The organism is Mycetocola manganoxydans, assembly GCF_003667545.1.
Taxonomy (GTDB): Bacteria; Actinomycetota; Actinomycetes; order Actinomycetales; family Microbacteriaceae; genus Mycetocola_A; species Mycetocola_A manganoxydans.
In genome coordinates this window covers 1-227600 of the sequence record NZ_RCUV01000008.1, presented here as the reverse complement: position 1 = coordinate 227600, position 227600 = coordinate 1, and the positions used below count along the sequence as shown (strand labels likewise).

Here is a 227600-nt window from a genome sequence, read left to right as displayed (position 1 = left end):
GCGAGACGCTTTCGGTGAGACACTACTGGCGCCTTTTCAGGGCCCGCAACATGTCTCGTAACCCCGTGTCGTAGGTGGGCGCTACTTTTCGGGTAGTAACCGACGGTTACGAGACAGGAGAACCCATGGCAAAGCTGATCGGATACGGTCGCGTCTCAACGCGAACTCAAAACACAGATCGTCAAGAGATCGACTTGCTTGCGTGCGGTGTTCGTCGTGACGACCTCTATATTGACCGCGGAGTCAGCGGGGCAAAGGCGAGCCGACCCCAGTTTGACTGCGCCATGGCGGCACTTGAGAGCGGCGATACTCTCGTCGTGCCCACTCTCGATCGGCTGGCAAGGTCCACAGTGAACTTGCTCGCACTGGCGTCGCAATTGGACGACCGCGGAGCCGCCCTTCGTGTGCTCAACCTAGGCGGCTCGAACGTCGACACGGCCACTCCAATGGGCAGTATGGTCTTTACCGTCATGGCTGCTCTGGCCCAGATGGAGCTTGAAATCAAGCGGGAGCGTGTTCGGGACAGCGTCAGCAAACGGCGCGCCGCCGGGAAAGATATCGGCGGACGACGTCAACAGTTCACGGAGAGCCAGATCGCGAATGCGAAGCGACTCCTCGCGGCTGGGCAACCGGCAACCGACGTGGCGAGGGATCTTGGTATGTCAAGAGCGACCCTGTATCGACGCACCCAGGAAGCGAAGATCTAGCCGCATAGAGTTGGCCATGTCTACTGGATGCGCAAAACGTGATTCAGTCTTGTTCGACCGGTCGCCTCGCCCTTGGAGTCTCATGTATGTCAGCCGGTCGGAACAGCGGTTTGTAATACCGCGGTCGTTCGTCCAGTGGTCCGTAGTTCTTTGTTGTTTCGCGGTCGCTACGACCATGGCATTGTGCGCGGGGTCGGCACTCGTCGGCGCAGCCCTGCACGAGTGGATCGGCGCACATGGTTTTTCTGCTGGGATTCGGGTTGCGCTCTTGTCGGCGTTTGGATCGATCCTTGGGGGATTTCTCGTAGGCGTTGTACTGAACGGCTACCTTCCGACGCTGTTGTATCCGCGTCCGCGGCCGGGGGTGCCTCCATACTGTTCGCTTCTTCGTCGGAGCGTCACTGCTCGAGTGGTACTCGGCTTTTGGCTAACTGCTGCGGTTGGGCTTCTGTCAATCGGATTCGCCAGTTCCCCGATCGGATGGGGAGTGAACCTGGCACTCACACTTAGCTGCGCGGTGCTGTTAGTTGTCATCTGTGTGCGTTTGTCCAGGCTGTCTCGGCGAGCTGGGCTTACGCCACTCTATGACGGGCTTTCCGACGCTGAACTCCGCATGCTCTTTCGGCCGACGAAGTTGGATGATCGCCCAGAATGGGAAACCGTCGATGAGGTTCAGACGACCGATCGTGCCGAAGCGTACCGGCAGCTCGCTCGCGGACGGCACCTAAGCTGGCGGCTGCTAGCTGCACTGATCACTGCGGCGGCTGGTGCAAGCATCGCCGCTGCGGTGGGTTGGGTCTTGATCGCACCGTCAGCGCTGAGCATGGTTGTGGCAATGCTCCCGTTCGCAGTCCTGCTCGCAGCGCAGTTCATGCAGCTCGTTTCGGAGCAATATAGCGCGCTATCGGACCGTTATGCGGAGCGTGGGAAAGAGCTTGCGTCGGAGGCCTCGTGGGCTTCCGTTGAACCGAAATGGTCTCAACGACTGCTCGAGTTTGCTCAGAATCAAAAGCGAGGCTCCCGTCGACCCCGACGTGAATGATCTGCCGAGGGTCAAATGCGGACGAGTCCGCACTCGGCGCACCTCCACACCACCGCACCCCATCGCTCGACAAGCTCGAAACGTAACAAGCATCGGGGGCACGTCGGAGTGTCAGCAAATGAGCCGTCGTCCGGGTCTTGTTTCATCCCACCATTGTGCGCCGGTTTCGTCGGCCGAGGAAGCGTCTTTAGCTCAGGCCAGATGGCGATTTGCGGAAGTGCGAACTGACCGTCTGCTTCAGAGTCGCGTCGATCTGCGCGATGCGTTCCCCTGTGATCGCGGCCTTTAGGCGCCGACCACAGGAGCCTTGACGACGCGCCTGAGGGAGCAACCGTCAGATTCATAGCGACACTCTTAGTTTCCGAGCTCGCGACACGCCGAACTAGCGTCGTCCCAGCGAAAATTTATGTCAGAGGTGCGTCGTAGCGTCGGAACTGTGGAATTCAACCCCCAGTTCAGCCGCCCGGCTGCGCAGATGCTGAGGTTTCGACTTAGTGCCTGCTGTGGATAAAAGGGTGTACAAACAGTAGGAAACGGAACAAAACGGTGGAAACCCTTGGGGATAACTACACCGGTGTAACTACTACTGGTTGGGGTTCTCCCCAAGGCGACCAACTACGAGTAAAATCCTTGGTAGGACGTAATTTCGTCTCATACAAATGAAAACGGCTGTGACCAACCGACGCCAATCAGCTTAGGTCCCAGCCTGTTTTCACCGAGCAAATGAAAGGCCCTCATGGCTACTTCGCACCACACCCGATGGTTTAAGTATTACATTTTCCCGCAGTTTCTAACAATTTTCTCGTTTTTTCACGCATGTGGGCGTGTCGCTCGCGACGCTTTTGGCTGGGCATGGGATCGACGACCATCTCTGCAAACGATTCGCTCGATCATCTCGATTTCGTTTGACCTGAGCAGGCTGATTGATCGTGGTGTCTTCGTCCTAGCCGCGGCCTAAGCAAACGGCTAAAGGCCCCGGCTTTCACTTCGGTGAGGGTCGGGGCTTGTCGTTATGTGGGCCGCGAGATCGTCCCCAGCTGGGTGCCCGGAGTCCTAAAGGTCCAGCCCGTGTGCCTTCGCCAGAATGTCAGCTTCTGCCCGATAGCCACGGGCCCGGAGTTCCGGAATGAAGACATGTATCGGCGGGATGCACGCCTTGTATGGCTCTTCGCAAGGAAGGTCAAATAGCCCTCCGCCGGGCGACGGATCCAGACCGCCTTTGTTGTAGCGGTCGAGCCCTCCACCGTTGTACTGGTCCAAGCCACCGCCGTTGTATCGGTCCAGCCCACCGCCGTTGTACTGGTCCAGCCCACCGCCGTTGTATTCGTCGAGGCCACCGCCGTTGTACTGGTCGAGGCCACCGCCGTTGTATTGATCCGCGCCTCCACCGTTGTACTGGTCGAGGCCTCCGCCGGGGCCGGCGTAAAGCCCGCCTCCAGGGCCGGTGTACCTGTCTCTTGGCCATTTATTGCCCATATCGGCTCTCCGAGTTTCTAATCTGGCGAAAGTTCGCGAGCATTCAAGCCGTTCGAGATGCACTCGACCATCGTGCTCAGTTGAACTATCTCAGAGCGGCAATGCGCTAGGCAACGATTGCGGGTTGGAGATGCCCTGACGTACTCAGATTGGGGGTACTCGCAATCTTGTGCTTCCAGCCGGACCAGCAAGTTGAAGGTCTTCCGACAGGCAACTGTCAACTCGCGTCGCCCGTTGACCGTGTTCGGCGCTGTAGTTCCGGTCCGGTGGAGCGTCGCGTCAGCCGTCAACGACCTCGGGCCGCCTGTCACAGCGGCATCCACCCTGCATGCGGGTCATGGTGATTCGCCACGCCGACGATGAGCACCCCTCCATCGAAGACGCGGCCTCAACCCGCGCGGCAACCCTCGTCGAACCGGACCGCCACTGCCCGACGACGTCTCGGTGCGCCGATCAACCTTGATGTCGTCGCCGAACAGCGCCCGTCTTACGGCCGGGTCTATGTCTCCACACGCCAATCGACGGATGTTCTCGGGAGTCTCGAGGCCGAGCCGTTTGTCGGTCGCGACGCGGAGTTCGGCCGCGGCCTGGTACACGTCCAAGCTCCACCTTAGGTTAGGTGAGCTCTGGGAACTCGGCCGAGTTTCTGAGCGTTTTCCGCCATCTCTCCCGTCCTGTGGGGCGTTGCGCGAGTGCGCACCGGCTTGGTTCTGTCGCGTTGCGCGGGAACTTCCCATCAGCCCTTACTTTTCGTCTTGGTGTGCGTCTTCACTGGTTCCAGCGTGAGGCGTCGCGCTGAGCTTCTTTGAGGACGAGCTGCAATCGCCCGGCCCGGAGGTGGTCCCAGTTGGAGATGCCGTCGCCTGGGCTACCAGCCAGCCAGAGGACACAGGTCTCCCTATCCGGGTCACCCTCCATCAGGAGATCGAGTACATCCTTTAAGCCAGGTACTACCCCACCATTGAGGAACTGGCGAGAGGGAAAGAAAGTGTTTCCACTCCGGAACACGCAACCCAGGATCTCTCTGTTCGCAAGCCGCCGTGCCAGCTCCGGCGTATCGATGTGTAGGAGGTCCTGGACCCTCTGTGCGCCGATCCACGGACCGGCGTACTCGACGTTATTCACCGTCATCAACCGGTTCGTCCGGAAGTCGTGTGATCGCCTGAATGAGACTCGTTACCTGCCAGTAGTGGTCCAGCAGGTAGTTGTCTGGCTTCATCGTCCAGTACCCGCGTCTCCCGACGACGCACGTTCCGATGTCCAGTAGTTCCCTGGTGACATCGTTGATGCTCGGCTGAGAATGGGTTCCCGGGTAGCGAGTGACTGTCCTGGGATGGTTAAAATCGAAAATGTGGACGCTGCCCAGCGTCTGCACTTTCCAACGGCCGCCCTCAGTTCCATGGAGCTCGGGTACTTCGATCGGTTCAGGTACCTCTGGGTGGCGGCGGTCAGTCATTGGGTTTTCCTTTCGGGGTAGGTTCTGCTTCGGTGGTGTTGCGGCGGAGGAATGTGAGTCCGAGTGTGTGGGTGTCCAAAATGGCCTGGCTGATGCCGGAGCCATTTTTGTTGAGTACTACAACGCGGCATGTGAATGATCCGGCGCCGTCTGTGTAGCTGACGGTGTCGTCGACGAAGTGGTGATAGTGGCCGCCGAGAGTCAGTTTCGGACGAGTTTGCATAACGGCTTGATGGAACATGTACCTGCTTCGCCGCGCGTACCATTCGGCCTCGAAGGGCCACCGTGGTAGCGCCGCGAGGTGTCGGTCTAGGCTCGGCACGCCAAATGGGACTTCGTGGCCGAGCAGGACATCCGCGTCCTGAGGTCCAAGGGCTTTCAAGTCTGCTTCCGTAATCTGCTCGTGCGCCGACCACCAATCGACTCCCTCGGTTCGGTGCTGGAGATCGATGCTGTTCGCACCGCCAAGCGCGGCGAGGGTGCGGTTTCCGCCGATGGTCGTCCGCCACCCGCGAGGGATGTGAGCGATGTTTGGCGTTATCCAACGCAGACCGTCGGGTCCAATGGGGAAGCGGGCGAGAATCGTATGCGCATCGTGGTTCCCATCGAGAAAATACATCTGCTGCCCGCCTTGGCTCAGCCGGCGCGAAAGTTTGTCCACGGCGGCGTGCCAGTTCTCCCGTGGCCAGATGGCCGCCCAATCGCCAAGCTGAACGAGCGTCGTGACGCCGCGGTTCGCGAACACCGCGGACACGCGGAAGGCATGAGCCAAGTCACCATGCAGGTCACCCATCACACCGATTTCGTTCGCGGTCGATAACCCGGAGACCAATGTGCCGGTTTCAACCATTGGTAGGCCCCGACTTGTCACTGAGCGGCATGATCATCAGAACGTCTGTGGACACTCTCGAGGTGAATGCCACCCCGGAGAGCCCGAGGTCGATGATCACGTTGAGGCTCTTCCCGACAGTGCACTCTCTTACCGCTATGAGCCGGACGGTTTCGCTGTCTCGTCGCAGCAGTGCCTGTGGTCTTGCTCGCGAGCTATGCCGGGTGATTGTTGATCGGTCCAAATCAATGACGTAGACGGCGCCGGACGAGGTTATGACTTCAAAGACGCCACTACCGACGTCCATGAGTGTCGAAGTGGCCGGAGGTTCTGGGGTCTCTTTCTTCATGTGTCGATATTCATCGACACCACTGACATTGCGAGCGAATCCGTGAGGTCAAACGAGATCGGCACCACGGCGGATCCGCCCCCCACAATTCCGCGGAGATCCGGGACTCCATAGAAAATGTGGAAAATCTGAATGCTTAGGCTGGAACGGTCGTTGGCAAAGTCGATAAATGCCCAGTAACCGCAAGGGCTCCCGTAAATCGCGAACAACCCACAGTGATGGAAAGCCTCCGAGAGATCGGAGGCTTTTTTCATACCCGGTAACCCGGTTGTGCGGCGCCACGCTTATCGGAAAGCTGGTGAGCGGCGGATAGTCACTTCATCGAGACCGGGAGAATTGGACATGACAAAGCAGTCGAAAAAGCGGATGAAGCAGAAGAAGCAGACCTGGAACGACATGAGCCCGGGCGGCAAAACTCTTGCCTCGGTAGTGGGCGTGGCGCAGATCGTGCTGGCCACGTCGGCATGGAGAGATCTGGCGAAGCGGTCAGCCGCCCAGGTCAACGGTCCAAAAGGCCTCTGGGCAGCGATCATTGCCATCAACTGGGTCGGACCGATCGCGTACTTCGTGAAGGGGCGCCGGTCGAACACGTAGGTTTTCGCTCCGTGCGCTGCGAGGATCAGCGTGCATACGGCATCCTGAGAACGAGGAGCACGCAGCGGCTCTCTGAAAGGACGACCGTGACACATGCGACCGAATCGGCGGCGGAAGTTTTCCCGGACGAGCCCACGGTGCCTGATACGTGGCGTCGGTCTGTTCTGACCTATCTGGTGCTTGCCGTCATCCTCGGGCTGGGTGCTGTCTTCGCCGTGATCGTGATGCTGCCGCTTGCGTTCGTTCTCGTGGCGATCGCGATTCCGTATACGCTCATCGCCACAATTCTGATCCTGCGGAAGCGTCGTGCAGCGCGAGCGATGCTCGACGAGACGCAGGACTCCCGGGTGGACTGGAAATTGGCGAACTTCGGCGGCCGATCCCAGCGGTGGTCACTGATGAACGGAATTCTTCTGGGGCTTCTCGGACTCCTGCTGCTGGCCAGTGTCTTTCTGGGGCCGTGGGTCGATCTCGACGTCTTCGGCGGGTCGATTTTCGTTCTCGGCCTGATTGCGATGTTCAGTGCCGTTGAAATCTGGGTCAACGCCGCATGGATCTACGGTCGCGACAACGTGCTGTCTGAGGAGTACGCCATTCGCACCCGCACGGGACCGTGGAAGCTGATTCGTGCGAACCGCGCGGTCGGCTGGCTCATCTGGTACACCGGCGCGATCATCGCCGGATGGTTGCTGCTCTTCTACAGCGCGGATGCGCTGGCCGCCGCGCTGTGACCCGCCTCGGCCTACCCGATTGAGCGAATCGATTCCAGGATTCTCGTAGAGAACGACTCGGACAGTGGTGCCGAACCCGTGGACTCCGCTGCAGCAGCCTGACCCTCCGGGCTCGCTACATACTCGAGGAACTCCTTGACCAAGAGCGATTCGTTGGCGTCAACATAGTCCTGACATGCAATGACGTAGCTGACGAGAACCAGCGGGTACACGCCATCGGCTGTACTGGCGCGGTCGACAGCCACGACGATGTCGTTCGGGTTTTCGCGTTCGACGAGAGGAGACGCGTCGACGATGGCGGCGGCGGCCTCCGGTGAGTAGTCCACGAACGTGTCGCCGACCTTGAGGGAGGCGACCGACTGGCCGGCCGCCCTGGAAGCGTCGACATATCCGATCGTATTCGATCCGGTGGAGACGGCGTTGACGACGCCAGAGTTTCCCTGTGCTCCTTCTCCCGAGTAGGGGAACGTGTTGCTGGGCTCGTCCGGCCAGCTATCGGGGGCGGCCTGATGGAGATAGTCCGTGAAGTTCTCTGTCGTTCCCGAATCGTCAGAGCGGTGAACGGATATCACGCGCTCGGCCGGGAGCGGAACGCCGGGATTCAGTGCGACCAATGCGGGATCATTCCACTGATCGATGGTGCCGTTGAAGATTCCGGCCACGGAGGTGGCATCCAGCCGCAGTTCTTCGACCCCATCGATGTTGAAGATGAGGACGAGGGGAGACACATAGACAGGGAGATCGATCGCACCTGATCCGTCAACACACCGCGGTGAACCCTGCTGCGCCTCTTCGGCATACAGAGCCGCGTCGGATGTCGCGTAGCTGAATGCTCCAGCGAGGAACTGAACCTTGCCTGCGCCGGAGCCTGCGGGATCATATTCGATGGTGACGCGCGAATTGTTGCGCTGGATGTGAGAGATCCAGGTGTCCTGCGCGACAGCCTGAGCGGTGGAGCCCCCACCGCTCAGAGTGCCAACGAGGTCACTCCACTTGTCGCCCTGCTCGTTCGCCGCACATCCCGTCACCAGTGAAACGGTGGTGAGAGCGACGAGAGAGCGGGCAATCCAGGTCCGACCCCTGCGGGCATTCTGAGTCAAGTGGGGTTCCTTACAAGTGAACGGCGAACAGTCGTCGTGTGCAGGAACAGCCTAAGCAATAGAACGGTGTGTGAACATTTGGGGTCAGCGCTCGAGCGAGGCCGCCGCCTGAATGACCTCGGCGAGGTCGCCCGGACGACTCCACATGGGCCAGTGACCCGTCGGGAGGTCAACGACGTCCAGGCGCTCGAGGTTCGCGACTTCGGCGAACATGGCATGACCTTCGCTGGCCAGCTCCAGCACCTGCGTGCTCGCGATCGAGCAGCACACCAGGGTCGTGGTCGAGCCCGTGTTGTTCGCTTCCACGAACGGCCAGTGGTACCTGGTCGGGTGGTGCGGACTGCGTGACGCAATGCGATGGTTCACCGTGTCGCGCGTGGAGCGAGGCTAGAGATTGCTCAGCAGGCCCGACACCGAATCGAGGGCGTTCGGTGTGAGGCTGTAATACGCCCAGGTCCCCCGCTTATCGCGGTTGAGGTACCCCGCGTCGACGAGAACCTTCAGGTGGTGCGAAACGGTGGGCTGACTCAGGCCGAGCGGCTCGGTGAGATCACACACGCAGGCTTCGGCGTCTTCGTGCGACGCGACGATGGAGAGCAGGCGAAGCCGGGCCGGGTCGGCCAGCGCCTTCAGCGAGCGAGCGAGTCTCTCTGCGCTGGTGGCATCCATTGGTGCGCGGGCGATCGGTGTGCAGCACGCGCTGAGTTCCGAGATCGTCAGCGATTCGGTTGACGTCATGCGAACACACCCCCGTTGGATTGACAGTCATCGATATTCTGCCAGAATGAGAACATCGATCGTCATCAATCTAGCACTCCGCCGGTCGCCGGCGAGTGTCAATCACATCCGAGGAAAGAGTTCACGGTGAGCGAAAAACCGTCCGTCCTGTTCGTCTGCGTACACAACGCTGGCCGCTCCCAGATGGCCGCCGGCTACATGATCGCGCTCTCCGACGGTCGAGTGGACGTTCTTTCCGCCGGCTCGGAGCCCAAGGATCAGATCAACCCGATCGCGGTGCAGGCAATGGCCGAAGAAGGCATCGACATCGCCAATAACACGCCGAAGGTGCTCACCACAGATGCGGTCAGGGACTCGGACGTGGTCATCACCATGGGTTGCGGCGATACGTGCCCGATCTTCCCCGGCAAGCGCTACGAGGACTGGGAGCTTGACGACCCGGCAGGGCAGGGGATCGAGGCGGTGCGCCCCATTCGAGACGACATCAAGGCTCGCATCGAGCACTTGCTCGCCGAGATCCTTCCCGAGAAGGCCTGACGGCACATGACCATCGCGGAGCTCCCAGCGCTCACCGTTCCATCGACCCGACTTCTCGACACCCTTCCCGTCGCGATCATCGGCGCGGGGCCCGTCGGGCTTGCGGCCGCCGCGCAGCTCATCGAGCGCGGCATCGACGTCGTCGTGTTCGAAGCGGGAGCTTCTGCCGGAGCATCCGTGGCTGCCTGGGGCCACACCCGGCTGTTCTCGCCGTGGGAATACCTCGTCGATGAGGCGGCTGGCCGATTGCTTGATCAGACCGAGTGGCACGCACCCGCTGCCAAAAAGCTGCCGTACGGGCGCGAACTCGTCGACGAGTATCTTCTGCCGCTGGCGGCAACGCCGGAGCTGGCGCCTCGGATCCGTTACTCGAGCGCCGTCACCGATGTGAGCCGCCAGGGAATGGACCGCACTCGGTCTTCAGGCCGCGCCGCGACACCGTTCCTTCTCAGGGTCCGCTCCAACGACGGAATCTCCGAACACCTCGCGCGCGCCGTGATCGACGCATCTGGCACGTACAACTCACCGAACGGGCTGACGGCCAGCGGCCTCGCGCCGCGACATCTGGACGGCATCCGTGATCATGTCGCTCCCGGACTTCCTGACGTTCTCGGGGTCGATCGTGCCCGCTTCGCCGGGAAGCACACGCTCGTCGTTGGAGCCGGACATTCCGCGGCAAACACGTTGCTCAAGCTCGCCATCCTCGCTAGCGAGGACGATCGAACGACGATCACCTGGGCCATTCGCGGGCCAAGTCCGATTCGTGCCTATGGTTCGTCGAACGATGAGCTCGAAGCGCGCGGACGGCTGGGCGACTCAGTGCACGAACTTGTCCGCCAGCAAACGATTGCGCTCCTCGATGGGTTCGAGATCGATAATCTTGGACCGACGCCGAACGATCGTGTTGTTGTTCGCGGACGCCGTCGCGGGACGAACACCATGATCGAGGTAGACCAGGTCGTGAACGCGACAGGATTCCGTCCTGACCTCGGGATGTTGCGCGAGATCCGGCTTTCCCTCGACGACGTCGTCGAGGCGCCGCGTGCGCTCGCTCCGCTGATCGACCCGAACCACCACAGCTGCGGCACGGTGTACCCGCACGGAGTCGCTGAACTCGCGCATCCCGAGCCGAACTTCTTCATCGCAGGCATGAAGAGCTACGGCCGCGCGCCGACCTTCCTTCTGCTCACCGGCTACGAGCAGGTCCGGTCGATCGCTGATGAACTCGCCGGCAACCACGCCGCCGCCCGTCGCGTCCAGCTGGTTCTGCCCGAGACTGGCGTCTGTTCCACAACGACCGCCGACGAGATTCCCGGGCCCGCCTCCGCCTGTTGCAGCTAAGCGCCTCTTGCCCGGGCGAACCCGCCGGGGGAAGGATGGACGCACCGCCCGGCTACAAAACGAGACCGTGCGCGAGCGATCGGCATCGCCGAACCCGCTAGTCACGGGCGTCCCGCTGCGCTACTGTCTAGCCATCGACGGCTCGGGAGACCGTCGGGTCGGCTCAGAGAAGAAGCGTCATGTCAGACAACATCTCACCACAACCACCGATCGTTCTCATTCACGGACTGTGGATGACCCCCTCCAGTTGGGACACGTGGGCGAATCGGTACCGAGCGCTGGGTCACGACGTTCTGGTTCCGGGCTGGCCGGGTATCGACAATCGAACTCCGCAGGAGGTGCGGGCGGATCCGACCCCGCTCGAAGGCCTGAGCATCACGACGATCGTCGATCACTACGACTCGATCATCCGGCGGCTCACCGAGGAACCGATTCTCATGGGGCACTCCTTCGGCGGCATCTTTCTGCAGATGCTTCTCGATCGCGGCCTGGGAATAGCCGGGGTCGGTGTGGAACCCGGGCAGCCTGCCGGCGTCCTGCGCCTTCCGCTGTCGACCCTGCGGACGGGCTCTCCGATCCTCTCCAATCCGTTCAGAATCAATAAGACGAAACCCATCAGCAAGAGCCACTTCCACTACACCTTCGGCAACGATCTCAGTCGCGCTGAGTCCGACCGGGAGTGGGAGGCTAGCGCAGTCGACTCACCCAATCGGGTCTTCTTCGAGGGCGTCCTGTCGCTGCCGCGAAAGAGATCGGGCATCACCCGCGTGGACTTCACCAAGGAGGACCGAGCACCGCTACTGCTGATCTCGGGAGGGATCGATCACGTCGCGCCTCCTGCCATCCAGAAAGCGATGCTCAAGAAGTACTCGGCCGGTCCATCGCTCGTCGAACGAGTTGAATTCCCCGGACGTTCCCACAGGATCGTCAGTCAAAAGGGGTGGGAAAAGGTCGCCGACTACGCCCTCGGCTGGGCCCTGCGGCACGCGGGCGCTCCCGACCCGCAATCTCTCTAGACGCGCGTCACTCGCCGACGTATGCTGCCAGGTGCTCGCCCGTGAGAGTCGAGCGACCGGCAACGAGATCGGCCGGGGTGCCCTCGAAGACAACGCTCCCACCGTCATGACCGGCACCGGGCCCGAGGTCGATGATCCAGTCCGCGTGCGCCATGACCGCCTGGTGGTGCTCGACGACGATGACGGATTTGCCGGAGTCGACGAGCCGGTCGAGGAGCCCGAGCAGGTTTTCGACATCGGCGAGGTGCAGCCCGGTCGTCGGTTCATCGAGCACGTAGATCCCACCCTTCTCCGCCATCTGTGTTGCGAGTTTGAGCCGCTGCCGTTCTCCGCCGGAGAGGGTCGTGAGCGGTTGGCCGAGGCTGAGGTAGCCGAGTCCGACATCCGCGAGTCGCTTGAGGATCGCATGAGCCGCCGGAGTCCGGGCATCCCCGCTGCCGAAGAATTGCTCGGCATCCGTGACCGACATCGCGAGCACTTCGCTGATGTCCCGTCCCCCGAAGGTGTACTCGAGAACGGATGCCTGGAACCGCTTGCCCTCACACACCTCACACGGTGACTCAACGGTAGCCATCATGCCGAGGTCGGTATAGATCACGCCCGCCCCATTACAGTTCGGGCATGCGCCTTCTGAGTTGGAGCTGAAGAGGGCGGGCTTCACCCCGTTTGCCTTCGCGAACGCTTTACGGATCGGTTCGAGCAAACCCGTGTACGTCGCCGGATTACTGCGGCGTGATCCCCGAATCGCGGCCTGATCGATCGAGACGACACCCGCTCCGCCTGGGAGGGAGCCGTGCACCAGAGAGCTCTTGCCGGAGCCGGCGACCCCCGTGACGACCACGAGCAATCCCAGCGGAATGTCGACATCCACACTCCGCAGGTTGTTCGCTGTGGCCCCCCTGATCTCGAGACTCCCGGTGCGCTCCCGGACCGTCTCCTTGAGGGCAACACGGTCCAGGAGATGGCGGCCGGTCAGGGTGTCGCTGGACTTGAGTTCCTCAAGCGTGCCCTCGAAGCAGATCGAGCCGCCAGCGGTACCGGCGCCGGGGCCGAGGTCGATGATGTGGTCGGCGATCGCGATCATCTCCGGCTTGTGTTCGACGACGAGCACGGTGTTGCCCTTGTCACGAAGCCGGAGGAGCAATTCGTTCATCCGCTGGATGTCGTGGGGATGGAGGCCGATGCTCGGTTCGTCGAAGACGTACGTGACGTCGGTCAGCGATGACCCCAGATGGCGGATCATTTTGGTCCGCTGCGCCTCACCGCCGGACAGCGTGCCGGCGGGGCGGTCGAGGGAGAGATAACCCAGACCGATCTCGACGAATGAGTCGAAGATGTGCTGAAGCCCGGCGAGGAGGGGCGCGACCGAAGGTTCGTCGAGACTCCGCACCCAGTCGGCGAGGTCGCTGATCTGCATCGCGCAGGCGTCGGCGATGTTCACGCCGTTGATTCTGGACGACCGTGCGCCTTCGTTGAGCCGGGTCCCGCCGCAGTCCGGGCACGAGGTGAACGTGACGGCCCGGTCGACGAAGGCGCGGATGTGGGGCTGCATCGCCTCGCGGTCCTTGGAGAGGAACGACTTCTGAATCTTGGGGATCAGGCCCTCGTAGGTCATGTTCATCGACTGGAACGAGACCTTCGTCTGGTCCTTGTAGAGGAAGTCCTGCCGCTCCTGGTCGGTGTAGTCGCGGATCGGCTTGTTCGGGTCGAGGAACCCCGACTCGGCGAAGATCCGCACCATCCAGCCGTCTGGGTTGTAGCCCGGTATGGTGAGCGCCCCGTCGGCGAGCGACTTCGAATCATCGAATAGCTGAGTGAGGTCGATGTCGTTCACCGTCCCCATCCCCTCGCAGCGAGGACACATGCCGCCGGTGATGGCGAAGTCGCGCCGCTCCTTGATCGTCTTGCCGCCGCGCTCGAGCGTCACGGCGCCCGCGCCGCTGATCGACGCGACGTTGAAGGAGAAAGCCTGCGGTGGACCGACGTGCGGCTGGCCGAGCCGGCTGAACAGGATCCGCAACATCGCGTTGGCGTCGGTGGCCGTGCCGACGGTCGAGCGCACGTTGGCACCCATCCGCTCCTGGTCGACGATGATGGCGGTGGTGAGGCCCTCGAGCACATCGACGTCCGGCCGGTTGAGGCTCGGCATGAATCCCTGAAGGAACGCGCTGTAGGTTTCGTTGATCATTCGTTGCGAGTCAGCGGCGATCGTGCTGAACACGAGCGAGCTCTTGCCGGAGCCGGAGACACCGGTGAAAACCGTGAGCCTGCGTTTGCGAATCTCGACACTCACATCCTTGAGATTATTCTCGCGTGCCCCCTGCACCCGGATCATGGTGTGGCTGTCGGCAACATGCTGAGCGGTGTGTTCAGGTGCCATGGTCTCGGTGCTCATCGCGTCTCCGTTCCTCGTCTGGCCGCTCCGCGGCATCCGCAGCGCTGTGCCGTCGTCTGAGCCTATTGCCGACCCGTCATGTGAGCTCCTGCAGGCGGATCATGTTGCCCGCCGGGTCGCGGAACGCGCAGTCACGGATGCCGTATGGCTGGTCGGTCGGTTCCTGCACCACTTCTGCGCCGGCCGCTTCGAGCTTCGCGAAGGTGTCATCCAGTTCACGGGTGGCCAGATTCACACCGAAGTAGCTGCCCTTGGCGATCAGCTCGAGAAGGGTTTTCGACTCCTCTTCGGTGAGACCAGGAGCGGCGGTTGGTGGCATGAGCACGATCGATGTGTCCGGCTGGTTGGGCGGGCCGACGGTGATCCAGCGCATGTCCTTGTAGCCGACATCGTTGCGGATCTCGAATCCGAGCACGTCACGGTAGAAGGCGAGGGATGCCTCGGCATCCGTGTGGGGAAGGAATGATTGGTGGATTGTGATGTTCATGAGGATCACGCTAATTCGGGTTCAAGGAGTCGCGCTTCTCGATTCCTGACCGGTCTGGTGACCTGTTTGGCGACGCACGGCGCCATTGTCAGCGGCACGCCGGCGTTGCGTTTGCGATAGACGCTCGGCGGCATCCCGACGAGTTCGGTGAAGCGGGTGCTGAACGTGCCGAGCGACGAACAGCCGACCGCGAAACACACGTCGGTGACACTGAGGTCGCTGCACCGGAGGAGCGCCATGGCCCGCTCGATCCGCCTCGTCATCAGGTAGGCGTACGGGGACTCGCCGAACGCGGAGCGGAACTGGCGACTGAGGTGACCCGCCGACATGTTCGCGCCACGCGCCAATGCCTCGACATCGAGTGGCTGCGCGTACTCACGGTCGATCCGATCGCGGACGCGGCGTAACACCGCGAGGTCGAGCAAATGCTGTGCTTCAGCCGCTCTGCTTGTCACCTGCCCGATGGTGCCACGAGATCGACCGTTCTGTCCAGAGGTCCGGGTCAGCGGGCTCGCAGCTCTCCGAGTACGGTGCCGTCCTCAGACTCGAGCGTCATCACGCCGTCAACCACTCGGCCCTCGACGGCGGACCCGAGCCACGGGTCCATACCTTCGCACCACCGTTCTGTGGCCACGGTGGCCGGAAAACGGATGCTGCCGTCATCGGCCACCTCCCATGTTCCGGTGAGGGTGTTGCATCCGTCGCTCCCGGTGAAGGTGCCTTTCGACCCGATCGCGAGGAACGCGGCGTTCTCGCCGTCGGTTTCGACCCAGCGGCCCAAGGGAAGCGCGTCCGACCCGATGAAAGGGTCCTGCTGGGAGCACGAAGAAACTCCGATCGCCATGACGAGTGCCACGGCGATCGGCCCAGCATTTCTCCACCGACTCATGGCCCTCCCGCGTTCTCTTCCCACTATCTGACGTGGCGGGGAAGGACACAAGAGCGGTCAGCTCGTGCTGCTGAACTCAGTAAACGAACCGGAGTGCGAGGGCGCAACCGATGGACTGGTTCTCGATCTCGGTGTAGTCGAGCAGCTCACCGGTCGTGACTTCTTCGCGAGCGTCGAAGAGTTCGACCGCGCGACGCGCGATGACGGTGGTGTCGACGTTGCCGGTGATGTCAACGGCGGTGATCGTGAGGTTCACGCCGTACTCGTTGGTCGCCTGCCGGCTGATCTTGCCGATCACGGACTGGATCTCTTTGTCCATCCGCGACTTCTGGGTCTCGTCGGTGCCGCGGGCCAGGACCAGTACCTGTGCCGGCTGAGCGAGGAGCGGCAGAAGCTTGTGCAGCGTGCCGGTCAGCGACCGTGCGAGTTCCTTGCGAGCGGAGCGCTCGGCAAGGCTTGCGGCGTCGATCGTCAGCACGACCCCGGTGGCCTTGTTCGCGTGCAGTGACGCGGCGCAGGCCGAAATCTCATGGGCGCGCACGGCGTCCACACCGTGGTTGGCGAGTTCACCGAAAACGGCGTCGAACGTCGTGTCGGCGTCGCCGAGAACGAGGATTCGATTGGGGGCGGTGCCGTAATCCGTGCGGGCTACGCGTGAAGAAACATCCGAGCGCTCGCCATCGACGCTCTCTGTGTCGGGCCATTCCGGCTCGACCGACGCCAAGAGCGTGGAAGCCTCGCTCACTGACCTGACTTTTCCGAACACGAGGGTCGAGCTTACACACCTGCTATGTGAATGCAAGAACGGCTGGCTTCCGTCGCCAAGGGAATTCTGGAACACTGCTGTCATCGCAGATTTACTGCAGCGGTGGGGCCGATCGGTTCCGTCCCCGGAACCAGCCGGTTCAGAGAGGGGACGGGGATGCCTGATCCAGACGTCATCGTCGTCGGCGTCGTTCCACGCCAGCCGGCGCACGTGCTTGAACGGGCCGCGGAATTCGCGGCACGGTTCGGAGCCATGCTGGTCTGTGCCCGCGTCGACCCCAGCCGCTACCTCGTCGAACGCTTCGCCGACGGACGGTTCACCTCGAAACCGGTCGATCCGGAGGCCGCCGGACTCCGGATCGAAACCTTCGATGAAGCCCTCCGTCAGCGAATCGCCGGCATACTCGAGCCGACCGGTGTTCGCTGGAGCGTGCAGCCCCTCGTCGGTGACCCCAGCTCGGAACTTGCAGCGTGTGCAGACCGCGTCGATGCGCTGATGATCGTCGTCGGGACCAGGGAGCCGGGCTTCCGGGGCACCCTGCAGGAATTCTTCACCGGATCTGTTGCGGCTCACCTGGCGCACCGCCAGCACCGCCCCCTCGTCGTCATCCCCCACCCGGGCACTCGCACCAATGCGCCGCCGCCCTGGGAGACCGGGGCGTGAGCGCGAGGAATCCGCCCAAGAACCATCGACCAGCGCACCTCCGGCCGGGCCTCATAGGTCTGGTGATTCTCGGAGGTACCGTCGGCACTGCCGCCCGCGAGCTGCTCACCCTCTCGATCCCCGACCTGGGCGGCTTTCCGCTCGCAATATTCCTCATCAATGTCGTCGGTTCCTTCGCGCTCGGGCTCCTGCTGGAGCGTCTCGGTTCGGCGACACTCACCGGGTCGAAACTGAGGGGCCGGCTCCTTCTCGGGACCGGGTTCCTCGGCGGGTTCACCACCTACAGCGCTCTCGCGACCCACACCGCCCAGCTGTTCGGTGGCCAGGAGGTCGCCACAGGCATCCTCTACGCGATCGGCACGCTCGTGACCGGTCTCGTCGCCGCCATCGTCGGCATCCGTATTTCGGCGGGTCTGCGAGCCCGAGACGAGGTTCACCCGTGACGCCCCTCGTGTTCGTCGCCCTCGCGCTCGCCGGTGGGCTCGGCGCCGGAGCGCGGTTCGTGCTCGACGGGATGCTGTGGCGCAGGTCGGTGCGCTACCCGGTCGGTACGCTCCTGATCAACGTCACCGGATCATTCCTGCTCGGCGTCGTGACGGGACTGGCGCTCGCCGCGGTCCTGCCGGTCGAAGCCCAGCTCATCGTCGGGAGCGGGTTCCTCGGCGGATACACGACGTTCAGCACGGCGAGTGTCGAATCCGTGCGCCTGGCCCAGGAGCGTCGCTATGGCAGTGCGCTCCTCAGCAGCGTCGGGATGCTCGTGCTCACGATCGTCGCGAGCGCTGGCGGTCTCCTGCTCGGTTCGGCCGCGTAACCCGCTGCGTCGTACATTCGGGCGGAAAAACGTGGGGTCCGTCCACGTATGGGCGATGGACCCCTCGATTCTCCGCCCGAACGCTCAGGGTCGAGTCAGAGGGAAGCCGGAACCGGCCGTCGTGCCGGAATGTACCTGGACTGACCGGACAGGTATCGCCCGCCAAGGCCGGCGACCATCGAACCGAGCCCGCCGGCGACGAGGTCGCCGATGGTGTCGTCGTACGCCACGAAGATACTGGTGTCGATGTAGGTGTGTCCGACCCACTCGGCGACCTCCCACACCACACCGGCCGTGAAACCGAAAGCCACGGTCAGTACGACGATCGCACCGAGCGGAACCCGCGTCTGCGCGGGATCCGGCACGACGTCGAAACGCACGGCAACGACATAGGCGACAGCAGCGACCAGTCCGTTTGCGACGAAGTGCACGACGAGATCCCAGTAGAGGAGTGCTTCATAGAGGTCGAGCACCGCACTCCACGCCGCGATGAGCAGCACCAGGCCGAACGTCGCATCCAGTGCGGGGCGGATGCCGAGAAAACGCGGGATGACGAGACCCAGGAGCACGAGCGCGAACACCGCGACGTCGACGGCGTTCCAGCCGACGAACGCCACCGCGATGCTCAGCACGCCGAGCACGCGCACGCCGTCCGCCGCCAGTTCGGCGACGCCGCGAGGGGGGCGCAGGAATGTCTGGATCATGAGGCCAGAATATCGGCTGAGGTCTGGTCAAACACCCGGTGACAGGCGAAGGCGCGCCTGCACGGGCTCGTGGTCGGAGGGCGCAGCCCCCCCGAAACGTGCCGCGTTGATGGCGACGGCCTCGACGTTCACCGACTCGGTGACGAGCATCCAGTCGATGCGTTTGCCGCCTTCCTTCGGCCTCCGGTAGCCCGAGTAGGTGCTCCACGCCGGGGTCAGTCGTGTGTTCGCCACCGTCCAGGCATCCTGCAGTGGCCCGCCGGTCAGGATTCGGTACGGCTCGGAGCGCACTCCCGCGTTCATATCCCCGAGGACGATCGCTGGAGCATCCGTCGCCTCGACGAGGTCGTTGAGCATGCGCGCCGACCTCACCCGCGACGAACGCGACAGGTGGTCGAAGTGGGCGTTGAAGACCGAGAAGCGGATGCCGGTGGCCACGTCGGTGAAATCGGCGGACACGACAACTCGCGGCAGCATGTTTCCCCACGACCGGGACCCGGGCACTCGCGGACTGTCGGACAGGGCCCGCTGGGTCCAGTCGTGAAGGGTGAGCCGGCGGGTATCGAAAAAGAGCGCGCACTGCTCGCCGTCACCGTCGGCATTGCGGCCGCGGCCGACCCGGCTGTAGTCGGAACCGAGCACGTCACTCACGAACTCGACCTGGTCGGGGAGGGCTTCCTGCGTGCCGAGGATTGTCGGCGACTCGCGCTGGAGCAACTGCGTGAGAAGCGGCTGCCTGCGCGTCCAGAGGTCGGGGCTGCGCGGCGGCACGTGGGCCATCCGCCGACGGATGTTGTAGGTCATCACGTGCAGATCCGGCGGATCGACCGGGCCGATCAGCGCGGCATCCGTCATCTGTCCAGCGTAGGGGCTGCGAGTGCCATGCGGTGTGGGGCTCGCGGTCAGCGTCGCCGGAACAGACCGCGGAGAACGGCGAAGCCGAGGGCTCCGGCGACGATCCACGGCCCGCCGACGAGGATCGGGTCGATCCACTGATGCTTCAGGTCGGCGCGGTTCTTGCCGACCCGGGATGAAAAGCCGTGGCGCGTCAACTCGCTGTGCACCCCGCTCTGAGTGATCGGATTGTCAGGGCGCAGCGTCGCAAAGGAGCGCAGGTGGCTCTCGACGGCGTCGACACGGTCGGAGGCGAGGAGGATCAGCCAGTGCGCAGCCTGGGCCTCGCTGTACTTCTTATAGGCGTATCTGCGCATCACCCCCGACAGCCCCTTCAACGGCGCCGTCGTGCCGAAGACCGGCGGCAGGAACTTGTGCTCGACCGAGCGCTCCCTGGGGTACTTCTCCTGCTGGCGTTCCGGGAAATCCCAGTGCGCGCCCGTCGCCCCGGGGTCGAAGCGTTCCCGTGGCACTGCCGGGCGATCCTTCGGGTCGAGGTCGGCACCCCAGCCCGGAATGCGGGCGCGCAGTTCCTCGTTGGACTCGCGGCGTTGTGGTCCTTCGGCGGTGTAGGGCATGTCCGTTCCCTTCTAAGCGGTCGCGCTCGGCACGATGACCGGCTTGATGCAGTCATCGAGCTTCGCGGAGAAGATGTGGTATCCCTCGGAGATGTGCTCGAGGGGGATTCGGTGGGTGACGATGTCGCTGGGCTTGAGGTACCCGTTCTGGATGTGCTCGAACAGCCGCGGCCACTGCCGTTTGGCCGGGCACTGGTTCATCCGCAGCGTCAGCCCCTTGTTCAGGGCGTCACCGAACTTGATGGCGCTGAACATGGTTCCGTACGCACCCATGACCGAGATCGTTCCGCCCTTGCGGGCCGAGTCGATCGCCCAGTTGAGCGCGACGGGGGAGCCGCCCTGGAGTTTGAACTTCGCGGACGTCACGTGCTGAATCACGTTGCCGTCTGCTTCGGCGCCGACGGCGTCGATCACGACATCCGCACCGAGATAGTCCGTCGTCTTTTTCATCGTGACGACGATGTCGTCGTGTTCAGCGAAGTTGATCGTCTCGGCGTGGGCGAAGGTGCGTGCTTTCTCGAGCCGGTACTCGAGGTGGTCGATGACGATCACCCGGCCGGCGCCCATGAGCCAGGCCGACTTCGCGGCGAAGAGTCCGACCGGCCCCGCACCGAAGACGGCCACCGTGTCGCCCTCGGTGATGTCGCCGAGCTGGGCTCCGAAGTAGCCGGTCGCGAGAGCATCCGTGCAGAGCAGAGCGTCTTCGTCGTCCATCCATTCGGGAATCAGGGAGGGCCCGACATCCGCGAACGGAACCCGCACGTATTCGCTCTGCCCGCCGTCGTAACCGCCGCACGTGTGGGAGTAGCCGTAGATGCCACCGACCGCTGTCGCATTCGGGTTGACGTTGTGACAGTTGGAGTAGAGGCCCCTGGCGCAGAAGTAACAAGAGCCGCAGTAGATGTTGAACGGCACCATCACGCGGTCGCCGCGTTTGAGGTTCTGGACGGATGAGCCGACCTCTTCGACGACGCCGATGAACTCGTGGCCGAAGGTCGTACCAACCCGGGTGTCTGGCATCAGGCCGTGGTACAGGTGCAAATCGGAGCCGCAAATCGCAGCGAGCGTCACCCGGATGATCGCATCGTTGGGGTGCTCAATCGCCGGGATGTCCTTCTCTTCAACACGGACTTTGTACGGTCCGCGATACACCATCGATCGCATCGGCATCCTTCCCTTGAGTTTGGGTTGAGAGGGTAAGCGTCACACCGGTCGTTTCGACGCGGCAAGGGCTTGTCTGCCCGGGGCACCCCGGCTATAGGTTGGGCCAATGGCACGCATCTCGATCGGAACCTCCGGCTGGAGCTACGACCACTGGGAGAATGTGCTGTACCCGGAGGGGCTCGCCCGCTGGCACCGCCTGGCGCACTACGTGGACCGGTTCGACACCGTCGAGCTGAACGCGAGCTTCTATCGCTGGCCGCGGGATGCGTCGTTCGCGAGCTGGCGAAACCGGCTTCCGCAGGGGTTCCAGCTCTCGGCGAAAGCGCCGCGCGGACTCACCCACGCGAAGAAGCTCTACGCGCCCGAAACCTGGATCGACCGGATCGCCCGGGCCTGGCACGAGCTCGGCGACAAGCGTGCGGTGCTGCTCGTGCAGTTGCCGCCGGGGATGCCGCGTGACGACGCCCGCCTCGACTATTTCCTCGGCCGGCTCCCGGACTGGATCCGGGTCGCCGTCGAGTTCCGCCACGACAGCTGGCACACCGACGACGTGTTCCGGTTGCTCGAGGCTCACGGCGCCGCGTATTGCGTGATGAGCGGGGCCCGGCTGCCGTGCATTCTGCGGGTGACGGCGCCGTTCGCGTATGTGCGACTGCACGGTCCTGACTCCGACTGGCTCTACGGCGGCTCGTATACCGACGACGACCTGCGATGGTGGGCCGATCGCATCCGTGAATGGAGCGACGGCGGGACGGATGTCTTCGCCTACTTCAACAACGACGGCGGCGGGAATGCCGTGAGAAATGCTGACACCCTGCGGCACTTCGTGGGGTGCTGAACAAGGAGGAAACCATGACGAATGAATTCAAGGTCGGCGACCGCGTGCGCTGGAACTCGGAGGGCGGGCAGATCGAGGGCAAGGTGACCAAGGTGCACACGAAGGACGTGGAGTTCATGGGCCGCACCCGCCGTTGCACCCCGGACGACCCGCAGTACGAAGTCACGAGTGACAAGACCGGCAACGACGCGATGCACAAGGGGAGTGCACTCACGAAGCTGTGACCACCGCGTCGATAAGCTGATCGCATGAGCCGATTCGGACCCCTCGAAGCCCGCGGCGATTCCCTCGTTCTCGGTGACGCCGGTGGTCACCATGCCGAGCTGACGGCATCCGCTCTCGTCTTGCGCGAGTACCGGGAGCAGCCCGTGTCGCTCGACTGGTCCCGGATCGAGGATGTCACGCTCACGGTGCCTGAGACACGGTTCCGGCTGCCCGGGCTCGCGACGACGGTCGGGCTCGGGATTCTCGGCACGATCTTCCACGACTGGGGCATCGCCGACGACATCGAGGACGGCACGCTGCGGGTCTCCGTGACCGGTGCCGATCCGGTCGTCATGCCGGTGACGCGGCACCACGTCGGCGGGTATTGGACCAGGAGCGTTCGGGCGGCGTCTGCGCTGCTCAGCCGGCTCGTGGCTGACCCGGCGGCACGGCCGATGCTCGCGAACCCCGAGCGCGTCGTGAAACTTCTCGCGTCAGGGCGATGACCGATGCCCGCCGCCGCTGACGAGGAACGGATCGCGCTCGAGATCCGCGCGCTTCTCGATCGGGCGGTCGAGCGGTTGTTCTCGGCAGAAGCCCGCACCGAGGCGCTCGCCGAATACGTCCCCGAGCACCGCGTGCTCCTCGTGCCGCGACCGGCGGTGCTGCGTTCGCTCGGCCGGGTGTGGAGACTCGGCGTCTTTCTGCTCGGAGCCGACGGCGCGCTGTATGAGACGGGGCAGACCACGCGAGCTCTCGAGCCGGGGCGCCCGGGTTACCAGTCCCAATCGGCTGAGCAGCGGCGCGCGTACCGGGCCGCGGCATCCCGGGGCAGGTTTCCGCTCGGTGAGACGGTGAACTTCGACGCTGAGCCCGTGGATCTGTCGGTTGCAGCGCTCGAGGCGTCGAGCGGGCGGTTGTTTCTCGATGGCGATCGGCCGCGAGTGCGGTGGAATCGGGCGGCGACCGACGCGGATGCCGTCGACCTCGCGTCGTATCTGGATGACCGGGTGGAGCTGCTGGCGAATCCGCCTGCTGGGGCGTGAGGGCGGCCGGCGGCGGACGGCGGCGTCGAGGGTCGCACGATTTACAGGAGATCGCAGGATTTACAGGATGCTTTCCGCGGCTTTCTCCTGCGAAACGTGCGATCTCCTGTTTTGCGTGCGCCGCGGCATCCGTCAGCCGACCGCCTTCTTCACCAGGTCGGCGAGAACCTTCTCATCCTTCTTGGTGAGGGTGGTCAGCGCGTAGGCCGTCGGCCACATCGAGCCGTCGTCGAGCGCAGCAACGTCATTGAAACCGAACGTCGAGTAGCGGGTGTCGAATTTCTGCGCCGACTGGAAGAAGCACAGCACTTTGCCGTTCTTGGCATAGGCCGGCATCCCGTACCAGAGCTTGGGCAGGAGCTCGGGGGCATTCTCGGTCACGATCTCGTGCAGCCGCTCGGCGATGGAACGCTCGGCGTCAGGCATCTCGGCGATTTTGTCGCGAACCTCCGCGTCCCCCTTTTCGCGCGCTTTGGCATCCTTCGCGTCGCGGCGCGCCTCCGCCCTCAACTCCGCCGCACGTTCCTTCATCGCGGCGCGCTCTTCGGCGGAGAACCCGTCATTGTTCTTCTGCTCGTCCGTGGCGGACTTCGCTGCGTTCATTTCCGGCTCCTCGCTCGGGGTCCTGATCGGATGCTGTGCTTCCCACGGTAGAGCGACGTGCCCGGCGGCGCTTCTCGAAATCTGATCGATGATGCGCGCGGCCGTCGAATAGGCTGGGCGAATCGCGCGCCGCACAACGGAGTCGTGCCCGCATCCTCTGCCCTCTCCCTTGACCTCGATCGGCGACGCCTGTGTCCTCTCCCACGACCGCACCGACTCCAACCGAAGCGCCGTTCCCCTGGATCGGCCTGCTCACGCTGGCCGGAGCCATCTTCGTCTCGGTCACGAGTGAGTTCCTGCCGACGGGACTCTTGCCGGACATGGCGAGCGAACTCGGCGTGAGCATCTCGACCGCCGGCCTTCTCGTCACCGTCTTCGCCGGAACCGTGGTCATTGCGACGACCCCGCTCGCTGCTCTCACCCGCAAGTATTCGCGCAAAAGCCTCGTCTTCGTTGTGCTCCTCGTGCTCGCGTTCGCGAACGTGCTCGCCGCCATTGCGCCGACCTACGAGATTCTCGTCGGCGCCCGCATCCTCGGCGGGCTTGCGCACGGCCTCTTCTGGGCCGTCGTCGCCGCCTACTCGGCCCACCTGGTGCCGAAGCACCAACTCGGCAAGGCGGTCGCCATCACCTCTGGCGGAGCATCCGCTGCCTTCGTGCTGGGCGTCCCCGTCGGAACCGCACTCGGCCACGCCCTCGGCTGGCGGGTGGCGTTCGGGATCATCGCCGCGATCGTCGTTCTCCTCGCGCTCGCGGTTCTCAAGTTTCTGCCGCCGGTCAACCACCACGTCGTCGTGAAGACGGGTGAGATCGCCATCCCGATGTACAAGGACCGCAGCATCCGTGGGGTCGCACTGCTCTGTGTGGTCATCGTCATTCTCATCACAGGCCAGAACACGTATTACACGTACATCGCGCCGTGGCTCGTCGAGGCGGCCGGTTTCCCCGAAACGTCCGTCGCGTTCCTCCTCTTCCTGTTCGGTGGCGCCGGGGCCGTCGGCCTCGTCCTCGCCGGTTTCGCCTCGGACCGCTTCCCCAAGCGCGGCTTCGCCTTCGCTCTTCTCGGCGTCATGACATCCGTTCTCGTCCTCGCGATCTGGTCAGAGAACCCGATCGTCGTCGTTGTCGCATTCGTGGTGTGGGGCGTCTCCTTCGGCGGACTTCCGGCCATGCTGCAGACCCGGATGCTCCACACCGCCTCGTTCAGGACGCGTGACCTCGCTGCGGCACTCCAGACCACGGCGTTCAACATCGGCATCGGCGGTGGCGCGCTGCTCGGAGGATTGCTGCTGGACCGGACCGGCATCGAGAACCTCCCCATGGCGCTCGTGCTGTTCATCGCTGCCGGATTCATCCTGCTGGTGGGAACAGACGCTCTCCGTTCCGCCCGCGCCCGCCGCGCCCTGCTGGCCTGAAAAACAGGAGTTCCCGTGGGGCACAGTCACTCGCACGACGACACAGTGCCTACCGTCGAGGCAGCAGCGACGAGACGCCGCGCCAATCGATTGCTCGCAGCGATCCTCATTCCGCTGACCCTGCTGACGATCCTCGGCATGGCGCTGCTTTGGCCGAGCGGCGCCGCTGACGACATCGAGGTCGGAAACCCGTACTCCGCTGCCGCAGGCGTGAACTTCCAGGTCGGAACCGTCGAGTCCCTCTCGACCTCCACCTGCCTCTACCCATCCGCCGGCGCTCCCGCCGATCAGCAGTGCACCGTCGCCCATCTCTCCCCGGATGCCGGCGGCGAGACCGTCGCGGTCGAGGTGCCTCCCGAGATCAAGCGTGAGGTCGATGTGGTCGCGGGCGACCGCATCCGTTTCCTTGACCTGGGAGAGCGGAGCGAGAGCGCGGCGGCACAGTATTCGTTCGTCGACTTCGTGCGAACGGTGCCGATGGCCCTGCTCGCCGCCATCTACGCCGCCGTCGTGATCCTCGTCGCGCGCTGGCGCGGACTCCGGGCACTCCTCGGGCTTCTCGGCGCGTACGTCGTCGTCGCTCAGTTCATCCTCCCCGGACTCGTCGAGGGCAAACCACCGCTGCTGCTCGGGCTCGTCGGGTCGAGCGTGATCATGATCGCGGTGCTCTACTTCGCCCACGGGTTCTCGGCGCGAACATCGACGGCGCTGCTGGGCACGATCTTCGGCCTCGTCACCACGTCGCTCGTCGCTGCGTGGGCGACGGGGGCCGCGAACCTGACCGGCCTCAATGACGAAGCCGACTACACGTTGTCATACGCGTCCGAGTCGATCTCACTCTCGGCCATCCTGCTCTGCGGGCTCATCATCTCCGGCCTCGGTGTGCTCAACGACGTCACCATCACCCAGTCGTCCGCGGTCTGGGAGATGCACGAACTCGCGCCCGAATCGAGCGCGCGCCGCCTCTTCGCCGGGGCGATGCGGGTGGGCCGTGACCACATCGCATCCACGGTGTACACGATCGTCTTCGCCTACGCCGGTGCCGCCCTTCCGCTGCTCATCCTGCTGTCACTGCAGGACCGGCCGTTCCTCGAAACCATCTCGAGCGGAGAACTCGCCGAAGAGATCGTGCGCACCCTCGTCGGCTCGATCGGCCTCGTCCTCGCGATCCCCGTGACCACCGGGATCGCCGTCCTCGTGGTCAAGGCGGTTGGCTCGGGTTCGTCGTCGCCGGTCGAGACGGATGCCGTCGACGCCGGACCGCGCGCCCCGTCCGTCTCGTGGGCTTCCGCGCTCCGTCCGAAGGTGACTGTCTCAGCTCCCGTCGACGGCTCAGCGTCGGACGGCGGTTCAGCACCGGACAGCGCGCCGGTCGCGGCGCCACTGACTCGTCGCGCCCGCAGGCAGCGGGACGCGGCAGCCGAGAGCTAGCCGGCGCGTCGGCCCGGCTCGGTCAGCCCGCGACAGGGCGGATGTTGTGGTTTCGCCGGAACAGATTCGCTGGGTCGTACTTCCGCTTGACCTCCACGAGGCGGGCAAGAGTGTCCGGAGGGTAGAGAAGCGCCGGGTCCTCGCCGTCCGGAGCGCTTGAGAATCCGGCATACGTGCCGGTGAGGTGCGGCTCGACCTCGCCCCAGAGGCCGCGTACCCGATCGGTGGCTTCTGCCGGTGTGTCCGGAGGGAAGAAGGCGACGGAAATCAGCAGAACCTCGCTGTCCCGGAAGCCGAACGCGGTCGCGTCATTCGGGACGCGCTGGAATGCCCCGGTGAGGCTCCGGATCATGAGCACCGATCCGCCCAGTTCCGTGTACATCCTCGCGACCGCCGCGATCGTGTCGTCATCGAAAACACGGGCGAACGCGTTGTGGCCGACGATGAGCATGCCCTCCGGAGGATGTGCTTCTTCGAGGAGGTCTGCGTATGCCCGAGAAGAGATGTCATCACCCTGGAACCCGGGCAGTGCCCGGAGCGGAGCGATTGCGGCGTCCGCTTCCGCAGCATCCGTAGCGGCGTACGCGACCAGAATCTGCACTCCGCCGGGCATGCCGGGGAAATCGGGCATGGCAAGGAATGTGGTGTTGAGCTCCTCGGGTGCGACGCGCATGACATCGCGCCACCCGGTCAGAGCAGTCGAGAGATCGTCGTCGCCGTAACGCAGGGTGCCCGCAACGACACCAGCCAGCGGGTGTGCTTCGAAGGTGAAGCTCGTGATCACGCCGAAGTTGCCTCCACCACCGCGGATCGCCCAGAACAGGTCGGCGTTTTCGTCGGAGCTTGCGCGGAGGTGCTCGCCGGAAGCGGTCACGACGGATGCTTCGACGAGGCTGTCGAGGGCGAGTCCGTACTGTCGCACCAACCAGCCGATCCCGCCGCCCAGGGTGAGTCCGCCGACGCCGACGCTCACCGTGTCTCCGGACGAGAGGGCAAGCCCTTTTGCCCCGAGCGTTGTCGCCACATCGCCCCACACGGCGCCAGCACCGATGCGGACGAGGCCGCTGTTCCGGTCGAGAACCTCGACCTCGTTCAGCCGCCGCAGGTCGATCACGAGACCGCCTACGTTGGTGCTGAATCCGCTGCCGCTGTGCCCGCCGCTGCGGACCGAGAGGACGAGGCCGTTGTCGCGCGCGAACGCGACGGCGAGCCGCACGTCCTCGGCATCCGCGACCTGGACAACGAGTGCGGGAGCGCTGGACTGCCCGTAGGTCGTTCCATAAACGGTATGCGCCGCCTCGTATCCGGGGTCACCGGGCAGAACGACCGCTCCGGAGGTGGATTCCCTCAGCACGGCGAGGGCGCGGTGGTCGAGGCCGGCAGTATCGAAACTTGTCACGGGTCTGCGCTCCGAGAGAAATCGAGGGGATTCTCCGTCGAGTTTTCTCCGCTCAGCTCCCGTGCGTCAAGTGGGTCTTAAGCCCCGCTCGGCGACGTCTTCGAGTCCTGCAGGGGGAAGACGACCTTCTGCGTGATGATGATGGCGGATGCCGCGACGGGAATCGCGACGAGCGCTCCCAGCACCCCGCCGATGGCTCCACCTGCGACCGCCGCGATGACGACGATCGCGCCGGGAACGGCGACGGCACGGTTCATGATCCGCGGGCTGAGGACGTACGCCTCGATCTGCATGTAGACGAGGTAGTAGATGCCGGCGATGAGCGCTGTGGCCGGCGAGACGAAGAGGCAGATCAGGGTATTGATGACGGATGCCGTCAGGGTCCCGACGAGCGGGACGAGCGATCCGAGGAACGCGATCATCGCCAGCAGGAAGGGGAGCGGAGCCCCGATGATCGACAGGAAGATGAGGCTCAGGATGCCGTTGGTCGCGGCGAGCGTGAGCTGGCCGACGACATAACGCCCGACGGCGCCGGTGATCTCTTCGGTGATCGTGGCGAACCCGACCCTGCGGTACTGCGGAACGAACCGGTACGCAACACCCTTCATAGACCGGAGGGACGCGAGGAAGTACAGGGTGAGAATCAGCACGATGATCGCGCCGGTGACACCGCTGGCAACTCCAGCGCCCACGGCAGCAAGCCCGCCACCGATGGCGACGAGGTTCTTCGGGTCGCTGACGAATTCGATGGCGTTGGAGAGGGCTTCACTGATGCTCAGCGCGCCACCGAACGCGGTCTCGAGGCCCTCGATGAAGTCGCTCGACTGGATTTCTTTCTGGAGGCGGGGGAAATCGTCGATGAGGTTCGTCGCCTGCTCGACGAGCACGGGAATGACGGCGAAAAGCAAGGCGGCGAAGAGCCCGAGCACGCCGAGAACGACGAGCGCGATGGCGACGCCGCGGTGGATCCGCTTCTCGAGCCAGGTCACGAGCGGGTCGAGGCCGAGCGCGAGAAACAGCGCGAGGCCGATGTAGATGAGCACGGTGCCGAGCTGACCGAGGATGCTCGCGATCAGCAGGGCGGTCAGCACGCCGATGCCGCCGACGAGTCCGATCCGGAACGCAGCGATGCTGAAGCCGGCGGCGCCGGCTCCGCGCTGGACGGCGACGTCCGGCTTCAGGTCGGCCTGGTCGATCTCAGCAGTCTGTTTTTTCTTGCGCATGGTCCCCACACCTCGGTCGAGCTGGGCAGCTCTCGGCGATCGCCTGTCTCTCATCGTGCCGCACGACGCCTGCTGTCGTCGTCGCCTCGCCGGAGGTGGTAGGCGAATCGGAGCTCAGCCGCCGTTCGAACGGCGAACCAGGCGAATCGCGGTCAGGTCTGTTCCCCTGTGCGCTTCTTCGTCGCGAACGCCGTCTGGGGAGAAACCGTTCCGCAGGTAGAACGCCACTGCTCGTTCGTTTTGCTCCGCGACCCAGAGTTGCGCCCCCTCATCCGGCCGCAGAATCGCGTCCAGCAACTGCTGGCCGATTCCGCTGCCGTGGCGGGAACGCAAGAGATACAGCATCTGAACCTCACGAGCCTCTGCTGGTTCGTGCCCGGGGTGTTCCCGCGTCAGGACGGGGCCCGCGGCGGCAAGCCCGACGATGCTGCCATCCTCCTCGGCGAGGACGAGGCGAAGGTCGCCGGCGTTGCGGCGCAGCATCCGTTCCCACATCCCGATCCGCCGGGCTTCGGTGGAGTGGTCCCAGAACTCCGGAGGAACGAGCGCTTCGTACGTCTCGACCCAGCACAATTGGTGCACGCGACCGAGCTCAGCAGCGTCTTCGAGAGTCGGTTCACGCAGGACTACGGTCATGGAAATCGACGGTACAGGGTGCTCACCCGAACTGGGAGTGTCCTTTCAGGGAGGATCGAGTACTCTCGGATGTACCCGAAAACCGGGCCCGGCAGCAACCAGGCCGCCGCCCACCCGAACATCAGCGTTCTTGACTACTGAGAAAAGTGCCGCAATACGGATGCTTGCCGCCGGTTCGAGAATGCCCCCGGAGATATTTGTGATGAGTGACGAGACCAGCCGAAAGCCAGACACGGCCAGCGGCAGCGACTCCACTCCCGATACTCCCGAAGCGCTTCCGACCCGTCGGAGCCTGCGCAACGCACGGTCCGCTGCAGCGACCGGCGTCTCCGAGACCGTAGAGGTCATTCCGGCGGCAGGAACGCCCGATGAGCCCGCGATTGTCGTCGAGATCGAGGCTGCGGCGAACCCGGTCGCCCCTGAACTCCCCGCTCCCGAGATCCCCGTCGCCGCACCCGCGCCGACCCGGGCGCGACTGGCAGCACGTGTCGCCGCGACGCCCCCGACGACATCCGCCCGGTCCGTATCGCGGCCCTCGCGCTGGAAGTCGATCCGGTCCATGCTCATCGTCGCGATCGCTGTTCCGGGAATCTTCGGAACCGTCGCTCTCCCTGCCTATGCATTCACGAGCGAGGATTCCGCCGCGATCGCGCCGATTCACGACACCGGCGCCCAGTCGCTGACCGTGGCCAACTGGAGCCGCCCCGCTCTCGCTCGTGACGGCTACTCAGCCACCTCCGCCGAGGAGCTTCGCGCAGCCGAAGCAGCGAAGGCTGCAGCCGAGGCAGCAAAGCAGGCCGCCAAGCTCGCCGCCGGTCGCGGAGGTTCGTCCGGAGCCTACGTCTACAACGCCAACGACACCGACCTGTCTGCGTTCCTCGCCACTCGCAGCAGCACCTGGATCAAGCCGCTCAACGCCGGTATCTCGTCGCACTACGGCCCACGCGGACTCATCTGCAACGGTGCCGGATGCTCCAACTCCTTCCACGACGGCGTCGACTTCGGTGCCGGTTGCGGCACCCCGATCAAGGCGGTCTCTGCCGGCCGGGTCACCTTCACCGGTTCAGGCGGAGCGTACGGTCAGCGCGTCATCGTCGACCATGGCGGTGGAGTCGAGTCGATTTACGGCCACGTGCAGAGCGGATCGTTCAAGGTATCGGTCGGCCAGCTCGTCGAAGCAGGGACCGTCGTCGCGAGTGTCGGTGCCACCGGCGTCGTGAGTGGTTGCCACCTCGACCTCAAGATCCGCCTCGGCGGCAACTTCACGAACCCGGTGCCGTACATGGCCGCGCGAGGCGTCAACCTCTAGGTTTCGGCATCGCACGACTGTGGCGTGCGGATCAGCGCTTGTATGGAGCGGTCCTGGGGCCTGCGTCATAGCGGGCGAGAGCATCAGCATCCTGAGCGAGTCGCGACACCCTGCGAGCGATGTCGAGCGCGTCGACCGGGTCGTCGGCCGCCTGGGCGAGGGCCAGCTGGCGTTCCGCCTCCGCGAGCCGGGTGCGAGCATCCGGGCCCACGCGTGAGCGGTGCTCGGCGATGAACGTCGCGGCGACATCGAGGTGGCTGCGGGCGGAGAAAAGCGCACCTCTCAGTGCTTCACGTGCCGATTCGATACGCTGCTGGCGGCTCCGAGCGCTCGAGAGAGCGGCGTCGAGCCGGTCTTCGGCCTCGCGGAGGGTGTCGAGCCGGTCGAGCGGATCGGGCAGCTCCGTGCGGTCGCTCGCGCGGGTCAGTGCCGCCGTGGCGAGATCGATTCCGGCTGTGAGCTCGTCGACGGCTTCGGGCACTTCGCTCGCGTCCCGACGGCGTCTCGCGTCGTCGACCGTCGCCTGAACGCGGGCGACGGCAGCGGCGAGCTCGGCTGCTGCGGCGTCGAGTCCTGATGCCGTCCGTGACACACTGTCGAGCGCGTGCCGCGCGGTGAGGAGGTGCTGCGAGGCGGTGTCGAGAGCCTGGGCGGCGCTCTCGCGTGCGGATACCCGGAGCTCCGCCTGGGCGAGGGCAGCGCGCGCGGCCGCGAGGGAGTCGTGCGCGCGGCCCGTGGCATCCGACACCGCGATGAATGTCCCGGGAGCGTAGCTCGAGGCCAGCCGTTCGAGGATCGGCCCGGCTTCCTCGACGCGCTTCTCGGTTGCGTCGATCGACCGCCGCAACTCAGCGACGAGATCGGGAGCGTTCCGCTCCACGGCGCGCCGTTCGTCGAGCTGCCGGGTGTGTTCGCTCAGGGTGCGGTCGACCGACGTGCACAGCTCGAGAATGCGTGAATTCCAGCGCCGGCGCTGCGATTCGCTGTCGGGAACGGCGTCGGCGAGCTGCTGGTGAAGCTGGAAGGCCTCTCGCAACTGGTCGCGAGCGGATGCCACGGCGCGCGCGAAATCGGCGGCAGCGGCCTCCCCGAACTGCGCCGAGGCGAAATCGACCTCGTCCTCGGCGGACCGGACGAGGTCGTCAGTGCGCACGAGCGCGACTCCCGCCTGCTGCTCGAGGGCGGCCAGGGTGTCGTGGGTCCCGGTTGCGAGTCGTCGGCGTCGTGCTGCCGTCACGCGCACCATGACGAACACGGCGAGACCGGCCGTGCCGAACACGATGAGGGACGGGAGCCACCAGAGTCCGTCAGTCATGGCATCCAGCCTATGGGCCAGCGGTGGGATCTCGCCGAGAGCCGGTCTCAGCCCAGAAGCAGTTTGGAGAGCTGGTCGGTCGAGTGCACGACGGCCATGGCGTGGGTCGCTTCAGCGGGGGAACCGTAGCCCCACTCGACCATGATGGTCGGGATGCCGTGGACGGCTGCGCCTTCCACGTCGTGGTGGCGGTCACCGACGAGCACGCTGTGGGTGGTGTCGATGCCCTGGGCGTTGAGGCGCGTGATCGCCTCAGCGATGACATCCGCTTTCGCGCTGCGGGTTTCGTCTTCTGACGCGCCGCAGATGATGGTGAAGTACTCGCTCAGCCCGAAGTGGTCGAGCACGGCGTGGATCTGGGACTCCGGCTTGCTGCTCGCGATCGCCGTCGGGATGCCGCTTGCGGCGACCTGCTTGATCAGGCCTGCCATCCCCGGGTAGACGGCCGAACCCGACCAGGGGCCGTCCTCGTCCGAGATGGAGCGGTAGACGAGCAGGGCGTCGAACGCCTCGGTCGGCGTCATGCCGGCGCGGAGTTCGAGTGACTCGAGCATGGGGGGCCCGACCCAGTGGAGCAGTTCCTCTTCTGAGGGCACCGGCAGGCCGAGCGCTGCGAACATCTTCGCGAGGCGTGCGGTGATGCCGGGTGCTGAATCCGTGATCGTGCCGTCGAGGTCGAAGAGGATCGTCGACCAGGTGCGGTTGACGACGATCGATCCCGTGCTCGTCAGTTCAGGAGATGAAATAGACATAGGAACTCCATAGTAGGCAGTTTGGCGATCCACTCGACAATTCCCGGCGGAACCGGGCACTCATCAGAACAGTCGACCGTCTGCGTTGTCAAGGCCTCGCATCGCGTCGTAATCGAGCACGAGGCAGCGGATGCCGCGGTCTTCGGCGAGGGTTCGCGCCTGTGGCTTGATCTCCTGGGCAGCGAAGACTCCCCGAACTGGGGCGAGGTGAGGGTCGCGGTTCATGAGCTCGAGGTACCGGGTGAGCTGCTCGACGCCGTCGATGTCTCCGCGACGTTTCAACTCGACGGCGACGGATGCCCCGGCTTCGTCGCGCGCAAGAATATCGACCGGTCCGATGGCGGTCATGAACTCACGACGCACGAGCGTGTGTCCATCACCGAGAAGCTCGATCTGCTCGGCGAGGAGCTTCTGCAGGTGAGCCTCGACGCCGTCTTTCTGCAGTCCGGGGTCGACGCCGAACTCGTGCTCGGAGTCCGAGAAGACCTCGTACACCGACACGATGAGCTGGTCGCCCGTTTTCGCGTGGGTGACTTTCCAGAGTTGCGTGATGCCGGCATCCGTCTGGTCTTCGTCGGGTTCGACGACGCTCAGCGTGCATGGCGGGCTCATCCAGTTGAGTGGCTTGTAGCTGCCGCCGTCGGAGTGCACCAGAAGGCTTCCGTCGCTCTTGAGCATGAGCAGGCGCGTGGCGAGGGGTAGGTGAGCGGAGAGCCGACCGGCATAGTCAACGGAACACTTCGCAATCACCAAACGCACTCGACGAGTGTAGCCCGGGATGTCTGTGAGCCAGCGCCCCGGGGAGGTCGCCGGGACGTTCACTTGTCGCTAACGCACCGTTTTCGGGCGGTTTGGCGCTCGTTAGTGACACCTGAACGGTGCGCGGATGCCGCGGGGCGCGTTCGTCGGTCCGGTATGTCGGGTTTCGGCCCGCGTTTCGGGCATAAGGGACCGATGAACCGGCGCCATGCGGGGCGGGCGCGTTCATCGGTCCGCTATGTCGGGTTTCAGCCCGCGTTTCGCGCATAAGGGACCGATGAGCCGGCACAGGATGCAAGCGTGCCGCGCCGCTCAATCCGCTCGAGAGCGAAGCTTCGCTTCGCGCTTTCTGATTTCGACTGTCGCGGCAAGCGTGCCGCGCCGCTCAATCCGCTCGAGAGCGAAGCTTCGCTTCGCGCTCTCGCGCAGCGGGGGAGGCCAGCCCGGACAGCACCACGAGCACGAGCACGACGAACAGGGCGTTGAGCAGACCGACGGCGTCGCCGAGGAGTCCGATCAGCGGCGGACCGACGAGGAACGCCAGGTATCCGATCATCGCGACAGCACTCACGCGCGCCGCAGCATTCTTGCCTTCAGCGGCAGCCGACATCCCGAGCGGGAACCCGAGCGCACTTCCGAGGCCCCAGAGTGCCGTGCCGAGAATGATGAGCCAGAGGTCCGTGCCCAGAATGAAGATCAGCAGACCGGCCATGGCCGATACAGCCGATACCTGAAGCACTCTGACGCGACCGAAGCGGTCGATGAGCGGGCCGCCGGCCACACGCCCGACGGTCATCGCCGACACGAACACTCCGAACACGATCGCACCGGTGGGCTCTGACAGCCCGTGTCCCTCGACGGCGGCGAGGGCGAGCCAGTCGTTCGCGCTTCCCTCGGCGAAGGCCATTCCGAGCATGATCACGCCGATGAGGATGAGCCGCAGGTCTGCCCACACCGAGAGGTTGTCCTTGAGTCGTGCCTTCCAGTCCGGCTTGCTTGCGTGCGGTGCCGTCTCGTCGCCCAGCTCCTCGCGCACCGGGACGAACCGCACGGCAATGACGGCGGCGACGGCGATGATCACCGCCATGGCGATGGCGTGCCAGGCCACCCCGATCTGCAGAGCGGATGCCGCGGCACCGATCCCGGCTCCGATCACGGTTCCGAGACTGAAGCACGCGTGCATCAGCGGAAGCACCGTCTTGCCCAGCTCGGTTTCAGCAGCAGCGCCTTCGACGTTCATCATGACGTCGACACTTCCGTTGCCGAAGCCGAACAGCGCGAGGCCGACGAAGACGAGCACAGGCGAGAACACGATGCCGGCACCGATTCCGATGAGGACGAGTCCTACGGCGACGAAGCTCAGGGAGAGGACCATTCCGGAGCGCGCGCCCATCCGGGCCATCAGCCAGGCCGAGGCCATGAGCCCGAGGATCGAACCGGCGCTCATTCCCAGAATGAGGATGCCGATCGACCCGGTCGTGACGTCGAGGTTCGCCTTGATCTCCGGCAGCCGCGCCGCCCAGGTCGCGATGCTCAGGCCGGAAAGCGTGAAGATCACGAAGATAGCGTTTCGCCAGGCGGCGAGCTCATTGCGAGGACGAAGAGCGGATGCTGCGGGCACGAGAGGGGAGGTCATGTCACTTCGAATGTCGGTTCGCGGAAAAGGAAAAGAAGCCGAATCGATTCGAGCCGACGTCGCTAAGCTAGCCGAGACCACCCATTACGGTCAAGGCGCACCAGCGCCGCGGCCCACCACACCGGGGAGCTCATGAATCGCGACCGAGCGGCATCCGGCGACCGGACAGAGGCCCGCCCGACTCTCGCCGCTGTTGCGAGTCGGGCCGGAGTATCTCCGTCGACGGCGTCGCTCGCGTTCAGCGGGCACGGGCCGGTCTCGGACGATACCCGCGCCAAGGTTCTCGCCGCGGCCGCTGAACTCGGTTATGGCGGCCCGGACCCGCTCGCGCAGTCCCTGCGTCGGGGTCGAAGCGGCATCATCGGCGCGCTCATTCCCGCGCGAATCGGGGTCTCGTTCCGCGATCCCGTCCTGATCCAGACCCTCGACGGACTTGCGGAGGAGATCAGTGCGATCGGTGCGGGCCTGCTCCTCATCCCCGACGTGAGCGACGGGCAGCTGAGTGTGAAGGATGCCCCCGTCGATGCCGTCGTCCTCGTTGGCTGCAACGTCGACACGATCTCGACGCTCGACCTGCTGCGGCGCCGCAACATTCCGATGGTGCAGATCGAAGGGGAAGAGGATGCCGCGGTCCACACGATCGGCGTCGACAACCGGGGCGGTGTCCGCCTGCTCGCTGAACATCTGAGAGAGCTCGGCCACACTCGCGCAGCGATCATCACCCTCCCGATTGACCGGGACAGCACACCGGGTCCCCTGACCGCCGAACGCGAAGCCGCAGCAACGGTCAGGGCAACCCTCGAGCGCATCGCGGGTGCCAGAAGCGTGTTCCCAGGCATCGGCGGGCGAATCGCCTCCGGCAGCAGGAGTGATGCCGGCCGTGAAGCAGCCCTCGTGCTCCTCGACGTGCCCCCCGCCGATCGCCCGACCGCGATCCTGGCGCAGAGCGATCTTCTTGCCGCCGGCGTCCTCGCCGCGGCGGAGGAGCTGGGGCTCCGGGTACCGGAGGATCTCAGCGTCGTCGGATTCGACGGCATCCGTGTCGAAGGTCTCGAGCGGTCACTGACGACGGTGTGGCAGCCGTCACAGGGCAAGGGTGCTGCGGCCGGCCGCGCGATCGTCGAGATGCTCGCCGGTGGGTCGCCCGAGCCGGTGACGTTTGACGTGCGCTTCCAGCCGGGTGACACGACGGGGCCCGCACCGTCCTGAGACGGGCTACGTCTGGGTGACGTCAGCCGACTCTTCGATGATCGCGAGGATCCGGCGCAGGTCCATTGCGACGGATGCCGATGGGCTGAGCGACGACGGGTCCAGGTCGCGCTGCGCGTCAAGCGCTTCGAGGAGAACCCGCAGCGATTCGTCTGCGGCGGCGACGGCTTCGTCGATGGAGTCACCGGCGTTGCGCAACCGAAGAACCTCGGCGACAGCGTGGACGGTGTCGCTCATCGGCTTCCGGAGAGATTCGGGCAGTTCGGCCGGGATCGGCCCGTCCCAGATCGCGGCCGCGAGAACCTTGCCGAGGCTCCGCACGTGAAAGGTGATCGACTCGAGGTCTGCGAGGTCCTGGTAGTCCTTCTCGAGGTCCCGGCGGTGGAGCCTGGCCCGCGGGTTGAACTTGCGGCTCTCGTCGGCGTGGCCGACGGCACCACGCACCCGGTCGGCCGTCTCGGCAAGCGTGCCTGCCCGGTTCGCCCACTCCTCGTGCTCGGGTGGCCAGCTCTCGATGAGAGCGTTGCTGATGTCGTCCAGGTGGTTGGCGAGCTCGGAACGGAACTGGGTGAGCTGGAGCACGGCGGCACTGAAATTGAGCGGAGGGAGAACGAGGGTGTTGACGAGGAGCCCGACGGCGATCCCCACGCTCATCTGCACCAGGTAGCCGATGGAGTACTCGTCGGCGTTCTGCCCACCGATGATCAGCACGAAGAGCGCGGCGACGGGGACGTACTCGCCGCCTGTTGTGAGGTAACGGCTGCCGGCGACGAGCATGCCTGCACCGACGACGAGCGAGATCGTGATCACGTTGGGTGAGGAGAAGATGATCACCGCACCCGCGAGAACGATTCCGATGGCGAGCCCCGCGAGCGTCTCGGCGCCCCGTCGGACCGAACTCATCAGTGTCGGCGACATGCTGATCAGGGCACCGAGAGGGGCGTAATACGGGTACTCATCGGCAACACCCGGAACGAGAGGTGCCACGATCCAGGCGATCCCGACCGCGACAGCGGTCTTCACCGACAGCAACAACCGGGGGTGAGTGAGCAACGCCTTGATTCGCGTTCCGGTGCGGACGACCGCCGTTGGGGGAGCTGGTGACATGACCTCATCATCACAAACGAGCGCCGGGAAGCCTATTCGCCCAGTTCGTACTCCCGGTCGAGCATCGCGTAGACGCCGGTGTCCTCCCACGCGCCCTTCACGAGCATGTCTTCCACGAAGTGCGCCTCTTCGCGCATCCCCAGTCGCAGACACAGTCGAACGGATGCCGCGTTCTCCGGGGTCAGCGTCGCGATGATCCGGTGTGCACCCATTGTCTCGAAGCCGAGAACGAGCAGTGCCTGGGCCGCTTCGGTCGCGTATCCCCTGCCGGCGACGTCGGGGTGGAAGACCCAGCCGATCTCGAGCGTGGAGAACGCGGCGTTGTCGACGGTGATGTACATCTCGCCGATCAGTGGTCCGCCCTGCAACGGCTGCACACCGAGCTGGAGATAGTCACCGCTGGACTCGAGTCGCGTGTGGCCGGCGTTCTCCGCGATCTTGGTGGCGACGGTGTCACGATCGCGCGGAGCGTAGAGAAGGTACCGGCAGACATCCTCACGCGATTGCCACGAGTGCACCGCGTCGACGTCCGCGTCGGTCTCGAGGCGCAGCATCAGCCGCTCGGTCAGGATCGGCTCGTGGAACTCAAGGACGTGCATGCCTCATGGTACGGCCGGACCTGGACTCAGAGCAGGCCGAGTTCGAGGGCGAGCGTCACCGCGCGGGTGCGGTCGGAGACGCCGAGCTTCTCGAACACGTGAAGCAGGTGCGTCTTCACCGTCGCCTCGCTGATGAAGAGGCGGCCGGCAACTGACGCGTTGCTGTTACCCGCCGCAACGAGGCGCAGCACATCGAGTTCCCGCTCACTGAGGCGGGGCCGGGGAACCGCTGCATCCTGCCGCATGCGCGAGACGAGTTTCGCGGCGATGCCGGGCGCGAGCACCGTCTGTCCGCCGACGACACTGCGGACGCCCGCGAGGATCTCTTCCTGCGGCGCTGCCTTGAGCAGGTACCCGCTCGCACCTGCCTCGATCGCGCCGAGGATGTGGTCGTCGGTCTCGTACGTCGTGAGAATGAGAACGCGGGTGCCTGGCACCGTTTCGATGATGCGCGCGGTCGCGGCGGCGCCGTCGAATTCCGGGCCGTCGGCCACCGGCATCCGCAGGTCCATCAGCACGAGATCCGGCGTGAGCTCCTGGGCCAGCGCGACCGCCTCTCGACCGTTGGACGCTTCGGCAACCACGTCGATGTCGTCGGCGAGTGACAACAGCCCAGCGATCCCTGATCGGACGATCGGGTGGTCGTCGGCGACGATCACACGGATGCCCGTCATCGCGACGTCTCCCTCACGAGCGGGATCGTGACCTCGAGCCGCGTCCCTGTTGACGTGGCGGATGCGGCGTCTGAGATCCTCAGTTGCCCACCGACGAGTCCGACCCGATCGCGCATGCCGGAGAGCCCGAAGCCGTGCTCGATCGTGTCGCGGAGTTCACCGAGCCCGCTGCCGTCGTCCTCGATCGTGAGGGTGACGGCATCCGCGTGCTGTTCGATGGTGACGGATGCTGCGCCCGCGTTGGCGTGCTTGCGCACATTCGCGAGGCCCTCCTGGGCGCAGCGGAGCAGGACGACTTCGAGATCGCGGGGCAGGGTGATCGCGTCGATGTGGGCGGTGACGATCACTCCCGTCTCACGCCGGAACCGCTCGGCGAGTCGGTGCAGGGTCTCACCGAGCGACGCGTCGTCGCCGGGAAGCCCGGCGTTGACAGCGACGAGGGCTCGGGCCTCGCCGAGGGCCTCCCGCGCCGTGGACTCGATCATCTCGAGCGTGGACTCCGCCGTCGGTTGTTCGAGCCGAGCGCGCTGGGCCAGCATCACGACGCTCGTGAGGCTCTGCGCGATCGTGTCGTGGATCTCGCGGGCGATGCGTTCCCGCTCGGCGGTCGCCCCGGCATCCCTGCTGAGCAGTTCGAGTTCACCCTGGGCGGCCTGCAGGTCCACGAGCAGGCGCTGCCGCTCGTCACCGTAGGCGGCGATCTGGCTGATCCAGAGCCCGAGGGCGAGACTGAACCCGAGCGAGAGCCCGCCGACGAAGATGCCCTGGACGATACCGTCCTGGCCCTCCCTCAGGCCGATGACGAAGCCGACGGCGATGACGGCCGCGGCTCCGATATTGGCGAGGACGGCCTGCTTCGTCGAGAGCGACACCACCCACAGCAGGGGGAAGATGAAGATCTGGGCGGTGATGACGTTCGGTTCGAACGCCGATCCTGCCGCGACCGTGAGCGCGAGCAGGGTCTGGAGCGAGAGGGATGCGGCGAGCGTCGGCCGCGGGTTCAGTTCCTCGGCGCCGATGAGCCGGCGGCCGAAGGCGACGTAGACGACAATAAGCGTCGCCAAGGCTGCCCAGGCGCCCCAGCGCCCGATTCCGTCATTCACCGATGCGACCGTTATGCCCACGATGAGGACGGTCGCAACGAGGGCGAGGTCCCACCACTTCGGACTGGTCACGAAACTACTCTCTCGTACTTCTCATCGATGGGTTGTGCCGGGTGCCGTCGGCTCAGGAGTCCTTGCGGATCCAGCGGAAGGTGAGGCGGCAGAGCACCAGCCCGACGACGCACCAGATGAGCAGGTTGAGCGCGACCGCGTCGAGGTCCCAGCCTCCGTGCTGTTCGAGACTTGCGAAGCTCTCGGGCAGGAACACGGATCGCATCCCCTGGGCCAGCCATTTGAGCGGGAACAGGCTGGCGATGTTCTGCAGCCACTCGGGGAGCATCGTGAACATCAGGTAGACACCGGAGATGAACTGCAGCACCAGCACGATCGGGATGATGACGGCTCCTGCGCTCTTGCCGGTGCGCGGGACGGCCGAGAGTGCGATGCCGAGCACGGCACACGTGAGGATGCCGAGAAGGTAGATCCACGCGAACGTCGCCCACTTCTCGGGCTCGGTCGGCAGCTCGATGGCGAACAGCATCCGGGCGACCAGGAACAGCAGCACCAGTTGTGCGAGGGAGGTCACGAAGACCTGGCCCATCTTGCCGATGAAGTAGCTGACCACGGGGAGGGGTGAGCCTCCCAGTCGCTTGAGTGTGCCGTCACTCTTCTCCATCGCGATGTCGGTGGCGAGGTTCTGCACGCCGGAGAGCAGGATGCCCGCCGCGACCATTCCCGGGAGGAAGTACGCGCCCTGGGTGATGCCACCGCTGCCGTCCGGATTCGTCCCGATGTTGCCGCTCGTGGAGAACGCTGTCGCGAAGATCGAGAGCATCACCACCGGGAAGAGGAAGGTGAAGAACACCTGGTCCCCGACACGGAAGTAGACACGGACCTCGTAGGCGATGCGCTTGAGCCCGAGCCGCAGCGTGCGACCACGGGACAGCGGAGTGACGCCCGTCGGAAGGGGCGGCCGGGTGAGAGTGGTCTCAGACATGGGTCGGTTCTCCTTCGGAAGCCGCGGCATGCGGCATCCGGTCGTTTGCGCCGACGAGTCCGAGGTACACGTCCTCGAGGCTCGGGCGCAGGATTTCGAGGTCACGCGGTTCGCGTCCGGTGGCCGCGAAGAGGCGGGAGGCGAAGGCCGCGGGTTCGAGCGTGCGTTCTTCGTGCAGCCCCGCGTCGTCGCGCCACCGGACGACGGGGATCCGGGCTTCTGCCCCACCGATCGTGTCGACCGGTCCGATTTCGACCAGCGTGCCGCCGGCGATGACGGCGACCCGATCGGCGAGTTGTGCCGCTTCGTCGAGGTAATGGGTGGTGAGGAGGATCGTGGTGCCGTCCGCCTTGAGCGACCGGATGAGCTCCCAGAACTGGCGGCGCGCTTCGGGGTCGAACCCGGTGGTGGGCTCGTCGAGGAACAGCAGCTGGGGTCGGCCGATCACGCCGAGGGCGACGTCGACGCGACGGCGTTGCCGCCGGACAGTTTGGCGATGCGGGTCTTCGCCTTCTCGGTGAGGCCGACGGCGGTGAGGACCTCGTCGACGTCTCGTGGAGAGTCGTAGTACGCGGCGAATTGCTCGAGCTGTTCACGGACGGTGACGTGAGCGGCTTCGGCGCTGGACTGAAGGACGATGCCCAGCTGGGCCTTCCAGGCGAGGCCGCCCTTCTGCGGGTCAACACCGAGGACGCGCACCGATCCGCTCGAGCGGTCGCGGTAGCCTTCGAGGATCTCGATCGTGGTCGACTTGCCCGCACCGTTGGGACCGAGGAGCGCGAACGTCTCCCCGCGACGGATCTCGAAACTCACGTCGTCGACGGCGGTGAGGCTGCCGTAGCGCTTACCGAGGTTCTCGACCTCGACGATGTTGTCGCCGTGCGGCGCTCTGCTGGAGTTCATGCTTCAAGAGTGCCCGTGTCGAGCCTCCGGCGGTAGCGGACGTTCGACTGAATCCGGCATCAACCGATCGGTGGATGCCGTCGGCCGCGCGGGTGGCTCGAAGTCGCGAAATCACGCACAACGGACGAAGACACCCGGCGTACCGGGTGCCTTCGTCCGTATCGAGTGAAAGGGCGCGCGCCCTACGGCGTGGGCATCCCGCCGTTCACGTTGAGCGTCTCGCCCGAGACGTAGCTCGACTCGCCCGACGCGAGGAACACGTAGGCGGGAGCCAGTTCCGCCGGCTGACCGGCGCGGCCGAGCGGGGTCTGCTCGCCGAACTCCGGCAGCGCCTCGGAGGGCTGGCCGCCCGCCGTCTGCAGCGGCGTCCAGATCGGGCCCGGTGCAACGACGTTGACCCGGATGCCCTTCGGGGCAAGCTGCTGCGCCAACGCCTTCGAGAACGCGTTGATCGAAGCCTTCGTCGTCGCGTAGTCGACGAGATGCTCAGACGGCGAGTAGGCCTGGATCGACGACGTGTTGATGATCGTCGAGCCTGGCTTCAGGTGTGCGAGCGCCGCCTTCGTCGTCCAGAACATGGCGTAGACGTTGGTCTTGAACGTCTCGTCGAACTGTGCGTCGCTGAGATCGGCCAGATCGTTGACGTACTGCTGCTTTCCGGCGTTGTTCACGAGGATGTCGATTCCGCCGAACTCCTCGACGGTGCGCTCGACGATTCCCTTGGCGTAGCTGGAATCCGTCAGGTCGCCGGGCAGCGCGAGAGCCTTGCGTCCGGCCTCCTGGATGAGCGACACGATCTCCTGGGCGTCCTCTTCCTCCTCGGGCAGGTACGAGATCGCGACGTCGGCGCCTTCACGGGCGAACGCGATGGCGACGGCAGCGCCGATCCCGGAGTCGGCGCCGGTGATGAGCGCCTTGCGCCCCTCGAGTCGACCGGTACCCCGGTAGGACTTCTCGCCCCGGTCGGCCTTCTCGACGAGGTCGGCATCGAGTCCTGACCCCTCCTGGTACTGCTCGGGGGTGTCGATGTCGGCGTATTTCTTGGTTGGGTCTTCGAATGCGTACTGGTCTGCAGCCATGCGCTGGTCCTCCTGGTCGTCGACATCGGAATGTGGGTGCGTCTTCGATGCTGTCAGGGGCACGCGGGATGCGGCATCCTCTTGCGTCCTGATGACGATTCGGTTATGCCACGCGGGTCAGCCGCCGGCGACCATGTCGTGGAGTACCGGCAGCAGTTCGGGGATGGACCGGCAGCCCTGGCGTTCGACGAAGTGCCCGCCGCCAGGGAGGATCGTGAGCGGGGCACCGAGCTCGTTCGCGAGGGCAGCGGTGATCGGCGGCGCGACAGTGGTGTCGTTGTCGGAGCCGAACACGTGGATCGAACGCGTGCTCTGGGCGATGGCAGCGAAGTTCACCGGTTCCGCGGTGAACGCGTCGAGCTGGGGCAGGTTGGGCAGCGGCTGGGCGAACCCGGAGACGATCACGAGGCCGCGGAGGGTCCACGGTCGCGGCAGTGCCTCGAGCAGCCGGAGCGTGGTGATCGAACCGAGGCTGTGCGCGACGAGGATCGTGTCGTCGTCGACCGGGCGGACGGCATCCCGGAGCGTGTTCACCCACGGTCCAGGCCGCGGATGCTTCGGAGATGGCAGGGCGGGAACCCTTACGACGCCGGGGTCGAACTGCTCGACCAGCCACGGGAACCAGTGCTTTTCGGGCGACGCGAGGTAGCCGTGGGCGACGACGATGCGAACAGGCATGAGCCGAGTCTGCCAGCCCGGGCGCGTGTGCACGTTCAGCAGGTGCCGCCGGCGAAAAGGGCCTGTCTGCGCCTGTTGAACGCACCAGCGGCCCGAATGCGCCTGTCGGGCGTTCGGTGACCTACGCGCCGGTCCGCATCCAGGCCGTGGTGCGAGCCCGGAGGCCGAGGGTGACGCCGCGGGCAGCGAGGTAACCGAGAGCGAACGCCGCCGTGAGCCACGCCAGTCCGCTCGCGCCCGCCGGTGCCGCCAGGAGGACCCCCAGCGCGAGCGGCACGAACGCAGCGACGTTGAGGATGCCGGTGAGTGCGAGGTAGCGCGCGTCACCCGCCCCGATCAGCACGCCGTCGAGGACGAAGACGAAGCCGGCCAGCGGAGTGCTGATCCCGAGGATCACGAGGCTCGGCATGAGAAGCCGGGCGAGTTCGGGGTCACCGGTGAACAGCACGCCGGCGACTCCCGAGGTGGCGACGACGACGAGTCCGAGCACCACACCAGCCCCGACTCCCCACTGCAGGCATCTGGTGAGGACCATGCGGACGAGCGCGGTGTCCGCGGCACCGAGGTTCTTGCCGATAAGGGCCTGGGCGGCGATCGCGAGCGCGTCGAGCGCGAACGCGGTGAACGTGAACAGCGTCATCACGATCTGGAAGCCGGCGAGCTCGGCCGTACCGATGTCCGTTGCGACGAACGTCGCGAGCAGGATCGCGGCACGGAGGCTCACCGTGCGCACGAACAGCCAGCCGCCGGAGAGCGCGGAGCCTGAAATGCCTTCGCGGTGCGGCCGGATGGTCGCTTTCGTCCGGCGGGCGTGACGCAGCACTACGACAACATAGACGGCGGCCATTCCCCATTGCGCGAGCACCGTTCCGAGAGCGGCCCCGGCGATGCCGAAGTTCAGAACGTAGATGAGAGCGTAGTTGAGCGCGATGTTCGCCCCGAAGCCCACCGTCGCCACGATGAGCGGGGTGCGTGTGTCCTGCAGTCCGCGCAACAGTCCCGTCCCGGCGAAGACGAGGAGCATGGCCGGGAGCCCGGCCATCGATATCGAGAGATACACGGATGCCTCGCCCATGACATCCGGTGACGCACCGAACGGTGAGATGAGGGCGGGTGTTGCGATCCAGCCGCAGATCGCGAGCACTGCACCGAGGCCGAGCGCGAGCCACATGCCGTCGATCCCGACAGACACCGCGCCGCGTTCGTCACCCGCGCCGAGTTTGCGGGCGACGGCAGGTGTCGTTGCGTAGGCGAGGAAGACCATGAGGCCGATGATCGTCTGCAGCACGACGCTCGCGATGCCGAGGCCGGCGAGCTGCGGGATCCCGAGGTGCCCGACCATGGCGGAGTCAGCGAGGAGGAACAGCGGTTCGGCGATCAGCGCGCCGAGGGTGGGGACCGCGAGACGCAGGATGTCGCGGTTCACGGTACTCACTCGACCGAGCCTAGCCTTGGACGGGTTCGGCGCTGACGCGGTCGACTCCGCACGAAACGCTCCTCGGCGCACCGATGAACGACAGGATGTGGAGAATCGATCGCCGCTCCAGCAGATTGTGGCAATTCGAGGGTGTGCCGGGGTTCCCGAGCCCTTACGGGCGCGAGTAGTCTTCCGGCCATGATCGGAGAACTGCACAGCATCGTTCTGGACTGCCCTGACCCCGACCGCCTGGCGTCGTTCTACGAGGAGTTGCTCGGCATGGAACGGGTCGACAACGAGGCCGACTGGGTGACGATCGCGCCGGTCACCGGGGCGCCGAGCGTCGCCTTCCAGCTCGTCGACCCGTACACGCCGCCGCAGTGGCCCGGACAGCTCGTTCCGCAGCAGCTGCACCTCGACGTCAAGGTCGACGACATCGACCTCGCCGAGAAACAGGTGCTCGCACTCGGGGCGACCGACGCCGGCTACCGCGAGAGCGACTTCCGCGTGTATCTCGACCCGGCGGGGCATCCGTTCTGCCTGGTGATCCTCGACGAGGATGCCTGAGCTCCCCCCTTAACAACCGACAAGCACGGGGGTAATGTCCGGTGCCATGAGCACGGTCATTTCCACGCACGACCTGCGGAAAAATTATGGATCCGTCCGCGCGCTTGACGGACTCGACCTTGAGGTCTCCGGCGGTGAGATCCACGGCTTCCTCGGCCCCAACGGGGCGGGCAAATCCACCACCATCAAGATCCTGCTCGGGCTCGCCAGGGCGACGTCCGGATCGGTCACGGTCTATGACCGGGATCCCTGGACGGATGCCGTTCCGCTCCACACCCGCATGGCCTACGTCCCGGCGGGGGTTCCGCTCTGGCCCACTCTCACCGGCGGTGAGGCGATCGACCTGCTCTGCCGACTCCGCGGCATCCGGAACCCGCAGGCCTATGCCGCCCGTCGCGCCCACCTCATCGATGCGTTCTCGTTCGACCCGTCACGCAAGGGGCACACCTACTCCACCGGCAACCGGCAGAAGGTCGCGCTCATCGCCGCCCTCGCGGTTCCGGCCGGGCTGTACCTGCTCGACGAACCGACGTCCGGGCTTGACCCGGTGATGGAGGTGGTGTTCCGGCGGGAGCTCACGGAGGCGGTCGCGGCCGGATCCACGGTGCTTCTCTCGAGCCACATCCTCAGCGAGGTGGAGAAGCTGTGCGACCGGGTGAGCATCATCCGCGCCGGCCGCATCGTCGAGACCGGAACGCTCGCCGACCTGCGACACCTCACCCGCACCGATGTGGCGTTCGCGCTCGAGGGTCTCGACGAGAGCGACCTGCGCTCTCTTCCGCGGAGCTCCGACCTCGTTCTCGACGGAACGCGAGCCCACTTCACCGCGGACAGCGACGAACTCGTCGACGTTCTCCCCGCCCTTGCCGCCCTCCGCGTCCGCGGGCTCACCATCACCCCGCCGTCGCTCGAGGAGCTCTTTCTCAGCCACTACGGCGACGAGAAGCCGACCGCAACGCCGCGGACGAGACGCGAGGCGCGACTGGGCAAGGCGAGTCAATGACCGCTCTCCGCCTCCTCGTCTGGCATCGTCTGCGCCGCGACCGGGTACAGATTCCGGCGTGGATCGGGTCCTTCGCCGCACTCATCGTGCTGGCCGTCGTCGGGCTGCAGGACTCCTTCGGCTCGGTCGCGGAACGCACGGCACTCATCAGCCTCGCCGCCGCGAACCCCGCGATCCTGTTCCTGCGCGGAGCGCCGCAGGGCACCGACGTCGACGCCGTCCTGGTCTTCACCCTGTTCTCTTTTCTCGGCATCCTCGTCGGGCTGATGAACACCTTCCTCGCCGTCCGGCACTCCCGCGCTGAGGAGGACAGCGGTCGTGCCGCGCTGATCGCCGCCACGCCGGCGGCACGGTGGACGCCCGCGCTCTCGACCCTCGTCTACGGACTGGGCGTGAACCTCGTTCTCTTCGTCGCGGTCAGCGGATGCTTCGCCGTCGCCGGTCTCGACGCGGCCGGTTCCGTGGTGGCCGGGCTGGCGCTCGCCGCGACCGGCGTCACGTTCCTCGCCGTCGGCCTCGTGGCATCCGAACTGATGCCGAGCGCCAGGGCCGCCAACAGCGTCGGGGTCGGGGTCGTGCTGATCTCGTATCTGCTGCGCGGACTCGGCGACGCGTTCGGCACGGTCTCGGACGATGGTGTGCGGGTCGACAGCGCGTGGCCGGCGTGGCTGTCGCCGATCGGCTGGGCGAATCGCACGCGGCCGTTCACCGAGAACGCGCTCGCCCCGCTACTCGTGAGCCTCGCGGTTGCCGCTGTGCTTCTGGGGGTCGCCGCCCTCCTTCTCGCTCGGAGGGATGCCGGTGCGAGCGTCGTCGCTGTCGGCATCGGCCGGCCGGCCGCGCGGAGGTCGCTCGCTGGTCCGGTCGGCCTGGCGTGGCGTCTGCAGTGGCCGTCAATCGTCGCGTGGGCCGCAGGGGGTGCCGTGTTCGGGATCTTCGGCGGGGCGCTCGCCCCGGCTCTCGACGACGGGACGCTCGGTGGGAGCGTGATCTCCGACGAATTGACCCGACTCACCGGCGGCGCCGATCTGGCGGAAGCGTTCACGACGGTGATCTTCTCGCTCGTCGGAATCCTCGCGGCAGCGGGCGGAATCCAGGCGATCATCCGGTTGCGTCAGGAAGAGGCGGGGGAAACCGGTGCGCTGATGCTGGCGACGCCACTGTCGCGGCTCGGCTGGCTCGGCAGCTATCTCATCGTCGGAGCCGTCGCGGTGCTGGCCGTCGTCACCGCCGGCGCCCTGGCATCCGTCGTCGCCGCTTTCGTCGTTGGAGTGCGGGAGAACAGTGCCCATGCTGTGCTGGCCGCTGCGGTGCAGGTGCCTGCTGCCCTGCTCTTCTTGGGAGCGGCCGCCCTGGCCTGGGCGCTCGTGCCGCGGTTCACCGCCGGCATCGCGTGGGGCGGGCTCGGCCTCGCGATGTTTCTCGGGATCTTCGGACCCCTGGTCGGCCTGCCGGACTGGGCGGTCGATCTTTCGCCGTTCCGGCACAGCCCGGAGCCGCAGGGAACGGATACTGACTGGAGCGCCGGAATCGTCATGGTCATGTTGGCGCTTGTCACCGGTGCCGCGGCATCCGTGTTCTTCCGTCGCCGCGATCTGGCCGGTGGCTAGATCACGGTCAGAATGGGGTCTAGGCTGACGGCCATCAGGCTCAGGCCAGACTGGTCAGGCCTTCGGAGGTTGGCCATGGTCCGGCAGCGCGTCCCATCGAGAATTTTCAGAACACTCGCTGTCGCCGGTGCTGCGGCGTTGATGCTCACCTCCTGCGCGACGGCCGGCGGCTCGGGCTCGTCGCCGCGGGATGCGTCTCCGGATGAGGACCCGGCTGTTCCGGCACTCACCGAAGAGAGCCTGCTCGGAACGTGGGGGTCGACCGACGAGCGCGAGCCGCACCTCACGTTCGACGAGGGTGGGACTCTCGCGGGCAGCGACGGCTGTAATCGGCTCGTCGGCGGTTGGTCACTCGCGGACGAAACCGTCAGCCTCGAGAACCTCGCAGGAACGCTCATGGCATGCGAAGGCGTCGACACCTGGCTGCGGGATGCTGTCTCCGCGGTCCTCCTCGACGACGACGAACTCAGCGTTCGTAACAGCGACGGCGACGAGATCGGCACCCTCGAGCGCGACGACTGACCGGGTGGCGCGCGGAAGAGACGGAACAGAACCGCCAGCTGTCTCCTAGGGTGGAAACATGACTGACGTTGCTCTTCCCTCCGGCATTCTGCGTGACGAACTCGATCCGGCGGTGCGCCCGCAGGATGATCTGTACCGCCACGTCAACGGACAGTGGCTTGATCGCACCGACATTCCCGCCGACAAGGCGCGGTGGGGATCATTCCATATGCTCGCCGAGGAAGCCGAGAAGAACGTGCAGGCGATCATTCTCGAGGCACAGGATGCTCCGGACAACGACACCACCGACCCTGAGCAGCAAAAGGTCGGGCACTTGTACGCGAGCTTCATGGACGAAGACCTGATCGAGGCGCTCGGGGCGACGCCGATCGCCGCGCAGCTCGCCGCAATCGAGAGCATCACGTCGATCGAGCAGCTGGTCCGCACCACGGCGCAGCTCGACCGGGCCGGCGTCAGTGGATTCTTCCAGCTCTACGTCGACAATGACCCTGGCAACCCCGAGCGCTACCTCGTTCTCGTCGAGCAGGGCGGCATTTCGTTGCCCGATGAGAGCTACTACCGCGAGGACCGATTCGCGTCGATCCGCACCGCTTATGTCGCTCACATTCAGGAGTTGTTCGAGTTCGTCGCCGACGGCGTTCACGGCGGCGCCCAGTTCCGGGATGCGGCCGTTCGGGCACGGTCGGTCTTCGACCTTGAGACGGCGATCGCTGCCGTGCACTGGGACAACGTGCGCACCCGTGACAGCGAAGCCACGTACAACCTCTACACCTGGGACGAAGCGGCAACGTTGTTCGCCAGCACGGGTGGTAGCCGCAACCTGCTCGATGCGTGGCGTGAAGACCTCGGCGCCCCGGAAGGTGCCTTCGACGAAATCGTGGTCCGCGAGCCCAGCTTCTTCTCCGACCTCGCGCCGCTGCTCGTGCCCGACCAGCTCGATGCCTGGAAGGACTGGCTGGCCTGGAAGGTGATTCACGGAGCCGCTCCGTACCTGTCCGGCGAATTCGTGGCATCCAACTTCGAGTTCTACGGAAAGACCCTCTCCGGAACCCCGGAGATTCGCGACCGCTGGAAGCGCGGTGTCTCGCTCGTCGAGGGCGTGCTCGGTGAAGCCGTCGGCAAGATCTACGTCGAGCGGCACTTCCCGCCGGAGGCGAAAGCATCGATGGATGTTCTCGTCGCCAACCTCGTCGAGGCGTACCGTCAGTCGATTGCGACGCTCGACTGGATGGGAGACGACACCCGCACCCGTGCGCTCGAGAAGCTCGAAAAGTTCACGCCGAAGATCGGTTTCCCGTCGAAGTGGCGCGATTACTCCACGCTCGACGTCGAACGCTCCGACCTCATCGGCAACGTGCGCCGGGCAAGCCAGTTCGAGTTCTCCCGAGAACTGGGCAAAATCGGCAAGCCCCTCGATCGCGAGGAATGGTTCATGACCCCCCAGACGATCAACGCGTATTACAACCCCGGATTCAACGAGATCGTGTTTCCCGCGGCGATCCTGCAGTTCCCGTTCTTCGATGAAGGCAGGGATGCCGCGGCGAACTACGGTGCGATCGGTGCGGTCATCGGGCACGAGATCGGGCACGGCTTCGACGACCAGGGCTCGAAGTACGACGGAGACGGCAAGCTCACCGACTGGTGGACCGCCGAAGACCGGGAAGCGTTCGAGAAGCGGACGGCGAATCTCATCGCCCAGTTCGACGCCCTCGCTCCGGCGCAGGTGCCCGACCACCACGTCAACGGTGCCCTCACGATCGGCGAGAACATCGGCGACCTCGGTGGCCTCTCGATCGCGTGGAAGGCGTACCTGCTCTCCCTCCGAGGGGAGAAACCCCCGGTGATCGATGGGCTCACGGGTGCCGAGCGCTTCTTCTTCTCCTGGGCGCAGGCCTGGCAGCAGAAGGGTCGTGATGAAGAGGTGATCCGACTGCTCGCGATCGACCCGCACTCACCGAATGAGTTCCGCTGCAACCAGATCGTGCGCAACATCGACGAGTTCTATGAGACGTTCGGCGTCACACCCGGCGACGCACTCTGGCTCGACCCGTCCGAGCGCGTGACCATCTGGTAGGAGCCTCGTTTTCGGCGCGATTCGTCTGCGATACTGGAGAGACGGCCACCGCGAACCGCCCGTACGTTTCTCGTTGAAGACGAGCGTCGCGAGAATCGGCCGGACCAGAGCAATCTGTGATCGGTATGGTGCGTCCCATCGACCAGCCGGTCACTCAACGGAGATCAGGCCAGTGGTACCGTCGACGCAACAACCCGCTGCATCGCAGCCCTCGTACAGCCGCACGCGGCAACGGGAACGTCGACGCGCCAGACACCGGTCGGCCGAGCCGGCCGAGACGTTCGCCCGGAGCCTCAAGGCACTCGGCTTTCTTGCCCGCAACGGTGTTCAGGTTTCGGCGCGAGCGACGGACCTTGCCACGGGTGCCGAACTCCTGAGCGTCGACGACTACGTCGTCATGCCGACGGCGTCGATCGGCAAAGTGCTGCTTCTCATCGAGGTCGCCGCCCGGCTGAACGACACCGAGTTCGCTGCCCTCACGATCCTCGATCGCGAATCACAGGATTCGGTCGGCGACTCCGGCATCTGGCAGCACCTGCAGGCGCCCTCGCTTCCCGTCGCGGACCTCGCAGCACTCATCGGTGCGACCAGCGACAACCTCGCCACCAATGTGCTTCTGCGCCTCATCGGCCTCGATGCCGTCCGCAATCGTGCCGAGTCGATCGGGCTCAAGCGCACCGCGCTGCTCGACCGGGTGCGCGACCAGCGTGGCCCGGACGACGCACCGCACCTCTCCGTGGGTTCGATGAAGGAGATCGCCTGGCTGTTCTCGGCGCTCGCCCGCGGCGAGATCGTCGACGCGGCAACGAGCCAGCGGGTCGCGGGGTGGCTGTCGCTCAACACCGACCTCTCGATGGTGGCGTCTGCGTTCGGCATGGATCCGCTCGCGCACCGTGCCGGGGATCACGGCATCCAGATGTTCAACAAGACGGGGGCGGATGCCGGCGTGCGCGCCGACGCAGGAGTCGTACGCGGGCCGCGGGCAGGCGTGGCCTATTCGGTGGCCGTGTCGTTCGCCGACACCGATCTCTCCACCCGGCTCGCCGTCTATGACGCAATGCACACGCTGGGCCTCGACATGGCTGAGTACATCCACTGACGCGAGCTGATTGCTCGGTCGCTTTCGGTGGTTCGCACACGTTGCTCGGTCACACATGGCGAGAGTTCGCCGTGCGATTCGACCATTCCCGACCGAGCAAGCCGCGGCATCCGCTCACGGGGCGCTCGCGGCCGCATCGTACGGTAGTCGAGTAAGGCCGCTCGCGGCCGCATCGAGTGCAAAGGAATCACCATGAGCAAGGTTCTGCAAATGCGACTGGTCGTCGAGGTCGAAGACCACGACGCCGCGATCGCGTTCTACCGCGACGCCCTCGGGCTCGACGAAGAGGCGGCCTTCGAGGGCGACGGCGACGCGCGCGTCATGATCCTCGATGCCGGCCGCGCAACGCTCGAGATCATCAACCCGGCACAGAAGCGCATGATCGACGAGGTCGAGGTGGGGCGGCCGGTCGCGCCGAAGTTCCGGCTGGCATTCGAAGTGGCGGATGCCGCAGCCACCACCCAGAACCTCACCGAGGCGGGTGCGACGCTCGTCGCCGCGCCGATCCAGACGCCGTGGCGGTCACTGAACGCGCGACTCGAGGCCCCTGACCTGCAGATCACTGTGTTCCAGGAGCTCGACCCGGCCGCTGGCGGCCTTGTTCAGGAACCGCGCGACTGAACCGAATCGTTGCGCTCGTCAAGCGACCTCAGTCGACCAGGTCCAGCTCTGCCAGCCGGCGCAGCACCTCGGAACCTGCGGGCGGGCAGCGGTGGAGGTCCGCGGTCGTGACCCAATGCACCTCGCTCACTTCGGCGCTCGGCTGTGGTTCGTCGAGCGAGTCGGCGGCGAAGACGACCATGCGCACCTGACGACCGTCCGGCTCGCCGTGGGCTTGCGTCACCACGGTGAACAGCTCGCGCACCGAGCCGGGGACGAGCTCGATCGAGACCTCCTCGCGCGCTTCGCGGGCGGCGGCATCCGCGGGCGATTCGCCGGCGTCCAGCTTGCCGCCGGGGAGATAGACGACGTCGCGTCCGCGGGCGGTGACCATGAGCATCCGTCGGTCACGGATCAGGGCGACCGCTGCGACGAGGATGTCGGGGAGCTGGCTCACGCGGTGCGTTCACTGCCGTCGGCGACGACGTCGGCGACACCGGCGATGTCAGATGCCTCTGCGGCAGTGGGGCCGACCATGGCGGCGGCCTCCGATGAACGCACCAGCAGGTCGACCGCATCGGCGACCGCATCGAGGGTCCGCGGTTTCCGGAGGATGCGGAAGTGCCCGTCGACCGGCAGCTTGACATTGGTGGCACCGGCGAGCACCGAGCCGTCGGGAACGTGTGGGTCGAAGCCGCCGAAGATCGAGACGATGGATGCGTTGACGCTCGAGTTGCTGCCGAGGCTCACGATGGTCTCGTTCGTCGGGCTGAACGCCCGCAGGGTCTGGCCGAGCACGTAGCGGGCGTACCGTGAGCCGGCGAACGGCGTGCAGATTGCGACGAGCCCGCGCAGGTGAAGCCGGTCCGCCTCGGTGACGAGGAGGTGCTTTCCGACAAGGCCGCCCTTGCTGTGGGCAACGATCAGCCGGCCCGCCGGATTCGCGGCCACCCTCGACAGGGCGCGCGCGAGGCGTTCAGAGGTGTCGACGACGGGGCGCCGGTTGTAGCCGAGGCCGTGCACGACACTCACCGGGTAGCCGGCGGCGTTGAGCCGCTCGGCGATCTCGCGGAGGAACGCCCAGCGCTCATAGACCCCGGGGATGAGCACGATGGTCGGTCTGCCGGGTTCACCGATCGCGAACTCCTCTGGTACCCGCCAGCGGATCACCGACCGCACGTGCACGACACCCGCGTCGACATAGTCCAGGGCCCAGACGCCAAGCTTGCGCAGGATTTCGTTCATCCTCGTCCTTCCGCGTGGCCGGCAATTAGGGCGCCCACCTCGTGCCCGTTGGTCATCATGACCTCGTGTCCCGTTCCCGGAACCTCCACGAGTCGCGCCAGGGGAACCGTCCCGACGATCCGGTCGACCCAGCCCCTCGGGCACAGCAGGTCGTCGCTTCCGCGGATAACGAGCGTGTCGGCCTGCACGCGCGGCAGCGTGTCCTCGACCCGGTGGTTCATCATCTTTCGCAGCGTTTTGAAGTACCAGCGCGGCCCGGCCTTGACGTAATAGACGAATCCGTATCCCAGAACCCGCAGGCGAGCGCCCCACAGGTCCTGCACGAGGCGCAGCGCCTGGATTCGCGCTCCACGCTCCTCCGGGTTCACCGTCGGGCTGATGAGCACCACGCGCGTGAAGACCTCCGGATGCCGCGCCGCCGCCTCGACGGCGACTTGCGATCCCATCGAATGGCCAACGAGCACCGGATCCTCGATGCCAAGGCTGTCAACGAGCTCAGCGATGAGGTCACCGGCCTGGTGCATCTCGAGCGGGTCCTCGGGTTCCGGGGCGTCGCCGAAGCCGGGGAGGTCGAGCGCATACACTCGGCCGTGCTCGCCGAGCGTCTCGGTCAGCGCGCCCCAGTAGTGCCGGCCCATGCCGATTCCGTGCAGGAGGATGAAACCCGGCCCGGTGCGGATGCCGCTTTCCGCGACGACGGTCACACGCTCATGAGATCGGAACTCAGAGGTGCTCGTTTCGGCCATCGGGCCAGTCTACGGGCGCTCGCTGACGGCATCCGGAGGGTTGATTTCGATGCCCGGGATGCCGGTTGCCGGCGCTGCCCGCGTGCTTCTGGAGCAGACGGGCAGTGGGCAGGCTGCAGGCGCGTCGCGGCTAAGCTGGGGGAGTCCGTGCAGCCGGCACGGGCCGTTTTTCGTATTTGGAGCCACAGTGGCAGCATCCAGCCGTCTCGACTCAGTCATCGCCCTTGCCCGCCACCGCGGCTTCGTCTTCCAGGCCGGTGAGATCTACGGAGGGTCGCGATCCGCCTGGGACTACGGGCCCCTTGGTGTCGAACTCAAAGAGAACATCAAGCGCCAGTGGTGGAAGTACATGGTCACCCGCCGTGACGACGTCGTCGGCCTCGACTCGAGCGTCATCCTGCCGAAGAAGGTCTGGGAAGCATCAGGCCACGTCGGCGTCTTCACCGACCCGCTCGTCGAGTGCCTGAGCTGCCACAAGCGGTTCCGTGAGGACCACCTGCTCGAGGCATTCGAAGAGAAGAAGGGCCGTGCGCCCGAAACCGGGATGCTCGAGATCGCCTGCCCCAACTGTGGAACCCGCGGCGAGTGGACTCCTCCGCGCGACTTCAACATGATGCTCAAGACCTACCTCGGTCCGGTTGAGGACGAGTCCGGCATGCATTACCTGCGCCCGGAGACCGCGCAGGGAATCTTCGTCAACTTCGCGAACGTGCTTCAGGCATCCCGTATCAAGCCGCCATTCGGCGTCGGCCAGATCGGCAAGAGCTTCCGCAACGAGATCACTCCCGGAAACTTCATCTTCCGCACCCGTGAGTTCGAGCAGATGGAACTCGAGTTCTTCGTCGAACCCGGCTCGGATGAAGAGTGGCACCAGTACTGGATCGACTACCGGTTCAACTGGTACACCGATCTCGGCATTGACCCGGAGAATCTGCGTCTGTTCGAGCACCCGCAGGAGAAGCTCTCGCACTACTCAAAGCGCACTGTCGACATCGAGTACAAGTTCGGTTTCACCGGCGGAGACTGGGGCGAGCTCGAGGGTGTCGCCAACCGCACCGACTTCGACCTCACCACTCACGGGGAGCACTCCGGCAAGGACCTGTCGTTCTTCGACCAGGGCAAGAACGAACGCTGGGTTCCCTACGTCATCGAACCCGCGGCCGGGCTCACCCGCTCGCTCATGGCGTTCCTCGTCGACGCGTATCACGAGGAGGAAGTGCCGAACGCGAAGGGCGGCACCGACAAGCGCACCGTGCTCAAGCTCGACCCGCGCCTCGCGCCGGTGAAGGCGGCGGTCCTTCCGCTCAGCCGCAACGAAGCCCTTTCTCCGGTGGCGAAGAAGATTGCTGCCGAACTGCGCGAGACGTGGAACATCGACTTCGACGACGCCGGTGCTATCGGCCGCCGGTACCGCCGCCAGGACGAGGTCGGCACGCCGTACTGCGTCACCGTTGACTTCGACTCGCTCGAGGATCACGCGGTCACCGTTCGCGATCGCGACACCATGGCGCAGGAGCGCGTGTCGATCGACAAGCTCTACCTGTACCTCGCTGAGCGGCTCAAGGGCGCTTAGCCCCGGTCGCTTCCGTCGTGCGAAGGCCGTCCCCGTTCACGCGGGGGCGGCCTTCGCGCTTTCGATTGCGGCACCCAGCCCGTAGGGTGGCGACAACGAAGGAGCTCGCATGGACCCTGTCATCGCCGCCATTCTCATCGCCGCAGGCATCGGCCTCGTTGCCCTCCTGGTGGTGCTCGGCATCCGTGACGCACGCGAGCGCCGGTACGATTCCGAGCCCGGCTCGACCACGATGCCGAGGGAACGAGTCGAAGGCGAAGCCCACGCCGTTGCGGCTCGATTCGCCCGTGACGACGGCCAGAATTTCTAGAATTCGACACACTCGGCAACCCAAGGAGCACCATGGACGTTGTTCTGCTCGTCATCGCCGGACTCACCGGCGTCGCTGTCGTCGTCGCGCTGGCCGTGCTCATCCGCCGCGAAGTGAGGTTCCGGCGATTGTCATCGTGGTCCGATCCCGCCAGACACGACCCTCGAGCGGTTGACGCGGCGAAGACGGACGCCGAATCGAGCGGGTACTCCGCTCAGATCATGCGAGGGACCGGCGGCATCCCCTGACGTGCATATTCGCGGGGCCGATCGACATCGCGCGGCCGCTCCGACCGCGCGATCCATCACATCCGCGAAAAAGCGGGTAGTTCTGCCCATGCCACACCCCCCGGATGTAATTGACACCCGTACGGGTCGCTGCCAGTCTGGAACCCGGCTTACGAAGGAGCACTATGACTGACAACAACACACCATCAGTACCCCCGGCCGGCTCGAACCAGCCCTACGGCCAGGGCCAGCAGGCTCCGCAGTACGGGGCACCCCAGTACAACGCTCCGCAGCAGGCACCGCAGTACGGTGCACCGGCTTACGGCCAGCCCGGTCAGCAGAGCCAGAAGTGGAACGTCCTGTCGATCGTCTCGATCGCTGGCGCCGTTCTCGGCTTCAACATCATCGCCGCGATCCTCGGCTTCATCGCACTCAACCAGATCAAGAAGACCGGTGAGCAGGGCAGGGTCCTCGCGATCATCGCGATCGTCCTCGGCATCCTGTCGCTGGTAATCATCATCATCGGGATCGTGCTGTTCTTTGCAGCGCTCGGCACCGCAGGCTCGATCAACTACGACAACCTCTAAGCGCCGCACGCTCGAACGCCCGCCCACACCTCGTGGGCGGGCGTTTTGCGTTGGCGGTGGCCGCAAGAAGCATTGCGTTGCCGGGTTTGGCTGCAAGCCGGCGCGTTTGTCAGCCCAAAGTGGCAACGCAACGTGCTGATCAGCCAAAAGTGGCAACGGCGCGGCACGAGACGGCCGCGCGAGGGTCAGCTCAGGATGCCGCTTCGCCGGCCTCGAGGTCGGCGACCTCGTCCGACTCCACCGCAAGGCCCAGCAACGCATCGAGCGCATCGAGGTAGCGCTGGGCATCGCCGGCGCGAGCGAGGTCGCGGGCGCGAACGGTAGGTGCGTGAAGCAGGCGGCCCATCATGTGCCGAAGCGCCTGCTCGGCGACACCGTTCGGGTCCCGGGGAGCGACCCGGGCGATCTCGGACTCGAGGAGCTCGTGTGCGTGCTTGCGGAGGGCGACGACAGCGGGCGCGAGGCTCTGCTCGTGGGTAACCGAGACGAACTTGCGCGCGGCACGATCGACGATCGCGTGGGCGTGGTCGGTGGCCTGCAGCTCTTCGAGCGGCGCGTGGATGCGGATGGTCTCGAGGTCGAGCAGGTCGACGCCGTGCACGCCAGCGACGTCCGGGTCCACGTTGCGGGGAAGCCCGAGGTCGATCACGAGCTGGCCGGCTTCGGCGTGAACCGGGCAGCCGGGGGTGTCATCCTGCTCGAACGCCGGCAGCGCGGCGAGGCGGCCGGCGGTCAGCGCTGCGGCATCGAGGACGAAACCGGATGCCGTCGTGCACGTCACGATGATGGTCGCCGTTGCGGCTTCGCGAGCGAAAGCATCCTGTTCGACCGCGCGAATGGCGTGGCTCGCGGCGAATTTGGCGGCGCGACCGGACGGTGAGTAGACGGCGACATCGGTGACCCCGCGGTCGCGCAGGGCGGCGAGGCTCGCACCTGCGTATGCTCCGGTGCCGATGAGGAGGACCCGAACGGCGGACCAGTCGACGATGCGGCTCTCAGCGAGATCGAGGGCGAGCCGCACGATCGACCGGCCGGCGCGGCCGAGCGGCGTGTTGTTCTTCACGCCGCGAGAAGTCTGCGATGCGCGCTGGAACAGGCGCTCCAGGTCGCTCGTGGTGGTTCCTGCTTCGCGAGCGGTCTCGAGCGAACGGCGCACCTGTCCGGCGATTTCACCCTCGCCGACGATGACGGATTCCAGTCCTGCAGACACCGCGAAGAGGTGGCGGGCGGCGTCTTCGTCGGTGTGGACGTTCCAGGTGGCACGCAATTCGTCTGCGGGGATACCGGACGCGGCGCTGATGGCATCCGTCGCCGCTTCGACGCCGACCTGCTGGCCGGCGGTGATCGGGTCGTCGAGATCGATGTACGCCTCGAACCGGTTGCAGGTCGAGATGACGACGGCACCTGTGACGCATTCGGAGTGGTCCGTGATGCGTTGCGCAACGGCCCCGGCGCCCCCGGAGAGACGCTCGAGGAGGTCGAAGGAGGCGTTTTTGTGACTCGCCGTCAGACACATGAGCACAAACCAAGGATACCCGGCCTGTCTGAGTGCTTCCGCCCACAGGAGGTGCACGTCCGCTCAGGGCGGACTCCGCGTCGGAGGAGGAGCGGATGCTGCGGTGTCAGCCCCGCAGGAACGCCCAGGCGATCATGAGCATCGTCACGAGGAACCCGACGAGGAAGTTGAGCCAGAGGAAGTGTTTCCAGCCGCGGTTCGCCCGTTCAGAGTCGGCATCTGACACGGATCGGTAGGGGAACACGGCAATCAGGTACGGCAGGACGAACAGGGCACCGATCGGGCCAGGCCACTCGGTGAACAGCATGAGCACACCGGCTGTCGTCCACGCTCCGAGGGCGAGCCGCACCGTGGTCGCGGCCGACAGCACCGTGGCGATAGACCCGATGCCGCCTTCGCGGTCGGGAAGGACATCCTGAACCGCACCGAAAGCGTGGCTCGCCATTCCCCAGAGGAAGAACGCGGCGAGCACGGCGATCAGCTGCGGAGTGAAGGTCGCTCCTGCGAGCACGAGACCGTAGACCGCCGGGCTGACGAAGTGGGTGCTCGATGTGATCGAGTCGAGGAAGGGCCGTTCCTTGAAACGTAGCCCCGGCGCCGAATAGGCGACGACCGCGAAGAGGCTGACGGCGAGCACGAGCCAGGACGCCGGTCCGCCGAGCAACACGAGAACGACGATGAACGGGATGCAGGTGACCGCAGCGGCAACGAGGGTCACGCGGTGCATTCCCCGGTCGAGCAGGGCACCCTCGACCCCGCCCTTGCGCGGGTTCTTGAGGTCGGACTCGTAGTCGAAGACGTCATTGATGCCGTACATCGCGAGGTTGTACGGCACGAGGAAGAACAGGGAGCCGACGACGAGCGCGACGTCGATCCGGCCGGTCGTGAGGAAGTAGGCGGCGGCGAACGGGAACGCCGTGTTGATCCAGCTGAGCGGCCTCGAGGACACGAACAGGGCGCCGGCGACGCGGGCGGGGCTATTCACGCGACGCCTTTCGCCGCCGTCCGAGGAGCAGCCAGACCGCAGGCAGAAGCACCAGTCCGGCGAACGGGTAGGCGAAGTCCTCGAGTGGTGCCTGGCCGATCAGGATTCCGGCGAGGTGGCCGGGTTCGTAGACCATGAGCCCCGTGGCGATCATGAGGTTGTCGAAGACGGCGGTGAGCACGGTGAGCGCGACCCCGGCGGCGGCGACGGGCAGCCACCAGCGCGCGATGAGCTCGCGACGGCGAGCGGATGTTCCGAGCGCGATCGCGAGGACGGCGAACGCAACGGCGACGAACACGATGCTGAGTGTCACGTACGTCATCGGGTCGACCTCCTTGCCCTGAGCAGAACGTCAGCGCCCGTGATGAGGACCATCGTCAGGTAGCTGAGGAATGCGAGGAAGAAGAGTTCCTCGAGGGGGAGTTCCGGAGCCACGACGATTCCGGTCATGAACTCGGTTTCACCCCGGTAGAAGATCCCCAGCCCGATACCGAACAGGTCCCAGAGCACGAAAAACACGAGTCCGGCGAGCACGACGAGAGCGGCACGGCGCGCGTCTCGCCAGAAGAACAGTCTGAACCGATGGTCGAGCAGCATCATGCAGCCGATCGAGGCGAGCAGAACCAGAAGATAGATGATGCTCATCGCGGCTCGGCGAGGGGCCCGGTGCTGATGTCGCCCCGAAGACGCTTGATCACGAGTTCTGCACTGATGAGGCACATCGGCAGCCCGATGCCGGGAACCGTTGTGCCGCCGGCGTAGTAGAGCCCGTCGACCTTGGATGACACGTTCTTGCCGCGGAAGAACGCGCTCTGCTTGAGCGTGTGCGCCGGGCCGAGCGATGTTCCACGCCAGGAGTTCAAGTCGTCGCGGAAGTCCTGTGGGCCGACGGTCTTGCGGACAACGATCCGTTCCGCGAGGTCCGGGATGTTCGCCCAGGCTGCGATCTGGGCGATGACCTCATCGGCGAGTTCCTCGACGACCGGCGAACCGGTGCGGTCCTCGCCACCGCCGCCGATTCCGGGGTCCGACGGCACGGGAACGAGCACGAACAGGTTCTCCATCCCTTCCGGTGCAACGGAGTCGTCCGTCGCGCTCGGGCGGCAGACGTAGATCGATGCCGGATGGGGAATCGACGTTTCCTTGCCGAAGATACGGTCGAAGTTGTCGTGCCAGTCCTCGGTGAAGAACAGGCTGTGGTGGGCGAGCTCCGGCAGCTCTCCGGTGACACCGAGCATGAGGAGCACAGCACCGGGTCCAGGAACCCGCTTTTCCCACCAGCTCTCCGGGTACGACTGCAGCGCCCGCGGCAGAAGGGTCGTCTCGGTGTGGTGAAGATCTGCTGCAGACACGACGACGTCGGCGTCGAGGCGGTGACCGGCACCATCGGCGTCGGTGTAGCGGACACCCGTCACCCGGGCACGCTTGCCGCCGGCCGTCGTGATCGCGGTCACTGTGGCATCCGTCGTCACTGTCACACCGGCATCCGTCGCGAGAGAAGCGATGCGCGTGATGATGTCGGTGAAGCCGCCCTGTGGGTAGTAGACGCCGTCCTCGAGGTCGAGGTGGCTCATCAGGTGGTACAGGCTCGGGGCGACGAACGGAGACGAGCCGAGGAAGACGGCGGGGTAGCCGAGTATCTGGCGCAGGCGCGGGTCGGAGAACGTGCGTGACGTCAGGGTGTCGAGGGGTTCGAGCAGGAGTCGCGCCAGGGTCCGGGCGCGGCCGAGGACGTCGCCGGTGATCGCCGTACGGTACGACTGGAAGGTGCTGTAGAGGAACCGCTTGAGCGCGATCTCGTAGGTGTCGCGAGCGGATGCGAGGTAGCGGGTGAGTGCGGCCCTCCCGCCCGGCTGAACCCGCTCGAACGTGTCGAGGTTGGTTTCGCGGTCGGCGGCGATGTCGATCGGTTCGTCGTGCTTCTCGAAGAACACCCGGTAACCGGGGTCGAGCTTCTCGAGGGTCAGCTCATGGGCGGCCGAGCTGCCCATGAGGTTGAAGAAGTGGTCGAACACCTCGGGCATGAGGTACCAGCTGGGGCCGGTGTCGAACCGGAAACCGTCCTTCTCCCACGAGCCGGCACGTCCGCCGACCTCGCTGCGGGATTCGAGCACGGTGACGGAATAGCCCTCTTTCGCGAGCAGACCGGCGGTCGCGAGGCCGGCGATGCCCGCGCCGATGACGATCGCCGTTCCTGGCGCCTGCGAGCCGGTCACAGGGCGCGCGCCGGCATCATCGAGCGGGCAAGGATCGTGAGTTTGGTGCGGGTGGAGACCCGGACCCGGGTGGAGAGGAGTTCGGCTGCGGGGGTCGCCTTGACTCGCTCGGTCAGCACGCTGAAGAGTCCGTGTGCGGCGGCGACCGCCCGGCGGCATCCGGCGGGAAGATCGGGGATGACCGAGCCCGCGGCATCGAGGTCTCGCTCGATATCGCTGACGAGCTCCAGTTTCTGCTCCTCGGTCAGGGTCGCCGGGTCGACGCCGGGGAAGTAGCTGCGGCCGAGCGTTGTCCAGTCGGTGGCAAGGTCGCGGAGGAAGTTGATCTTCTGGAACGCCGCGCCGAGGCGGCGGGCACCCGCATCGAACCGGAGACGCTCGGCCTCCGAGATGGGCTGGTCGCGGAGGAACACGGCGAGGCACATCAGGCCGACGACCTCGGCAGAGCCGTAGATGTAGTCCGCGAGCTCCTGAGCGTCCGTGAAGTCGAGCGGGCTGAGATCCCGGCGCATCGACGCGAAGAAGGGCGCGGTGAGCTCGGCGCCGAATCCGCTGTCGCGAGCGGTGATCGCGAAGGCGTGCACGACGAGGTTGGTGCTGTAGCCGTCCTCGAGCGCGGCATTCGTCTCGGCCTCGAGGGCATCGAGCAGGGCGCGCTGGCGGTCGAGCCCGAGGCCGGCCTGTTCGGCGGCACCGTCGACCACCTCGTCGGCGACGCGAACGAGGGCATAGATGTCTTCGACCCGGGTGCGGATGCCTGCTGACAGCAGTCGCGACGCCAGGCCGAACGAGGTGGAGTAGTCACGGATGATCCGTGACGAACTCCGATGGGCGACAAAGGAGTAGAGGGAGAGGTCGCTCAGCACGACGCGTTTCGCCATCACGCCGCCCGCACCACGGCGTGCCGCGCGACGTCGCGCAGATGTGCAGACAGGGTGTCAGGCAGCGTACTCGCCGCGAGCAGGGCCTCGGCGCGCGAAACGTGGTCGGCGATGAGGCCGTCGACGAACGTGCGGGCGCCGCACTCTTCGAGCACCGCGCGAACGACCTGGCCGTCCGTCTCTGACAAATCGGGGTCTCCGAGCACCGCGGCGATTTCGTCCCACCGCGAGGTCGAGCGAGCGTGGGCGATGAGAGGGGTCTCCTTGCCGTTGCGAAGGTCATTGAGGACGCTCTTGCCTGTGACGCCCTCATCGCCGAACACGCCGAGCTGGTCGTCGCGGAGCTGAAACGCCACCCCGACCAGTCGCCCGAACTCACCGAGGATGGTGAGCGTGTTCTGGTCAGCTCCCGCGAGGATGGCGCCCGCCTTGAGCGGCGCTTCGAACGAATAGCTGGCCGTTTTCTGCTCCGTCATCGCCATGACGTCGATGAGAGACGGCAGCCGCACTCCTGCGCTGAACGAGACATCGGCGAGTTCCCCCGCTGCGGTCACGAAGATGCTCCCGTCGAACAGGTCGAGGAGTTCGCCGCGAATCGGTCCGGCGATGTCGAGCCTGGCGATGAAACCCTGTGCCGCCTGGATGAGAAGATCGCCGGCGAGAATGGCGGATGCCTGCCCCCACGTCGCTGCCGCGGCGTCCGTTGCACCGCGCTCCGCGGCATCGGCGGCGAACGAGCCGGCGAGATTCGGCACTCCGCGGCGGATCAGGTCACGGTCGATCACGTCGTCATGAAGGAGGAAGGCGGTGTGGAGCAGTTCGAACGCCGTCGCGATGCGGAGAGCGGAATCGTCGTCGGTCCCACCGAGATCGCGATACACGCCGGCGACGAGGGCGGGGCGGAACATCTTTCCTCCGCTCGACGCGGAGCGGGCCGCCTCCCAGAGGAGACGGTAATTGTCGCCGTAGGCGGACGCGAGGCTGATGCGGTCGGCGAAGAAGTCCTCGAGGCGCTGCTGCACCGCTTCGTGAACTCCGACGCCAGCGAAGTCGGTCAGTACCCCGGTCATGCGCGAGCCGATTGCAGCGATCCGCCGAGGAGTTCGAGCTGGTCGGCCTGGAGCACGAGCCACGGGCTGAACGCCCACGGTGTGCGCTTCACCGACTCGCCCAGGGTCACGGGGTCGACCCAGGCCGTGTCCATGACTTCACTCGGATTGGGCAGCGGCTCTCCGACGGCCCTCGCGAGGTAGACGGGGCACACTTCGTTCTCAACGATGCCTGACGCGTCGACGGCGCGGTAGCGGAAGTCGGGAAGAACGAGTTCGAGGTCCGTGATGTCGAGGCCGAGCTCGTGGCTGGCACGACGGGCGACGGAGTCCTCGGAGGCCTCGTCCGGCTGCGGGTGCCCACAGAAGGAGTTCGTCCAGACGCCAGGCCAGGTCTTCTTCGAGAGCGCGCGGCGCGTGACGAGGATTTGTCCGGCATCGTTCACCACGTGGCAGGAGAACGCCAGGTGCAGTGCGGTGTCCTCGGTATGGACAGTTGCCTTGAGGTCGGTGCCGATGGGGACCCCTCCGGCATCGAGAAGTACGACGCGCTCGGTCGTCTCCTGAAGGTGCATCGTCGGGTCCCCACATTTAGCTAGCCAGGTGAATTATTAGATTAGCATGCGTTTTGTTCGTACACTGGGAGGATGACCTCCGACGGATCGCCCCACGCTTCACCAGCGTGGATGCTCGATCCCCGCGTCATCGACCCGGGCGAGGAACTTGTGAAGCGCTCCGCCATGGACGACGACGAGGTGGACTCGATCGTAGACGTCCTCGCCGCTCTGCGCACCTGGCGCGAAGCGGAGCAGGCGATGAGCGAAGAGTCTCAGCGTCACATGAAGCTCAACGCCACAGACATGAAGGCGCTGCGCTTCCTCATGGCGTCCCGTAATACCGGGGCGGTCGTAACGCCAGGTCTGCTCGCTGAGACCCTCAAAATCTCGACGGCGTCGACGACCAAGCTCCTCGACCGGCTGGAACGTGCGGGCCATGTTCTCCGTTCGCCGCATCCGACCGATCGACGCGCCCTCGCGATCACGATCACGGATGCCACCCGCACAGACGCGAGAGAAAGCGTCGGCCGGATGCACGCCCGCCGGTTCGAGGCGGTGGCCAAGCTCACCCGTGACGAACGCGACGTCGTCGTCCGGTTCCTCACCGACCTCAGCCAACTCGCACAGAAGCACTAAGCTCACCCGGGCAGGCAGTCGAAGGGAGAACGATGCTCCGCAGACTGACCGGACTTATCGTCGTCGGTATTCTCGCCATCGGCGCACTCCTCGCCTACTCGGTGAACGGCGGCTCCCCGGGCCTTCCGACGCCTTTCGACGCGCCGGCTCCCGCTCCGGCGGGTTCCGCACCGGCCGCACCCGGGCTGCCCGCTGCACCGGGTTCAGCGAGCGAGACGGCGACCGTCGTGAGGGTCGTCGACGGCGACACGCTCGTCATTGATCGCGGAAACGGCACCGAGCGGCTGCGCCTCATCGGCGTCGACACCCCGGAAACCGTCCAGCCCGATACGCCGATCGAGTGCTTCGGCCCTGAGTCGTCCGCCTACCTCACCGACCTGCTCAGCGGCGAAGTGGTGCGACTCGATCTCGACCCCGGGCAGGGGGATACCGATCGTTACGACCGGCTTCTCCGTTATGTCTGGGTGGCATCGGGCGATGGGGCATGGGCGTCGGTCGAAGCACTGCTGCTCTCCGGCGGCTACGCCGAACCGTACCGTGACGCACACGAGCGCAAGGCGGGGTTCGACGCGCTCGCCGCCGAGGCGCAGGCGAACGGTCGCGGCCTGTGGGGCGCGTGCTGACGCCGGCTTTCAGGAGGCGGGACGCTTCTCGGCCTCAAGCGTGATCCGGTTCGCCATTCCGTTGAAGATGATGCCGTGGAACGGCAGGATCGCGAACCAGTACAGCCGCCCGGACAGCCCCATGGGGAAGAAGACGGCGCGTTGGCGATAGCGGGAGCCACCGTTCTCTCCTGGCTCGATCTCCATCTCGAGCCAGGCCTTTCCCGGGACCCGCATCTCGGCGCGGAGCCGTAGCCGGCGCTGGTGCTCGATCGCTTCGACCCGCCAGAAGTCGAGGGCGTCGCCGGTCTGAAGTTCCTGCGCGTGTCGGCGCCCCCGGCGAAGTCCGACTCCGCCGACGAGCTTGTCCATCCAGCCGCGTAGCGCCCACGCGAGCGGGAACGAGTACCAGCCGTTCTCGCCACCGATGCCCTCGATGACCGTCCAGAGCTGAGCGGGTGAGGCATCCGTCTCACGAATCTTGAGATCGGTGAAGACGGTGTGGCCAGCCCACTGGGGGTCGCTCGGCAATGGGTCGCTCGGCGCGCCCTCGACCGATGCGTTCTGCCAGCTCGTCTCGACGTCACCGTCGCGCATTTTCGCGAGAGCGAGTCGCACCGCGCGCCGGTAGCCGGTCAGGCCACCCTCCGGCGGTGGCAGCACCTCGTCGATGTCGTGCTCCCGCTGGACGCAGTCGAACTGCAGCGACTCGACGATCGGCACAGCGATCGACCGCGGGATCGGTGTGACGAGGTTGACCCACTGCGACGCGAGCCACGGCGTGAGCACCGGAAGAGCGGCGATGGCTCGTTGCGGGAGCCCGGCTTCGACGGCATAACCGTTCATCATCTGTCCGTAGCGGAGGATGTCCGGCCCGCCGATGTCGAAGGTCCTGTTGATGTCGGGCGGCAGGTCGATCGCGGCAACGAGGTAGTGGAGCACGTCACGGATTGCGATCGGCTGGATGTGATTGCGGACCCACTTGGGAGCGGGCATATACGGCAGCACCTCGGTGAGGTGGCGGATCATCTCGAATGAGGTCGAGCCGGAGCCGATGATCACACCCGCCTGGAACGCGATGGTCGGCACTCCCGAGTCGAGGAGGGTCTGTCCGACGAGCACGCGGGACCGCAAGTGGCGTGAGAGGTCATCGCCCTCGGGATGGAGGCCGCCCAGGTAGACGATGCGTTGCACGCCGGCTTCTCGGGCGGCGGATGCGACGCTCTCGGCGGCTGCGCGCTCTTCCGTTTCGAAATCCCCGCGCCCGGTCATCGAATGCACGAGGTAGTACAGAACGTCGATTCCCTCCGCGGCGCGCGACATGGCATCCCGGTCCTGCAGGGACCCTTCGACAACGTCGACCTGACCGGCCCACGGCACGTCCCTCAGCTTCTCGGGTGAACGCACGAGAACGCGCACGTCGTGGCCGGCGTCGAGAAGACGGGGCACGAGCCGCCCGCCGACGTAACCGGTCGAGCCCGTTACGAGTATTCGTTTCGCTGTCATGAGGTGACCATACGCCCCGAGCCCGGGTTCCAGCCGGGGTTGCGCGGCGCCCCGGGCAGGACTTTGACAGCGGGACTTTGACACAATGAGACGGTGCAGCTTTCTCAGAACCACCCGCTCGAGGCAGGACTCACCCACGACTCCCGGTTGATCACCGCGTACGGGGGTACCCGGCCCGACGTCTCGCCGGTGTGGTTCATGCGGCAGGCGGGGCGCTCGCTGCCCGAGTACCGCAAACTGCGGGTAGGAAACGCCATGCTGGATGCGTGTCTCACTCCGGAGCTCGCGAGCGAAATCACCCTGCAGCCGGTGCGCAGGCACGGCGTCGATGCGGGCATCTTCTTCAGTGACATCGTCGTTCCGCTCAAGCAGGTCGGTGTCGAGGTCGAGATCGTCCCCGGTAAGGGTCCTGTGCTTGGCAAGGCGGTCCGCACGGCGGCGGATGTCGACGAGCTCATCGCGCTCGACCCTGCCGTGCTCGACGAGACCCTCGCCCCGGTCATCGAGGCGGTGCGGCTCACCGTCGCCGAGCTGGGACGCACTCCGCTCATCGGTTTCGCCGGAGCTCCTTTCACCCTCGCGGCGTATCTCGTCGAAGGCGGTCCGTCGAAGGATCACATCCACGCGCGCACCCTCATGCACGCCGAGCCGGAGGCGTGGGCGCGCCTGATGGAGTGGGTGGCCGAGGTCACCGGCCGGTTCCTCCGCGCACAGGTCCTCGCCGGGGCATCCGCCGCACAGTTGTTCGATTCGTGGGCTGGAGCGCTCTCGCTCGATGATTACGTGCGTTACGTGGCACCGGCATCCGCTCGCGCCCTCGAGCACGTGCGCGACCTCAGTTACAGCATCCCGCCTGCCGAGCCCGGTGCGCACGCCGTCACCCGGACCGTGCCGATCGTGCACTTCGGTGTCGGAACCGGTGAGCTGCTCAAGGCGATGCACGACATCGGTGCTGATGTCGTCGGGGTGGACTACCGCGTACCGCTTGACGAAGCGTCCCGTCGGCTGGGCGGAGTTGTACCTGTTCAGGGCAACATCGATCCCGCCCTCCTTGCCGCACCCTGGCCGGTCCTCGAGGCGCACGTCCGTGACGTGCTCGAGCGCGGCGCAAGCGCTCCCAGCCACGTCGTCAACCTCGGTCACGGCGTTCCACCCGAAACCGATCCCGCCGTGCTCACCCGTCTCGTCGAGTTCGTTCACGCGCAATGACCACGCCCCGTTCCGTTGTGGTGATCGGTGGCGGGATCGCCGGACTCGTCGCGGCGCGGGACTGCGCGACGGCTGGAATGCACGTCACCGTCGTCGAGCGCACTGACGCGCCAGGAGGCGCCGTCGCCACCCAGACCGTCGCCGGCATCCGGGTCGACACGGGCGCCGAAAGTTACGCCACCCGTGGTGGGACGGTGCGGAAGCTCGTCGACGGCCTCGGGCTTGCGGACTCCGTCGTCCGACCGGTGCCCGCCGGCGCCTGGGTGCGCCTCGCAGACGGTCGTTCCGTTCCCCTGCCGAAGGCGGGGCTGCTCGGCATCCCTTCGAGCCCGCTCGCAGACGACGTGCGCAGGGTGATCGGCTGGCGCGGGGCTCTTCGCGCCTATCTCGACCGGATCCGGCCCGTCCTCACCATCGGAACAGAACGCAACCTCGGCGACCTCGTCCGTCGCCGGATGGGCGCCGCAGTACTCGAGTCGCTCGTCGCGCCCGTCACCCGCGGCGTCTACTCCGCCGACCCGTCCGACCTCGATGTGACCCGTGCCGCTCCCGGGCTCAACCGTGCACTGACTGCAGCAGGTTCACTCTCAGGAGCGGTCGCCATCCTCCGCAGCAACGCTCCGGCCGGATCGGCCGTCGAGGGGCTCCGCGGCGGGATGTCCACACTCGTGACCGCTCTGACCGCCGACCTCACTGATCGCGGCGCTACTCTGCTGCTCGGTGCGGGTGTCAGCGCGGTATCGCGCATCGCTGACCCGGAGGAAGCGGCAGACACCGACGCCGTCGCCCCTGGTGACGGTGCGACGACGGACCCGTCAGGGGCAGTCGCTGACGCGACAGGCGTTGAGGAGATCACGACGCGCTGGGAGGTCGCGCTCGAGAACGGAACCGTGCTCGAGGCGGATTACGTGATCGTTGCGGCCCCCGAGGCCGAAGCGCTCCGGTTGCTCGCACCGTTCTCAGCGGAGATCGCTGCCGAGAGCCCGGTCGACGCGCCGGCCATCGAACTGGTCACCCTCGTCCTCGACGCGCCCGCACTCGACGCTGCGCCGCGCGGAAGCGGCGTGCTCGTTGCTGAATCATCCGGGTCGACCGTGACCGCGAAGGCGCTGACGCACTCCACAGCGAAGTGGCAGTGGCTGCACGACGAAGCCAGCACCGGCCATCCGCACCGGCACGTCGTCCGCCTTTCCTATGGGCGCCACGGCGCTGCCAACCCCACGACCGGACTCGACGACACCGCTGTTCGGGCCCTCGCCGTTCGCGATGCCGCGGCGCTCCTCGGCGTTCCCCTCGACGACTCGGCTGTGGTCGGCTTCGCGCGGACCGTCTGGAATGGAACGCTTCCCGGTGCGGCGATCGGCCAGCGGGAACGCGCCGAAGCGCTGCGCGCCGCCGCGCTCAGGATCGGTGACCTCGATGTCACCGGCGCCTGGCTTGCAGGCACCGGCCTGGCATCCGTCGTCCCGGACGCCCTCGCGGCATCCCGTCGTGTGCGGCATCTCGTGGCGGCTTCGTACCGGCCGTCGGGAACAACGGACGGCGGACATACCAGACCCGGTGGAGACAAAGCCAGCCCGGACAACACGGCCTCGTAGGGTCTACGCTAGACAAGCTGGAAGCGCGACGAAACGGAGTAAACATGAGGGACAAGCTGATTTTTGTAGCCGGTCTGGCCACCGGATACGTACTCGGATCGCGTGCGGGACGTGCGCGCTACGAGCAGATCAAGAAGAACTGGCTCAAGGTCTGGGAGACCGACGCCGTTCAGCAGAAGGTCGAGCTCGTCGAAGACTTCGCCAAGACCCGCGCGAGCGAGCTGCCCAAGGCGCTCTTCGCAGGCGTGAAGAAGGTGTCATCCGGCATCGGAGGCAACGGAACACCCGGGCAGAAGCTCGACGCGACGATCGCCAAGACCAAGGATGCCGTCGACGACGTCGTCGAGAAGGTCAAGCCGGAGAGCTCAGCTCCCGGTTCGTCCTCCAGCGCCACCCTCTAAGACGTCGGGAGTTCTTTCATGACGGATCGCACCGTGAACGACAAGAACCGGGAATCGCTGGCCACCCTGATCGGGAACCTCCCCGGCCTGGTGACCAACCTGATCAAGGCCGAGATCGACCAGCTCAAGACCAAGGCTGCTCACCTCGGGAGCTACGCGGGCAAGGGCGCCATCTTCGTGGTGCTCGCCCTGATCTTCCTGTTCTTTGCAATCGGCACGCTCGTCGCCGTCGGGATCCTGGCGCTCGCGCTGATCCTGCCCGCATGGCTGGCTGCGCTCATTGTCTTCGTCGCATTCCTGCTGATCGCCGTCGTCCTGGCGCTCATCGGCCTCAGCTTCTTCAAGAAGATGGGTGCTGACCCGAACCCGATCGAGAGCGTCAAGAAGGATCTCCGCGCTGTGAAGGGGGAGGGCGAGTATGACCGGTACTAATTCGTCAACCGAGCACGCACGGTTGGAGCTCGTCTCCACCCTCAACGCCATCGAGGACAAGCTCAACGTCCCGCGCAAGGTGTCCCGCGCCGTCTCGCAGGGCAAGGTCGAGGCCGCGCGCCTGCAGCGTCAGAACCCCGCGGCATTCTTCAGCGGAGTAGCGGCCGTCGCGGTCGTCGCCGGCACCGCGGTCTGGGCAATCACCCGGGCGATCGTCGTCCGCTAGTTTCGCGCTGCACCGCCCCGCGGCATCCGTTCGTCTTCTCGCGATAGCGCCCGGAGTCGACCCGTCGTGCTCCGATTCCTCGAGTACGACGCTCTTCGGTGTGGACGAGGTTCCTGCGGGTTCCTGTGAATGCTTCGCATCCAGGGGAAAGCAATTTGGGTCGCGCACAAGAAAGGGTGATGATGTTAGGTATGACTCACCCGGCCTCTGCCGAGGCACCATCGACCCTGCATGATCCCGAACCTGAAGAGAACCCGATTGGATTCGCCCTCTGGGCAGTCCTGCGCCGAGACCCCGAACACCGGGCACCACTGAGCGACCACGCCGTCTTCGAACTCGACGGCGCCGTCTCCCGCATCACCGCCGACGGTGTCACCGTCAGGGGCTTCTACGACGTCTCCGGCCTGCGGTCCGACGCCGACCTGATGATCTGGCTCCACGGCGACACCGCCGACAGCCTGCAGCGCGCCCTCCGGGTTCTGCGCCGCACGAGCATCCTCCGGCCGATGCTCCCCACCTGGAACGCGATGGGGGTCCACCGTGAGGCGGAGTTCAACAAACGCCACGTTCCCGGCTTCCTCCGTGGCGTCGAACCCCGGGGGTGGCTCACCGTCTACCCGTTCGTGCGCAGCTACGAGTGGTACCTGCTCCCCGACGACGAGCGCAGCAAGATGCTCGCCGACCACGGCCGCAAGGGTGCCGCGTTCCGCGGTGCGATCGCCAACACCGTCTCGGCGTTCGCGCTCGGCGACTACGAGTGGATCCTGCCGATCGAATCCGACGACCTCCTCGAGCTCGTCGACCTCATGCGCGATCTCCGGGCGACGGATGCCCGCAGGCACGTCCGCGAAGAAGTCCCGTTCTATACGGGTCGACGTATTCCAACAACCGACATCCCGGAGGTCCTGCAGTGAGTGACGCAGTTCTCGGCGCGACGGATGCAGCGGCATCCGGCGAACCGCACATCACAGAACCGGTCGCGTACGACGCGATCCTTCTCGCCGGCTTCGGCGGACCCGAGGGGCAGGACGATGTCATTCCCTTCCTGCGAAACGTCACGCGTGGGCGAGGCATCCCTGAGGAGCGCCTCGAAGAGGTCGCCCACCACTACCGCCACTTCGGCGGGGTGAGCCCGATCAACGACCAGAACCGTCAGCTCAAGGCTGCAATGGAGGCCGAACTCGCCGCGCGTGGCATCGACCTTCCCGTCCTGTGGGGCAACCGCAACTGGGACCCGTACCTGCGCGACGCGCTCGTGGAGGCCAATGAGCGTGGTTACACCAAGCTCATCGCCATCGCGACGAGCGCGTACTCGTCGTACTCGAGCTGCCGCCAGTACCGTGAGGACTTCGCGATCGCCCTCGACGAGACGAGCCTGTTCGGGCACATCTCGATCGACAAGGTGCGTCAGTTCTTCGACCACCCGGGCTTCGTGACACCGTTCATCGACGGTGTGCGCGACGGCCTCACGAAGGTCCTCGCCGACAACCCCGGAATCGATCTCTTCTCCGAGGTCGAGATCCTGTTCTCGACGCACTCCATTCCGTCGACGGATGCCGCCAAGTCCGGCCCCGCTGAGCGTGGCTTCGGCGAGGGTGGCGCGTACGCCGCCCAGCACCATGCCGTCGCCGAGGTCGTCATCGAATCGGTGAAGCGCGAACTCGCCCTCGAGGGCGAACTCGCCTGGCAGCTCGTCTACCAGTCGCGCTCAGGCCCTCCGAGCATGCCGTGGCTCGAGCCCGACATCAACGACGCCATTGCGGAATTGCCTGCCCGTGGCATCCGTGCCGTGGTCATCGTTCCTCTGGGATTCGTGAGCGACCACATGGAAGTGCTCTGGGACCTCGACAACGAGGCGACGGAATCGGCGGAGGAGAACAAGCTCTACTCGGTTCGTGTGCCGACGCCGGGAACGCACTCTGCCTACGTCACCGGACTCATCGACCTCGTGCTCGAGCGGCGCGACGGTGTGCCGGTCGAGGAACGTCCGGCGATGACCGACCTCGGGCCCTGGTACGACGTGTGCCGCCCCGGCTGCTGTGAGAACGTCCGGCTGGGATTCAAACCCGCGCTGTCCGGGCTGCAACCATGACCCTCTCGATCGGTACCCGGGGAAGTGCTCTCGCCATGGCCCAGACCGGCGACATCGCGCGCGCCATCACGGCAGCCACCGGGGTCGAGACGGAACTCGTTCCCGTCACGACGCACGGTGATATATCGCGAGAGTCGTTGTCGAGCCTCGGCGGAACAGGCGTGTTTGCATCTGCGCTTCGTGAATTCCTCCTTCGGGGCGAGTGCGACCTCGTCGTGCACTCGATGAAGGACCTGCCGACCGCCGCCTATGCCGGTCTGCGGGTCGGCGCTGTCCCCGAGCGCGCCGACGCCCGCGACGTCCTGTGCGCGCGCGATGGCCTCACCCTCTCGACGCTTCCCGATGGTGCCCGAGTGGGCACGGGGTCGCCCCGTCGCGCCGCCCAGCTCGCCGCCGTCCGCCCGGACCTCACCGTCCTGGACATCCGCGGCAATGTCGAGACCCGACTCGGATTCGTCACCTCCGGCGAACTCGATGCCGTCGTTCTCGCTGCGGCGGGGCTCGGTCGCCTCGGCCGGCTCGACGCCGTCACCGACTACTTCGAGCTCGACGACTGGCCGACCGCTCCGGCTCAGGGCGCGCTCGCTATCGAGGTTCGAACCGCCATCTTCGACGACCCCGCCCGCTTCGGCGACATTCTCCGGGCGCTCGACGAGATCGAACATCCCGACACCCGCACCGCCGTGACCGCCGAGCGAGCCATCCTCTCGCGGCTTGAGGCCGGCTGCGCGGCGCCCATCGGAGCGACTGCCGTCGTCACCCCGGAACACGTTCGTCTCACCGGTGCGGTTTATGCTCCTGATGGATCCGGTACGCTCAGGCTCACCCGAACGGCCGATTTCGCGGCCGCCACCCGACACGAGAACACAGCAACGGCAGAGACCGTCGGCAGCACCCTCGCCGACGAGCTCCTCGCCCAGGGCGCAGCAACGCTCGCGCCCATCAGGCAGAACTGAAGGCAGTCACAATGTCCACACCCGCACCGTCGAAACCGCTGAAAGGCTGGCGCATTCTCGTGCCCCGCGGTGGACCCTGGGGTGACAGCGTCGCTGCGGACCTTCGCGCCAGGGGTGCGACCCCGGTTGTCGCACCGATGATCAACTTCGCACCGACAGACGACCCTGCGCGCCTGACCACGGCACTCGCCGCACTCGCGGACGGCGTCTTCGACTGGCTCACGGTCACCAGCGCGACGACGGTCGACGTCATGTACTCGCAGGGGGTTCGCATCCCGGAGCGCACGCGCGTCGCCGCTGTCGGTGAAACCACCGCGGCGGCCCTCCAGGCCGTCGGCTACCGGGTCGACCTCGTGCCAGCGAAGGACAATTCGGCGAAAGGGATGCTCTCCGAGCTCACCCAGTTGGAGCCGAAGCCCAGGCGCTTCCTCACCCTCCGTTCCGAGATCGCCAAGCCCCTCCTCACCCAGGGCCTGATCGCCGCCGGGCACGACGTCGAATCCGTCGTCGCATACAGGACGATCGGTGAGCCGGTCGCAGAGAAGATCATCACCGACGTCCGGTCGGGGCGGATCAACGGCATCCTCGTCACGAGCGGCAGTGTCGCGCAGCAGGTCGTCGAACAGTTCGGAGAACTTCCGCCGTCGACTCTCGTCGCCGCGATCGGGCCCCGAACCGCGAAGGATGCCGCGGGCTTCGGCCTCGCCGTCCACGTCGTCTCCCGGCACCAGACCGTGTCCGCGCTGCTCGACAGCATGGTGGCGCTCGTCGAAGCCGGCAGGGCCCCGTGGGTGCCGGATACGGTCGACAACTGAGCGGGACCGCATTCGGGAGGGGTTCAGGCGCCGGAGCGTAGGCTGAACGGGTGAACGTACCCGTGATTCGTCCCCGCCGTCTCCGTCAGACTCCCGCCATGCGCCGCCTCGTCTCTGAGACGCGGTTGCACCCGGCCGAACTCGTCCTTCCGCTCTTCGTGCGCGAAGGTGTCGACGAGGCGGTGCCGATCGGTTCGATGCCCGGTGTGTCTCAACACACGCTCGACTCGCTCAAGCGCGCGGCAGCAGATGCTGCCGAGGCCGGTGTCGGCGGAGTGATGCTCTTCGGGGTTCCAGCCGTCCGCGACGCGACCGGCTCGCAGGCGACCGATCCCCGCGGCATCCTGAACGTCGCGACGGCTGCGGTCGCCGCGGAGGTCGGCGACGCGCTCGTCGTGCAGACCGACCTCTGCCTCGACGAGTTCACCGATCACGGTCACTGCGGGGTGCTCGACGATCGAGGGCGGGTCGACAACGACGCCACCCTGGAGCGGTACGTCGACATGGCGCTGGTCCAGGCAGATGCGGGATCGAGCATATTGGGGCTCAGCGGCATGATGGACGGCCAGGTCGACGCCGTGCGCTCCGCTCTCGACGAGGAAGGATTCGTCGACACCGCGATCCTCGCCTATTCGGCCAAGTACGCGTCGGCGTTCTACGGACCGTTCCGCGAGGCCGTCGACTCCCAACTGTCTGGCGATCGACGCAGCTACCAGCTCGACCCGGGCAACCGGCGCGAGGGAATGCGCGAGTCCACCCTCGACATGTCCGAAGGTGCGGACATCGTCATGGTCAAGCCGGCGGGCAGCTATCTCGACGTTCTCGCCGACGTCGCCGCGATGAGCGACATTCCAGTCTGGGCATACCAGGTCTCCGGTGAGTACGCGATGATCGAGGCTGCTGCGGCGAACGGCTGGATCGATCGGCGCCGTGCGATCGAGGAGTCGGTGATCAGCATCCGGAGGGCAGGCGCCGACACCGTCCTGACCTACTGGGCGACCGAACTGGCAGGATGGCTCAAGTGAACAACGACGACCTCTTCGACCGTGCCAAGCTCTCCATCCCCGGCGGAGTGAACTCGCCGGTTCGCGCCTTCGGTTCCGTCGGCGGTACTCCCCGCTTCCTCGTGAAGGCCTCGGGAGCGACAGTGACGGATGCCGATGGCACCGAATACCTGGACCTCGTCGGTTCCTGGGGCCCCGCCATCCTCGGCCACGCCCACCCGGACGTCGTGCGGGCCGTTCAGGACGCCGCCACCCGCGGACTGTCCTTCGGTGCATCGACGCCTGCCGAAACGGAACTGGCCGAACTGGTCAAGGAACGCGTCTCCGCTGTCGGCGTCGCGCCGATCGAGAAGCTGCGGCTCGTCTCCACGGGCACGGAAGCCACCATGACGGCGATCCGTCTCGCTCGGGGTTTCACGGGCCGTGACCTGCTCGTCAAGTTCGCTGGGCACTACCACGGCCACTCCGACGGACTCCTCGCCGAAGCGGGCTCGGGCCTCGCCACGCTCGCCATGCCGGCATCCGCCGGTGTGCCGGCGGCCATCGCCGCGCAGACCCTCGTCTTGCCATACAACGACCTCGACGCCCTGCGCGCCGTCTTCGCCGAGCGCGGTGACCAGATCGCCGCGGTCATCACCGAGGCCGCCGCCGCGAACATGGGAGTTCTCGCGCCCAACCGCGGCTTCAACGCCGCTCTCACCGAACTTGCCCACGAGAACGGCGCGCTCGTCATCCTCGACGAGGTGCTCACCGGATTCCGGGTCAGTCCTTCCGGTTTCTGGGGCCTGTCGCTCGCGGACGGCCCGGTCTACACCCCCGACCTGTTCACGTTCGGCAAGGTCATCGGTGGAGGTATGCCGCTGGCGGCATTGGGCGGACGGGCTGACGTCATGGACTTCCTCGCCCCGTCGGGCCCGGTCTACCAGGCCGGAACGCTGAGTGGTAACCCCGTCGCCGTCGCTGCCGGGATCGCCACCCTCGAACGCGCCACCGCTGCCGTCTACGCGCGCCTCGACGAGGCATCCGCCGTGCTGTCCTCCGCCGTGTCGGAGGCATTGAGCCGCGAGGGCGTCGCCCACGTCGTGCAACGCGCGGGCAACCTGTTCAGCTTCGTCTTTGCCGAGGACCGACCGCGTAACTACGCCGAAGCCCAGGCGCAGGAGGCGTGGCGATACGCCCCGTTCTTCCACGCCATGCTCGATGGCGGGGTGTCTTTGCCGCCGAGCGTCTTCGAGGCGTGGTTCGTCTCGGCCGCGCACGACGAGAACGTCATCGCGCGGATTGTCGACGCTCTTCCCGCCGCAGCTCGCGCCGCAGCGGAGGCGACGAAGCCCGCCTGAGCGGCCGCCGGGGTGACCCGCAAACCGATCTCCAACCGGGACGTTATGTCTTTGTGAGGTGTCACCACCGGGTTTCTCGCCGGACCCCGGCAGACTAGGGGGATGGCTCGACTCCTGCTGCACCCCGACCGTCTCGAAGTGATTTTGTCGACCGCTGAAAAGACTCTCTCGCTGCGGCGGGAGAACATCGTCGTGCCGCGTTCGTCGATTCGGTCGGCCACGCTGACCGACGATCCGTGGATCTGGGTCCGCGGCATCCGTGCCCCCGGCACCGCCATCCCCCTGACGCTCGCCGTCGGCCAGTGGAAGTTCCACGGCGGCAAAGACTTCCTCGTGCTCAAAGGCACGAAGCCGTCCGTCGTCATCGATGTCGCCGACGAGGAGTTTTCGCGTCTCATCATCACGACGAAGCACGGCATGGAGCTCGTGTCGAAGCTCCAGCTCGACGTCAAACCAACCAAGAAGTCGCCGCGTGTGCGCAAGACAACGCCGCAGGTGATGCCGAAACCCAAGAGGGTACCGAAGACGGACGCCGACGCGCCGGCCGCCGCTGGAACGCCTTCTCCCACGGAGGGCCTCGCCGTCGTCACTCCGGATACCGCCGTGGCAGCGGCCAAGGCCCGCGCACCACGTAAGACGCCGACGAAGTCCGCTGCAGCCAAAGCAGCAGCGGCGAAGCTCGCGGATGAGGCGGGCGTGACGTCGGCCGAGCCGAAGCCGAAGGCTCCCGCGAAGTCGGTTCGACCCCCGGCGGCCACACCCGCGAAAGCGGCGAAGGAGCCGAAAGCTCCGGCAGCCAAAAAGCCCCGTGCTCCGAAAGCCACACCGTCGACGGGTTCGCCGAAGGCGGCCGAATCCGCAAAACCCGCGCCGGATCAGCCGGACGCCGTCTGATCCGCGTTCACCGACCCGGGTGTGCGTCAGGCGTTGACGTCGACGACGGTCCTGCCGCGGACTCCGCCGTCGAGGATGCTTTCCGCCCGCTCCTGAGCAGCGGCAAGCGGGATCTCTTCGGTCATTGAGTCGAGCAGTCCTACGTCGAGATCACGAGCGAGCCGGTCCCACGCCTCCTGCCGTGAGGCCAGGGGTGCGTCGACGGAGTTGATCCCGGCGAGGCTGACACCGCGGAGGATGAATGGAAGAACGGTTGCCGGAAGGTCAGGCCCCTGCGCCAGCCCGCACGCGGTGGCGACGCCGCCGTAGGCGAGCTGGGCGATCGCATTGACGAGAGTGTGACTTCCAACGGCGTCGACGACAGCGGCGTATCGCTGTGACTGCATCGGCTTCCCCGGTTCGGACAGGGTGGAGCGATCGATCACGTCCGAAGCGCCGAGCGCGCGCAGATACTCGCCCTCACTGTCGACTCTGCCGGTCGAAGCAACGACCTCGAACCCGAGCCGGGAGAGCAGCGCGACGGCAACCGAACCGACACCGCCGGCGGCGCCCGTCACGAGCACCGAGCCGTCGCCCGGCGAGACGCCGTGCTTTTCGACGGCGAGGACGGACAGCATCGCCGTGAAGCCTGCCGTACCGATCGCGGCGGCCCTGCGTGCACCGAGCGCATCGGGAACCCGGACGAGGAAGTCGCCATCGACGCGCGCTCGTTGTGCAAGCCCGCCATGGTGGCCCTCGCCGATGCCTGCACCGTTGAGCAGGACGACATCCCCGGCCGACCACACGTCTGAGTCCGACGACTCGACCGTGCCAACCAGGTCGATACCGGGGATGAGCGGCCAGTTGCGGACCACTCCCGGCCGGCCGCACAGCGCGAGTCCGTCCTTGTAGTTGATGCTCGAGTACTCCACCGAGACGACGGTGTCGCCCGGCATGAGGTCGTCGTCGGAGAGTTCGCGAACGGATGCCGTCTGCGTTTCTTTTCCGGAGGCATCCGCCTCTTTCGATACCAGCCAGCCCGAGAACGTCGTTGTCATGCGTCCAGCCTAGGGCCGCGTGGCCGGGCGGGCACGGAGGTGGATCCGCTTGCCCTCCTTGCTGAAGATCGACAGCACCTCGGCGGGACCCGCTCCCGTGGCCGCCAGCCAATGCGGGATGCGTGTGTCGAACTCTGCGGCTTCGCCCGCACCGAGCGTCACGTCCTGCTCGCCGAGCACGAGCCGCAGGCGACCGGAAAGGACATACAGCCATTCCTGGCCGTCGTGGACCCTGGGGTCGGGAACCGCGACGACCCCAGCGGGGTTCGCAGGAAACGTCACTTTGTACGTTTGCACCGGACTGGACTCGGGTGACAGCGTCTCGTACTGGATCTCGCCTATGCGTTTCGTCGTGCGCGACACCCGCGGGTCGAGTGCCGTGCGCGGCACGATGTCGTCGAGTTCGAGCCGGAGGGCGCGGGCGATCGGCACCACGAGTTCAAGGTTCGGCGCACGTTTGCCTGCCTCGAGGCGAGAGAGGGTGCTCGTCGAGATTCCCGTGGTCTCACTGAGCTCGGCGAGGGTCATGCTGCGCTTCTCGCGCCAGCTCTTGAGTCGCGGGCCGATGAGGGTGAGCGAGTCGTTCTGCACGGTGTTCCATTCTTGCCGATTCGGCATCGATAGTTGCTCTTAACGTAGCATCCGTGCAGGCTGGACACATGACCTCCCACCACGACCACTCCAGCGCAGCTCCTCACGCTCACGGCGCGACCGCCCACAACTCTCATGTCGACGCAGTCGGTCCCGACAGCCCGGCTGAGTTCTGGGAGGCGCGCTATGTCACCCACCGGAATGAGAGCGGGCAGATCTGGAGTGGTCGCGTCAACGCAACCGTCGAACACGAAGTGCTCGGTCTGACACCCGGCGCCGCCCTCGAACTCGGATGCGGAGAGGGGGCGGATGCTCTCTGGCTCGCCTCCCAGGGGTGGAAGGTCACGGCGCTCGACATCTCTGCGAACGCGCTGGCCGTGGCCGCGGCGAAGGCAGCCGAGCAGGGACTCGCTGACCGGATCGAGTGGGTGCAGACGGACCTGGACACGTGGCATCCGTCTGCGGAATACGACCTCGTGACGGCGGCGTTCTTCCACTCCCCGGTCGAGCTCGAACGTGAGGCGATTCTGCGGCGCGCTGCCTCCGCCGTCGCACCCGGTGGACGCCTGCTCATCGTCGGGCACGCGGCGTTCCCGCCCGACTCCGAGCTGGCTGAGCACGACCAACACGGCCAGCCTCTGCCGTCGACCGAGGAGGTGCTCGCATCGCTCGCTCTCCCCGACGGCTGGGTCATCGAGACAAACGGACTCTACGACCGCACGGTTCCGTGGAAGGACGGCAGGACCCTGGCGATTCAGGACACCGTGGTCCGGGTTCGGCGGGAGCGGTAACGGGGGCTTTCGTCGATCAGAGGGTCTTGTACGCCGTGAGGTGCGCGATCGTGTCCGGGTCGTCGACGATCTCATCGGCGCCGTCGAACGCGGCATCCGCGGGGTAGACCAGCAGTGGAACACCGGCGACGAACTGGGCGGTGACCTCAACGACCTGGGCCGGATCCGTCGTGTAGCACCGCATCGCGAAGAACTGACCCTGGGGGAGACCCGAAATGATCAGGTGGTTGATGTGACCAACGAGGGCATCGGCGTAGGTATCCGAGACGGTGAAGGAGCGGCCGTAGTAGTCGATGCGTTTCATGCTGCAACTGTATCGGGGGGTTAAGGACGGCGGGGCGGCAGGTCACGGAGACGGCGGGCGGCGGCATCGAGCACCCCCGCCCATGGGCGCCCGACCACACCCTGGGCACTCGACGCCGTCGCCCGCCTGAGCGCAAGCGAGCGAGCCATCGAAGGGTTTACAGGAGACTGCACGGTTTACAGGATGCTTTCGGAGATTTTCTCCTGCTAAACGTACGATCTCCTGTTTTGCGTGCGCTCTCATTGCTCGTTGCAGGCGTGGCGAGCGCGGCGCAAGGGCCTTGCCGACGGCTCTGCGACGGAATTACCGTCGAAGGACCGCAACGAGAGGAACACCATGAGTGACATCGAGAACGGCTCACCCAAGAACGCACTCCCCGACGGCCTTGCCGCCACACCCGAGGTCGTCGACGCCCAGTTCGTCGAGCAGGGCTTCAGCGAAGACATCGTGTCGTCGCCAGAGCTTCGCGGTTCGGACTACGACGGCGACAACGAGGTGCTCAAGGAGCACTACAACAACGAAGACGCCGATCCCGAGGCCGCAGACGAGATCCTCAACGACCAGATCGACGGTCGTACCGACGGCTAGGCAGACCCGCTACTTCGCTACGGCCGCGTGTGTCCCACAGAGGGGCGCCGCGGCCGCGTGCGTTTCGCACAGAACCAACTGGGTGCGGCAGGAGGCATCCGCGCAGTTCTGCATGTGCTTGGACGGTTCGCCACAGACCGAGCATGAGCCGATCACGGCGGCGTGGTCCGAGAAATCCATGGACATGCGGTTGTCGAAGACGTAGAGCGAGCCCTCCCAGAGCCCGTCGTCGCCGAAGGTTTCGCCGTAACGCACCACCCCGCCGTCGAGCTGGTAGACCTCACCGAAACCTCGGCTCTTCATCAGCCCCGAGAGCACCTCACAACGGATGCCGCCGGTGCAGTACGTGACGACCGGCTTGTCCTTGAGGTGGTCGTACTTTCCGCTCTCCAGCTCGGCGACGAACTCGCGCGTGTTCGACACTTCGGGCACGACCGCGTCCTTGAATCGCCCGATCTCGGCTTCGAAGGCATTGCGTCCGTCGAAGAACACCACGTCGTCTCCGCGCTCGGCGACGAGTTCGTGCAGCTCGTCCGGCTGCAGCTTCGTGCCCCCGCCGACGACGCCAGCGTCATCGACCTGAAGCTCACCCGGTGCACCGAACGAGACGATTTCGTCGCGCACCTTCACGACGAGCCGGGGAAAGTCGAGGCTCGCGCCGTTCTCGTCGAGCCCGGTGCCCTCCGACCACTTCACGTCCAGGTTCTTGAACGCCGGGTACTCGCGCGTCTTGCGCAGGTACTTCTTCACGGCGTTCAGTTCGCCACCGAGCGTGCCGTTGAGGCCGTCCTTCGAGAGCAGGATGCGTCCTCGCAGATTGAGGGATTCGGCGAGGTCACGCTGCCACAACCGAATCGCGTCGGGGTCGGCAAGTGGCGTGAAGACGTAATAGAGAAGGATCTTCGAGATGGCCACGATGCCCATTTTAGTCCAGCCGTCTGGATGCTCGCCCGGCCTAGGATGGTCGGTGGTCAGGGGGGATCACTCGTGACTGCCGAGAGAAAGGTCGCAAGCGATGTCGTACGGTTCCCTGCAGTCACGCGAGAACACCGAGGGTGAGCGTTCTCTGCGCTCGGAAATCACCGGGCGGGCACTCGTCGGGACATTCCAGATCATCGGCAGCCCCACCGTCACCGAGGTCCTCGCGCTCTCGGGCGCAGACATCATCGTCCCCGATGCCGAACACGCCGCTTTCGACCTGCCGATCCTGGAGCAGCTGGTGCGCGCAGGAGACGTGCGCGGAGCATCCGTCGTGATTCGTGTCCCAGGGCTCGGCAACGACCTCAGCCGCGCGCTCGACACCGGGGCAGCCGGCGTCATCGTGCCGCGGGTCGAGAGCGCCGCCGACGCCGAAGCGATCGTTCGTGCCACCCGGTTCCCACCCGTGGGCGCCAGGGGAATCGGCCCTGCCAGAGGCACGAGCTACGGGCTCGACATCCCCACCTACCGCGAACGCGCCAACGATGACCTTCTCGTCGTGGCGATGGTCGAGACGCGGGCCGGTCTCGACGCCGTCGACGACATCGTCGCTGTCGACGGCATCGACGTCATCCTCATCGGGCCCGCCGACCTCGCGTCGAGCCTCGGCTCACCGATCGGCAGCACCGAACACACGGATGCCGTCTCCCGCATCCTCGACACCGCACTCGCGGCCGGGCGACAGGTCGGCATCCACTGCGCAGACGCCGAGTCAGCGGCGGCCTATCGCGATCGCGGCATGCACATGCTGCTCATCGGAACGGATGTCTCTTTCCTCTCGAGCGCTGCGGTCGCGGACCTCCGCGGCCTGCCGGGGGATCACACCAGCGCATAGCTCGCGCGCAGAAGCCCCGAGTCGTATGCGGTGCTCTCGAGAAGCGCGAGCTGCGACGCGAAGCCGTCGGGGAACAGCCGCGTGCCTTCGCCGAGGAGGACGGGGCAGATCTGAAGCCATACCTCGTCGACGCCACCCTCCCGGAACAACTGGTCGGCGAGTGACGGGCTGCCCCAGACGATGACGTCGCCCGTGGCGTCGTCGGCGATCGCGCGAAGGGTGGCCGTGGCATCCCCCGCGACGATCGTCGCCGGTGGGTGGTTTCCCCACGGAGCTTTATCGAGCGAGCGCGAGAACACGACCTTGTCGAGGCTGTTGAGCTTGTCAGCGATGAGCTCGTCGCGTGACTGCCCGGTCGGCCAGTAGCTCGCGAACATCCGGTACGTCGTACTCCCGAGCGCCATCACCGAGATCGAGTCGAGCGACCGCAACTGGTCGGCATCCGCTTCGTTCCAGTCCGTCACCGACTCGAAGAAGTCGAGGTTTCCGGCGGAGTCAGCCGCGAACCCATCGAGCGTGACGAGTTGCTGAACGAGAATCCTGCCCATGAAGCTCTCCCTTCACTGTGCTGAGCGTTCCCCACGCTGCCACGACGGAACGCGAGACGGAAGGGGGATGCCGCTGGCCGGGTTCACGGCAAAAGTCGTACGCTCGAAGACAACCGACCGATCGGAGCACCATGTCACGCGCTGTCATCATCGACGCCATTCGAACGCCATCCGGGCGGGGCAAGCCCGGCGGGGGCCTGAGCGAGATCCACCCGGTCGACCTTCTGGCCCAGGTCCTCCAGCAACTCGTCGAGCGCACCGGGATCGACCCGGCCCGCATCGACGATGTCATCGCCGGCTGCGTCACACAGGCTGGACGGCAGTCGGTGAACATCGCCCGCAACGCGGTTCTCGCCGCCGGCCTCCCGGAAAGCGTTCCCGGCACGACGGTGGACCGGCAGTGCGGCTCCAGCCAGCAGGCGGCGCAGTTCGCGGCACAGGCGATCATGGCGGGCACGAGCGACATCGTGATCGCGTGCGGAGTCGAGCAGATGAGCCGGCAGCCGATCGGCTACGCCACGCTGGGGGAGGATGCCTACGGCCAGGGCGTTCGGGAACGATACCCCGACGGTCTCGTTCACCAGGGCATCTCGGCCGAGCTCATCGCCGCTCGCTGGAAGCTCAGCAGGAGTGACCTCGACGCGTACGCCGCCCAGTCGCACCGCCGCGCGGCATCCGCCATCGATCGCGGCTTGTTTGTTCCCGAGGTCGTCCCGGTCAACGTGCCTGGCGCGGATGGCAGCAGCACCCGGTTCGGTGTCGACGAAACGGTGCGCCGGGGAACCACTGCCGACGGACTCGCCGGGTTGTCGCCCGCATTCCGCACCGACGAGTATGCCGAGCGTTTCCCCGACATCGGCTGGAACATCACCGCGGGCAACGCGTCCCCGCTCACCGACGGGGCATCCGCTGCCCTCATCATGAGCGAGGAGAAGGCGGAGGAACTCGGCCTCACGCCGCTCGCACGCTTCGTCGGCTTCGCCCAGGTCGGCAGCGACCCGATCGAGATGCTCACCGGCGTCATCCCAGCGACGCAGCGACTGCTCGAGCGCACCGGGGTTTCGATCGACGACATCGACGTGTTCGAGGTCAACGAAGCGTTCGCGTCCGTGCCGCTCGCCTGGCAGCGCGAGTTCGACGTCGATGCGTCGAAACTCAACCCGTGGGGCGGCGCGATTGCTCTCGGGCACCCGCTCGGAGCATCCGGAACCCGCATTCTCGCGACCCTCGTCAACGCACTCAACACCGGCGGCGGGCGTTACGGCCTACAGACCATGTGCGAGGGCGGCGGCATGGCCAACGCGACCCTGATCGAGCGGATCTGACGCAGCGAGGTTCGCTCAACAGGCGTGATTTGGCCGCGAGCACTCTCAACAGGTGCAAACGGCCGGTTTCCGGCGCGACTGCCTGTTGAACGTGCACGGCGACGTTGTAGAGACGACACAACGCCCCGGCGAGGCAACGCCTGCAGATCGTCGTCGGCGACAACGCGGGTGGAGCGCGCCGGCCGGCACCCCTAGGCTCGCAGCACACCCACTCAGGAACGAGAGGACCCAGCAATGAAGCTTGACGGAGCATCCGCCCTCATCACCGGTGGCGCCTCGGGACTCGGCAACGCCACAGCCACCCGGCTCAGCGCAGCCGGGATGTCGGTCGTGATCGTCGACCTGCCGTCGTCTCCCGGTGCGGATGCCGCGGCGCGGCTGGGTGAGAACGCACGTTTCGTTCCCGCCGACGTGTCGAACGAAGACGAAGTTCAGGCAGCCGTCGACGCGGCCCTCGAGCTGGCACCCCTCCGGATCGTCGTCAACTGTGCCGGCGTTGCCACACCGGGCAAGGTCCTCGGTCGTGACGGCATTCTGCCCCTCGAGACATTCAGCCGCGTGCTCCAGGTGAATCTGATCGGAACCTTCAACGTCGTGCGGCTCGCCGCCGCCGCGATGGCGGAATCCGAGCCGGACGCCGACGGCGAACGGGGCGTGATCGTCAACACCGCCAGCGTCGCCGCATTCGACGGGCAGATCGGCCAGCCCGCATACGCAGCGTCGAAGGGCGGTGTCGCTGCCATGACACTTCCGCTCGCGCGGGAACTGGCGAGATACGGCATCCGCGTCGCCACGATCGCGCCGGGGATCATGGAGACCCCGATGCTCAAGGGCCTCCCGCAGGCGGCGCAGGACTCGCTCGGCGAGCAGGTGCCGTTCCCGTCACGCCTCGGCCGCCCTGACGAGTACGCGGCCCTCGTGCAGCACATCGCCGAGAACTCGTACCTCAACGGTGAGACCATCCGCCTGGACGGTGCCATCCGGATGGCACCGAAGTAGCTCTATCAAAGGAACCACATGACCGACAGCATCCTCTTCGCCGTGAACGACGGCCTCGCCCACATCACCCTCAACCGTCCTGCCAGGCTCAACGCGATCAATGACGACGCCGCCCACGCCTGGCTCGACATCGCTCGTCAGGTTTCCGACCGCGACGACATCCGAGCCGTGCTCGTCGACGCCGCCGGTCCAGCGTTCTGCGCGGGCGGGGACGTCGCTGAGATGAGCGCGATGGACGGCGAGACATCCGCCACCATCGGCGAGCTCGCCGACATCATCCACGAGGGGCACCAGATCCTCACCGCGACACCGAAGCCGATCGTGGCCGCCGTTCAGGGCGCCGTCGCCGGGGGAGGCCTCGGCTTCATGCTCGTCGCCGACTACATCGTCGCGTCCGAGAACGCTCGCTTCGTGTCGAAGTACGCCGACATCGGCCTCACCCCGGACTGCGGTGTCTCGACGCTCCTCCCCGAAGCCGTCGGCCTGCGCCGCGCGCTGCAACTCACCCTCAGCGACACCTCGCTCACCGCCGCCGAAGCCCTCGACTGGGGCCTCATCACCGAGGTCACCCCTCCGGGCGAGACGGATGCCCGCGCTCGCGCGGTCGCCGATCGCTGGCTCACCGGCGCGACCGCGGCATTCGGGCAGGCGAAGCGACTGCTCCGATCCGGCGTGCACCGCGAGCTCCGGGCCTCGTATGACGACGAAGCCCGCACGATCGCCGCGGCAGCGGGAACCGATGACGCCAGGGCCCGCATCGCCGCGTTCGTCGCCCGCTCGGCCCGCCGCTAGCATCCGCTCGCCGGCCGGGCCCGCGAATTCACCCACTCCGGACCACAACACGCGCTACGCCGGGTGAATTGGTCCGCACCGAGTGAAAATGCATCCGGCCCGCGGCATCCGCCCCCGAACCTCGAAACGAAAGTGACCCCATGACAGCACCACTCGCAGGAAAGACGATCCTCATGTCGGGCGGCAGCCGCGGCATCGGCCTCGCCATCGCCCTCCGTGCCGCACGCGACGGCGCCAACATCGTGATGCTCGCCAAGACGGACACCCCCGACCCGCGCCTCGAAGGCACCATCCACACCGCGGCCGACGCCGTGCGCGCGGCAGGCGGCCAGGCGCTCGCCGTCGTCGGAGACGTGCGCGACGACGCGTCCATCGCCGACGCCGTCAGCCAGGCCGTCGACACGTTCGGGGGCATCGACATCGTCGTCAACAACGCGAGCGTCATCAGCCTCGCGCGCACCCTCGACCTCGAGCCCAAGCGCTTCGACCTCATGCAGGACGTCAACATGCGCGGAACGTTCATGCTCTCGCGCGCCGCGATCCCGCACCTCAAGCAGGCCGACAACGCGCACATCCTGTCGCTGAGCCCACCGATCAACCTCGACCCGAAGTGGCTCGGCGCACACACCGGCTACACCCTCGCGAAGTACGGGATGTCGATGGCGACACTCGGTTTCGCCGCCGAATTCGCCCGCGACGGCATCGCCGCCAACACGCTGTGGCCGCGTACGACGATCAAGACCGCTGCCGTCGGCAACATCCTCGGCGGAGAGGCGCTTCTCGCCAAGAGTCGCACGCCGGAGATCTACGCGGATGCCGCCTACGAAGTGCTCATTCAGCCGGCACGTGGGTACACGGGCCAGTCCCTCATCGTCGAAGACGTTCTGATCGCCGCCGGTGTGACCGACTTCTCGCAGTACTCACCCGGTGTTGCCGAGGACGACCTGTTTCCGGACATCTTCCTGTAGGCGGCGGCCGGCCCGCGGCATCCGTTCACCCGCGTTTTCACTCGTTCCGGTCCGCTTCACGCGGCGCACCGGGTGATCGTGTCCGCAGCGAGTGAATTCGGCGGGGTCTAGGCTCGAGCCGCGGGGGGCTTGAACGAGAGAGGAGCACACATGGGCGACCTTCTGGTGAGCGTGGGAGACGGCATCGGCCATCTCACTCTCAACCGGCCCGCTGTGCTCAACGCACTCACGCACGGCATGATCCTCGGGATCCGCGACGCGCTCGTGAGCTGGCGGGACGACTCCGAAGTGTCGCTCGTCGTCCTCGACGGCGCCGGCGACCGCGGCCTCTGCGCCGGCGGAGACATTCGCGGGCTGCACACGAATGCTCTCGCCGGGCGCAATGATCTCTCCCGCCACTTCTGGCACGACGAGTACGAGCTGTGCGCGATCATCGCCGAGTATCCGAAGCCGTTCGTCTCGATCATGGACGGCATCACCATGGGAGGCGGCGTCGGCGTCTCAGCTCACGCCGGTATCCGCATCGTCACCGAACGCAGCCGGGTCGCGATGCCCGAGACCCGCATCGGCTTCAGCCCTGACGTCGGCGGCACCCACCTTCTCGCCCGCGCGCCGGGCGAGCTCGGCACCTACCTCGGTCTCAACGCGGCAACGATGACCGGGGCGGATGCTCTCGCGTGCGGTTTCGCGGACTATTACGTCCCATCGGAGCGGCTCCCGCATCTCTACCAGGCCCTCGGCGAACGGGCAGACCCCGGCTCTCCCGCCGAGGTCGTGCTGCTGTTCGACGAGACCCCGCCGCCCTCCGAGCTTCTCGAGCGCCGTGAGTGGATCGATCGCTGCTACTCCGGGGACAGCGTGGCGACGATCCTGGAACAGCTCGGAGCCGAGTCCGAGGTCGACGCGCGCGCCGCCGCTGACGAACTCACGAAGCTCTCACCGCTCGCGTTGACGGTTGCGCTCGCGTCCATGCGAGAGGCACGGCAGCTCGGGAACCTCCGCGACTGCCTCACGTCCGAGTACCGGGTCTCCGCGTGGCTCGTTGAGCAACCCGACCTGACCGAAGGCATCCGCGCCCGCGTGATCGACAAGGACAACAGCCCGCGCTGGATGCCGTCGACGCTCGCGGCCGTTCCGGAGGGCGCGGCCCGTGCAGCGCTGACGCACTCGCCACCTCGACACTGACAGCCGGTATACGGAACGCCCTCAACTGGCACGGATTGCCCCGCTTTGACGCGCTTCTGTATACCGGACCGGAAAAACGTCGTATGCTGGGGCTGTGCGAGCAAGCGATCGGGCCTACGCCGTCCTGAAGGATGACATCCTTCAGTGGCGCCTTGCCCCGGGAACCGTGCTCGGTGAGACCGAGCAGTCTGAGCGCCTCGGCATCTCGCGGACGCCTCTCCGTGAAGCCATTACCCGGCTCGCCGCCGAGGGGCTCATCGACACGCAGCGCGGCCGCGCCGGAGTCGTCACAGACGTGTCGGCCGACAACCTCGCCGGGCTGTTCGAATTGCGCGAGGCGCTCGAAACCCAGGCCGCCCGCCTAGCTGCGCGACGCCGGGAGACCGCCACGTTCGAGAGGCTCCGTGACGACTTCCTCGCGGCTCCCGCCGGCCTCGAACAGGGATCAGCCGCCTACTACGATCTCGTTGCCCGCCTCGACGCGGCCATCGACACCGCTGTGGCGAACCCGTTCCTCCTCGCCTCCCTCGCCGGGCTGCGCAATCACCTGGCGCGCGTCCGCCGTCTGGCGCAGGATAACCCCACCCGCCTGGCCGAGTCGGTCTCCGAACACCTGCTCATCGTCCAGGCAATCCTCGACCGAGACGAGATGCTCGCAGCGCAGGCTACAGCCGTGCATCTGCGCAAGAGTCTCGCCAACCTCCTCGACGCCGCCGGCCCGACCGGCGCCACCGTCTGAACGTCCACGAAGGGAACACCATGAAGAACCACCACCTGAGGGTCCACAAGAGCGAAGAGAACCTCGAGCGCACCGGGCAGCTGGCCTGGGCGATCGCCGAGGTCGCCGCCGACCCGGTGGAGGTGTCCGCCGAGGTCACCGACATGATCATCAACCGCGTGATCGACAACGCGTCCGTTGCCGCGGCATCCCTCACGCGTGCCCCCGTCGTGTCCGCGCGATCGCAGGCGCTCGCCCACCCGGTCACCACCGGCGGGAACGGAGCGACCGTGTTCGGGTCGGATCCCGGCCGTCGCGTCAGCCCGGAGTGGGCAGCGTGGGCGAACGGTGTTGCCGTTCGTGAGCTCGACTACCACGACACGTTCCTCGCGGCGGAGTACTCGCACCCCGGCGACAACATCCCTCCGATCGTCGCCGTCGCGCAGCACGCCGGCTGCACCGGTCGGGACCTCGTCCGTGGCATCGCGACCGGCTACGAGATCCAGGTCGACCTCGTCAAGGCGATCAGCCTGCACAAGCACAAGATCGACCACGTCGCGCACCTCGGCCCATCGGCGGCAGCGGGCATCGGCACCATGCTCGGCCTCGACGTCGAGACGATCTTCCAGGCCGTCGGCCAGGCGCTCCACACCACAACCGCCACCCGTCAGTCGCGTAAGGGCCAGATCTCCACCTGGAAGGCCCACGCGCCCGCTTTCGCCGGCAAGATGGCGATCGAAGCCGTCGACCGGGCCATGCGCGGCCAGACCTCACCCGAACCCATCTACGAGGGCGAGGACGGCGTGATCGCCTGGTTGCTCGACGGTCCGGATGCCTCCTACGAGGTTCCGCTCCCCGAAGCGGGCGAGCCGAAGCGTGCGATCCTCGACAGCTACACGAAGGAACACTCGGCCGAGTACCAGGCGCAGGCGTGGATCGACCTCGCGCGCAAGCTGCACAGCCAGTACCCGCATCTGGTCGAGTCCGGCACGATCGATCGGGTGGTGCTCCACACATCGCACCACACCCACTACGTCATCGGGTCCGGCGCGAACGACCCGCAGAAGTACGACCCGACCGCGTCCCGCGAGACGCTCGACCACTCGATCCCGTACATCTTCACCGTCGCCCTGCAGGACGGCCGCTGGCACCACGTCGACTCCTATGCGCCTGAACGTGCGTCCCGCCAGGACACCGTCGAGCTGTGGCAGCGAGTGACCACCCAGGAAGACGCCGAGTGGACCCGCCGCTACCACTCCCTCGATCCGAACGAGAAGGCCTTCGGTGGCCGCGTCGAGATCGTCCTCACCGACGGTTCCACGATCGTCGACGAGATCGCCGTCGCCGACGCGCACCCGCTCGGTGCCCGTCCGTTCGCCCGCGAGGACTACATCACCAAGTTCCGCACCCTTGCCGCAGACGTTCTCGAACCCGCCGAGATCGAGCGTTTCCTCGAGCTCGTGCAGCGCCTGCCCGAACTCACCGCTGACGAGCTCAGCGGCCTCACCATCCAGGCGGCCTCTGGCGTCCTGGCCGGCGTCGACTCCCCGAAGGGACTCTTCTAAACATGCTGTACTCGAAAACCACACCCGAAGACAAGCGCCGGATCTTCCGGGACCGCCTCGCCACCGGCGAACTCCTCCAGTTCCCCGGCGCATTCAACCCGCTCTCCGCGCGACTGATCGAGCAGAAGGGTTTCGACGGCGTCTACATCTCCGGCGCCGTCCTCAGCGCTGATCTCGGGCTGCCCGACATCGGGCTCACGACCCTCAGTGAGGTCGCCGGCCGCGCGAAGCAGATCGCCCGGATGACCGAGCTCCCCGCTCTCGTCGACGCGGACACCGGATTCGGCGAGCCGATGAATGTCGCCCGCACCATTCAGGAACTCGAGGATGCCGGTCTCGCCGGCATGCACATCGAGGACCAGATCAACCCCAAGCGCTGTGGCCACCTCGACGGCAAGCAGGTTGTGGACGAGTCGACGGCGCTCAAGCGGATCCGCTCAGCGGCGGACGCACGCAGGGACGACAACTTCCTCATCATGGCGCGCACCGACATCCGTGCCGTCGACGGCCTCGATGCCGCCATCGACCGCGCCAAGAAACTCGTCGATGCTGGCGCCGACGCGATCTTCCCTGAAGCCATGCGCGACCTCGGTGAGTTCGAAGCGGTGCGCAACGCGGTCGACGTGCCGATCCTCGCGAACATGACCGAGTTCGGAAAGAGCGAACTGTTCACGAGCAGCCAGCTCGCCGACATCGGCATCAACATCGTCATCTGGCCCGTCTCGCTGCTGCGGATCGCCATGGGAGCTGCGGGACGTGCCCTCGACACGTTGACCGAGCACGGTAACCTCACCTCTAAGCTCGACGAAATGCAGCACCGTGCCGACCTGTACGACCTGGTCGACTACGAGGGCTACAACCACTTCGACACCTCGGTGTTCAACTTCACCGTCGCCAAATAGCACCCCGCACGCTCGATACTTCTCAGCAAAGGAGCACGGAATGACAGAGTCCGACATCAAGAAGGGGCTTGCCGGCGTCGTCGTCGATTACACCGCGGTCTCCAAGGTCAACCCGGAGACCAACTCTCTCCTGTACCGGGGCTACCCGGTTCAGGAACTCGCCGCCAACTGCAGCTTCGAGCAGGTCGCGTACCTGCTCTGGCACGGTGAACTCCCGACGGATGCCGAACTGGCCGCCTTCGTGGACGTCGAACGCGGGCAGCGAGCCCTCGACGACAACGTGCGCGCCGTCATCGACCTGACGCCGAAGACCGCGCACCCGATGGACGTCCTCCGCACCGCGGTGAGCGCGATCGGAGCCAACGACCCGGACGCCGACGTCGCGACGGAAGAATCCAACCTCAACAAGGCAGCGCGGCTCTACGCCCAGCTGCCGGCGATCGTCGCGTACGACCAGCGCCGCCGCCGCGGTGAGGACCTCGTGCCACCCCGCGACGACCTCGGCTATTCGGAGAACTTCCTCTGGATGACGTTCGGTGAGGTTCCGGCATCCGTCGTCGTCGACGCGTTCACCGTGTCGATGATCCTGTATGCCGAGCACTCCTTCAACGCGTCGACGTTCACCGCTCGAGTCATCACCTCGACGCTCAGCGACCTGTACTCCGCGGTCGTCGGAGGCGTCGGCGCGCTCAAGGGACCTCTCCACGGCGGGGCCAACGAAGCCGTCATGCACACGTTCGACGAGATCGGAACGGCAGACAAAGCCGAGGCATGGCTCGAGGATGCGCTCGCCACCAAGCGCAAGATCATGGGCTTCGGGCACCGCGTCTATAAGAACGGTGACTCGCGGGTTCCGACCATGAAGGCCGCGCTCGACACGCTCGTCGAGCACTACGATCGCCCGGAAATGCTCGAGTTGTACGAAACGCTCGAAGGGGCGATGGGTTCGCGCAAGAACATCAAACCGAACCTGGACTACCCGTCCGGCCCTGCGTACAACCTCATGGGGTTCGACACGCCGACCTTCACGCCGCTCTTCGTCGCGTCGCGGATCGTCGGCTGGACCGCCCACATCATGGAGCAGGCCGCGTCGAATGCACTCATCCGGCCGCTGTCCGCATACAACGGGCCGGACGAACGGCACCTCACCGAGTGAATCGCCCCGCCCACGATTGTGGGCTGGTGAACAAGCCGTCCCGACTCGATTTCGGGGCGGCTTGTTCTCTCCCTACAGGCCGGATGCCGCAGGTGCGGTGACCGCGTAGCATCCGTCCAATGCACATGATTTTCCGCACCCTGCTTCTGTTCCTGCGTGCACCCCGCGCCGGTAAGCGCGGCCCCGCGATCGGGCACTATGACGTCGGGCGTCTCCCGATGCGTGTGCTGCCGACCGACCTCGACCTCAATCGGCACATGAACAACGGTGTGTACCTGTCTGTGCTGGATCTCGGGCGGTTCGACCTGCTCATCCGGAACGGGATCTGGGACATCCTCACCGGCCGCGGCTGGTACCCGGTCGTTGTCGCCGAGACGATCACGTTCAGGAAGTCGCTCAAGCTGTGGCAGAAATTCGTGATCGAGACGCGGGTATCAGGCTACGACGACAAGGCGGTGTTCGTCGACCAGCGGATCGTCGTGAACGGTGAGATCTTCGCGCAGGCCACGATCCGGGCGCGATTCCTCAAGAAGCGCGGCGGAACCGTGTCGGTTGCCGAACTCATCGACGCGATCGGGTCGGTGCCGCCGGAGCTGCGGCTTCCGGAGTGGCAGGTCCGCTGGGGCCAGGATGTCGCGCTCCCGTCGACCTCTGCACCGGCGCCGAGCGAGTGGCCTGGCGCGGTTCCGGTCGATCCGCGCTGAGCTCGTGCCGTTGCTCGGTCGGTTTCGGCTGTTCGCCGCATCGCTCGGTCGGTTTTGGCGAGAGTGCGCGGTGCGGGGCGACCATTCTTGACCGAGCGACGTTTTTTACGGGGCGGATGCCGCGGCATCCGTCTCGTGGGGACGCCGTGGGTGAGTGGGTGGCCGGGTGAGACGGCGGTTCGGTGGTCGCTGATGCGCGCTTTGCGGCGGAATGCGGTGCGTTTGCGACAACTGAAGTGTCGCTCGGGATGCCGGCCGCGGTTCGGTGGTCGCTATTGCGCGCTTTGCGGCGGGATGCGGTGCGTTTGCGACAGTTGTAGCGCGAGGCGCGGGCGTCACGCAGGATTTTCGTCGGAACCACCGTTCGTCGGTCCGGAATGTCGGGTGTGCGGCCCGAAAAGCGGCATACGGGACCGATGAAGCGGGGTCGGATGCGACGGGGTGCGTTCGTCGGTCCGGAATGTCGGTTTTGTGGCCCGAAACCGGGCAAACGGGACCGATGAACCACAGCAGCTCCCCGGCGAATGTCGGTGCCCCTGACGTAGGGTGAACGGGATGGACGCGCCCGCACTCACCCGCAGCTCGCTCGACGCAGCGAGTTCCGCCGGCGACCTTGTGCGACGCGAACGGTACGCTCCGCGGCATCCGTTACAGGTGCAGAGAATCGTCAGCCCGTTCTCGCGTGGCGGAGACGGACCGTGCTTCCGGCGCACGACGACCGGCGCGTGGATCACCATGCGCACGCCAGCCGGGCCGGCCACCCTGCACCTCGCCCAGGACGCGACCGGAGTCGACGCCACCGCGTGGGGTCCCGGCGCCGAATGGTCGATCGACGGGGTGCCCGAACTCCTCGGCGCCCGCGACGACTGGAGCGACATCGACCTGTCGCCGAGTCCGCTGCTCAGTGAGGTTCATCGACGAAACCCCGGTCTGCGCCTCGGCCGCAACCGGCTGGTCTTCGAGATGCTCGCGCCGGCGATCCTGGAGCAGAAGGTCACTGTCGTCGAAGCGTGGGCGGCCTGGCGACTGCTCGTGCGCCGCCACGGCACTCCCGCTCCCGGGCCCGCGCCGGACGGCATGGTCGTCGCCCCGGACGCCGACACCTGGCGCCACATCCCGAGCTGGGAGTGGCACACCGCAGGTGTCGGTCCGCAGCGCTCCGAGACAGCGGTGCGGGCGTCCCGCGTCGCCGCCGCCCTGGAACGCACGATCACGGGAACCGGGGACGTCGTCGCCGAGGCCGCCGAGGCATCCGTTCGCTTGCGCAGCCTGCCCGGCATCGGCCCGTGGACAGCCGCCGAAGTGACCAGCCGTGCCCATGGCGACCCGGATGCCGTCAGCGTCGGCGACTACCACCTCGCGTCGACGGTCGGGATGGCGCTCACCGGCTCACCGGTGGACGACGACGCCATGCTCGAACTGCTCGAACCGTGGGCTGGCCAGCGCCAGCGGGTGCTGCGGTTGATCCTGTTGAGCGGCATCCGCAAACCGCGACGTGGCCCGAAGATCACGATCCAGGACCACCGCAGGCACTGACGCGGTCGTTGTGGGGCGGATGCCGCGGGCCGGGTGAGGCGGCATCCGCGGGTGGCGTTGCGTCGCCACTTTTGGCTACAGATCTGGCTGTAGTCCAGCCAAGAGTGGCCAAGCAACCGCGCAGTCCAGCCAAAGGTGACCGAGCAACGCAGCGCGCCACCCGGGGCCTACTCGCTCTCGAGCACCGCCATCGCGGCATTGTGCCCGCCGATCCCGGAGACGGCCCCGCCGCGCCGCGCTCCCGACCCGCACAGCACGATTCGCGGATGCCGCGTCGCCACCCCCCAACGCTCGGCCGGTGTGCTGACGGGCGCATCGTCCTCGAGGAACGGCCAGTCGAGGCCGCCGTGGAAGATGTTGCCCTTCGGCATGCCCACCGCTCGTTCGATGTCGAGCGTCGTCTTCGTTTCGATGCAGGGCCAGCCGGCGGCATCCGTCATGATGATGTCCTCGATCGGTTCGGCGAGCACCGAGTTGAGCGATTCCAGCACCGCGGCCTGCAGCCGAGACCGCATCTCGTCGTTGTTCTCGGCGGTCACGAGGCGCGACGGCACGTGCAGTCCGAAAACGGTGAGGGTATGGGCACCTCCCTCCCGAAGCTCGGGACCGAGGATGGTCGGGTCGGCGAGCGAGTGGCAGTAGATCTCGCACGGCAACGGGCTCGGGATGCCGCCGCCTGCGGCCATCGAATACGCCGCGTCGAGTCCTGACCACGACTCATTGATGTGAAAAGTTCCACCGAACGCGGCCTCGGGACTCACCGTCTCGTCGAGCAACCGGGGCAAGCGGGAGAGCAGCAGGTTCACCTTGACCTGCGCGCCTTCACGGCTGGTGTTCGGATTGTGGTCGGTAGCGGAACCGAACGGCCGCGCTTCGAACACCCCGGCCGACGGCTCACCGGCCGCGAGCTGCTCGCGCCCGTACGACACCTCGGTTCCCGCGCGAACAAGCGCGTCGAGGGTCGCGGGGGCGACGTTCGCGAGAATCCAGGTCGCGGATGCCTCGACCTGGGCACCATCGACGATGTACCGTACGCGCCCCGCCGGGTCGATCGCGGTGACCTCGGCGTTCGTGGCGAGCTCGGCACCGGCGTCCCTTGCAGCCCGCGCGATTTCGCTGGACACGGCACCCATGCCGCCGACGGGAACGTCCCAGTCCCCTGTTCCCCCACCGATCAGGTGGTACAGGAAGCAGATGTTCTGCTGCAGGTCGGTATCGTCGGCGCGGGCGAAGGTGCCGATCAGGGCGTCGGTGAGAACGACACCACGCACGAGGTCGTTCTCGAGATGCGTCGAGATGACGTCGCCGATCGGATGCTCGATCATCGCGTCCCACTCGCTGGACCCGCCGACATCCGTCACGAGGCGCTTCGCTTCGGACCGGGTGAGAAGCGGAGCCGTCATGGTCGGCCACAGTGCTTCGGTGAGCCGGCGGCAGTGTTCGTAGAAGCGCTCGAACAGGTCGAATTCGTCCGCGGGAGCCCCGATGCGATCGAACGAGGCCTTCGTGGCGACAGCATCGGCGTTGTCGATGAGCAGCCCGCGGGTCGGGTCCGACGGGTCCGGCGTGTACGACGAATAGCGGCGGCGCACGAGCGTGATGTCGAGTGCGAGGTCGTCGATGATCCGCTGGGGGAGGAGGCTGACGAGGTACGAGTAGCGCGAGAGCCAGGCTTCGACGCCCTCGAATGCCTGGGCGGATACGGCGGCCCCGCCGACGGCATCCAGTCGCTCGAGAAGGAGCACTCGTTTGCCTGCCTTGCCGAGGTAGGCGGCGGCGACGAGACCGTTGTGGCCGCCTCCGACGATGATCGCGTCGTATCCCTGGGGTGTCGTCATGCCGCGATTCTCCCACGATGGCAGCCGGCGGCTCCAGAACCAGGAGGAGCCGTCGACCGCCGATGTCAGGCCGGCGACACCAGGAACCCGGTCGCCCGCGCGAGTGCACTCCGCACGGCGGTCACCGCCGGCCGCGCGGCGCTGACCAGACGCGCCGACGTGAAGACCGTGCGCGAGGGAGTGCCGGGCAGGTCGATGAGCCGCAGCGCCGGGTCGCGCCCCGACCAGACCAGGTCTGGCAGCATCCCGACCGCGTTGCCCGACTCCACGAGCCGGATGTGTGCGATCAGGTCAGCGGTCTCGAACCGCACGTCTGGCTCGAACCCGGCCGCCCGGCACAGTTGCGTCGCCCACAGCCGCGCGACGGTCCCCTCCGGTTCCATCACGAACGGAAGCGAAGCGGCATCCGACAGCGACGACACGGCGGATGCCGGCGGCAACGCCAGTCGCAACACATCGGTCGCGAGGAACTCACGATCCAGGTCGGGAAGGTGGGGCCGCGTGTGTCCCGGGTACTGCTCGGCGAGCACGAGATCGAAGTCACGGGCGGCGAGGTCGAACAGTCCCTCCTCGGGCTCGCGCTCGACGATCTCGACGCGAAGTTGTGGGTGCTCATCCCGCAGCAACGTCAGCGCCTCGGGAATCACCGCATGGGCGGCGGACTGGAACACCGCGACCCGCACGGTACCGACAACAGCGTCGAGCGATGTGGCGAGTTCCGCCTCAGCGCGTTCGAGCCCGTCGAGCAGTTCGGCGGCCCGGGTGGCGAGCAATTCACCCTGTGGGGTCAGCTGAACCCGCCGGCCGCTCTTCTGGAGCAGTTTGACGCCCGCCTCACGCTCCAGTTGCGACAACTGTTGCGACACAGACGATGGACTGTACGCGAGGGCTTCGGCGACATCGGCGAGCGTCCCGCGAAGCTGAACCTCGCGCAGCAGGCGGAGCCGTCTCATATCGAGCATGCGGCCAGCCTAACCATCGGCTGCGCTGATGAATATCCTTCGGAAAGATTCGCTTTTCTGAATCGACGCGCTGGCGCACACTGAGACTGAGAGTCCCCGCAAACCGCGCGGCGACCTCCCGACACTCCAACGCAGGAGGAATAGTCTCGTGATCATGCCTCACACCTCGGCCGGCGCGGATTTGAGCGCCACTCAGCTCGCTACGGATGCCGTCTCCCTCGCCCGTAAATGGGTGGACGAGAGCGCAGGCGCGACGGTCGACCCGGCGGCCCAGCGCCTGGCCGAAGTTCTCAAGGATCCGAACGGACTCGCCTTCACCGTCGGCTTCGTCGACGGTGTGATGCGACCGGAGGATCTCTTCGTCGCCGGCTACAACCTGCAGCGGGTCGCGAAGCTGACCCCGGCCTTCCTGCCCTGGTACCTCCGCGCCGCGATCACCGCGGGCGGAATCCTCGGCCCGGTGATGCCGTGGGTTGTGATTCCGGTCGCCCGCAAGGTACTCCGCGGGATGGTTGGGCACCTCGTCGTCGACGCCACCCCGGCGAAGCTCGGCCCGGCGATCGAGCACCTCCGTCAGGAGGGTTCCCGGCTTAACCTCAACCTGCTCGGCGAAGCGGTTCTCGGTGACGCCGAGGCGGCCAAACGACTTCACGGGACGCGGAACCTGCTCGCGCGCGACGACGTCGACTACGTCTCGATCAAGGTTTCGTCGATCGTCTCCCAGCTGTCGATGTGGGCGTTCGACGACGCCGTCGACCGTGTGGTCGAGCGGCTGACGCCTCTGTACGAACTTGCTGCGAGCTCCCCGACCGAGAAGTTCATCAACCTCGACATGGAGGAGTACCGCGACCTCGACCTCACGGTCGCCGCCTTCATGCGAATTCTCGACCAGCCGCAGTTGAAGGGGCTGGAGGCGGGAATCGTGCTGCAGGCCTACCTTCCTGACGCACTCGCTGCGATGCAGACGCTCCAGGACTGGGCGGCCGAACGCGTGGCATCCGGTGGGGCACCGATCAAGGTCCGCCTCGTGAAGGGTGCAAACCTCGCGATGGAGGGCGTCGACGCAGCCATCCACGACTGGCCGACAGCGCCGTACGACTCCAAGCAGGACACCGACGCCAACTACAAGCGCGTGCTGATGTGGGCGTTGACCCCGGAGCGCACGAGAAACGTCCGCGTCGGCGTTGCGGGTCACAACCTGTTCGACCTCGCCTTCGCCTGGCTCCTTGCCCAGGCTCGCGGCGTCACCGACGGCGTCGAATTCGAGATGCTCCTCGGAATGGCGACCGGGCAGGCGGATGCCGTGAAACGCGACGTCGGGAACCTCCTGCTCTACACACCGGTGGTGAACCCGAAAGAGTTCGACGTCGCCATTTCCTATCTGATCCGGCGGCTCGAGGAGAACGCGTCGCAGGAGAACTTCATGTCCGCGGTGTTCGAACTGCACGAGAACACCGCCCTGTTCGAACGGGAGAAGAAGCGGTTCCTGGCATCCGTCTCCCAGCTCGAAGCGACGCCGCACGAAATACCGTCGCCGCGTCGGACCCAGAACCGTGAGACCGAGTGGACCCTCGCCACCGCCGACGAACTCGTGCAGCGTGCGCCGTCGGCCGAGCCCTTCACCAAGCCAGAGGGTGACGAGCTCGGCATGACCCAGCAGGTGCTCGGCCTCGCCCGCGGGTCGAAGCAGGAGTCCCCGTTCGACACCGTTCGCGTCTTCGACACCACGACGCTCAACACGGTACCCGCCACCGACCTCGGCGCGCCCGGATTCGTCAACACGCGCGACACCGACCCGTCCCTGCCGGCGAACCGGGCCTGGGCAACCAGGATCCTGGCCAGGGTACCCGGCAGTGAACTCGGCAATCGCACGATCGCGGAGTGCACGGTTCCGGATGCCGCCACTCTCGATTTCATCATCGGCGGCGTCCGCGACCGCGGGGCAACGTGGGGGGGCCTTCCGGCCGCCGACCGCGCAGCCGTGCTCGAGAAGGCGGCCCTCTCTCTCGCGGCCAACCGTGACCGCCTGATCGAGGTGATGGCATCCGAAACCGGGAAGACCATCGCCGAGGCCGATCCCGAAGTCAGCGAAGCCATCGACTTCGCCCACTACTACGCGGCGAAGGCCCGCGAACTCGACGCCGTGCGCGGGGCCCGGTTCGTGCCGTCGAAGCTCACCGTCGTCACCCCGCCGTGGAACTTCCCCGTCGCGATCCCAGCGGGGGGCGTGCTCGCCGCGCTCGCTGCAGGCTCAGGCGTCATCCTCAAGCCCGCGCACCAGGCCCGCCGCTGCGCAGCAGTTCTCGCTGAAGCACTGTGGGAGGCGGGAGTGCCGCAGGAACTCCTCACCCTCGTCGCCCTCGACGAGCGCGAGCTCGGCAAGCAACTCGTCTCGCACCCCGACGTCGACCGGGTCATCCTCACCGGAGCGTGGGAGACCGCTGACCTCTTCCGCTCCTGGCGCCCCGACCTTCCGCTCCTCGCCGAGACAAGCGGAAAGAACGCCATCATCGTCACTCCGAGCGCCGACCTGGACCTGGCGGCCGCAGATGTCGTGAAGAGTGCATTCGGCCACGCCGGTCAGAAGTGCTCGGCAGCGAGCCTCGTCATCCTCGTCGGCTCCGTCGCCAGGAGCGAACGATTCCACCGCCAGCTCGTCGACGCAGCCACCTCCCTCCGGGTCGGATACCCGGAGGACGCGACGAGTCTCATGGGCCCGATCATCGAGCCGGCAGACGGCAAACTCAAGCACGCCCTCACCGAACTCGGCGTGGGAGAGAAATGGCTGGTCAAGCCGAAGCAGCTCGACGACACCGGCCGGCTGTGGTCACCAGGCATCCGGGCCGATGTCGCCCCCGGCTCCTACTTCCATCTCACCGAGTTCTTCGGTCCTGTCCTCGGAGTGATGCACGCCGCGAACCTGGCCGAGGCGATCCGGTTCACCAACGCCATCGACTACGGGCTCACCTCGGGGCTCCACACCCAGGACCCGGACGAGCTCGCCGAGTGGCTCACCACTGTCGAAGCGGGAAACCTTTACGTCAACCGCGGAATCACCGGCGCGATCGTGCAGCGCCAGCCGTTCGGCGGCTGGAAGCGCTCCGCCGTCGGCGCGGGCGCGAAGGCCGGCGGACCCAACTACCTGCTCACCCTCGGTTCCTGGCTGCCGGACGCCGGGTCGAGCAGCAAGACGCTGCACCTCCGCGGCCTCGACAGCTCGGTCACCCGGCTCATCGAAGCGGCGCAGCCGTCTCTTGGCTACGAGGAATTCGACGTCCTGCGCCGGTCCGCCCTGTCGGATGCCATCGCGTGGGGCAACGAGTACGGCGAGACGAAGGATGCCTCGGGTATCCCGGTCGAGAGAAATCTCTTCCGGTACCGCCCGGTTCCCGTTGCGATCCGGGCCTCGGCCGACGCCGATCTCGGTGAGGTGCTGCGGGTCGCGCTCGCCGCACTCCGTGCGCGGTCTCCGTTCACGCTCAGCGTGGCATCCGGTCTCCCTGCTCCCGTGCGAGGACTTCTCGGCGACCTCTCCGTTCCCGTCTTCGTCGAAACCGACGGGGAGTGGGTGAGCCGTACGGCGCGCGGTGAGACGCCTCGCGTGCGCATCGTCGGACCCGAGGATTCCCGCGTGGCCCTGCATCGGGCGCTCGCAGAAGAGGCACGGGGAAACCCCGACCTCGCGATCTACTCGGGCGCGGTGACGCAGTCCGGACGGATCGAGCTCCTGCCGTTCCTGCACGAACAGGCGATCTCGATCACGGCGCACAGGTTCGGAAACCTCGACCCGTGGAGTGCCGAGGTCATCTGACCTCGATCGGTCTGAAAAGGCGACTCCAACCCTCGTTGAACGACCCTTACGGACCGATCGATTCACCGAACGACCGTTACGGACCGATCGACGGCTCGTCGGTGGTGGACCCGTCATTCTCGCGCGGGAACGCGAGGGACACCACGTATACGACGATCAGGCTCATGACGGCGATCTCGCCGCCATCCTCGAGAGCGATGAACACCGGATCGATCACCGGCATGTCGATGAACGGGCTGTGGAGGATGTCGATGGCGATCCCGAAGAACACGAGGGCGGCGAAGAGCGCCGCGAGGGTGATGGCAACCCGGCGCAACAGCTGGTCGGAGCGTCGGTACGCGACCGCGAGAGCGCCGAGCAGGATGAGTCCGATCAGTGCCAGCCACAGTGCCTCACCGATATGGGTCGACAGCTTTCCGACGTACATCACGGAGTTGGCGAACCAGGTGCCGAATCGTTCGTGAATCGTGAAGTAGTCGTCGGCGAGAAGGTAAGCCATCGCCGCGCCGAAGATGGCCAGGAGGCCTGAGCGCCGCCTGAAGGCCGCGAGCACAAGGAGGACGATCGACCAACCGGTAAGCATCTGGAAGAACACTTCGCCGTAACCGCGTTCGGTCCCGAGGTTGAACAGCGGACTCCAGGGCACGCCGAGGAACACGTGCGTGAAGTGCAGCACGATGTACACGGCCGTCGTCGACCACAGCAGCGCGAGCACCCCCATCAGGCGGGAGTCGTCGAGACCCAGGGCGCCGTGGACGCGACGAACCCGGGATGGATTGCTGGTGGTCATGAAAGCGTCCTCGTCTCGGGTTGCCCACATCCTTCCCAGTATCGGCGAGAAGTTCGCCCTCCCACTCCGATCGTCCGGCATCCCGAGCCAAAGCGAATCCGATGCGAGCCGGCAACCGGCGCATACTGGGGGAATGGCATCCGTTCCTCGTTCCGATCGGGCGACGAAGCGCCTCGTGCTGCTCGTCGCGATTCTGGCTTCGTTCGTCGCGTTCCTCGACGGCTCCATCATCAACGTGGCCCTGCCCGCGATCACCCGTGAGTTCGGAGGCGGGCTCCCGGTTCAGCAATGGGTGGTCGACGCCTACCTGCTCACCCTCGGAGCGTTCATCCTGCTTGCCGGTTCGCTGTCGGATGCCTTCGGCCGCGTCCGCATCCTCGCCATCGGCCTGATCGGATTCGGAGTGACGTCCCTCCTCTGTGCGATCGCCCCTGGTGCTGCCTTCCTCATCGTCGCGCGCGCCCTCCAGGGCGCGGCAGCGGCTCTGCTCGTGCCGAGTTCACTCGCCATCATCATCTCGACCTTCTCCGGTCAGGGACAGGCACGCGCCATCGGCCAGTGGACCGCATGGACGGGAACCGCGATGATCATCGGACCGCTGCTCGGCGGGATTTTCGTCGACACGGTGTCGTGGCGTCTCGTCTTCGGCATCAACGTTCTCCCCATCGCATTCACCCTGTGGCTCCTCGCCAGGATGGACAAGCAACCGGCACAGACAACCCGGCCGCGCGTCGATGTCGTCGGAGCCGCACTCGGGGCGATCGGACTCGGCGGTCCGGTGTTCGCGCTGATCGAGCAGGGCCGCTACGGCTGGGCGAGCCCGATGGTCTGGGCTCCGCTCGTCGTCGGGATCATCGCCTTCGGGCTGTTCCTCTGGTGGGAGAGTCGCACCCGCGATCCGATGATGCCCCTCTCGCTCTACTCCTCCCGCAACTTCTCCACCGGCAACATCGCGACGGTGTTCATCTATGGAGCCCTCGGCTTCGGCTTCTTCGTGATCGCGATCTACCTGCAGCAGGTGGCGGGCTGGCCGGCGACACTCACGGGACTCGCCACCCTCCCACCGACCATCGTGATGCTGCTGCTGTCGAGCCGGATCGGGGCTCTCGCAGGCACTCTCGGGCCCCGGCTTTTCATGACGGTCGGTCCGATCGTCGCGGGAGTCGGATTCCTGCTTCTGCTCACCGTCACTGTCGACGAGAATTACTGGCTGCAGTTGCTTCCCGGGCTCATCCTCTTCGGTGTGGGCCTGTCGATCACGGTTGCCCCGCTCACGAGCGCGATCCTCGGAGCGATCGACGAGAGCCAGGCGGGCATCGGCTCAGCCGTGAACAACGCAGTCGCGCGCGTCGCAGGGCTTGTCGCCGTCGCGTGCGCCGGGTTGATCCTCGGTCCGGTGCTCGATCTCGCCGGGTTCCACCGAGCGATGATCGCCACGGCGATCGCCCTCATCCTGGGCGGGCTGATCTCCTTCGCAGGCATCCGCAATCCGGTGCCGGTGGAAGCGTCCGACACGTCCGGTGCGGACGCACGCTGAGCGCACGCGCTCGAGGTCAGGGCCGGATGCCGAGGGCCGCCTTCACGATGGACAGTGCTTCGTCCGCATCCACACCGAGCGATTTCACCCGGTCGGCGTAGGCGACGGCCGCGAGCTGCACGTTCTTGTGAACCGGGTCACCGACCGCAGAAACGAAGGATCCCCTGCGACCGCGGGTCTCGATGACCTCGTCGTGCTCGAGCTCCCGGTAGGCCCTGGCGACGGTGGTCGCAGCGAGGCCGAGTTCTTCCGCGAGCCCGCGGACGGTCGGTAACTTATCGCCGGGCGCGAGCTTTCCGTTCCGGGTTCGCTCGATCACCTGCGACTTCAACTGCTCGAACGGCGGCGTCGATGAGCCGGTATCGATCCGGAATGGTGAAACCATGTGAGCTCCCTCGGTTGGCGTCACCGTAGCAAGACGCATGGTGCTGTGGCAAAGCTATCTCGCAACGCGCGATGCGGTGAGAATTTGGACGAGGGCGGGCGGGAGGTCCCCGCGCCCGATCTCCTCCGGCTCGATCAGGCCGTCGTCGACCCCGACGACGTCGCTGAGGGCGATGACCTCGTCGTGCAGCCGCTCCATCTTCACGTCGAGTCGGCTCGCGGCATGCGCGGCCTCGCGCAGCTCGTCGAGCAGGGTCTCGGGAACGGCACGGTTGTACTTGTAGTAGATCTTGTGTTCGAGGCTGGCCCAGAAGTCCATCGCGATGGTCCGGATCTGAACCTCCACCTTGACCCGCTCGACGTGGTCGGACATGAAGACGGGGACCTCGATGATCATGTGCAGGCTCTGGTAGCCGTTGCTTTTTGGTTCGCGAATGTAGTCCCGCACCTCGAGCACGGTCACGTCCTGCTGGGCAGTGATCATCTCGGCGACCCGGTAGGTGTCCGAGACGAAGCTGCAGGTCACCCGGATCCCTGCGATGTCGTGAAGTTCTTCCCGGATGCCGTCGAGCGTCAACTCGCACCCTTTGCGGTTGGCTTTCTCCAGGATGCTCTCGGGAGATTTGAGACGCGAACTGACGTGCTCGATCGGGCTGTAATCGTGCCGGTGATGGAACTCTTCCTTGAGGATGTTGAGCTTCGTCATCACTTCGTCGATGCCGAATTTGTACGACAGCATGAAGCGCGTGAACTCGTCGGTGAGTTTGCGAAGGTCGGTCAACTCTCGCGGGACATCGGCCATGAGGGTGGTTTCCTTCCGGGGGCGGGGCTGGTCCGCCGGCACCCAGTTTGGCAGCCGGTCCCTGTCCGGCACCCGAGAACCCGCCCAGAATCACTGGTTCCGGGCGCACGAATCGTGGTTTGATCTGCCTCAACAGTTTCCCGTTTTCGCTCCACAACGCTGAGAAGGAAAAAAGGTAGACCCATGAGCTTCATCACCGTCGGCCAGGAAAACTCGACTCCCATCGACCTCTATTACGAGGACCACGGTTCCGGCCAGCCCGTCGTGCTCATCCACGGATACCCACTCGACGGTAACTCGTGGGAGAAATAGGCCGCTGCGCTCCTTGAGGCCGGATTCCGCGTGATCACCTACGACCGGCGCGGGTTCGGCAGGTCGAGCAAGCCGACGACCGGCTACGACTACGACACCTTTGCTGCCGACCTGAACACGGTGCTCGAGACCCTCGACCTGACGGATGCCGTCCTCGTCGGCTTCTCGATGGGTACCGGTGAAGTCGGTCGCTACCTCGGCACCTACGGCTCAGGCAGGGTCGCGAAGGCGGCATTCCTTGCTTCACTCGAGCCGTTCCTGCTGCAGACGGACGACAACCCCGCCGGCGTCCCCCAGGACGTCTTCGACGGCATCGCTGCCGCAGCGAAGGCGGACCGGTTCGCCTGGTACGACGACTTCTTCACCAACTTCTACAATCTCGACGAGAACCTGGGATCTCGGATCAGCGAGGCCGCCGTGCGGGGGAGCTGGAACGTCGCCGCAGGCGCATCGTGGTTTGCCGCATCCGCTGTCGTGCCGACCTGGTTGACCGACTTCCGGGACGACATCCCCAAAATCGACGTCCCGACGCTGATCGTCCACGGCACCGCCGACCAGATCCTGCCGATCGACTCGACCGGGCGCCCGTTCTCGAAGCTGCTGCCCGAAGCGGACTATGTCGAGATCGAGGGGGCGCCGCACGGACTGCTCTGGACCCATGCGGATGAGGTCACCGAGGCACTGCTGGCCTTCGTCCTGAAGTAGCGTTCACTCGAGTTCTTCCTGGATCATCCGAGGGGAGGCGTGGATGCAAACCATCTCGAGGCGGTCGGTGCCCGAGTTCACGAACTTGTGTGCCGTGCCCGCCGTGACGGTGAGAATGTCGCCGGCGGTCGCTTCCATCGTCTTCCCGTCGGCGGTGACCGTGACGGCGCCCGCCCGCACCACCCACGTCTCGGTGTACGGATGCCGGTGGAGCCCCGGACCCTGTCCCGGATCGTTGTCGACGAGATAGAACGACACTCCGGATTCGTGGTGCCTGCCCTCGAATCGGGCGGTTCGTCCGGCACCGCTCCGTAAATCGGTGGCGGTCGTGCGAGTGATCATCCGTCCTCCCTGTGCGGCGTCACGCCCCGGAATATCAGCGTTGACGGATTCCCCTGTAGCAGCACTCATGAGCAGAATGCAAGGCCCCCGTCTTTGAAAACGCCCAAAGTGTGGGGCTGATAGCGTCCAATTATGAACAACACACTCCTGATCATCATCGCAGTCGTCGCCGTCATCCTGCTCTTCACAGGTGGGTTCGTGCAGTCCCTCCAGTTCCTGATCTGGGTCGGCGTGGTTCTGCTTGTCCTCGCAATCATCGTGTTCCTGCTCCGCGCACTCAGCGGCAAGAAGCGCGTCTAACCAGTTCCGCCCCCGGGAAGTCCCGGGCATAGCTGACAAACGTAAAGCCGCGCCCGGCGAAACCATTGGGTTTCGCCGGGCGCGGCTCTGTCATGGGCCCACTCGCCTGCGGACGAGTTCTCTGTCAGTCCGACGTGCGGTGGATGAGGCGCGACAGCACGATCGCGCTGCGGGTGTGATCGACGTTCGGTGCGTTCCGCACGCGCTCGAGCGCCGCCTCGAGACTCGGGATGTCACGTGACCGCATGTGCACCATCGCGTCGGCACCGCCCGTTACCGTGCCGGCGTCGATCACCTCGGGAACGGCCGAGAGAATTTTGAGAAGTTCGTCGGGCGCGACGGTGCCCCGGCAGAACAGTTCGACGTACGCCTCCGTGTGAAGGCCGTCGACGGCAGGGTCGACCTTGATGGTGAAGCCCCGGATGACTCCATCTGCAACGAGGCGGTCGACACGACGCTTGATGGCTGATGCACTCAAGCCGATCTCCTGCCCGATATCTCCGTATCCGGCTCGCGCATTCTGGCGCAAGAGGTCGATGATTCCGCGATCCAGGTTGTCCATAGTGGCAGTCTAAGCTCTGTTCGTTGCGTTTGGTGTGTCCTTTACGCATGATTCGTGCGTCGAACGGCAGACACCGTCGCGAGGCTGCGTGCGAGACTGGGGACACGGCGTGCCCCCGCGGTTTTTCTCCGCGCCGGGACTCGAGGACAGTGTCCGCCGCTTCCCCACCGGAGACGTGCATGACAAACATCGACACCGCGACGCAGGTCGCTTCAGCCACCCGCACACCGACTCCCCGCACCTATCTGATGTGCCGGCCGGACTATTTCACGGTGTCGTACAAGATCAATCCGTGGATGGAGCCCACCAAACCGACGGACACCGCGCGTGCCGTCGCCCAGTGGCAGACGCTCTACGAGACCTACATCGACCTCGGCCACACGGTCGAGCTGATCGACGGCGTCGAGGGTCTTCCGGACATGGTCTACTCGGCCAACGGCGGCTTCATCATCGACAACATCGCCTACGGCGCGAGTTTCACCTATCCGGAACGGCAGGCCGAGGGTCCCGCATACATGGACTGGTTCCGTGAGCGCGGCTTCGACGTGCGTGAGCCGGCCAACATCAATGAAGGGGAGGGTGACTTCCTGCTCGTCGGAGACACGATCCTCGCCGGAACCGGATTCCGCAGCGAATCCCGCAGCCACTCCGAGGTCGCCGAGCTGTTCGGGCGTGAGGTCGTCACGCTCAGCCTCGTCAATCCGAACTTCTATCACCTCGACACCGCGATCGCCGTTCTGGATCCACTGACCGGGGACGAGAACGCGAATATCGCGTATCTGCCGAGCGCATTCGACTCGAAGTCGCTCGCGATCCTGCAGGACCGCTACCCGGATGCGATCATCGTCAGCGAAGAAGACGCCTCCATCCTCGGGCTCAACTCCATCTCAGACGGTTACAACGTCGTGATTGCCGCACGCGCGACCGGCTTCGAACGGCAGCTGCGCGAACGCGGATACAACCCCATCGGAGTGGACCTGTCCGAGCTGTTGCTCGGAGGAGGAGGAGTGAAGTGCTGCACGCTGGAGCTACGCCGATGAGTACCCTGCGGGAGACGAACACGGCAGAGGGGGCGGCGGCGCCGAGCGGTCCCGCCCATGGAGGCTCGACCACACCCGGCCCACTCGACGCCGCCACCGCCGGCTTGAACGATGCGTCAGGTGCGTCCGGGGAGGCGATCCGCGCCGAAGAGGCCGTCGTCGCTCACAATTACCACCCTCTTCCGATCGTCGTGGCATCCGCTGAAGGCGCCTGGGTCACCGACGTGACCGGCAAGCGGTACCTTGATTGCCTCGCCGCATACTCCGCCGTGAACTTCGGTCACTCGCACCCGCTCCTGCTGGATGCCGCTCGTGAGCAGCTCGGACGGGTCACCCTGACAAGCCGTGCCTTCCACAACGACCAGCTCGGTCCGTTCGCCCAGGCACTCGCCGAGCTGTGCGGCAAGAACATGGTGTTGCCGATGAACACCGGCGCAGAAGCCGTCGAGTCGGGAATCAAGGTCGCTCGCGCCTGGGGCTACCGGGTCAAGGGAGTCTCTGCCGACCAGGCGAACATCATCGTCATGGCTGGCAACTTCCACGGCCGGACGACGACCATCATCAGCTTCTCGGATGATGACGACGCTCGCGCCGATTTCGGGCCGTTCACGCCCGGTTTCCGCACCGTCCCGTATGGAGATGCCGCCGCACTCGAAGCGGCGATCGACGAGAACACCGTCGCCGTGCTGGTCGAGCCGATCCAGGGTGAATCCGGTGTCGTCGTTCCGCCGGCCGACTACCTGCCCGCCGTCCGAGCGCTCTGCACCGAGAACAACGTCCTGTTCATCGCCGACGAGATCCAGTCAGGCCTCGGCCGCACCGGCGCGACCTTCGCGTGCGACCTGGTCGGGGTCGTGCCCGACCTATATCTGCTGGGGAAAGCACTCGGCGGCGGAATCGTTCCCGTGTCAGCTGTCGTCGGCAATGACGACATCCTCGGAGTGCTTCAGCCGGGACAGCACGGATCGACTTTCGGCGGCAACCCACTGGCATCCGCTGTCGGTCATGCTGTGGTCCGGATGCTCGCGAGCGGCGAATACCAGAAGCGCGCGCGCGTACTCGGAGCGAGACTTCACGCGAAGCTCGGGGCATTCGTCGGCCATGGCGTCATCGACGTGCATGGCGCAGGCCTCTGGGCCGGCGTCGACATCGACCCCGCCCTCGGCACCGGTCGGGACGTGTGTGAGCGTCTGATGGAGCGCGGCATCCTGGCCAAGGACACCCACGGTTCGACCATCCGTTTCGCGCCGCCGATCGTGATCGAAGAGAGCGACCTCGACTGGATGATCGAGCAGTTCGGCGAGGTGCTTGAGGGCCTGCGCGCGTAACCACGCCCCGCAGATGGGGAGTACCGTGACGTAGATGAGCAAGGTCACGCAACCGACGTCAGCGCGTGAAGACCACGGTTTCTTCGGTCAGCCGCGATCGCTCGCCAACATCTTCGGTGTGGAGATGTGGGAGCGGTTCTCCTTCTACGGCATGCAGGGCATCCTGCTCATCTACCTGTACTACGCAGCGGGCGAGGGTGGACTGGGAATTCCGCAGTCGACGGCCGCGGGAATCGTCGGCGCCTACGGCGGCGGCGTCTACCTGTCGACGATTCTCGGCGCGTGGATCGCCGACCGCCTCCTCGGTTCCGAGCGTGTGCTGTTCTACAGCGCGATCGTCATCATGTGCGGCCACATCGCGCTCGCCCTCCTGCCGGGTATGGCGGGCGTCGCCACCGGTCTCATCCTCGTCGCCATCGGCTCGGGCGGGCTCAAAGCCAGTGCGACCTCGGTCGTCGGAACGCTCTACTCCGCAGACGACCCACGCCGCGACGCCGGCTTCTCCCTCTTCTACCTCGGAATCAACCTCGGCGCCTTCGCCGGCCCGATCCTCACCGGAATCCTGCAGCGCTCCCTCGGCTTCCACTTCGGCTTCGGTCTCGCCGCCCTCGGCATGGCGGCCGGACTGCTCCAGTACTCCCTCGGGCGCAAGCGACTTCCGGATGCCGCGCGGCACGTCCCGGACCCGCTCCCGAGAAGGCGTTGGCCGTTCTTCGGGATCGTGGCGGCAGCATCCGTCGCCCTCATCGTCGTGTTCGTTTCGCTCGGTGTGATCACGGCCGAAAATCTCGTGACAGTCGTCATCGGCCTGACGGTGCTCGCGACGATCGTCTACTTCGTCGTGATTCTGTCGAGCAGGCTCGTGAGCGGGATTGAACGCAAACGGGTGTTCGCGTTCATCCCGTTGTTCATCGCGAGTGCGGCGTTCTGGTCGCTGTACCAGCAGCAATTCACGGTCGTGACGATCTACTCCGACGAGCGACTCAACCGGGACCTGTTCGGCTGGATCATGCCTGTCTCCTGGGTGCAGTCGATCAACCCGATCTTCATCATCCTGCTCTCCGGTGTGTTCGCCGCAATCTGGACCAAGTGGGGTCCGCGCCAGCCGTCGACGCCGCTCAAGTTCGCGGCGGGGACGATCATCATGGGGCTCGCGTTCCTGCTCTTCCTGCCGTTCGCAGGCGGAGAACCGAACTCGACTCCCATGCTCGCGATGATCGGCATCCTCCTCGTGTTCACCATCGCGGAACTGCTCATCTCACCCGTCGGCCTCTCGGTGGCGACGAAACTTGCGCCGAAAGTGTTCCAGACCCAGATGGTGGCGTTGTTCTTCCTCTCCATCGCACTGGGTACCGCCGTCTCGGGCTGGCTCGCGGAGTGGTACCTGACCGTGCCGGAACACCTCTACTTCGGGATCCTCGGTGGCATCGCCATCGTCATGGGGATCGCTCTCGCACTCGTCGCGCGCCCCGTGCTCAGGATGATGAGCGGCGTTCGGTAGTCTGGAATTCCGGGCATCGTCCGGGTTCTCGCCGCCCCGGACCGACCCGGATCGGCGCCGTTTTCGGAAGGATGCCGTGGCCACGACGCTCGTCATCGTCCCGACCTACAACGAGCGCGAGAACCTTGCTGCTCTGATCACACGGGTGCGCATCGCGACGCCCGACGCCGATGTTCTCGTCGTCGACGACAATTCGCCGGACGGCACCGGTGCGATCGCCGACGGCCTCGCGGCATCCGATTCCGCTGTATTCGTCCTGCACCGTACGGGCAAGGCCGGGCTCGGCAGTGCGTATGGCGCAGCATTTCGGTGGGGACTCGCGCGCGGGTACGCGAGGCTCGTCGAGATGGACGCCGATGGGTCTCACCAGCCGGAGCAGCTACCCAGCCTTCTCGCTGCAGCGGATGCCGGCGCCGACGTCGTGCTCGGATCGCGCTGGGTCCCCGGTGGTGGCGTGCGGAACTGGCCGACCTATCGGGAGCTGCTGTCGCGCGGCGGCAGCGCGTACTCGCGCATCGTGCTCGGGCTGCCGCAACGCGACGTGACCGGCGGATACCGGGTGCTGACCGCGCACGCGCTCGAGAGCATCCGCCTCGAGGATGTGCACAGCCAGGGTTACGGCTTCCAGGTGGACCTGCTCTTCCACGCCGCTCGTGCCGGGCTCCGGATCGTCGAGGTACCGATCCTGTTCGTCGAGCGTGAGCACGGGGTCTCGAAGATGACCGGGGGGATCGTCGCCGAGGCCATGTTCCGGGTCACGCTGTGGGGTCTCGGCGCACTGCCTGGCCGACTGAAGCGTCGCATCGGCCGCTGACGCTCCGGTTTGGGCAGGGCCGTGTGCGTTCGGGAGGAAAATCCGGGGGTCTGTCTCCGTAGAAAGGGTGGGCCCTCGGATTTTCCTCCCGAACGCGTGGGATCAGCGCGCGGAGGAGGCTACGGCATCCGCCGCAGGCTGCGCGTATGGCACAAGCCGGGCCAGCTGAGTGACGTGGCGCGGCTCGAGCTCGTCGAGGCTCGCGACGCCGAGGAGCTTCATCGTGCGGCGGATCTCTCCGGACAGGATCTCGATGGTGCGGTCGACGCCCTGGCGGCCGCCGGCCATCAGTCCGTAGAGGTACGCGCGGCCGATGAGCGTGAACCTGGCGCCGAGGGCGACGGATGCGACGATGTCGGCTCCGTTCATGATGCCCGTGTCGAGATGGATCTCGACCTCGTTGCCGACCTCGCGGACCACCGACGGCAGCAGGTGGAACGGGATCGGGGCGCGGTCGAGCTGGCGTCCGCCGTGGTTCGACAGAACGATCGCGTCGGCGCCGAGCTCGACGGCGAGACGGGCATCCGCGACGGACTGGATTCCCTTGACGACGAGCTTGCCCTTCCACTGCTCGCGGATGAAGCGCACTTCGTCCGGTCCGACGGTCGGGTCGAACATGGTGTCGATGAGGGCAGCCACGGTGCCGGACCAGCGGTCGAGGCTCGCGAACGCGAGCGGCTCTGTGGTGAGGAAGTTGATCCACCAGGCCGGGCGGGGCAGCGCGTTGATCACGGTCTTCGGGGTGAGCGCCGGCGGAATCGAGAAGCCGTTCTTGACGTCGCGCAGACGGGCACCGCCGACGGGGGTGTCGACGGTGACCATGAGGGTGTCGTACCCGGCCGCCTGGGCGCGGTCGACGAGCGCGAGTGAGCGGTCACGGTCGGTCCACATGTAGAGCTGGAACCAGTTGCGTCCGTTGGGGGCTGCCGCGGCGACGTCTTCGATGCTCGTCGTGCCCATCGTGGAGAGGGTGAACGGGATGCCTGCGGCTTCCGCTGCGGTCGCCCCCGCGCGCTCACCCTCGGTCTGCATCATTCGGGTGAATCCGGTCGGCGCGATCCCGAACGGCATGGCGCTCGTCTTGCCGAGCACCTCGCGGGTGGTGTCGACCTTCGACACGTCGCGGAGAACCGAGGGGTGGAACTCGATGTCCTGGAACGCCTGGCGCGCGCGTGTGAGGGAGATCTCGCCCTCCGCAGCGCCGTCGGTGTAGTCGAACGGCGCCTTCGGAGTGACGCGCTTCGCGATGGTCCTGAGGTCCGCGATACTCGTCGCCGCTGCGAGGCGGCGCGTGCGGGCGTTGAACTCGGGCTTCTTGAACTGCATGAGCGGTGCGAGGTCGTGCACACTCGGGATTCGTCGTTCGACCATGGGGTCCTCTTTTCTGTCGGAGCGTTGGGTGGAATACCTGGAGCCGGTTGCCTGGGTGCCGAGGGGAGCGGCATCCGGAACCTATGCCGGCATGTCGTCCAGGCGGTGGGTGGGAAAGTTTGTCTCGGCGTAGTAACCGGCAATGTGGCTGTGCACGGCGGCGCCGGCGCTCGCCGAGTCGCCGGACTCGATCGCATTGATGATGCCGCGGTGCTCACGCATGAGGCGGGCCGCAGTGTCCGGCCACGATGGAACGCTCGCGGCGCCGAGCCGCGCGTAGCTCTCGATCGAACTTCGAAGCCCCGCCATCGTGGCGGTGATGACCTGGTTTCCGGATGCGTCGGCGAGCGTCAGGTGGAACTCCGCGTCGAGCGCGAGGAACTCGGCAGCGGAAAGCTCCGACTCCATGGCGTCGAGCAGTGAAACGGATGCCGCGAGGCTCGGCCGCGGAGACGCTCCGGCGAGGTCTGCGGCAACGGCTGACTCGAGAACCAGCCGGGTCTTGACGACGTCTTCCACCGCGAATCCGGTCGCGGCGACCTGCAGACGCATCAGCGCAGACATCCCGCCGCCGGGAAGCGCGACGATGATCGCGCCGGAGTTCGGGCCTGAGCCTGTCGAGGTGCGGATGAGGCCGAGCACTTCGAGCACGCGGAGGGCTTCACGCACGCTCGAACGACCGACGCCGAGATCGGCGGAGAGCGCGCGTTCTCCCGGGAGGTGATCGCCGGGTCGCAGACGCCCGTCGAGGAGGTCGCGCTCAATCGCTTCGAGCACGACTTGCCAGGCGCGAGGTTCGTCCGTCACGCTGCTCCCGTCGTCGGTGTGGTCAGACCACACAGTTTACACGGAATCCGAGCCGTGTCCCGGCATCCGAATCTGAAACCGGGGCGCGACCAGCAGCTGCCACGGACGGGCAGCGCCGGGGTGATTACGTGCGCAGCACCACGTTCACGGGGTCGTCCCCGCGCTGCATCCGCTCGATCTGTTCGCGGACGAGGCGCGCCATCCGCGGCATCATCGCCGTTGTCGCGCCACCGACGTGCGGGCTGACCAACACGTTGGGGAGCGCGAACAGCGAATGCCCGTCTGGCAGCGGTTCGGGATCGGTCACGTCGAGTGCGAACCGGAGCCGCCCGGATTCGGCCTGCCGGAGGATGGCATCCGTGTCGGCGACGGCACCCCGCGCGATGTTCACGAGAAGTGCGCCGTCGCGCATGCTGGTGAGGAAGGCGTCGTCGACGAGGCCTGTGGTGCTCTCGGTGAGGGGTACACCGACGACGACGATGTCGGCCTCCGGCAGCAGTGCGGGGAGTTCATCAATGCCGTGGATGTGGCCGCGGTCATCGTCGCGGGCGCGAGTGGCGACGCGGACGACATTCACCTCGAAGGGCAGCAGCCTGTCCTCGATCGCTTTGCCGACGCCGCCATAGCCGAGGATGAGCACGGTGCGGTCTGCGAGGCTCGCGTACCGGGCGGGTGCCCACCGACCCTCATCGGCGGCACGGACGAAGTCGGGGATGCCACGCTGCACGGCGAGGATGAGAGCGAGCGTCAGTTCGGCGGTCGACGTCTCGTGCACGCTCGACGCGTTCGCGAACACGTTGCCGGGGGGCAGCACGTCGTCGACGCCGTCATATCCGATCGACTGGCTCTGGACGAGTTTCGCGGTGACACCCTCGAGGGCGGCGAGCTTCTTCGTCGCGCCCATGTATGGCTGGACGACGATGTCGAACTCCGACACGGGGGCAGGACCGGACATGTCCCACTCGACGAACTCGACTCCCTCCATCTCGCCGATTGCGGTGCGGAGAGTCGTGCCTGGAACGCCAACAACGAGGGGAGAAGTCATGCTTCGAGCCTATCCACACGGATGCCGCGAGCGCGAAAACCGGGCGGGCGCTCGTGTGCGCCGAGCGGCGAGTTCACCCGTTGCGGACGGATTCACTCGGCACGCCGGGTGAATCGGTCCGGAGTGAGTGAAAACGCGGGGCCATCCACCCGGCAGGCGGGAGCAGCGGCGGGAGCGGAGGCCTCAGCTCCGGGCGCGCGGCTCGTACCGCACCGGCGCAAACGACCGGGCGACGAGGGCCCGCAGCGACTCGAGGTCACCCTCCACGAGTCCGACGGCTCGAGCCTGCACGAGCACGTTGCCGAGTGCCGTCGCTTCGACCGGCCCGGCGAGCACCGGCAAACCCGAACGGTCAGCGGTGAGCTGGCAGAGCAGGGTGTTGAGCGACCCTCCACCCACGATGTGGATCACCGAAACCGGGGAGTTCGCGAGAGCGGCTGCCGTGTGAACGGCGTGCGCGAAGGCATCCGCGAGGCTTTCGAGAATGCAGCGCACGAAGGCGGCGGTCGAGTTCGGCACCGGGGCTCCCCGCTCACGGATGGCGTCCGCGATGCGGGCAGGCATGTCGCCCGGGGTGAGGAAGCGGGGGTCGTTGGCGTCGAAGACCGCCGTCGCCTCGGTCACGGCCGCGGCCGAGGCGAGCAACGCACCGAGGTCGATCGACTCGCCGGACTCGCGCTCCCACGTGCGCACCGACTCGCTCAGCAGCCACAGACCCATGACGTTGTGCAGGAACCGCACCCGCCCGTCGACTCCACCCTCATTGGTGAAGTTCGCTTCACGGCTTGCGTCGGTGAGCACCGGATGCTCGAGTTCGAGGCCGACGAGCCCCCAGGTGCCGCAGGAGATCCACGCCGCGTCACCGGTGAGCATGGGTACGGCGACGACAGCGGATGCCGTGTCGTGCGACCCGACGGCGATCACAGGAGTCGACGGGTCGAGGCCGGTTTCGGACGCCACCTCGGGCAGGAGAGTACCGCTGCGGTCGCCGGGCCAGATGAGCGGCGGGAACAGCGAGGTGGGCAGACCGAGCCGCTCGATCAGGGCGTCGTTCCAGCGGCCGTCGGTCCCGAGCAGCCCCGTGGTCGACGCGTTGGTTGCCTCGGCCGCGACCGCTCCGGTGAGCCAGGACGCGAGAAGGTCCGGGATGAGAAGAGCCGTATCGGCGTGTGCAAGCGCATCGCCGTCTGCGGCGAGCTGGTAGAGGGTGTTGAACGGCAGGAACTGCAGGCCGTTCTGGGCGTACAGCTCCTCGAACGGGACCACGCTGTGCACGGCGTCGACGCCGCGCTCGGTCCTGCCGTCGCGATAGTGGAACGGTTCGTGCAGCATCCGCCCGTTGGCGAGCAACGCGTAGTCGACGGCCCACGAGTCGATCCCGATGCTGAGCGGCTTCGCGGATGCCGTGCCGGCGAGTCCCGTGAGGACAGACCGGAACAGCCCCGTGGCATCCCAGTGCAGTCCATCGTCGTGCTCGGTGGGACCGTTCGGAAAACGGTGCACCTGATCGAGCCGGAGCTCGTTCGGACCGACATGCCCGAGCATGACGCGACCACTCGTCGCGCCCAGGTCGACGGCGGCGACGGCGCCGGTGCCGCGGCCACTCATGCGGCAATCCCTGGCACGGATTCACTCGGTGCGGACGGATTCACCCGGCGTACCGGGTGAACTCGTCCGGAGCAGGTGAAAACGCGAGGGGCCCTCATCGCAGGAACGCGGCGGCGACGCCGGCGTCGACCGGAATGTGCAGACCGGTGGTGTGCGAGAGGTCGCTCGTGCAGAGCACGAACACCGCGTTGGCGACGTTCTCGGGCACGACCTCACGCTTGAGGATCGTGCGCTGGGCGTAGAACTTGCCGAGGTCTTCCTCTTCAATGCCGTAGGTCTTCGCGCGGTTCGCGCCCCAACCGGAAGCGAAGATGCCGGAGCCGCGCACGACACCGTCGGGGTTGATGCCGTTGACCTTGACGCCGTACTCGCCGAGCTCGGCGGCGAGCAACCGGACCTGGTGGGCCTGGTCAGCCTTCGTTGCCGAATAGGCGATGTTGTTCGGGCCGGCGAACACCGAGTTCTTCGACGAGATGTAGATGATGTCGCCACCGAGCTTCTGGTCGATGAGCACGCGCGCCGCCGCCTTCGAGACGAGGAACGATCCCTTCGCCATGACGTTGTGCTGCAGGTCCCAGTCCGCTTCGGTGGTGTCGAGCAGTGACTTCGACAGGGAGAGTCCGGCGTTGTTGACGACGAGGTCGAGCCCACCGAACGCGAGGACGGCGGCATCGATCGCCGACTGGACCGCCCGCTCGTTTGAGACATCAGCGGCGACGCCGACGGCGACATCCGTGTTTCCGATCTCGGCGGCGGCTTCCTGCGCCTTCTCGAGCGACAGGTCCGCGATGACGACGCACGCCCCCTCAGCGGCGAGCCGGGTTGCGATCGCTTTACCGATCCCGGATGCCGCGCCCGTCACGAGGGCGACGCGGGTCGCGAGCGGCTTGGGCTTCGGCATGCGCTGAAGCTTGGCCTCCTCAAGTGCCCAGTATTCGATGCGGAACTTCTCGGCCTCATCGATCGGCGCGTAGGTCGAGAGGCCCTCGGCACTGCGCATGACGTTGATCGCGTTGATGTAGAACTCGCTCGCGACGCGCGCGGTCTGCTTGTTCGCGCCGAAGCTGAACATGCCGACACCTGGGACGAGCACGATGAGCGGGTCTGCACCGCGGATTGCGGGCGAGTCCGGGGCAGCGTTGCGCTCGTAGTAGGCGGTGTAGTCGGCGCGATACTCCTCGTGCAACGTCTGCAGGCGTTCGGTGGTTTCTTCCACAGAGGCGGATGCCGGCAGGTCGACGAGAAGCGGCTTCACCTTGGTGCGGAGGAAGTGGTCGGGGCAGCTCGTGCCGAGTGCGGCGAGTCGAGGGTGCTCAGCGCTCGCGAGAAAGTCGAGCACGACCTCGTCGTCGGTGAAGTGGCCGACCTGCGGCTTATCGGTGGAGACGAGCCCGCGGATGGTCGGCGCGAGAGCGGCGGCCTTCGCACGGCGCTCGGCCTCCGGCAGTGCGGCGTACCCGTCGATCCCCCGCAAAACCGGATGCTGGCCCTGCCTCGATCAACGACGGCTTCCGCAGCTGCTACGCCCACACAGCGGAGGGCGCCCTCTTTATGGCGGCTAACTTCATTGCAATGGGTAGCGACTCCACTTTGGGCCCACGCCTCATTGAGCTTGTTGCACCCGGCCCCGGTAGGGACAAACTAGCGGGTGAACTCGGCGGCTCAGGCTCATCTATGCGTGCTCAGATTGCTGGTTACAAGATCGGTTCCTATTCGGGTGATGCGGCGACCGTCGACGTGGTTATGAACTATTCCGACGGCAGCCTGGTCAGCATCCCTCTGAAGCTCCTATGGGTTGAGGGCGACTGGAAGATTGAAGTAACCCCGTCCGGCGAATTCCCGCTTGCCCCAGCCCAGATTGAGAATCTGGGCGGGTACACGCCCTGGTCCGGGGCGTAATTCCGCCATGGCCATAAAAACTGCCGCCTCCGATTGCGCTTTCTGGGACCTAATCTGCAAAGGCAAGGAAGGTCTCGGCGACGCGATCGAAACCGGAGCCAACGACGCTGTTCAAAGTTTGGCGAACGACGTACTAGAAGGATTCGGCAAGGCACTCGGAAGCATCGGAACGATGTGGGTTGCGGTGCCCACGCCGGCGCGTACACGGCGGGGGAGGGCACAACCGCTATCAACGCCAGTCAACCCGGCGGGGATGAGTTCAGCACGATTCTGAACTACGTGACGTACGTCGGCCTCGCTCTGGCGGTGTTGTCGATCATTGCTTTGGGAGCGTTGATCACGATCCGGACCCGCCGTGGCGAAGGTATGCGCAGCGTCGGGGCACTCGGTGTCATCTTCATTGCGATCCTGCTCATCTCCGGAGCTTCCGCACTCGTGGGCGCTTTGCTCGGTTCTGCCGCCCCAGAAGGTTCTTCCTCCACGGTCGGGTTCTTGCAGAATTCGCTTTGGTTTTATGTCGGCGGGTTAGCGGTGTTGTCGGTCATCATCGGCGGCATCCGCATGGTCTGGGAGCAACGCGCGCAGCCTGGTAAAGACGTGCTCCAGTCGTTGATCACGCTGATCGTCGTATCCGGTTCGGGCCTTGCAATCATCACCCTCGCGGTAACTGCGGCGGATGCGTTCTCAGTCTGGGTTTTGAACGGCGCGACCGATTGTGACGTTTCCGTTGGCGGTGAATCCCAGTGCTTTGGGACGAACGTCGCCGCGATGGTTGCCCTCACTGCGTCGTCTCCGTTGGGGGTGATCGGTGTGCTCATCCTCGGCACCATCGCTCTCCTGATGACTTACGTTCAGGTAGCGCTCATGGTGGTCCGCGGAGGGCTGCTGGTGATTTTGGCCGGCGTGCTGCCGCTCACCGCGAGCTTCACGAACACCCAGATCGGGAGGCAGTGGTTTGGTAAAACGATCGGCTGGACGCTCGCTTTCATCCTCTACAAGCCGGCCGCCGCACTGATCTACGCAGCGGCGTTCAGCCTCACTGGAACGGATGCATTTCAGGACGACGGCGGAGGAATCTGGTCGGTGCTCACCGGTCTCGCTCTCATGTTGATGGCGCTGATCGCGCTCCCGGCACTGTTGCGTTTCGTCGCTCCGATGACTGGCGCTGTTGCTGGTGGTGGTGCTGCCGGTATGGCGATGGCGGGCGTTGGCGGCGCGGTGGTTGGCGAATTGGCCACTGGAGCGGTTCGTCGGATGAGCAGCTCTGGCTCGAACCCGTCAAGCGCAGGCAGCGGGTCGTCGGCGTCGACTGCTCCGAATGGAGCGGCGCCGACAGGTGGAGCCGGTGCGGGCAGAGCCGCATCATCTGGCGCAGCAGCGGGAAGGACCGCGGCTTCCGGAGCGGCATCAGGCGGAGCCGTCGCTGGTGCCGCTGCGGCCCCGGTCGCCGTGGGCGTAGCTCTGGCTGGTAAGGCCGCCACTGGCGCAGCGAACTCGGCAAAGGGTGCGGTGCAAACGGCAACCGACGATTCATCCGGACCTAGCGGTTCCTGATCGGAGATCTTTCATGACAACCACAGAGGCTCTCCGGAGCTACGGGAACTGGACCAAGCCCAAGACCGCTGGTCTCATGGGACTGGGCTCGATCGGCACCGCAGTCCTCTTCGTTGGCGCTGGTTTCAGCGTGATTGTGACGATGGCGTCGAACATTCTAAATGGGGCCGTCACAGCCTTTGTGTTCGGCTTGTTCCTGCTCGCCGTGGCCGTCAAAAACAAGCACGGTCAGAGCCTGCTCATGCGTGCCGCAACGAAGGCCGGCTGGATGACGACAAAAAGCAAGGGCACTCACATCTACCGTTCCGGCCCGCTCGGCCGGGCGGAATGGGGAACAGCCCAGCTCCCGGGCCTTGCAGCCGGATCCCGGCTGACCGAGTGGAAGGACAGCTACAACCGTCCGTTCGCACTCCTGCAGGTGCCGTCAACCTCGGACTACACCGTCGTAATCGCCACAGAACCCGATGGTGCCGCCCTCGTCGACCGGGAACAGGTCGACGTGTGGGTGGCTGAGTGGGGCATGTGGCTCGCAAGCTTGGGCGATGAGCCCGGGATCGAAGCCGCATCGGTGACGATCGAAACGGCTCCCGACACGGGCACCCGGCTCCGCCGTGAGGTGACGAGTCGAATCGACCCATCCGCTCCCGAGTTCGCGAAGCGCATCCTGAATGACCTGGTGGACCAGTACCCGGCTGGATCCGCGACGATCAAGGCATACGTGGCTCTGACCTTCAACGCGGCCGCCCGCGTTGGCGGCAAGAAGCGCACGCCCGACGAGATGGGCCGGGAGCTGGCATCCCGGCTCCCCGGGCTCACCCAGGGCCTCGCAGCGACCGGTGCCGGGGCAACACGGCCGTTGAGCGCTCAGGATCTTTGCGAGGTCGTCCGCGTTGCTTATGACCCCGCGGCCGCGCCGCTGATCGACACGGCGAACGCCGCTGGTGAACCGCCGGAGCTGTACTGGCCAGAGGTCGGCCCCACGGCCCACCAGTCCAACTGGGACACCTACCGGCATGACTCCGCTTTGTCGGTGACCTGGATGATGAGCGGTGCCCCTCGCGGCAACGTTCCCTCGAGCGTTCTCGCTCGACTTCTTGCCCCGCACCGCGACGTCGCCAGAAAGCGCGTCACACTGCTGTACCGGCCGATTGACGCGGCTAAAGCCGCGGCGATCGTTGAAGCGGACGTTCGAGCATCAACCTTCAATTTGCAGTCCTCCGACAAACCGACCGCACGGAGTATGACCGCAACTCGCGCGGCTCTGGCAACCGCCCAAGAAGAGGCATCCGGCGCTGGGCTGGTGAACTTTGGCCTGCTGGTCACCGCGACGGTGATGCACGCCTCACAGGAGGCGGACGCCCGTGCGGCGATCGACAATCTCTCCGCCACAGCTCGGCTCCGCTTGCGGGTCGTGCATGGGTCGCAAGATTCAGCGTTCGCCGCAGCACTCCCGCTCGGCCTGGTTTTGCCGAAGCACCTGAGAGTGCCATCCGAAGTCAGGGAGCAGCTGTAATGCCCGCCCTCGATGCGGCCAGCCGCCGCGCCCTGAAAACCAAGTCGCGTGAGCTTCCGGCCCCGAAAAAGACGAAGGCTGAGAAACAGGCCGAGAAGCAGAAGCGGCCCTCGATACGGCGGCCTGGGCCGCGAGGGTGGCTCGGTCGCGCTCGTGGCGAAGCCAGCGTGATCCAGCCGGCCGACGAGTGGCGCGGCACAACGGTTCAGGTGTGCGGTCTCCACCCGTTCTCAGTAGGCACCGGAACACCCATGATCGGTGTCCCCTTGGGCCTCCAGCTCTTTACCGGTGCGACCGTCTGCGCGGATCCCATTTCGTGGTTTCAGGACGCGGGACTGATTTCGAACCCCTCAGTTTTCGTGCTCGGCTTACCCGGCCTGGGCAAGTCCACCCTGGTCCGCCGCATGGCGGCCGGTGGCGCCGGGCTCGGCGCTCTGCCTCTGATTCTCGGTGATCTGAAACCTGACTACGTGGACATGATTCGCGCCCTCGGCGGGCAGGTCATCACCCTCGGCCGCGGCCGCGGGCATTTGAACATCCTCGATCCCGGCGAAGCGACGGCCGCGGCCGAACGCCTGCGCGCAGCCGGTAAAGAAAAGGAACGCCAGCAGGTTCTCGCCGATGCTCATGGCAGGCGACAGACGATGGTGTCGGCACTCTTGACGATCCTCCGCAAAGAGCCACCAACCGACCGCGAAGAATCGATCATCGATCGCGCGCTGAAAGTCCTCGACGAACGCGGCGACGGGATCCCCGTACTCGGAGACTTACTCCGGGTCATCCAAGAAGCACCGGACGAAGTTCGCGCCGTCGCACTGGACCGTGGCAACGATGAACGCTACAAGGCGATCACCGAGAACCTCGAAGCTTCACTCATCAGCCTCACCTCTGGTGGCCGGCTGGGAGAAACGTTCGCGCATCCCACCGATGTGCCGATGATGCGTGACCGCCCCGTGGTCTACGACGTTTCATCGATCGATGACTCAGACACCGACCTGCAGGCGGCAATCCTGTTGGCGTGCTGGTCGGCAGGGTTCGGAACCGTGAACATCTCGAACGCTCTCGCGGATGCCGGCCTGGAGCCTCGCCGGCACTACCTCGTCGTCCTCGACGAGCTGTGGCGTGCGCTGCGGGCCGGGCGCGGCATGGTCGACCGTGTGGACGCCCTGACCCGCCTGAACCGGCAGCGAGGCGTTGGCCTCGCCATGATTTCGCACACGATGAGTGACCTTCTCGCGTTGCCGAGCGAATCGGACCGGATGAAAGCACGTGGGTTCGTCGAACGGTCCGGCATGGTGATTGCCGGCGGCCTCCCCGGCGCGGAAATGCCGATGCTCACCAGCGCCGTTCCACTGTCCCGCGCGGAACAGGAACTACTCACCTCATGGCAGGATCCCGGCACCTGGGATACCGGCCTAGGACGCGAGTCCGAACCGCCCGGACGCGGAAAATTCCTCATCAAAGTGGGTGGGCATCCGGGGATCCCGGTGAAGGTCGAGCTGATCGAGTCCGAACGGGCTATCAACGACACCAACAAGCTCTGGCACCCCGCGGTGTCCTTTCCTGAACCGAATGAGTCCGACCCGTATATCGGTCTCGAAAGTGCCGGTGAGGTTGCCCATGAGTTTGAGGTCGACGTCGACGGGGCGGCTATTGAAGAGGAGGGTGCAGCGTGAGCGCATCCAACAGGCGGAATCAGGGCATGTTCGACGGGCAGACAATCGCGATGATTGTCGCCCTCGTCCTCGCCGCTGGCGCGCTCGCGACGACCTGGCTTGCTGTGTCTTGGGGATCCAAGATCGACGGCGTGAACCCTGACCTGACGACCGACCCGTTTGGGCTGTTCTTCGGCGTCCTCCGCGGCTCCGTCGTGTGGCCGGCATCCGGGACCTGGATTATGGCCGCAGCTGTCGGCATCCTCATCGTTCTGGCGGTAGTTGTCGGCGTGGCAATCTCACGAGCTCGTCGACGTCGAATCAACGTCGACGGCGCGGCCTCGTACATGGGGAAGGGCCGCGACCTCCGCGCGCTGTCCGCCACCGGCGCCAAGCGCACCGCGCAGCGCCTCGGCATCGAGAACTGGCTCGGAGTTCCCATCGGAATCACCGTTGCCGGTCGCCGGCAGCTCTACGGCTCCCCGGAAGATATGCACATCGACATTTGGGGGCCGCGCACCGGAAAGTCAACGAGCCGGGCAATTCCGGCGATTCTCTCGGCTCCGGGAGCGGTCCTCACCACATCGAACAAGCGTGACGTGCTCGACGCCACCCGCGACGTCCGGGCAGAGAAGGGCACCATCTGGGCATTCGACCCGCAAAAAATCGCCGCCGAACCGGCGAACTGGTGGTGGAACCCGCTCAGCTACGTCACCGACGACGTGAAGGCGGCGAAGCTCGCCGCGCACTTCGCGTCGGGCTCTCGCGCCGGGGACTCCCGCGCCGATCCGTATTTCGACAACGCCGGCCAAGACCTCTTGGCTGGTTTTCTGCTCGCCGCGGCCCTCGGCGATCTACCGATCACCAAGGCGTTCACCTGGACGACGACACCGGGCGATGAAACCCCGGTCGACATTCTCCGTGAGCACGGGTACGAGCAAATGGCGGATGCCGTTGACGGTCAGGTGAACGGTGAATCTCGACGCCGTGACAGCGTGTACGGCACCGCCGCGCAAATGGCGTCGTGCCTGAAAGTGCGAGCGATCGCGGAATGGGTCACCCCGCAAAGCGGCAACCTCTCCGGCGATCACCGGCCCCAGTTCGACCCGCACGCATTCGCGCGCAGCAGCGACACTCTCTACAGCCTCTCCAAAGAGGGAAAGGGCACCGCAGGCCCCCTCGTCACCGCGCTCACCGCGGCGACCGTCGAAGCCGCCGAAGAACTCGCCACCACCCAGGCCGGTGGCCGGCTCGCTGTGCCGATGCTCGGCGTTCTTGATGAAGCGGCGAACGTGTGTCGCTGGCACGACCTGCCCGACCTGTATTCTCACTACGGCTCCCGCGGAATCGTCCTGATGACGATTCTGCAATCCTGGTCACAGGGCGTTCAGGTGTGGGGCCGCGACGGGATGCGGAAACTCTGGTCCGCTTCCAACATCGCCGTCTACGGCGGCGGCGTGAAGGAACCCGAGTTTCTAAACGAGCTGTCCCAAATGGTCGGCGACTACGACAAGCACACCATGTCAACGAGCGTCGGCCGGGGCAACCGGTCGACGTCGCATCAGGTCCAGCGGGAACGCACCTTGGATATCGCCGACCTCGGGGCATTGCCACGCGGCCGCGCCGTCGTATTCGCCTCCGGAGCCCCCGCGACGTTGGTTGAAACAGTCCCATGGATGCGAGGACCGCACGCCGAGGCTGTGCGTGCCTCGATCAAGGCCCACGACCCTTCCGCTCGAGCTGCGGCAATGGTGTCTGGTGGCGCTGATGCCTGGATCGCTGCGGCACCGATGAAGGAGGACAAGCCGTGAGCGACCTTGACGATTTCCGCGACGAGGATGACTCGACCGAGGAACCCACCTCCGAGCCCCAACTGTTCTATGGCTCGGCCGATGAGTTCGTGCGCGAGCGGCTGCGGTTCATGTACTCCCGCCGCGTGGGTGGCGGGAACGCCAGTTTTCGGTGGTCCGCCCGCTGGTGGGAGCACCCGGAAGCTCTCGCACGCATCGACGCATTGTGGCGCGCGTGGGAACACCTACGACTCGACGGAGCCACCGGCGCAAGCACCTGGTGGATTGAGCACGCGGATCACCATATGCCCATCCTGATGAGTCCCGAAGGAACGTTTGCTAAGTCGGAGGATAAGAACGCGCCCGGAGATCCCCTGCCGTATGAAGCGCCCCCGGAAGGACTGTTCCCCGATATGCGAGTGAACTAATTCACCCACGTTGAAGACGCGCACGTTGTGCGGTCCCGTTCGACGATAGGTCAGTGAAAGCTGTATAGTCACCGTATGCTGACTATTGCCTCACGACTAGACGTGATGAACCGGCTGGGCCGCGCCATGGCGGACCCCACCCGATCGCGGATCCTGATGTCCCTGCTTGAAGCGCCGAGCTACCCGGCTGTGCTTTCCCGCGACCTCGAGCTGACTAGGTCCAACGTGTCGAACCACCTGACGTGTTTGCGAGACTGTGGCATCGTCGTCGCCGAACCGGAAGGACGACAGACGCGCTACGAGATCGCCGATCCACACCTCACCCAGGCTCTAACCTCACTGATCAACATCACACTTGCGGTGAATGAGAGCGCACCCTGCGTTGACCCGTCCTGCACAGTCGCCGGCTGCTGCGAGGTCGACGCATGACCGACGCCATGGAGATCACGTCCGCGCGACGGCATGTGCTGAACCGTCGGGTGCGGTGGATCGTCGCCTTCACGATCACCTACAACGTCATCGAAGCAATTCTGGCTATCACCGCAGGCGCTCTCGCTTCGTCGGCTGCCCTGATCGGCTTCGGACTCGACTCCATCATCGAAGTCCTCTCCGCGGTTGCTGTCGCGTGGCAGTTCACCCGGAAAGACCCGGAGCGTTGGGAGAAAGTAACGGTGCGAGCGATCGCCATCGCGTTCTTCGCCCTGGCGGCATACATCATCGTTGACTCGGCGTTGTCCCTAGCCGGCGTCCAGGACGTGGACCACAGCCCGCTCGGTATCGGCATTGCCACAGCGAGCCTGATCCTCATGCCGGTCCTCGCCTGGTTCGAACGACGCACCGGCAAGGAACTTGGCTCCGCCAGCGTCATTGCGGACTCGAAGCAACTCGTGTTGTGCATCTACCTTTCCGGGTCTGTCCTGGTCGGGCTCCTGTTGAACACTCTCTTCGGATGGGAATGGGCCGACGCTATTGCCGCGCTTGTCATCGCCGTTTTCGCTATCCGCGAAGGCATCGAAGCGTGGAAAGGAGACGTCGAATCTCCCTTCGAGTTGGTCTCTGACTACAAAACAGAAGAGGAGGTGAACACAAATGCCTGACTGCTGTGACCCAACTATTTGCGCCGACGAAGCTTGCGACGCAAGCTGCGCCTGCTGCTAGCTCCCCACCGGAAGCTAGTGAGACCGGCGCCTCACAGAAAAGCAAGGGCTACTCCGGAACCTGTTTCTGGTGGCCGTGGACTTCTTTAATCGTGTCGTCGATCCCGGTCTCGATGGTGCCACCTTCGAACGTTCGGTGATGAGACTCCTCGGCCGTCGTGGCTGCGTGGTTGGCTGCTTCGGCCCCACGCGGCGATCAGCTCATCGGCGTCCTGCTGCTGCCAGAGCACCGGCGCCCGTGAGGCTGGGTGACTTTCTGCTGCCGATGTCACTTAGGGGGAGCTTTTCCTGGCGTTTCGGGCGCAGGAGCAGGGCGGCAGCGAGTGATCCCAGACCGAAAAATGAGACCAGCGCCTCCACCTGTCCGCCGATCAGCATGGCCGGCGTTTTACCGGCGACTAGCGGGACGTCTTGAACCATGTACCCGGGGGTGTAGGCGGGGATACCGGTGAGCGTTGCCCCGTCCGGTCCGATTATCTGGCTCGTACCCACCGTTGAGACGTTGACGACGCTCCGCGAGGACTCGATAGCCCGCAACCGAGCGATCGCGAGTTGTTGCTGGTTTTCGTCGGTGCGGCCGAAGTCGGCGTTGTTGGTCTGGGCGATGATTACCTGCGCTCCCTGGTCGACCGCCTCCCTAGTGAGCGCGTCGTCGACAATGTCAAAGCAGATCGATAGCCCCACGATGACCCCGTTGACGTCGAAAACGTTGTCGCGAGTGCCTGGCGTGTACTCCCGATCGATCATGCCGATGAGGTCGGGGGCGAACGGTTCCCAGATGTCCCGGTCCGGCACGTATTCGCCGAACGGCACCGGGTGCTTCTTGTCATAGAAATCGGTCGCGCCTTCACCGGATTCCCAGAGCAAAGAGGTGTTGAAGTAGCGTCCGTCCCGCTCCTGGATGGTTCCGATCAGGAGGGGCGCGCCAGTCTGGGTGGCGAGATAGTCCAGGATGGATGCCGCCTGCGGTACCGCCAACGGGTCTAGGTCTGACCCGTTCTCGGGCCAGACGATCATGTCGACAGGGGTTCCAACGAGTGGGAGGGTTGCTGAGGTTTGCGCTGCGAGAATGTCGCCCGGTTCGCGCTCGTCGAAATAGCCGGCCTTGCCGTTGCCCTGGACGGCTGCGATCGTCGATGTTGCGCGTTCGATCACCGGCCAGGCGGGCAACGCGAGGAGCAGTGCAGCTGCTGCGGCGGGTGCCAGCAGGCGGATTGAGGGCACCGCGAATTCGGGCTCGAGGAGGACCTGAATTATGAAGATGACGAGCCAGACGACGAGGAAGCTCAGCCCGCTGATACCGACCCAGGCGACGAGGGGTGCGAAGGGGCTTTCGGACTGGCTGAGGGCGACACGACCCCAGGCGAATCCGCCGTACGGCCAGGTGCTGACGAGTGCTTCCCGTGCCGTCCATAGCCCAGCGATGGTGACGGGTAGCAGCCCGATGCGGCCGAGTGGGGTTGGCCAGACCTGCGGTACCCAGCGGAAGGCGAGGGTGAGGAGCAGGGCGCCGCCGGCGAAAAAGATGGACTCCAGAAAGGAGAGGGCGACCCAGGGTACCGGGCCGAGGTAGAGAGCAGTCCACGAAACGTGGATCAGGTAGAAGGAGAGCCCGGCGATGAACCCGGTGAGCAGGGCACCGCCGGCACTGCGGCCGATGAGGGCGACCAGGATGAGAGCGACGCCGACGAAGGCCAGCGGCCAGATTCCCCGGTCGGGGAACCCAGCGTCGAGAACCGGACCGGCGACGGCCGCTACGAGAACGGCGGCGAATAGCGGAAGCGGTGGGCGCGTCGGAGTCGTCACGATACCAGCCTAAGGTCGACCAGGCACCGGGTAGCCGGGTCCGGATGAGAAAGCTAACGTTTTAGGAGGGCTGGCAGCCTGCCGGCTCTCCTTTCATCTATGGACTAGGAGCAGAACGATGACTCACATCACTTCAATGCTGGAAACCTATCCGAAGGATCTCGGCGACGTCGACCGTCAGAAACTGGCGGAGTGTATCGCTGCGTGTTTCGAGTGCGCACAGACCTGTACCGCCTGCGCGGATGCTTGTTTGAGCGAAGACATGGTTGCCGAGCTCACCAAGTGCATCCGCACCAATCTGGATTGTGCTGATATCTGTGTCACTACCGGCAACGTCCTTTCCCGCCACACCGGTTATGACGCCAACATCACCAAAGCCGTCCTCGAGGCTTGCGCAGCGGCCTGCAAAGCGTGCGCCGATGAATGTGAAAACCACGCTGGTATGCACGAGCATTGCCGGGTTTGCGCCGAAGCGTGCCGCCGCTGCGAAACTGCCTGCAACGACCTCTTGGCTTCCCTCGGAGCCTGAATCCAACTAAGTCCACTGGTCAGGCGCGGGCCAGGCTCTCCGGCGATCTGGCCTCTGGCAGATTTGATCGGAAGTACGAATATCATGCAAGAAAACACTATGGGCAGGCGGATCCGGGTGTTCGCCGCATCGGCCGCACTGGCACTGGGAGCGGTGTCGGGCGGCGGGTTCGCCGGGAACGCACCCGCGCTGGCGGATGCGCCAGCCCAGAGCCAGGAAGCCGCCGCTTTTGAGGTGGATTTCCTCACCAGCATGGTTGACCACCACATGATGGCCACCGCCATGGCGCAGACTTGTCTGGAGAAAGCTACTCACCAGGAACTGAGGGACCTGTGCCAATCGATTATCGAGGCTCAGCAGCAGGAGATGGAGAAGATGCAAATGTGGCTGCAGGACTGGTATGGGATTACCTACGAGCCGCAGATGAGCGAAGGCGACATGCGCTCAATGGAGCGTTTAGAGAAGTTCAGCGGGGCGAAGTATGAGATCCACTTCATGAGGTCCATGATCCGTCACCATTGGGCTGCTATCCGGGAGGCCGCGGAATGCCTTGACTCCGCCGAACACCCCGAATTGATCGACCTCTGCTCAAACATCCGAGACGTCCAACTGGCCGAGATCGGTCAAATGCAGACCTGGCTGGAGCAGTGGTATGACCGCAACGGCGGACGGCCGGTAACCACAGCCTGACCGGGTAGACACCACCAGATCTGGGTGCTGTTGCGTCGGGGCAACAGCACCCAGATCGCGACCGTCACTGAAATGGATGTCGCTGCATCGTCTCTCTGGTGACCCGATGTGTCCACACACCCTTGGGACGCGATACGCCCGCCGCCCAAAAAAGGGGTACGGTCACTAGTTTCCGGTCTCTTTCCGGTCGGCATGCATCCGCAGCTATATACCGGCGGGACTACTCGTCTTGGTGCCGGTTGCGTCTTTGAGGCTGGCGGCGTCTTTCACTGCTGCAGGGGGAAGACCCAGCCTCGAACGCTCGGCCGCCTCGAGGTTAGCGTACGCAGCGCGCTCCGTCCGGTCCGCACGGATGATCCCGCGCATGACGAAGAAGAAGGCCGCACCAACGAGAATCGTCGGGATGACCGACCACAAGGCGTTCAACCAGTAATTGTCAATCACGGCTCAACGATACCGGCGAAACCGACGGTCAGCGATAGTAATGCTCTCGACGACGCCGGAAACCAGCAGCTACCCGACAACACCCCACGCACGGCGAGGGAGACGGCGATCATTGGGTTCAAATCGGAGCGCGCCCAGGCTTGAACTGAACTTGGATTGCGGACGGAGGGGGCTCGATAACCCGGGCATTTTGTTTTCTGGCGAAGATGACCCGGGTGAGGATAGGATGACCTCGAAAGCGGACACATTTGAAAGCTTTCTGCAACGGACGGGGGAGAAGAATGGCCCGGTTGCTGCGACGGCAAGATCTCTCGTGGAGCTCCCTAGCAATCATCGCTGCCGTCCTTGCGTTCGTTGTCATCACCGCGATCTCTGGCATGGGGGTGATATCGGGGGAGGAAGTGAGTTCCACCTCGCACTCGCTCGTGTCGTCTCCGGACGATTCCGAAATCGCGACCGCCCAGTATGACCTGTCCACGGAGGATGCTCTGGTGGACCAAGACCGGGCCGATGGGAAGTTGGTTCCTGCGGGTTCTATCCACTGCCCCGCCGGTGTTGGCGCATTCGGATCATGTCTGGACCTGATTTCTGCCGCTGTTTTTCCAGAAACCGTCCTCAGCGAGACCGATGATCTTGGATTGGCGGCGATAGCGATTCCATGCATCAAGATGCCTACGAATTTTGGTGTGTCGGTGTATCGCGTATCCCTCCTCCAGCTTTCTGTCAGTCGGACGTAGGACGCCTGACTGCAGCCCTCTGGCCGGTGACCGGGGTGCGCCGCAGTAATACGCCACCGTCCGGTCAATCCGACATTTTCCCCCTGCCACTGAGCCAGCGAATACATGTCCGCCGAGAGCGGCGGTCTGAAACCGGTGCCTGGCTCATTCGGCTATAGAAAAGGTTGTATGCGCATGAGTGAAAAGACACAGACCGCGATTATGGAAGTGGTGGGGGTCCATTGGGCCTCGTCGAAGTCCGTCGCGGAAGCAACCCTGTCCCGACGGCCAGGTGTGTTGAGAGTGGAAGTGAACCCGGTCTCACAGACCGCGAACGTGACCTTCGACCCCGATCTGACGTCCATTGCTGACCTGGCCGGGTGGGTTCGCGACTGCGGCTATCATTGCTCCGGCCAGTCAGTGCCGGACCACATCTGTGACCCGATGCACGGCGGCGCTTCCGGCGCGCGGGAGCATGCGGGTCACGGCACGGCCGGACACCACCCTCAGGCGCCTGAAGAGCATTCCGGCTATAACCGAGCCGCAGTCAGGGATTCACCGACGATGACCCATGCCGGCGACGCTGGTACCCCGGCGCACCAGGCGGGTACCGAGGCCCATGCGGGCCACGGTCAGCCTGTCACCCGGGATGCGCAGGAAGTTATGGGTCACGGGGGCGGCCATGGCATGTCGATGGAGTCCATGATTCGTGACATGCGGAACCGGTTCCTTGTCGCGGTCATCCTCTCGGTACCGATTACTCTGTGGTCTCCGATCGGACGTGAGGTGATCGGGTTCACTGTCCCGGCCCCGTTCGCCCTGCGTGACGACGTGTTCGCATTGATCCTTTCCCTGCCGGTCATTTTTTACTCGGCGTGGATTTTCTTCGATGGTGCTTATCGGGCGCTGAAGGCTCGGACACTGGACATGATGGTCCTTGTCGCGGTCGGCGTGGGAGCTGGCTGGCTTTACAGCCTGATTGTCACCTTGACCGGCGGCGGCGAGGTGTTCTATGAAGCGGCTACCGTGCTGGCCACGTTCGTGTTGTTGGGTCATTGGGTCGAGATGCGGGCCAGGGGCGGGGCCAATGACGCCGTCCGGACGCTGCTCGAACTGGCGCCCTCCAAGGCTCTGGTGATCCGCGACGGGGAACCGGTTGAGGTGCCGACCTCCGAAGTGATGCCGGGTGATTTGATGCTTGTGCGTCCGGGGTCGAAGGTGCCCACTGACGGGGTCGTCGAGGACGGCGAGTCGGAGATCGATGAGTCCATGGTCACCGGGGAAAGTTTGCCGGTGGCCAAGTCGTCAGGGTCGGACGTGATCGGTGCGTCGGTGAACACCACCGGCACCCTGCGGGTTCGTGCTACGAAGGTCGGTGCGGATACCGCGCTTGCGCAGATCGTGGCCCTGGTGCAAGAGGCTCAGAACTCCAAAGCGCCGGGCCAACGCTTGGCCGATCGGGCCGCGTTCTGGTTGGTCCTGGTGGCCCTGATCGGCGGATCTGCCACCTTCCTTGCCTGGTGGCTGGCCGGCGCGAGTGTCGCGCAGGCGATCCTTTTCGCCATCACAGTTGTCGTGATCACCTGCCCCGATGCTCTGGGCCTGGCCACTCCGACGGCGATCATGGTTGGTACCGGGCTAGGCGCCAAACGCGGTGTTCTGTTCAAGAACGCCACCGCCTTGGAAACCGCCGCCCGCATCGACACCGTGGTAATAGACAAGACCGGCACTCTGACCAAGGGTGAGCCGGAAGTTACAGACTTCATCGCCCACGGTATCGACGAGGACGAACTACTCGCTCTCGTCGCGGCTGTGGAACGCGAATCCGAGCACCCTCTCGCTGGCGCCGTCGTCAACTATGCCGTGGCTCGCAGCGTACCTTCCGCGACGGCCGATGCTTTTCGTAACGTGCCCGGCCACGGCGCAGGTGCGACCGTGAACGGGAGGAAGGTTTTCGTCGGGAACCGCAAACTGATGGTCGCTGAAGGCATCGACATCGCACCGGTAGCCGAGGAGCGGGAAACCCTCGCCTCAACCGGCCGTACGGCTGTCCTGGTAGCTGTTGACGGCAAAGCCGTCGGTGTGATCGCCTTGGCCGACGCCGCCCGCGAGACAGCGGCCCCCGCCGTTGCGGCCATGCATGAGGCCGGTATCGAGGTGGTCATGCTTACCGGTGACAACGAGGCAACCGCGAAACGCATTGCCGCGCAACTCGGCATCGATACTGTCATCGCGGAAGTGCTGCCCGGGGACAAATCCGCGAAGGTGTCGGAGTTGCAGGCGGCGGGCAAGCGGGTTGCGATGGTCGGCGACGGCGTTAATGACGCCCCAGCGCTGGCGCAGGCCGACCTGGGCATCGCGATCGGGGCTGGCACCGACGTCGCGATTGAAACCGCCGATGTTGTGCTGATGCGTTCCGATCCGCTGGATGTGCCGATTGCGCTGCGGATCGGCAAGGGGACGGTGCGCAAGATGCGCCAGAACCTCGGCTGGGCGATCGGTTATAACGTCATCGCCCTGCCGATCGCCGCCGGTGTCTTCTACCCTGCCTTCGGCATCATGCTCAGTCCGGAAATCGCCGCCATCTCGATGTCCGGTTCCAGTGTCATCGTTGCCGTCAACGCCCTGCTGCTCAAGCGGTTGCGTCTGCCCGAACCCGTAGAGCCGACCGGCAGCCTTGCCAAGGCCGAGCCGGCACCGATCGGCACCCGATGAACACGGTCGCAACCGTGGGACGCTCTCACCTTCACCGACAGGAGATCTTATGACTAACCACCCGACGTCGCCGGGCCCGGTGCCCGTCCTCGCTCCCGATCAACTCAAGCGCGTCCATGCCTGGTGGCGGGCGGCCAACTATCTGTCCGTAGGTCAGATCTACTTGATGGACAATCCGCTGCTGCGCGAGCCGCTGCTGCCGGAGCACATCAAACCACGACTGCTGGGGCACTGGGGGACAACTCCCGGGCTGAACTTCATCTACGCGCATTTGAACCGGGCCATCATGGAACGGGACCTGGACATGATGTACATCATGGGTCCCGGCCACGGCGGTCCCGGACCCGTTGCGGCTGCTTGGTTGGAAGGCAGCTACAGCGAAACCTACCCGAACGTGTCCCAGGATGCGGCCGGGATGAAGCTGTTGTTCCACCAGTTTTCCTTCCCCGGCGGCATTCCCAGTCACGTCGCCCCGGAAACCCCCGGCTCCATCCACGAAGGCGGAGAACTGGGCTATGCCCTCTCCCACGCATATGGGGCAGCCTTCGACAACCCGGATCTGATCGTCGCCGCTGTCGTCGGCGACGGTGAGGCTGAAACAGGACCGCTCGCCGCGAGCTGGCATTCGAATAAGTTCATCAACCCGGCCCGTGACGGTACCGTACTTCCGATCCTTCACCTGAACGGCTACAAGATTGCGAACCCGACCATTCTGGACCGGATCGACCGGGACGAACTGGACGGGCTGCTGCGCGGCTACGGTCACACCCCGTACTACGTCGAGGGCGAAGATCCGGAACAGATGCATCAAGACTTCGCCAGGATCCTGGATGCCTGCCTGACTGAGATCCGGGAGATCAAGCGCCGTGCGCGCGAGGACGGCCGGACCGAAAGGCCCCGCTGGCCAATGATCGTGCTCCGGTCCCCCAAGGGATGGACCGGGCCAGCAGAAGTCGACGGGCAGAAGGTCGAGGGCTCCTGGCGCTCTCACCAGGTGCCTTTTAGTACCGCACGCGACAACGACGCCCACCGGCAGGTGCTGGAGGGTTGGCTGCGCAGCTATCGTCCCGAGGAGCTCTTCAATGAAACCGGCGCTCCGGTGGAAGCGATCCGCACGCTGCACCCGGAAGGGACACGGCGTATGAGTGCCAACCCGCACGCGAACGGCGGCATGCTGCTACGAGACTTGCGGATGCCCGACTTCCGGGACTACGCCGTTCCGGTCACCGAGCCGGGTACCGGCGCGGTGGAGAGCACCCGCGTCCTCGGAGAGATGTTGCGGGACGTGGTGACACGGAACATGGATAACTTCCGGGTCTTCGCACCGGATGAGAACAACTCGAACCGGTTGGGGTCGGTGCTCGAGGCGACAGATCGGGCATGGAACGCCCGGACCGTTCCGGAGGATGATCACCTGGCCCGTGACGGTCGGGTGATGGAGATCCTCTCCGAACACACGTGCCAGGGCTGGCTGGAGGGATACCTCCTCTCCGGCCGGCACGGGTTCTTCTCCTGTTACGAGGGGTTCGTCCACATCGTTGACTCAATGTTTAACCAGCACGCCAAATGGTTACACACCACCAACGGCATCGAATGGCGTCGGCCGGTCGCGTCGCTGAACTATCTGTTGACCTCTCATGTCTGGCGGCAGGACAACAACGGTTTCTCACACCAGGATCCGGGCTTCATCGACCACGTGATCAATAAGAAGCCCGAGGTGATCCGCGTGTATCTCCCACCGGACGCCAACACGTTGTTGTCCGTGGCCGATCATTGCCTGCGCAGCCGCCAGTACGTCAATGTGATCGTGGCAGGCAAGCAGCCCCAGCTGCAATTTTTGGATATGCCTTCAGCTATCGTGCATTGCACCAAAGGCATCGGTGTTTGGGACTGGGCGAGTTCGGACGCGGACGTTGAAGCTGATGTCGTGATGGGCTGCGCCGGGGACGTCCCGACGATGGAAACACTCGCCGCCGTTGACATCCTGCGCTCCCACTTCCCGGACCTGCGAATTCGAGTGGTCAACGTCGTGGACCTGATGCGGTTGCAAGACGACGCCGAAAATCCTCATGGTTTGCCGCATCGCGATTTTGATGCGCTGTTCACTGCGGACAAGCCGGTAATCTTCGCCTACCACGGCTACCCGTGGCTAATTCACCGGCTTACTTACCGGCGCACCAACCACCACAATTTCCATGTCCGCGGTTACAAGGAGGAAGGCACCACAACCACCCCGTTCGACATGTGCGTGCTTAACCAGATTGACCGTTTCAACCTAGCTATCGACGTCATTGACCGGGTGCCGCGGCTGCAGGGAACTTCGGCGCACGTGCGAGAGGAGCTCAAGAACAAATTGGTCGCGCACAGCGAGTACATCCGTGTGCACGGGGAGGACATGCCCGAGATCAGGAACTGGCAGTGGTCTCCGAACCAGCCGTCGGAAGAAACAACCGAAGAGCCCGTTTAGCATGAACCAGGCAGTGCACGGTGGTGAACTTCGTTCGCGTGATAGGGACCGGCATGGTGCGGCTCTGCCCTACGGCGCGGTCCTGTTCGATATGGACGGGGTGGTCACCCAGACGGCCACCGTGCATGCGGCGGCGTGGAAGCAGCTCTTCGATGAGGTACTCGCGGACGATCGACTGTCCGGAGCCGCCGAAGCCAGGCCATTCGACGAGGACGCGGATTATCGGCGTTACGTCGACGGCCGACAGCGGGAGGACGGGGTGGTCGCATTCCTTGCCTCGCGCGGCGTCGACGTTCCTGTCGGCGATCGGGACGACGGGCCGGAGGTGTGGTCCGTCCACGGGTTCGGCGCCCTCAAAAACGCCCTGTTTCTTGACGCCCTTAACCGCAATGGCATTCGTGCATACCCAGGGACCGTCGCACTACTGGGTCGCCTGCGCGACGGAGGTATCCCCGTCGGTCTCGTCACCGCCAGCCGCAATGCTCGCGCCCTGCTGCACGCTGCGGGCCTGGAGGCGGAATTCGACGTGATCGTCGACGGCCAAGTCGCCGAAGAACTGATTTTGCCGGGCAAGCCGGAGCCGGCGATGTTCCTCGAGGCTGCCCACCGGCTCGGCGTATCACCCCAGAATGCCGTGGTTGTCGAGGACGCGGTATCCGGTATCCAGGCCGGTCGCAGCGGCGGCTTCGGGCTGGTTGTCGGGGTCGACCGTGCCGGGCATCGGGAACAACTGGAGCTAGCGGGGGCCGATATCGTCCTGGGTGACGTTTCGGAGCTTGATCTGGGCGCCTCGCGCACCGATCCCTGGACACTTGTCTACGTCGGATTCGATCCGGCGCATGAGGGCCACCGGGAAGCGTTGACGGCTCTGGGCAACGGGTACATGGCAACGCGCGGTGCGCGTCCGGAGCGTGATGATGACGGCATCCATTATCCCGGCACATATCTGGCCGGTATCTTCAACCGAACGGTGGCCACTCAACACGGCCGCGAACTGGAAGAAGAGCATCTCGTCAACATCCCCAACTGGCTGCCGGTGGACGTTCGCATCGGTGAGGGTCCGTGGTGGTCAACCGGCGACGGCGAAGTCTCGGAGGAGCGAACAGAACTCGATCTGCGACGGGGTGTGCTGACCCGCAGGGCGACGCTGGTCGGGCCGGAGGGGGAACGGCTCGTCGTCGTCCAACGGCGGCTGGTCTCCATGCATAATCCCCATCTGGCAGCACTCGAGACGACCTTCACAGCTCACGGTTTCAGCGGGGCGGTGGGCGTCCGTGTCGGCGTCGACGCAGGCGTGGTGAACAGCAATGTTCGCACGTACGCGGGCACTCGGCATTTCGCGGACCCGGTATTCACGAAGACGGAGAGCAATATCGTGCTCTGCGAGGTGTGGACCAGCCAGAGCCGCATCGGCGTCGCCCTTGCCGTGAGGACAACGTTCGACGAGGGCGCACCGGTGGCGATCCATGAAGCTGAGAATGTCGGCGGATGGTACCGCCAGAGTTTCGACCTGCAGGTGACTGACGGGCGGCCGGTCACGATGGTCAAGATCACAGCCGTTGTGACCTCCCGCGATGGCGCCATCTCTTCTCCGGCAACCGCCGCGTTGGCGGAGCTATCCCGGAACGACGGCACCTTCACCGCGCTGCTGGCGGAACACCATGCGGCATGGCGGCGCCTCTGGCACCGGTTCGGGATCACCATCGACGCCGACCGGCAATCCCAACTCGTCCTTAACCTTCACGTGTTCCACCTGCTGCAGACGATCTCCGCGCACACCGCTGCCCTGGATGCCGGGGTGCCGGCTCGCGGCCTGCACGGGGAAGGATACCGGGGCCACATCTTCTGGGACGAACTTTTCGTGTTTCCCGCGATCGGGCTGCGCCTTCCACAGGTCAGCCGTGCGCTGTTGGAATACCGCTGGCGCAGACTCGACACCGCGCGGGCGAGCGCCCGGAAGCAGGGTCTCAAGGGGGCGCTTTTCCCTTGGCAGAGCGGCAGCGATGGGAGGGAGGAGACTCCGAACCAGTTGTACAACGCGCGGTCAGCCCGGTGGATGCCGGATAATTCCAGCCGCCAGCGCCATGTTGGGCTGGCCGTGGCCTACAACGCGTGGCAGCACTTCCAGGCCACGGGCGACCGCGATTGGTTGGCGGCCCGGGGCGCTGAACTGATTGTCGAGGTGATACGGATGTTCGCCTCGCTTGCCGAACGGGATCCGGAAACGGACAGATACCACATCGCTGGCGTGATGGGGCCCGATGAGTACCATGACGGGTATCCGGACTCGCCTGGGGCTGGCTTGCGCGATAACGCCTACACGAATGTGCTGGTCTCCTGGGTCTGCGATCGCGCCGCCGACGTCCTGCGGGAACTTGACGGCCATCCCGGCGATGATCTCGCCGACCGGCTGGGCATCACGCCGGAGGAGGTTAGCCAGTGGTCCCGGCTCGGCGGTCGGCTCGCCGTCCCTTTCCACGCTGATGGAATCCTGAGCCAGTTCGACGGTTACGAAGACCTCCTCGAGCTGGACTGGCCGGGCTACCGGGCGAAATATGGCAACATCGGGCGGCTGGACTTGATCCTCGAAGCCGAAAACGACGCGACGAATCGGTACAAGCTGGCCAAACAGGCGGACGTGCTGATGCTGATCTACCTTTTGGGGCCTGCCGGCGTGACGAACCAGTTGCACCGGCTCGGCTACCAGTTCAGCGAGCCGGAGTTGGAACGCACGGTGGAGTACTACCTCGCCCGCACCGCCGACGGTTCCACCCTCAGCCGCGTCGTGCACGCCTCGGTGCTGTCCCGATTCGACGAAGCCCGAGCCTGGTCCGTCTTCCGAGAGGCGCTGGTCGCGGACTTGGATGATACCCAGGGCGGCACCACACGGGAGGGCATCCATCTGGGGGCCATGTCAGGGACGGTCGACATCATAATGCGGGCCTTCGCTGGGCTGCAGACCGACGCGGATGCGCTGACTTTCGACCCGCGGCCGCCCGTCCACCTGGGAAGGGCCGGGTTCCAGGTGCAGTACCGCGGCCACCTGATCGACGTGTCCATGAGCGCTGAAAACCTGTCGATCCGGGTACAGCTCGGCAGCGCACCCCCGGTCCGCATCGGCGTCACAGGAACCTACGTGATGCTCGCCGGTGGGGAGGGTGAGGATTTTGCCCTGCCATCCGCGAACGGCCGGAACGTGCCGGTAACAGCCAACAAGGAAAACAACGCACCCGCGAAAAGGAAGAGCACCCAGTGGATATGACCAGAGTGGCCGTCAACGGATACGGAGTGATCGGCAAGCGGGTCGCCGATGCCGTCAAACTTCAGCCGGATATGGAGTTGGTGGGTATCGCTGATATCGCGACCGACTGGCGCATTAAGACCGCGGCCGGTCGTGCACCGATCTACGCCGCAACCACCGAGGCGGCGGGCGACATGAGAGCAGCAGGCGTCGACGTTGCAGGAACCCTGCAGGATCTCCTCGGCCGCGTCGACATCGTGGTGGACACCACCCCGAAGCACATCGCCGCTGGGAACATCGAGCGCTACCGGCAGGCCGGCGTGAAGTTCGTGCTCCAAGGCGGTGAGTCGCACAAAACGACGGGGCACTCCTTTGTGGCGCAGGCGAATTACGACAGCGCACTCGGACGGGAGAGCACCCGGGTGGTGTCCTGTAACACCACGAGTATCGTCCGAATCCTCGGCGCGCTGCGGGACGCGGGTCTCCTGCTCAAAGCGCGAGGGGTGCTGATCCGCCGCGCCACCGACCCTTGGGAATCGCACCTCGGCGGCATCATGAACACCATGGTCCCAGAGCCGAGTATTCCGTCCCACCAGGGCCCGGACGCGCAGACCGTCCTACCGGACCTGGACCTCGTTACCATCGCGGCGAAGGGTGCTCACACGCAGACGCACAATCACTACTGGACGCTACAGCTGACGCGGGAAGCCACACGCGAAGAGGTGCTGGACGCCTTCCGTGCCGCCCCGCGCATCGCCTTCATCCGGATCTCCGACGGTCTCGTCGCTCTGAACTCCACCATCGAACTCATGCGGGACCTTGGCCGGCCCCGGGGTGACATGTGGGAGGTGGCGCTTTGGGAGGACCTCGTGACCGTGAACGGGGACGAGGTGTATCTGACCTACCAGGTCTTCAACGAGGCCATCGTGGTTCCCGAGACGATCGACGCCATCCGGGCGCTGACCGGCCTCGCACCCGATGCGGCGGCATCGATGGCGATCACCGACGCAACCTTCGGGATGCGCAAGAGTTTCCTCGAGACCCCCGGAGCCGCCTCGTGAGTATCGAGCTTCCGCACCATGACCACTCCAGCGCCGAACCCGAACAGCCGCGGGAACCGGCTGATCGGGCAGCGCGGGTTCCAGCATCGATGTGGATCATCCTCGCGCTGGCCGTCGCTGGGATCGCTGTTTACCTCATGGTTGACCATTGGCCGCACGTCCTTGCCGCTGTGCCGTATCTGGGGATCGTCGCGGTCGTCGCCATGCACGTGTTCGGTCATGGCGGTCATGGCGGCTCTGGTGGTACCGGTACGCACGGGAACCATGGTGGACGGAGCAAGCCAGGCGCAGCTGGCGGACCGGCAACGAGGCAGAAGTGAACAACCACCGTTCCCGCTACGAGTACATCGCAGAGACGCTGGCGCGCCACGGGCTCGGTTTCCTCGCCGGGTGGACGGGCCTCGACAGGTTCGTCCCGTTCCACCACGGCGCCTTTGGACACGAGCGGAGGGAGGAGCCGTACCGGACCGCCGAGCACCTGCGCCTCGCTCTGGAGGAACTGGGGCCAACCTTCATCAAGCTCGGCCAGCTGCTTTCCACCAGGCCGGACCTCGTTCCCCCCGAGTACGCCGAGGAGCTCGCGAAGCTCCAGGACTCCGCACCCCCAGTGCCGCTTGAGGACATCCGGGAGGCGATCCGCCAGGAGCTGGGGGCGGAACCCGAACAGCTGTTTGCCGAGTTCGACCCCGAACCGCTCGCAGCCGCCTCTATCGGGCAGGCGCACACGGCGATGCTCTCCGACGGTACGGCGGTGGTGGTGAAGGTGCGCCGTCCAGGTGTCGTCGCGCAAATCGAGGAGGATCTCGACATCCTGCAGAATCTGGCCGTCAGAGCCGCGCGTCGCTGGGAGCTTGCCAGCGACTACGACCTGCCGGGGATCGCGCAGGAGTTCGCCGCCTCGATCCGTGCCGAGGTCGACTACCTCCGCGAGGGGCGCACCGCGGAGCGGTTCGCCGCGAACTTCGCGGGCACCGACGTCACCATCCCAAGGATCTTCTGGGACACCAGCACATCGCGGGTTCTAACTATGGAGAGGATGCGCGGCATCAAGATCGACGACCTTGCTGCCCTGGATCGCGCGGGGATCGACCGCAAGGTCCTTGCGCAGCGGGGTGCGGACGTCGTGCTGAAGATGATTTTCGATGATCGCTTCTTCCACGCGGACCCTCACCCCGGGAACATGTTCGTGCAGAGCGACGCGACCATCGCGCTGATCGATTTCGGCATGATCGGTGAGGTGGGTGAGGAGCTGCAAGAGCAGCTCACCGACTTCCTGATCGCCTTCACCAGAGGGGACGCAGACGGGCTCGGTGCCGCGCTCGTCGGACTCTCCGTCCGGAAGGAACTGGTCGATCGGGAGCGACTTCGCGCCTCCCTCACCACGTTCGTGTCGCTGTACCATGGCCGGTCGCTTGGTGAGATCAGCATGGGGCAGCTGATGACGCAGCTGCTCAACGTGCTTCGGGAGCAGCACCTGCAGCTGCCGGCCCAGGTCGCGGCACTGTTCAAGGTGCTGATCATGATCGAAGGCATCGGTGTCCGCCTGGACCCGGACTTCGACTTGGTGGAGGCTCTGACTCCGTACTCGAAGCGGCTGCTGCAACAGCGGCTCTCACTGCTGGAGGTCGCTAAGCGGCTGGCAGGAGCCTCCGCGGACGCCGGCGAGTTGCTCGTGGAGTTGCCGGGGCGGCTGCGCCGGTTGCTGGCGGGGATGGATTCGACCGGCATTCAGGTGCACCTGCGGGCGGCGGAGCTCGAACCGCTGGTGGGGCGGACGGAGCGGATCGGGAACCGGTTGGTCGCCGGTATGGTCGCCGCAGCGCTGATCAACGGTGTCGGGGGACTCGTCGCGGGAGACCGAAGGTGGCGGTCGTGGGAGAACGCGATGATCGGCGTTGGTGTCAGTGTGGCAGGGGCGCTGAGCGGATATTTACTGTGGACGGCCCGGCGGCGCCGTGGCTGAGCCGACCCTTTGGGAGACCGTCAGCGGGGAGCGGAAGAGGAGGAGCGGGACGTCCAAGCTCGGCATTGTCGGCGCCGGTTCTGTTGGGACGTCGCTGGCCTATGCCGCTCTTCTGCGGCAGAGCGCAAGCGAGATTGCCCTCTTCGACATTCAGTCGGCTCGGGTCGAAGCCGAGGTGCTCGACCTCACCCACGGATCGCTCTACGCGGGGTCGTCGCGGGTATTCGGGGGGGAGCGACCCGGGTATCCTTGCGGGAGCGGATGTCGTGGTGGTCACCGCGGGCGCTAAACAGCAGCCTGGCCAATCCCGGCTGGAGCTCGCCGCCGTTAACGCGCAGATGTTGCAGGCCCTGATGCCGGTCCTCGTGACGCATGCACCCGATGCGGTGTACGTGATCGTCACCAACCCCGCCGATGTGCTCACCGTCGTGGCCCAGCGGCACAGCGGCCTGCCGTTCTCCCGGGTTTTCTCCTCGGGAACCGTCCTCGACTCCTCACGACTGAAATGGGAGCTTTCCATGGCGACGGGGGCGGCTCCCTCGAGCGTGCACGCCATGATCCTCGGCGAACACGGCGATTCCCAGTTCCCGCTTTGGTCTCAGGCGAGGGTGGGCCCGGTGCCGCTCCGGGACTGGGAGCCGCTAGGCCGGAAGCCGCTAGGGCAGCTGGAGCTCGACCGGATCGCGGCATCTGTGAAGGGTGCCGCCGGGCGGGTGATCGCGGGCAAAGGCGCCACCAACTATGCGATCGGCCTCGCAGCGGTCAGGGTCGTCGAGGCGGTTCTCGGTGATGAGCGGGCCATCCTGCCGGTGAGTTCCGTACTTCAGGGCTACCGGGGGATCACCGGCGTGGCGCTGTCGGTGCCCGCGGTGGTCGGTTACGCGGGGATCTCCCGAGTGCTGGAGGTGCCGATGGATGATGGCGAACACGCGCTCCTGCAGGCTTCGGCCGGTGTTGTAGCGGATGCACTTGACGCCCTGAATGTGGGGACCTGATGAGCCGGAGCACCGCCGCCCAGAAGGAAGGCCCTGAGGACGCGTCGCTCCCGCTCCGCGCACGCTGGAGCATGTTGACCGCGCTCAGCCTCGTGACCTTCCTCCTGCTCGCCGACGACACCGCCCTGTCGGTGGCGCTACCTTCCATCCAGCAGGAGTTCGGCGTCGGGCTGGACGCACTCCAATGGATAGTGAACGCCTACACGCTCTCGATCGCCGCGTTCACCCTGCTGGGCGGCCGCCTCGCCGACCGGCACGGTGCCGGGCGCATTTTCCTCCTGGGACTAGCCGTCTTCGTCGCGGGATCACTAATTGGCGGTCTGGTTAGGGACGCCCCGAGCCTTATCGGTGCTCGTGCCCTGCAGGGGCTTGGCGCCGCCCTCGTAGCACCGGCGGCGCTGGCCCTCATCGCCACCGCGTTCCCGGCGCGCCAGCGCGGTGTCGCGCTGGGAGTCTGGGCAGGGGTGTCAGCTAGTGCACTCGGCATTGGCCCGCTGTTCGGCGCGGTGGTGAACGACTCGTTCGGCTGGCCTTGGATTTTCCTCCTGAACGTGCCGCTCGGCGCCCTTGCTTGGCTCGTCACACGGCTGGTCTTGCCGCAATCCCAGCCTGCCCCGGTGCGCAAGCGTATCGATCCTGTGGGGGTGCTCCTCTCGGCGATCGCGCTCGTCGGGCTGGTGCTTGCCGTGAATCAGTCGAGCAACGGAGAGTGGTTCTCACCACCAGTCGTGATCCTCACCGCAATCACCATCGCGTCTTCGGTGCTCTTCGTCGTGCATGAGCGGCGGACCCGTCAGCCGCTCGTGGACCTCGCGCTCTTCCGCAGCCGCGTCTTCACCGGTGCGATCCTCGTCACCCTGCTCTCCACTGCCGTCATGTGCAGCCTGTTCTACTTCCTCGCCCTGTACCTGCAGACCGTGCTCGGGCTCTCGTCCCTCGAGGCGGCGCTCAGCCTCCTTCCGCTGACCATCACGATCGTCCTCGTGGCGCCGATCGCCGGCCTGCTCGCGGACCGATTCACCGGCCGGACCATCGTCACGGCCGGGATGCTGCTGCTCGCTGCAGGCCTGATCGGCCTCGGCACCCTCGGCCTCGGCGCCGATGCAGGTGCCCTCGCGTTCTGGCTCGCCCTCGCCGGCGTGGGCATCGGGATCGCACGGACCCCCACCACGGCGGCGGCCCTCGGCTCCGGTGTCGGTTCCGAGTACGGTATGGCGGCTGGGGTCCTCAACTCGGTCCAGGCCACCGGGCTCGCTCTCGGGATCGCGGTGATGAGCGTGATCATCGGCTCGTCGTTCGGGCCGAACGCCGCGTTCGATCGGGACTTCGACGCAGCTCACCACGCCGCGTTCCTTGAGGGGCTTTCGATCGCGCTCACGCTCAACGCTGGCATCGCCGTTGTGGCGGCCGCCCTGGCCGCCGTTCTCATGCGCCCCGGGCCGCAGCGAGGGACTTGATGGCGGGCCGCGCATTGACCGCGCCGGGCTTCCGTCGAGGTCGCAGTTCAGCGAGCGGCTGGGGCCGTCCCTGTAGGAGGGGCCTCGCCTTAGTCCGCTGCCAGCGGCAGGAGACGCGCTCAGAGCCGAACCGATGACGCTGATGATGCACAGCAAGTTCGCTCAGACGCAGTAAAGCTTGCCGGAGATCCCGGCGACACCTACCGGGCAGACGGCCGCGGGGCGACCGCCGAGAACGAGGCCCTGCACGACGAGAGTTGAGAGCGACAACTATGTCAGCCTCGTACCCTGGAAACCCCAACTTTCGACCGCGCACCCGTACAGGCCCGAATGGCAAACCCCCAAACAAGTAAACGGCTTTTTCCGAGCCACCCGCAAGATGCCGGTCGTTCGTCTCGCGGCCCTTATCGGGCTGCGCCTCTACCCAACGGCGGCATGTTCCCACACGCTCATGGCTCTCGTAGCGGTTTCTGGCTCCATTTGCTGCACCCCTCAGCCCGCCGGTCACGCCGGTCTTCTGGATCGCTGGTGAGGGCGACGGTGTGGGTCGGTGGTAGGCAACATCAGATGAGGGAGTACGATCGCGGGCATGAAGGTGACCGTGATTCGGAGCGGCGGTTTCGCCGGCATCCCTCGGCGTTGGCAGGTGTCCGTCGAGGAAGAGCCGGACGAGTCGTGGCTGGCGCTATTACGCGCGCTGCCGTGGGGCGAGCTCCCGCAAGTCGCCCGTCAGCCCGATCGGTACGTGTACCGGATCAACTACGGTCCTGACGGTCCCGACCCGCACGAGGCCCTGATCCCCGAGCTCCCTCACGGCTGGCCCATCCGTCGTCGGCCAAGGAGGAGTAGTCGCCACCGGTCCTACGGCCTCATTTTCTCCTCAAGGTCCCTATCGCGGGTATCAGTGTGCCGCGTGGGGGTGGCCGTAGCGGTGGGGGTCCGCGTCGAACTTTTCGGCGCAGCCCGCCGAGCAGAAGTAGAACCTGGCGCCGTCGTGTTCGCGGGTGGCGGCGGCCGTCTTCGGGTCGATAGTCATCCCGCAGACAGGATCGGTGACAAACGTCGCGTTGTCGGTGGGCGACTCGTCCTGGTGTGACATGGGGTTCTCCTTGGGGTCTTCCTGGTTAACGATCTCGACCACCCGGTCGGTGGTCAAGGGGTGTGTGGTGGCGGCAAGCTTGGGGGTGAATCGACGCAGCCGGTAGGAGTTGGAGACGAATGACAGTGGTGACAGCCCCGTTGCCGAGGCGCCGATCATCGGGCTGAGCATCACCCCGAACGCTGCGCAACATCCGGCGGCGAGGGGATGCCGACTGCGTTGCAGCCAAACTGCTGTGACCAGCTTCTGCCGGATGTTGCGCATGGTGGCGGGATCGATCGCAGTGGCCAGGCCAGCCTGGCTTCCCGAGGTCAACGTGATGTCGCGCCGACACGCCCGGTTCCGACTTGGCGGGGATCGAAGCCGCGGTGGTGGGTTGTCGCCGGTCATCATCATCACACCGATTCCCCGGGCGACCAGGTCAGCGATCGCGGCAGCCGAACCGTCCTTGATCGTGTCTGTGACCCCGATGCGCTCACCCCGTGTAAGCAAAGACACCCATCATCCCGACTTCGCCGTGATAAATGTTGTGGCAGTGTGCGAGCCACCGGCCGGGGTTGTCCGCGTCGAAATCGACGGTGAGGGTGCGGTCGGGCAGCACGATTGAGGTGTCTTTGCGCGGTCCACCTCCGGCATGCTGGAATGTGTGCCCATGTAGGTGCATCGGATGCCACATCGAGGTGGTGTTAACGAAGTTGACCCGGACCCGCTCTCCTTCAGCGATCGAGTATGGCTTGATCATTGGATCATCCATCGTGAAAGGTCGGCCATCCAGTGACCAGTCGTACTTCTTCATGCTTCCCCTCAAACGGATCGTCAGCTCGCGGTCAGGCTTCTTGTTCGGCAGGACGACCTCACTCGCGGCACGCAGCCCGTCTGCCGTCGCCAACCGCCCGGTGATTTCGGAAACGGTGACGTTGCTAGCGGGCGTGGCCCCGGAACCGGTCCGGACGACGGCGAAGGCCCGCGCGTTCTTCCCTTCCGCTTCGGCCACGAATGCGAATGCGCCATCACCGAGGGTCACGATGACGTCGTAGCGTTCCCCCATCCCCACGAGTACTGAATCAACGTCGAGGGGTTCTACCGGGAAACCGTCGGTGTGTGTGACAGTCAGCGTGTGCCCAGCGAGGGCCACCCGGAACGCCGTATCGCCGCCTGCGTTGATCATGCGGATGCGCACGCGTTTCCCCGGTGCAGACGTGTACGTTTCAGGGTCGGCCGGGGGGCGTCCGTTGATCAGGTAGTGCGGGTAATACACGTCGCCCGCGTCGCCACCCAGCGCGTCCGATTCGGCGCCCATGAGTGTGTTGCCCATCCGCATCATCATTCCCTCCATCCCGGCCATCTCCTTCATCCCCTTGGAGAGTTCCGCCAACACCTCCTCAGGCGTTGCAGTGACGCCATCGAGCCAGTCGTCGAGGATTACCACCCATTCGTCGTCGTAGGCCAGCGGCTCCCTCGGGTCTTCGATAATGAGGGCGCCGTAGAGACCGCGATCTATTTGGGTGCCCACGTGGGGGTGGAACCAGTAGGTCCCGGGGTGGGGGGCGGTGAACCGGTAGCGGAACGAGGATCCTGCCGCGATGGCGTCTTGGGTGAGGTTCGGTACACCGTCCATGTCGTTACGCAGTGCAAGCCCGTGCCAGTGGACCGTAGTTGCGTCGGGCAGCGTGTTCTGGATGGTGGCGTCGAGTTCGTCTCCCTGGGCCAAGCGGATGATGGGTGCCGGGATTGATCCGAAGCTCCAGGTCTGCGCAGATGTGCCGGCCAGATCAATGGCTCCGGTGCTGGCACGCAGCGCGACTTTGGTGGTCGCCCCGGTCGCTTTTCGGGCCGCCTCAGTTTTTGCAACGCGCGCTGATGTGGGCGAAAGAAACGCTGGAGTCGGCGTGCACCCTGCTAGGGCGAGCAGTGCCGCCCCGGACAGACCCGCACTGAGGAAGGTGCGTCGGCTGAGTTGCTGCCGGAGCGAAATCGAGTTTGGCATGGGGGTGTTCCTTCGGTTGTGATGCGGGTTGGGTATGCGAATGAGGTGAGATGAGGTCGGCCAGGGCTCATGATGAGCGGCTTTCTTCCACGTCACTTTTGGGATGAGCGTCGACAGAATTAGTTGGTCGGAGAGTTCGCCGACGGTCCGCGTTGCCGCACGTCCTTCGTCGAGCACCAGGTGGTCGGTGCTGGTCAAAGTTGACCTCGCCGATTGAAGTTAGGGGATTCTTCGTCGGCCTATGAAGACTTGGGTCGTTTTCGCCCGGCAAGAATCGCGCCGAGCATGGCGAGAAGACCGCCGGCGGGGTACCCCACGGCGAGGTCGAGCCATCCACCCGGCTGGCCGGGCCCGAAGGCTTCAAGATGGGCTAGCCAATGGATGAACACGACGATGACACCAGCGAGCATCATTGCCTTGCCGATACGCACCAGTCGCCGATGAAGCCGCCAACTTCGTTCTGCATCTGAGGTTGGACTGTCTGGGTTCTTCTTGGTAGACATTGATCTGGTTCCTTTCGGGAGATTTCGAGCACGTTGCTACGGTTGGGAAACGGAGTGCGGGTTTCGGGGAGACAGCCAGGTTCCGGGCTGATGAACGAGGCCAACCCGCAACTCGGCAAGCGGTAGATTCATCGAGATATCCTGTCGGCTTCGCGCCCTGAACCCGGCGATCGCGGAGCGGAGTCCGATCTGGCCAGGGTGCGGTGTGCATACGCTGCGATGATGATCACCCCGAGCACGGCGACGGTACCGGCGGTGATGATGTTGATTTTGACGCCGAGAAGTTCGAGCTCGGTGGGGTCCAGGCGGAAGCTTTCGAACCAGGCTCGCCCGGCTCCATACCAGATCAGGTAGGTACCGATGGCGAACCCCTCCCGGCGGCGGGCGAGCCGTTCGACCAGGAGGATGACGGCGACGCCCGTGAGATTCCAGAGCATCTCGTACAGGAACAGAGGATGGAAAAGCGTTTCGCTGGGAAGGCCAGGAGGGAACGCGGGACTGCTCTGGTCGATCTCCAAGCCCCAGGGGAGTGTTGTGGGTGCGCCAAAAAGTTCCTGGTTGAAATAGTTGCCGATTCGCCCGACTGCCTGAGCCACCAGGAGCCCGGGCGCCAGAGCATCCGCGACGGTGATGAAGGACACCCCGGCCCGGCGCGCACCGATCCAGACTCCGAGGGCGCCAAAAGTGATAGATCCGAAGATTGCTAAACCTCCCTCCCAGACATACAGCACTCTCCATAGGTCAGCGCCAGCGAAGAAGTAGTCGGCGGGGTGGGTGGCTACGTGGTAGAGCCGCCCGCCGATGATTCCGATTGGGACCGCCCAGAGGGCGATATCCAAGACGGTGTCGGGGTTCGTGCCCGACCGACGTAGTCGCCGGGCAGTGATCGCCGCGGCGACGATGATGGCGGCGATCATCAGGAGCGCGTAGAAGTGGATGCGCAGCGGGCCGATATCGAAATAGCTGATGTCGGGGCTGGGGATTGCGAGCGGGAGATTCATAACTTCCTCTGTAATGGGATCGAGGCCGAAGGATCGGTGTGACTCAGCGACGCTGTCGGTGATCGGGGAGTCGACGCTGACCAGTCGCGACAAACGGAGTTGCGGCGCGGCGGTTCGGCTCTCCCCTCTTGGACGAAGGCTGCGGGGATGACCTCGGTCGATCCCATCTACGGGATCGACCGAGGTGCTGGTATCAGGCCGGAGGGACGCTCTAGGGCGTGTTGAGGAGGTCTCTCATCGTGGCGATCTGCTGCGCCAAGCCCGGTGTATTCGGGTTCATCCCGGTCTCGAGCTCCAACACGGCGTCACCAGGGAGCGAGGTTCGCTCCGGCGTGGCCAATATGCAGCGGATCAGGTTCGGCTGATGGAGAGGACGTGAAGTGAGGGCGAAATCGGCGGCTCAAGAGCGGTCACCTTGGCGGCGAGAGACCTCAGCACGAGGTGGAACGTTTCCCACCTGAAGCGGAACAGGTGCAGGGTCAGAAGCACTAGCGAGACCAGCAGGGCAAACGCACAAGCCATCCCGACCATGTTGTCGTGCGCCGGACTGCAAACATCAGCGCAGGTGGGAGAAGCGACTGTCCCCTGCTCTGCAGCAGGAGAGGCATAGTCCGCCGCGCCAATGGTAGCTATGGAATACGCATTCCCTGCTACCGGCATGTTCTCGCCGATGAGGAAATGCATCGCGAGCAGCCCAACGACGACTGCCGGCACAGCGATCAAGCCGAATACGACGCGACGCCAGCTCGATCGTCGCTGACGGTCGAGAGCGTCCCCTTCGGTCGCGCTCTCCCCGCTTCTTCCGCTGAACACCCCGTCAGACTACCGGACTGAGCTGGACGGCGAACTGTCAGCAAGCACCGACCAGTGGGAAGCCGAGGCCGAAGACGCTGTTGCAGCTGAGGCGACGAAGACGTGGACCACGAGCCAGGCTGACTGCAGGGCCGGCGGCAGCGGGATGATCGCGACATAGAAGTCGACCGCGGCGATGCCGAGAAGAAACAGCACCAGCTCGGTGATGAATGTGCCGAGGACCCGCAGATCCCAATTCTCCGCAGGCCGACGAGATAAATCGCGGAATCCTCAGGGCCCCGGTCATGGCGAACTCGTACATATTCGCCAACGCGACCGGGCCCTGACCTTCTGTGGTTGATCCTTCTGCGCGTTTCGCTGAACTAGCGCTCTTGGTAGATACCCTTGGGGGGTATACGCTTAGGGCATGAACGAGCCTCAGCACACTCACGGAACACCTTCTTCCGCAGCCGAGAACCCACCTCGCACGCATGCAGAGATGGACCATTCAGCGATGGACCACTCAGAGATGGACCACTCAGAGATGGATCATTCGACGATGGACCATTCCGAGCCTGGAGGCGCTGGGGGAGCCCACAACGCTGGCTCGCATGCAGATCATGCGGGCGGCCATGGGGATCATGTCGGTCAGTTCCGGCGGTTGTTTTGGTTCATGCTGATTTTGGCTGTGCCGGTTGTCGCTTTCAGCGGCATGTTCGCGATGGTCCTCGGATACGAGCTGCCTGAGGTGAGTGGGGTGCAGTGGATTTCGCCGGTTCTTGGAACGGTGATGTATGTCTGGGGCGGGAAACCGTTTCTGGTAGGTGCGGTCAGTGAGATCAAGCAACGCAAGCCCGGGATGATGTTGCTCATCGGGCTTGCGATCACGGTCGCCTTCGTCGCATCCTGGGCCGCGAGCCTTGGGATTGTGGACCACGCCCTCGACTTCTGGTGGGAACTCGCTCTGCTGATCGTGATTATGTTGCTGGGCCACTGGATCGAAATGCGCTCACTGGCTCAAACGTCAACCGCATTGGAGTCCCTCGCTGCGCTGCTGCCAGATGAGGCAGAGCGGGTTGATGGAGATCAGGTGGTTACCGTCTCTCCGTCGGAACTCGTTGTCGGGGACCTGGTCATTGTGCGCCCGGGCGGACGTGTACCAGCCGATGGAAAGATTGAACAGGGAACAGCGGACGTCGACGAGTCCATGGTCACGGGCGAGTCCAGGCCAGTGAGCCGCGGTCCGGGCGATCAGGTTGTCGCCGGAACGGTGGCGACGGATACTGCACTTCGGATCAGAATTTCTGCGGTGGGGGATGACACAGCGTTAGCGGGCATTCAGCGTCTGGTTGCCGATGCGCAAGCATCATCCTCTCGTGCACAGCGACTGGCGGATACTGCTGCCGGGTGGCTTTTCTGGTTCGCTCTCGGCGCTGGCGCGATCACGGCTGTGGTGTGGAGCTTGCTCGGGTTCCCGGATGCGGCCGTCGTTCGCACGATTACCGTTCTTGTCATTGCGTGCCCGCATGCGCTGGGACTCGCGATTCCTCTTGTGGTTTCGATCGCTACGGAGCGCGCGGCGAAGGGTGGGGTCCTGATCAAGGACCGGCTGGCGCTGGAGAGCATGCGCACGGTGAACTCTGTCCTGTTTGATAAAACTGGAACTCTCACGAAGGGTGAGCCGGTCGTTTCGTCGGTCGAGACCGTTGGCGGGAGATCTGAAGATGAGGTTCTTGCGTTGGCGGCGGCGGCGGAGAGCGATAGCGAGCATCCTCTTGCCAAGGCGATCGTCGCGGCTGCGCGATCACGCAATCTGGCTATCCCTGCCGCGTCTGGATTCCGATCCTCACCCGCGGTGGGAGTGGTTGGCACTGTTGATGGTCAGGAAATCAGTGTGGGTGGCCCCTACATGTTGGAGCATCATGGGGTGCCGGAGTTGCCGGTGGCGGAGCGGTGGCGCAACGACGGGGCGATTATTCTGCATGTCCTTGCCGATGGGGACGTGATTGGCGCTTTCAAGCTGGCTGATGAGGTCAGGGAGGAATCTCGCCAGGCTGTTGATGCGTTGCATGCCTTAGGTATGCAGGTGGTCATGATCACGGGTGATGCGGAGGCGGTGGCCCATTCGGTGGCGGCCGAGTTGGGGATCGACCGTGTCTTCGCGGGAGTGCGTCCTGAGGACAAGGCTGAGAAGGTTGCCGAGCTGCAGCGCGAGGGACGGAAAGTGGCGATGGTTGGCGACGGCGTGAACGATGCGCCGGCGTTGGCCCAGGCAGACGTAGGAATCGCAATCGGTGCGGGGACCGACGTGGCGATCGCTTCAGCCGGCGTGATTCTTGCCAGCGACGATCCGCGCTCTGTGCTTTCCATCATCGAACTCTCACGGGCCAGTTACCGCAAGATGAAACAGAACTTGTGGTGGGCCGCCGGATACAACCTGATCTCTGTTCCTCTGGCCGCCGGAGTGCTCGCACCGGTCGGGTTCGTCCTGCCAATGTCAGTAGGTGCTATTTTGATGTCGCTCTCGACCATCGTGGTGGCCCTTAACGCTCAACTGTTGCGTCGTCTGGATCTGCGCCCGGAAACGAGCGTCGCATCGATACTGGGTCAGCCCTCCGCGGCGACCAGCGCATCGATACCGGTGCGAACAAGTTCGTGAGACGGCGCAACTCGCGATGGGTTGACCGCCAGCGCCGACAAAAAAGGACCGGATAAATGCACGGCTATATCGACAACAAATATGAACTCCTGAAGCGGCTCCCACGGGCTGAAGGCCAGGTGCGTGGCATTCACCGCATGGTCGAAGAAGAGGCGTACTGCATCGATGTACTCACTCAGGTGGCAGCGGCGACAAAGGCCGTTGAGACGGTGGCGTTGTCCCTTCTCGAGGATCACTTGGGGCACTGTGTCGCGGAAGCGACGCGTCAGGGAGGCGCTGTTGCCGACGTGAAGGTCAAAGAAGCGTCCGCGGCGATCGCCCGTCTGGTGCGCTCCTAGTTCTGCTCTGGCGTCGATGGGCTAGCGGGGGAGGATGTTGCTCCAGCTCTTTCCCCAGTCGCTGCTGACGCTGAGCCCGCTGTCGTCGCTGGCCAGTAACCAAACGTCGTCGCCGTCTTCGAACGCTCCGAACGCTTCGAACGCTCCGTCGACAGCCCCGGTCTGTGACATGGAGTCTCCGTCGGTCCGCCACACGGAGCCGGTGGAATCGACCCCAACTACTCCAGAGCCGATCGATTCGATCAGGACCAGCGGGGAACTGGGGCTTGTGGGCGTGAAGGCGACACCGCCGTCAGTGCTTCGCTGGAGCCCGGACGCCGTGGTGGCGTAGACCATGTTGGGATCATTCGTGGCGGCGGCCAGGTCAATCGCCTGAATTTCCGCGCCGAATCTCCACGATTCTCCGGTGTCCTCGCTTATCCGTAAACTGCCGGTTGCGGAGTCATAACCGTAAATGCGGAACTGGCTATTGTCGAGCGCGACGGCCGTGAGAGCGTGGAAGTCCACTTCTTGTTGGAGGGAGATGTGGTCCCACGTTTTGGCTCCATCCGTACTGCGGATAAGTCCAAGGTTCGGTGGAGTGAAATCAGGATACTCGGCGGGGTCGGGATGGCCGGAGGCGAACATGGCGCCTCCGTCAGTGATGGTGAAGCCCATGGTGTCCTGCGCCCGGTCGGCGACTTGGTGGGTGCGGACGGATGCTGTCTGCGGGAATCCGTCGATTGAGTTGGGCACGGCGACCTCCCATACTCCGTTGTGGGAGGCGACGTAGAGGATGCCCGCTTGCGTATCCATGTCGATGGCGTGGATGTGTCCGAGTGAGTCAAGTGAAACGTCACTTTCGGGTGCTGAACACGCCGATAGCAAAGCGGTTGCACTCACCGCGACGATCACGACGTTGAATGTCCGACTGAACCGGCGCCCCGGGCGAGACTGTGAAATCATAGTGACCTTTCAGGGTGGAAGCGGGTTACAGGCCCGAGTAAGCGTGCAAGCCCTTGAAGAACAGGTTGACCACGGAGAAGTTGAACATAACGGCGCTGAACCCGATGATCGCGAGCCAAGCTGAGCGGGATCCGCGCCAGCCCCGGGTCGCCCGAGCGTGTATATAACCCGCGTAGATCACCCAGATGATGAAGGTCCAGACCTCTTTGGTGTCCCAGCCCCAGTACCGGCCCCACGAACGTTCGGCCCAGATGGCACCTGCGATCAGGGTGAACGTCCAGAGGATGAATCCCACGATGTTCGTACGGTAAGCAAGGTTTTCCAGGTCCTCGGCCGAAGGCAGCGTCGCGAGGAATTTGAGCTTCAGTTTCTTCAGGTCTCCAGTACCCGCTTGACGTCGGTTCTGCACGAGTTGGAGCACCGACAGAGCGAAACCGAAGGCGAAGAACGCCGTTGCAGCGGAGGCGACGAAGACGTGAACCACGAGCCAGGCTGACTGCAGGGCCGGCGGCAGCGGGATGATCGCGACATAGAAGTCGACCGCGGCGATGCCGAGAAGAATCAGCACTAGCCCGGTGATGAAGGTGCCGAGGAAGCGCAGATCCATTCTCAGCAGGACGACGAGGTAGATTGCCATGATCATCAGGGTCCCGGTCATGGCGAACTCGTACATATTCGCCCACGGGACCCGACCGGCGGCGACACCGCGCGTTACGACGGCGGCGAGGTGCAGCAGGAGGCCCAGGGCTGTCAGCGCGAGCGCGACACGCAGTACGGGCGATCGCCGAGCCGGGATTTGCGGGGAGGCGGTGCCTGGGCGGCTCAGCGTGGTCACGGGGCGGCCGGAACCCGCTGCGCTGCCGGTCTGCGCAGTCGCGAGCGATGACGCCGACGTGTCTTTGGAAGCTGGTGTGTTGGCGGCAGCGGTCACATCCGCTGATCGGCGGGCGAGGTCGAGCGCGAACGCGATGAACGCGAGTACGTACATCGCCATCGCCGACCAGAGGGCGAGCACGGAAAGTTCGTTCAGATCCACGGTTTATGGGTACCTTTCGGTTCTGCGGGTGAGTACTGCGGACGCCGTCTGGTTGCGGCGGGAGACGATCGCGACGGGGATGCTCGCACGAGTGTTGTGGCTGCCCCGCCCGTCCAGGACGAACAGGACGAACAGGAGCATCGGCCCTAGGTTGGTCCCGAAAGCGTGCATGGTCCCTGAGCGCGGGTTCATCGCTGTAATCCCAGGGCGTCGCGGTGACGGGAGGCGATCGCGTCGATCGCTTCGGCGAGGCCGGGGTCCTCACCGCGAGCGAGTCCCGCATATTGAACCCGCACAGTGCCGTCGGGGTTGTCGGTGGCCTTGATCCACACCCGTCGACGGGGAATGAACAGCGATGTGAGCAACCCGATCATGATGAGGATTGAGAAGACGAGCGCCCATCCTTGGGCAGGATCCTGTTGGACGTCGAAGGAGGCGAAGCGTGCGACTGAACCGGAGAAGTCGGTCGTGGTGACGTCCCGGTCAGCCGTGTTGGGGGCATCCGGATTGGCGTTCTCGAAGGTGATCGTGCCCAGCCCGTCGGGGAGTTCTTGGCTCTGCCCCGGCATGAGCTCGATCGAGTCCCTGCCGGTGTCACCGCCGAGGAGTTGCTTCATCTTGTCGGTGTCGAGTGCGTATACCGACTTGGGGACACCTTCGTCGATGCCCAAGTCACCGGAGAAGACGTTCAGTGTCAGCAGCGGGAAGATCAGATCGGGGTGGGTTGAGGTGTAGGCCCCGGTCTCCATCTCGAATGCCGTCGGGTACAGGAAGCCGATCATCCCGAGTTGCTTCTCAAGGCCGTCCGGGACCTTGACGATACCCAGCGAGGTGAGGTTGCCGTCCTGGGGCAGGAACGGAATGGAGTCGGTGAAGACGACGGCGCCGTTCGGGTCGCGCACGGTGATCGTCGGGGCGTAGCCATTGCCCAGCAAGTAGACGTCAGTGCCTTCGAAGCGCAGCGGGTCGTTGACTTTGACCGTCCGTTTCTCGGTTACGCCGTCCTGGGTTCGCGTTGTTACCGTGGCCGCATAGTCGATCGGCATGCCGTAGGCGTCGAGATTTTTCTGCTCGTGGGTCACGTCGAAGGATTCCAGCGACAACGAGTACGGCGGAAGGTTGTCGGGATTGTAGAAACGCCCGGGGTTGAAGGAGCTGTAGTCCAGGAGGGTGTTCACGAAGGTTTGTCCCTCGACGATCACGCGTTGGCCGGCGTAGCCGACACCGCCTCCGACGGCCACGGCGATCAGCATGCCTACGAGTGAGGTATGGAAGAGGAGGTTGCCGGTTTCGCGCAGGTATCCGCGTTCGGCCGACACGGAAACGTCACCGTTGCGGCCCTGGTACAGCTCGGTGCGGTAGCCGGATTTCTTCAGCAACGCGTGCGCTGACTCGATCGCTGTGCCGGCGTTTCCGCCTTCGAGGGTGATGTCGGTGTGGGCGGTTAGCCGCTCGAGCCGGGCAGGAGTGCGCGGTGGCTTGGCCCGCATCGCCTGGTAGTGGTGTTTGGTTCGGGGTATCACACAGCCGATCAGTGAGATGAATAGCAGCAGGTAGATGCTCGAGAACCAGACGGACCCGTAGACGTCGAACATTTGGATGTTGTCGAGTACCGGTGCGAGGTCGGGGTTGTCGGTGAAGTACTGGATGACGCCGTTCGGGTCCGAACTGCGTTGGGGAACCAGTGAACCGGGGATGGAAGCAATAGCGAGCAGCAGGAGCAGGAGCAGAGCGGTCCGCATGCTCGTGACCTGCCGCCAGATGAACCGCACGGTTCCGGTGAAGCCAAGTTTGGGCTGGATGATGGCCGTGTCGGGTTTCTTCGGCTGCTGCGCGGTTGCCGCATCGACGTAATCAGATGGTCGTGACATAGCCCTGGACCAATACTCCGATGCGTGACATGAGGATTCCCCAAAGACCGGACACCATGAAGAGGCCGACCAGGATGAGAAGGATGCCACCTCCTACGTTGATGGCACGAATATGTCGCTTGAGAAATGCGATCGAGCCGGTGACCCGGTCGAAGCCAGCGGCGACAAGGAGGAACGGAATGCCCAGGCCGAGGCAATAGAAGAGCCCGAGGAGCGCACCACGACCGGTCGACCCGGAGGTGAGGCTGAGCGCTTGGATGGCGATAAGCGTCGGACCGATGCACGGCGCCCAGCCGATAGCGAAGACAATGCCGAGCAGCGGAGCGCCGGCAAGTCCGGTCGCGGGCCGGAAGGATGACTTGACGGTGCGTTGGAGGAAGGAGAACTGGCCAACGAAGACGAGGCCCATGAGGATGACAACGACTCCGAGAACGCGGGTGATAATCTCCTGCCACTGCACCAGGAACGCACCGACTGTTCCGGCGAATGCTCCGATCAGTACGAAGATCAGGCTGAAGCCGAGGACGAAGAGCAGTGCGCCGAGGACGACCCGTGAGCGTGCCGGTCCCTCTTTTGATCGTGGGCCGTTCGACATGCCGCTGACGTAGCCGAGGTAACCCGGCACGAGCGGCAACACACACGGTGACGCAAACGACACCAACCCGGCGAGCAGAGCGAGGGGGATGGCAGCGGCAAGCTGGCCGCTGATGACAATTTCACCCGGATTCATGACGGCGCTCTATTCTGCGATCGCGTCGCGGATCAGCGTGCCAAGAATGGAGGCTTCTTTCAGCTGGCCGAGGATGCGGGCGGCGACCCGGCCTTCCTTGTCGAGCACGAGCGTGGTCGGGACTGCCTTCGGCGGCACCGTCCCCGTGAAAGCGAGCTTCACTGCGCCGTCCTGAACGTCCAGGATCGACGGGTACGTGATCCCGTAGGTGTCGTTGAACGACAACGCTGTGTCAGCCTGGTCATACACATTGACGCCGATGAACTGGGCGCCCTTGCCGTCGTGTTCGGCGCTGAGCTCCTGAAGCATCGGAGCTTCGGCCCGGCATGGTGCGCAGGATGCGTACCAAAAATTGACGACGAGAACCTCACCGTCGAAGTCCTCGGACGAGATGTTCTCGCCGCCCTCGGTCGTGCCGGAGAAAGTGATCGATTCACCACGTTCCGCCTTGGGAATCTCGGTAACGGATCCGTCGCCGGCGATGTACCCCTTGTTGTTGCCCTCTTTGTACTGCTCAGCGAGCGGGTCGCTGGCGCAGCCGGTCAGAGTCAGAGTGGCGGCGATCACGGTCGCGGCCACGCGCATCCGTCGTCTCATGCCGCCCTCCCGTCCGTGGTCTTTGCGGCGTGCTGGGGCCGGGTAGGTGTGGAGAGCGCGCTGTCGGCTCGGTATAGGCCGGGGCCGGCCGTCCGATTGTGTCGCGGAATCAATGGCGGTGTTGAAGCGGCGAGGCGGTTGCTCCGCCGGGTGGGATATTCGGCTGGGGCGGGTGCGGGGGAATGCATTTCGGAGTTCATTGCGTCCTGAGGATGGGGCGCCCGAAGGCGGAAGTGTGAGCGGGTGGGGTCCCGGCGAGGCGAAACCCCACCCGTGGGAAGCGCCATGAAGGGCCGCCTCCCGTCGGCACATCGAAGTGCCTTATCGGAGGTTTAGAGGGACCCGAGGAGGTTTTCCATAACCGCGATTTCTTCGGACTGGGTCGAGACGATCGTTTCGGCCATCTCAATGGCGTCCTGATTCTCGCCCTCAGCGATCTCCGTTTCAGCCATCTCGACCGCACCCTTGTGGTGCTCGATCATCTGTTCCAGGAACAGGGTGCTCGCTTCAGCCCCGGACGCACTCTCGAGGACTTCCATGTCTTCCTCGGACATCATGCCGTCCATGCCGTGGTCCATACCGCCCATATCAGCGTCGGCGCCCCAGGCGTCGAGCCAGTCATTGAGCTGCGTGATCTCCGGTCCTTGCGCATCCTTAATTTGCTGGGCGAGATCGGTCACTTGCTCATCGATCCCGTCTTTCGCCAGGATGATGTCACTCATTTCGACGGCCTGCTCGTGATGAGGGATCATCATTTGCGCGAACATGACGTCGGCATCGTTGAATTGCGCTTCGGCGGAGGCGCTGGGTGCCGTTGTACCTGCCGTCTCACCGCTTCCGCCGGATACACCGGTTGAGCAGGCGCTCAACGTGACGGTGGCCGCCAGAGCGACTGCTGCCAAGACATACTTGCGTGAGTTGATCATTGTTTCTTTCCATTTGACGTCGTAAAACACTGGTTGCCTCACGTCCCGTAAGCACGGCTACGTGAGCAGAGGAGAAACAGTGTCCGGCTTAGGTGCGACTGATGGAAAGTACGGTCAACGAGGGAAAATAAACGTGCAGTCGGGCCGCAGTGACCGCCCGGACCGCTCGCTCGCCCGCGTCAAGCAGGCGGTAGTGGACCGCCGGGTATCTGGCGACAAGGACGAGGGCGCTGATCACCAGCACCATGACGCAAATCATGGCCATCACGGCACAGTCCAGTACGCATCGTTGATCACAGATCAGATTCTGTGCGGCTGCGTTCGACTCGACATCCGCCGTCTGCTGTGCACTGACGGCGGGCGCATAAGACGTTGATGCAGTGGGCGCAGTGAGTCCGTTTGCGCCACCCATCGAATGCAGAGCCACAAATCCGATGAGGATTACTCCAAGGACAAGAGCGACCCTGACAAGTCTTCTCCCATTTTCGCGATCGTGAGAGGCGGGGCTGATAAAGGGTTTCACCGTGCCCCTTTCTCTCGCGCTGGAGGCATCACTGTCCGGCATTATGTACCCCCAAGGGTACCTCACGGGGGAGATGAACCCGTCTGGGTCCCCATGTCGATGACATCGCCGGCGAGCACCAAGGGGTCGGTATCGACTTGGTGCTCGGTTACCTTGGTGCTCGGTTACATCGAGACGCCGCGGGCGCGGAGGAACGGGGCGGGGTTGGTGAACGACCCACCGATCCGAATCTTCAGATCCAGGTGGCATCCGCTGACCACACCCGTCGCACCGACACTGGCGACGCCAGTTCCAGCGGTGACGAGGTCCCCAACAGACACCCGGAAGGACCCTGATTGCAGATGACCGTAGATCGATTCCACTCCGCCGCCGTGGTCCACGATCACTCGGTTCCCGTAGGCGCCGGCGTTTCCCACGAACGACACGCGTCCGGCGGAAACCGCAACGACCCGAGTACCACACGAGTTGCTGAAATCCACTCCGTCATGGAAACCATTGGAGCAGCCCGCCGAGTTGCAGATTTTCCTGCGAGGTCCATACGGCGACGATATGGGTCCTGAAACCGGTCGCACCCACGAACCCGATGTGGGGCCGGTGTAGGGGACAGTGGAGGCATCGGACCGTGGCTGTGCGGCCATGTTCGCTGCGGCCCTCGCTGCTGCTGCAGCTGCGGCTGCGGCTGCGGCTGCGGCTGCTGCCCGTTCTGCTGCTGCGAGTTCCTCTGGGGTGGTTGCGGAGTAGCCGTCCCGGACGACCTCGCTGCGGAGGACAGCAGAGTTCACAGTGAAACTTTGGATTTCGCCGCTGAGCATCGCGTTGACCTGTGCGGGAGCTTCATCGCCCGGCGCGGCAAAAGCAGGAAGGGCCATAGTCCCGAACAGTCCAGGCACGATCAGGCCGAGTGTCAGAGTCGCTCGGACTCGGCGGCGGCGCTCCGCCCACGTTGGCGGGCTGGCCTGTTGTCGCGCCGGTTTAGGCCGGGGTCTCGCGGGCGGTGCCTGGCGCGAAGGCGCCGGCTTCGCGGAGGCGGCGAGGCGGATGCTTCGTCGGGTGGGAAATTCGGGTGTTACAGGTGTAGGGGGATTAGTTTCGGAGTTCATTGCGTCCTGAGGGTAGGGCGCCCGAAGGCGAAGATTTGAGCGGGGTGGGGTCTCGAGTCGGGCGAGACCCCACCCCGAGGGAATCTCCTGAGGAGGCGGCTCCCGTAGGCACATCGAAGTGCCCTATTGGAATGTTCAGAGTGAGCCGAGCAGGTTTTCCATGACGGCGATCTCTTCGGACTGGGTCGAGACGATCGTTTCGGCCATGGCAATCGCGTCGGGGTTGAGGCCGTCGTTGATTTCGGTTTCGGCCATCTCGATCGCACCTTCGTGGTGCATGATCATCTGTTCCAGGAAGAGGGTCTCTGCTTCAGCACCCGACGCGTCTTCAAGGGCTTTCATGTCCTCGTCGGACATCATCCCGTCCATGCTGTCCATGCCGTGGTCCATACCGCCCATGCCAGCATCGGCACCCCAGGCGTCGAGCCACTCGTTGAGCTGCGTGATCTCTGGCCCCTGGGCGTCTTTGATCTGGTTGGCGAGGTTGGTGACCTGGTCGTTGACCCCATCCTTGGACAGGATCATGTCGCTCATTTCGACGGCCTGTTCGTGGTGCGGAATCATCATTTGCGCGAACGTCACATCGGCGTCGTTGAATTGTGCTTCCACTGACGCGCCGGGCGCGCTGGAGCTTGTCGTCTCACCGCTCCCGCCGGCCGAGCAGGCGCTCAACGTGACGGCAGTCGCCAGGGCCGCTGCTGCTAGAAGATACTTGCGTGGGTTAAACATGAATTCTTTCCATTCAAAACTCGTACACACTGGATGCCTCACGGGCCGTGGACGACGGCTATGTGGGCGGAGAAGGGTCAGTGTCCGGTTTTAGGTGCGACTGATGGAAAGAACGGTCAACGAGGGTAGGTAGACGTGCTGTCGGGCTGCGGCGACCGCTTGGACCGCGCGTTTGCCGGCCTCAAGCAGGCGGTAGTAGACCGTCGGATATTTGGCGAGAAGAATCAGCGCTGTGATGACCAGGACCATGACGCAGATCATTGCCATCAGGGCACAGTCCAAGGCGCATTCTGCATCACAGGTCACGGCCGTACTCGACTCTACGTCCGCTGCTTGAGGCGCCACTGGCGCGTGGGCGTCTGCACCGTGCGAATGCGACGTCGATGAGGTGAGAGCAGTGAACCCGTGTGCCCCGCTCATGGAATGCAGAGCCACAAATCCGATGAGAACTGCACAGAGCACGAGGGCGACTGTGAGAACTCGCTTGAGGCTGGTGCGACGGAGAGGGCCGGGGTTGTGTGAGCGTCTCACCATGCCACCCTCTCTTGTCCTCAGAATCGCCGTTACCGTTTCGTTACCCCCTTAGGGTACCTGACAGCACGGGGGAGCCGCTGAGCGTTTGGTGTGGATCGTTCAGAGGCCTAGGACGCCGGTTTGCTCGCGCTGCGCGGGGGAGCGGGTGAGGGTTTGAACGACCGCAACCGGAGGCTATTGGTGACCACGAACACCGATGAGAATGCCATCGCCGCTCCGGCCAGCAGGGGGTTCAGGAGACCGAGCATCGCGACTGGGATGGCGGCCACGTTGTATGCGAATGCCCAGAACAGGTTGCCCTTGATGGTCCTAAGGGTGCGTCGGGATAACCGGATTGCATCACCAACAGCGATCAGGTCGCCGCTCATGACGGTGATGTCGGCGGCGGTGATTGCTGCGTCCGTCCCGGATCCCATTGCGATGCCGAGATCGGCGGCGGCGAGGGCTGCCGCATCGTTGACACCGTCGCCGACCATCGCAACGACGTGTCCGTCCTCCTGTAGCTGGCGGATGGTGTCGAGCTTTCCTTGCGGTGTGACGCCGGCGCGCACGTCGGTGACACCGATCTGTGCGGCAACGGCCTTCGCCGCTCCGGCATTGTCGCCGGTGAGGAGAACCGGTGTCAGGCCGAGTTGTTGGAACCGGTCGATTGCGTCACGGGCGGTGTCTTTGACCGTGTCGCCCACCACGAGAACCCCGCGGGCCGCACCATCCCACGCCACCACGATGGCGGTTTTACCCTGCCGTTCACCGAGCGCGACCGCTTCAGTGACAGCCGGAGTGTGGTTCATTCCCCATTCGGTTTCGAGCCAGGACCCGCGGCCTGCGACAACGAGACGACCGTCGATAATCGCTTGGACTCCTTGTCCGGAGTGCGCGATGAAGGATTCGGGCGAATCGACGTCAAATCCTCGCGTTCGTGCGCTGTCAACGATTGCGCGGGCGATGGGGTGCTCGGAACCGAGTTCGGCTGAAGCGGCGAGGTGCAGCAGTTCGTCTTCTGCTTGCCCGTCAGCCAGTGTGAGCGAGGAGAGCGTCATCCGCCCGGTGGTGACCGTTCCGGTCTTGTCGAGCACGACGGTGTCGATGCGCTGGGTCTGCTCGAGAACCTGGGGTCCGCGGATGAGGATTCCGAGTTGTGAACCTCTACCCGTTCCCACAAGTAACGCTGTGGGGGTGGCTAGGCCCAGTGCACAGGGGCAGGCGATGATGAGAGTGGCTACCGCCGCGGTGAACGCGAACTCAGCGGATCCGTTGATAATCAGCCAGGCGACGAACGTAAGGATGGACAGTCCGATGACGATGGGTACGAAGATGCTGGAGACGCGGTCGGCGAGACGCTGGACCTGGGCTTTGCCGGTCTGTGCTTCCTCGACCAGCCGTCCGAGACGGGCGAGTTCCGTGTCAGCGCCGACCTTGGTCACCTCGACGGTGAGACGGCCTCCCACGTTGTTGGTGGCTCCGATGACTCGATCGTCCACGCCCACTTCGACGGGGACTGCCTCTCCGGTGAGCATGCTCAGGTCCACGGCGGACGCACCGTCGACCACTAGCCCGTCGGTGGCGATCTTCTCGCCAGGACGCACGACGAACCGGTCGCCGACGGCCAGGGAGCTCACGGGCACGAGAGTTTCTCGTCCATCACGGAGGAGCATGGCCTCCTTCGCACCGAGTTCAAGAAGCGCACGAAGTGCTGCTCCGGAGTCACGTTTGGCCCGGGCCTCGAAGTAGCGGCCGGCCAGGATGAACACTGTGACCGCCGCGGCGACTTCCAGGTAGATTTCGTGCTGGCCGGCCCCCGGGGAAGCGAACAGTGTGAAGCTCATCTGCATGCCGGGCATTCCGGCCATTCCGAAGAACAGGGCGTACAGCGACCAGCCGAATGCAGCGAGGACACCCACGCTGATCAGCGTGTCCATCGTCGCTGCACCGTGCCTGGCGTTGATCCAGGCGGCACGGTGGAACGGCCATGCGCCCCAGACCGCGACTGGCGCGGTGAGGGTCAGCGCCAACCACTGCCAGTTGGTGAACTGGAGTGCAGGCACCATCGACAGCAGAACCACCGGCAGGGCAAGTGCCGCGGAAATCAGCAGGCGGCGAAGAAGACTGGACGCTTTGGTTTCCGACGGTTCGGCTTCAGTTGCAGGGCCAGCCTGTGGGGGTGCCGGGACCGCCGCCGTGTAACCGGTGGCTTCAACGATCGCGATGAGCTCTGCGGCGTCCATCTCCGAACTGGTCCGGATGCGAGCCTTTTCGGTGGCGTAATTGACGGAGGCCTCAACTCCGGGGACGCGGTTAAGTTTGCGTTCGATCCGGTTGGCGCAGGACGCACATGTCATGCCACCAATGTTGAGTTCGAGGTCGGTGGTGGTCACCTTTCGGTGCCAGCCAGTTCGTATCCTGCCTCGTCGATCGCGGTGCGGACGGCGTCGATGTCAAGCGTTGTGTTGCTTGCGACGGTGACGCGGGAAGGAGCGCCCGCGTTGAGCTGTACGTTGACGGATTCCACACCGGGCAGTGCTGAGAGTTCCTCGGTCACGCTCGCTACGCAGTGCGAGCAGGTCATCCCTGTGACGAGGTAGTTCTCGGTCGTGGCTGTTGGAGAGGCAACCGTGCTTTGCTTTGTGGTGCCATGATCGTGTGTTCCGCAGTTGCAGCTGCTGTTGGCGTCGGTGAGGCCGAGGTCGTTAGTGGTGTTGGGTGTGCACATGATCTGATCTCCTTGGTGGTGGTATTGGTGTGTGGCGTGGGTGCTTAGGAGCGCACTAGGCGGCTAATGGCGGCGGATGCCTCTCGGAGCTTTTCTTCGGCGATCGGGCCGCCCTGTTCACTCGCTTCGGCCACGCAGTGTGCGAGGTGGTCGTCGAGGAGGGACAGGGCAACGTTTTCCAGTGCCTTGGTCACGGCGGCTACCTGAGTGAGGATGTCGATGCAGTAGGTGTCGTTCTCGATCATCTTCTGGATGCCGCGGACTTGGCCCTCGGCCCGGCGGAGCCGCTTACTCAAATCTTCTTTATTGTCTACGTAGCCAGACATAACGCCTCCTCCTTCACCTGTCCGTCATCGTGGGAACGTCTTCGTGACACTTGTCATACCCTACGGGGGTATAACGATACCCCCGTAGGGTATCCCGCGCAACTCTGAATTTTGATTCTCACTCTCAAGAGCGCTCAATGGACGCGGCGCTCAGTTGCTGAGGCTCCCTCGATCCACGGGAATACGATCAGACGCTCTCTGACCGCGCCCACCCACTGGGCAAACGCAGAAGCGCCTCCAAGGGTCCTACTTGAAAATACTTACGCCAGAGTGTCGCACCGCCGATTGCGGATACGACGATGATCAGGCTGATCAACGCCCCGGTGGCGAACGAGTACGGCTCGGGTCGGAGGAAAGAGAGAACCACAAGGTGGAACACGTAGACGGTCAGTGCCAACTGTCCCGCAGCAGCCAAGCTCCACAGCTTGTCTCCCACGACCGGCCACAGGCGAAGCAGGGCGCCGAGCACGAACATGGCGCTTCCTAAGCCACTCACCAACCACAACGGCATTTGACCGTGTGCCACGCCCGTCAGCAGCTCTGCAATCGCATCTGTTCCACTGTTGCAAATTGATCTGGGGTGCCGGTTCCCGTGTCCCCCGCTATAGCAATGCGGGTCGGCGGGGTCTTTGTGGGAGCTCCGGGCTTTTCAGCAACGTTCGAAGGTTGACCAGCCGGGGCGAGCGTGGCGAGGAGCGAAGTCGCGCCGACACCGACACCAACAGCCAGGACCGCGACCGTGATGACCAGAATCGTCTTTCGTCGCGACGAGGGAGCTGGCATTTAGGTCTTCTAACGTAGTTATTCGCTAGTTATAGCAGAGCAGAGCAGAGACAAGAGGCGAACATCCATGTGGATCCCTGTAGCAAACGGATTGGCTTGGCCCGATCCGGGCCAGCATACCCCTATACACGGATACCCTCCAGGGGTATTTTGAGTATCAACGCCAACGTGCCGGCAAAGTGAGGAGCCCACCATGATGGGGGGATACGGTTGGGATATGGGCTGGTCGTGGCTGTTCGGGCTGCTGATGCTGGCCGGAATCGTGCTGCTTGTGGTGCTTGCCGTGCGCGTGTTCGGAGGGGCGAGCAGTCGTAGCGCGGGTTATGGCGCAACGGGGCCGACACCCGGCCCGAATCGCGCTCGTCAGATCCTCGACGAACGATACGCCAAAGGCGAGCTGACGACCGAGCAATATCGGAAACAGATTCAAGTGCTCAGCGAGAACCCATAGTGAAACCGATCAGTCGCCGCAGCGCGTTGACGCTGGGCGGGTTGGGCCTCGCTGGCACCGCGGTTGGTGGCGTCGGCTTGTGGTGGAGTTCGTCATCAGCAAGACCCGCACGGCCGACGGCAGGAGAAGAACTGCGGGAACCGTCAGAACTGCGCAGCGCGAACGGCCGGCTGCAGCTCCGCCTGGACGCGGCCCCAGGCACGATTGAGATCGGCGGGCGCACCGCCAACGCCTTGAGCTTTAACGGGGGGATTCCAGGACCAACGCTCCGGCTGAAGGCGGGAGACAGGCTTGGCGTCACACTTCACAACGGTCTTGAAGACCCAACAAACCTGCACGTGCACGGCCTTCATGTGTCGCCCGAGGGCAACGGCGACAATCCTTTCGTGACCGTGGTGCCGGGCGAAACTTTCGACTACGAGTTTCAGCTGCCGGCGGACCATCCGCCCGGGGCGTTCTGGTACCACCCACACCACCACGGCCTTGTCGCCGATCAAATATTCGGCGGCCTCTATGGGGCGATCATCGTCGAGGATCCCGAGCCCATCGAGGCGGTTAGGGAACGGGTGCTAGTGATTTCCGACATCACTCTCGACGGGCAGGGACGCATCCCGTCCGTCGCTCCGATGGAGCAAATGATGGGCCGGGAGGGCGAACTCGTGCTCGTCAACGGCCAAGTGAACCCCTTGCTGAGCGCCAGACCGGGCGAGCGCGAACGGTGGCGAATTGTCAACGCTTGCGTCTCCCGGTACCTGCGGCTGCGGCTCGACGGGCAGCAAATGCAGCTCCTTGGTATCGACTCGGGCCGGTTCGCGACTCCCGAAGCCGTGGAGGACATCGTGCTCACACCCGGTAACCGTGCGGACCTTTTGGTCACGATGGTCGAAGGATTGGCGGTGCTCGAGGCGCAGCCCTACGACAGGGGCCGTGCCGGGGGGATGATGGGCGGAAGCGGACAGCCACGTTCCGGTACGGCGGCCGGCCGAGCCCGGCTGGCGACGCTGACCGTAGCGGGCGAGCCGGTGACGGCAGCACCTGAGGTCCCGGTTCAGCCAGCACCTCGAGACCTTCGCGGCTCGACCGTCACGGCGCGACGGGAACTCACCTTCGCCATGGGCATGGGCGGAATGATGGGCTCCGGCGGGATGATGAGCTTCACCATCAACGGCCAAAGATTCGACGGCGAGCGAGTCGACATCACCGTCGAAGCGGGCAGCGTCGAGGAATGGACTCTCAGGAACACGAGTCCCATGGATCATCCGGTGCACCTGCATGTCTGGCCGATGCAGGTCGTGGAGTCCGATGGTGGCGCATCCGGCGCCGCGATCTGGCGGGACGTTGTGAACGTGCCGGCCCGCGGCCAAGCCCGGGTGCGGATCGCTTTCGACGACTACACCGGCCGCTCCGTCTACCACTGCCATATCCTCGACCATGAGGACGAAGGCATGATGGGCGTTATCGAGGCGCGCTAGGAAATTCGATATGATCAGGTATTTTTAGTGCCGATAATGGTTATTCTGTCAACAGACGGCCATTCGCCTATCGAGCCCACTGGCGCGAGTTGGCGCTCGGATGAGACCAGCTTCGAACTCGATAACCGCAAAACTACGCTCCTCACTTAAGGCGCGCCGGATTGCCGCCGGCGGCCGAGCAGCGAAACAACGTTCGAGGGGTTCTCTCCAACGGTCGCGTCCGAAGCTTCGACAATCGGCACCCGCGCCGTGGCGATGTCGAACAGCATCCGGGGCGCACGCGCCTGGTCAATAAGCGTGTCCCGGGATATTCCAGCTTCCTCGAGAATCTCAAGCGAGCGGGGAAGCATTGAAGGCTGCTCCACCGCCGTTACGAGGCCGGGTTCACTGCGGCGCCAGCCACGTTGAGTGAGCGTAATGACCGCGTTGCGGTAAGTCACGTCGCTGATGGCGCCGAGCCGACGAGCACGGAATAGCAACGCTTGGATGCTTACGCCCCACTGCTCTTTGAGTGCGCCGAACGTGTCCCAGGAGCGTGCGTTCATCGCTGTGGGAAGCAGGGGCCGAAGATCCGCTGCTGGCAGAAGCAGTTCGGACGCGAACCGGTGCGCTTGGTCCTCGACCAACCGGCCACCAGGTTCGGCGTCCCGATGCATTACAAGGTGTCCGAGTTCGTGGGCGACGTCGAACCTCTGCCGGTAGTAGTCATTTTTCACGGGGTTGAGTACGACTACAGGTCTACTGCTCGAATCGAACGAGTATGCGTCAACCGCGGAGGTCTGCGTGGGGCTGAAGATTAGCAGTATCCCGTGTTGTTCAAGCGTCCGGACCAAGTGCTTCACTGGACCCGGCCTAATCCCCCAGGCTCGCCTGAGTTCGCGGGCGGCCTCCTCGGGACCGTCGTCGCCATCGTCAAGGGTCACCTCGATCGATGGGACGCTTATCTCCGGGAATTCGACGTGCTTCTCTACGGCATCCGCAATGTCGACGGCGAGAAGCCCGTACGCGAACGCCTGATCGCGGGCTTTTTGGCTTGTCGAACGCAGAGAACGGAAGTGGGGAACCGAGCCTGGGACGGAGGAGGCAACGCCTCTAGGGGCGAAGAACGCGGGTGTGACTCCGAGGCCGACGGCCAGTTCGGTTACGTTCGCTGCTGTCGGTCTTTTTGTGCCCGCCTCCCAAGCGGAGACGGCGGTCGCGCTCTTGCCGATGCGTGCAGCCAGCTCACTCTTTCGCAGTCCGGCAAGCTGACGGGCGAGGACAAGTCGCTCGCCCGCGAAGAGGCTCGGGGCTTGGGAAGTGCTCAATTCGCTTGCTCCGCAGCTCCACTTCGGCGCAGCCGCAACGACACGTCGGGAGCATCCTGAGATGGGGCGGGCGCATAAGGAACGGTTCGCGAGCTCCGCTCGGGCGCAGGGCCACCCAGCAAATCTTCGTGCCAATGCCAAGGTACAGTCGAGTCCTCGTTGTAGCGCGAGTGTCCGATCGCGAGCTCGCGCTCTGAGGTGTCGCGGTCGAGCGCGTGGACGAGAACCAAAGTGGGCATCCCTACCGTCGGTAAAGCGTCCTGCGCAGCGAGGTCCGCACGTTGCTCCTCGTCGAGGATCTCATCGAGCAAAGTCATGGGGATGAAAGTCGCGGGAGTCTGACGCGAGACGGCCTGCAGCGTCTTGCTCGCGTGCGTCCAGTCGATACTCGCGACGTCTCCCAGCCGGTAGGAGTGCGTGATGAAGCGGAATCCTCGTAGCGCCCATCCGTTGCTACCGTGCAAGTTCGAACGAACTACCGTGCCTGCCTTAATGACGGGCATCGTGCGGCGGGCCTGGTCGGTCAGCCCTTCGTACAACACGTCGAGTCCGACAGACTCCATCCCCTCTGCGACCTCGAAGTCCCCACACGAAAAAATTCTGTCCAGCCTGTCGGCGAGCAAATCGTATCGACCAACGCCAGCAGACAGGGCGGTATAACCAGTTCCGCGCGCAAAGTCCTCGAACGCCTGGTCGCAGGCAGACTGGAAAGCCCAAGCGAGGCCGCGGGACATGTCGTCGGCGTGGAGTGCTTCAAGGGCAGCTTCTCTAGTGATCACGAAGCCCAGAATACACTCACAGCCAGTATTTATCAACCGAAACGCAACCTAAACCGGGCGATTTCACTTACAGGCCAAACTTGAGCAACTGTGGGCCGCGATTTCTACGGTCTTGCGTCCGCTGACGCTACGACTCCGGATGCATGCGGTGCCCAAGTCTGATTGACCACACCAAGCTCGCGATTGACGCACTTCCCGACCAGCAGCGTAAAGACGCCGACTACGGAACCGGTGAACATACCCCTGCCTCGTCACGCTCAACGGAGTGGCCGTCAGCGGCGCCCTCAGCCATATGGTTCTCGCTTAACGGGAGTGCGCACCGCCGACGACGACTTCATTTTCCATGACGCTCGGGCAGGGATCACGACGCAAACGGAGCCATGGCGAGAGCCTCGCTTGCCTATGCGGTGCAACAGGAGTGGTCGGACTAGGAACCCTGCGGCCACTCCCCCGCGCATAGCCGCCGGCCGCCTTCGCGGTCCCAGGTAGGCCCAGCTCACCGGAGCCATCTTCGGCCTAATTGAACGAGACGCAGTGGTGGGCGTCATCGTTGTGAAATCAGAGACACTTTCAGGCATCCATCCAAAAAAGCCCGTAAAGGCTCATGACGGTGAGTAAGTCCGGGTGCTCGGGGCGAAGTATCTCGTCGTTAATATTCGTAAGTTGCGGAGATACCGTTCCGTCGTCGGGATGCTCGAACAATGCCCAGAGCAAAAGGTCGTCGCCGTGTCTCGATCGGAATTCAAGCCCATTGAACGCTGGAGCTCCGGTGATGCTCGCCTCATACAGTGCTCTCGACACAAGTTGTGTGAGCTGTCGGGGAGCCGATTCTTTCAACGCGGCAGCATCGAAATCGACGAAGCCTTGCTCTTGAGCTGTCTTTAACCACATGCCTCGTAGAGACGCGATCGTCTCTGCGGCAGTGACTGCAACGTACGAACCGAGGAGGTCTGCGGATCCGATCAAACGGTTCTCGACCCAATCGAGCGAAACCGCTCCTGCAGGCAAGGCTGGAAAGGCAATGTCGTCCACCTCATCCGACTCGATCGCTTCCATTTCCGCGTCCACCTCTGTGTTTGGTCTGAACTTGGCAAGCACTTCAAAGAAGCAGGCAACTGCAGTGGCGCCCACGTACAGAGTCCGATACTGACCTGTTGGGTCGTCCCATCGTCCGTCAAATCGGCCATCGGTGTTGGCGTACTTCCAGTCGGTCCATGCCCAGGGGTTTGGCCGATACCCTATTCGCCAAATGCGGCCAGGATTCTTCGTTACCGGAAGGCTCGCATAGTCGCGAGACACTAGCCGACGGCCATGAAGGTCCGCGCGGCCGCAATAACTTGGGGGCCAGCCACATCGAGAGGCTCATCTCTGAGAAGCTTTGCAGGCGCATTGTCGTCGAGCTGCGGGTTCATTCCCTGGAACCAGGACTGGATGGTGGCCTTACCTTCTCGTTCATGAAGGAGACCCGCGACGTGGTAAGCGACCCGGAGCCGCTGTACAACATCCGCCCCGGGAACTCGTTCTCCGTCGGCCCATTCGCGGACCGCCCGGGTGTGCGAAACATGACCGATGTACGCAACAAGCTTCGCTCCGATAATTTCCCGAAGACCAGACACAATGTCGTCTGTTCCGAAGCGTACGGATTCGTCATAGGCACGAAGCCCGGGGCGCGAAGTAGCTTGACTGGTGAGGCTCATGACACCAATGGTAGCGCGTTAGCCGAATAATACACCGATTTAGTGGGGTAAATTGCAATTGAAATTGCACCCGATATTACACGAGCTTCTTCAGCTCAGCGAGAGATGGAATGGCCAACGACTCGTTGACCAATTGGTTTCGTCACATGGTAGGTGGTTATCGGATTCTGCTTTCGAGGGCTTTGAGCCACACGGAGGCGGCCTTTCGCCGTTCGTCCACCTCAAGCGCGAGGCCGATCCCGTAACCCACCAAGACCACGTACAGCAAACCAGCACCCGCCACTCCGAGGTGGAGGAGCGGGTTCAGAGCTGCGACGCCGAGAACAACAGCAATGATGGAGACGATCACGGATCCGATCGCCACAAGCATCTGTGCAGTTCCTGGTTCGCCGTATCGCCTCAACCCGGTCAGCACAGCAAGGCGCACGTCGGGCTTTTTCCGCGTCATCGACACGAAGTTCTCTACTTCTGCAACGGTCGGCCATTCCGATCTGGCTGGCCAGTATGGGTGCGCGTCGGTCGGTAGCTCGGAAGGCATCCAAGGCACGTAACGCCCGAACATCGTGGCCGCTCGAAGCTCTCGACGAGCCCGCGCCTTACGGCCCCTCCGTCCTCGCGAACCCATCAGCGGCTGAGACCGCCGCGAACCCGCTCCTGCACGGCCGACGATGATTTGCCGCGGGGCTTAGCGGCTTTGCCAGGTTGTACACGCACTGCCTCGCGTGGGTGTTTAGCGTTCTCGCCGTCTGCAAGCAGTCGGGCAGCGATTACGTCTTTAGCAATGCCCTTGTCCTCGAGACTGGCGGCGAACTCTTGGCGTCGTTCAAAGCTGTCGTACTCCTGAGCACTGGCGCTACGCTCGTTGACTCCTTCGCCGGCTTGCTTCCAGTCGGCCTCGCGATCGGCGAACTCGTTGAAACCTGTGATGTCGGCGCCATCGACGTCGCCGGAGTTCCAGTCCCTCTCTGACTTTTCCTGAGCCTCGCGCTCTCGCCTCTCAGCGTTAGCGAAGAGGATCTGGCTGGCAGTGAGTTCCTCCGCTGAACGCTCTCGCTCGGCGCGGGCGTCGGCCCTTGCCTGCTCGGCTTCACGCAATGCCGCGGCCACCTGGGCGGGGTCTCCGCCCGGTGCGTCGACATCGACGCCGTAACGGTCCTGCACTTCCCGCCGGACCGTATCGCCGGCCTCACGTGCGACGTCGTCGTGGTCTCGCCACACGGTCGCTGTCTCGTGAACCAGGGCAATATCGTCGATCTTCGCGCCGTCCCACCACTCGGCGTGCCGCAACGGTTCGAGGCTGGCGCGAGCTGCGCCGCGTTCTGCCTCAAACCGATTCTCGAGCTCGCGGTACTCCTGCTGTGCGGCAGCCTCTCGCGTGTGGCTCATCTGCTCGCGCAGTCGGGAAATTCGCTCTCCGAACTGCAATGCCACTGTGAGAGCGATGCGCAACGAGTCATCGAACGTTTCGCCTACTCCGTCTGTTTCGTCGGCCATGTTTGATCCCCCTAGTCCCTTCCGTGACCGTCACGCTCGCGTGGCGTGACTGGCGTTTTGTGCTTACTTGGTTGCAGCTTGTTTGGCAGCGGCGAGCCGGTGCCGGGCGCTGCAAGTCCGTCCGTCGCGCGGCGCATGACCTCGTTCTCCGAAGCCATCACCCGGCCATCGGTCCGGGTCGTTGTCGCCGAGATCTCCGGCAGACTCTGTTGCACCTGAGCGAACTTGCTGCGCATCATTTCCGTCATCTGTTCGGCTCGTCGCGCGTCGCCGGCTGCAGTGTGAGCGTCGAGGATCGCGACGCTGACTCGGCCGAGCTGGCGGAGCATGATGGCTTCCGCCATGGTTCCGCGTCCGCCACTGGCGGCCTGCATGAGAATCATTGCGGCGTTCGCTGCGGAGCCGAGCTGCGCTGGTTTCGGCTTCGACTGGTGAGCCCTGAGGTGCGCGCTTCGGGCCAGTTCGCGGGAAGTCTCAGCGAGCGGTCCAGGCGTCGCCTCAACCCGCTGTGACCATGCCGCGAACACCCCAGAAGTCTCCCGAGCAACGTGAGCCCACGTCGCCCGGTCGGTGACTGGAACGTCCCTCAGCTGCTTGCGGAGCTGCGCCAGTTCATCGGTGTACTGCTTCCACAGTTGCGGGTCCGGGGTGGTTTCCTCGCGGCCCGGTGCAACCGGTCGGTACTGCCATGGGTTCTTGCTGGTGGCGCGCCACTCGTCGGCCGCTGCCTGTGCGGTGGCGGGTGCGTCCGGCCATCCTCCTGCAGGCGCTCAACATGCTCGGGACACTGTCCGTTCCCGACGACATCGCGATCATCGGCTACGACGACATCGACTTCGCCACCGCAACCGTCGTACCCTTGTCGTCCATCCGGCAGCCGAGCGCCCTCATTGGGTCGACCGCTGTCGATCTGCTGCTGCGTGAAGCGGATTCACCGTCCGACTTCGAGCGTGAGCACATCGTCTTCCAGCCGGAACTCGTCGTTCGCGAGTCCACTGCTCCGCGCCCGTAGCGGCACGGCTCGCCCCGTCCCCCGAAGTCGGAGAGTCGCTGGAAGCTACCTGCGCGAGCTGGAGCCGTCCGCGTCGACGAGACGACGAGCATCCGCCTGCGGGCGCTGGCGCTGGACCTGTCCGGTGAGCGCCGGCAGCGAGATCGGCGACGTCATGGCGATCTGGTCCGAGAAGTCCTCGGGAACGATCGATGACACCGGCAGGGGCTTGCCCGCGTGCGTGACGACGAGGCGCCAGCGGGAGAGCGGGTGGCGCTCCAGGCGCAGACTCCTCGCGACAACGGCCCAGGTCAGGGCGAACACACACGCGATCGCGGCTGCGACACCGGCCGCAGCAAGCGCCCACCGCGGGCCCCACGCGTTAGCGATTCCTCCGACGATCGGCGCGCCGAACGGCGTGCCACCCATCAGCACCGCCATGTACAGCGCCATCACGCGACCGCGCACCGCGGCATCCGTCGTCGTCTGAACGAAAGCGTTGGCCGTCGTGAGCATGGTGACCGTGGCGAATCCGATGAAGATGAGGGCGGCTGCGAAGGTCCAGAAGGTCGGCATGACGGATGCCGTGAACGCCGCAATCGCGAACAAACCGACGGCAGCGATGATCACGCGCATGCGGGCCCGGTCCCGCCGGGCTGCGAGCAGGGCACCGGTGAGCGACCCGATCGCGAGGATGGATGAGAGCAGACCGTAGTCTCCGGCGCCTCCACCGAGCTCGACCGCCATCGTCGACGCGAAGATCGGGAAGTTCATGCCGAACGCGCCCATGATGAACACGATGATGAAAATCACACCGAGGTCGGGGCGTGACCGCACGTACCGGAATCCCTCCGCGAGCTGCCCGCGCTTGCGGGGTGCCCGCGGGTGCGATCGCAGCGAGCTCGTGCGCAGCTTGTAGAGCGCGAAGAGCACGGCGAGGAAGGTGAAGCCGTTGACGATGAAGACCCAGCCGGAGCCGATCGCGACGATCAGCAGGCCGGCGATGGCCGGGCCGATCATGCGCGCGGCGTTGAAGGATGCGGAGTTCAGCGCGACGGCGTTCGACATATTGTGCTCGTCGACGAGGTCAGAGACGAAGGTCTGGCGAGCAGGGCCGTCGACGGCGTTGACGATGCCGAGCAGGAGGGCGAAGACGTAGAGGTGCCAGAGTTCTGCGTGGCCGAGGAGCAGCAGGAGACCGAGGGCGACCCCGAGCAGCATGAGCACCGATTGGGTGATCATGAGGATCTTGCGGCGGTCGAACCGATCGGCGATGAGACCGGTGATCGGAACGAGCAGAAGCTGCGGCCCGAACTGCAGGGCCATCGTGATGCCGACGGCGACGGCATCGTTGTCGGTCAGGACGGTGAGCACCACCCAGCTCTGGGTGGTGGACTGCATCCACGCGCCGATGTTCGACACGAGCGCGCCGATGAACCACAACCGGTAGTTGTAGCTCGAGAGGGAACGGAACATTGCACTCACTGGGTGGCGAGTCTCCTCATCAGGTCTGCGGCTTTCGCCAGGGTTTCTCTGTCGGTGGGGTCAAGGGCGCGCAACTGGTGGTGGAGCCAGGCGTCTCGCTTCTTGACGGTTTCTTTCACGATTGCCGTACCGGCATCCGTCAGTTCGATGGTGACCCGGCGCTTGTCTGTGGCGTCGGTGACGCGGGTGAGGTACCCCGATTCCTCGAGGCAGTTCACCGTTCGGTTCATCGACGGGGCAGAGACGTGGTCTCGATCGGCCAGGCCGGTCAGGGTGTGGGGCCCGTGGGTGAACAGGCCGCCGAGTACGGAGAACTGGCCATCGCTGAGATCGTCGTTTGCGCGTTCGTTGCGAAGTCGGCGTGCCAGCCGGAAGGTTCCCATGCGCAGGTCTGCCGCCTGCTCCGCAATTGTTTTAGCCACGAGAAGCCAGTTTAGCAAATTAGTTAGCAAAGGTAAAGGTCTGATTAGCGAGGCTAACTAACGGTGTCCTCCGGCTGACGGTGGTGCTGCCACTACTCTGGGGAAATGACCGAAGACGATCAGACCGGGGCGGATGCCGCCTCCCCCGAAACCCGGACCCTCACCGATGCCCAGGGCGTCACGATCTACTACTACGTCTGGCCGGTGCGACAGCCGAAAGCGGTCATTCACCTGAGTCATGGCGTCGGAGAGCACGCCAGGCGTTATGCGGCGCTCGCCGCAGACCTCAACGCCGCCGGATACACCGTTGTCGCCGACGATCACCGGGGTCACGGGCAGACCGGCGTCAACCATCTCGGTATCGGCAAGCTCGGCGAGAGGCCCACGAAGACGGCGGTCGCGTCGGTGCAGCTCGTCGGCGAACACCTGCGCGAGGAGTACCGCGACTTTCCGCTCGTGTTGCTCGCCCACAGCTGGGGTTCGTTCATGGCGCAGAAGGTCATCAACCGCACGAGCATCTACGACGCCGTTGTGCTGAGCGGGTCGTCACTCTCCGTCCTGGGGGTGGTCGCAAGCGGCAATTACAACAAGAAATGGGCATCTCCGACGGCCACCGGGCTCGAGTGGCTCAGCCGTGACGAAGCTGTCTGGGAGGCGTTCGCTGCCGACGAGTACAACTTCGACGTCGCGGTGACTCCGGCGTGGACGACGGTGCAGGCGTTGACGTATCTCGGGCGTCCGCCGCGGTCGATGCCACGCGACATCCCGATGCTCATTCAGGGCGGCGCGCACGACCCGCTCGGCGGCACCCGCGGCCTGACACTGCTGCGCGACGCGTATGTGAGACGGGCGAGATTGAGCGACGTGACCCTGCACATCTACCCGGAGGCGAGGCACGAGATCTACAACGAGACGAACCGCGACGAGGTCATCGCCGACCTCGTCGAGTGGCTCGACGCGCACGTGACGCCGGGCGGCTGAGCGGATGCCGCCGGCTCAGTAGCGGTGCGCGGCTCCGTCTGCCGGAACGTTGAACGCGTACAGCCGCGCGGAGCCGGCTGTGTACTCGAGCGCCGTCACCGAGCAGTTCTGCACGGCGGGCATGAGCTCCCGGTAGCGGTTCGGGTCTGTGCCGAGCAGGTGGCAGAGCACGAGCCGGAGCGCAGTGCCATGGCACGACACGAGGACCCGGCCGTTCGGGAACGCCGCTTCGATCCGGTCGAACGCCCGCAGATACCGTGTGATGCCGTCGAGCCCGCGCTCGCCGCCTGGCAATACCTCTTCGGCGGGCCGGGCGATGAACGCATCGACAGCGGCGGAATGTTCGGGCCGCAACTCATCGAGAGTGCGACCCTCTCCGACGCCGAACCCGACCTCGGAGAGATCCGGGTCGGTTTCAACGATCTCGCCGATCGCCCGTGCGCTCGGTTCGGCCGTCATGACGGCTCTCTCGAGGGTCGACGAATAGACAGCGTCGAGCCGGGCGTCCGCCGACCACAGCGCAAGCGCCTCCGCCTGACGGAGGCCCTCATCGGTGAGCCCGACATCTGCCTTCCCCGCATACCGGTGCTCCGCGTGCCAGAAGGTTTCGCCGTGCCGGGCCAGGAAGAGAGTTGTCATGCTCCCATTGTGCGCCTGCTCCGCTCGAATCCGCGCCCACGCCCGCAGCTAGGCTGAACTCATGCATGGTGAGTATAAAGTTCCCGGCGGAAAGCTCGTCGTCGTAGACCTCGACGTCATCGACGGAAAGATAGCGAACTTCCGCCTCGCGGGCGACTTCTTTCTCGAGCCGGATTCCGCTCTCGACGACATCAACCGGGCCGTCGAAGGACTTCCGGCCGAAACGGATGCCGCGTCGCTGGCATCCGCTATCCGCCGCGGGCTTCCCGAAAGCGCGACGCTGCTCGGCTTCAGCCCGGAATCCGTCGGCACCGCGATCCGCCGGTCCCTCGCCGGCGCTGCGGACTGGAGAGATTTCGACTGGGAGCTGATCCACACCGATGCCGTTCCTCCCCGGGTTCACCTGGCGCTGGACGAGGTGCTCACCGCCGAAGTCGGCGCCGGCAGACGCGGACCCACGCTCCGGATCTGGGAGTGGGACGAATCGGCGGTCGTGCTCGGGAGCTTCCAGTCGGTGAAGAACGAGGTCGACGTCGAGCAGACGGCGGCGAACGGGTTCGAGGTCGTCCGCCGGATCTCGGGTGGTGGTGCGATGCTCATGAAGAAGGGGCAGGTGATCACCTACTCGCTCTACGTGCCAGCCGAACTCGTGCAGGGAATGACCTTCGCCGACAGTTACGCCTACCTCGACGACTGGGTACTCACCGCGCTGCAGTCGCTCGGAATCGACGCGAGCTACCAGCCGCTCAACGACATCACGAGCCCGGCAGGAAAGATCGGCGGTGCCGCCCAGAAGCGGCTCGGCAGCGGCGCCGTTCTGCACCACGTCACCATGAGCTATGACATGGATGGGGAGCTCATGGCGCGGGTCCTCCGGATCGGTCGTGAGAAGCTCAGTGACAAGGGCACCAAGTCTGCCGCCAAGCGGGTCGACCCCCTCCGGAGCCAGACCGGACTCACCCGTGCCGAGATCATCGAGCGGATGAAGGACACCTTCGTGAGCCTCACCGGTGCTCACGCCGGCAACATAACACCCGAGGAATATGCGGCGGCCGAAGCCCTCGCGGAGTCCAAGTTCGCCTCGCCGGCCTGGCTGAACCGGGTGCCGTGAGCGACGACCCCGGTGTCCCCAACGGCCACGTCGTGTACTTCGGTGACAATCTGGAGATCCTGCCGACCCTCCCGGATGAATCGGTCACCCTCATCTACATCGACCCTCCGTTCAACACCGGTCGGCAGCAGAAGCGTCACGAGACGAGCAGCGTTCGCTCGGAGCCGGGCACCGCGGGCACCGTCGGTTTCAAAGGCCAGAGCTATGAGCGGATCCGCGGCGCGCTGAAACGCTATGACGACGCGTTCGACGACTACTGGGCGTTTCTCGAACCGCGGCTCGTCGAGGCATGGAGGCTCCTCGCCGACGACGGCACGCTCTACCTTCACCTCGACTACCGTGAAGCGCACTATGCCAAGGTTCTCCTCGACGCCATCTTCGGCCGCGATTCGTTCCTCAACGAGCTCATCTGGGCGTATGACTACGGCGCGAAGTCGAGGAGCCGCTGGCCGACGAAGCACGACACGATCCTCGTCTACGTCAAGAACCCCAAGCGGTACTACTTCGATTCGGATGCCGTCGATCGCGAACCGTACATGGCGCCCGGCCTGGTCACCGCTGAGAAAGCGGAGCGGGGCAAGCTGCCGACCGACGTCTGGTGGCACACGATCGTGTCGCCGACCGGCAAGGAGAAGACCGGATACCCTACTCAGAAGCCGATCGGTGTCCTGCGGCGGATCATCCAGGCGTCGAGCCGCGAGGGTGACCTCGTGCTCGACTTCTTCGCCGGAAGCGGCACCACAGGTGCTGTCGCCGCCGCGCTCGGCCGGCGATTCACCCTCATCGACCAGAACCCAGAAGCACTGTCCGTGATGCAGAAGCGCCTCGACGGCCTCCCCGTCGAGTGGCGTTCAGCTCCTCCCGTGGAAGGAACCACCCCATGAAATTCCGGATCTTCACCGAGCCCCAGCAGGGCGCGAGCTACGATGACCTCCTCGCCGTCGCCCAGGCGTCCGAGCGACTCGGCTTCGACGCGTTCTTCCGCAGCGACCACTACATGCTCATGGGGGATCACTTCTCGGGGCTGCCTGGGCCGACCGATGCATGGACGTCGCTCGCCGGACTCGCTCGCGAGACCACGAGCATCCGTCTGGGCACCTTAGTGTCGAGCGTGACCTACCGGCCGCCGGGAATTCTCGCGATCCAGGTGGCGCAAGTCGACGCGATGTCGAACGGGCGCGTCGAGCTCGGGCTCGGCACCGGCTGGTTCGAAGAGGAACATGCCGCTTACGGCATACCGTTCCCGCCGAAACGATTCGGGATGCTCGAGGAGCAACTCGAGATCGTCACCGGCCTGTTCGGGACCCTGGTCGGCGACACCTATTCATTCACAGGCAAGCACTACTCCCTGACCGATTCGCCCGCACTGCCGAAGCCCGTGCAGTCGCGGCTGCCGATCATCGTCGGAGGCGGGGGTCCGAAGCGTACCCCGGCTCTCGCCGCGCGGTTCGCCACCGAGTTCAACCTGCCGTTCGTGCCGTTCGATCAGATCCGCGGCAAATTCGCCGGCGTCCGAGACGCATGTGAGGCGATCGAGCGCGACCCGAACGAGCTCGTCTACTCGGCGGCATTCGTCGCCGCGGCCGGTGCCGACGAGGCGGAGTACGTGCGCCGGGCGGGAGCGATCGGCCGGGAGCCTGGCGAACTGCGCGAGAACGGTCTCGCGGGTACGCCGTCGGAGATCGTCGACCGGCTCGGCGCCCTGCAGGAGGACGGCGTCGAAACCGTGTACCTGCAGATCCTCGACCTCAGCGACCTCGAGCACCTCGAGTTCCTGGCGGCGGAGGTCGTGCCGCAGGTCGGCTAGCGCGTACGTTCAACAGGTGCGGTGGCCGAAAAGTGGCCATTTGCGCCTGTTGAGCGCGCACGCTGACCACATGCGCCTGTTGAGCGAGCAACGAGCGCTCGTTCCGCGCCGGCAGCACCTCGCATGATTACGCGTGCGGCCAGGTTCCTACGCGTCGAGCTGCGCGAGGTCTGCCTCGAGCGCGACCCACGCGAGCATTGCGCACTTGACCCGGGCGACGTACTTCGAGACGCCCTCGAGCACGATCGCGTCGCCGAGCAACTCGTCGTCGTCGTCGATGCCGGCGCCGCGGGAGTGCATGAGCTCACGGAACAGTGCGATCCGCTGCCGGGCGTCTCCGAGTGAGAGGCCGGGTGCGAGATCGGTGAGGAGTGATGCGGATGCCATGGAGATGGAGCATCCGGCTCCTTCCCACGTGACAGACGAAATGACTCCGTCGCTCACGTGAAGCTGAAGGGTGAGTTCGTCTCCACAGGTCGGGTTCACCTGGTGGCTCGAGGCGTCGGCATCCGGTTGGAGCCCGAAGCCGTGCTTCTCGCGGGAGTGGTCGAGAATCACCTGCTGGTACAGGCCGGCGAGGTCACCGCTCATGATGCGACTCCGAAGAACGAGCGCACGGCGCCCATGCCGTCAATCACGGCGTCGACGTCTGCGGTGGTGTTGTAGAGGTAGGCGCTCGCTCGCGTCGACGCGGTCACGCCGAAGCGGCGGTGAAGCGGTTGTGCACAGTGGTGGCCGACGCGCACGGCGATGCCCCTGTCGTCCAGGAACTGGCCGACATCGTGGGCGTGGACACCATCGACGTCGACGCTCGCGAGCCCCGCGCGGTGAACGCCGACTCCCGGTCCGAGCACTCGAACACCGGGCAGGGCGCTGAATCCCTCGACGAGCCGCGCACCGAGGTGCGACTCCCAGGCTTCGATCCGGTCGACTCCGACAGCCGTGAGGTAGTCGATCGCGGCGGCGAGGGCGATCGCCTGCGACACCTTCTGCGTGCCTGCTTCGAAGCGTTGCGGAGCCGGCAGGTATCCGGATGAGTCGAGTGTCACGGTCGTGATCATCGAACCGCCCGTGAGGAACGGCGGTAGGGCGTCGAGCAGCTCGGAGCGACCGTACAGCACGCCGATGCCCGTCGGAGCGAGCATCTTGTGACCGGAGAACACGGCGAAGTCAACGTCGAGCGCGGCCAGATCGAGAACACGGTGCGGCGCGGACTGGCACGCGTCGAGGACGACGAGGGCGCCGCCGTCGTGCGCGAGGCGCACGAGCTCCTCGACCGGGTTGATCACACCGGTCACATTCGAGACATGGGTGAAGGCCACGAGTTTCGTGCGCGATCCGATCATGCGCACGGCTTCGTCCATGCGGAGAGCGCCGTCATCGTCGACGGGGATGTGCCGCAGCGTGGCACCGGTTCGTGCGGCGAGTTCCTGCCACGGCACGAGGTTGGCATGGTGTTCGCCCTCGGTGGTGACGATCTCGTCGCCCTCGCGGAGAACGAAGCGAGCGGCATCCGCCCCACCGCGACCGATGCTCGCGTTCGACATCCCGTACGCGATGAGGTTGAGGCCCTCGGTAGCGTTCGACGTCCACACGATCTCGTTCTCGCGAGCCCCGACGAAGCGCGCGACCGTGGCGCGGGCGTTCTCGAACAACTCGGTGGCGTTCGCGGCGAGGGTGTGGGCACCGCGGTGCACGGCTGAGTTGTCGTGCTCGTAGAACGAACGCTCGGCGTCGAGCACGCTCGCCGGTTTCTGCGACGTGGCACCCGAGTCCAGATAGATGAGCTCGTGCCCGTTCACCTGCTGCTTCAGTGCAGGGAAGTCCCGGCGCAGAAGGAGCACCTCGGCGTCGGTCAGCGGCGTGGTGTCCAGCGCTGTCGTCGTGTCGGTGGGGTGGGGCATTGCACAACTCGCGATCTGTCTGGAAGGAACGGACGTCGCCGGGCGAAAAGCATCCGTTGTCCCTGGCGTCCACCTGTATCAAGCGGAGGGGAACGCGGGGTATTCCTATTGTCCTGTGCGCGGCTGGGAATGCTCAACCACGATCCGCGGACGGATGCCGTCAGGCTGATTCGCGCAGGACGAGTCGCGTGGGCATGATCGTTGCCCGGTCGACCTCTTCGCCGTCGATGAGCCGCACGATGATTTCTGCCATCTTCGCGCCCATTTCGACGGGAGCCTGGTTCACCGTGGTGAGCGTCGGGCTGACCGTCGCCGCGTAGCGGTCGTCGTCGTAGCCGACAACGGCGATGTCGCCCGGTATGGACAGCCCGGCCTCGCGGATCACCGCGTAGGCGCCCGCGGCGAGCTGGTCGCTGAACGCGAACAGCCCGTCGATGGGCACGCCGCGTGCGAGGATCCGACGCATCGCAGCAGCACCGTCGTCGGGTGAATAGTCACCGTATTCGACGAGAGAATCGTCGAGACCGGCGGATGCCATGGCATCCCGCCAGCCACGAAGACGGTCGAGACCGGGGGGCATGTCCTGCGGGCCAGCGATCGTGGCGATGGAGCGGCATCCGCGCCCGATCAGGTGCTCGGTGGCGACGCGGGCGCCAGATACGTTGTCGACGTCGACGTAATGGCCGAGGGTCGAGTCCCGGCTGATCGGCCGCCCACCGAACACGATCGGGAGCTTCTGCCCCAGATCGGTGTAGGAGTGGTCGCCGGAGTGGTGCGACACCACGAGTGCCCCGTCGACGTTGCCGCCGAGGAGGTAGCGCCTCGTCTTGTCGGACTTGGTCTCCGACGCGATGAGGAGGTTGAGCGTGTAGTCGGTCTCCGCGAGGTGGAGCGCGACGCCCTGCACCACCGATGCGAAGAACGGGTCGGCGAAGACCTTCGCCGTCGACTCCGGCACGACGAGCGCGATGACCTGGGTCTTTCGGCTCGCGAGCGAGCGCGCGGCGCGGTTCGGCACGTAGTTCAGTTCGGCGATCGCCGAATGGACGATCGCCGCCACCTCAGCGGTGACCTTGGGGGAGGCGTTGACGACGCGCGATACCGTCGCCCGGGAAACCCCGGCACGCGCGGCGACCATCTCCAGTGTCGGAGACTGCGACTGAATGCTCATCGTCTCCACCTTCCCCTCAACGGCACCACTCTATTGCGCCAGTGCGCCGTTTTTCGCCTCAGCGATGATTCCCGCGTAGGCCAGTCCGGAGTCCTTGATCGTCCGCTCCTGGGTGTCGTAGTCGACCCGGACGATGCCGAACCGCTTGTCGTAGCCCCACGACCACTCGAAGTTGTCGAGAAGTGACCAGACGAAGTAGCCGCGAACGTCAGCGCCGTCAGCGATCGCATCCGACACCGCCTGCACGTGGTCGACGACGTACTGGGTGCGCTCGGGGTCGTGGACGTGGCCGTCCTCCGAGAGGACGTCTTCGTACGCGGAGCCGTTCTCGGTGACGAACAGCGGAGGCATGTTCGGATACTCCTTGCCGAGGCGAACGAGGAGCTTGTGCAGTCCGGACGGGTTCACCTCCCAGTTCATCGCCGTGCGCGGCAGGCCCCGACTCGGGAAGGTGATGTACTCGGAACCGATCCAGCACGAACGGATGTCACGCTCGGTCGCGCCGGAGTGGCCGTCGGTTCCCGAGTCATCCGGGTGACCGGAGACCTGGTCGTCGTGATAGTGGTTCACGCCCAGGAAGTCGATCTTCGTTCCGATGATCTCCATGTCGCCGGGCTGGATCAGCTCGCGCAGTCCGAACTGTTCGAGGTCGCTCAACGCGTCCTCGGGGTACGCGCCGGTGACGATCGGGTCGAGGAAGACCCGGTTCTGCAACACGTCGAAGCGGCGGGCGGCCTCGACGTCGACGGGATCGTCGGCGTCGAGCGGGATCGCGTTCGACAGGTTGAGCGTGATGCCGATCTGCTCGGCACCGAGTTCGCGCAGCCGGTTCACGGCGAGACCGTGGCCGAGGTGCTGGTGATGGATCGCGGCGACCGCCTTCGCCGGGTCCTGGACGCCGGGAGCGTGAACGCCCGATGCGTAGCCGAGAAGCGAGGAGCAGAACGGTTCGTTGAACGTCGTCCAGTTCTTCACCCGGTCACCGAGGGTGCCGTACACGGTCTCCGCGTAGTCGGCGAAGCGGTGCGCAGTGTCGCGGTTCGCCCAGCCGCCCTTCTCCTCGAGCGCTTGCGGAAGGTCCCAGTGGTACAGGGTCAGCCACGGCAGGATGCCGGCTCCGAGCAGTTCGTCGACGAGGCGCGAGTAGAAGTCGAGGCCTTCGGGGTTCGGCTGCCGGTCACCGGGAACGACGCGTGCCCAGCTCGTGGAGAAGCGGTACGAGTCGAGCCCGAGCTCCTTCATAATGGCGACGTCTGAGGCGTAGCGGTTGTAGTGGTCGACGGCGACCTCGAGGTTGTCGCCCTTCGCGACGGCCCCGGGAACGCGAGCGAAAGCATCCCAGATCGAATCCTCTTTGCCGCCTTCGTGGCCGGCGCCTTCGACCTGGGCCGCAGCGGTTGCCGACCCCCAGATGAACGTTGGGGGGAAGTTAATAGTCATTAACCCTTCACTGCTCCTTGCATGATGCCTGAAATGAGTTGCTTACCTGCCACGATAAAGAGAAGAAGCAGGGGAATTGTAGCCATGATGGCTCCCGCGAGAACGATGGAGTAATCAACGTACCGTGCGGACTGCAGCTGGCTCAGGGCCGTCTGCAGAGTCGGGTTGCCGGCGTTGAGCACGATCAGCGGCCAGAGGAAGTCCGTCCAGGCCGTCATGAAGGTGAACAGTCCGAGGATCGCCATAGCGGGTCGGGCGGCAGGGACAGCGACATGCCAGAACGTCGAGATCATGTTCGCACCGTCCATGCGGGCCGCCTCGAGGAGTTCGTCCGGGATGACGTCGATGAGGTACTGGCGCATGAAGAACACACCGAATGCCGTGACGAGGGTCGGGATGATCACGGCGCCGATTTCGCCGGTCCAGCCGAGGGTGCGCATCACCATGAACAACGGGATGATTCCGAGCTGGGTCGGGATCGCCATCGTCGCGATGACGAACACCATGAGTCCGTCGCGGCCCTTGAACCTGAGCTTCGCGAAGGCGTAGCCGGCGAGAGTCGAGAACGTGATGACCGAGATGGTGATGATGCTCGAGATGAGCACGCTGTTGCCGAGCGCGAGCCAGAACGGAACGGTGTCGAAGACCTCGCCGACGTTCTTCCAGAAGTTGCCACCAGGAAGAAGTGGAGGCCAGGTCGACCCGAACGCCGTGTTGTCGCGGGATCCCATCACGAACGACCACCACAGGGGATACGCCGAGGAGAGGAAGAACACGCCGAGGAGCGAATAGGTCAGCCAACCGGGCCGCTTGTCGATTCCGTAGAACTTCGCCTTTCGCCGCGTGGGGAGGCTCTCACGAGTCTCCGTCGGGCGGGTGAGTGTGTTCGCGCTCATCGGGTGCTCCCTTCTTCTGTCGATGCGGACGGTTCGGGGCTGTCGGCGGGGCCTGGCACAGGGACGGTCTCCGAGAGAACGGATGCCGCGGTGCCCGCACGAACGCCGTCGCGCGCCTGGCGCTGGCGCATCCTGAGCAGGCGGCGCTGCGAGCGGGCTTTCGCTCCTCGCCCTTCCGCGGTAGCGATGCTCCGCGAGAGCAGGAAGTTGATCAGACCGAAGATCACGATGAGCAGGAACAACAGCCAGGCGATCGCTGATGCCTTGCCGAAGTTCTGGCGGAAGAACGCCATCTCCCACAGGTACAGCACCGTGGTCTGGAACTGACGCTGAGATCCACCCGCGGTCACCGGGTCGAACAGGCGTGGTTCGGTGAAGATCTGCAGTCCACCGATGGTCGCCGTGATGATGACGAAGATCATTGTCGGGCGGATCGATGGAAGCGTGATGCTGAAGAATCGGCGGGTCGCGCCTGCGCCATCGAGTGCGGCAGATTCGTGGATGTCACGGGGCACCGACTGCATCGCTGCCAGAAGGATGAGGGCGTTGTACCCGGTCCAGCGCCAGTTGACCATGGTCGCGATCGCGATGTGGCTCGGCAGGGTTTCGTTCTGCCACATGATCGGATCGATTCCGAAGCTCACGAGGATGTTGTTGATGAGGCCGTAATTCTCGCCGAACACATTCGAGAAGATCATCGCAACGGCGACGGGGGTGACGACGTACGGCAGCAGGATGCTCATACGCCAGAAGGTCTTCGCCCGGAGATTCTGGTCGAGCACGGCGGCGATGATGACGGCGGCGATGAGCTGCGGGATGGTCGAGAGGAAGAAGATGCTGACCGTGTTGAACAGCGAATTCCAGAAGTACCGGTCGCCGAGGACGGCGGTGAAGTTGGCCAGGCCCACGAAGTCGCCCTGGCCCTTGAGAGTGTGCCATTCGTAGAGCGAGACGACGAACGTGTAGATGAGGGGGAAGAGCCCGACGATGGCAAAGAGGATGAAGAAGGGGGCGACGTAGAAGTACGGGGAGGCCTTGTGATCGAAGGCGCTCAGCCGATGCTTCAGTGAGATCGGCGCTTTGGCTGTCGTTCGCGGCGTGCCGGGAGAGGAATTCTCGACCGGCGGCCTGTTCAGTGTGCTTGTCATGTTCTCGCGTCCAGATCGGAGGCTCCCGGGATTCCTCCCGGGAGCCTCTCGGTTGGTGTTCCTAGTTGTTGACGACCAGGTCGTTGAGGAGCTGGAGAGCCTGGTCCCAGGCCTCGTCAGCGCTCTTCGTCTTGCCGGTGTCGAGGTTCTTCAACGGTGGTCCGAAAACGTTCTCCTGGATGAGCGAGTCGTGGGGACCCTTGAACTGGGCGACAACACCTTCGGCGCGGGAGGCGAGGATCGCTCCGGTCGGGGCGTTGTTGAACAACTCGTTCGGAGTCGCATCTTCTGCAAGCTTCTCCTGGGCCTCGATGGTGCTCGGGAAGTTACCCGCCGCAGCGGACTGCTTGACCTGCTGCTCGGGGTCGGTCAGCCACTTGGCGAGTTCTGCTGCTTCCTCGGGGTGATCCGACGTGGCTGGCACCGAGAGGAATGCGCCGCCCCAGTTGGCTGCGCCACCGGGGAAGACGTCAGCGAAGTCCCAGCCGGTCGAGGCGTCGCCGCCGCCGGACTCGAGGGACCCCTTCACGTTTCCGAGCATCCAGCCCGGGCACACCATGGTGGCGAAGGATCCGTCAACGAATCCCTTGCCCTTGCCCCAGACCCAGGGCTCCTGGTTGGCGGACAGGCCGTTGCCAATTGCTCCAGCGAGCTGGTCGAACTTGGCGCGCATGTCTGCGTTGCCCTCGACGTTCAGTTCGCCGTCCTTGGTGTAGTAGCCCTCTTCCATCTGGTTGACCATGGCGTTCCAGACGAATCCGGACTGGTCGTACCAGGCCTTGCCTGTTGCCTTCTTGTACTGTTCTCCGACCTCGAAGTACTTCTCCCACGAGGCGTCGTCTCCACCGAGGAGCTCGGCGACGGACTCGCGGTCGCTCGGCAGGCCGGCGGCTTCGAAGAGCTTTCCGTTGTAGCAGAGGCCCTGCGGGCCGATGTCGGTGCCGAAGCCGATGACACGGCCGTCGGGGTCGATGCTCTGCTCGTACTTCCAGGGGACCCAGTTGTCCTTGACGTCCTCTGCTCCATATTCGTTGAGGTCGACGAACTTGTCGGAGACGTCCATGATCTGCCCGAGCCAGCCCTCTTCGATGGCGACGACGTCGCTGAGGCCGGATCCGGCGGCGATCTTGGTGAAGACATCGGTACGGGCGTTGCCGCCGGTGTCGATGTTCTCCGCCTTGATCGTGATGTTCGGGTTGGCCTTCTCGTACTCCTTGTAGAGCTCGTCGTAGCCGAAGGTTCCGAAGGTGGTGATGGACAATTCGATTTTCTCGTCACCGGAGCTGGCGGCGCCTTGCGAGGCGCAACCGGTGGCGAGGAGGGCGAAGGCTGCAGCGCCGGCGATGCCGGTCGTGAGCTTGGTGCGGCGTGAGAAAGTCACGGTCACTCCTTTGTGTGCGTGGGCTGGTCAGTGGCTCCATGAGAGCGCTCTCATTTAGCTGCGTGAGAGCGCTCTCACGAATTAGAGGACAAGCTACGGTGTGGAAAGGCTTGTTGTCAAGTGAGTCATCAGGATCTGTTCACATGCCTGACCTACCATGGGAGTTCACCGCCGTCATTCCGAAGGATTTTTCGTGTCGAGTAGCACCCGTCGTCCCGCCAGCCTTCGGGTTCGCACCCGCCGTCTCGCGGCCGTCGCGCTCGTCTCGAGTTCCGCGCTTCTTTGGGTCGGATGCTCCGCCTCCACGTCGCCGACCGGCTCGCGCCCTCAACCGTCCAGCACGTCGACACCGACCGAGGTGGCAGCGGTCACGGCCATCTCGCCGGCATCCGGTTCAGTCACTGGCGGAACGACTCTGACGATTTCCGGGACCGCGCTCGACGAGGTCACAAGCGTCACGATCGGCGGCGTACCCGCGACAGACGTGGTCGTCACCGACGACGGCACGGTCACCGCCGTCGCTCCTGCTGCGCTCGACTTCCAGCCCGCTGACGCCGCGATCGTCGTCGCTGCCGGCGAGGCAGCCGTGCCGCAGGCGGAGCCGCTGACCTACGCTTACGCGGTCGAAACGCCGCTCGACAAGCAGATGTCCTACGCCCTCAGGCACTGGGACGAATACAACTCGGCCGAGTGGGGGAACCTCAACTCCGTCGGTGGCGATTGCGCCAACTTCGTCAGCCAGACGCTCATCCAGCGGGGCTGGGTGCAGAACGACACCTGGTTCAACAGGAACGCGGCCGCCACGCTCGCTGACTGGAGCCCGGCCTGGGGTTACGTGCCGGCGATGCACGACTGGTTCGCGAGCGACAACGGTCCTGACGTCACGCGGCTGACCCTCGACCAGCGAGACCAGGTCAAGATCGGCGACATCGGCATGTTCGACTGGAACAACAACGACATTCCTGACCACGTCATGCTCGTGTCGAGCGTTGCGGTCGTCGATGGCGTCACCAAAATCGGGTTCGCCAGCCACAACCTCGATGGCCCATACCGCGACCTCGACGTTGCGATCACCGATGAGCATCCGGGCGGAAACGCCTGGTTCTGGAGTGTTCCGGCCTAGCGGGTTACTGTCGGAGCATGTCGGCGTTTTCCCTTCCACGAGTCCTGGCCGCCGCCGGTCTCGTCCTCGCTTTGCCCGCTCTCGCCGGCTGTTCGACGAGCGTTCCCGCAGTCGATCCCGTGGCATCCGCTTCACCCGGTCAACCCGTCGCTGCGTTTTACGGCGATTCGTACACGCGTGGAACGGGAGCGAGCGACCCGGCGTTGCGCTGGTCCTCGCGAATCTGTGAGGAGCGTGGCTGGGCAGAGCTGAACCCGAGCGTGGACGGCCTCGGCTACGTGATCAATCGCGGTCTGATCGGGGAGGACCTCGTCGAAGCCATCGTGGCTGAGGAGCCCGACATCGTGATCGTCACGATGGGCCTCAACGACAACTTCGCCATGCCCGACCGTGCCGCCGAGCTTGAGGAGGCAATCCGTGACGATCTCGCGACGTTCGCGGAGGAGCTTCCCGACGCACGGTTGATCGTTGTCGAACCGTTCTGGCACCTCGACGAGCGCCCGGCGTCGGTCGGCACCATCAACGACTGGGTCGAGAGTGCTGCCCAGGATGTCGGGGCCGATTACATCACCGGAGCGTCAGAGTGGATGGCGGGTCACCCCGAGTGGTTGTCCATTGACGGCGTTCACCCGAACGACGAGGGGTACGCCGCGATCGCCACCCGGATGGACGAGGAGCTCACGAAGCTGGGCCTCTGACGCTAGTTGCCCACTTCGGCGGGTGCGGACGCCCGCGGACCCGTCAGAGTGGGCAACTCGGGGGTCTCAAGCGCCCAGAGCCTCGTCGACGATCCGCTTTGCCTCAGCCTGGACCTGCTTGAGGTGGTCAGGCCCACGGAACGACTCGGCGTAGATCTTGTACACGTCTTCCGTTCCGCTCGGGCGGGCCGCGAACCAGGCGTTCTCGGTCACGACCTTCACGCCGCCGACGGCTGCACCGTTACCGGGTGCCTTGCTGAGCTTCGCGAGAATCGGGTCGCCGGCGAGTTCCGTCGCTGTGATGGCGTCGCCGTCGAGCTTGCCGAGCGCCGCTTTCTGCGCGGGAGTTGCCGCTGCGTCGACGCGCTCGTAGACCGGGTCGCCGAACTCTTCGGTCAGTTCCCGGTACCGCTGGGACGGAGTCTTTCCGGTGACGGCGAGGATCTCGGCTGCGAGCAGGCAGAGCAGGATCCCGTCCTTGTCCGTGGTCCAGACCGTGCCGTCCTTGCGCAGGAAGCTGGCGCCGGCACTCTCTTCACCACCGAAGGCGACCGTGCCGTCGAGGAGCCCGGGGACGAACCATTTGAACCCGACCGGAACCTCTTCGAGCCGGCGACCGAGCGACTCGGCGACCCGGTCGATGATCGAACTGGAGACGAGCGTCTTGCCGATCGCGGCATCCGCTGACCATCCCGACCGATTGCGGTACAGGTAGTCGATCGCGACGGCGAGGAAGTGGTTCGGGTTCATCAGGCCCGCGTCCGGGGTGACGATGCCGTGCCGGTCGGAGTCCGCATCATTGCCGGTGAGGATGTCGTAGTCGTTCCTGTGGGCGAGAACGGATGCCATCGCCGACGGCGACGACGGATCCATGCGGATCTTGCCGTCCCAGTCGAGCGTCATGAATCGCCAGGTCGGGTCGACGCGCGGGTTCACAACGGTGAGGTTCAGGCTGTACCGATCGGCGATCGCCTGCCAATAGCTGACGCTTGCGCCACCGAGGGGGTCGGCGCCGATGCGGATGCCCGAGTCGCGGATCGCGTCCATGTCGATGATGTTCGCGAGGTCGTCGACGTAGTGGGAGCGGAAGTCGTACGTCTCGACAGCGCTCGGCTCGGCCATTTTCACGTCGATGAGCCCGGCTTCGATGATCTCGTTGGCGCGGTTCGCGATCCAGCTCGTCGCGTCGCTGTCTGCCGGCCCGCCGTGCGGCGGGTTGTACTTGAAGCCGCCGTCGCCCGGCGGGTTGTGGCTCGGCGTGACGACGATGCCGTCAGCCTCGTCGGTGGCGCCCGAGCGGTTCCAGGCGAGGATCGCATGGCTGAGGGCGGGTGTCGGTACGAAGTCGTCGAACTCGTCGACGAGTACGCGCACGTCGTTGCCGACGAGGACCTTGAGTGCCGTGGTCTGGGCGGGGTGGCTGAGCGCGTGTGTGTCAGAACCGATGAACAGGGGGCCTGTGATGCCCTGGTCAGCGCGATATTCGACGATCGCCTGTGTCGTCGCTGCGATGTGGTGCTCGTTGAACGCGGTGTTGAACGACGAGCCACGGTGGCCGGAGGTGCCGAACACCACCCGCTGCTCCGGGATCGATACGTCCGGTTTCAACTCGAAATAGGCCTCGAGGAGGGCGGGGACATCGATGAGGTCGGACTCAGCTGCTGGGGTTCCTGCGCGGTCAGTCATGCCCCCATTGTGGCACCCGGGGACGCGGCGCGGTCAGGGATTTACTTACCGGCAGCGGCGACGATAGTGGAGTCCTCGAGCGGGGTCGGCACGAGCGGGGCGAGAGGACCCCGGTGACCGGTCGCAATCATCCGGATGCCGTAGAGGCTTTCCGTTCCGTCGCCGAGGTATTTCTCGGCGTCGGTGTGGTCATCGGAGCCGACGACGTCATGGGCGCGGACCGCTGTGAGCACCGTTCCGTCGTCGAGCACGGTGCCGTTGCTGCTGAACAACTGCGCGCCCCACTCGGCCGATGCCGGGTTTGCGCGCCCCGACCAGAACTGGCCGCTTCCGGCGATTCCATCGCCCATGGCTTCTGAGGCATATACCGATTCGGGCGGGAGGTGGAGATCGTCAAGACGGATGTTTGCCGGGACTCCAGCCGAACCGATCATCACGAATGCGTCGACGCCGTGGGCGCCGCCGGCGAGTGCGATGGCGGCGGTTGTCGAGCCGTAGGAGTGGGCGAGGAGAGTCAGTTCGGACGGCACACCCGAGACGTCTCGAACAGCCGCATACCCGTCGAGGTCGGCAGCAAGGCGCACGGCACCGGCCTCGGCATGTCCTGTCGACACCGTGTCGACCGGCCCGGGACTTTCGTAGCCGACCCACAGCACCGCAGCGCTGTCCGCCGATGCCTGCTGGATCCGGGTGACGCCTCGAAGAAGGTCCTCCGCCTCACGCACGCTGCTGTTCATCCCGGGAACAAAGAAGGTGGTGTAGCGCGCGGCATCGAGGTCGCCGACGGCGATTGCTGCGAGCGGAGGGCCGTCCACCGAGAGGTCGAGGCTGACCAGGTACCGCCGAGTTGCGGTCTCCTGCCCAGGGGCGAACAGCCGGAGGAGTACCTCAAACGATTCCACGCGAGCGGATGCCTCGGCCGCGACCCTGGCGGACGATGCGGACGCCGAAGGGGAGTTCAGCTGCGCCAGCGCGCGCCGCTCGTCTGCCTCGGCAAGAACCAGGGAGCTGCCGAGGCGTCGCACGTTCGCGCGGTCCCGATCGGCGTAACTCGCGCCGTCGAGATTGCCGATGACATCCGCTCTCTCGTGGATCAGGTCGGTGATGAACAAGCGCGGGAGAGTGCTCCACAGGGTTGCCACCGTCAACGGTGGAAGAGCGGCGAGCAGTTCGGCTGCAGCCGCCGGGCGGCCAGCGAACTGAGCCGCAAGTTCAACACCGGTGGTGGGAACGGTTTCGGCCGTCGTGATCGGTGAGGGAGCGGTGTCCGGCATGACGGTGGTCTCGAGGAACCCGAGGCCGGCTGCTCCGACGGCGAAGGCTGTCGCAGCGCCGCCGACGGCATGCAAAACCGGGGAGATACGGCGTGAAACCGTCCCCCGAGCTGCCCCCCATAAACCCACCGAGTCCCACCCTCAGTCCCGCGACGCCCGAATGTCGCCCCCATCAGCGAGAAGTCGCTGACTGGACACTGAATACTGTAGTGGGTGAGTGCTCTTGACGACACTCCCCGTTCGGGCGCGACCAGTAGGCTTTCGAGCATGTCAGACACCCGTTCACCGATTCGCACCTACAGTTATCTGGGTCCGCAGGGAACGTTCACCGAGGCTGCTCTCGCGCAGGTCCCTGAAGCGGTCGGCCAGAACTGGCGTTCGGTGAACAACGTGGGTGAGGCGCTCGACGACGTCATCTCCGGCCGCAGCGACGGTGCGGTCATCGCGATCGAAAACTCGATCGAGGGTGGTGTCTCCGTCGCCCAGGACGCGCTCGCCACCATGCCGGGGCTCCGCATCGTCGGTGAATACCTCGTGTCCGTGAACTTCGTACTCGTCGCGAAACGGGGCACGACCCTCGACGACGTGAAGGTCGTGAACGCTCACCCCGTCGCCTACGCGCAGTGTCACCAGTGGATGGACGCCACCCTTCCGAATCACGGGCACATCCCAGCGACGAGCAACGTGGCCGCGGCATCCGCTCTCTTCGACAACGACCTCGCGGATGCCGCCATCGCGCCACCGGGAATCGTCGCCCACTACGACCTCGACGTCCTCGCGGAGAACATCGGTGACAACCCGAACGCGGTCACGCGCTTCCTGCACGTCAGCAGGACGACCGTTCTGCCAGCGCCGACCGGGGCGGACAAGACCAGTCTCATCGCGGAACTGCCGATCGACAGGGCAGGCGCCCTGCTGGAGCTGCTCGAGCAGTTCTCCACCCGCGGCGTCAACATGAGTCTCATCGAGTCCCGCCCGATCGGCGATGAACTCGGTCGCTACCGGTTCATCATCGACGCAGACGGTCACATCCGCGACGAACGCGTCGCTGATGCTCTTCTCGGTGTCCGCCGGTTCAGTCCGGGAGTGATGTTCCTCGGGTCATACCCGCGGGCAGACAAGGCGTCGATAACGTTCGACTCGAAGTACTCGGACGAGGTGTTCGTCGAAGCCCGTGACTGGCTCCGCGGCATCATCACGGGCGAACCCGAAGCCTGATGCTCGCTCCGCCTGCGGTCGTTCGCTAGGCTCCGATCAGCCCCATCGACGAAGGAGTATCGGATGGATCGCACCGGTTTCGACCCCCGTTACAGCCCCGAGTTCCAGCGCGGTTTCGACCCGGCGTTGCACGATGGCCCGTCGGCGACAGCGCAGACGCACGAGCGGATCGGTACCGTCCCTGCGCCACCCGCGCGCTGGATTCCACCCATTCCCACAGCGGGTTCTGACGCCGGGGAATCGGTGGACCGCGTTTCGACGGAGAACGGGATGCCAGGGGACGCCGCAGCCGGGGATCCGGACACGGTCGAGCTGCCGGTCTCGCCGTGGCGCAACCCGTACCTGATCGCCCTGACGGTTCTCGGTGTCGTGCTGCTCGGGGGCGGAATCGCTGCATTTCGCTGGTCGGTCAATCAGGTCTACGGCGGTGCGATGAATGCGCCGGGCGCAACGCAAGCGGAGGCTGAAGAGGCCATGCTGCTCTCCCAGCTCGCGTGGGGGTTGTCTCCGCTCCTCGCCCTCGCTGGAGTGCTGACGCTCCTCGGTGTTTTCTTCTTCGCGGCATCGCGGTGGCGACCACAGCGCCGGTGGGGGGATGACGACGTCGAAGAGCAACCAGCGGACGGTGCCGAGCGGAGCGTGGCGGGCTGATCATGGCTCGACACCACTCGTTGAGCGGCGTGGCTCGGGCCGCGATTGCCGGAGTGCTCCTCCTCGCCGGCGGAGTTGGGATCGCCGCACTGGACGCCCAGGCGCGCAGCGACGCGGCCGACGCCTCCATCGCCGAGAGCCGGGCGAGGATCGAATCGACCGGTGAGGAGTCTTTCAGCTTCGACATGTCTTCGATGCGGCAATGGTTTGTATTCGACAACCTCAGGTCGGGTGGGCCGATGCCGACCGTCACCATCGTGGAAGACGACGAAGGTGGCGTTTCGTACCTCAGCTGGGGACCCGCTGACGGCGGAATGCGGCCAGGATCGCTCGGCGGTTGGCAATTGAAACCGGCTGCTCTCCTCCCAGCGGCCGGACTCACTGTGGTGATCGGTTCGGGTTTCGTCGCAGCCGTGCGGTGGCGTCCGCGGCATCCGCTCTTCGATGCGGCGACGGTCGAGGAAAGCGCGTCAAATTGACGGATGCCGCCCCCGCAAGTCAGACTGTCGGGGGCCTCACAATGGCCTTTCTGCGCGTCGCGCCCCCGATGGATCCCTGAATCGAGAGCCCCGCGTCCCCTGCGTTCAGCGTCGTTCGCGATCATCACGCCCTCAGAAAGATCCCCAGTGCCCTCACCGTCCCTGCCCTCTGAACTCACTCGCGCTGCCTACGAGACCGCCGTTGCACGGAACCCCGGGGAGCCGGAGTTCCACCAGGCCCTCCACGAGGTGCTCGAGTCGATCGAGCCTGCGCTCGCGGAGCACCCCGAGTTCGGCGAAGCCGGCATCCTCGAGCGACTGGTCGAGCCGGAGCGCCAGGTCATCTTCCGTGTGCCGTGGACCGACGACAAGAACCGGGTTCAGGTCAACCGTGGCTTCCGGGTGCAGTTCAACTCGGCGCTCGGCCCGTACAAGGGCGGATTGCGGTTCCACCCGACGGTGAACCTGTCGATCATCAAGTTCCTCGGGTTCGAGCAGATCTTCAAGAACGCGCTGACCGCGCAGGGCATCGGTGGCGCCAAGGGTGGCAGCGACTTCGACCCTCACGGCAAGAGCGAATCCGAGATCATGCGGTTCTGCCAGAGCTTCATGAACGAGCTGTACCGTCACCTCGGCGAGCACACGGATGTGCCAGCCGGTGACATCGGCGTCGGTGCCCGCGAGATCGGGTACCTCTTCGGCCAGTACCGCAAGGTCACGAACCGCCACGAGTCCGGCATGTTCACCGGCAAGGGAACCGGCTGGGGTGGTGCAGAGGTTCGCACCGAAGCCACCGGTTACGGCGCCGTCTTCTTCACCGAGGAGATGCTCGCCACGAAGGGCGCGTCGATCGACGGCAAGACCGCGATCGTCTCAGGATCGGGAAACGTCGCGACGTACGCCATCGAAAAGGTTCACCAGCTTGGCGGACGTGCCATCACGGCATCCGACTCCTCCGGCTACATCGTTGACGAGAAGGGCATCGACCTCGACCTGCTGAAGCAGATCAAGGAGGTCGAGCGACTGCGGATCTCGGAGTACGCCGAACGCCGTCCGTCCGCGCACTTCGTGGCAGGTGGAAGCGTCTGGGATGTTCCCGGCCAGATCGCCCTGCCGAGCGCGACCCAGAACGAACTGAACCTGGCAGACGCTAAGGCGCTCATCGCGAACGGCGTCGAGGCTGTGGCTGAGGGCGCGAACATGCCCTGCTTCCCCGACGCTGTGCACGCGTTCCAGCAGGCGGGCGTGCTGTTCGGGCCGGGTAAGGCCGCGAACGCCGGCGGTGTTGCGACGAGTGCGCTCGAAATGAGCCAGAACGCGTCGCGCCAGCGCTGGAGCTTCAGCGACAGCGAAGACCGGCTGCACCACATCATGCGCGGAGTCCACACGGCAGCGTACGAGGCCGCAGACAAGTACGGGCGCCCCGGCGATTACGTGGTCGGCGCGAACACCGCTGCCTTCGTGAAGGTTGCCGACGCGATGCTCGCGCAGGGCGTCATTTAGCGGTTTTTCTGTGCGGATGCCGCGTGGCGGCATCCGCTGGTGCGTCGCGTTCCGTTGCTCGGTCGGTTCTGGCTGGACCGTAGGTTTGCTCGGTCGCTGTTGGCTAGAAACTGCCGCACGCTTCGACCAATATCGACCGAGCAGCACGGCGTCTGACCATGAGCGACCGAGCAGCGCGGCATCCGACCGTTCCGAATCACGCGGCACGGCATCCGACCGTTCCGAATCGCGGGGCGCGGCATCCGCCCGTTCCGAATTGCGCGGCATGGCATCCGACCACGTGCGTCCGCGCAGTGCGGCGTCGGAGCTGAAGGGGCTCTACCCGTTCCAGCCGAGAGCGCGGAGGCGCCGTTCCACCCTGGCTCTCATCGCGGTCAGGTTGATGAGGTCATCGCCGGTGTATTGCAGGGTCTGCCACCCTTCGTCGCCGATGTCGTTCGCCCGCCGCACGTCGCTGCGCCACTGCCTCACGTCGGTGCGGTGCTGGTCGCCGTGGTACTCGAGCTCGAGCTTGTACTCGGGATAGGCGAGGTCGAAATAGACGGTTCGTCGGGCAATTGTGAGGAACAGCTCGTAGTTCGGCAGAGGAGTCGGAAGCGGGCTCAAAGCGAGGTCGACCCGCACGAGCGACTCCGGGCGCGACCGGGAGTGGTCGCTACTGAGTCCGAGGGCACGACGCAGCAGAGGTCGGCCGACGCGCGACGGGTATGTTTCGATCGCCGCTGCGAGTCGAGACCTCGTAGACAAAGGCGCTTCGTGCCACAGGAGAAAGTCCGCGACGGCGACAAGATCCGGCAGGCCAAGAACGGTTCCCAGATCGCACCAGGTTCGCTCGACCGTCGTTACTGGCAGCTCGGCGCTGGTGCTTATGTCGTCCGGCTCCAGTACCGCAGAGTGCCCGCGTGTGCCATGCCGACGTATGGCGCGAGCTGGCGTCGGGACCGTTACGTCCACGGGACAATTCGCGGGGGACGGCGGTAGCGGCATCCCGTGCAGGACCGCGGCCGTTCGGTGGCTGAACGCTGCGCCCCGTGGCATCCGTGTTGCAAGTGCGCGGCAACTCAGTTCCAGCGGAATCGCTGGGGCGGCGCCGACCCTGGTGCCGGTGAACGGTGCGATGAGCGCTTTGTTGCGCATTTGGGCACGGGTGAATCCGCGGGCGTATGCGTCTGTCACGGCGAACGCCGACGGAAGCGGCAACGGCAACGGTTTGCGGAAAGTCACGGCATCGAGGATGCCTGAACGGTACGGATGCCGCAGACGCTGTCCACAGGCGCCACGGGTCGGTCGGGTGCCCCGTTGCGGGTTGCTCGGGCACTTTTGGCTGAGGCACCGGGTTGCTCGGTCACCTTTGGCTGGAAGCGGCACCCCGATTCAACCAAAGGTGACCGAGCGGCGCGGGGTTCGACCATTCGTGACCGAGTTGGGCGGATTCAGAGCCCTGCGTTGTCCACAGGGTGTGGAGGGATGGGACACCCGGCGTTGCTCCGTCACTTTTGGCTGGAGGGCTCGGTTGCTCGGTCACTTGTGGCTGAGAGCAGCTTGGCGGATTCTAGGTAGTCATGCAACACCGGTGTTTGTGTGTGGGTTCGAGAGTAGTTTGTCGAGGCGTTCAGCAGGTGTTTCCCAGTCGTAGCGTTTTCTGGGACGGCAGTTGAGTTCCGCGGCGACGTTGTCGAGGATCCCGGGGCCGTGGACGGAGAGGTCGGTACCTTTCGGGAAGTATTGTCGCAGCAGACCGTTGGTGTTCTCGTTGCTGCCGCGCTGCCAGGGTGAGTGCGGGTCGCAGAAGTAGATGTCGAGCCCGGTCGCGGCGGTGATCGCTTTGTGCGAGGCCATTTCGCTGCCCTGGTCCCAGGTCAGTGAGCGTTTCAGATGTTCCGGGAGCTGGCTGATCTTCTCGATCATCGCTTCTTGAACGGCCAGCGCGGTGTGGTTCTCGGGTAAATGCAGCAGCATCACGAATCCGGTGCTGCGCTCGACCAGTGTTCCGATTGCTGATCCCGAAGCGACCGAGCCAAGGATTAGGTCACCTTCCCAGTGGCCCGGGACAGCGCGATCCTCGGCTTCGGCCGGGCGCTCGGAGATCATCACCATGTCGGGGATCCGTCCGCGACGTTCGCCCTCGGCGCGGCGGGGTTTCCTCATCGAGCGGCCGGTGCGCAGGTGCGTTGCCAGCTCCCGATTCAGGCCACCCCGGGACTGAACATATAGTGCTTGGTAGATCGTTTCGTGGGACACCCGCATCTCCGCATCGTCCGGGAAATCGGTTCTCAGTCTGCCAGCGATCTGCTCCGGAGACTCCCGCCGGTGCAATCGCCGTTGCACTTCCTCCCGAAGCCGGCCATTCACCGCCAGCTTCGCCGATCGGGGTCCGCGACGAGCGGCGTTCGCTTTGTGTTGCGCGACCGATGGTCGATACCCGCGCCGGTTCGTCATCCCGCGGGCGAGTTCCCGGCTGATCGTTGCCGGGTCGCGGCCGAGCGCTCGGGCTATTTTACGGACGCCTTCTCCCCGGGCGGTGAGGTCATGGATCTCCTCCCGCTCAAGCCAGGAGAGATAACGGCCTTTCAACGGGCTCGCCGGAAACTGGTTCACTCCGCCAGCTTTCCGGAACGTTCGCCGAGCCTGCGTGACCGACATTCCCACGAGAGTCGCGGCATCCTCGATCGAATCTCCCGCCCGGATTCGCCCCCAGAACCCACGAATAAGATCGATCGGCACCGACGGACGACCAGACATAGCAACTCCCCGAGATCAGGGTGTTGCGTCACTTACATGAACTCGCCCTTCACGTTCCAGCCCAAACTGACCGAGCAACAGATCGTTCGACCATTTGTGACCGAACGGCGCCCGCGCAGAGCACCCCCGAACGGAGCCCAACGCAGCAGGGAAGCAGGAACCGGGGAACTAGGTCGCCGACGCTACCGCACCCGCACGGCGAGGGCTCCGGCATCCGCCGCGAATCGCACGCCAGCCACGACCCCGAACTCGTCGCCATCGAGCTCGACGTGGCGAGGCTTGTCGAGCGACACCGTGACCCCGGCACTGCGCAGGTAGGAGATCGTCGATGCACTCCCGGACGTCGCAGAGATGAGCTTGCGCCCGATGCTCGACCGGCGCAGGAACCCGTTCTCGAACCGCAACTTGCGCCAGATGTCGATCCAGCCGAGTGTTCCGGTCGGCTGCAGCACAGCGATGTCGAGCAGACCGTCATCGACGATGGCGTCCGGCATCATCTCGAGTCCACCGGTGAGGGTGCCGCAGTTGCCGAACAGGATCGTCGACACGTGCGCGCTGTGCACGGGTTTCCCGTCGAGCTGGTACCTGATCCGGAACGGGCGCGCATCGGGCAGAACGCGGATGCCGGCATCCACGTAAGCGAGCCAGCCGACGGTCTTCTTCAGGGCCTCGCTCGTGTTCGCCATGATGTCGGCATCGATGCCCATCCCGGCCATCACGAGGAACCCGTGCTCTTCGATCGACCCGTCGGTCCGGCTGAGCGTCGCGATACCGAGGTCGATGTTGCGGGTGCGTCCCGTGAACGCGATCGCGATGGCATCCGTCACGTTGTTGATCGGAAGTTTGAGGTTGCGTGCGAGCAGGTTGCCGGTTCCTGACGGGAGCAAAGCGAGAGCGGCCCCCGAATCACGGATGCCTTCGGCCACCGATCGCACGGTTCCGTCGCCTCCGGCAGCGAAAACCAGATCAACGCCGGAGCGCACCGCCTCGCGGGTGAGCACCTTGGCCGGGACGGTGAGCGTCGTCTCGAACCAGATCGTTTCGCCCCACCCGGCGTCAGCGGCCGCACGGTCGATCAGCGGCTGGAGGGCGCTCCGCGTGACTCGCGTCGGGTTGTACACCACCGCCGCGCGCTTCAGCCCCGACTCGCCCATACCTGCAACCGTACCGTGCGACGTTAGACTTGCCCCCGTGATTGATCCAGTGCTCCTCCGCGAAAATCCAGACCTCATCAGGCGTTCGCAGGAGGCGAGGCGATCGAGTGTCGAACTCGTCGACCAGGCCCTCGACGCCGACCGTGACCGCCGCGCCGCGATCACCGCATTCGAGGAGCTCCGTGCCGAGCAGAACGCGTTCGGCAAACGCGTCGCCAAGGCACCGAAAGAGGAGAAGGCCGCCCTCGTCGCCGAGGTGAAGGGCCTCTCCGATCGGGTCAAGCAGGCACAGGCGCAGGTGACGGATGCCGAGACCCGCTTCACCGAGATCGTCGGCGCCATCCAGAACCCCATCATCGACGGCGTCCCGGCCGGCGGCGAGGACGACTTCGTCACCCTCCGCGAGGTCGGCGAGAAGCCCGCGTTCGACTTCGCACCGAAGGACCACCTCGAACTCGGTGAGCTCCTGGGCGCGATCGACATGCAGCGCGGGACCAAGGTCTCCGGCGCTCGCTTCTACTACCTGCGCGGCATCGGCGCACGGCTCGAGCTCGCCCTCATGAACATGGCGCTCGACCGGGCCCTCACCGAAGGCTTCATCCCGCTCATCACCCCGACGCTCGTCAAGCCGGAGATCATGGCGGGCACCGGGTTCCTCGGCGCCCACGCGGACGAGGTCTACTACCTCCCGGCAGACGACCTGTACCTCACCGGCACGAGCGAGGTCGCGCTCGCCGGATACCACTCCGACGAGATCATCGACGTGGCGGATGCCCCGATCCGGTACGCAGGATGGTCAACCTGTTACCGCCGCGAAGCGGGCTCGTACGGCCGCGATACCCGCGGCATCATCCGGGTGCACCAGTTCAACAAGCTCGAGATGTTCGTCTACACGACCCCTGAGGAAGCGGAAGCGGAACACCTCCGCCTTCTTGGCTGGCAGGAAGGAATGCTGCAGGCCCTCGGCCTCAGCTACCGTGTGATCGACACCGCCGCCGGAGACCTCGGCTCGAGCGCCGCCCGCAAGTACGACGTCGAAGCGTGGGTCCCGACCCAGGACGCGTACCGCGAACTGACCTCGACCTCGAACTGCACCACGTACCAGGCGCGACGTCTCAACATCCGTTACCGAGCCGGTGAAGACGGCAAGACCACGCCGGTCGCCACTCTTAACGGAACGCTCGCGACCACCCGCTGGCTCGTCGCCCTGCTCGAGACCCACCAGCAGGCAGACGGATCCGTCCTCGTCCCCGAGGCGCTGCGCCCCTACCTCGGTGGGCTCGACGTCATCGCTCCGCTGTGACCGACGCCCCCCTGCTCGTCGCCCTCGACATCGACGGCACCCTCCTCTCCGAGGACGGAACGATGTCGGATGCCGTCATCGAGGCCGCGGAGGCGGCATCCGTTCGCGGGCACATCCTCATGCTCGCGACCGGCCGCAGCTGGGAGACAACGCACCACGTACTCGACCAGCTCGGGATCACACCGGAGTACGTCGTGTGCGCGAACGGCGCGCTCGTTATGAAACGGGATGCCACGGAGCCGACCGGGTACCGCAGGCACCTCATTGAGACGTTCAACCCGCGCGAGGTCCTGACGCAGATCCGGTCTCACCTCGCAGACGGCCGGTACATGGTCGAGTACCCGAGCGGATACCGCCGGTACACCCAGGGCATGACGGACTGGAACCTCGAGAACGCCGAAGAGGTCGAGTTCGAGCACCTCTTGAGCGAACCGGTCACGCGGGTCGTCGTCGTGTCTCCCGAGCACGACGAGCTGGACTTTCTCTCCGTGGTGGAGAAGATGGGGTTGCACTCGGTTACGTACGCGATCGGCTGGACTGCCTGGCTCGACATCGCGCCGCTCGGTGTCAACAAGTCGACAGCGCTCGAACGGGTGCGGGAGTGGCTCGACGTTCCCGAGGACCGGATCGTCGCCGTCGGCGACGGGCGGAACGACATCGAGATGTTCCAGTGGGCCGGCCGTTCGGGCCGTGCCGTCGCCATGGGACAGGCTCCGGATGATGTGAAAGCGGTCGCGACCGAAGTCACCGGCAGCATCGACGACGACGGCCTCGCAGCGGTGCTTCGCTCGCTCTGACCGGGTTCTTCAGTTTTCTATCAGGGCACCCTGTCATTCTGGATTGGCCCTCATCGGCTACAATCGAGCGTTGCCTGCTGTTGAGAAACAGCGTGCAAGGAGGGCTGTCCGAGCGGCCGATGGAGCCAGTCTTGAAAACTGGTGGGCAGAAATGTCTCGTGGGTTCGAATCCCACGCCCTCCGCGTCGCAAGGGTGAAAGCTCTCCAGCCGGGGCACGGATTGCATTAATGACATGTGCGGTTCGAATCCCACGCCCTCCGCGTCGCAAGGGTGAAAGCTCTCCAGCCGGGGCACGGATTGCATTAATGACATGTGCGGTTCGATTCCCACGCCCTCCGCCCCTTCTCCACCCGAGTCACACCTCCATAGCCGCCTGCCGCGAAAGGAACGAGCGTGAGCGAACCCGTCCGCCGCTCCCGTCCGGCACGATCGACGGCGCGGCACGGCCGGCTCAGGAAATCGACGGCAGGCCGAACCATCGCGCGGTTCCTCTCGGCAGCGCTCGCCGTCGTCCTCGTGAGTGGCTCCGCCATCGCGGCATACGCCGTCTGGGACATCGCGTCGAGTGTTGCTCCGTCCGTCACCCTCGCCAATGAGACCGCCGGCAGTGCTCCCGACATCGATGCGATCGAAGGTGGAGTGAACCTTCTTCTCGTCGGCAGCGACAGCAGGCAGGGACAGGATGCCGTCTTCGGCGACGACGCCAAGGATTCCGCCACTCTCAACGACGTGACGATGCTCCTCCACATCTCGGAGGATCACACCGCTGCTACCGTCGTCAGCTTCCCGCGCGACATGTTCGTTCCGATCCCCTCGTGCCCGCGGGAGAACGGCGGAACATACGACGCCATGGCGGCGCAGAAGATCAACACGACGCTGTCGTATGGCGGCCTCGCCTGCACGGTGCTCACCGTCGAGAAGCTCACCGGGCTCTCGATTCCCTTCGCCGCCGAAGTCCAGTTCGGTGGAGTGATCGAACTCTCCAACGCGGTGGGCGGCGTCGATGTGTGCGTCGCTGAGCCGATCAACGACTGGCGCACGGAGACCTACCTCGACGCAGGAGTCCACACGCTTCAGGGCAAGGAAGCGATCCAGTTCCTCCGCACCCGCCACGGCGTCGGTGACGGTTCCGACCTCGGCCGCATCAGCAACCAGCAGGTCTTCCTTTCCTCGCTCGTGCGCACGCTGAAGAGCAGCGAAACCCTCACCGACCCGGGAAAGCTCTTCGGTATCGCGAAGGCGGCCGCGAGCAACATGACGCTCTCAACGAGCCTGTCGAACCTCAACACAATGGTTTCGATCGCGATGGCGCTCAAGAACATCCCGCTCGACCAGGTCGTCTTCGTGCAGTACCCCACCGAATACGGCGACATCAACGGCTATGAGGGCGTTCTGCCGCTGAAAACGCCTGCCGCTCAGCTCTTCGACGCGCTCGCCGCCGATGAACCGCTCACGTTGAGCGGCGACACCGGCCCAGGTTCCGTCGTCGACCCGAACGCTCCCGTCGACGACGCCCCGGCAGACGACACCCCTCAGACCGAGGACCCCGAGGCGCCGAAGACCGACGCGACGCCACCGGGAGTCGTGCTCGACAAGGCGGTGCAGGGCCAGACGGCCGGCGACTACACCTGCTCCAAAGGCAACGACTGACCCTCTCATCCTCCGGAGGGATCCGACGGTCAGCTTCGGGCTCTAGAGTTGCTCTGTGAAAACGTCGAGATCCACCGAGGCAAGCATCAAGCACGGCCGCCAGCCGCGCCGCGGGGTGCTCTCGACGGTGCTGCGGGCCCTCTCGATCGTGATGGCCGTCGTGCTCGTGAGCGGAGCATCCGTCGCCGCCTGGGTCGTATGGGATCTCGCCTCCAATGTCTCGTCGAATGCGATCGACATCAGCGGTCCCGACGACACCCCGCTCCCCGCTGTGCCGAATATCGATGCGTTCGAGGGAGGGTTCAACCTCCTCGTCGTCGGTGCCGACAACGATCCCGAACAGGGCGATGATTTCGGCGAACGCGAGATCACCCTCAACGACGTCAATATGCTCCTGCACGTTTCCGAGGACCACTCCAGTGCCGTCGTCGTCAGCTTCCCGCGCGACCTCGTCATCCCGCATCCCACCTGCGTCGACCCGGAGACCGGGGAGAGCAACGGCCCGACGCGTGCCCAGCCCTTGAACGCTGCCTTCGAGCGCGGTGGTCTCGCCTGCGTCGTCGGAACGATCGAGAACCTGACCGGGCTCGAGATCGAGTTCGCGGCACTGATGTCGTTCGCGTCGGTCGTACGCATGACGGATGCCGTCGGCGGCGTTCCCGTGTGCCTCACGGCCCCGGTCAACGACCCCCTTTCGGACCTCGACCTTCCCGCAGGTACGAGTGTCGTCTCCGGCGAGACCGCGCTCGCGTTCCTCCGCACCCGCCACGGTGTCGGCGACGGGAGCGACCTGTCCCGCATCGCGAGTCAGCAGCAGTACATCTCGTCGCTCGTTCGCACGATCAAGAGCAACGACACCCTCACCGACGTGACGAAGCTCTACTCCCTCGCCCAGGTCGCGGCGAAGCACGTCAACCTGTCGACCTCGCTGACGAACGTCACGCGCATGGTCGCGATGGCGCGAACGCTTGTCACCGTCGACCTCGACAAGCTCAACCTGATCCAGTACCCGGTGATGGACGACCCGAACAACCGCAACCGGGTCGTGCCGCTGCAAAGCCTCGCCGACCAGCTGTTCGAGCGAATCGCCACCGACGCTCCGTTCGCTCCTGACCCCAACGCGAACCGCACGGGAGTGGAGGCCGACCCGAATGCGCCGGCGACTCCTCCCGCTGACGCCCCGGATGCCACGCCCGGGGCGACCCCGGTGCCCACTCCGACGACCGATGTGATCGAAGGGCTGCAGGGCCAGACCGCCTTCGACCAGACCTGCTCGGTCGCCAACCGCTGAGCCCAATTCGGCCCGAGGCGATTTGCCGGTTATGATTAAGCCCGTGCGTCCGTCCAGCGGCCGCTCATGGAGACGTCGCATAGTTCGGCCTAGTGCACCACCCTGCTAAGGTGGAGTCCTCGTAAGGGGACCGCGGGTTCAAATCCCGCCGTCTCCGCCACCTCTTAAATTGGTTGCGGATCGCAGTCTCGTTCTAGGGATTGCCTGGGATTCGGCTGCCGCCTTTCGCGGAGCTTCGCTCCGCGCGGGTTCAAATCCCGCCGTCTCCGCCACACAAACCCTCGCCTCGCGGCGGGGGTTTTTGCATGTGCCGTCAGCCCTCGTGGGGCGCGAAAGCCGCGTGGAAGAGCGCCCAGGCGCGGCGACCGACGCCCGCGCGAGCATCCGGTTCGGTGTGGGCGAGTTCGCCGGCCAGCATCGAGATCGCGAGGACCACGTCGTCGATCGCGACGTGCTGCCCGATGCGCCGCGCCGCCTTCTCGCGTTCCGTGATTGTGGCGACGACTGATGCCAGACGGTCGCTCAGATGCGCGATGCGTTCGTCGTGTCGGTGGGAGGTCAGCAGTTCGATGAGCGCCGTCGACACGAGGGCTTGCGCAATCACGACCTCGAGGAAGTCGTCGAGGGTGCTGTCCGGGCGGTCGACGACGACTTCGAGGTCACCGATATTCTCCTCGAAGACGGCTGCCGCGAGGGCGATGCGGTCGGGGAAGTGGCGATAAAGGCTGCCCTGCCCGACGCCTGCGCGTTTGGCGACCGAGCTCAGCGGCGCTGAGAGCCCGTCTTCGGCAAAGACTTCACGGGCCGCGGCGACGAGGGCTCGACGGTTCTCGGGCCCGGCACTCGGGCCCCGATTCGCTTTACCGGGAGCTGACACCCGTGTAGCCTACAACCGGACAACGTTGTCCGGTATGCATCGGCGATCCCGACCAGAAAGCAGAACCCCATGGCTCCCTCTTCCACCCTGTCCGGCGACTCCTCTGTCGGCACCTGGCTCGACCACCCGGTCGGCGGGCTCATCCTCCGCGACCTGCTGGCCCAGGCCGGCCAGACCGCAGACACCCTCCGACCCGTCCGCCGCCTCGCGATCAAGCGCCTCGTCAAGCTCAGCAAGGGTTCGTTTCCCGCTGAACTGATCGACGAACTCGTGCGCCGCGTCGAGATCGGCGACGTGCCGGCATCCGCTGCGACCGCAACAACGGATGCCGCTGCGCCGGCTCCCGTGGACGAGAACGCCGTCGACGCCGTCGAGCGCCCCGAGTGGGTCGAGCGGATCAGCGACGGTCGCTTCACCGGAAAGACGGTCATCGTCACCGGCGCCGGATCCGGAATCGGCCGAGCGACGGCATCCCGGGTCGCCCGTGAGGGTGGACGCGTCATCGCTGTGGACATCGCGCGCGAGCGTCTCGACGAGCTCGTCGACGAACTCCCGGCGGCAGACATCATCGCCGTGACGGCCGACATCACCGACGACAACGCAATCGCTGAGATCGTCGCTGCTGCGGGCGACCAGATCGATGCTCTCGCCAACGTCGCTGGAATCATGGACGACATGACGCCGGTGCACGAGGTGTCGGATGCCGTCTGGAAGCGCGTGTTCGCGATCAACGTCGAAGGGACGATGAAGCTCATGCGCGCCGTCGTTCCGTCGATGCTCGCCCGTCAGGCCGGCTCGATCGTCAACGTCGCATCTGAAGCAGCGCTTCGTGGTTCAGCCGCCGGCGCCGCGTACACCGCGTCGAAGCACGCGGTCGCGGGCCTCACCAAGTCGAGCGCGTTCATGTACGGCCCGAGCGGCATCCGCGTGAACGCCGTCGCACCTGGCCCCGTCATCACCAACATCGAGGCGACGTTCGCGTCGACCCTCGGCTCTGAGCGCGTGCGTGCCGGAATGGCCGTCATGCCCGAGGCGGTCGAGGGCGACGCTCTTGCGGCGTCGATCACCTTCCTCCTCAGCGACGACGGCGTGAACGTCAACGGCGTCATCCTCGCGAGCGACGGCGGCTGGTCAGCCGCCTAGGTCGCTTGCTCGGCCATAAACGGCTGGATGTCGTGCCGAGGTTCAGCCGTTTACGGCCAGGCAAGGGCAGCCGGGGGGCGAGGTGGGCGCCCGGGAATCGCCTGAGACTCCCAGCCAAGGCCGGAGTCGGTATGCCAGACTGGCGCCGTCCGTCCTGGCATCGTCGGAGTTGTCGTTGCCGCAGTCCCATCCACTGTGGAGACAACCCCATGCATTTGACCGCCCTCCCCGAGTCGCACCTCGCGGCATCCGCCGACTCAGCATCCGCCGGCGTCGCCGACGGAATCGCGCAGTGGGCCATCCAGATCATGGAAGCACTCGGGCCCGTCGGCGCCGGACTCATCGTCTTCCTCGAGAACGTGTTTCCTCCCATCCCGAGCGAGGTCATCCTTCCGCTGGCCGGCTTCACCGCCAGCCAGGGCTCGTTCACGATCGCCGAAGCCATCTTCTGGACGACGCTCGGTTCCATCCTCGGTGCCTTCGTTCTCTACGGCCTCGGTCGCTGGCTCGGCCACGACCGCACCGTGTGGCTCGCGGCTCGCATCCCCTTCGTCGACCCAGGCGACATCGTCAAGACAGTCGCCTGGTTCGGCCGCCACGGCAAGAAGGCCGTCTTCTTCGGGCGGATGCTCCCCATCTTCCGCAGTCTCATCTCGATCCCTGCAGGGATCGAGAAGATGAACCTGGTGACGTTCGGACTGCTCACGGCTGCCGGCTCCCTCCTCTGGAACAGCATCTTCGTGGTGGCCGGGTTCCTGCTCGGTGAGAACTGGAGCGCGTTGCTCGAGTACGCCGACATCCTCAAGTACATCGTTGTCGCCGGCGTCGCCGCCCTCGTCATCTGGTGGTTCGTTCGCGCGGTTCTTCGCGTACGGGCGCGCCGCCGCGAGCGTGAACTCGAGCGCGTCCTCTAGGACCCGCTCGCGCTGCCACACGGCCGCGCACACCCTACTCGTCAGCTCCGCGACGGTCGAGACGCCGCAGAACGAACATCAGGCGAACATCTGTCAACCGACCCTCTTTCGGGGTGCTCCGTCCCCTAGGTTGGAAGCACGTGTAACTCGCATGATCAGCAAGGGACGACCCGGGGGTCTGTCGTTGCTCGAAAGGACTGACCGTGAAAAAGCGCAATCTCACATCAACGGCACTTGCCGTTGTCGTCGTGGGTTCCATCGGACTGACGGGATGCTCCGCTGGAGCGGGCTCGTCTGGCGGCGAGTCGGGCGGATCGGGTGACTCCACCGGCACGCTGATCGTGTACACGAACTCCAATTCGGACGGTCGCGGCGAGTGGATCACCGCGCAGGCCGAAGAAGCCGGCCTCGACATCGAGATCGTTGGTCTCGGCGGCGCCGACCTCGCGAACCGCATCGTCGCGGAGAAGAACAACCCGGTCGGCGACGTCGTCTTCGGTCTCAACAACATGTACTTCGAAACGCTCAAGGCGGAAGAAGCCATCACGGCATACGAGCCTGAGTGGGCCGGCGAAGTCGACCAGGAGTCCGGTGACCCGAAGGACGGCGCCTTCTGGCCGCTCGTCGAACAGGCCATCGTGACGGTCTACGACACCAACAAGATCTCTGAGTCGGATGCTCCGAGCGACACGAGCGACCTCTGGAACGACTCCAAATGGGACGGTCGATACGAGGTCAATACCGCACTCGGGCAGGCAACGCCCCAGCTCATCCTCGCCGGGCTGCTCACCCAGCACCTCGACGAAGACGGCGACCTCGGTGTCTCGGACAAGGGCTGGGAAGAGGTCGAGAAGTACTTCGCCCACGGTTCTCCCGCTGTCGAGGGAACCGACCTCTACGCTCGCATCACCCGCGACGAGGTGGACTTCGGTGTCCTTCCCTCGAGCGGTATCGCCGCGCGCGACGCCGAGTACGGGACGAAGACCGGCGTCATCGCCCCCGAGGTCGGTGTTCCCTACGTGACCGAGCAGATCTCCGTCATTGCGGGCACCTCCAAGCAGGACCGCGCCGAGGAGTTCATCGACTGGTTCGGGAGTGCAGAAGTGCAGGGCGAGTTCGCCAAAGAGTTCTCCGCGTATCCGGTGAACGAAGAGGCCCGTGCCCAGGCGCTTCCCGAGGTCATCGAGCTGATTGACTCCCTCGACAAGCAGGACATCGACTACAACCTGGTCAGGGAGAACATCGCCGCCTGGGTTGAGAAGACAGAACTCGAGTACCTGCCCTAACCCACGCATCCCCGAATTGCGGGGAGTGGCGGCCGCGGTGCTTCCCAGCGCCGCGGCCGTCATTCGACCTAGGTCGGCCGTTCAGTGCTGAACGGGCCGGCTGGAGTGCTCATGATCAGCTATGACAACGTCGAGGTCCGATTCGACGACCACGTCGCCATCCCGGACCTCAATCTCGAAATCCGGGAGGGCGAGTTCTTCACCCTCCTCGGACCGTCGGGTTGCGGCAAGACCACCGCGCTCCGTACCCTCGCCGGCTTCATCGAACCGTCGCGCGGCAAGGTCTTCATCGACGGTAAGGATGCCACACGGCTGCCGAGTGAGAAACGTCGCGTTGGCATGGTGTTTCAGAACTATGCGCTGTTCCCGAGCATGAGCGTCGGGGAGAACATCGCGTTCGGCCTTTCCGTCCGTAAGACGAAGAAGCAGGAGACCGAACGTCTCGTCGCCGAGATCGCAGACCAGGTCGAACTGACACGCGACCAGCTCGATAAGAACGTGGCGGAACTCTCCGGCGGACAGCAGCAGAGGGTCGCCATCGCGCGGGCGCTCGTGCTCAAGCCACGCATCCTGCTCCTCGACGAGCCGCTGTCGAACCTCGACGCCAAGCTTCGGGTTCAGCTGCGGGAGCAGTTGAAGAACCTCCAGAGCGAACTCGGCATCACCACGGTGTACGTCACGCACGACCAGGAGGAAGCCCTGACAATGAGTGACCGGATCGCGGTCTTCAACAAGGGAGTCGTCGAGCAGGTGGGCGCACCCGAGGAGATCTACGACCGGTCGGCCACCGAATTCGTCTGTACGTTCGTCGGTGCCATCAATACGCTCTCGCGCGAGTTCGTTCAGCGACTCGTCGACGCGGGGGCGACAAACCTCGACCCGGCGAAACCGTCCTACCTCCGCCGTGAGAAAGTGTCGCTCTATCCTCCCCGTACAGGGCAGCAGGCGATCCGGCTGGACGGGATTGTCGCCGAGCGCACGTACCACGGCGCATACAGCACGTACGTGATCGAGTCGAGCGGAACGAAACTCATCGCCATGGTGACCGAGAACGGTGAGGCAGTGCTGCAGCCGGGCGCGACGGCCGACCTGTACATCGACCCGACCTCGATCCTGCAGTACTGAGGCACTGACATGCGGAATTCCTCACTGCGGACAATGTTCCGCTCACCGCTGGTTCTCGTGGTTTTGGTCGTTCTCCTCTGGTTCATCGCGACCTTCCTGCTCTTTCCCAACATCAATCTGCTCGTGTCGACGTTCTTCCCCGGTGGAGAGTTCAGCGCGCGTGCCGTCGAGAAGCTCTTCAGCTCTGAACGGGCGATGAAGAGCCTGTTCAACAGCTTCCTCCTCGCGATCTCACTCGCGGTCACGGTCAACGTCGTCGGAATCTTCATCGTTCTGGTGACGAAGTACTTCCAGATCCGTGGCTCCCGCGTGCTCTGGCTTGGCTACGCGACGACGCTGATCTACGGTGGCATCGTCCTCGCCGCCGGTTACAACTTCATCTATGGTCGCTACGGGTTCATCACCAACGCCGTCAGGAACGTCTGGCCGGAGGTCGACCCCAACTGGTTCTCGGGGTTCTTCGCCGTGCTCCTCGTCATGACCTTCGCGACGACCACGAACCACATGCTCTTTCTCTCCTCGTCGCTCGCCAAGATCGACTACCAGACCATCGAAGCCGCGCGGAACATGGGCGCGTCGACGTGGAAAATTCTCTGGAAAATCGTGCTTCCCGCGTTGCGGCCGATGATCTTCGCCGTCACCGTTCTCACCTTCCTGACCGGTCTCGGCGCCCTCACCGCCCCCCTCGTGATCGGTGGCGCCGACTTCCAGACGATCGCTCCGATGATCGTCACCTTCTCGAAGAGCGCGAGCTCGCGGGACCTCGCTGCCCTCCTCGCGATCATCCTCGGCCTCGCGACAATCATCCTCCTTGCCGTGATGAACCGGGTCGAAAAATCCGGTGTCTATTTCTCGGTCGCGAAGGTCGCCACCCCGCTGAAGAAGCAGCGCATCCAGAACCGGGCGGCGAATGTCGTCGTCCACGTCGTCGCGTACCTCCTCTTCATCGTCTACGCGACACCGGTGCTGCTCATCGTGCTGTTCTCGTTCGTCGACTCCACGGCGGTTCTCACCGGGTCGATCACCCTCAGCTCCTTCACGCTCGACAACTACGCCACCGTCTTCGGATCACCCGCGGTGCTCCGGCCGTTCATCGTGAGCATCGTCTACAGCGCGCTCGCGGCCCTCATCGTTGTCGGCGGACTGTTGTTCGTGGCGCGGGTGATCCAGAAATACCGCAACCCCGTGACATCCGTTCTGGAATACCTGCTGCACATTCCGTGGATTCTTCCGACGATCCTCATCGCCCTCGCTCTCGTCATGACCTTCGACCGGCCGAACCCGCTGATCGGAGGCCAGGTTCTCACCGGGACAACCGTGCTGTTGCTCGTGGCGTACATCATCGTGAAGATCCCGTTCACGCTGCGGTTACTCAAGGCGGCGTTCGCGTCCATTCCGGATTCGCTCGAGGACGCCGCGCGTATCCTCGGCGCGAAGTCGCTCTTCACCTTCCGCAGGGTGCTCTTCCCGCTCGTGATCCCGACGGCCGCTGCCATCACGGCGCTCAACTTCAACAGCCTGCTCGACGACTACGACGCCGCTGTCTTCCTGTATCACCCGCTGTACGAGCCACTCGGTATCGCGATCAAGGCCAGCACGGAGGGTGAGAGCAACCTCGACTCGATGTCGATCACCTTCGTCTACACGGTGCTTCTCATGATCATCATGGGACTCACGATGTACCTCGTCTACGGTCGTTCCGGCGGGACGACGAGGCGGCGCAAGGGCCGAAACGTGACTCCGGATGCTGTCGCGAACGATCCGGCGGCAGCCGCGGCGGTGGCAAACACGAAGTAGGGGTGCGCCGGGGTGAGGACTCGACGATTTCACTCACTTCGGACGAATTCACGCGCCACGACGGGTGTTTTCGTCCGGAACGGGTGACAACGCCGCCCGGAGGTGCAACAACACACAGAAACGGCCCGGGAGCGAACGCTCCCGGGCCGTTCCCGGCGTTCGGCTACTGCTTCTCCTGACGCGCCTTCTCCTCGGCGAGGGCGCGGCGGCCGGCATCGCGCTCGTTGATGCGGGTGTTCTCTGCGCGGACCTCGGCCTGGATGGCTCGCTCGGTCACGAGCCACTCCGGCGGTGCCGCGAGAAGGTCGGTGATCTCGGCGGTCGTGAGGGCGGCATCCGTCATTTCGGCGCGGGCGAGACCCGACACGGAGATGCCGAGCTTGCGTGCGACCTCCTGGCGCGGGTGCGGGCCGTTCTTGCGCAGTTCGACGAGCCACTCCGGGGGCGATTCGAGAAGCTCGTTGAGCTGGTCGCGGGTGATCGGGCCGGTGCGGAATTCCTCGGGCATTGCGGGCAGGTAGACGTTGAGCTTTTTCGCTGCCGTCTCCGGCTTCATCGTCTGGGGGGTCTTGTTGGAAGCCATGACCCCAGCGTAACCGGTGGGACGCGCCGATCACGCGGGCGACGGCATCCGTAATACCCTGTGACACGACCGTTGTCATTGCGAGGACGGCAGGAGAGGGAATCCCATGGACGCCGAACCCACGGCCGAACGCCTCTTCACGGTTGCTTTCGTGCCCGGTGTCACGCTCGCGAAGTGGTCGAAGGTGTGGGCCGAGAGGCGCCAGGACCTGCCCTTAGGTTTTGCACCGACGGCGGAGGCCGAGCAGGTGAGCATGCTGCACGACGGCACTGCCCAGGTCAGCTTCGTGCGGCTCCCGGTCGACAGCGCGGGCCTCAGCGTCATCCCGCTCTACCGGGAGATCCCGGTCGTCGTCCTGCCCAAGGAACACGAACTCTCGCTCCAGGAAACAGTCACGGTGGCCGAGCTTGCGGGGGAGCACCTGCTGCAGAACCCGGACTCCGTCCCCGAATGGCGTGACGTCGCGGACGAGATCCGGGATGGCACACGCCGGCCGCTTCCCGACATCCGCACCGGAGATGATGCCGCGGAACTCGTCGCAGCCGGTGTCGGCGTCGTCATCGTGCCGCAATCGGTCGCCAGGCTGCACAGCCGCAAGGACGTGGTCGCGCGCCCGGTGACGGATGCCGCCGAGTCGCAGATCGCGCTCGCCTGGCTCGAGGACAACACGACTCCGGACGTCGAGGAGTTCATCGGTGTCGTCCGCGGGCGGACTGCCCGCAGCTCACGTGCGCCGCAGGAGGAGCCCGAGAAGGCTCCGCCGAAGGAGCGCAAGCCGCAGCAGAAGCCGAAGGCGAAGCCGTTCACCCCTCGGCAGGGCCGCGCGCCCAAGAAGCTCGGCAAGGGCCGCAACCGGGGACGCGGCGGACGCTCCTGAACGGTCGCCGCTACGCCACCGTCGTGCCGAACAGCAGCCCGAGCAGATAGGTCACCGTTGCGGCGCCGTATCCGATCGCGAGTTGGCGCAGCGCCCGTTTGAGCGGTGACGCCCCTGACAGCACACCGACGGTCGCGCCGGTGATGAGCAGCGCGATTCCCACGAGGACGGATGCCACGGCGACGGCGGTGAGACCGGTCAGCCCGAAGAGATACGGCAGCACCGGAATGATCGCCCCAGAGGCGAAGAAGAAGAAGCTCGAGACGGCGGCAGCACGGGCGGAGCCGACTTCCTCATGTTGGTCCTGCTGGACCGACACACTGCCGGTGTTGATCCCGACGTGCACGCAGTCGAGACCGTTGAGGACCTCGTGGGCGTGCTCCGCCGCCTGTTTCGGCGGCATGCCGCGAACCCGGTAGACGAGCTGGAGCTCGTTGGCGTCGACGTCGAGCTGGGGCAGCACCCGGCGCGCTGTGGGATCGGGGGTGGTCGACTCGAGCAGTTCGCGCTGCGAGCGAACGGAAACGAATTCGCCCGCTGCCATCGACAATGCTCCGGCGAGGAGCCCGGCGATACCGGCGGCGAGGACCACTCCGGTGCCGACGCCGGTTGCACTCATGCCGAGAACGAGGGCGAGGTTGGAGACGAGGCCGTCATTGGCGCCGAAGACGGCGGCGCGGAAGGTGCCCGAGATGCTGTTTCGTCCGCGGGCGGCGAGGCCGCGCACGATCTCTTCGTGCAGTCGTTCGTCGGCCGCCATCGCGTCCGTGGCGTCGGCATCCGCCTCATAGGGGGAACGGGATTCGGTGCGTTGCATGAGGGCGAGCACGAACACCGAGCCGAACCGGCGTGCGAGAAACCCGAGCAGCCGGGTGCGCAGGGCGGTGCGGGTGGGGTCGTTCGCGTGCTCCCCGAGCAAAGCGATCCAGTGTGCTTCGTGTCGGCGCTCCGCTTCGACGAGTCCGAGCAGGATCGCTCGCTCCTCACCGGTGCGACGCCGTGCGAGTTCACCGTAGACCTGGGCCTCGGCACGTTCGTCGGCGAGGTACTGGCGCCAACGTCTGATTTCGGTCGGGGTGGGTGTTCCGCGGGTGGGGGACTCGGTCACAGTGTTCTCCTGGTGCTGGTGACCAAAGCGGCAAACCGTCTTCGGCCATCGTCAAACGTATGGCCGAAGGTCTCGCTCGCCCGCAGGAGCGGGTGGGCTGCCGGGTTGTGAAAACCAGTATGTCGACAGACCGCGTCGCCGTTTCTGGAGTGAAAGCGGCGGTGGGAACTACTCCCCTTCGCGCGTCCCAGTCTACCGCAGTAGTTAGAGGGATGCCGGGCCTGCGGAGGCGGGCGAACGCCTACGCTTGAGCCATGGCACGAAGCAAGAAACCGCGGGAGAGCATTTCGGATGCCGGTGGCTTCACCAACTGGCTCAACAATCGGCTGCGTCCGTACATCGGACCGCCGCCGCTCGGGCCATATGGTGAGGATGCGCTACCGCCGGCCTCGGAATCCGCCTGCCCGATCTGCGGGCAGTCGATGTCGCTCCACAACGTCGATCGCACCGGAGTGAAGACCCAGTTGCGCTGCCCCACCGCTCCTCCCTCCTCCTGACACCGACCCCTGCCAGAGGCGGATCGGCGCGCGTACAATCGCGGCCATGGAGCATCCTGCGGTGTTTGACCCAGCTGACCCGGTCGTCGCCCGCGTTCGTGCCATTTGCGTCGACTATCCGGAGTTCGCCGAGGTCGAGGCGTGGGGTCGTCCGACCTTCCGGGCGGGCAAGAAGCTCTTTGTGGTGATGGGGTCGTCGATGGACCGACCGCACACGATGGTGTTCAAGCCGGACCCCGATGAGCGCCCGGCGCTTCTCACCGACGACCGCTTCTTCGTGCCGCCCTATTTCGGTCCGGGAGGCTGGCTCGGAATGGATCTGTCCGTCGAGCAGACCGACTGGCAGTTCGTCGCCGAGCTCATCGACACCTCATACCGCCAGGTCGCCCTCAAGCGTCAGCTCGCCGCTCTCGACGACCTGCAGCTGCGGTAGCAAGAACAGTGCGCGCACACGAGAACGGATGCCGTCCCGCTTGTGTGCCGGACGGCATCCGTTCTTCGTCGGTGCGATCAGAGATCGCTGGACTGTGCCCAGATGTTGACGCCGGCGTCGCCGGCGAACTCGTCGATGCGCGTGAGTTCGTCATCGCTGAACGACGTGTTGTCGAGGGCGGCGAGGTTCTCATCGAGCTGCTCGATGCGCGAGACCCCGATGAGAGCGCTCGTCGCTCCGCCCGGGCGCAGCACCCACGCGATCGCCATCTGAGCGAGCGTCTGCCCGCGCGATTCGGCAATGTCGTTGAGTCCGCGGAGCCGGGCGAGGTTGTCCTCCGACAGGAAGCTGTCGTTGAACGAACCGCGCGGTGTCGCGTGTTCTGCGTGCGGATCGGCCAGGAATTTGCCGGTCAGGAGCCCCTGGGCGAGGGGCGTGAATGCGATCGATCCCATACCGCCGGTTCGAAGGGTGTCGAGCAGCCCCTCCTCGACCCAGCGATTGACGAGGGAGTACGACGGCTGGTGAATGACCAGCGGAGTGCCGAGGTTCTTCGCGATCTCGATGGCGCGTTCGGTGCGCTCGGCGGAGTACGACGAGATCCCGGCGTAGAGGGCTTTGCCCTGCCGGACGGCGGTGTCGAGCGCTCCGATCGTCTCCTCGAGTGGGGTGTCCGGGTCGACCCGGTGCGAGTAGAAGATGTCGACGTAGTCGGTGCGCAGGCGCTCGAGTGATTCGTCGAGGCTGTTGAGCAGATACTTGCGCGAGCCGAAGTTGCCGTACGGCCCTGGCCAGTGGGGCCAGCCCGCCTTCGTCGAGACGATGAGTTCGCTGCGATACGGGCGGAAGTCGCGTGAGAGCATCCGTCCGAAGTTCTCCTCGGCGCTTCCGTTCGGCGGCCCGTAGTTGTTGGCCAGATCGAAGTGGGTGATGCCGCGGTCGAAGGCGTGGCGCAGGATCTCGCGTTGCGTGTCGAACGGGCGGTTGTCGCCGAAGTTGTACCAGAGGCCGAGCGAGATCGGCGGGAGCAGCAAGCCGCTGGCACCGACTCGGCGGTAGCCCAGGTGGGTATAGCGATCGGATGCCGCCTGGTACGGCGCGTGGATGTCGGGAACGGATGCGTCGAAGCGCACGTCGTCGGGCACGGTGGTCTCCTCAGTTAGACGGGTCAAGAACCTGTCCGTACAGGCTATCGACCGTCGGTTCCCCCGGCGGACGGTTGCATGCCGACGCCACCGTCCTCCTCGATCGTCGTGACGAGTCGCCCGAGCTGTGTCGCGAAGCTCTCGAGTTCGTCGACCGACCAGCTCGTCAGCAGCGGATACATGATCGTGCGGCTCGTCGGGTTGACCTCGAGCATGCGCCGCGTGCCTTCCTCCGTCAGAGTAAGGAAACGAACACGCCCGTCGACCGGGTCGCTGCGTGTCTCGACGAGACCGAGTTCTTCGAGCTGCCGGACCTGCCGGCTGATCATGCTGCGATCCACCCCGAGCATGTCGGCGGCGACGCTGGACTGAACGCTGCCGCACCGTTCGATCATCCTCAGCAGACGGAATCCTGCCGGTGGGAGCGAGGGATCGATGGCTGTGGCTGCGTTCTTCACGACGACCTGAAGTCGGCGCGACAGCGCCCCCATTCGGTCCTCCACGGCGAGAAGCGCGTCGGCGTGCCTGTCGTCCGTGGCGTCACGGGCGTCCGACGGATCGCTCATTTCGATCCCTCGCGCGTCGCGGGTTCGCCCGGGCTCACGACCCGGTTCGAACCGGTGGGGTGAGCGAGGCCGACCGCCGGGAGGGCGACGCTCGCTGTTGACACGTCGATGAGGATGTCGCTGGCGTCGTCAGCGTCGCGGGCGGGCGCAGCCGGTGCGCTCGACTGCTTCTTGAGCTGCACGGCGTTCATCGTGCCGAGCGGGGAGTTCGGAATGAAGATCACGGCGATCAGCGTAACGATCGTCAGCGGAACGGCGCAGAGGAAAACGAAGCCGACCCCGGTCCCGTACGCGCTCTCGACCACGGTTTTGAGGACATCCGGCAGTTCGGAGATCTGAGGGATCACGCCGCTTCCGAGGTACTTCGCCGCGCTGAGCTGGTCGGCGGGTGCGAGAGCGGCGATGTTTTCCCTGACGCGCTGCGCCACGACCGTTCCGAGAATGGATCCGAGGACGGAGACGCCGATCGTTCCTCCCAGGCTCCGGAAGAAGGTGACGGCGCTGGTCGCGACGCCGAGGTTCTTGACTTCGATTGAGTTCTGCACGACGAGGACAAGGTTCTGCATGAGCATTCCCAGCCCGGCACCGAGGACGGCCATGTACACGCCGACGAGGACGAGGTTCGTGTCGTAGTGCAGGGTGCCGAGAAGGACGGAGCCAAGCACCGTGAGCACGGCACCGGTCACCATGATTGCCTTCCACTTCCCGCGGCGGCTGATGATGCCTCCGAAGACCGTCGACGAAATCAGGAGACCAGCCATCATCGGAATGGTGAGCAGGCCGGACTCCGTGGGAGTCGCGCCCCGGGCGAGCTGCATGTACTGCGCGAGGAAGACCGACGTGCCGAACATGGAGACGCCGACCGCGATGCTGGCAACGACCGAGAGGGTGAAGGTGCGATTGCGGAACATCCCGAGCGGAATGATCGGTTCGCGCGCCTTGAGTTCCACGATGACCGCTGCGATGAGGAGTAGAAGGGAGCCGGCAACCATCACGAGGCTCTGGACCGAGACCCAGTCGAATTGCGATCCCGCCAGCGAGACCCAGATCAGAAGGAGAGAGACGCCGCTCGCGATGAGGATCGCCCCGAGATAGTCGATGTGGACCTTCCGTTTGGGCTGTTTCGGCAGGTGCAGGGTCGATTGAAGCAGGATGATCGCGACGATCGCGATCGGCAACGCGATGAAGAAGTTCCAGCGCCAGCCGAAGGCATCCGTCACGAGTCCGCCGAGGAGAGGCCCGCCGACGGTACCGACCGCCATGACGGCGCCGAACAGGCCGGCGTACTTGCCGCGGTCACGCGGGCTGATGATGTCGGCCATGATGATCTGGCTGAGCGCCGCGAGGCCGCCGCCGCCGAGGCCCTGGAAGACACGGAACAGAATGAGCATGTCCGTGTCCTGCGAGAAGCCCGCTGCGGCAGACCCGACCACGAAGAGCCCGAGCGAGAGCTGGATGAGCAGCTTGCGGTTGAACAGGTCGGCGAACTTGCCCCACAGCGGAGTGGACACGGTCGTTGCCAGAAGCGTGGATGTCACGACCCACGTGTACGCCGACTGGTCACCTTTGAGTTCGGAGATGATGAGCGGCAACGAGGTCGCCACCACCGTGCCGGCGAGGATCGACACGAACATGCCGAGGAGAAGACCAGAGAGGGATTCGAGCACCTGGCGCTGGGTCATGGTGCCGTCGGCAGACACTGTCCGCTTGGGTGGTCTGGTCTTGCTGGCGCGTGTGGTTCGGGACATCGGACTCCTGCTCGAGATGATTGACAACGGTCAACTATATTCGGGAATAGCTGGGAGTGCGCCGAGGGGCCCTGCGGATTGGCGCGCGGCGTCGAGGTCATGTAGTCTCTACTACGGCCTGCAAGAGACTCGGTTTCTTTGCGGCCAAGCCCATGCGCCCGTAGCTCAACGGATAGAGCATCTGACTACGGATCAGAAGGTTAGGGGTTCGAATCCCTTCGGGCGCACAGAGCGAAACCCCGGAAAGACTCCACGTGTGGATGTCTTTCCGGGGGTTTTTTTCGTTGGCCTCATCGCCGGGGGATGTCCCGGGCTCGATTCAGAACGGCTCCGCCGGCCGACTACCCGGGCGCGTGTCGCCCAGGTAGTCGATCCAGATGCCGCAGCGTGCCGATGGCCGGCCGGAGATCAGTCGACGGATCCCTTGAGGGGGAGAGCATCGACGGCTGCGCTTTCGACGGCGAGACCGTCGCGGTAGCGCTCCAACCAGGCCGCAAAGCCGGCCACGTCGGCCGAGTTAGGCGCAACCGTGGCGAACTCCGCATCTCCGAAAACGCGCTCGTTGAGGTAGACGTCGAGATCCACGCCGGATTCCGCGGCGGACACGAACGATGCCAGAACGGCGATTCCCCACGCACCGCCCTCGGATGCCGTCGCCGCGACCGAAACAGGCGAGTCGAGCGCGCCGGCGAGGAATCGCTGGGCAACGCCAGCCGTGCGGAACATCCCGCCGTGGGCGAACATCTGGTCGAGGGCAACGCCCTCACCGTCGAGCACCCGCATACCGAGTGCCAGGGTGCCGAACACGCCGTAGAGCTGGGCACGAACGAAGTTCGCGAGGGTAAACGTGCTGTCTGGCGCGCGAACGACGAGCGGCCGACCTTCGTTGAGGCCTGTGATTGGCTCACCGGCGAGGTAGTTGTACGCGAGCAGGCCACCGGCATCCGCATCTCCCGTGAGGGCCTCGCGGAAGAGGGCGTCGAAGACCTGGTCGTTGTCGAGGGGAACGTTCGCGGCTGAGGCGAAGCGGCCGAACAGCCCGGCCCAAGCGGCGAGTTCGCTCGCGCCGTTGTTGCAGTGGACCATCGCGACCGGGTCGCCTGCAGGCGTGGTCACGAGGTCGAGTTCGTGGTGGACGTTCTCGAGTGGACGTTCGAGGACGACCATCGCGAAGATGCTGGTTCCGGCGCTGACGTTTCCCGTACGAGGGGCAACCGAACGGGTAGCCACCATGCCCGTGCCTGCGTCACCCTCCGGTGCGCACAGCACGGCGCCGGCCTGCAGGGCACCCGTCGGGTCGAGGAGTGCGGCGCCCGCCAGCGAGAGCTCGCCGGCGGCCTGTCCGGCGACGAGCACCTCGGGGAGGATGTCCGCGAGCTTCAGCTCAGGACGCTTCTCAGCCACGAGGACGTCGTAACGGGCGAGGAGCTCCGCGTCGTAGTCCTTCGTCGAGGAGTCGATGGGGAACATCCCGGATGCGTCTCCGACGCCGAGAACCTTGCGCCCGGTGAGCTTCCAGTGCACGTAGCCGGCGAGGGTCGTGATGAAGTCGATCTGCGGAACGTGCGCCTCATCGTCGACGACGGCCTGGTGCAGGTGGGCGATCGACCAGCGAAGGGGGATGTTGACTCCGAAGAGCTCGGACAGCTCCTCCGCTGCAACTCCCGTCGTCGTGTTGCGCCAGGTGCGGAACGGCACGAGCAGCTCTCCGTTTGCATCGAAGGCGAGGTAGCCGTGCATCATCGCTGAGACGCCGATGGCGCCATAGCCGCTCGGTCGAACGCCGTGACGTTGTTCGGCATCGTCGAGGAGCGCCGTGTGTGCTGCCTGGATTCCCGACCAGACCTCCTCGAGCGAGTAGGTCCAGAGCTGATCGACGAACGAGTTCTCCCAGTCGTGCGAGCCGACGGCGAGAACCAGCGACGGGTCGTCGTCGCTGATCAGGCAGAGCTTGATCCGGGTTGAGCCCAGCTCCATCCCGAGTGACGTCCGCTGAGCGGTGAGCGCGTCTGCGGCGTTGCGGGGGGCGGAAGTGGCGAGGTCGTCGTCCATGGCGGGGTTCCTTCGGTGTGGCTGATGTCCGGTTCTCTAGTCACTCGAATCTAGGGCTTCGAAGCAACCTCCGCATTTCCGGGAGAGCGATAGCCCGCCGATGGGGTGCGATCGTAGAGGTAATTCTGGCCACAGCGGATGCCGCGTGGCGATTACCGCGCGACCGTCACTTCTCGCAGAACGCCGCGTCGACGGCATCCGCCAGGGCTCCGACAGCGAGAGCGCTCGTGGCCGTGATTGCGGCGGTGCGGCGTCTCATGGGAGGAGTGGCCGGCGATGCGGTTGTGGCCTGGACACAGCCGCCCCAGCCGCGAGGACAGGATGAGGACTGTCCTTGCGGATGGGGCGGTGGCGAAGGGTTCGCAACACGCTGGATCCATGACGAAATCCACCACTCCAGCTCTCGCGATTCGCGAGCTGAGTAAGTCCTTCTCCGGCTACCGAGCCGTTGAGAACGTCTCCTTTGACGTGCTCAACGGCCGGGTCGTCGGCCTGCTCGGCCCCAACGGTGCGGGTAAGACCACCACGACGCGCATGATCCTCGGCCTCGCCGCTCCTGACAGTGGGGAGGCACTCATTCACGGACGCTCCTACCGCGACCTCGAACGACCGGCCAGGATGGTGGGAGCCGTCCTCGACGCTGCCGGGCTGCATCCGGGACGCACCGGTCGTGAGCATCTCCGCATCGCCGCCGCGCAGATCGCCGCTCCGCCGGCGCGGATCGACGCCGTCCTCGACGAGGTCGGTCTCGCCCCGGCCGCGAACCGCCGCGTCGCCGGATATTCGCTCGGCATGCGGCAGCGTCTCTCGCTGGCCGCTGCGCTTCTCGGTGAGCCGTCGATCCTCGTTCTCGACGAACCCGCCAACGGGCTCGACCCCGCAGGGATGCACTGGCTCCGTGAGCTGATTCGTTCGTTTGCGGATGCCGGCGGTTCTGTTCTCCTCTCCTCTCACGTGTTGTCCGAAGTGGCACTCGTCGCCGACGACATCGTCGTGATCGCCCAGGGCAGGGTCGCGGCTGCAGGCGAACTGCAGTCGACCGTCGCCGCCCATGGTGGAGATCTCGAGAGTTTCTACCTCGACCTCACAGCTACGAGTGCGGGGGTGCGCTGATGTTCCGCGCCGAAATGCTCAAGCTCACCACCACGCGGGCGACAAAGGCGGCGGTCGCCGTCGGGGTAGCAGGTCTCATCGCTACCCAGGTGACTCTGGTCACCGTGCTCCCCGCCCTCGCCAGCGGCGCGATCGGCCCTGGCCGCGAAGCGCTCGGCGACGACCTTCCGGCATTCGACCTGACGACCGGAGCTGCGCAACTCGCCGCGGTCAGCCCGCTCGGGTCGTCGACAGGAGCAGGATCGATCGGCATCGCCGTTCTGGCAGTTCTCATCCTCGGCGTCCTCGCCGGCACGACCGACTATCGTTTTGGCGGCATCGTTCCCACCGCGCTGGCACAACCCAGGCGCGGCCGGATCCTGACAGCGAAAGTCCTCGCGACGGCGCTCGCCGGGCTCGTTGTCGGCGTCACCTACGCCGCAGTCAGCCTCGGCACGCTGCTGGTCTCGCTCCTGCTCGCTCGGACCGAACTCGCGGCGAGCCCGCTCGAGCTCGCCGGAGTGCTCGGTGGTGGCGCGCTCGCTGTCGCCCTGTTCGCTCTCCTCGGCCTGGCCATCGGCATCCTTGCCCGCAGCCAGCTGGCCGGCGTCCTGGTCATGCTCGGCATCCTCCTGTTCGAACTGATAGCTCAGGCGATCATCCAGCTCGTCACAGGCACCCTCCCCGCCTGGGCGCAACTGATGCCGCTCTCCTTGGGGCAGGCGGCGGTATCGAGTGGCGCGACCGGCGGCATCCCGCCCGTCACCGCTGTTGCTGCGCTCGCGGCCCTCGTCGCCGTCGTTGTCGCTGCGGCGGGAGTCGCCCTGCGATCCCGAGACATCTGAGTTCGCCGTGCAGCACAATGGTCCAATGAGGACCCCACCCCGTCAGAGCAGCGTTCGACACGCGCTCTGGCGGGGTGCGCCTGTTGCGCTGACAGTCCTGGTCGGAGTCGGCTATCTCCTCGCGGTCGGCCTGATCGACGGAGCCGCGACGGAGGAGCATCCGCTCATGCTCGGCGTTCTCGTGCTCGCGCAGGCTGCGGTTCTGCTGCCGCGCGCCCGAACCCCTTTCCTCTCCCTCGCTGTCGTCGTCGCGCTCGACGCCGTCATCCTCCTGCTGTCGTCGGGGGAGGTCAGCATCGGCACTTTCGCCGTCATGGTCGCCGTCTACTCGTACTGCCGTGAGCGACGTGACCGCCCGCACGTCGCCGTGCCAACTGCCCTCGCCCTGGCCTCGATCGCCGTGACCCTCGTCGCCGTCCAGTCGAGCGACGAGGTCCCTGGCGCCTGGGCACTGCCCTTCTCGATCTTCCGCGGGGCGATGGCGATCGCGTTGCCCGTCGTCCTCGCCGAGATCGTCGACGGGCGCGCCCGCCTCGTCGAGGCGCTGCGTGAACGAGCGGATGCCGCGGAGCGCGAGAGAGAACGGCTCGCCCAGGATGCGGTGCGCGAAGAGCGGGCGCTCATGGCGCGCGAGTTGCACGACATCGCCGCCCACCACCTGACCGGGATCATCGTCAGCGCCCAGGCTGCGGGAGCTTTGCGGTCGAGGGACCCGGAACGTGCCGGCGAATACATCCGCCGCGTCGAGAGCGATGCTCGCACAACGCTCAACAATCTGCGTCAGACGGTAGGCCTGCTGCGCACCGAGAGTGAAGGCTCGCTCGCCCCTGCCCCGTCGATCGAGCATCTGCCCGCGCTGGTCACCGACGCTTCTGGGTCAGGGAGTCCCGTCTCGTTCTCCGAGATCGGAACACCCCGAGAGCTCGGCCCCCTCGCCGGGATCGCGGTCTACCGAATGGTGCAGGAATCGCTGGCGAACGCCCGCCAGCATGCGCCGGGCGCATCGTGTTCCGTCGAGCTTGAGTACGGCGAGAGCGCGCTGCGCGTCACCGTGAACAACGAGCCGGTTCCTGCGGAACGCGCCCCCAGGCATCCGTCTCGGGATGGCTTCGGTCTTCTCGGGATGGCAGAGCGCGCTGAGCTCATCGGAGCCGCTCTCCGCACGGGGCGAACTTCGGACGGCGGGTGGACGAACCGCCTCGAGATCCCTTACGACGGAGTCGAATCATGATCACTGTTGCCATCGCCGATGACCAGGCGATCGTGCGTGCCGGCCTGTCCGTCATCCTCGACAACGAAGCCGACATCCACGTCGTCGGAGAAGCGCAAGACGGCCACGAGGCAATCGCGCTTGCTCGGGATCAACGTCCGGATGTGATCTGTATGGACATCCGCATGCCCGGGCTCGACGGCATCGCGGCAACGCGTGCGATCACCGCCGACCCCGGCAACACCACGAGCGTGCTCGTCGTGACGACGTTCGATCTCGACGATTATGTCTTCGGTGCGCTGGAGGCGGGTGCGGCCGGGTTCCTTCTGAAGGGTGCCGACGAGACCACGCTGCTCGGTTCGATCCGCTCGGTTGCTCGCGGCGACGGCACCCTCGACCAGAGGCTCACCCGACGGGTGATCACGGAGTTCGCCAACCGGAGGTCGGCAACGGTTCGTCCCCCGTTGTCGCCGTCTGTTCCGCTCACCGCGCGCGAACTCGAGATCCTGACGCTACTGAGCGAGGGGCTCTCGAACTCGGAGATCGCTGGTCGGCTATTCATCGAGGCGACGACCGTGAAGTACCACCTCGCGGGCATCCTCACGAAGACGGGGGCTCGCGACCGGCTCCAGGCCGTTGTCTGGGCTTTTCAGAACGGGGTGGTCTCGCCGACCGGTGAGTGACGGGCTTCGATTCACCACAAACCGCTCCTCGACGAATCGATTGGCCCCAAAAGGTTGTTCGCGGTCGGGCGAATTCTAGGTAGTCACGCAACACCGGTGTTTGTGTGTGGGTTTAAGAGTAGTTTGTCGAGTCGTTCGGCGGG

224 protein-coding genes, 3 tRNA genes and 6 pseudogenes are annotated in these 227600 nt (G+C 65.2%); 119 read left to right on the top strand and 114 right to left on the bottom strand.

Annotation, left to right across the window (positions count from 1 at the left end; genetic code table 11):
* Positions 1-125 precede the first annotated feature (125 nt).
* Positions 126-707, top strand: coding sequence for a recombinase family protein (locus D9V29_RS09230; RefSeq protein ID WP_121673015.1), 582 nt, complete (start codon positions 126-128; stop codon positions 705-707).
* Between the two features lie 2095 nt (positions 708-2802).
* Here the strand turns inward: D9V29_RS09230 and D9V29_RS09225 are convergent.
* The 5 genes from D9V29_RS09225 to D9V29_RS09205 form a co-directional block, all read right to left on the bottom strand.
* A complete protein-coding gene (locus D9V29_RS09225; RefSeq protein WP_121673014.1) occupies positions 2803-3225 on the bottom strand; it encodes a hypothetical protein in 423 nt (140 codons plus the stop codon).
* 768 nt (positions 3226-3993) lie between these two features.
* On the bottom strand, positions 3994-4356 hold the full coding sequence (locus D9V29_RS09220) for a hypothetical protein (protein WP_121673013.1): 363 nt from the start codon (positions 4354-4356) through the stop codon (positions 3994-3996).
* On the bottom strand, positions 4343-4681 hold the full coding sequence (locus D9V29_RS09215; protein ID WP_121673012.1) for a hypothetical protein: 339 nt from the start codon (positions 4679-4681) through the stop codon (positions 4343-4345). Before D9V29_RS09215 ends, D9V29_RS09220 begins: the two co-directional genes overlap by 14 nt.
* The gene (locus tag D9V29_RS09210; protein ID WP_121673011.1) at positions 4674-5531 is read right to left on the bottom strand and encodes a metallophosphoesterase family protein; all 858 of its coding nucleotides are present in this window, start codon (positions 5529-5531) and stop codon (positions 4674-4676) included. The genes D9V29_RS09215 and D9V29_RS09210 overlap by 8 nt, the downstream gene beginning before the upstream one ends.
* Complete coding sequence (locus tag D9V29_RS09205) at positions 5524-5859, bottom strand: hypothetical protein (RefSeq protein WP_147436246.1); 336 nt, start codon at positions 5857-5859, stop codon at positions 5524-5526. The genes D9V29_RS09210 and D9V29_RS09205 overlap by 8 nt, the downstream gene beginning before the upstream one ends.
* Before the next feature lie 342 nt (positions 5860-6201).
* On the opposite strand from D9V29_RS09205, the gene D9V29_RS09195 reads away from it, so the two are divergent.
* Both D9V29_RS09195 and D9V29_RS09190 read left to right on the top strand, forming a co-directional pair.
* Entirely contained in the window at positions 6202-6453 is a 252-nt protein-coding gene (locus D9V29_RS09195; RefSeq protein ID WP_229790477.1) for a PLDc N-terminal domain-containing protein, read from the top strand.
* Between the two features lie 86 nt (positions 6454-6539).
* On the top strand, positions 6540-7184 hold the full coding sequence (locus D9V29_RS09190; protein WP_121673008.1) for a hypothetical protein: 645 nt from the start codon (positions 6540-6542) through the stop codon (positions 7182-7184).
* A gap of 11 nt (positions 7185-7195) precedes the next feature.
* Here D9V29_RS09190 and pstS read toward each other — a convergent pair whose 3' ends face one another.
* Together pstS and D9V29_RS09180 are read right to left on the bottom strand one after the other, a co-directional pair.
* Entirely contained in the window at positions 7196-8284 is a 1089-nt protein-coding gene (gene pstS / locus D9V29_RS09185) for a phosphate ABC transporter substrate-binding protein PstS (protein ID WP_229790476.1), read from the bottom strand.
* A gap of 84 nt (positions 8285-8368) precedes the next feature.
* Positions 8369-8563: pseudogene (locus tag D9V29_RS09180) on the bottom strand (alpha/beta fold hydrolase); the annotation flags it as partial.
* A 1-nt stretch (position 8564) separates the two neighbouring features.
* On the opposite strand from D9V29_RS09180, the pseudogene D9V29_RS09175 reads away from it, so the two are divergent.
* A pseudogene (locus D9V29_RS09175) lies at positions 8565-8669 on the top strand (WYL domain-containing protein); the annotation flags it as partial.
* 2 nt (positions 8670-8671) lie between these two features.
* On the opposite strand, the gene D9V29_RS09170 reads toward D9V29_RS09175, so the two are convergent.
* Positions 8672-9022, bottom strand: a complete 351-nt coding sequence (locus D9V29_RS09170) for an ArsR/SmtB family transcription factor (RefSeq protein WP_121673007.1) — start codon at positions 9020-9022, stop codon at positions 8672-8674.
* A gap of 126 nt (positions 9023-9148) precedes the next feature.
* Between D9V29_RS09170 and D9V29_RS09165 the strand changes: the two genes are divergently transcribed.
* The 3 genes from D9V29_RS09165 to D9V29_RS09155 all read left to right on the top strand — a co-directional run bounded on the left by D9V29_RS09165 (position 9149) and on the right by D9V29_RS09155 (position 11916).
* Complete coding sequence (locus tag D9V29_RS09165) at positions 9149-9559, top strand: arsenate reductase ArsC (RefSeq protein WP_121673006.1); 411 nt, start codon at positions 9149-9151, stop codon at positions 9557-9559.
* A 6-nt stretch (positions 9560-9565) separates the two neighbouring features.
* On the top strand, positions 9566-10900 hold the full coding sequence (locus D9V29_RS09160; RefSeq protein WP_121673005.1) for an FAD-dependent oxidoreductase: 1335 nt from the start codon (positions 9566-9568) through the stop codon (positions 10898-10900).
* A 179-nt stretch (positions 10901-11079) separates the two neighbouring features.
* Positions 11080-11916, top strand: coding sequence for an alpha/beta hydrolase (locus D9V29_RS09155; protein WP_121673004.1), 837 nt, complete (start codon positions 11080-11082; stop codon positions 11914-11916).
* 7 nt (positions 11917-11923) lie between these two features.
* On the opposite strand, the gene D9V29_RS09150 is transcribed toward D9V29_RS09155, so the two are convergent.
* The 5 genes from D9V29_RS09150 to D9V29_RS09130 all read right to left on the bottom strand — a co-directional run bounded on the left by D9V29_RS09150 (position 11924) and on the right by D9V29_RS09130 (position 16432).
* Positions 11924-14311: an ATP-binding cassette domain-containing protein gene (locus D9V29_RS09150; protein ID WP_229790475.1), complete on the bottom strand. Its 2388-nt coding sequence runs from the start codon at positions 14309-14311 to the stop codon at positions 11924-11926.
* A 76-nt stretch (positions 14312-14387) separates the two neighbouring features.
* Positions 14388-14798 carry a VOC family protein gene (locus D9V29_RS09145; protein ID WP_121673046.1) on the bottom strand — a complete coding sequence of 137 codons (411 nt, stop codon included), beginning with the start codon at positions 14796-14798 and terminating at the stop codon, positions 14388-14390.
* 5 nt (positions 14799-14803) lie between these two features.
* Entirely contained in the window at positions 14804-15253 is a 450-nt protein-coding gene (locus D9V29_RS09140) for a helix-turn-helix transcriptional regulator (RefSeq protein WP_121673002.1), read from the bottom strand.
* Positions 15254-15300: 47 nt separating this feature from the next.
* Entirely contained in the window at positions 15301-15687 is a 387-nt protein-coding gene (locus D9V29_RS09135) for an META domain-containing protein (protein ID WP_121673001.1), read from the bottom strand.
* Positions 15688-15763: 76 nt separating this feature from the next.
* Positions 15764-16432 (bottom strand): hypothetical protein, encoded by a 669-nt coding sequence (locus D9V29_RS09130; RefSeq protein ID WP_121673000.1) that lies wholly within the window; start codon positions 16430-16432, stop codon positions 15764-15766.
* A gap of 177 nt (positions 16433-16609) precedes the next feature.
* Here D9V29_RS09130 and D9V29_RS09125 point away from each other — a divergent pair, with 177 nt between their 5' ends.
* From D9V29_RS09125 to crcB, 3 genes are all read left to right on the top strand, one after another.
* A complete protein-coding gene (locus D9V29_RS09125) occupies positions 16610-17116 on the top strand; it encodes a universal stress protein (protein ID WP_121673045.1) in 507 nt (168 codons plus the stop codon).
* Between the two features lie 62 nt (positions 17117-17178).
* A complete protein-coding gene (locus D9V29_RS09120) occupies positions 17179-17559 on the top strand; it encodes a fluoride efflux transporter FluC (protein ID WP_229790474.1) in 381 nt (126 codons plus the stop codon).
* Positions 17556-17930: a fluoride efflux transporter CrcB gene (crcB, locus tag D9V29_RS09115; protein WP_121672999.1), complete on the top strand. Its 375-nt coding sequence runs from the start codon at positions 17556-17558 to the stop codon at positions 17928-17930. Before D9V29_RS09120 ends, crcB begins: the two co-directional genes overlap by 4 nt.
* A 95-nt stretch (positions 17931-18025) precedes the next feature.
* Here crcB and D9V29_RS09110 read toward each other — a convergent pair whose 3' ends face one another.
* From D9V29_RS09110 to D9V29_RS09095, 4 genes are read right to left on the bottom strand one after another with little or no spacing between them, the layout of a single operon-like run.
* Complete coding sequence (locus D9V29_RS09110) at positions 18026-18634, bottom strand: DUF2238 domain-containing protein (RefSeq protein WP_183084967.1); 609 nt, start codon at positions 18632-18634, stop codon at positions 18026-18028.
* 27 nt (positions 18635-18661) lie between these two features.
* Positions 18662-19489, bottom strand: a complete 828-nt coding sequence (locus D9V29_RS09105; protein WP_121672998.1) for an endonuclease/exonuclease/phosphatase family protein — start codon at positions 19487-19489, stop codon at positions 18662-18664.
* A gap of 47 nt (positions 19490-19536) precedes the next feature.
* Positions 19537-20106 (bottom strand): hypothetical protein, encoded by a 570-nt coding sequence (locus D9V29_RS09100; protein WP_121672997.1) that lies wholly within the window; start codon positions 20104-20106, stop codon positions 19537-19539.
* Between the two features lie 12 nt (positions 20107-20118).
* The gene (locus D9V29_RS09095) at positions 20119-21270 is read right to left on the bottom strand and encodes a zinc-dependent alcohol dehydrogenase (protein WP_121672996.1); all 1152 of its coding nucleotides are present in this window, start codon (positions 21268-21270) and stop codon (positions 20119-20121) included.
* 106 nt (positions 21271-21376) lie between these two features.
* Between D9V29_RS09095 and D9V29_RS09090 the strand changes: the two genes are divergently transcribed.
* Genes D9V29_RS09090 through D9V29_RS09075 form a run of 4 tightly spaced genes read left to right on the top strand, consistent with a single transcriptional unit; the run spans position 21377 to position 23358 of the window.
* On the top strand, positions 21377-22108 hold the full coding sequence (locus D9V29_RS09090; protein WP_121672995.1) for a DUF72 domain-containing protein: 732 nt from the start codon (positions 21377-21379) through the stop codon (positions 22106-22108).
* A gap of 14 nt (positions 22109-22122) precedes the next feature.
* Entirely contained in the window at positions 22123-22332 is a 210-nt protein-coding gene (locus D9V29_RS09085) for a hypervirulence associated TUDOR domain-containing protein (RefSeq protein WP_121673043.1), read from the top strand.
* Positions 22333-22356: 24 nt separating this feature from the next.
* Complete coding sequence (locus D9V29_RS09080; RefSeq protein ID WP_121672994.1) at positions 22357-22818, top strand: hypothetical protein; 462 nt, start codon at positions 22357-22359, stop codon at positions 22816-22818.
* 3 nt (positions 22819-22821) lie between these two features.
* On the top strand, positions 22822-23358 hold the full coding sequence (locus tag D9V29_RS09075; RefSeq protein WP_121672993.1) for a hypothetical protein: 537 nt from the start codon (positions 22822-22824) through the stop codon (positions 23356-23358).
* A gap of 132 nt (positions 23359-23490) precedes the next feature.
* Here the strand turns inward: D9V29_RS09075 and D9V29_RS09070 are convergent, their stop codons facing one another.
* The gene (locus tag D9V29_RS09070; RefSeq protein ID WP_121673042.1) at positions 23491-23961 is read right to left on the bottom strand and encodes an iron chaperone; all 471 of its coding nucleotides are present in this window, start codon (positions 23959-23961) and stop codon (positions 23491-23493) included.
* A 191-nt stretch (positions 23962-24152) separates the two neighbouring features.
* Here D9V29_RS09070 and D9V29_RS09065 point away from each other — a divergent pair, with 191 nt between their 5' ends.
* Positions 24153-25376 carry an MFS transporter gene (locus D9V29_RS09065; RefSeq protein ID WP_121672992.1) on the top strand — a complete coding sequence of 408 codons (1224 nt, stop codon included), beginning with the start codon at positions 24153-24155 and terminating at the stop codon, positions 25374-25376.
* 15 nt (positions 25377-25391) lie between these two features.
* Positions 25392-26807 (top strand): YibE/F family protein, encoded by a 1416-nt coding sequence (locus tag D9V29_RS09060; protein ID WP_121672991.1) that lies wholly within the window; start codon positions 25392-25394, stop codon positions 26805-26807.
* 22 nt (positions 26808-26829) lie between these two features.
* Here the strand turns inward: D9V29_RS09060 and D9V29_RS09055 are convergent, their stop codons facing one another.
* The 3 genes from D9V29_RS09055 to D9V29_RS09045 all read right to left on the bottom strand — a co-directional run bounded on the left by D9V29_RS09055 (position 26830) and on the right by D9V29_RS09045 (position 30065).
* On the bottom strand, positions 26830-28206 hold the full coding sequence (locus tag D9V29_RS09055; protein WP_220699943.1) for an FAD-binding oxidoreductase: 1377 nt from the start codon (positions 28204-28206) through the stop codon (positions 26830-26832).
* A 77-nt stretch (positions 28207-28283) separates the two neighbouring features.
* Complete coding sequence (locus D9V29_RS09050; RefSeq protein WP_121672990.1) at positions 28284-29429, bottom strand: AI-2E family transporter; 1146 nt, start codon at positions 29427-29429, stop codon at positions 28284-28286.
* Positions 29430-29543: 114 nt separating this feature from the next.
* Complete coding sequence (locus tag D9V29_RS09045; protein WP_121672989.1) at positions 29544-30065, bottom strand: GNAT family N-acetyltransferase; 522 nt, start codon at positions 30063-30065, stop codon at positions 29544-29546.
* 202 nt (positions 30066-30267) lie between these two features.
* Between D9V29_RS09045 and D9V29_RS09040 the strand changes: the two genes are divergently transcribed.
* Entirely contained in the window at positions 30268-31374 is a 1107-nt protein-coding gene (locus tag D9V29_RS09040; RefSeq protein WP_183084966.1) for a M23 family metallopeptidase, read from the top strand.
* Between the two features lie 31 nt (positions 31375-31405).
* Here the strand turns inward: D9V29_RS09040 and D9V29_RS09035 are convergent, their stop codons facing one another.
* The 4 genes from D9V29_RS09035 to D9V29_RS09020 all read right to left on the bottom strand — a co-directional run bounded on the left by D9V29_RS09035 (position 31406) and on the right by D9V29_RS09020 (position 35836).
* A complete protein-coding gene (locus D9V29_RS09035; protein ID WP_121672987.1) occupies positions 31406-32689 on the bottom strand; it encodes a coiled-coil domain-containing protein in 1284 nt (427 codons plus the stop codon).
* A gap of 47 nt (positions 32690-32736) precedes the next feature.
* Positions 32737-33441, bottom strand: coding sequence for an HAD hydrolase-like protein (locus D9V29_RS09030; protein WP_121672986.1), 705 nt, complete (start codon positions 33439-33441; stop codon positions 32737-32739).
* Positions 33442-33504: 63 nt separating this feature from the next.
* Complete coding sequence (nucS, locus tag D9V29_RS09025) at positions 33505-34200, bottom strand: endonuclease NucS (protein WP_121673040.1); 696 nt, start codon at positions 34198-34200, stop codon at positions 33505-33507.
* A 385-nt stretch (positions 34201-34585) separates the two neighbouring features.
* Positions 34586-35836, bottom strand: coding sequence for an MFS transporter (locus tag D9V29_RS09020; protein ID WP_121672985.1), 1251 nt, complete (start codon positions 35834-35836; stop codon positions 34586-34588).
* Between the two features lie 132 nt (positions 35837-35968).
* Between D9V29_RS09020 and D9V29_RS09015 the strand changes: the two genes are divergently transcribed.
* A complete protein-coding gene (locus D9V29_RS09015) occupies positions 35969-37045 on the top strand; it encodes a LacI family DNA-binding transcriptional regulator (protein WP_121672984.1) in 1077 nt (358 codons plus the stop codon).
* 6 nt (positions 37046-37051) lie between these two features.
* Here the strand turns inward: D9V29_RS09015 and D9V29_RS09010 are convergent, their stop codons facing one another.
* The 9 genes and pseudogenes from D9V29_RS09010 to D9V29_RS08970 all read right to left on the bottom strand — a co-directional run bounded on the left by D9V29_RS09010 (position 37052) and on the right by D9V29_RS08970 (position 45620).
* The gene (locus D9V29_RS09010; protein WP_121672983.1) at positions 37052-38152 is read right to left on the bottom strand and encodes an FUSC family protein; all 1101 of its coding nucleotides are present in this window, start codon (positions 38150-38152) and stop codon (positions 37052-37054) included.
* Positions 38153-38184: 32 nt separating this feature from the next.
* Positions 38185-38751, bottom strand: coding sequence for a GNAT family N-acetyltransferase (locus tag D9V29_RS09005; protein ID WP_121672982.1), 567 nt, complete (start codon positions 38749-38751; stop codon positions 38185-38187).
* Positions 38752-38777: 26 nt separating this feature from the next.
* Positions 38778-39425 carry a response regulator gene (locus D9V29_RS09000; protein WP_121672981.1) on the bottom strand — a complete coding sequence of 216 codons (648 nt, stop codon included), beginning with the start codon at positions 39423-39425 and terminating at the stop codon, positions 38778-38780.
* Positions 39422-40600, bottom strand: coding sequence for a sensor histidine kinase (locus tag D9V29_RS08995; RefSeq protein WP_121672980.1), 1179 nt, complete (start codon positions 40598-40600; stop codon positions 39422-39424). The genes D9V29_RS09000 and D9V29_RS08995 overlap by 4 nt, the downstream gene beginning before the upstream one ends.
* 52 nt (positions 40601-40652) lie before the next feature.
* Positions 40653-41525: an ABC transporter permease gene (locus tag D9V29_RS08990; RefSeq protein ID WP_121672979.1), complete on the bottom strand. Its 873-nt coding sequence runs from the start codon at positions 41523-41525 to the stop codon at positions 40653-40655.
* Positions 41518-42428: pseudogene (locus tag D9V29_RS08985) on the bottom strand (ABC transporter ATP-binding protein). The gene D9V29_RS08990 and the pseudogene D9V29_RS08985 overlap by 8 nt, the downstream one beginning before the upstream one ends.
* Before the next feature lie 182 nt (positions 42429-42610).
* The gene (locus D9V29_RS08980) at positions 42611-43507 is read right to left on the bottom strand and encodes a glucose 1-dehydrogenase (protein ID WP_121673039.1); all 897 of its coding nucleotides are present in this window, start codon (positions 43505-43507) and stop codon (positions 42611-42613) included.
* 117 nt (positions 43508-43624) lie between these two features.
* Positions 43625-44185, bottom strand: coding sequence for an RBBP9/YdeN family alpha/beta hydrolase (locus D9V29_RS08975; RefSeq protein WP_121672978.1), 561 nt, complete (start codon positions 44183-44185; stop codon positions 43625-43627).
* A gap of 121 nt (positions 44186-44306) precedes the next feature.
* Positions 44307-45620, bottom strand: coding sequence for an MATE family efflux transporter (locus D9V29_RS08970; protein ID WP_121672977.1), 1314 nt, complete (start codon positions 45618-45620; stop codon positions 44307-44309).
* A 180-nt stretch (positions 45621-45800) separates the two neighbouring features.
* On the opposite strand from D9V29_RS08970, the gene D9V29_RS08965 reads away from it, so the two are divergent.
* The 7 genes from D9V29_RS08965 (at position 45801) to D9V29_RS08935 (ending at position 53098) form a co-directional block, all read left to right on the top strand.
* Positions 45801-46169 carry a VOC family protein gene (locus D9V29_RS08965; protein ID WP_121672976.1) on the top strand — a complete coding sequence of 123 codons (369 nt, stop codon included), beginning with the start codon at positions 45801-45803 and terminating at the stop codon, positions 46167-46169.
* Between the two features lie 46 nt (positions 46170-46215).
* Complete coding sequence (locus D9V29_RS08960; protein WP_121673038.1) at positions 46216-47172, top strand: ABC transporter ATP-binding protein; 957 nt, start codon at positions 46216-46218, stop codon at positions 47170-47172.
* Positions 47169-48782 (top strand): ABC transporter permease, encoded by a 1614-nt coding sequence (locus tag D9V29_RS08955; RefSeq protein WP_121672975.1) that lies wholly within the window; start codon positions 47169-47171, stop codon positions 48780-48782. Before D9V29_RS08960 ends, D9V29_RS08955 begins: the two co-directional genes overlap by 4 nt.
* 75 nt (positions 48783-48857) lie before the next feature.
* Positions 48858-49304, top strand: a complete 447-nt coding sequence (locus D9V29_RS08950; protein ID WP_183084965.1) for an META domain-containing protein — start codon at positions 48858-48860, stop codon at positions 49302-49304.
* Positions 49305-49362: 58 nt separating this feature from the next.
* Entirely contained in the window at positions 49363-51378 is a 2016-nt protein-coding gene (locus D9V29_RS08945; RefSeq protein ID WP_121672973.1) for a M13 family metallopeptidase, read from the top strand.
* Between the two features lie 172 nt (positions 51379-51550).
* A complete protein-coding gene (locus tag D9V29_RS08940; RefSeq protein ID WP_121672972.1) occupies positions 51551-52477 on the top strand; it encodes a serine hydrolase in 927 nt (308 codons plus the stop codon).
* A 192-nt stretch (positions 52478-52669) separates the two neighbouring features.
* Positions 52670-53098: a VOC family protein gene (locus D9V29_RS08935; RefSeq protein ID WP_220699940.1), complete on the top strand. Its 429-nt coding sequence runs from the start codon at positions 52670-52672 to the stop codon at positions 53096-53098.
* Positions 53099-53126: 28 nt separating this feature from the next.
* Here D9V29_RS08935 and D9V29_RS08930 read toward each other — a convergent pair whose 3' ends face one another.
* From D9V29_RS08930 to D9V29_RS08920, 3 genes are read right to left on the bottom strand one after another with little or no spacing between them, the layout of a single operon-like run.
* Positions 53127-53534, bottom strand: a complete 408-nt coding sequence (locus tag D9V29_RS08930) for an NUDIX hydrolase (protein WP_121672971.1) — start codon at positions 53532-53534, stop codon at positions 53127-53129.
* Positions 53531-54322, bottom strand: coding sequence for an esterase/lipase family protein (locus D9V29_RS08925; RefSeq protein ID WP_121672970.1), 792 nt, complete (start codon positions 54320-54322; stop codon positions 53531-53533). The genes D9V29_RS08930 and D9V29_RS08925 overlap by 4 nt, the downstream gene beginning before the upstream one ends.
* Positions 54319-55068, bottom strand: a complete 750-nt coding sequence (locus D9V29_RS08920) for an alpha/beta fold hydrolase (protein WP_121672969.1) — start codon at positions 55066-55068, stop codon at positions 54319-54321. The genes D9V29_RS08925 and D9V29_RS08920 overlap by 4 nt, the downstream gene beginning before the upstream one ends.
* Before the next feature lie 187 nt (positions 55069-55255).
* On the opposite strand from D9V29_RS08920, the gene D9V29_RS08915 reads away from it, so the two are divergent.
* The 4 genes from D9V29_RS08915 to D9V29_RS08900 all read left to right on the top strand — a co-directional run bounded on the left by D9V29_RS08915 (position 55256) and on the right by D9V29_RS08900 (position 57765).
* A complete protein-coding gene (locus D9V29_RS08915; RefSeq protein ID WP_121672968.1) occupies positions 55256-56641 on the top strand; it encodes a glycine--tRNA ligase in 1386 nt (461 codons plus the stop codon).
* 109 nt (positions 56642-56750) lie between these two features.
* The gene (locus D9V29_RS08910) at positions 56751-56951 is read left to right on the top strand and encodes a hypothetical protein (RefSeq protein WP_121672967.1); all 201 of its coding nucleotides are present in this window, start codon (positions 56751-56753) and stop codon (positions 56949-56951) included.
* 32 nt (positions 56952-56983) lie between these two features.
* Positions 56984-57199: a hypothetical protein gene (locus D9V29_RS08905; protein ID WP_121672966.1), complete on the top strand. Its 216-nt coding sequence runs from the start codon at positions 56984-56986 to the stop codon at positions 57197-57199.
* 164 nt (positions 57200-57363) lie between these two features.
* Positions 57364-57765 carry a DUF4190 domain-containing protein gene (locus D9V29_RS08900; RefSeq protein WP_121672965.1) on the top strand — a complete coding sequence of 134 codons (402 nt, stop codon included), beginning with the start codon at positions 57364-57366 and terminating at the stop codon, positions 57763-57765.
* Positions 57766-57955: 190 nt separating this feature from the next.
* Here the strand turns inward: D9V29_RS08900 and D9V29_RS08895 are convergent, their stop codons facing one another.
* The 8 genes from D9V29_RS08895 to idi form a co-directional block, all read right to left on the bottom strand.
* A complete protein-coding gene (locus D9V29_RS08895) occupies positions 57956-59287 on the bottom strand; it encodes a glutamyl-tRNA reductase (protein WP_121672964.1) in 1332 nt (443 codons plus the stop codon).
* A gap of 100 nt (positions 59288-59387) precedes the next feature.
* The gene (locus D9V29_RS08890) at positions 59388-60266 is read right to left on the bottom strand and encodes a prenyltransferase (protein ID WP_220699939.1); all 879 of its coding nucleotides are present in this window, start codon (positions 60264-60266) and stop codon (positions 59388-59390) included.
* Positions 60259-60588 (bottom strand): lycopene cyclase domain-containing protein, encoded by a 330-nt coding sequence (locus tag D9V29_RS08885; RefSeq protein WP_121672963.1) that lies wholly within the window; start codon positions 60586-60588, stop codon positions 60259-60261. Before D9V29_RS08885 ends, D9V29_RS08890 begins: the two co-directional genes overlap by 8 nt.
* Positions 60585-60911: a lycopene cyclase domain-containing protein gene (locus tag D9V29_RS08880; protein ID WP_121672962.1), complete on the bottom strand. Its 327-nt coding sequence runs from the start codon at positions 60909-60911 to the stop codon at positions 60585-60587. Before D9V29_RS08880 ends, D9V29_RS08885 begins: the two co-directional genes overlap by 4 nt.
* Complete coding sequence (gene crtI, locus D9V29_RS08875; protein WP_229790473.1) at positions 60908-62482, bottom strand: phytoene desaturase family protein; 1575 nt, start codon at positions 62480-62482, stop codon at positions 60908-60910. The genes D9V29_RS08880 and crtI overlap by 4 nt, the downstream gene beginning before the upstream one ends.
* Positions 62479-63363, bottom strand: coding sequence for a phytoene/squalene synthase family protein (locus D9V29_RS15130; protein ID WP_121672961.1), 885 nt, complete (start codon positions 63361-63363; stop codon positions 62479-62481). The genes crtI and D9V29_RS15130 overlap by 4 nt, the downstream gene beginning before the upstream one ends.
* Entirely contained in the window at positions 63363-64433 is a 1071-nt protein-coding gene (locus D9V29_RS08865) for a polyprenyl synthetase family protein (RefSeq protein ID WP_121672960.1), read from the bottom strand. The genes D9V29_RS15130 and D9V29_RS08865 overlap by 1 nt, the downstream gene beginning before the upstream one ends.
* Positions 64430-64987 (bottom strand): isopentenyl-diphosphate Delta-isomerase, encoded by a 558-nt coding sequence (idi, locus tag D9V29_RS08860; RefSeq protein ID WP_121672959.1) that lies wholly within the window; start codon positions 64985-64987, stop codon positions 64430-64432. Before idi ends, D9V29_RS08865 begins: the two co-directional genes overlap by 4 nt.
* 72 nt (positions 64988-65059) lie before the next feature.
* On the opposite strand from idi, the gene D9V29_RS08855 reads away from it, so the two are divergent.
* Together D9V29_RS08855 and D9V29_RS08850 are read left to right on the top strand one after the other, a co-directional pair.
* The gene (locus D9V29_RS08855; RefSeq protein WP_229790472.1) at positions 65060-65605 is read left to right on the top strand and encodes a MarR family winged helix-turn-helix transcriptional regulator; all 546 of its coding nucleotides are present in this window, start codon (positions 65060-65062) and stop codon (positions 65603-65605) included.
* Between the two features lie 32 nt (positions 65606-65637).
* Positions 65638-66228 carry a thermonuclease family protein gene (locus D9V29_RS08850; RefSeq protein WP_121672957.1) on the top strand — a complete coding sequence of 197 codons (591 nt, stop codon included), beginning with the start codon at positions 65638-65640 and terminating at the stop codon, positions 66226-66228.
* 9 nt (positions 66229-66237) lie between these two features.
* On the opposite strand, the gene D9V29_RS08845 is transcribed toward D9V29_RS08850, so the two are convergent.
* Positions 66238-67713, bottom strand: a complete 1476-nt coding sequence (locus D9V29_RS08845; protein WP_121672956.1) for an SDR family oxidoreductase — start codon at positions 67711-67713, stop codon at positions 66238-66240.
* Between the two features lie 93 nt (positions 67714-67806).
* On the opposite strand from D9V29_RS08845, the gene hemE reads away from it, so the two are divergent.
* The 12 genes from hemE (at position 67807) to D9V29_RS14925 (ending at position 78680) form a co-directional block, all read left to right on the top strand.
* A complete protein-coding gene (hemE, locus tag D9V29_RS08840) occupies positions 67807-68922 on the top strand; it encodes a uroporphyrinogen decarboxylase (RefSeq protein ID WP_121672955.1) in 1116 nt (371 codons plus the stop codon).
* Positions 68919-70520 carry a protoporphyrinogen/coproporphyrinogen oxidase gene (locus D9V29_RS08835; protein WP_121672954.1) on the top strand — a complete coding sequence of 534 codons (1602 nt, stop codon included), beginning with the start codon at positions 68919-68921 and terminating at the stop codon, positions 70518-70520. The genes hemE and D9V29_RS08835 overlap by 4 nt, the downstream gene beginning before the upstream one ends.
* Positions 70521-70564: 44 nt before the next feature.
* Positions 70565-70921: a hypothetical protein gene (locus D9V29_RS08830; RefSeq protein ID WP_121672953.1), complete on the top strand. Its 357-nt coding sequence runs from the start codon at positions 70565-70567 to the stop codon at positions 70919-70921.
* A gap of 18 nt (positions 70922-70939) precedes the next feature.
* The gene (locus D9V29_RS08825; RefSeq protein WP_121672952.1) at positions 70940-71353 is read left to right on the top strand and encodes a phage holin family protein; all 414 of its coding nucleotides are present in this window, start codon (positions 70940-70942) and stop codon (positions 71351-71353) included.
* Complete coding sequence (locus D9V29_RS08820) at positions 71340-71579, top strand: hypothetical protein (RefSeq protein WP_147436245.1); 240 nt, start codon at positions 71340-71342, stop codon at positions 71577-71579. The genes D9V29_RS08825 and D9V29_RS08820 overlap by 14 nt, the downstream gene beginning before the upstream one ends.
* 191 nt (positions 71580-71770) lie before the next feature.
* The gene (hemQ, locus tag D9V29_RS08815; protein ID WP_121672950.1) at positions 71771-72493 is read left to right on the top strand and encodes a hydrogen peroxide-dependent heme synthase; all 723 of its coding nucleotides are present in this window, start codon (positions 71771-71773) and stop codon (positions 72491-72493) included.
* Positions 72490-73671 carry a ferrochelatase gene (locus D9V29_RS08810; RefSeq protein WP_121672949.1) on the top strand — a complete coding sequence of 394 codons (1182 nt, stop codon included), beginning with the start codon at positions 72490-72492 and terminating at the stop codon, positions 73669-73671. Before hemQ ends, D9V29_RS08810 begins: the two co-directional genes overlap by 4 nt.
* A complete protein-coding gene (gene hemC, locus D9V29_RS08805) occupies positions 73668-74627 on the top strand; it encodes a hydroxymethylbilane synthase (RefSeq protein ID WP_121672948.1) in 960 nt (319 codons plus the stop codon). Before D9V29_RS08810 ends, hemC begins: the two co-directional genes overlap by 4 nt.
* Positions 74628-74638: 11 nt before the next feature.
* On the top strand, positions 74639-75442 hold the full coding sequence (locus D9V29_RS08800) for a uroporphyrinogen-III synthase (protein WP_121672947.1): 804 nt from the start codon (positions 74639-74641) through the stop codon (positions 75440-75442).
* A gap of 98 nt (positions 75443-75540) precedes the next feature.
* Entirely contained in the window at positions 75541-76467 is a 927-nt protein-coding gene (hemB, locus tag D9V29_RS08795; RefSeq protein WP_229790481.1) for a porphobilinogen synthase, read from the top strand.
* Positions 76455-77786, top strand: coding sequence for a glutamate-1-semialdehyde 2,1-aminomutase (gene hemL / locus D9V29_RS08790; protein ID WP_121672945.1), 1332 nt, complete (start codon positions 76455-76457; stop codon positions 77784-77786). The genes hemB and hemL overlap by 13 nt, the downstream gene beginning before the upstream one ends.
* 102 nt (positions 77787-77888) lie before the next feature.
* Positions 77889-78680: a hypothetical protein gene (locus D9V29_RS14925; protein ID WP_183084964.1), complete on the top strand. Its 792-nt coding sequence runs from the start codon at positions 77889-77891 to the stop codon at positions 78678-78680.
* Between the two features lie 26 nt (positions 78681-78706).
* Here the strand turns inward: D9V29_RS14925 and acuI are convergent, their stop codons facing one another.
* Together acuI and D9V29_RS08775 are read right to left on the bottom strand one after the other, a co-directional pair.
* On the bottom strand, positions 78707-79717 hold the full coding sequence (gene acuI / locus D9V29_RS08780) for an acrylyl-CoA reductase (NADPH) (RefSeq protein WP_121672944.1): 1011 nt from the start codon (positions 79715-79717) through the stop codon (positions 78707-78709).
* 9 nt (positions 79718-79726) lie between these two features.
* The gene (locus D9V29_RS08775; protein WP_229790471.1) at positions 79727-80308 is read right to left on the bottom strand and encodes a helix-turn-helix domain-containing protein; all 582 of its coding nucleotides are present in this window, start codon (positions 80306-80308) and stop codon (positions 79727-79729) included.
* 68 nt (positions 80309-80376) lie between these two features.
* Here D9V29_RS08775 and D9V29_RS08770 point away from each other — a divergent pair, with 68 nt between their 5' ends.
* A complete protein-coding gene (locus D9V29_RS08770; protein ID WP_121672942.1) occupies positions 80377-81099 on the top strand; it encodes an SAM-dependent methyltransferase in 723 nt (240 codons plus the stop codon).
* Between the two features lie 16 nt (positions 81100-81115).
* On the opposite strand, the gene D9V29_RS08765 is transcribed toward D9V29_RS08770, so the two are convergent.
* Complete coding sequence (locus tag D9V29_RS08765) at positions 81116-81403, bottom strand: hypothetical protein (RefSeq protein WP_121672941.1); 288 nt, start codon at positions 81401-81403, stop codon at positions 81116-81118.
* 336 nt (positions 81404-81739) lie between these two features.
* Between D9V29_RS08765 and D9V29_RS08760 the strand changes: the two genes are divergently transcribed.
* The gene (locus D9V29_RS08760; protein WP_121672940.1) at positions 81740-81991 is read left to right on the top strand and encodes a hypothetical protein; all 252 of its coding nucleotides are present in this window, start codon (positions 81740-81742) and stop codon (positions 81989-81991) included.
* A gap of 9 nt (positions 81992-82000) precedes the next feature.
* Here the strand turns inward: D9V29_RS08760 and trhO are convergent, their stop codons facing one another.
* A complete protein-coding gene (trhO, locus tag D9V29_RS08755) occupies positions 82001-82906 on the bottom strand; it encodes an oxygen-dependent tRNA uridine(34) hydroxylase TrhO (RefSeq protein WP_121673034.1) in 906 nt (301 codons plus the stop codon).
* A 100-nt stretch (positions 82907-83006) separates the two neighbouring features.
* Here trhO and D9V29_RS08750 point away from each other — a divergent pair, with 100 nt between their 5' ends.
* A complete protein-coding gene (locus D9V29_RS08750; RefSeq protein ID WP_121672939.1) occupies positions 83007-83804 on the top strand; it encodes an HpcH/HpaI aldolase family protein in 798 nt (265 codons plus the stop codon).
* Here the strand turns inward: D9V29_RS08750 and D9V29_RS08745 are convergent.
* Positions 83789-84352, bottom strand: coding sequence for a dihydrofolate reductase family protein (locus D9V29_RS08745; RefSeq protein WP_121672938.1), 564 nt, complete (start codon positions 84350-84352; stop codon positions 83789-83791). The two genes, D9V29_RS08750 and D9V29_RS08745, sit on opposite strands and share 16 nt — an antisense overlap.
* 131 nt (positions 84353-84483) lie before the next feature.
* Here D9V29_RS08745 and D9V29_RS08740 point away from each other — a divergent pair, with 131 nt between their 5' ends.
* The 11 genes from D9V29_RS08740 to D9V29_RS08690 all read left to right on the top strand — a co-directional run bounded on the left by D9V29_RS08740 (position 84484) and on the right by D9V29_RS08690 (position 96202).
* Positions 84484-85677: a thiolase family protein gene (locus tag D9V29_RS08740; RefSeq protein WP_121672937.1), complete on the top strand. Its 1194-nt coding sequence runs from the start codon at positions 84484-84486 to the stop codon at positions 85675-85677.
* Between the two features lie 234 nt (positions 85678-85911).
* Entirely contained in the window at positions 85912-86676 is a 765-nt protein-coding gene (locus D9V29_RS08735) for a 3-hydroxyacyl-CoA dehydrogenase (RefSeq protein ID WP_121672936.1), read from the top strand.
* An 18-nt stretch (positions 86677-86694) separates the two neighbouring features.
* A complete protein-coding gene (locus D9V29_RS08730; protein WP_121672935.1) occupies positions 86695-87468 on the top strand; it encodes an enoyl-CoA hydratase/isomerase family protein in 774 nt (257 codons plus the stop codon).
* A 140-nt stretch (positions 87469-87608) separates the two neighbouring features.
* Positions 87609-88436 carry an SDR family oxidoreductase gene (locus tag D9V29_RS08725; protein WP_121672934.1) on the top strand — a complete coding sequence of 276 codons (828 nt, stop codon included), beginning with the start codon at positions 87609-87611 and terminating at the stop codon, positions 88434-88436.
* Positions 88437-88586: 150 nt separating this feature from the next.
* Positions 88587-89621: an enoyl-CoA hydratase/isomerase family protein gene (locus tag D9V29_RS08720; RefSeq protein WP_121672933.1), complete on the top strand. Its 1035-nt coding sequence runs from the start codon at positions 88587-88589 to the stop codon at positions 89619-89621.
* 94 nt (positions 89622-89715) lie between these two features.
* The gene (locus D9V29_RS08715) at positions 89716-90360 is read left to right on the top strand and encodes a GntR family transcriptional regulator (protein ID WP_121672932.1); all 645 of its coding nucleotides are present in this window, start codon (positions 89716-89718) and stop codon (positions 90358-90360) included.
* Positions 90361-90380: 20 nt separating this feature from the next.
* A complete protein-coding gene (locus D9V29_RS08710; protein WP_121672931.1) occupies positions 90381-91904 on the top strand; it encodes an MmgE/PrpD family protein in 1524 nt (507 codons plus the stop codon).
* A 2-nt stretch (positions 91905-91906) separates the two neighbouring features.
* Complete coding sequence (prpB, locus tag D9V29_RS08705; protein ID WP_121672930.1) at positions 91907-92806, top strand: methylisocitrate lyase; 900 nt, start codon at positions 91907-91909, stop codon at positions 92804-92806.
* Positions 92807-92846: 40 nt separating this feature from the next.
* On the top strand, positions 92847-93962 hold the full coding sequence (locus D9V29_RS08700) for a bifunctional 2-methylcitrate synthase/citrate synthase (RefSeq protein WP_121672929.1): 1116 nt from the start codon (positions 92847-92849) through the stop codon (positions 93960-93962).
* A 119-nt stretch (positions 93963-94081) separates the two neighbouring features.
* Positions 94082-94666 (top strand): acyl-CoA thioesterase, encoded by a 585-nt coding sequence (locus D9V29_RS08695; protein ID WP_121672928.1) that lies wholly within the window; start codon positions 94082-94084, stop codon positions 94664-94666.
* Positions 94667-95221: 555 nt separating this feature from the next.
* Entirely contained in the window at positions 95222-96202 is a 981-nt protein-coding gene (locus D9V29_RS08690; RefSeq protein WP_121672927.1) for a DNA-3-methyladenine glycosylase family protein, read from the top strand.
* Positions 96203-96369: 167 nt separating this feature from the next.
* Here D9V29_RS08690 and D9V29_RS08685 read toward each other — a convergent pair whose 3' ends face one another.
* A complete protein-coding gene (locus D9V29_RS08685) occupies positions 96370-98040 on the bottom strand; it encodes a phytoene desaturase family protein (RefSeq protein WP_121672926.1) in 1671 nt (556 codons plus the stop codon).
* A 65-nt stretch (positions 98041-98105) separates the two neighbouring features.
* On the bottom strand, positions 98106-99002 hold the full coding sequence (locus D9V29_RS08680) for a LysR family transcriptional regulator (protein WP_121672925.1): 897 nt from the start codon (positions 99000-99002) through the stop codon (positions 98106-98108).
* Between the two features lie 154 nt (positions 99003-99156).
* Here D9V29_RS08680 and D9V29_RS08675 point away from each other — a divergent pair, with 154 nt between their 5' ends.
* Complete coding sequence (locus D9V29_RS08675) at positions 99157-102813, top strand: proline dehydrogenase family protein (RefSeq protein ID WP_121673033.1); 3657 nt, start codon at positions 99157-99159, stop codon at positions 102811-102813.
* 76 nt (positions 102814-102889) lie between these two features.
* On the opposite strand, the gene D9V29_RS08670 is transcribed toward D9V29_RS08675, so the two are convergent.
* Complete coding sequence (locus D9V29_RS08670) at positions 102890-103603, bottom strand: DUF8692 domain-containing protein (RefSeq protein WP_121672924.1); 714 nt, start codon at positions 103601-103603, stop codon at positions 102890-102892.
* 133 nt (positions 103604-103736) lie between these two features.
* Here D9V29_RS08670 and D9V29_RS08665 point away from each other — a divergent pair, with 133 nt between their 5' ends.
* Entirely contained in the window at positions 103737-105140 is a 1404-nt protein-coding gene (locus D9V29_RS08665; protein ID WP_121673032.1) for an MFS transporter, read from the top strand.
* Between the two features lie 16 nt (positions 105141-105156).
* Here the strand turns inward: D9V29_RS08665 and D9V29_RS08660 are convergent, their stop codons facing one another.
* Positions 105157-105525: a GntR family transcriptional regulator gene (locus tag D9V29_RS08660; protein ID WP_121672923.1), complete on the bottom strand. Its 369-nt coding sequence runs from the start codon at positions 105523-105525 to the stop codon at positions 105157-105159.
* A gap of 54 nt (positions 105526-105579) precedes the next feature.
* Complete coding sequence (locus tag D9V29_RS08655; RefSeq protein WP_121672922.1) at positions 105580-106326, bottom strand: GTP pyrophosphokinase; 747 nt, start codon at positions 106324-106326, stop codon at positions 105580-105582.
* Positions 106327-106509: 183 nt separating this feature from the next.
* On the opposite strand from D9V29_RS08655, the pseudogene D9V29_RS08650 reads away from it, so the two are divergent.
* Positions 106510-107343 (top strand): annotated as a pseudogene (locus D9V29_RS08650) (alpha/beta fold hydrolase).
* A 3-nt stretch (positions 107344-107346) separates the two neighbouring features.
* Here D9V29_RS08650 and D9V29_RS08645 read toward each other — a convergent pair.
* On the bottom strand, positions 107347-107685 hold the full coding sequence (locus tag D9V29_RS08645) for a cupin domain-containing protein (RefSeq protein ID WP_121672921.1): 339 nt from the start codon (positions 107683-107685) through the stop codon (positions 107347-107349).
* Positions 107686-107817: 132 nt separating this feature from the next.
* Here D9V29_RS08645 and D9V29_RS14920 point away from each other — a divergent pair, with 132 nt between their 5' ends.
* Complete coding sequence (locus D9V29_RS14920) at positions 107818-107985, top strand: hypothetical protein (RefSeq protein WP_183084963.1); 168 nt, start codon at positions 107818-107820, stop codon at positions 107983-107985.
* 124 nt (positions 107986-108109) lie between these two features.
* Here the strand turns inward: D9V29_RS14920 and D9V29_RS08640 are convergent, their stop codons facing one another.
* Positions 108110-108547, bottom strand: coding sequence for an Lrp/AsnC family transcriptional regulator (locus D9V29_RS08640; protein WP_121672920.1), 438 nt, complete (start codon positions 108545-108547; stop codon positions 108110-108112).
* Between the two features lie 179 nt (positions 108548-108726).
* Here D9V29_RS08640 and ddaH point away from each other — a divergent pair, with 179 nt between their 5' ends.
* The 4 genes from ddaH (at position 108727) to D9V29_RS08620 (ending at position 113230) form a co-directional block, all read left to right on the top strand.
* A complete protein-coding gene (ddaH, locus tag D9V29_RS08635; RefSeq protein WP_121672919.1) occupies positions 108727-109587 on the top strand; it encodes a dimethylargininase in 861 nt (286 codons plus the stop codon).
* Entirely contained in the window at positions 109584-110915 is a 1332-nt protein-coding gene (gene rocD, locus D9V29_RS08630) for an ornithine--oxo-acid transaminase (RefSeq protein ID WP_121672918.1), read from the top strand. The genes ddaH and rocD overlap by 4 nt, the downstream gene beginning before the upstream one ends.
* 34 nt (positions 110916-110949) lie before the next feature.
* Positions 110950-112416, top strand: coding sequence for a peptide MFS transporter (locus D9V29_RS08625; protein WP_121672917.1), 1467 nt, complete (start codon positions 110950-110952; stop codon positions 112414-112416).
* A gap of 76 nt (positions 112417-112492) precedes the next feature.
* The gene (locus tag D9V29_RS08620; RefSeq protein WP_121672916.1) at positions 112493-113230 is read left to right on the top strand and encodes a polyprenol monophosphomannose synthase; all 738 of its coding nucleotides are present in this window, start codon (positions 112493-112495) and stop codon (positions 113228-113230) included.
* 102 nt (positions 113231-113332) lie between these two features.
* On the opposite strand, the gene D9V29_RS08615 is transcribed toward D9V29_RS08620, so the two are convergent.
* The 5 genes and pseudogenes from D9V29_RS08615 to rhaD form a co-directional block, all read right to left on the bottom strand.
* The gene (locus D9V29_RS08615) at positions 113333-114601 is read right to left on the bottom strand and encodes an alpha-hydroxy acid oxidase (protein ID WP_121672915.1); all 1269 of its coding nucleotides are present in this window, start codon (positions 114599-114601) and stop codon (positions 113333-113335) included.
* Positions 114602-114682: 81 nt separating this feature from the next.
* A complete protein-coding gene (locus D9V29_RS08610) occupies positions 114683-115408 on the bottom strand; it encodes a FadR/GntR family transcriptional regulator (RefSeq protein ID WP_121673031.1) in 726 nt (241 codons plus the stop codon).
* Positions 115409-115532: 124 nt separating this feature from the next.
* Positions 115533-116453, bottom strand: coding sequence for a 2-hydroxyacid dehydrogenase (locus D9V29_RS08605; RefSeq protein WP_121672914.1), 921 nt, complete (start codon positions 116451-116453; stop codon positions 115533-115535).
* Between the two features lie 183 nt (positions 116454-116636).
* Positions 116637-118061, bottom strand: coding sequence for a rhamnulokinase (locus D9V29_RS08600; RefSeq protein WP_121672913.1), 1425 nt, complete (start codon positions 118059-118061; stop codon positions 116637-116639).
* Positions 118062-118155: 94 nt separating this feature from the next.
* Positions 118156-119526 (bottom strand): annotated as a pseudogene (gene rhaD, locus D9V29_RS08595) (bifunctional rhamnulose-1-phosphate aldolase/short-chain dehydrogenase); the annotation flags it as partial.
* Here rhaD and D9V29_RS15275 point away from each other — a divergent pair.
* The 8 genes from D9V29_RS15275 to D9V29_RS08555 all read left to right on the top strand — a co-directional run bounded on the left by D9V29_RS15275 (position 119508) and on the right by D9V29_RS08555 (position 127997).
* Positions 119508-119960 (top strand): DUF8175 domain-containg protein, encoded by a 453-nt coding sequence (locus D9V29_RS15275; protein WP_505816942.1) that lies wholly within the window; start codon positions 119508-119510, stop codon positions 119958-119960. The pseudogene rhaD and the gene D9V29_RS15275 sit on opposite strands and share 19 nt — an antisense overlap.
* Before the next feature lie 279 nt (positions 119961-120239).
* Positions 120240-121514: a TrbL/VirB6 family protein gene (locus tag D9V29_RS08585; protein ID WP_229790470.1), complete on the top strand. Its 1275-nt coding sequence runs from the start codon at positions 120240-120242 to the stop codon at positions 121512-121514.
* A 13-nt stretch (positions 121515-121527) separates the two neighbouring features.
* Positions 121528-123027 carry an SCO6880 family protein gene (locus tag D9V29_RS08580; protein WP_183084962.1) on the top strand — a complete coding sequence of 500 codons (1500 nt, stop codon included), beginning with the start codon at positions 121528-121530 and terminating at the stop codon, positions 123025-123027.
* Positions 123027-124703, top strand: a complete 1677-nt coding sequence (locus D9V29_RS08575; protein WP_229790469.1) for a putative type IV secretion/conjugal transfer ATPase — start codon at positions 123027-123029, stop codon at positions 124701-124703. Before D9V29_RS08580 ends, D9V29_RS08575 begins: the two co-directional genes overlap by 1 nt.
* Positions 124700-126493 (top strand): type IV secretory system conjugative DNA transfer family protein, encoded by a 1794-nt coding sequence (locus tag D9V29_RS08570; protein WP_229790468.1) that lies wholly within the window; start codon positions 124700-124702, stop codon positions 126491-126493. The genes D9V29_RS08575 and D9V29_RS08570 overlap by 4 nt, the downstream gene beginning before the upstream one ends.
* Complete coding sequence (locus D9V29_RS08565; RefSeq protein WP_229790467.1) at positions 126490-126900, top strand: DUF4913 domain-containing protein; 411 nt, start codon at positions 126490-126492, stop codon at positions 126898-126900. Before D9V29_RS08570 ends, D9V29_RS08565 begins: the two co-directional genes overlap by 4 nt.
* A gap of 75 nt (positions 126901-126975) precedes the next feature.
* Positions 126976-127329, top strand: a complete 354-nt coding sequence (gene cmtR, locus D9V29_RS08560; RefSeq protein ID WP_121672910.1) for a Cd(II)/Pb(II)-sensing metalloregulatory transcriptional regulator CmtR — start codon at positions 126976-126978, stop codon at positions 127327-127329.
* A complete protein-coding gene (locus D9V29_RS08555) occupies positions 127326-127997 on the top strand; it encodes a cation efflux transmembrane domain-containing protein (RefSeq protein WP_121672909.1) in 672 nt (223 codons plus the stop codon). The genes cmtR and D9V29_RS08555 overlap by 4 nt, the downstream gene beginning before the upstream one ends.
* Positions 127998-128258: 261 nt before the next feature.
* Here the strand turns inward: D9V29_RS08555 and lnt are convergent, their stop codons facing one another.
* A complete protein-coding gene (gene lnt, locus D9V29_RS08550; RefSeq protein ID WP_121672908.1) occupies positions 128259-129863 on the bottom strand; it encodes an apolipoprotein N-acyltransferase in 1605 nt (534 codons plus the stop codon).
* Positions 129864-129981: 118 nt separating this feature from the next.
* Here lnt and D9V29_RS08545 point away from each other — a divergent pair, with 118 nt between their 5' ends.
* Positions 129982-130392 carry a four-helix bundle copper-binding protein gene (locus D9V29_RS08545; RefSeq protein WP_121672907.1) on the top strand — a complete coding sequence of 137 codons (411 nt, stop codon included), beginning with the start codon at positions 129982-129984 and terminating at the stop codon, positions 130390-130392.
* 84 nt (positions 130393-130476) lie between these two features.
* Positions 130477-131082, top strand: coding sequence for a DUF305 domain-containing protein (locus D9V29_RS08540; RefSeq protein ID WP_121672906.1), 606 nt, complete (start codon positions 130477-130479; stop codon positions 131080-131082).
* Between the two features lie 204 nt (positions 131083-131286).
* Here the strand turns inward: D9V29_RS08540 and D9V29_RS08535 are convergent, their stop codons facing one another.
* Positions 131287-131526, bottom strand: a complete 240-nt coding sequence (locus D9V29_RS08535) for a hypothetical protein (protein ID WP_308428565.1) — start codon at positions 131524-131526, stop codon at positions 131287-131289.
* A 281-nt stretch (positions 131527-131807) separates the two neighbouring features.
* Between D9V29_RS08535 and D9V29_RS08530 the strand changes: the two genes are divergently transcribed.
* The 9 genes and pseudogenes from D9V29_RS08530 to D9V29_RS08490 all read left to right on the top strand — a co-directional run bounded on the left by D9V29_RS08530 (position 131808) and on the right by D9V29_RS08490 (position 146141).
* On the top strand, positions 131808-132263 hold the full coding sequence (locus D9V29_RS08530; protein ID WP_121672905.1) for a hypothetical protein: 456 nt from the start codon (positions 131808-131810) through the stop codon (positions 132261-132263).
* Positions 132264-132437: 174 nt separating this feature from the next.
* Positions 132438-134957 (top strand): heavy metal translocating P-type ATPase, encoded by a 2520-nt coding sequence (locus D9V29_RS08525; protein ID WP_121673027.1) that lies wholly within the window; start codon positions 132438-132440, stop codon positions 134955-134957.
* Positions 134958-135006: 49 nt separating this feature from the next.
* Positions 135007-137424 (top strand): phosphoketolase family protein, encoded by a 2418-nt coding sequence (locus D9V29_RS08520; protein WP_121672904.1) that lies wholly within the window; start codon positions 135007-135009, stop codon positions 137422-137424.
* 1 nt (position 137425) lies between these two features.
* A complete protein-coding gene (locus tag D9V29_RS08515; protein ID WP_121672903.1) occupies positions 137426-140686 on the top strand; it encodes a beta-phosphoglucomutase family hydrolase in 3261 nt (1086 codons plus the stop codon).
* On the top strand, positions 140683-141726 hold the full coding sequence (locus tag D9V29_RS08510; RefSeq protein ID WP_220699938.1) for a type II glyceraldehyde-3-phosphate dehydrogenase: 1044 nt from the start codon (positions 140683-140685) through the stop codon (positions 141724-141726). The genes D9V29_RS08515 and D9V29_RS08510 overlap by 4 nt, the downstream gene beginning before the upstream one ends.
* Positions 141723-142046: a DUF2933 domain-containing protein gene (locus tag D9V29_RS08505; RefSeq protein ID WP_121672901.1), complete on the top strand. Its 324-nt coding sequence runs from the start codon at positions 141723-141725 to the stop codon at positions 142044-142046. The genes D9V29_RS08510 and D9V29_RS08505 overlap by 4 nt, the downstream gene beginning before the upstream one ends.
* The gene (locus tag D9V29_RS08500; RefSeq protein ID WP_121672900.1) at positions 142043-143689 is read left to right on the top strand and encodes an ABC1 kinase family protein; all 1647 of its coding nucleotides are present in this window, start codon (positions 142043-142045) and stop codon (positions 143687-143689) included. Before D9V29_RS08505 ends, D9V29_RS08500 begins: the two co-directional genes overlap by 4 nt.
* Positions 143682-144684, top strand: a pseudogene (locus D9V29_RS08495) (L-lactate dehydrogenase). The gene D9V29_RS08500 and the pseudogene D9V29_RS08495 overlap by 8 nt, the downstream one beginning before the upstream one ends.
* Complete coding sequence (locus D9V29_RS08490; protein WP_121672899.1) at positions 144684-146141, top strand: DHA2 family efflux MFS transporter permease subunit; 1458 nt, start codon at positions 144684-144686, stop codon at positions 146139-146141. The pseudogene D9V29_RS08495 and the gene D9V29_RS08490 overlap by 1 nt, the downstream one beginning before the upstream one ends.
* A gap of 901 nt (positions 146142-147042) precedes the next feature.
* Here D9V29_RS08490 and D9V29_RS15125 read toward each other — a convergent pair.
* The 6 genes from D9V29_RS15125 to D9V29_RS08460 form a co-directional block, all read right to left on the bottom strand.
* Positions 147043-147738: a YHS domain-containing protein gene (locus tag D9V29_RS15125; protein ID WP_147436244.1), complete on the bottom strand. Its 696-nt coding sequence runs from the start codon at positions 147736-147738 to the stop codon at positions 147043-147045.
* A complete protein-coding gene (locus D9V29_RS08480) occupies positions 147716-149227 on the bottom strand; it encodes a multicopper oxidase family protein (protein ID WP_121672897.1) in 1512 nt (503 codons plus the stop codon). The genes D9V29_RS15125 and D9V29_RS08480 overlap by 23 nt, the downstream gene beginning before the upstream one ends.
* Before the next feature lie 239 nt (positions 149228-149466).
* Positions 149467-149730 (bottom strand): hypothetical protein, encoded by a 264-nt coding sequence (locus D9V29_RS08475; protein ID WP_121672896.1) that lies wholly within the window; start codon positions 149728-149730, stop codon positions 149467-149469.
* A 128-nt stretch (positions 149731-149858) separates the two neighbouring features.
* Positions 149859-150731 (bottom strand): prolipoprotein diacylglyceryl transferase, encoded by an 873-nt coding sequence (gene lgt / locus D9V29_RS08470; protein ID WP_121672895.1) that lies wholly within the window; start codon positions 150729-150731, stop codon positions 149859-149861.
* 351 nt (positions 150732-151082) lie between these two features.
* Positions 151083-151544, bottom strand: coding sequence for a DUF6153 family protein (locus D9V29_RS08465; RefSeq protein ID WP_147436243.1), 462 nt, complete (start codon positions 151542-151544; stop codon positions 151083-151085).
* Positions 151545-151553: 9 nt separating this feature from the next.
* Entirely contained in the window at positions 151554-151739 is a 186-nt protein-coding gene (locus tag D9V29_RS08460; RefSeq protein WP_121672893.1) for a hypothetical protein, read from the bottom strand.
* Positions 151740-152067: 328 nt separating this feature from the next.
* Between D9V29_RS08460 and D9V29_RS08455 the strand changes: the two genes are divergently transcribed.
* Positions 152068-154182, top strand: a complete 2115-nt coding sequence (locus tag D9V29_RS08455) for a heavy metal translocating P-type ATPase (RefSeq protein ID WP_373294812.1) — start codon at positions 152068-152070, stop codon at positions 154180-154182.
* A 56-nt stretch (positions 154183-154238) separates the two neighbouring features.
* The gene (locus tag D9V29_RS08450; protein WP_121672891.1) at positions 154239-154520 is read left to right on the top strand and encodes a metal-sensitive transcriptional regulator; all 282 of its coding nucleotides are present in this window, start codon (positions 154239-154241) and stop codon (positions 154518-154520) included.
* A 21-nt stretch (positions 154521-154541) separates the two neighbouring features.
* On the opposite strand, the gene D9V29_RS08445 is transcribed toward D9V29_RS08450, so the two are convergent.
* The 14 genes from D9V29_RS08445 to D9V29_RS08390 all read right to left on the bottom strand — a co-directional run bounded on the left by D9V29_RS08445 (position 154542) and on the right by D9V29_RS08390 (position 167058).
* A complete protein-coding gene (locus D9V29_RS08445) occupies positions 154542-155465 on the bottom strand; it encodes a F510_1955 family glycosylhydrolase (protein WP_121672890.1) in 924 nt (307 codons plus the stop codon).
* Between the two features lie 25 nt (positions 155466-155490).
* Positions 155491-156459 (bottom strand): c-type cytochrome biogenesis protein CcsB, encoded by a 969-nt coding sequence (gene ccsB, locus D9V29_RS08440; RefSeq protein WP_121673026.1) that lies wholly within the window; start codon positions 156457-156459, stop codon positions 155491-155493.
* A gap of 45 nt (positions 156460-156504) precedes the next feature.
* Positions 156505-156642 (bottom strand): hypothetical protein, encoded by a 138-nt coding sequence (locus D9V29_RS14915; RefSeq protein ID WP_183084961.1) that lies wholly within the window; start codon positions 156640-156642, stop codon positions 156505-156507.
* A gap of 47 nt (positions 156643-156689) precedes the next feature.
* The gene (gene resB, locus D9V29_RS08435) at positions 156690-158372 is read right to left on the bottom strand and encodes a cytochrome c biogenesis protein ResB (RefSeq protein WP_121672889.1); all 1683 of its coding nucleotides are present in this window, start codon (positions 158370-158372) and stop codon (positions 156690-156692) included.
* Positions 158356-159102, bottom strand: a complete 747-nt coding sequence (locus D9V29_RS08430) for a cytochrome c biogenesis CcdA family protein (protein WP_121672888.1) — start codon at positions 159100-159102, stop codon at positions 158356-158358. Before D9V29_RS08430 ends, resB begins: the two co-directional genes overlap by 17 nt.
* Positions 159103-159111: 9 nt before the next feature.
* Positions 159112-159699 carry a TlpA family protein disulfide reductase gene (locus tag D9V29_RS08425; RefSeq protein WP_121672887.1) on the bottom strand — a complete coding sequence of 196 codons (588 nt, stop codon included), beginning with the start codon at positions 159697-159699 and terminating at the stop codon, positions 159112-159114.
* A gap of 332 nt (positions 159700-160031) precedes the next feature.
* On the bottom strand, positions 160032-160655 hold the full coding sequence (locus D9V29_RS08420) for a DUF305 domain-containing protein (protein ID WP_308428564.1): 624 nt from the start codon (positions 160653-160655) through the stop codon (positions 160032-160034).
* 657 nt (positions 160656-161312) lie between these two features.
* Positions 161313-162017, bottom strand: a complete 705-nt coding sequence (locus D9V29_RS08415; protein WP_121672885.1) for a M23 family metallopeptidase — start codon at positions 162015-162017, stop codon at positions 161313-161315.
* A gap of 366 nt (positions 162018-162383) precedes the next feature.
* The gene (locus tag D9V29_RS08410; protein ID WP_229790466.1) at positions 162384-163007 is read right to left on the bottom strand and encodes a DUF305 domain-containing protein; all 624 of its coding nucleotides are present in this window, start codon (positions 163005-163007) and stop codon (positions 162384-162386) included.
* 60 nt (positions 163008-163067) lie between these two features.
* Positions 163068-163244: a hypothetical protein gene (locus D9V29_RS15240; RefSeq protein WP_183084960.1), complete on the bottom strand. Its 177-nt coding sequence runs from the start codon at positions 163242-163244 to the stop codon at positions 163068-163070.
* A gap of 374 nt (positions 163245-163618) precedes the next feature.
* Positions 163619-165850 carry a heavy metal translocating P-type ATPase gene (locus tag D9V29_RS08405; protein ID WP_229790465.1) on the bottom strand — a complete coding sequence of 744 codons (2232 nt, stop codon included), beginning with the start codon at positions 165848-165850 and terminating at the stop codon, positions 163619-163621.
* Between the two features lie 32 nt (positions 165851-165882).
* Positions 165883-166221: a heavy-metal-associated domain-containing protein gene (locus D9V29_RS08400; RefSeq protein WP_183084959.1), complete on the bottom strand. Its 339-nt coding sequence runs from the start codon at positions 166219-166221 to the stop codon at positions 165883-165885.
* A gap of 44 nt (positions 166222-166265) precedes the next feature.
* Positions 166266-166547 (bottom strand): metal-sensitive transcriptional regulator, encoded by a 282-nt coding sequence (locus D9V29_RS08395; RefSeq protein WP_121672881.1) that lies wholly within the window; start codon positions 166545-166547, stop codon positions 166266-166268.
* Between the two features lie 187 nt (positions 166548-166734).
* A complete protein-coding gene (locus D9V29_RS08390; RefSeq protein WP_147436241.1) occupies positions 166735-167058 on the bottom strand; it encodes a DUF418 domain-containing protein in 324 nt (107 codons plus the stop codon).
* A gap of 465 nt (positions 167059-167523) precedes the next feature.
* On the opposite strand from D9V29_RS08390, the gene D9V29_RS08385 reads away from it, so the two are divergent.
* Positions 167524-167781 (top strand): SHOCT domain-containing protein, encoded by a 258-nt coding sequence (locus tag D9V29_RS08385; RefSeq protein ID WP_121672879.1) that lies wholly within the window; start codon positions 167524-167526, stop codon positions 167779-167781.
* Positions 167781-169253, top strand: a complete 1473-nt coding sequence (locus D9V29_RS08380) for a multicopper oxidase family protein (RefSeq protein WP_121672878.1) — start codon at positions 167781-167783, stop codon at positions 169251-169253. The genes D9V29_RS08385 and D9V29_RS08380 overlap by 1 nt, the downstream gene beginning before the upstream one ends.
* A gap of 146 nt (positions 169254-169399) precedes the next feature.
* Here D9V29_RS08380 and D9V29_RS08375 read toward each other — a convergent pair whose 3' ends face one another.
* The 7 genes from D9V29_RS08375 to D9V29_RS08345 form a co-directional block, all read right to left on the bottom strand.
* Complete coding sequence (locus tag D9V29_RS08375; protein WP_121672877.1) at positions 169400-170560, bottom strand: helix-turn-helix domain-containing protein; 1161 nt, start codon at positions 170558-170560, stop codon at positions 169400-169402.
* Positions 170557-171339: a hypothetical protein gene (locus D9V29_RS08370; RefSeq protein ID WP_147436240.1), complete on the bottom strand. Its 783-nt coding sequence runs from the start codon at positions 171337-171339 to the stop codon at positions 170557-170559. The genes D9V29_RS08375 and D9V29_RS08370 overlap by 4 nt, the downstream gene beginning before the upstream one ends.
* 570 nt (positions 171340-171909) lie before the next feature.
* The gene (locus D9V29_RS08365) at positions 171910-172470 is read right to left on the bottom strand and encodes a hypothetical protein (protein WP_373294808.1); all 561 of its coding nucleotides are present in this window, start codon (positions 172468-172470) and stop codon (positions 171910-171912) included.
* 167 nt (positions 172471-172637) lie between these two features.
* Positions 172638-173036 carry a hypothetical protein gene (locus tag D9V29_RS08360; RefSeq protein WP_121672874.1) on the bottom strand — a complete coding sequence of 133 codons (399 nt, stop codon included), beginning with the start codon at positions 173034-173036 and terminating at the stop codon, positions 172638-172640.
* Between the two features lie 157 nt (positions 173037-173193).
* Positions 173194-173484: a hypothetical protein gene (locus tag D9V29_RS08355; protein WP_147436239.1), complete on the bottom strand. Its 291-nt coding sequence runs from the start codon at positions 173482-173484 to the stop codon at positions 173194-173196.
* 176 nt (positions 173485-173660) lie between these two features.
* Entirely contained in the window at positions 173661-174485 is an 825-nt protein-coding gene (locus D9V29_RS08350) for a hypothetical protein (protein WP_147436238.1), read from the bottom strand.
* Positions 174486-174541: 56 nt separating this feature from the next.
* Complete coding sequence (locus D9V29_RS08345; RefSeq protein WP_121672871.1) at positions 174542-175057, bottom strand: hypothetical protein; 516 nt, start codon at positions 175055-175057, stop codon at positions 174542-174544.
* Between the two features lie 215 nt (positions 175058-175272).
* On the opposite strand from D9V29_RS08345, the gene D9V29_RS08340 reads away from it, so the two are divergent.
* Positions 175273-175542: a substrate-binding domain-containing protein gene (locus D9V29_RS08340; RefSeq protein ID WP_310793913.1), complete on the top strand. Its 270-nt coding sequence runs from the start codon at positions 175273-175275 to the stop codon at positions 175540-175542.
* Positions 175543-175587: 45 nt separating this feature from the next.
* Here the strand turns inward: D9V29_RS08340 and D9V29_RS08335 are convergent, their stop codons facing one another.
* Together D9V29_RS08335 and D9V29_RS08330 are read right to left on the bottom strand one after the other, a co-directional pair.
* Positions 175588-176997 carry an MFS transporter gene (locus tag D9V29_RS08335; RefSeq protein ID WP_121672869.1) on the bottom strand — a complete coding sequence of 470 codons (1410 nt, stop codon included), beginning with the start codon at positions 176995-176997 and terminating at the stop codon, positions 175588-175590.
* 5 nt (positions 176998-177002) lie between these two features.
* A complete protein-coding gene (locus D9V29_RS08330) occupies positions 177003-177428 on the bottom strand; it encodes a MarR family winged helix-turn-helix transcriptional regulator (RefSeq protein WP_229790463.1) in 426 nt (141 codons plus the stop codon).
* A 105-nt stretch (positions 177429-177533) separates the two neighbouring features.
* On the opposite strand from D9V29_RS08330, the gene D9V29_RS08325 reads away from it, so the two are divergent.
* Positions 177534-178409, top strand: a complete 876-nt coding sequence (locus tag D9V29_RS08325) for an alpha/beta hydrolase (RefSeq protein WP_121672867.1) — start codon at positions 177534-177536, stop codon at positions 178407-178409.
* 15 nt (positions 178410-178424) lie between these two features.
* Here D9V29_RS08325 and D9V29_RS08320 read toward each other — a convergent pair whose 3' ends face one another.
* Entirely contained in the window at positions 178425-179048 is a 624-nt protein-coding gene (locus D9V29_RS08320; protein ID WP_121672866.1) for a histidine phosphatase family protein, read from the bottom strand.
* Positions 179049-179109: 61 nt separating this feature from the next.
* Here D9V29_RS08320 and lplAB point away from each other — a divergent pair, with 61 nt between their 5' ends.
* From lplAB to D9V29_RS08305, 3 genes are read left to right on the top strand one after another with little or no spacing between them, the layout of a single operon-like run.
* Positions 179110-180159, top strand: a complete 1050-nt coding sequence (gene lplAB, locus D9V29_RS08315; RefSeq protein ID WP_121672865.1) for a lipoate-protein ligase LplAB — start codon at positions 179110-179112, stop codon at positions 180157-180159.
* On the top strand, positions 180156-181043 hold the full coding sequence (locus D9V29_RS08310) for a DNA-methyltransferase (RefSeq protein ID WP_220699936.1): 888 nt from the start codon (positions 180156-180158) through the stop codon (positions 181041-181043). Before lplAB ends, D9V29_RS08310 begins: the two co-directional genes overlap by 4 nt.
* On the top strand, positions 181040-181966 hold the full coding sequence (locus D9V29_RS08305; RefSeq protein WP_121672864.1) for an LLM class F420-dependent oxidoreductase: 927 nt from the start codon (positions 181040-181042) through the stop codon (positions 181964-181966). Before D9V29_RS08310 ends, D9V29_RS08305 begins: the two co-directional genes overlap by 4 nt.
* Positions 181967-182113: 147 nt before the next feature.
* Here D9V29_RS08305 and sufU read toward each other — a convergent pair whose 3' ends face one another.
* From sufU to D9V29_RS08270, 7 genes are all read right to left on the bottom strand, one after another.
* A complete protein-coding gene (gene sufU, locus D9V29_RS08300) occupies positions 182114-182557 on the bottom strand; it encodes a Fe-S cluster assembly sulfur transfer protein SufU (RefSeq protein ID WP_121672863.1) in 444 nt (147 codons plus the stop codon).
* Positions 182554-183870, bottom strand: a complete 1317-nt coding sequence (locus tag D9V29_RS08295; RefSeq protein WP_121672862.1) for a cysteine desulfurase — start codon at positions 183868-183870, stop codon at positions 182554-182556. Before D9V29_RS08295 ends, sufU begins: the two co-directional genes overlap by 4 nt.
* Positions 183871-184030: 160 nt before the next feature.
* The gene (locus D9V29_RS08290; protein ID WP_121672861.1) at positions 184031-185041 is read right to left on the bottom strand and encodes a LacI family DNA-binding transcriptional regulator; all 1011 of its coding nucleotides are present in this window, start codon (positions 185039-185041) and stop codon (positions 184031-184033) included.
* A gap of 30 nt (positions 185042-185071) precedes the next feature.
* Positions 185072-186481: a GH1 family beta-glucosidase gene (locus tag D9V29_RS08285; RefSeq protein ID WP_121672860.1), complete on the bottom strand. Its 1410-nt coding sequence runs from the start codon at positions 186479-186481 to the stop codon at positions 185072-185074.
* Positions 186481-187377 (bottom strand): carbohydrate ABC transporter permease, encoded by an 897-nt coding sequence (locus D9V29_RS08280; protein ID WP_121672859.1) that lies wholly within the window; start codon positions 187375-187377, stop codon positions 186481-186483. Before D9V29_RS08280 ends, D9V29_RS08285 begins: the two co-directional genes overlap by 1 nt.
* Entirely contained in the window at positions 187374-188525 is a 1152-nt protein-coding gene (locus tag D9V29_RS08275) for a carbohydrate ABC transporter permease (protein ID WP_121672858.1), read from the bottom strand. Before D9V29_RS08275 ends, D9V29_RS08280 begins: the two co-directional genes overlap by 4 nt.
* A gap of 61 nt (positions 188526-188586) precedes the next feature.
* Positions 188587-189906 carry an ABC transporter substrate-binding protein gene (locus tag D9V29_RS08270; RefSeq protein ID WP_121673024.1) on the bottom strand — a complete coding sequence of 440 codons (1320 nt, stop codon included), beginning with the start codon at positions 189904-189906 and terminating at the stop codon, positions 188587-188589.
* Positions 189907-190099: 193 nt separating this feature from the next.
* On the opposite strand from D9V29_RS08270, the gene D9V29_RS08265 reads away from it, so the two are divergent.
* Together D9V29_RS08265 and D9V29_RS08260 are read left to right on the top strand one after the other, a co-directional pair.
* Positions 190100-191029, top strand: coding sequence for an amidase domain-containing protein (locus D9V29_RS08265; RefSeq protein WP_183084958.1), 930 nt, complete (start codon positions 190100-190102; stop codon positions 191027-191029).
* Between the two features lie 17 nt (positions 191030-191046).
* Positions 191047-191727, top strand: coding sequence for an SGNH/GDSL hydrolase family protein (locus D9V29_RS08260; protein WP_121672856.1), 681 nt, complete (start codon positions 191047-191049; stop codon positions 191725-191727).
* 66 nt (positions 191728-191793) lie between these two features.
* Here D9V29_RS08260 and pgm read toward each other — a convergent pair whose 3' ends face one another.
* Positions 191794-193413 carry a phosphoglucomutase (alpha-D-glucose-1,6-bisphosphate-dependent) gene (pgm, locus tag D9V29_RS08255; RefSeq protein WP_121672855.1) on the bottom strand — a complete coding sequence of 540 codons (1620 nt, stop codon included), beginning with the start codon at positions 193411-193413 and terminating at the stop codon, positions 191794-191796.
* A gap of 41 nt (positions 193414-193454) precedes the next feature.
* Complete coding sequence (locus D9V29_RS08250) at positions 193455-194762, bottom strand: alpha/beta hydrolase (protein ID WP_121672854.1); 1308 nt, start codon at positions 194760-194762, stop codon at positions 193455-193457.
* A 192-nt stretch (positions 194763-194954) separates the two neighbouring features.
* Between D9V29_RS08250 and pheA the strand changes: the two genes are divergently transcribed.
* The 4 genes from pheA to gdhA all read left to right on the top strand — a co-directional run bounded on the left by pheA (position 194955) and on the right by gdhA (position 198538).
* On the top strand, positions 194955-195905 hold the full coding sequence (gene pheA / locus D9V29_RS08245; RefSeq protein WP_121672853.1) for a prephenate dehydratase: 951 nt from the start codon (positions 194955-194957) through the stop codon (positions 195903-195905).
* Positions 195906-195968: 63 nt separating this feature from the next.
* The gene (locus D9V29_RS08240) at positions 195969-196556 is read left to right on the top strand and encodes a hypothetical protein (protein ID WP_121672852.1); all 588 of its coding nucleotides are present in this window, start codon (positions 195969-195971) and stop codon (positions 196554-196556) included.
* Between the two features lie 2 nt (positions 196557-196558).
* Positions 196559-197035, top strand: a complete 477-nt coding sequence (locus D9V29_RS08235) for a hypothetical protein (RefSeq protein WP_121672851.1) — start codon at positions 196559-196561, stop codon at positions 197033-197035.
* Positions 197036-197182: 147 nt separating this feature from the next.
* Entirely contained in the window at positions 197183-198538 is a 1356-nt protein-coding gene (gene gdhA / locus D9V29_RS08230) for an NADP-specific glutamate dehydrogenase (RefSeq protein ID WP_229790462.1), read from the top strand.
* Between the two features lie 318 nt (positions 198539-198856).
* On the opposite strand, the gene D9V29_RS08225 is transcribed toward gdhA, so the two are convergent.
* Positions 198857-199285 (bottom strand): putative endonuclease domain-containing protein, encoded by a 429-nt coding sequence (locus tag D9V29_RS08225; protein WP_121672849.1) that lies wholly within the window; start codon positions 199283-199285, stop codon positions 198857-198859.
* A gap of 9 nt (positions 199286-199294) precedes the next feature.
* On the opposite strand from D9V29_RS08225, the gene D9V29_RS14770 reads away from it, so the two are divergent.
* Positions 199295-199519: a hypothetical protein gene (locus tag D9V29_RS14770; RefSeq protein WP_147436237.1), complete on the top strand. Its 225-nt coding sequence runs from the start codon at positions 199295-199297 to the stop codon at positions 199517-199519.
* Positions 199520-200098: 579 nt separating this feature from the next.
* On the opposite strand, the gene D9V29_RS08220 is transcribed toward D9V29_RS14770, so the two are convergent.
* Both D9V29_RS08220 and D9V29_RS08215 read right to left on the bottom strand, forming a co-directional pair.
* Positions 200099-201280, bottom strand: a complete 1182-nt coding sequence (locus D9V29_RS08220; RefSeq protein ID WP_121672848.1) for an IS30 family transposase — start codon at positions 201278-201280, stop codon at positions 200099-200101.
* A 182-nt stretch (positions 201281-201462) separates the two neighbouring features.
* Entirely contained in the window at positions 201463-202434 is a 972-nt protein-coding gene (locus D9V29_RS08215; RefSeq protein WP_183084957.1) for a diacylglycerol/lipid kinase family protein, read from the bottom strand.
* A gap of 37 nt (positions 202435-202471) precedes the next feature.
* Here D9V29_RS08215 and serS point away from each other — a divergent pair, with 37 nt between their 5' ends.
* The 6 genes from serS (at position 202472) to D9V29_RS08185 (ending at position 207636) form a co-directional block, all read left to right on the top strand.
* Entirely contained in the window at positions 202472-203737 is a 1266-nt protein-coding gene (serS, locus tag D9V29_RS08210; RefSeq protein ID WP_121673022.1) for a serine--tRNA ligase, read from the top strand.
* Positions 203734-204534 carry an HAD family hydrolase gene (locus tag D9V29_RS08205; protein WP_121672847.1) on the top strand — a complete coding sequence of 267 codons (801 nt, stop codon included), beginning with the start codon at positions 203734-203736 and terminating at the stop codon, positions 204532-204534. Before serS ends, D9V29_RS08205 begins: the two co-directional genes overlap by 4 nt.
* Positions 204535-204632: 98 nt before the next feature.
* Positions 204633-204717: transfer RNA gene (locus D9V29_RS08200), tRNA-Ser, on the top strand.
* Between the two features lie 211 nt (positions 204718-204928).
* On the top strand, positions 204929-206185 hold the full coding sequence (locus D9V29_RS08195; protein WP_121672846.1) for an LCP family protein: 1257 nt from the start codon (positions 204929-204931) through the stop codon (positions 206183-206185).
* Between the two features lie 55 nt (positions 206186-206240).
* Positions 206241-207476 carry an LCP family protein gene (locus D9V29_RS08190; RefSeq protein ID WP_147436236.1) on the top strand — a complete coding sequence of 412 codons (1236 nt, stop codon included), beginning with the start codon at positions 206241-206243 and terminating at the stop codon, positions 207474-207476.
* 68 nt (positions 207477-207544) lie between these two features.
* Positions 207545-207636 (top strand) — tRNA-Ser (locus D9V29_RS08185).
* A gap of 153 nt (positions 207637-207789) precedes the next feature.
* Here D9V29_RS08185 and D9V29_RS08180 read toward each other — a convergent pair.
* Positions 207790-208353, bottom strand: coding sequence for a TetR/AcrR family transcriptional regulator (locus D9V29_RS08180; protein ID WP_121672844.1), 564 nt, complete (start codon positions 208351-208353; stop codon positions 207790-207792).
* A 69-nt stretch (positions 208354-208422) separates the two neighbouring features.
* Between D9V29_RS08180 and D9V29_RS08175 the strand changes: the two genes are divergently transcribed.
* From D9V29_RS08175 to D9V29_RS08155, 5 genes are all read left to right on the top strand, one after another.
* Positions 208423-209496, top strand: coding sequence for an SDR family NAD(P)-dependent oxidoreductase (locus tag D9V29_RS08175; protein WP_121672843.1), 1074 nt, complete (start codon positions 208423-208425; stop codon positions 209494-209496).
* 209 nt (positions 209497-209705) lie between these two features.
* Entirely contained in the window at positions 209706-210410 is a 705-nt protein-coding gene (locus D9V29_RS08170) for a DedA family protein (protein ID WP_220699935.1), read from the top strand.
* A 203-nt stretch (positions 210411-210613) separates the two neighbouring features.
* Complete coding sequence (locus D9V29_RS08165; protein ID WP_229790461.1) at positions 210614-211696, top strand: extracellular solute-binding protein; 1083 nt, start codon at positions 210614-210616, stop codon at positions 211694-211696.
* A 111-nt stretch (positions 211697-211807) separates the two neighbouring features.
* A complete protein-coding gene (locus D9V29_RS08160) occupies positions 211808-212821 on the top strand; it encodes an ABC transporter ATP-binding protein (RefSeq protein ID WP_121672841.1) in 1014 nt (337 codons plus the stop codon).
* Positions 212822-212830: 9 nt separating this feature from the next.
* Positions 212831-214618 (top strand): ABC transporter permease, encoded by a 1788-nt coding sequence (locus tag D9V29_RS08155; RefSeq protein ID WP_121672840.1) that lies wholly within the window; start codon positions 212831-212833, stop codon positions 214616-214618.
* Between the two features lie 163 nt (positions 214619-214781).
* Here D9V29_RS08155 and D9V29_RS08150 read toward each other — a convergent pair whose 3' ends face one another.
* Positions 214782-215201 carry a DUF5997 family protein gene (locus D9V29_RS08150; protein ID WP_121672839.1) on the bottom strand — a complete coding sequence of 140 codons (420 nt, stop codon included), beginning with the start codon at positions 215199-215201 and terminating at the stop codon, positions 214782-214784.
* Between the two features lie 106 nt (positions 215202-215307).
* Here D9V29_RS08150 and D9V29_RS08145 point away from each other — a divergent pair, with 106 nt between their 5' ends.
* On the top strand, positions 215308-216078 hold the full coding sequence (locus tag D9V29_RS08145) for a LysR substrate-binding domain-containing protein (protein ID WP_121672838.1): 771 nt from the start codon (positions 215308-215310) through the stop codon (positions 216076-216078).
* Positions 216079-216088: 10 nt separating this feature from the next.
* Here the strand turns inward: D9V29_RS08145 and D9V29_RS08140 are convergent, their stop codons facing one another.
* Positions 216089-217186: a VIT1/CCC1 transporter family protein gene (locus D9V29_RS08140; protein ID WP_121672837.1), complete on the bottom strand. Its 1098-nt coding sequence runs from the start codon at positions 217184-217186 to the stop codon at positions 216089-216091.
* 254 nt (positions 217187-217440) lie between these two features.
* Here D9V29_RS08140 and D9V29_RS08135 point away from each other — a divergent pair, with 254 nt between their 5' ends.
* Both D9V29_RS08135 and D9V29_RS08130 read left to right on the top strand, forming a co-directional pair.
* Positions 217441-217683, top strand: coding sequence for a hypothetical protein (locus D9V29_RS08135; protein WP_121672836.1), 243 nt, complete (start codon positions 217441-217443; stop codon positions 217681-217683).
* Positions 217684-217744: 61 nt separating this feature from the next.
* The gene (locus D9V29_RS08130; RefSeq protein WP_229790459.1) at positions 217745-218116 is read left to right on the top strand and encodes an MmcQ/YjbR family DNA-binding protein; all 372 of its coding nucleotides are present in this window, start codon (positions 217745-217747) and stop codon (positions 218114-218116) included.
* A 77-nt stretch (positions 218117-218193) separates the two neighbouring features.
* Here the strand turns inward: D9V29_RS08130 and mgrA are convergent, their stop codons facing one another.
* The 3 genes from mgrA to D9V29_RS08115 are packed head-to-tail and all read right to left on the bottom strand — an operon-like array spanning position 218194 to position 221509.
* Positions 218194-219261, bottom strand: coding sequence for an L-glyceraldehyde 3-phosphate reductase (gene mgrA / locus D9V29_RS08125; RefSeq protein WP_121672834.1), 1068 nt, complete (start codon positions 219259-219261; stop codon positions 218194-218196).
* A 44-nt stretch (positions 219262-219305) separates the two neighbouring features.
* Complete coding sequence (locus D9V29_RS08120; protein WP_121672833.1) at positions 219306-219827, bottom strand: MarR family winged helix-turn-helix transcriptional regulator; 522 nt, start codon at positions 219825-219827, stop codon at positions 219306-219308.
* Positions 219824-221509: an MDR family MFS transporter gene (locus D9V29_RS08115; protein WP_121673020.1), complete on the bottom strand. Its 1686-nt coding sequence runs from the start codon at positions 221507-221509 to the stop codon at positions 219824-219826. Before D9V29_RS08115 ends, D9V29_RS08120 begins: the two co-directional genes overlap by 4 nt.
* A gap of 220 nt (positions 221510-221729) precedes the next feature.
* Here D9V29_RS08115 and D9V29_RS08110 point away from each other — a divergent pair.
* A tRNA-Arg gene (locus tag D9V29_RS08110) sits at positions 221730-221802 on the top strand.
* Positions 221803-221983: 181 nt separating this feature from the next.
* Here the strand turns inward: D9V29_RS08110 and D9V29_RS08105 are convergent.
* Positions 221984-223627, bottom strand: coding sequence for a xylulokinase (locus tag D9V29_RS08105; protein ID WP_121672832.1), 1644 nt, complete (start codon positions 223625-223627; stop codon positions 221984-221986).
* 378 nt (positions 223628-224005) lie between these two features.
* Between D9V29_RS08105 and D9V29_RS08100 the strand changes: the two genes are divergently transcribed.
* The 4 genes from D9V29_RS08100 to D9V29_RS08085 are packed head-to-tail and all read left to right on the top strand — an operon-like array spanning position 224006 to position 227457.
* Entirely contained in the window at positions 224006-224740 is a 735-nt protein-coding gene (locus D9V29_RS08100; RefSeq protein WP_121672831.1) for an ATP-binding cassette domain-containing protein, read from the top strand.
* Entirely contained in the window at positions 224740-225564 is an 825-nt protein-coding gene (locus D9V29_RS08095) for a hypothetical protein (RefSeq protein WP_121672830.1), read from the top strand. Before D9V29_RS08100 ends, D9V29_RS08095 begins: the two co-directional genes overlap by 1 nt.
* Before the next feature lie 25 nt (positions 225565-225589).
* Positions 225590-226795, top strand: a complete 1206-nt coding sequence (locus D9V29_RS08090) for a sensor histidine kinase (RefSeq protein WP_121672829.1) — start codon at positions 225590-225592, stop codon at positions 226793-226795.
* Entirely contained in the window at positions 226792-227457 is a 666-nt protein-coding gene (locus D9V29_RS08085; protein WP_121672828.1) for a response regulator, read from the top strand. Before D9V29_RS08090 ends, D9V29_RS08085 begins: the two co-directional genes overlap by 4 nt.
* Positions 227458-227600: the final 143 nt, after the last annotated feature.

Bases quoted from the DNA above. Each gene is read 5' to 3' on its own strand.
- D9V29_RS08095 (WP_121672830.1), top strand. From the start codon at position 224,740: ATGTTCCGCGCCGAAATGCTCAAGCTCACCACCACGCGGGCGACAAAG.
- D9V29_RS08515 (WP_121672903.1), top strand. From the start codon at position 137,426: ATGAACCAGGCAGTGCACGGTGGTGAACTTCGTTCGCGTGATAGGGAC.
- D9V29_RS08830 (WP_121672953.1), top strand. From the start codon at position 70,565: ATGAGGGACAAGCTGATTTTTGTAGCCGGTCTGGCCACCGGATACGTA.
- D9V29_RS08105 (WP_121672832.1), bottom strand. From the start codon at position 223,627: ATGGACGACGACCTCGCCACTTCCGCCCCCCGCAACGCCGCAGACGCG.
- prpB (WP_121672930.1), top strand. From the start codon at position 91,907: ATGCTGTACTCGAAAACCACACCCGAAGACAAGCGCCGGATCTTCCGG.
- D9V29_RS09090 (WP_121672995.1), top strand. From the start codon at position 21,377: ATGGCACGCATCTCGATCGGAACCTCCGGCTGGAGCTACGACCACTGG.
- D9V29_RS09010 (WP_121672983.1), bottom strand. From the start codon at position 38,152: ATGTCACCAGCTCCCCCAACGGCGGTCGTCCGCACCGGAACGCGAATC.
- D9V29_RS08660 (WP_121672923.1), bottom strand. From the start codon at position 105,525: ATGGTTTCACCATTCCGGATCGATACCGGCTCATCGACGCCGCCGTTC.
- D9V29_RS08400 (WP_183084959.1), bottom strand. From the start codon at position 166,221: ATGTGCACACCCAACACCACTAACGACCTCGGCCTCACCGACGCCAAC.
- D9V29_RS09100 (WP_121672997.1), bottom strand. From the start codon at position 20,106: ATGCCCTACACCGCCGAAGGACCACAACGCCGCGAGTCCAACGAGGAA.
- D9V29_RS08990 (WP_121672979.1), bottom strand. From the start codon at position 41,525: ATGTCTGAGACCACTCTCACCCGGCCGCCCCTTCCGACGGGCGTCACT.
- D9V29_RS08700 (WP_121672929.1), top strand. From the start codon at position 92,847: ATGACAGAGTCCGACATCAAGAAGGGGCTTGCCGGCGTCGTCGTCGAT.
- D9V29_RS09155 (WP_121673004.1), top strand. From the start codon at position 11,080: ATGTCAGACAACATCTCACCACAACCACCGATCGTTCTCATTCACGGA.
- D9V29_RS08135 (WP_121672836.1), top strand. From the start codon at position 217,441: ATGGCACGAAGCAAGAAACCGCGGGAGAGCATTTCGGATGCCGGTGGC.
- D9V29_RS15240 (WP_183084960.1), bottom strand. From the start codon at position 163,244: ATGGCAATGATCTGCGTCATGGTCCTGGTCATCACAGCGCTGATTCTT.
- D9V29_RS08540 (WP_121672906.1), top strand. From the start codon at position 130,477: ATGCAAGAAAACACTATGGGCAGGCGGATCCGGGTGTTCGCCGCATCG.
- D9V29_RS09040 (WP_183084966.1), top strand. From the start codon at position 30,268: ATGAGTGACGAGACCAGCCGAAAGCCAGACACGGCCAGCGGCAGCGAC.
- lgt (WP_121672895.1), bottom strand. From the start codon at position 150,731: ATGAATCTCCCGCTCGCAATCCCCAGCCCCGACATCAGCTATTTCGAT.
- D9V29_RS09160 (WP_121673005.1), top strand. From the start codon at position 9,566: ATGACCATCGCGGAGCTCCCAGCGCTCACCGTTCCATCGACCCGACTT.
- D9V29_RS08955 (WP_121672975.1), top strand. From the start codon at position 47,169: ATGACCGCTCTCCGCCTCCTCGTCTGGCATCGTCTGCGCCGCGACCGG.
- D9V29_RS08835 (WP_121672954.1), top strand. From the start codon at position 68,919: ATGACCACGCCCCGTTCCGTTGTGGTGATCGGTGGCGGGATCGCCGGA.
- D9V29_RS08950 (WP_183084965.1), top strand. From the start codon at position 48,858: ATGGTCCGGCAGCGCGTCCCATCGAGAATTTTCAGAACACTCGCTGTC.
- D9V29_RS08765 (WP_121672941.1), bottom strand. From the start codon at position 81,403: ATGAAACGCATCGACTACTACGGCCGCTCCTTCACCGTCTCGGATACC.
- D9V29_RS08885 (WP_121672963.1), bottom strand. From the start codon at position 60,588: ATGACGTACGTGACACTCAGCATCGTGTTCGTCGCCGTTGCGTTCGCC.
- D9V29_RS08675 (WP_121673033.1), top strand. From the start codon at position 99,157: ATGCCTCACACCTCGGCCGGCGCGGATTTGAGCGCCACTCAGCTCGCT.
- D9V29_RS14920 (WP_183084963.1), top strand. From the start codon at position 107,818: ATGAACAACACACTCCTGATCATCATCGCAGTCGTCGCCGTCATCCTG.
- D9V29_RS08415 (WP_121672885.1), bottom strand. From the start codon at position 162,017: ATGGCCCTTCCTGCTTTTGCCGCGCCGGGCGATGAAGCTCCCGCACAG.
- D9V29_RS08395 (WP_121672881.1), bottom strand. From the start codon at position 166,547: ATGTCTGGCTACGTAGACAATAAAGAAGATTTGAGTAAGCGGCTCCGC.
- ddaH (WP_121672919.1), top strand. From the start codon at position 108,727: ATGACAAACATCGACACCGCGACGCAGGTCGCTTCAGCCACCCGCACA.
- D9V29_RS08355 (WP_147436239.1), bottom strand. From the start codon at position 173,484: ATGACGCGGAAAAAGCCCGACGTGCGCCTTGCTGTGCTGACCGGGTTG.
- D9V29_RS08155 (WP_121672840.1), top strand. From the start codon at position 212,831: ATGCGGAATTCCTCACTGCGGACAATGTTCCGCTCACCGCTGGTTCTC.
- D9V29_RS08275 (WP_121672858.1), bottom strand. From the start codon at position 188,525: ATGACAAGCACACTGAACAGGCCGCCGGTCGAGAATTCCTCTCCCGGC.
- D9V29_RS09230 (WP_121673015.1), top strand. From the start codon at position 126: ATGGCAAAGCTGATCGGATACGGTCGCGTCTCAACGCGAACTCAAAAC.
- D9V29_RS14915 (WP_183084961.1), bottom strand. From the start codon at position 156,642: ATGCTCCTGTTCGTCCTGTTCGTCCTGGACGGGCGGGGCAGCCACAAC.
- pgm (WP_121672855.1), bottom strand. From the start codon at position 193,413: ATGACTGACCGCGCAGGAACCCCAGCAGCTGAGTCCGACCTCATCGAT.
- D9V29_RS08530 (WP_121672905.1), top strand. From the start codon at position 131,808: ATGGCCCGGTTGCTGCGACGGCAAGATCTCTCGTGGAGCTCCCTAGCA.
- D9V29_RS09080 (WP_121672994.1), top strand. From the start codon at position 22,357: ATGAGCCGATTCGGACCCCTCGAAGCCCGCGGCGATTCCCTCGTTCTC.
- D9V29_RS08525 (WP_121673027.1), top strand. From the start codon at position 132,438: ATGAGTGAAAAGACACAGACCGCGATTATGGAAGTGGTGGGGGTCCAT.
- pheA (WP_121672853.1), top strand. From the start codon at position 194,955: ATGTCAGACACCCGTTCACCGATTCGCACCTACAGTTATCTGGGTCCG.
- D9V29_RS09220 (WP_121673013.1), bottom strand. From the start codon at position 4,356: ATGACGGTGAATAACGTCGAGTACGCCGGTCCGTGGATCGGCGCACAG.
- D9V29_RS08405 (WP_229790465.1), bottom strand. From the start codon at position 165,850: ATGACATGTGCGTCCTGCGCCAACCGGATCGAACGCAAACTTAACCGC.
- D9V29_RS08880 (WP_121672962.1), bottom strand. From the start codon at position 60,911: ATGAGCATCATCTATCTTCTGGTTCTGCTCGCCTCGATCGGCTGCATG.
- D9V29_RS08215 (WP_183084957.1), bottom strand. From the start codon at position 202,434: ATGGGCGAGTCGGGGCTGAAGCGCGCGGCGGTGGTGTACAACCCGACG.
- sufU (WP_121672863.1), bottom strand. From the start codon at position 182,557: ATGAGCGGTGACCTCGCCGGCCTGTACCAGCAGGTGATTCTCGACCAC.
- D9V29_RS08335 (WP_121672869.1), bottom strand. From the start codon at position 176,997: ATGTTCCGTTCCCTCTCGAGCTACAACTACCGGTTGTGGTTCATCGGC.
- D9V29_RS08150 (WP_121672839.1), bottom strand. From the start codon at position 215,201: ATGGCTTCCAACAAGACCCCCCAGACGATGAAGCCGGAGACGGCAGCG.
- D9V29_RS08655 (WP_121672922.1), bottom strand. From the start codon at position 106,326: ATGGCCGATGTCCCGCGAGAGTTGACCGACCTTCGCAAACTCACCGAC.
- D9V29_RS08910 (WP_121672967.1), top strand. From the start codon at position 56,751: ATGGACCCTGTCATCGCCGCCATTCTCATCGCCGCAGGCATCGGCCTC.
- D9V29_RS09045 (WP_121672989.1), bottom strand. From the start codon at position 30,065: ATGACCGTAGTCCTGCGTGAACCGACTCTCGAAGACGCTGCTGAGCTC.
- D9V29_RS09050 (WP_121672990.1), bottom strand. From the start codon at position 29,429: ATGCGCAAGAAAAAACAGACTGCTGAGATCGACCAGGCCGACCTGAAG.
- D9V29_RS09015 (WP_121672984.1), top strand. From the start codon at position 35,969: ATGAATCGCGACCGAGCGGCATCCGGCGACCGGACAGAGGCCCGCCCG.
- D9V29_RS09145 (WP_121673046.1), bottom strand. From the start codon at position 14,798: ATGAACATCACAATCCACCAATCATTCCTTCCCCACACGGATGCCGAG.
- D9V29_RS08260 (WP_121672856.1), top strand. From the start codon at position 191,047: ATGTCGGCGTTTTCCCTTCCACGAGTCCTGGCCGCCGCCGGTCTCGTC.
- D9V29_RS08240 (WP_121672852.1), top strand. From the start codon at position 195,969: ATGGATCGCACCGGTTTCGACCCCCGTTACAGCCCCGAGTTCCAGCGC.
- lplAB (WP_121672865.1), top strand. From the start codon at position 179,110: ATGCATGGTGAGTATAAAGTTCCCGGCGGAAAGCTCGTCGTCGTAGAC.
- D9V29_RS08740 (WP_121672937.1), top strand. From the start codon at position 84,484: ATGTCACGCGCTGTCATCATCGACGCCATTCGAACGCCATCCGGGCGG.
- D9V29_RS08510 (WP_220699938.1), top strand. From the start codon at position 140,683: ATGACCAGAGTGGCCGTCAACGGATACGGAGTGATCGGCAAGCGGGTC.
- D9V29_RS08855 (WP_229790472.1), top strand. From the start codon at position 65,060: ATGACCTCCGACGGATCGCCCCACGCTTCACCAGCGTGGATGCTCGAT.
- D9V29_RS08220 (WP_121672848.1), bottom strand. From the start codon at position 201,280: ATGTCTGGTCGTCCGTCGGTGCCGATCGATCTTATTCGTGGGTTCTGG.
- D9V29_RS09000 (WP_121672981.1), bottom strand. From the start codon at position 39,425: ATGACGGGCATCCGTGTGATCGTCGCCGACGACCACCCGATCGTCCGA.
- D9V29_RS08745 (WP_121672938.1), bottom strand. From the start codon at position 84,352: ATGGGCAGGATTCTCGTTCAGCAACTCGTCACGCTCGATGGGTTCGCG.
- D9V29_RS09075 (WP_121672993.1), top strand. From the start codon at position 22,822: ATGCCCGCCGCCGCTGACGAGGAACGGATCGCGCTCGAGATCCGCGCG.
- D9V29_RS08170 (WP_220699935.1), top strand. From the start codon at position 209,706: ATGCATTTGACCGCCCTCCCCGAGTCGCACCTCGCGGCATCCGCCGAC.
- D9V29_RS08545 (WP_121672907.1), top strand. From the start codon at position 129,982: ATGACTCACATCACTTCAATGCTGGAAACCTATCCGAAGGATCTCGGC.
- D9V29_RS08280 (WP_121672859.1), bottom strand. From the start codon at position 187,377: ATGAGCGCGAACACACTCACCCGCCCGACGGAGACTCGTGAGAGCCTC.
- D9V29_RS08555 (WP_121672909.1), top strand. From the start codon at position 127,326: ATGACCGACGCCATGGAGATCACGTCCGCGCGACGGCATGTGCTGAAC.
- D9V29_RS08680 (WP_121672925.1), bottom strand. From the start codon at position 99,002: ATGCTCGATATGAGACGGCTCCGCCTGCTGCGCGAGGTTCAGCTTCGC.
- D9V29_RS08980 (WP_121673039.1), bottom strand. From the start codon at position 43,507: ATGGCTGCAGACCAGTACGCATTCGAAGACCCAACCAAGAAATACGCC.
- D9V29_RS08760 (WP_121672940.1), top strand. From the start codon at position 81,740: ATGAGTGACATCGAGAACGGCTCACCCAAGAACGCACTCCCCGACGGC.
- D9V29_RS08645 (WP_121672921.1), bottom strand. From the start codon at position 107,685: ATGATCACTCGCACGACCGCCACCGATTTACGGAGCGGTGCCGGACGA.
- D9V29_RS08690 (WP_121672927.1), top strand. From the start codon at position 95,222: ATGGACGCGCCCGCACTCACCCGCAGCTCGCTCGACGCAGCGAGTTCC.
- D9V29_RS08455 (WP_373294812.1), top strand. From the start codon at position 152,068: ATGGATCATTCGACGATGGACCATTCCGAGCCTGGAGGCGCTGGGGGA.
- D9V29_RS09125 (WP_121673045.1), top strand. From the start codon at position 16,610: ATGCCTGATCCAGACGTCATCGTCGTCGGCGTCGTTCCACGCCAGCCG.
- D9V29_RS08820 (WP_147436245.1), top strand. From the start codon at position 71,340: ATGACCGGTACTAATTCGTCAACCGAGCACGCACGGTTGGAGCTCGTC.
- D9V29_RS08520 (WP_121672904.1), top strand. From the start codon at position 135,007: ATGACTAACCACCCGACGTCGCCGGGCCCGGTGCCCGTCCTCGCTCCC.
- D9V29_RS08935 (WP_220699940.1), top strand. From the start codon at position 52,670: ATGAGCAAGGTTCTGCAAATGCGACTGGTCGTCGAGGTCGAAGACCAC.
- D9V29_RS09110 (WP_183084967.1), bottom strand. From the start codon at position 18,634: ATGATCCAGACATTCCTGCGCCCCCCTCGCGGCGTCGCCGAACTGGCG.
- D9V29_RS08925 (WP_121672970.1), bottom strand. From the start codon at position 54,322: ATGAACGAAATCCTGCGCAAGCTTGGCGTCTGGGCCCTGGACTATGTC.
- D9V29_RS08695 (WP_121672928.1), top strand. From the start codon at position 94,082: ATGCACATGATTTTCCGCACCCTGCTTCTGTTCCTGCGTGCACCCCGC.
- D9V29_RS08625 (WP_121672917.1), top strand. From the start codon at position 110,950: ATGAGCAAGGTCACGCAACCGACGTCAGCGCGTGAAGACCACGGTTTC.
- D9V29_RS15130 (WP_121672961.1), bottom strand. From the start codon at position 63,363: ATGGCGAAACGCGTCGTGCTGAGCGACCTCTCCCTCTACTCCTTTGTC.
- D9V29_RS08770 (WP_121672942.1), top strand. From the start codon at position 80,377: ATGACCTCCCACCACGACCACTCCAGCGCAGCTCCTCACGCTCACGGC.
- D9V29_RS08480 (WP_121672897.1), bottom strand. From the start codon at position 149,227: ATGCCAAACTCGATTTCGCTCCGGCAGCAACTCAGCCGACGCACCTTC.
- D9V29_RS08320 (WP_121672866.1), bottom strand. From the start codon at position 179,048: ATGACAACTCTCTTCCTGGCCCGGCACGGCGAAACCTTCTGGCACGCG.
- D9V29_RS08160 (WP_121672841.1), top strand. From the start codon at position 211,808: ATGATCAGCTATGACAACGTCGAGGTCCGATTCGACGACCACGTCGCC.
- D9V29_RS08825 (WP_121672952.1), top strand. From the start codon at position 70,940: ATGACGGATCGCACCGTGAACGACAAGAACCGGGAATCGCTGGCCACC.
- D9V29_RS08725 (WP_121672934.1), top strand. From the start codon at position 87,609: ATGACAGCACCACTCGCAGGAAAGACGATCCTCATGTCGGGCGGCAGC.
- D9V29_RS08115 (WP_121673020.1), bottom strand. From the start codon at position 221,509: ATGACCCAGCGCCAGGTGCTCGAATCCCTCTCTGGTCTTCTCCTCGGC.
- D9V29_RS08145 (WP_121672838.1), top strand. From the start codon at position 215,308: ATGGACGCCGAACCCACGGCCGAACGCCTCTTCACGGTTGCTTTCGTG.
- D9V29_RS09035 (WP_121672987.1), bottom strand. From the start codon at position 32,689: ATGACTGACGGACTCTGGTGGCTCCCGTCCCTCATCGTGTTCGGCACG.
- D9V29_RS09085 (WP_121673043.1), top strand. From the start codon at position 22,123: ATGACGAATGAATTCAAGGTCGGCGACCGCGTGCGCTGGAACTCGGAG.
- D9V29_RS08475 (WP_121672896.1), bottom strand. From the start codon at position 149,730: ATGTCTACCAAGAAGAACCCAGACAGTCCAACCTCAGATGCAGAACGA.
- D9V29_RS09195 (WP_229790477.1), top strand. From the start codon at position 6,202: ATGACAAAGCAGTCGAAAAAGCGGATGAAGCAGAAGAAGCAGACCTGG.
- D9V29_RS08290 (WP_121672861.1), bottom strand. From the start codon at position 185,041: ATGAGCATTCAGTCGCAGTCTCCGACACTGGAGATGGTCGCCGCGCGT.
- D9V29_RS08425 (WP_121672887.1), bottom strand. From the start codon at position 159,699: ATGAGACGACGGATGCGCGTGGCCGCGACCGTGATCGCCGCCACTCTG.
- D9V29_RS08920 (WP_121672969.1), bottom strand. From the start codon at position 55,068: ATGGCCGAAACGAGCACCTCTGAGTTCCGATCTCATGAGCGTGTGACC.
- D9V29_RS09105 (WP_121672998.1), bottom strand. From the start codon at position 19,489: ATGACGGATGCCGCGCTGATCGGCCCGGTCGATCCGCCGGATCTGCAC.
- D9V29_RS09030 (WP_121672986.1), bottom strand. From the start codon at position 33,441: ATGTCTATTTCATCTCCTGAACTGACGAGCACGGGATCGATCGTCGTC.
- D9V29_RS09095 (WP_121672996.1), bottom strand. From the start codon at position 21,270: ATGCGATCGATGGTGTATCGCGGACCGTACAAAGTCCGTGTTGAAGAG.
- D9V29_RS08685 (WP_121672926.1), bottom strand. From the start codon at position 98,040: ATGACGACACCCCAGGGATACGACGCGATCATCGTCGGAGGCGGCCAC.
- D9V29_RS08100 (WP_121672831.1), top strand. From the start codon at position 224,006: ATGACGAAATCCACCACTCCAGCTCTCGCGATTCGCGAGCTGAGTAAG.
- D9V29_RS09170 (WP_121673007.1), bottom strand. From the start codon at position 9,022: ATGACGTCAACCGAATCGCTGACGATCTCGGAACTCAGCGCGTGCTGC.
- D9V29_RS08845 (WP_121672956.1), bottom strand. From the start codon at position 67,713: ATGACAGCGAAACGAATACTCGTAACGGGCTCGACCGGTTACGTCGGC.
- D9V29_RS08305 (WP_121672864.1), top strand. From the start codon at position 181,040: ATGAAATTCCGGATCTTCACCGAGCCCCAGCAGGGCGCGAGCTACGAT.
- D9V29_RS08445 (WP_121672890.1), bottom strand. From the start codon at position 155,465: ATGATTTCACAGTCTCGCCCGGGGCGCCGGTTCAGTCGGACATTCAAC.
- D9V29_RS14925 (WP_183084964.1), top strand. From the start codon at position 77,889: ATGGCTCGACTCCTGCTGCACCCCGACCGTCTCGAAGTGATTTTGTCG.
- D9V29_RS08615 (WP_121672915.1), bottom strand. From the start codon at position 114,601: ATGGTCGAACGACGAATCCCGAGTGTGCACGACCTCGCACCGCTCATG.
- D9V29_RS09225 (WP_121673014.1), bottom strand. From the start codon at position 3,225: ATGGGCAATAAATGGCCAAGAGACAGGTACACCGGCCCTGGAGGCGGG.
- D9V29_RS08735 (WP_121672936.1), top strand. From the start codon at position 85,912: ATGAAGCTTGACGGAGCATCCGCCCTCATCACCGGTGGCGCCTCGGGA.
- D9V29_RS08235 (WP_121672851.1), top strand. From the start codon at position 196,559: ATGGCTCGACACCACTCGTTGAGCGGCGTGGCTCGGGCCGCGATTGCC.
- D9V29_RS08575 (WP_229790469.1), top strand. From the start codon at position 123,027: ATGCCCGCCCTCGATGCGGCCAGCCGCCGCGCCCTGAAAACCAAGTCG.
- D9V29_RS08730 (WP_121672935.1), top strand. From the start codon at position 86,695: ATGACCGACAGCATCCTCTTCGCCGTGAACGACGGCCTCGCCCACATC.
- D9V29_RS08360 (WP_121672874.1), bottom strand. From the start codon at position 173,036: ATGAGCCTCACCAGTCAAGCTACTTCGCGCCCCGGGCTTCGTGCCTAT.
- D9V29_RS08945 (WP_121672973.1), top strand. From the start codon at position 49,363: ATGACTGACGTTGCTCTTCCCTCCGGCATTCTGCGTGACGAACTCGAT.
- D9V29_RS08390 (WP_147436241.1), bottom strand. From the start codon at position 167,058: ATGCCGTTGTGGTTGGTGAGTGGCTTAGGAAGCGCCATGTTCGTGCTC.
- D9V29_RS08120 (WP_121672833.1), bottom strand. From the start codon at position 219,827: ATGAGCGATCCGTCGGACGCCCGTGACGCCACGGACGACAGGCACGCC.
- hemB (WP_229790481.1), top strand. From the start codon at position 75,541: ATGCGCCGCCTCGTCTCTGAGACGCGGTTGCACCCGGCCGAACTCGTC.
- D9V29_RS08900 (WP_121672965.1), top strand. From the start codon at position 57,364: ATGACTGACAACAACACACCATCAGTACCCCCGGCCGGCTCGAACCAG.
- D9V29_RS09070 (WP_121673042.1), bottom strand. From the start codon at position 23,961: ATGAACGCAGCGAAGTCCGCCACGGACGAGCAGAAGAACAATGACGGG.
- ccsB (WP_121673026.1), bottom strand. From the start codon at position 156,459: ATGGCGATGTACGTACTCGCGTTCATCGCGTTCGCGCTCGACCTCGCC.
- D9V29_RS08600 (WP_121672913.1), bottom strand. From the start codon at position 118,061: ATGAGTGGCCGCGGCACCGGCGCCGTCGCCGCCGTCGACCTGGGCGCG.
- D9V29_RS08385 (WP_121672879.1), top strand. From the start codon at position 167,524: ATGATGGGGGGATACGGTTGGGATATGGGCTGGTCGTGGCTGTTCGGG.
- D9V29_RS09005 (WP_121672982.1), bottom strand. From the start codon at position 38,751: ATGCACGTCCTTGAGTTCCACGAGCCGATCCTGACCGAGCGGCTGATG.
- rocD (WP_121672918.1), top strand. From the start codon at position 109,584: ATGAGTACCCTGCGGGAGACGAACACGGCAGAGGGGGCGGCGGCGCCG.
- D9V29_RS09210 (WP_121673011.1), bottom strand. From the start codon at position 5,531: ATGGTTGAAACCGGCACATTGGTCTCCGGGTTATCGACCGCGAACGAA.
- D9V29_RS08285 (WP_121672860.1), bottom strand. From the start codon at position 186,481: ATGACTATTAACTTCCCCCCAACGTTCATCTGGGGGTCGGCAACCGCT.
- D9V29_RS08175 (WP_121672843.1), top strand. From the start codon at position 208,423: ATGGCTCCCTCTTCCACCCTGTCCGGCGACTCCTCTGTCGGCACCTGG.
- idi (WP_121672959.1), bottom strand. From the start codon at position 64,987: ATGCACCTTCAGGAGACGACCGAGCGCGTCGTACTTCTCGATGCCGGA.
- D9V29_RS08580 (WP_183084962.1), top strand. From the start codon at position 121,528: ATGACAACCACAGAGGCTCTCCGGAGCTACGGGAACTGGACCAAGCCC.
- D9V29_RS08605 (WP_121672914.1), bottom strand. From the start codon at position 116,453: ATGACTTCTCCCCTCGTTGTTGGCGTTCCAGGCACGACTCTCCGCACC.
- D9V29_RS08640 (WP_121672920.1), bottom strand. From the start codon at position 108,547: ATGGACAACCTGGATCGCGGAATCATCGACCTCTTGCGCCAGAATGCG.
- cmtR (WP_121672910.1), top strand. From the start codon at position 126,976: ATGCTGACTATTGCCTCACGACTAGACGTGATGAACCGGCTGGGCCGC.
- D9V29_RS08720 (WP_121672933.1), top strand. From the start codon at position 88,587: ATGGGCGACCTTCTGGTGAGCGTGGGAGACGGCATCGGCCATCTCACT.
- D9V29_RS08710 (WP_121672931.1), top strand. From the start codon at position 90,381: ATGAAGAACCACCACCTGAGGGTCCACAAGAGCGAAGAGAACCTCGAG.
- acuI (WP_121672944.1), bottom strand. From the start codon at position 79,717: ATGACAACGACGTTCTCGGGCTGGCTGGTATCGAAAGAGGCGGATGCC.
- D9V29_RS08905 (WP_121672966.1), top strand. From the start codon at position 56,984: ATGGACGTTGTTCTGCTCGTCATCGCCGGACTCACCGGCGTCGCTGTC.
- resB (WP_121672889.1), bottom strand. From the start codon at position 158,372: ATGTCACGACCATCTGATTACGTCGATGCGGCAACCGCGCAGCAGCCG.
- D9V29_RS09205 (WP_147436246.1), bottom strand. From the start codon at position 5,859: ATGAAGAAAGAGACCCCAGAACCTCCGGCCACTTCGACACTCATGGAC.
- D9V29_RS08090 (WP_121672829.1), top strand. From the start codon at position 225,590: ATGAGGACCCCACCCCGTCAGAGCAGCGTTCGACACGCGCTCTGGCGG.
- D9V29_RS08490 (WP_121672899.1), top strand. From the start codon at position 144,684: ATGAGCCGGAGCACCGCCGCCCAGAAGGAAGGCCCTGAGGACGCGTCG.
- D9V29_RS08960 (WP_121673038.1), top strand. From the start codon at position 46,216: ATGAGCACGGTCATTTCCACGCACGACCTGCGGAAAAATTATGGATCC.
- D9V29_RS08965 (WP_121672976.1), top strand. From the start codon at position 45,801: ATGATCGGAGAACTGCACAGCATCGTTCTGGACTGCCCTGACCCCGAC.
- D9V29_RS09135 (WP_121673001.1), bottom strand. From the start codon at position 15,687: ATGAGTCGGTGGAGAAATGCTGGGCCGATCGCCGTGGCACTCGTCATG.
- D9V29_RS08325 (WP_121672867.1), top strand. From the start codon at position 177,534: ATGACCGAAGACGATCAGACCGGGGCGGATGCCGCCTCCCCCGAAACC.
- D9V29_RS08850 (WP_121672957.1), top strand. From the start codon at position 65,638: ATGCTCCGCAGACTGACCGGACTTATCGTCGTCGGTATTCTCGCCATC.
- D9V29_RS08750 (WP_121672939.1), top strand. From the start codon at position 83,007: ATGTCGTACGGTTCCCTGCAGTCACGCGAGAACACCGAGGGTGAGCGT.
- D9V29_RS08295 (WP_121672862.1), bottom strand. From the start codon at position 183,870: ATGCCCCACCCCACCGACACGACGACAGCGCTGGACACCACGCCGCTG.
- D9V29_RS08450 (WP_121672891.1), top strand. From the start codon at position 154,239: ATGCACGGCTATATCGACAACAAATATGAACTCCTGAAGCGGCTCCCA.
- D9V29_RS09150 (WP_229790475.1), bottom strand. From the start codon at position 14,311: ATGAGCACCGAGACCATGGCACCTGAACACACCGCTCAGCATGTTGCC.
- D9V29_RS08430 (WP_121672888.1), bottom strand. From the start codon at position 159,102: ATGAATCCGGGTGAAATTGTCATCAGCGGCCAGCTTGCCGCTGCCATC.
- hemL (WP_121672945.1), top strand. From the start codon at position 76,455: ATGGCTCAAGTGAACAACGACGACCTCTTCGACCGTGCCAAGCTCTCC.
- hemC (WP_121672948.1), top strand. From the start codon at position 73,668: ATGACCCTCTCGATCGGTACCCGGGGAAGTGCTCTCGCCATGGCCCAG.
- D9V29_RS08975 (WP_121672978.1), bottom strand. From the start codon at position 44,185: ATGCCTGTTCGCATCGTCGTCGCCCACGGCTACCTCGCGTCGCCCGAA.
- D9V29_RS08085 (WP_121672828.1), top strand. From the start codon at position 226,792: ATGATCACTGTTGCCATCGCCGATGACCAGGCGATCGTGCGTGCCGGC.
- D9V29_RS08865 (WP_121672960.1), bottom strand. From the start codon at position 64,433: ATGACCGGGGTACTGACCGACTTCGCTGGCGTCGGAGTTCACGAAGCG.
- D9V29_RS09215 (WP_121673012.1), bottom strand. From the start codon at position 4,681: ATGACTGACCGCCGCCACCCAGAGGTACCTGAACCGATCGAAGTACCC.
- D9V29_RS08670 (WP_121672924.1), bottom strand. From the start codon at position 103,603: ATGACCACCAGCAATCCATCCCGGGTTCGTCGCGTCCACGGCGCCCTG.
- D9V29_RS08665 (WP_121673032.1), top strand. From the start codon at position 103,737: ATGGCATCCGTTCCTCGTTCCGATCGGGCGACGAAGCGCCTCGTGCTG.
- D9V29_RS09020 (WP_121672985.1), bottom strand. From the start codon at position 35,836: ATGACCTCCCCTCTCGTGCCCGCAGCATCCGCTCTTCGTCCTCGCAAT.
- hemQ (WP_121672950.1), top strand. From the start codon at position 71,771: ATGACTCACCCGGCCTCTGCCGAGGCACCATCGACCCTGCATGATCCC.
- D9V29_RS08800 (WP_121672947.1), top strand. From the start codon at position 74,639: ATGTCCACACCCGCACCGTCGAAACCGCTGAAAGGCTGGCGCATTCTC.